Genomic DNA, 228333 nt, shown 5'->3' on the forward strand with positions numbered 1-228333 from the left:
GGGTGGCACAGAGTGCCACCCAGCCGCCCCTTTCCGGTACCGGCCGATCGGCCGGTACCGGACGTCAGCGGCGTCCGGAGGTCAGCGGGTGCCGATCTCGTCCGTCAGCTGCGGCAGCACCTCGAAGAGGTCGCCGACCACGCCGTAGTCCACGAGGTCGAAGATCGGGGCCTCGGGGTCCTTGTTGACCGCGACGATCGTCTTCGACGTCTGCATGCCGGCCCGGTGCTGGATCGCGCCGGAGATGCCCGCCGCGACGTACAGCTGCGGCGAGACCTGCTTGCCGGTCTGGCCGACCTGGTTGGCGTGCGGGTACCAGCCGGCGTCCACGGCGGCGCGGGAGGCGCCGACGGCCGCGCCGAGCGAGTCGGCCAGCTTCTCGACGACCGCGAAGCCCTCGGCCGCGCCGACGCCGCGGCCGCCGGAGACCACGATCGCGGACTCGGTCAGCTCGGGGCGGCCGGTGGAGACGCGCGGGGTGCGCGAGACGACCTTCGCCGCGTTGCCCGTGAAGGCGACGGTGACGTTCTCGACCGCGCCGGCGGCCGGGGCGGCCTCCGGGGCGGCGGAGTTCGGCTTGACGGTGACGACCGGCACGCCCTTCGAGACCGTCGACTTCACCTGGTACGAGGCGGCGAAGACGGACTGGGTGGCGACCGGGCCGTTCTCGCCGGCCTCCAGCTCCACGGCGTCGGTGATCAGACCGGAGCCGAGGCGGAGCGCGACGCGGGCCGCGATCTCCTTGCCCTCGCCGGAGGAGGTCACCAGGACGGCGGCCGCCCCCTTCTCCTGGGCGAGCTGGGTGAGCGCGTCGACCTTCGGCACGACGAGCCGATCGGCGAACTCGGCGCCGTCCGCGACGTACACCGTGGCCGCGCCGTACTCGCCCGCGGTCGCGGCGATCGACGCGGCGGCCTCGCCGGCGCCGAGGACGACGGCCGAGGGCTCGCCGATGCGGCGCGCGATCGTGAGCAGTTCGAGGGCCGGCTTGCGGACCGCACCGTCGGCGTGGTCCACGAGAACCAGGATCTCAGCCATGATTCGTTGCTCCTGTGTGGGTGTCTGGCCGGTGGCGGGTCAGATGAACTTCTGGGCGGCGAGGAAGACGGCGAGCTGCTTGCCGCCGTCGCCCTCGTCCGTGACGATCGTGCCCTGGGTACGGGCCGGACGCGGGGTCGCGGAGTCGACCAGGGTCCAGGACCCGCCGAGGCCGACCTCGTCGGCGTCGATGTCCAGGTCGTCCAGGTCGAGCTCCTCGACCGGCTTCTTCTTGGCGGCCATGATCCCCTTGAAGGAGGGGTAGCGGGCCTCGCCGGACTGGTCGGTGACCGACACGACGGCCGGCAGCGGGGCCTCCAGGAGCTCGGTGGCGGCGTCGCCGTCCCGGCGCCCCTTCACCGTGCCGTCCTCGACGGAGACCTCGGAGAGCAGGGTGACCTGCGGCAGGTTCAGCCGCTCGGCGAGCAGCGCGGGCAGCACGCCCATGGCGCCGTCCGTCGAGGCCATGCCGCAGACGACCAGGTCGAAGCCGGTCTTCTCCAGGGCCTTGGCGAGGATCGCGGAGGTGGCGAACACGTCCGAGCCGTGGATGTCGTCGTCGTTGACGTGGACGGCCTTGTCGGCGCCCATCGACAGCGCCTTGCGCAGCGCGTCCTTGGCGTCGTCCGGGCCCACGGTGACGACGGTGACCTCGGCGTCGTCCGCCTCCTCCGAGATCCGCAGGGCCTGCTCGACCGCGTACTCGTCCAGCTCCGAGAGCAGACCGTCGACGGCCTCGCGGTCGGTCGTCAGGTCGTCGGCGAAACCGCGGTCGCCGGTCGCGTCGGGGACGTACTTCACACAGACAGCGATCTTCAGGGTCACGGCCTGTCTCCTTTCAACGGGTCAACGGTCTTGGGACTACGGGAGGTTGCGGGCCATGACGATGCGCTGGACCTGGTTGGTGCCTTCGTAGATCTGGGTGATCTTGGCGTCGCGCATCATGCGTTCGACCGGGTAGTCGCGGGTGTAGCCGTAGCCGCCCAGGAGCTGGACGGCGTCGGTGGTGACCTCCATGGCGACGTCGGAGGCGAAGCACTTGGCGGCGGCGCCGAAGAAGGTCAGGTCGCCGTCGACGCGCTCGGACTTGGCGGCGGCGGCGTAGGTGAGCTGGCGGGCGGCCTCCAGCTTCATGGCCATGTCGGCGAGCATGAACTGCACGCCCTGGAAGTCGGCGATCGGCCTGCCGAACTGCTTGCGCTCCTTGACGTAGCCCTTGGCGTAGTCCAGGGCGCCCTGGGCGATGCCGATGGCCTGGGCGGCGATGGTGATGCGGGTGTGGTCCAGGGTCTTCATCGCGGTGGCGAACCCGGTGCCCTGCGCGCCGATCATGCGGTCGGCGGGGATGCGGACGTTGTCGAGGTAGACCTCGCGGGTGGGCGAGCCCTTGATGCCGAGCTTCTTCTCCGGCGCGCCGAAGGAGACGCCCGCGTCGTCCTTGTCGACCACGAACGCGCTGATGCCCTTGGAGCGCTTCTCGGGGTCGGTGACGGCCATCACGGTGTAGTACTGCGAGACGCCGGCGTTGGTGATCCAGCGCTTGACGCCGTTGAGGATCCAGAAGTCGCCGTCGCGCACCGCGCGGGTCTTCATCCCGGCCGCGTCCGAGCCGGCGTCCGGTTCGGACAGGGCGTAGGAGAACATCGCGTCGCCCTTGGCCAGCGGGCCGAGGAACTTCGCCTTGAGCTCCTCGGAGCCGGACAGGATCACCGGCAGCGAGCCCAGCTTGTTGACCGCCGGGATCAGCGAGGACGACCCGCACACCCGGGCCACCTCCTCGATCACGATCACCGTCGCCAGCGCGTCCGCGCCCGCACCGCCGTAGGACTCGGGCACGTGCACCGCGTGCAGGTCGTTGGCGACCAGCGCGTCCAGGGCCTCCTGCGGGAAACGCCCCTCCTCGTCCACCTCCGCCGCGAACGGCGCGATCTTCGCCTCCGCCAGCGCACGCACCGACTCCCGGAGCATGTCGTGCTCCTCCGAAGGCCGATACAGGTCGAAGTCCTTGCCCATGATGTGGAGCTCCCCTAGACGCTTGTGGCACTGAGTACCCTCAGCAAAGCACACTCAGTGCCACAAACGCCAGAGCGCCCCGACGCGTGACGCGTCGGGGCGCTGGACGGACCGGGCGGCCGGTTCTACGGGCGGGAGCTTTCCGCGAAGTTCTCCTCATTGCGGCGGAGCCGGTTCGCGTCGTATTCGGCGGCCAGCTCCTTCGCGCGGCTCTCGGTCATCTCCAGGCGAATCAGTACGGCCGGGGTGCATATCGTCGGCATGACGTGCCGGAGCAGGACCAGAACGCGATGCGTCAGGTCATTCCGGTCGCGCAGGATCTGGGACATCGTCTGGATTCCGGCGAAAGCACCGGAGAAGAGTTCGGCGGTGTCCGTCACGTCCACGTGGACGAGGAGTTCTCCCTGCGCCTTCGCCGCCATCAGGGCCTCCGACACCTGGTCGATCCAGGCCCGGAACGGAGCGGCCCGGTCGATTCCCATGGCGCCGCTGTCCAGCGCCAGCGCGACGCTCGCCCGCACCAGCGGGTCGCACTGCAGCCGGTGGGCCAGGAGAAAGCCCTGGTCGACGAGTTCCTGCACCTTGATGGGCTGCGGGGTGAGCGGTTCGTCGAGCATCTGGGCGGCCAGCACGCCGACGGCCAGGTCCTCCTTCGAGGTGAAGTGGAAATACAGCGCCCCCTTCGTCACCCCGGCGCGCACCAGGATCTCCCCGATGGTCGTCCGCTCGTAGCCTCGCTCGGCAAAAACGGCGGCGGCCGACTCCAGAATCGTCTGCCGGGTCCGAATTGCACGTGCTTGCTGCGCCAAGGCGCCTCCCGCTGTCTCGCTGTCTGTGCTCGCCGTGTGACTCGAAGCATTGAAAAGAAAACCGCGCTCTAAGTACCCTACGCCGGGCGGAATTGCCGTCCGGGGTGTGCAGTGAAGTACGAGGGGGAGCCATGGAACAGCACCACCGAGAAGCGACGACACCCGTACCCGGGGAGTTCGTCCACCGGCACGACCCGGCCGACATCATCCCCACGAGCTGGACGAGATCACAGGAGAACCAGTATTCCGTCTCCGCCCGCTGGCCTGCCTCGCATCCCTTCTTCTCGCCGGCGGCAGGGGGCCGGCACGACCCGGTCCTGGTGGCCGAGACGATGCGTCAGGCCACCATGCTCGTGGTTCACGCCGGGTTCGGGGTACCCGTGGACGATCAGTTCGTCATGTGGGACCTGTATTACACCGCCGATCCCGAGCAGCTCGTCCTCGACGGCTCCTCCCCGGAGATCGCCGTCGACATCACCTTCCCCGACTACGACGGGAGAGCGGGCCGGGTGCGGAACCTGCGCGTCGACGTCGTGCTGACCCGCGACGGACGCCGGATCTCGACCGGCGGCGGCACGATCCGCTGCACCTCGGCACCGGCGTACCGCAGGATGCGCGGCGAGCGCATGGCCGCCCTCGGCCGCCCGGTCCCCCTGATACCCGCCGTGGCCCCGCACCTGGTCGGCCGCGAGGACGCCAAGGACGTCGTCCTGGGCCCCGGCGACCGCCCCGACCGGTGGCAGCTGCGGATCAACACCGCCCACCCCACGCTCTTCCGCCGCCCGAACGACCACGTGCCCGGGATGGTCCTGCTCGAAGCGGCCCGGCAGGCGGCGATGCTGGTGACCGGCAACACCGTCTACCTCCCCACCGTCGTGGACCTCTCCTTCTCGCGCTACGCCGAACTCGACACCCCCTGCTGGGTCGAGGCCGAGGTCGTGGCCGCCCCCGGCGACCCGGCGACCACCGTCCGCGTCACCGGACAGCAGGACGGCCTGCCCGTCTTCGTCTGCACGCTCACCTCCCCGCCCCGGGAACCGGCGGTGGCCGGTCCCGGCACCGGCGCCCGGCTGGCCGGGTGAAGGGCCGGACGACGATGGCTCCTCGCATCCTGATCACCGGCGCGTCCGGCTTCATCGGCGGCCGGGTGGCCGCCGCCGCGACGGCGGCGGAGGCCGGGCCCGTACGCCTGCTCGTTCGCGGTCCGCTCGCCCCGGCGAAGCACACCGGGCCGACGGACACCGGACCGGCGGACACCGGACCGGAGGGCGCTCCGGCGGCCGAGACCGTCCCGGGCGACCTCCGGGACCCCGACTCCCTGCGCCGGGCCTGCGAAGGCGCCGACGTGCTGATCCACTGCGCCTCCGCGATCGGCGGCGACGAGGAGACGGCCCGCGCCGTCAACGACGAGGGCACCCGGGCCCTGGTCGACGCGGCCGTACGCGCCGGGGTGACCCGGATCGTCGCCCTGAGCACGGCCTCCGTCCACGGCCGAGGCCCCTTCCGCGCCGCCGCCCCCGGCACCCTGCCGATCGCCCCCGTCTCGGCCACCAGCCGCACCCGCGCGGCGGGCGAGCGGCACGTCATGGAGGCCGGCGGGACCGTCCTGCGCCCCCACCTCGTGTACGGGACCGGGGACCGGCAGCTCGTGCCCGGCATCGTCGGGCTCCTCGGCGCGCTGCCCGGCCCGCTGGACGGCGGCACCTCGCTGCACTCCCTGATCGAGGTGGGCGCCCTGGCCCGCGTCCTGCTCGCCGCGGCCCTCTCGCCGGACACCCAGGCCGGCCCGTACCACGTCGACCATCCCGATCCGGTGCCCGCCGGGGAGCTGCTCGCGGTGGGCGAGGAGCTGCTCGCCCACCGGGCCGGGCCGCGCCGGGGACCGGCCCTCGACGTCGCGGCGGCGCGCGCCCTCCTGGCGGCCCATCCCTTCGCCGTCCACCACCTCGACATGCTCGCCGTCGACCACTGGTTCTCCGACGACCGGCCCTGGAAGGAGCTGGGCTGCGACCCGGGCCCCGGCTTCGCCGAGGGGATCGCCGGCCACCTGGAGTGGTACCGGAGCACGCTCGGCCCCGCCCGGGCGGCCGCACCCGGGCCCTCCTGACCGGCACCACCGCCTCCGGACCAGACGCACCGCCGGCCCCGGTCCGCGACGAACCGCAAGAACCGCGGGCCCCCGGCCCGCACCGCACCGCACCACCCCGACCGAACGAACCGAACGAACCGAACGAACCGAGAGAAGGCGCCACCGACATGTCCGCGCTGGACGGCAGGACCGCGATCGTCACCGGAGCGAGCCGTGGCATCGGAAGGGGCATCGCCGAGCGCCTCGCCCGCGACGGCGCCCTGGTCGCCGTGCACTACGGCAGCGACGAGGAGGCCGCCCGCGAGACGGTGGCGACCGTCGAGAAGAACGGCGGCCGGGCCTTCCCGTTCCGCGCGGACCTGGCGGCGCCGGACGCCGTCGACGTGTTCTACGCCGCCCTGGACGCCGGCCTCGCGGAGCTGGGCGAGGGGCCCGGGTTCGACGTCCTCGTCAACAACGCGGGCGCGAGCGGCTCCGGCCGCATCCACCAGCTCACCACCGAGACCTTCGACCGGCTGTTCGCGATCAACGTGAGGGCCCCGCTCTTCCTCGTCCAGCAGGGCCTCGGTCGGCTGCGCGACGGCGGCCGGATCGTCAACATCTCCTCGGCGGCGACGCGGCACGCCTTTCCCGACTCCGTCACGTACGCGATGACCAAGGGGGCCGTCGACACGATGACCCTCGCCCTCGCCAAGGAGCTGGGGCCCCGGGGCATCACGGTCAACGCCGTGGCCCCCGGCTACATCGCGACGGACATGAACGCGCGGCGCCGGGCGACGCCCGAGGCGAGCGCCGCCCTCGCCGCGCTCTCGGTCTTCAACCGGCTCGGGACGCCCGCCGACGTGGCGGACGTGGTCGCCTTCCTCGTCTCCGACGACGCCCGCTGGATCACCGGCCAGTACGTGGACGTGACGGGCGGCACCGCGCTCTGAACCCGCCCCGCCCCGGCCCGGGGGCCGGTCCCGGACCGGCCCCCGCGCACCCCTCCTCGGGGCGGTTCCCCGTGGATAAAGTGGGGGCACGATGACACGTTTCCGCGAGAGCGTCCGGTCCCTGCTGCGCGAGCAGGTGCTCGACGCCGCCTACCGCCTCGTCGCCGCCGAGGGCTGGAGCGGGCTGCGCATGACCTCCATCGCGCGGGCCGCCGGCATCAGCCGCCAGACCCTCTACAACGAGTTCGGTGCGAAGGAGGCCATCGGCAACGCCCTGGTCCAGCGCGAGCTGGAGGGCTTCCTGATCGGCATCGAGCGCGAACTCGACTCCCACCGGGGCGAGTTGGAGGCAGCGGCGGCGGCCGGCGTCGGCTACACGCTCCAGCAGACCGTGGACAACCCCCTCATCAAGAGCGTCCTGGTCGCGGCGCGGGGCGGCGAGGACGACCTCCTCGCCTACCTCACCACCCGCGCGGAGCCGGTCTTCGGCACGGCCATGGCGATGCTCCACGCGTACGCGACCGAGGCCTGGCCCGAGGTGGACGATGAGTCGCGCGGGCTCGCCGTCGAGACGGTCGTCCGGCTCACCGTCAGCCACATCGTCCAGCCGGTGGCCCCGCCCGCCGAGACGGCGGCGCGCATCGCCAGGATCACGGCGAGGATCTCGTACCCCGGCGGCCGCTGAGGGACGCCCCGCCCCCTCCGGAAGGCGCCGGACGCACGACGAGGCCCGGTGTCGAACACGGGGGATCTCCGACACCGGACCTCTGTTGAATATTCTACGAGATCCCCGGGAGTGCTCGCGCACCGCCCGCCCGCCGACGGGCGAAGCGCGGACGGGCGGGGTACACCTCCCCTGAGACGCGGACGCGGCCGGACCCGGCCGGGACACCCCTCGCCCGCGTCGCCGACGCCGAGGAGGAGGCAGCCGTGGAAGGCAGGAGCAAAGGGTTCGTGCGGTCCTTCAACCGTCTCGGGGGATACGGGTTCGTCGTCCCCGTCGGCTCCCAGGACCAGGTCTGGTTCAGCGCGGAGGACATCGAGGACGAGAGCCGGACCGTCTCCGAGGGGCAGCAGGTCTCCTTCGTCCTGGTCCTCGGGGACGGCCGCTTCGAGGCCAGGGAGCTGCGCCTCTGACGCCGACCGCGCCCCGGGGCACGCCCCCGGCCCGGTGGTACTGTGCCGGGGCCAGTCGCACCTTTGTACGCGCCCGAACGGGTGCGTGCACGGGTCAGGGAATCCGGTGCGAGACCGGAACTGACGCGCAGCGGTGAGGGCGACGGGCGGAGCATCGGCCACTGGGCGGCGACGACGACGGCCCGGGAAGGCGCCCCGTCCGGCCGACCCCGAGTCCGAAGACCTGCTGGCGGCCCCGGCGCACGCCCGCCCGGGGAGCACCGTACGACAGGCTCCGCGCATGAGCCGTGGCCGCAGAGGAAGTCCCGTGCCGCTCGCACACCCCGTCCGCTCCGCCGTGCTGTTCCTGACCGGAGCCCTGCTCCTGACCGCCACCGGCTGCGGCGCGGGGACCACCCCCGCCCCCGTCCGGCCCGCGGGCGGCGCCGGGGAGGCGAAGACCGGGTACCCGGTCACCCTCGACGACAACTGCGGACGGCCCGTCCGCGTCGAGCGCGCGCCGGAGCGGGCCGTCGCCCTCGACCAGGGCGCGGCGGAGATCATGCTCTCCCTCGGCCTCGCCGACCGCATGGTGGGCACCGGCACCTGGACGGACCCCGTCCTCAAGGGGCTGGAGGAGGAGAACGCCGGGGTCCCGCGCCTCGCCGACCGCTACCCCTCCTTCGAGAAGGTCCTCGACGCCGAACCCGACTTCGCCGCCGCCTCCTTCGCGTACACCCTCGGCAAGGGCGGGGTGGCGGCCCGCGAGCGGTTCGAGCAGCTCGGCGTCCCCACCTACCTCTCGCCCACCGACTGCGTCGGCAAGGACAACAGCGGCGACGGCGACGGCGTCCGCGTCCAACCGCTCACCATGGAGACGGTCTACGGCGAGATCCGCGACCTGGCCCGGATCTTCGCGGTGCCGGAGCGCGGCGAGAAGCTCGTCGCGGAGCTCAAGGCCCGTGTGACGAAGGCCGCTTCGGGCGGAGGCTTCGGGGACGCCACGGTCCTCTACTGGTTCGCCAACTCCGAGGCGCCCTACATGGCGGGCTGCTGCGGCGCCCCCGGCATCGTCTCCCGCGAGCTGGGCGCGAAGAACGTCTTCGACGACACCAAGGAGGAGTGGCCCCAGATCAACTGGGAGACCGTCGCCGACCGCGACCCCGACGTCCTCGTCATCGGCGACCTCACCCGCCGCTCGCAGTCGGCCGAGAGCGCCGCCAAGAAGATCGAGTTCCTGGAGTCCGACCCGGTCACCCGCACCATGACGGCGGTCAGGAACAAGCGGTACGTGCTCCTCAGCGGCCAGGCGCTCAACCCCACGATCCGCACCGTCGAGGCCGTCGAGAAGGTGGCGGCGGCGCTCCGCTCGTACGGCCTCGCCAAGTGACCACCACCTCTCCGGCTGCCGCTTCGGTACGGAAGGGAGCCGCGGCCCTGCTGTGGACGGCGGCCGGACTCGCCCTCCTGGCCGCGTCGGTCGCCGCGGCGATCACCATCGGCCCGGCCCGCATCGGCGTCGCCGACGTGTGGGCGACGGTCGCCGCCCACCTCGGCGGCGGCGCCCCGGCGCTCTCCCCGATCCGGGACGGGATCGTCTGGGACCTGCGGCTGCCCCGCACCCTCCTGGCCGCCGTCTGCGGCGCCGGGCTCGCCCTCTGCGGCGCGGTGATGCAGTCGCTGCTGCGCAACCCGCTCGCCGACCCCTTCGTCCTCGGCGTCTCCTCCGGCGCCTCGACCGGCGCGGTCGCGGTCGTCGTCCTCGGGGTCGGCGGGGGAGTCCTCTCCGTCACCGGCGGGGCGTTCCTCGGGGCGGTCTGCTCCTTCGCGCTCGTGCTGCTGCTCAGCCACACCCTCGGCGGCTCGACGGACCGCGTGGTCCTCTCCGGGGTCGCCGCCATGCAGCTCTTCTCCGCCCTCACCTCCTTCGTCGTGATGACGGCCGCCGACGCGGAGACCACCCGGGGCGTCCTCTTCTGGCTGCTCGGCTCGCTCGCCGGGGCCGGCTGGACCGACGTGTGGGTGTGCCTCGCGGTCCTCGCGGCGGCCCTGACGACCTGCCTGGGACACGCGCGGACCCTGGACGCGTTCGCCTTCGGCGAGGAGGCCGCCGCCTCGCTCGGCGTCTCCGTCGCCCGGACCCGGCTCGTCCTCCTGTGCGTCACCGCCCTCCTGACGGCCGCCCTGGTCTCCGCCGCCGGGGCCATCGGCTTCGTCGGACTCGTCCTGCCGCACGCCGCCCGCGCGCTCACCGGCCCCGGGCACGCCCGGCTCCTGCCGGTCACCGCCCTGGCCGGAGCGGTCTTCCTGGTCTGGGCCGACACGCTCGCCCGCACCGTCCTCGACCCCCAGGAGGTGCCGGTGGGCGTGGTGACCTCGCTGATCGGCGTACCGGCCTTCGTCCTCGTCCTCCACCGCACGCGCAGCACGAGGAGCACGCGATGACCCCCACCGGAGAAGACACGGGCACGGGCCTCCGCGCCGACCGGGTCTCGCGCACCGCCGGCGGCGTCCTCGTCCTCGACGGCGTCAGCGTCGCCCCGGTCCCCGGGACCGTCACCGGCCTCCTCGGCCCCAACGGCTCCGGCAAGTCCACGCTCCTGCGGCTCCTCGCCGGCGTCCTCGCCCCCGACTCCGGGGTCGTCACCCTCGACGGCGACCCGCTGGCCGGCCTCGGCCGCAGGACCGTCGCCCGGCGCCTCGCCACGGTCGAGCAGCAGTCCGACACCCAGACCGACCTGACCGTCCTCGACGTCGTACGCCTCGGCCGCGTCCCGCACCGCAGGGCCTGGACCCCGCCCTCGGCGGCGGACGAGGCCGCCGTCCGCTCCGCCCTCGCCCGCACCGGGCTCGCCGACCGCGCCCGCCAGCCCTGGCGGACCCTCTCCGGCGGCGAGCGCCAGCGCGTCCAGATCGCCCGCGCCCTCGCCCAGGAGCCGCGCGAACTCCTCCTCGACGAGCCCACCAACCACCTCGACGTCCAGCACCAGCTGGACCTCATGGAGCTGGTCTCGGGGCTGCGCCTCACCGCCGTCGTCGCCCTGCACGACCTGAACCTCGCGGCCGTGTACTGCGAGCGGCTCGTGGTCCTCTCCGGCGGCCGCGTGGTCGCCTGCGGCACGCCGGACGAGGTGCTCACCGAGGAGCTGATCGCGGACGTCTACCGGGTCCGGGCCGCCGTGACCCGGCCGGAGCCCGGCGGCCGCCCCCACGTCCGCTTCCTGGGGACGGCCGGGCCCTCCTACGCCCCTTCGCCGGGCTCCGGGTCCAGCGCGTCCATGAAGGAGCTGACCGAGAACACCGCGCGCCCGGGACCGGCCGGACCGTAGCCGGGCGGGGCGGTGAGGTTGTTCTCCCGGAGCGTCTCCGTGTACGCCTCCAGGAGCCGCAGGTGGTACTCCAGCGGTGCGCCGTCCGGGTTCTCGCGGCCCAGCGGCGTCGTCGGCTCCGGGCACCAGGTGGTGAACCGGGGCGTGATCCCGCGCGACATGAAGAACCGCAGGCCCTCCCGGGTGGAGGCGATCGCCTCGTCCACGGTCAGGAAGCCCGAGGGACGCGCCATCTCGACCCCGGCGACGAAGTTCGGGATGACGTTGCGCGGCCCGAAGACCTCCGCCGAGTCCAGGATCCGGCGGTGCCACTCGTCCCGGCCGATGTAGCGCTCCTTGCCGGGGCAGTACAGCTCGAACAGGCGCCGGTCCCAGACCTCGTAGTTCGGGTGGTAGATCCGGATGCCGTAGTCGTGGAAGCGCCGCACGTCCTCCTTGGGCAGGGCCTGCGCGACGACCTTGCCGATCCAGCGGCCGGGGAAGCGCTCCTCGATCGCCTGCGCGTACTGCCCGTAGAAGTCGGCCTCGTCCTTCCCGCCGACCCGCGAGGTGACGGCCCCGCCGGTCAGGGTGTAGGCGGTCGACGCGCGGGCCGTGTCGTGCCGGTCGATGATCTCCAGGGCCTCCAGGACCTCGTCCACCGGCTTCACCCCGGTGTACGGGCGGCCCGCCGCTTTGTGCTGGCGCCAGTTGTGGTTGATGTCGCAGTACTGGCACTCCTCCTTGGCGCCGAAGTACTGGCACACCCGGAAGACCGTCAGGTAGATCAGGTAGCCCCACTGGATCGTCGGCGCCACCTCCATCACGGACTTGCCGTTCGACAGCGGGTGCCGGTAGTACTCCGGCATCGGCGGCAGGCCGACGTCCGCGATCCGCGCCCCGTCGAGGAAGAGGGCGAGCGCCCCGTCCTCGTCCGGCGCGACCCGGTACGGCGAGGACGGGTTCACCCGCACCGACACCACCGTGCGGCGCAGCCCGTACGGACCGCCGGTCAGCACGATCTCCTCCGGCGGGCGGTTCAGGGCCGCCTCCCCGAGCTCGGGCAGCGTCCGGTGGTCGAAGGAGAAGATGAAGTACGACTTCGGCTTCACCTCACCGCCTTCGTTGCCGGACAGGGCGGAGGGGTCGAAGGCGACCCCGCCGCGCAGCAGGTCCTCCTTGAGCACGGCCTCCCGGGGAATCCCCGGGAAGCGCTCCATGAGGGACTCCACGACGGACGTGCGGGTGGGTGCGACGCTGGACACAGGCGGGTCTCCGGAGGTCAGGGGCTTATGGAGCCGACGTGTACCCCACGCTACGCGCGCGCACCCGCGACGGGGCGGCCGGGGCTCCCGGACCGCCGGGTCCGGGGCGCGCGGCCCCGGACCCGGCGGACGGCGTCACGAGCCGGACAGCTCCTCCCGCACGGTGCGGGCGGCGGCGACCAGGTTCTCCAGGGAGGCCCTGGTCTCCGGCCAGGCGCGGGTCTTCAGACCGCAGTCCGGGTTGACCCACAGGCGCTCGGCGGGGATCGCCTCCAGACCGGTGCGCAGCAGGTCCGCCGCCTCCTCGGCGCTCGGCACCCGGGGCGAGTGGATGTCCCAGACGCCGGGACCGGCCTCGCGCGGATAGCCGTGGGCGGCGAGCTCACGGGCCACCTGCATGTGGGAGCGGGCCGCCTCCAGGCTGATGACGTCGGCGTCGAGGTCGTCGATCGCCTGGACGACGTCCCCGAACTCGGCGTAGCACATGTGGGTGTGGACCTGCGTGTCCGGCCGCACGCCGCTCGTGGCGAGCCGGAACGCCTCGGTCGCCCACGCCAGGTACGCCGGGCGGTCGGCGGCCCGCAGCGGCAGCGTCTCGCGCAGCGCCGGCTCGTCCACCTGGATGACGGAGGTGCCGGCCGCCTCCAGGTCGGCCACCTCGTCGCGCAGGGCGAGGGCGACCTGCCGGGCGGTCTCGCCGAGCGGCTGGTCGTCGCGGACGAACGACCAGGCGAGCATGGTGACCGGACCGGTCAGCATGCCCTTGACGGGCTTGGCGGTCAGGGACTGGGCGTACGAGGTCCAGCGCACCGTCATCGGCTCGGGCCGCGAGACGTCCCCGGCCAGGACCGGCGGACGGACGTAGCGGGTGCCGTACGACTGGACCCAGCCGTGCCGGGTGGCGAGGTAGCCGTCGAGCTGCTCGGCGAAGTACTGCACCATGTCGTTGCGCTCGGGCTCGCCGTGCACCAGGACGTCGACCCCGGCCTTCTCCTGGTACGAGACCACCTCCTGGATCTCGGCCCTGATGCGCTCCTCGTACCCGGCCGTGTCGATCCGCCCGGCCCGCAGGTCGGCGCGGGCGGTGCGCAGTTCGCCGGTCTGCGGGAAGGAGCCGATGGTGGTGGTCGGGAGCAGCGGCAGGCCCAGGTGGGCGCGCTGGGCGGCGGCCCGCTCGGCGTACGGCTGCGAGCGGCGGGCGTCCGCCCCGGTGACGGCCCCGGTGCGGGCGCGCACGGCCGGGTTCCGGGTGATGGGGGAGTTCGCGCGGGAGGCGAGGGCGGCGCGGTTGGCGGCCAGTTCGCCGGCGATCGCGTCGGTGCCCCGCGTCAGGCCCTTGGCCAGCGTCGTGATCTCGGCGGTCTTCTGCCGCGCGAAGGAGAGCCAGCGCAGGATCTGCGGGTCGACGTCCTTCTCGGCCGCGGCGTCGAGCGGCACGTGGAGCAGCGAGGAGGAGGCGGAGACGTCGACCCGGTCGGCCAGCCCGAGCAGGGTGCCGAGGACGGACAGGGACTTCTCCAGGTCGTTGACCCAGATGTTGCGGCCGTCGACCACACCGGCGACGAGGCGCTTGCCGGGCAGGCCGCCGACGGCGGCGAGCCCCTCCAGGTTGGCCGCCGCCGGGCCGGTGAAGTCGAGCGCCAGGCCCTCGACCGGCGCCTTCGCCAGGACGGGCAGGGCGTCGCCGAGCCGGTCGAAGTACGAGGCGACGAGGAGCTTCGGCCGGTCGGTGGGCGCGCCGAGGTCGCGGTAGGCGCGCGCGGCGGCGTTCAGGTCGGCCGGCGTCCGGTCCTGGACGAGCGCGGGCTCGTCGAGCTGCACCCACTCGGCGCCGGCCGCGCGCAGGTCCGCGAGGACCTCCGCGTACACCGGCAGGAGCCGGTCGAGCAGGGTCAGCGGGTCGAAGTCGGCGGGCACGCCCGGCGCGGGCTTGGCGAGCAGCAGGTAGGTGACGGGGCCCACGAGCACGGGCCGGGCGGCGAGGCCCAGGGCGAGCGCCTCCTCCAGCTCCGCGACCTGCTTGGCGGAGTCGGCCGTGAAGACCGTGTCGGGTCCCAGCTCCGGCACCAGGTAGTGGTAGTTCGTGTCGAACCACTTCGTCATCTCCAGCGGGGCGACGTCCTGCGTGCCGCGCGCCATGGCGAAGTAGCCGTCCAGGGCGTCGGCCGCGACGGCCTCGCGGTGGCGCGCGGGGACCGCGCCCACCATGACGGTGGTGTCCAGAACGTGGTCGTAGTACGAGAAGTCGCCGGTCGGCACCTCGTGGACGCCGGCCCCGGCGAGCTGCCGCCAGTTGGTCCGGCGCAGTTCGGCGGCGGTGGACCGGAGGGCGTCGGCGGTGACGCGGCCCTTCCAGTAGCCCTCGATCGCCTTCTTCAGCTCCCGGTCCCGGCCCTGGCGCGGGTAGCCGTACACGGTGGCCCGTGCTGCCGCGGCTGCGGACTTCGTGGTCACGGAGATCTCCTTCGCGAGATGAATCCCTGAGGTCCCGGGACGGGGAGAGGGCGCGAAGGGGCGACGGACCGGACGGCACGCGTGCGCGGCGGGCACGGGCGTCCGTCAGGTATGTACGCCGACCCGCCCTCGAGGTCACCGGGATGTCCGCGCGCGGAATCGTCCGCGTGCGGGCAACGGGCAGGTCTTCGGACTCGCGGGCACGCCCACCGGACTGGTCCGGAGGACACCTAGTGGCCGTCGCTTCCCAGCCCCTTCCCGGGGCCAGTGCGTATGACGGCGGTCGTTCCCGCTCACCGCTGCGGGGCAGTCCCGGATTCCCACCGGGTTCCCTCTTGCGACGCATCCCGCCTGGCGGACGGGGGCGAACCAGCTGCCCGGTCAGACTACGGGGTCGACCGCCGGAGCGGGGGAGCGCATCTCGCCATTCGGGCAGTGGAGCGGGACGCGCGAGTGAGAATCGAGAACGCGGGCCGCTCGCGCGGGACGGGGCGCGGACGGCCGGTGGAACGCTCGGGGAGGTACGGAGGTACGGAGGTACGGAGGTACGGAGGTACGGAGGTACGGAGGGTATGCGGTACGGAGGTACGGCGGGTACGCGGTAAGGCGGTACGGCAGCGGGGCGGCGGCGGGGCCGGGGACGGCACCACCCGTCCCCGGCCCCTCGCCGTACCACCGCCGGGTCCTCTCTCGGGACCCTCCACAGGCCCCTTCCCCGGCGGCGGGCGCCGGCCCCTCAGGCCGGCCGTCCGGGCGTCTCCGCCCGGTCGTACACGTGGAACCCCCGGCCGCTCTTCCGGCCGAGCAGCCCCGCCTCCACCATCCGCAGGAGCAGCGGCGGGGGCGCGTACAGGGGCTCCTTGAACTCCTCGTACAGCGAGTTCGCGATGGAGGCGACCGTGTCGAGTCCGATCAGGTCCGCGAGCCGCAGCGGTCCCATCGGATGGGCGCAGCCCAGCTCCATGCCCCGGTCGACGTCCGTGGCGGAGGCGAAGCCCGACTCCGTCATCCGGATCGCGGACAGCAGGTACGGGACGAGCAGGGCGTTGACGACGAAGCCGGCCCGGTCGCGGGAGCCGATCGCGGTCTTGCCCAGGGTGCGGGTCGCGAAGTCGGTCACCGCGGCCGTCGTCGCCGCCGACGTGTGGAGGGTCGTGACGATCTCCACGAGCGGAAGCACGGGCACGGGGTTGAAGAAGTGCAGCCCCACGACCCGGTCGGCGTTCTCGGTGGCCATGGCGAGCCGCATGACCGGCAGGGAGGAGGTGTTGGTGGCGAGGACCGCCGCCGGATCGGTGACGATCTTGTCGAGCGCGGCGAACACCCGGGTCTTGACGGCGGGGTCCTCGACGACGGCCTCGACGACGAGCTGCCGGTCCGCGAGGTCGGACGGTTCGGCGGTGGCCGTGATCCGGTCGAGCGCGGCCTCGGCGGACGGGCGGTCCAGCTTGCCGCGCTGGACGGCCCGTTCGAGGGAGACGGCGACGCGCTCGCGGGCGGCGCGCGCCGCCGCGCGGTCGGCCTCGCAGATCACGGTGGCGAGCCCGGCCCGCGCGCACACCTCGGCGATGCCCGCGCCCATCTGCCCGCCGCCCACGACGCCGACGCGCCGGATGCCGCCGCTCACACCGTCACGTCCGCGGTCGCGACGGTCCGGACGAGGTGGCGGGAGTACGCCTCCGGGGTGAAGAAGAGCGGCAGTTCGGCGGCGAGCGCGGTGCTCTCGAAGAGCTCCCGCACCTCGTCGAGCGCCGCCCACGGGAACTCGGCGCCGAGCGCGGCCAGTTCCCGGTCGAGCAGTTCCAGGACGGCGTCGCGTTCGAGGAACCGGCGCCGGAGCCACTGCCAGATCTGGACGCGGGCGATCTCGGCGGTCGCCGCGTCCTCCACCAGGCCGTCGACCGTGACCGTTCCCCGTCCGCGGAGCCAGCCGTCGAAGTAGCGGAGCACCACGGCGATGTTGGTGCGGACGCCCTCCTCGGTCGGCGGCCCGCCGACCCGGCGCACCGCGAGCAGCTCCCCGGCGGTCACCCGCACGTCCTCCCGGGTCCGGTCGAGCTGGTGCGGACGGTCCCCGAGCACCCCGTCGAAGACCTCGCGGCAGACCGGCACCAGACCCGGGTGGGCCACCCACGAGCCGTCGAAGCCGTCCTCGGCCTCCCGCTCCTTGTCCAGGCGTACGGTGGCGAGCACGGCCTCGTCGGCGGCCGGGTCCCCGGCCGGGACCTGGGCGGCCATCGCGCCGATGGCGTGGGCGCCGCGCCGGTGGCAGGTCCGCACGAGCAGCTCGGTGTACGCCCGCATGAACGGCGCCGTCATCGTCACCTTCGCCCGGTCGGGCAGCAGGAAGTCCGAGCGGTGGCCGAAGGTCTTGATCAGGCTGAACAGGTAGTCCCAGCGGCCCGCGTTGAGCCCGGAGCTGTGCTCCCGCAGCTCGTGGAGGATCTCCTCCATCTCGAACGCGGCCGTGATCGTCTCGACGAGGACGGTGGCGCGGACGGTGCCCCGGGGGATGCCCAGGAGCTCCTGGGCCAGCAGGAACACGTCGTTCCAGAGGCGCGCCTCGTAACGGTTCTCCAGCTTGGGGAGGTAGAAGTACGGGCCGTGCCCGGCGTCGATCCGCCGCCGCGCGCAGTGGAAGAAGTACAGGCCGAAGTCGACGAGCGCGGCCGGCACGGGACCGCCGTCGAACTCCAGGTGCTCCTCGTCGAGGTGCCAGCCGCGCGGCCGGACCACGATCGTCGGCAGCCGGCCCTCGCGGAGCCGGTGCTCCCGGCCCTCGGCGGTGGTGAAGTCGAGGCGCCGCTCGCACGCGTCGAGCAGGACGAGCTGGCCTCCGATCACGTTCTCCCAGGTGGGCGCGGTGGCGTCCTCGAAGTCCGCCATCCACACACTGGCACCGGAGTTGAGCGCGTCGACGGCCGCCCGCCGCTCCGGCGGACCGGTGATCTCCACCCGGCGGTCGGCGAGCCCGGGAGCGGGCGGGGCGACCCGCCAGTCCGGGTCGGCGCGCACGGCGGAGGTGGTGAGCGGGAAGTCGAGCGGCGAGCCGGTGGCGAGCCGGATGGCCTGCCGGCGCCGCTCCTTCAGGAGCCACCGGCGGCGCTCGCCGAAGGCGGCGGCGAGACGGCCGACGAAGTCCAGGGCGTCGGGGGTGAGGATCTCGTCGTGGCGGTCGCCCGGGGCCGCGAGCACGCGGACCTGGCGGGTCGGGACGGCGCTGGTGGTCATCGGTGTCTCCTGAGGGGGAGCGGGTGGTGCGGGGGAGAGGAGGTGGGGGAAGGGGGAGGGGTGCGGGGACGGGTGACGTGGACACCCGCCCCCGCGGCTCGGGAGGCCCTGGGGCCTAGTGGAACTGCTCCTCCTCCGTGGACCCGGCGAGCGCGGTCGTGGAGGAGGCGGGGTTGACGGCGGTGGAGACCAGGTCGAAGTAGCCGGTGCCGACCTCGCGCTGGTGCCTGACGGCGGTGAAGCCGTGCTCCTGCGCGGCGAACTCGCGCTCCTGGAGGTCCACGTACGCGGTCATGCCGTGCTCGGCGTAGCCGCGGGCCAGGTCGAACATGCCGTGGTTGAGCGAGTGGAAGCCGGCCAGGGTGATGAACTGGAACTTGTAGCCCATGGCGCCCAGTTCGCGCTGGAACTTGGCGATCTGGTCGTCGTCCAGGGCCGCCTTCCAGTTGAAGGACGGCGAGCAGTTGTACGCCAGCATCCGGTCGGGGTGCTCGGCGTGGATCGCCTCGGCGAACTCGCGGGCCTGCGCCAGGTCCGGGGTGCCGGTCTCGACCCAGATGAGGTCGGCGTACGGGGCGTAGGCCAGGCCGCGGGCGATGACCGGCGCCATGCCGTTCCGCACCCGGTAGAAGCCCTCGGCCGTGCGCTCGCCGGTGGTGAACTCGGCGTCCCGCTCGTCGACGTCGCTGGTCAGCAGGTTCGCGGCCAGGGCGTCGGTGCGGGCGACGATCAGGGTCGGGGTGCCGGCGATGTCGGCGGCGAGCCGGGCCGCGTTGAGGGTGCGGATGTGCTGCGAGGTGGGCACGAGCACCTTGCCGCCGAGGTGGCCGCACTTCTTCTCGGAGGCGAGCTGGTCCTCGTAGTGGATGCCCGCCGCGCCGGCCGCGATCATCGCCTTGGTCAGCTCGAAGGCGTTCAGCGGACCGCCGAAGCCGGCCTCGGCGTCGGCGACGATCGGCGCGAGCCAGTCCGTGGTGTCCGTGCCGCCCTCGGCGGTGGCGATCTGGTCGGCGCGCAGCAGCGCGTTGTTGATCCGGCGGACCACCTGCGGCACCGAGTTGACCGGGTAGAGGCTCTGGTCGGGGTAGGTGTGACCGGCCTGGTTGGCGTCGGCGGCGACCTGCCAGCCGGACAGGTAGATCGCCTGGAGCCCGGCCCGGACCTGCTGCACGGCCTGGCCGCCGGTCAGGGCGCCGAGCGCGTGGACGTAGTCCAGCTCGTGGAGCTGCCGCCACAGGCGCTCCGCGCCGCGCCGGGCGAGGGTGTGCTCCTCACGGACGCTGCCGGAGAGCCGGATCACGTCCTCGGCGGAGTAGGTGCGTTCGATGCCCTTCCAGCGGGGGTCCGTGGCCCACTGCCGCGCCAGCTCTTCGGCCGCCTGGTTTCCTGCCTGCGCCATGATGGTCTCTCCCGGGGAGTGTCGAACTTTGCGAAGCTCTGCGAAGGCTCGCGAAGCTCCGTACGAGGTGACGGGCGGCCCGCCGCGCCCCGGGCGGAGACGACCGGGTCCTACGACGTCAGGGCATGAGCCGTGCCCCGAACTCCGCCTCCTGGTGGGGATCGGCGGGCCGTGGTCCGACTTTCGCAGTGGCACTCCGTGCCATCAACCGTGGCCGGATGCCAACTTCTGCGAATCTTCCGACGCGGTTTTGCCAAGTCTGCGAAGACCCGGAAGCGGGAGGGGTGGCTTAGGGTGACCCTCACGTACGCCCGAAGGAGAACGGCCGTGAGCAAGATCTACGCGGGGGCGCGGCTGCGCCGGCTGCGCGAGGAGCGCCGGCTGAGCCAGGCGGACCTGGCCAGGGTGCTCAGGATCTCGCCCAGCTATCTGAACCAGATGGAGCACGACACCCGGCCCCTGACGGTCCCCGTCCTGCTGCGGGTCACCGAGTCCTTCGGCGTCGACCCCGACTTCTTCTCCGAGCGGGACACCGGACGGCTCCTGGCCGACCTGCGCGAGAGCCTCGCCGACGAGCTCGACCGCTCCGCGCTCTCCGCCGCCGACCTCGCGGAACTCGCCTCCCGCCTGCCGCACGTGGCCGCCGTCCTCCTCGACCTCGGCCGCGGCCGCCAGGCCCTCACCGAACGCCTCGCCGCCCTGACCGGCGGCCGCGACGACGCCCTCGCCCCGGAAGCGGCACGCGCCCGCACGCCGCACGAGGAGATCCGCGAGTTCTTCTACCGGCGCCGCAACTACCTCCACGAGGCCGACCTCGCGGCCGAGGGGCTCGCGGAGGAGATCGGCGTCCGTCCCGGCGAGGTGCGCCGGGCCCTCGCCGCCCGGCTCGACGAGCGCCACGGCGTCCGGATCGCCGCCGACGCCGACCGGCAGCTCCACCGCTACGACCCCGCCGCCCGCATCCTGCACCTCTCGCCCCGGCTGCGCCCCGGCCAGCAGGCCTTCCGGATGGCCACCCAGCTCGCCCTGCTCGAACAGGACGCCCTGCTCTCCTCGTACGCCTCCGAGGACTACGAGGAGACCGCCCCCACCTGGCCCCTGGCCCGCATCGGCGTCGCCAACTACTTCGCCGCCGCCCTCGTCCTGCCGTACCGCGCCTTCCACACCGCCGCGGAGGAGACGCGCTACGACATCGAGCGGCTCACCGACCGCTTCGGCCTCGGCTACGAGACCGTCTGCCACCGGCTCAGCACCCTCCAGCGCCCGCGCCTGCGCGGAGTGCCGTTCTCCTTCGTCCGGGTGGACCGGGCCGGGAACATGTCCAAACGGCAGTCCGCCACCGGCTTCCACTTCTCCCGCGCCGGCGGCACCTGCCCGCTCTGGAACGTCTACGAGGCCTTCGCCGCCCCCGGCCGCATCCACGTCCAGGTGGCGGCCATGCCCGACGGGCAGCGCTACCTGTGGACCGCCCGCACGGTGACCCGCCACCGAGGCGGCTGGGGCGAACCCGGCAAGACCTTCGCCATCGGCCTCGGCTGCGAACTGCGCCACGCCTCCCGGCTCGTCTACTCCGACGGCCTCGACCTCGACAACCGGGCCGCCGCCACCCCGATCGGCATGGGCTGCCGCGTCTGCGAACGCCTCGACTGCCCCCAGCGGGCGGTCCCCCCGCTGGGCCGCACGCTCGCCGTCGACGAACACGCCAGCACGTTCGTGCCGTACGCGGTGGAGGGGTAGGCGGAGGCCCTGCCGCACCGGACCGGATACTGTCCGCACGATCTCGAAACGGCGGCGGGGGCACGATGGACTGGGCGATGCTGCTGGGCGGGGTGGCCGCGGGGCTGCTGATCTCCGTGGTGACCGCGCCGGCCGGGGTCTCGGGAGCGGTGTTCCTGCTCCCGGTCCAGCTCAGCGTCTTCGCCGTGCCGAACCCCTCCGTCACGCCGACGAACCTGCTGTACAACGTGGTCGCGGGACCCGGCGCCCTGTGGCGCCACAGCAGGACCGGCGCCCTGCGCGGCCCGCTCACCCGCCGTCTGGTGGCGGGCACGCTCCCGGGGGTGGTGGTCGGCGCGGTCGTCCGCGTCTTCGCCCTCCCGGGCCCCACCGTCTTCCGCCTGCTCATCGCCGCGCTGCTGCTGCCCCTCGGCGCGTGGCTGTGCGTCCGCACCCTGCGCCCCGTCCGGAAGCGGCCCGCCGCCGAGCCCTCGCCCCGCACCGTCACCGGACTCGCCCTGGCCGTCGGGGTGGTGGGCGGGATCTACGGCATCGGCGGCGGCTCCCTCCTCGGCCCGATCCTGGCGGGCCGGGGCGTCCCCGTCGCCCGCGTGGCCCCGGCGGCCCTCGCCGCCACCTTCACGACCTCCGTCGTCGGCGCCGTCACCTTCGCCCTGCTCTCCCTCACCACTACCGAGGCCGCCGCCCCGGACTGGGCCCTGGGCCTCGCCTGCGGCCTCGGCGGCCTGATCGGCGGCTACCTCGGCGCCCGCCTCCAACCCCACCTCCCCGAAACGGCCCTCCGCCTCCTCCTGGGCACCCTGGCGACGACCCTGGGCGGGCTGTACGCGGTCCAGGGCCTGTTCTGAGGCACCACGGTGCCCGGCGGAAACGGATGAAGGGTCACCGGCAAGCCGGTGACCCTTCACGAAAGCGCGGTCCATGGACCGTCACGCTCGATCGAGCGGGAACCTATCCCGTTCTTCTGAACCTCCTGAAGAGGACGACGACCAGCACGACGAGCGTGCCCAGTCCGAACCCCAGGGCGGGTGCCCTTTCACCCATGACCAGGAACAGCAGGCAGAGTGCGGCCACGGCCGCCGCGACCCAGAGGTCGACGGCGGAACGCGTCCCGCTCTTCTTCGCCTCGTCATTGCTCAGTTTCAACACCTCCTGTGCCAGGCGCTGGGCGCCGAGGCCCACCACACGCCGGTGATTACGTAGGTGTAGAGCCCGATGCACTTGCCCTTCCACCGCGCGGTCCGGGCCACGTAGAAGAGGTAGAAGGCGTAGGCCCGGAAGATTTCGAGGGCCACCTTCGCCCATCCCGAGAACGCGGGCAGGATGGCGGAGAAGAACCCGGTCGCGGCTCCCGCACTCGTGGAAAGCCGTGAGGTCTCACGACTGTTGAGGTAGAGCCACAGGTGCTTGTACGGGGACCACCAGCGGCTCCAGGTGCTGTACGACCACATTCCACTCAGGTCGGTGCAGTTGATCGGCTCTCCGAAGCAGTAATCGTATGCGTTGGCGTTGCCGCCGTACATACGGTCCTTGGAGAGGAACCGTCCGGTGGTGGAGTCGTAGAGACGCACTCCCATCAGGGTCAGCCCGCTGAGGGTCTCGGCGGAGCGCTGCTTGCCGCCGAGCCAGCTGTAGCGGACGGCGGGCTGGCCGGTGCGCGGGTTGCCGTACTCGTCGCTGTCCAGGACCAGGGGGGCGTCGGCCGGGTCCAGCGGGAGCTGGAGGGCGATGCCGCCGTGGATGGTGGTCAGCTGGAGAACGGTGCCGCCACCGGCGCCGGTGATGGCCGCGAAACCGCCGCCGGCGGAGCCGACGTTGCGGCTGACGGTGCCCTTGCCGGCGTCTTCGGTGATCCAGCGGGGGTTGTCGCCGTCGCCGTCGTAGTGGTTGACCTTGGACGCGGTCTGGATCCAGGTGCCGTCGGTGTCGTCCTCCACCGTCCAGGAGCGCAGGCGCCGGTCGGCGTCGAGGCTCCAGGTCTGGCGCTGGCCGTCGGAGGTCTGCCGGTGGACCAGGTCGTTGGCGTAGTAGCCGATCTGGCTGCCGGGCAGGGCGGTGGTGCGGCCGAAGGCGTCGTAGACGTAGCCGGCGTCGACGAGACGGTCGGCGCTGTCGTAGGCGTGGGTGGTGGTGGTTCCCCCTGCGGTGGGGCAGGCGGCGCCCGCCGCGCCTTCCGCGGTGGTCAGGGAGGTGCGGTTGGTGCGCTTGTCGAAGGTGTAGGACCGCTTCGTGCAGACGTCGCCACCGGTGTCGGTGACAGCGGTCAGACGACCGGTGTCGTCGTAGGTGTACTTCTGCGAGAACCAGCCGGAGTGTTCGGTGATCTGGCTGTGGACGGACTCCTCGACGGTGTCGGAGTAGACGACCTGGCCGTCGCTGTCACGGGTGTAGACGCGGGAGCGGGGAGCGCCGATGCTGTCCGTGCCGATCTTGAGCGTGTATCCGCCGGGGAGCCTCTCGGTGGCGACGGAGCCGTCGGCGTCGTACGTGGCGGCGAAGGTGCCGGCGACCGAGTCCGAGGTGGACGTGACCATACCGCGTGGCTCAAGAGCGGTGTCGTAGGTGTAGGTGACGCTGGACGGGACCGAGTCCGCGGTCCTGACCGGGCGGTCCAGCAGGTCGTACTCGGTACGGGTCACCCCGCCGTCGGCATCGGTGTACGAGGTCTGGCGGCCGAGCCTGTCGAACTCCTTCGTGATCGTCCCGCCGGTCGGCGAGACCGTCCTCACGGTCCGGCCGGTGGCCGGGTCGTACTCGGTCGTCGCCTCCGGAACCGCCTGCCCGAGCCCGCCGGTCATGACGTTCTTCACCGGACGGCCCGCGTTGTCGTAGGTCGTCGTGGTGGTGCGGGTGACGCCGTTGGCGGTCTCGGTGACCTTGGCCGGATTGCCCCACCAGTCGTACTCGGTGGTGGTGACCGGAAGTCCGGCCGGGTTCGTACCGCCGCCGGTGACCGCACCGGCGGAGCCGGTGGAGCAGGGCTGGTCGGCCCACTCCGGGCGTCCCTGGCAGGTGCCGGTGCCGGTCGCGGTCCAGTAGGCGGTCACGCGGGTGGCGGCGTCGGTGCCGGTCGCGCCGGGCAGGAGCTGCTTGGTGACGCGGCCCTGGTCGTCGTACTCGGTGGTCTCGGTGATCGCGAGACCGGTTGGGTCCTTGACCGTCTTGACCGGCAGGCCCTTGACCCAGTCGTAGACCGTCTGGACGACCCGCGCGTCGGTGAGTGCGGTGGTACCGAGGACCTGGGCACCGACGGTGACCTTGGTGACCTGGTGCTCGACCTTCGCGGTGCCGTCGGTGGGACGGCCCGCGTCGTACTCGTTGGTCATCCAGGTGCGCGCCACCGCGGACGCGCCCGTGCCGGTCGGCGTGACGCGGCGCAGCGGGCCGAACTTCTCCATCTCGCGGATGCCGGTGGAGTCGTAGACGGACTTCGAGGCGAGCAGGTCGGCGCGGTCCTGGGTGGACAGACCGACGATGCCGAGGTCGGCCAGGGTCGCCCGGTCGGCCGGTGTGCCGCCCAGGGCGAGAGCCCGGTTGCCGGCGGTCAGCTCACGCACCGTGTTGCCGAACCGGTCGTACTCGGCAGTCGTGACGTTCCCGCCCGGCGTGGCCAGGTTCACCTGGCGTCCGGAGGCGTTGGTGTAGGTGACCCACGCGCGGCGGTAGTCCGCCGCGGACAGGCCGGCACCTCCGTGCGCGGCAGGAACCGCGTCCGGGGGGAAGACGGCGGTGGCGTCCGTGGGAGCGTCGGTCTGCCCCCACGCGGCCACGTCCGAGGCACCCATCTTGTACGGCGCGTCGGTGCCGGTGAGCGGGACGTCGTAGACGATGCTCGTCGACGCCGTGCCGGACTCGACGTCCTTGGTGCCCTGCTGCAGTCCGGAGCGGCTCGCCTTGAGGAGCATGCCTTCGCCGGCGGTGGCGGTGTTGCCGGCCTTGCCGTAGGTGAAGGACCAGGGAAGCTGGCCGGGCGGGGTCAGGGTGGTGATCCGGCCGGCCGTGTCGTAGGCGTACTGCGTCTTCAGAGCGGGTGCGATCAGCGGGTTGTACGTCTCGCGCAGGCGGCCGGCGGAGTCGTACAGGTACTTCTGCACGGTCTTCGCGGTGGCCGCGGCGGCGCCGGGCTCGGTGGACCAGCCGCGGATCTCCTTGACCTGCCCGGTGACGTCGCCGAGGGCGGAGGAGGTCGCGGTGGTGGTCGTGGCGTAGACGAACTCCAGCGCGCGGCAGCCCTTCGTGGACGGCGTCGCCGTGCACGTCGTGGCCGACACGGCCGAGGTGGGGGCGACGACCAGCCTCGGGCGCGCCAGCTTCTTCCCGTCCACGGTCACGGTCTCGGAGACCACCGTGGTCGTCGACTGCGGCAGGCCGGCCAGGGCGCTGGAGGCGACCTGCCACGACGGGGAGGCGGCGTCCGGCTTGGTGAAGACGGTGAGGGTGCCCTCGGTGTCCTTCAGGGTGAACGAGCCGGTCAGCGAGCCGGTGAGCGTCATGTCCTCGGCGCCGGGCTCGGGCTTCCAGCCACCGCCCGCGGTGGCGGTGAAGCCGAGCTCCTCGCCCTCGACGCCGACCAGGGCGACCGAGGTCGCGGAGGTCTTCCTGAGGTGCGACCAGTCGGACCTGGTGATCTCCGCGACGGTGCCGGAGACCCACTGCGGACCGAAGATCGGTACCTGTCCGTCCTGCTTCGCCCCCGCGTCCGCGCGCCGCGAGGACGCCGTGCGCGAGACCGACAGACCGAACAGCGACGCGTCGCCCTCGGACAGCGTGTAGTCGCCGGTCAGCAGGTTGACCGAGCCCGGCCCGGTCTCCTCCGACGGCGCCGTGCCCGCGTTGCGGTCGACGGTGATCTCGTTGACCGGGGAGTAGACGGTGGCGGTGCCGTCGGTGAAGGCGGCGCGGACCTCGATGGGCCCGTCCTCGGCCAGTGTGTCCGTGATGTTCCAGGTCAGCCCGGCGGGCTTGCCGCCGGTGACCGGGACCGGCCAGGCGGACACCGTGTTGGTGTCCTGTCGCACGTCGGCGAGGGGGGCGTTCTTCCAGGCGTCGGTCTCGCCGCGGCGGTACTGGTAGGTCACGCCGGTGTACGAGGACAGGCCCTCGGCCGCCAGGGGCGTACGGCGGGCCGGGCGGTCACCCTGAGCGGGGGACAGCAGGGCCGCGCCGGATCCGGCGTGGAAGACGTAGGAGGACTCGGCGGAGACGTTGCCGGCCGGGTCGGCCGTGCGGGTGGCGAGGGTGTGCCTGCCCGCCGCGAAGGTCAGCGTCCGGTCCACCGCGGTGCCGGTGGTGGCGACGCTCGTCCAGGCTCCGCCGTCCAGCCTGTACTGGACCTCGGCCACGTCGGTGGCCGGTGGCTTGAGGGTGAAGGAGCCGGAGAACCTGCCGTCCGCGTCCGGGGTGCCGGACCAGGTGTTGGCCGGGAAGTCGCCGGAGGTCACGGTGCTGGTGGCGGGCTTGGTGGTGTCGACGGTGAAGTACACCTTCGGCGTCCAGTCCGACCACGTGTTGCCGTCGTTGACCCGGCCCCAGTACCAGTAGGTGCGGCCGTTGACCAGCTTGCCCGCGGGCGCCTGGTGGGAGACCGTCTTGTTCACCACCGGGTCCTGGGTGCCGGAGTCGTACACCTCCAGGTTCGTGGTGCCCTCCCACAGTTCCCACTTGGAGCGCAGGAACGTGGTCTCGGCGTCACTGGCGGTGTACTTCAGGTCGGGCGTGGTCGTGGTGACCCAGTTCTTGCCGCCGTTGACGCGTCCCGGGGTCACGGACATCGGGTTGCCCGCCACCGGAACGGTGTTGTACGTGACCGAGACGTACGGCGTGTTCGAGGCGGCGTTGCCGGAGTTGAACCGCTTCCACGAGAAGGGGTCGGACTCGTTGGTCGCCCTGATGCCCATCGAGTTGCTGCTGTTGCCGTTGGCCGCCCAGGCCACGGCGAGGTTCTTGATGTCCTGCGAGACCCAGCCGTCCGCGCACGAGGACGAGAAGCCCTTCGTGGCCGTGGAGGCGGCCCACTTGTTGCTCCAGGCCGGCTGGTTGGTCCACCGGGTGGCCGTCGAGACGTGCGGGGTGTCCCACACCTCCCAGCCGGAGGGCGTGCACGACCAGGAGTGGAAGTTCCACAGGTTCAGCTTCGCGCCCAGGATCTGCTTGCCCCGGATCTGCGTCATCGGGAAGTGCAGGAACGAACGCGCGATCTGGCCCGAGCCGTTGTTGCCGAGCTTCAGCTCCGTCTGCGCGGAGGTGTCGACGGCGTAGCCCTGCTGCACGAACGTGTCGAAGCTCGACCCCAGGTTCACCGCCGGGTCCACCGTCACTGGGAACACACGCGCCGGATCGGCCAGGAACTTCGCGTCCGGGGTCAGCGTCAGGTCGACCGCGTCGCCCTTCTGCGTCACCTTCAGACCCACGTCGGCCCGCCGCGTGTGCTCACCGGACTTCGGATCGACGTGGGCGTCCCACATCACCGGCGTCGGCAGACTGCCGACCTGCTTGCCGGACTTCTTGTCCAGGAAGGTGACCGAACGGTCCGCGTTCGCCCGCGCCTTGATGCCCTTGGCGTTCAGCGTCAGCGTCACCGAGCCGTTCGCGCCGACCGCCGAGCGGTCCTTCAGCTCCAGGAACTGCTCGAAGCCCGTACGGGTCGACTCGATGATCAGGTCCGTCGCGGTCAGCGCGTTCGCGTACCGGGCCGTGTGCCCGGACACCACCGGCTCCGGAAGGACACCGCGCCACGACAGGTCCATCGCCCGGCCGTCCCCGGCGTCCAGCGACACCAGCGGAACCGCCGTGGTGCCCGCCCCACCGGCCGCGCCCGACGCCCGCACGCCCGCGGCCTTCGCCGCCGGCGTCTTCCCGCCCAGCCTCAGACCGAGCGGGTGGCTCCGCGCGGCGACCGAACCGTCCGCCGACTTCGCCAGGGCGACGTCGACGTCACGCCACGCCCCCGTGACCTTGTCGCGGAACCGGACCGGACCCGACGCGGCGTCGGTGGTCACCGTGCCGTCCGGGTTCGCCCACGTCGTCGTCGACTCCGTCCGCTCCGACAGCGCCTCCACCCGCTTGCCCGACAGACGGGCCGCGACCGTCGCGGAGGCCAGATCCGCCGCCTGGGTCGGATACGGCTTGTCGGCGGACGCCGAGGGCCGCTGTGACGGCATCGCCACCGCCTGCCCCGTCGTCCCCACCACGACGGCGGTCTCGACCGCCATCAACGCGGCCGTCGCGAGAGCCACGCCCGAGAGTCTCCGCCTGGTGAACAATCCACCGGCCGTCCGTCCGGGCGATGACGAGTGACGCTTCGTCATCTCGACCCCCTTCCGATTCCCCTGCTTCTTCCTCTGTGGGACAACTCGTTCTCCTGAGTGCGGCATGCTCGCGCATGGCTACTTTTAGTAAGGGCCCATGGGCATGCGTGATCCACGTACTCGATCAACGTGTTCGTCGCATGATCGATGGGCCGAGACGGACGGGCCGGGAACCCGGCCCGCCGCCGGCGGCGGCAACAGGACCGACAACCGGCGGCCGTCCCCAAGCGGCCGCCGGTCCCCAGCACACAGCTCCTCGTACGGTGGTCCACCACGAACCCCCGTCACCACCCGCACAAGGACGGACATGACGCTAGAGCGACACCCGCCCGCGCCCAAGGGCCCCGGACGCCACCGACAGGGCCCCGCGTGCCACAAAGTCCCGGCACGCGCCCGCACCCTTGCGGAACCGCCGTCCGGGCGCCTCCCGTTACTCCCGGGAACGACCTCCGCCGCCTTCACCCGCCTCAACGCGAGAGGGGCCGAGCGCGTCGGAGTCGGTCCGGCCGCGTACGCGGGCCTGCTCGGCATGGCCCCCGAGCACCTGCTGGACGACCGCTACCGCGTCCCGGCGTCCACCAACGTCCGCATCTGGGAGCTCATGACGCTGCGGGTCCCCTGGCACGAAGCCTCCTGGCACATGGCCCAGGAGAGCACCCTGGGCGCCCTCGGCATCTGGGACTACCTCATCACCCAGGCACCCACACCGCTCGAAGGCCTTCGCGACGCCGCCCGCTACCTGGCCACCGCCGGGGACGCCGGCACCGAGACCATCCACATCGAGGAGACCGAGCGGTACGTGACCGTCAGTCACGTCAACGGGGCCGACCTGTCGGACGACGTCGCCTCCGCCATACGCGCCTACTCGCTCGGCCTGTTCCGGCAGCGCGTCGGCGAGGCCAACCGACGCACCGTCGTTCCCACCGGGGTCGCCCTCGCGGCCCGGGCCCCCCGAACCCACCGGGCCCTCGTACGGCTCTACGGCACGCGCGCCATCGACTTCGCGAGCCCCGTCAACTCCATCACCTTCGAAGCCGCCGACCTCACCACCCCCCAGCACCACGCCCCCGGTCTGTCCGACCTCCTGCGAAGACACGCCGAGCAGGCCCTCGCCGAGGCCATCCCCCTGCACGACTGGCTCAGCCTCTTCCGCGCCACCCTCCGGGCCACGGCGGACACCGAACCCCCCTCCCTGCGCGTCGTGAGCCGGAGGATGGCCCTCAGCACCCGCACGCTCCAACGCCGCATCGAGGAGCGCGGGAGCACCTGGTCGGAGGAGCTCCAGGCGTTGCGCCGTGAACGCGCCCTCCATCTGCTCACCACCACCGACACGCCCTTCGACGCCGTGGCCAGGCAGGTCGGCTACGCCGACCCCGGCGGCCTGCGCCGCGCGATGAAACGCTGGACCGGACAGCCTCCGGCCGAACTCCGCCCGCGGAACGGCACCGGCCCCGACGAGGCGTGTCCCCCGCCGGGCGTCCTCGCCGACTGCACGTCCGGCACCGACACGCTCTGAACGGGCCGCCCCGTACGAGCGGCCCTACGGCAACGCCCCCGCCCTCCGCGCCGCCACCACCGCCTCCATCCGCGTGTGCGCCCCCAGCTTCCGCATCGCCGAGCGCAGGTAGCCCTTCACCGTCTCCGGGCGCAGGCCGAGCCGGGCCGCCGCCGTCGCGTTCGTCGCGCCCGAGGCCACCGCCGCCAGGACGTCCGTCTCGCGCGGGGTCAGGGTCGCCCCGGGGAGGGGAGCGGGGGAGCCCGAGGCCGTCTCCAGGCGGCCGCAGACCGCGAGGAGGCGTTCCCGCAGCTCCGGGTCCGCGACCTTCGGCGCCAGTTCGCGCAGTTCGCCGTACGCCTGGCGGACCTCCTCCCAGGAGGGGCCCGGCGGGGGCGGGGCCAGGAGCTCCCGGACCTCGTCCCGTACCGCCAACGCCTGCTCCACGTCCCGGGCCGCCGCGACCGCCGCGTCGAAGACCCGCTCGCCGACCGGCAGCGCGTCGCGCAGCGCCCCGTACAGCACGCCCCGCACCTTCCGGCGCACGACGACCGGCACCGCGATCACCGACCGCAGCCCCTCCGCCGACACCGGGCCGTCGTACTCGTGGGTGATGTGCCGCGCCGAGGGGTAGTCCGTCACCGCGCACGGCCGGCCGAGCGCCAGGCACTTCCCGCCCAGACCGGAGCCCGCCGAGATCGCGAGCCCGTGCAGGGCCGGCGTCACCGCGCCGTTCAGCTCGCCGATCCGCAGCCCCCGGGTCTCGTGCGTCAGCCCCCCGAAGACCACCGGGAGCCCGGTGGCGCGGCGCAGCCTCAGCAGCGCGCCGCGCAGCTCCACCGACGATTCGACGTGCTCGCGCACCGCGCTCTCCTTCGTGGCCGCCGGCCCCGCCGCGCCGGCCCTCGCCGTCCGCGGGTTCACCCCCGAACGGGGGTAGTGAGACCCGGGTCACTGATTACACGATGTCCGGGACCGGTCCCGCAACGAGGAGGACACATGACGGCAACCAGTGCGACCGAGGAGTTCCGGGCCGCCCGGGACTTCCTCCTGGAGCACCGGGAGGACTACGCGGCGGCCTACGAGGGCTTCGCGTGGCCCCGGCCCGAGCGGTTCAACTGGGCGCTCGAATGGTTCGACGTCGTCGCGGAGGGCAACGACCGCACCGCCCTGCACATCGTCGAGGAGGACGGCTCCGAGACGAAGGTGTCCTTCGCGGAGATGTCCGCCCGCTCGAACCGGGTCGCGAACCGGCTGCGGTCCCTGGGCGTGCGCGCCGGCGACCGGATCGTCGTCATGCTGGGCAACCAGGTCGAGCTGTGGGAGACCGTCCTCGCCGCGATGAAGCTGCGGGCCGTCGTCATCCCCGCCACCCCGCTCCTCGGCCCCGCCGACCTGCGCGACCGCGTCGACCGCGGCCGCGCCCGCCACGTCCTGGTGCGCGCCGGGGACACCGCCAAGTTCGACGACGTCCCCGGCGACTACACCCGGATCGCGGTCGGCGACGGCGGGGCGGGCTGGCTGGAGTACGGGCTCGCCGACCGCGAGTCCGCCGACTTCGAGCCGGACGGCGACACGCTCGCCGACGACACCCTGATGCTGTACTTCACCTCCGGCACGACCGCCCGCCCCAAGCTGGTCGAGCACACCCACACCTCGTACCCGGTCGGGCACCTCGCCACCATGTACTGGATCGGGCTCAAGCCCGGCGACGTGCACCTCAACATCTCCTCGCCCGGCTGGGCCAAGCACGCCTGGTCCAACCTCTTCGCCCCCTGGAACGCCGAGGCGACCGTCTTCATCCACAACTACACGCGCTTCGACCCGGCCCGCCTGATGGACGAGATGGAGCGGAACGGGATCACCAGCTTCTGCGCCCCGCCGACCGTCTGGCGGATGCTGATCCAGGCCGACCTGGGGCAGCTCAAGACTCCGCCGCGCGAGGTCGTCGCCGCCGGCGAACCGCTCAACCCCGAGGTCATCGAGGCCGTCCGGCGCGCCTGGGGCACCACCGTCCGGGACGGCTTCGGCCAGACCGAGACCGCCGTCCAGGTCTCCAACAGCCCCGGCCAGCGGCTCAAGGAGGGCTCCATGGGCCGCCCGAGCCCCGGCTACCGGGTCACCCTGGTCGACCCGGTCAGCGGCCGCCCGGACGTCGACGAGGGCGAGATCTGCCTCGACCTGTCCGCCCGCCCGGTGGGCCTGATGACCGGCTACCACGGCGACCCGGAGCGCACGGCGGAGGCGATGGCCGGCGGCCACTACCGCACCGGCGACATCGGCGCGCGGGACGCGGACGGGTACATCACCTACATCGGGCGGTCCGACGACGTCTTCAAGGCCTCCGACTACAAGATCAGCCCCTTCGAGCTGGAGAGCGCCCTCCTGGAGCACGAGGCCGTCGCCGAGGCCGCCGTCGTCCCCGCCCCCGACCCGCTGCGGCTCGCCGTCCCCAAGGCGTACGTGGTCCTCGCGGCGGGCTGGGAGCCGGGCCCGGAGACCGCGAAGGTCCTCTTCGCGCACTCGCGCGCGGTCCTCGCCCCGTACAAGCGCATCCAGCGCATCGAGTTCGCCGACCTGCCCAAGACCGTCTCCGGCAAGATCCGGCGCGTGGAGCTGCGCCGCCTCACCGCCGAGGGCGGCGGCACCGAGTACACGGAAGGGGACCTCGCATGAGCACGCCGAAGGAACTCTCGTACGCCCACGGGGTGTCCACCACCCCGCTCCTCGGCGACACCATCGGCGCGAACCTGGACCGGGCCGTCGCCGCCTGGCCCGACCGCGAGGCGCTCGTCGACGTCCCCACCGGACGCCGCTGGACGTACGCGGAGTTCGGCGCGGACGTGGACCGGCTCGCCGGATCCCTCCTCGGCAGCGGCGTCCGCAAGGGCGACCGGGTCGGCGTCTGGGCCGTGAACTGCGCGGAATGGGTCCTCGTCCAGTACGCCACCGCCCGCGTCGGCGCCGTCATGGTCACCGTCAACCCGGCCTACCGCGCCCACGAGCTGGCGTACGTGCTCAACCAGTCGGGCGTCTCCCTGCTCTTCGCCTCCCTCGCCCACAGGACGAGCGACTACCGGGCGATGGCCGAGCAAGTGCGGGGAGAGTGCCCGGGGTTGCGCGAGGCCGTGTACTTCGGGGACGCGAGCTGGGACGCGTTCCTCACCCGTACGCCCGGGGAGCTGCGCCCGGAGCCGCTCTCCTGCGACGAGCCGGTCAACATCCAGTACACCTCGGGGACCACGGGCTTCCCGAAGGGCGCCACGCTCTCCCACCACAACATCCTCAACAACGGTTATTTCGTGGGGGAGATGATCGCCTACGGCGAGCAGGACAGAATCTGCATCCCCGTGCCCTTCTACCACTGCTTCGGCATGGTCATGGGCAATCTCGCGGCCACCTCGCACGGCGCCTGCATGGTGATCCCCGCCCCCTCCTTCGACCCGGCCGCCACCCTCCGGGCGGTCCAGGAGGAGCGCTGCACCTCGCTGTACGGGGTGCCGACGATGTTCATCGCGGAGCTGAACCTCCCCGACTTCGCGACGTACGACCTGTCCACCCTCCGCACCGGGATCATGGCGGGCTCGCCGTGCCCGGTGGAGGTGATGAAGCGGGTGGTCGCCGAGATGAACATGGCGGAGGTGTCGATCTGCTACGGCATGACCGAGACCTCGCCCGTCTCCACCCAGACCCGCCGCGACGACGACCTGGAGCGGCGCACCGGCACGGTCGGCCGGGTCATGCCGCACGTCGAGGTGAAGGTCGTCGACCCGGCGAGCGGGCTGACCGTGGAGCGCGGCGAGGCGGGGGAGCTGTGCACCCGCGGCTACGGCGTGATGCTCGGCTACTGGGACGAGCCGGAGAAGACCGCCGAGGCGATCGACCCGGGCCGCTGGATGCACACCGGCGACCTGGCGGTGATGCGCGACGACGGCTACGTGCAGATCGTCGGCCGCATCAAGGACATGATCATCAGGGGCGGGGAGAACGTCTACCCGCGCGAGATCGAGGAGTTCCTCCACGGACACGCCAAGATCGCGGACGTCCAGGTGGTCGGCGTCCCCGACGAGCGGTACGGCGAGGAGATCCTCGCCTGCGTGATCCCCCGCGACCCGGCCGACCCGCCCACCCCGGAGGAGATCACCGCCTTCTGCCGCGACCGCCTCGCCCACTACAAGATCCCGCACCGGGTGGAGATCCTCGCGGAGTTCCCCATGACGGTGAGCGGGAAGGTGCGGAAGGTGGAGCTGCGGGAGCGGTACGCCGGGAACTAGGGGGTGCCGGACACCGCGACGCCGCGGGCATGTTTCAGACACCCCCTAGCGGGTGTCGGCGAGGTCCCGGCGCATGCAGACGCGGGGCCAGGCCGCCAGGCCGTGCGCCGCCTCCGCGCGGCGTATCGCGCGCAGCCCGTCCGTGAGGGCCGGATCGGCGTCCGCGAGCGGGCGGAAGCCGAGCCGGGCGTAGTACGGGGCGTTCCAGGGAACCTCGGCGAAGGTCGTCAGGGTCAGGGCCGTCAGGCCCTCCTTCCCGGCGGTCGCCGCCAGGTGCTCGATCAGGGCCCGGCCGACGCCCCGGCGGGCGGCGTCCGGGTGCACCGACACCTGCTCGATGTGGGCGGCGCCGTCGACCGGATCGGTGAGCAGGTACGCCACCGGGCGGCCGGCGGCGTCCGCCGCCACCCAGGCCCGGCCCGCCCGGCGGTACGCCTCCAGGGTCTCCAGGGGCGGCGGGTCGTCGTCGGCGATCGCCGCCATGCCGAGGGCGCGGAACGGTTCGCCCGCCGCCCGTTCGATGTCCTGGAGCAGCGGGAGTTCGGCGGCGACGGCCGCTCTGATGCGCATACGCCAGTATGGCGCGGGGCGGGCGCGGGGCGCCTTCGGCGTCGGGGCGGGCCCGGTGGGGCCTCAGGGCCGGGTGGGGGCGCCGCCCGGCGGCGGCCGGTTCCGGTCCGCGTCCCCGGGCCGGTCGAGCAGCCCGCCGTCCCGCGAGAAGCGGGGCAGGAAGAGGGCGAGCGCCGGATCGCCGTACAGCGCCACGTACAGCTGGACGAGGCGGCCGTCCGTCACCTCCCGGCGGTGGGCCGGCAGCGGGTACCGCTCCCGCAGCCCGGCGAGCAGCCGCCGCGCCGCACCGGTCGTGACCGGCAGCCGCAGCAGCACCACCACCGCCCCGAGGACCGGCGGCAGGCCGACGGCGAGCACCTCCGGGAGGTCCGCGCGGGACGCCCCGGTCGCGAGCGGCCCGACGAGGACGGTCAGCAGCACGCAGCCGAGCAGCGCCCGCACGACCCAGAGCTGCGCGACCGGCCGCAGCAGCCCGGCCCCGCGCAGCTCGCCGCTCAGCGCGTCCACGGCCCGCCGTGTCTCGGGGCGCTGCGCGAGGTCTCCCAGGGCGAGGGCCCGGCGGAGCGCCCCGTGCACCCCGAGCTGGACCGGGTCGCGGGTCCGGCCCGGCCCGCCGTTGGCCCGAATCGTATGTTTACGGCCCGCCGCGACCGCCCCGCGCTGGTGCAGCGCCACGAGCGCCACGGTGACGACGGCCCGCCGCCCGCCCCGCAGCAGCGCGAGCGCCTGCGGCGTCGGCAGGGCGTCCGCGTCCGGCGCTCCGCTCTCCCGGCTGCACGTTCGCAACAGCGCGGCGGCGAGCAGCAGTTCGGCCCAGGCCGCTCCGATGAACCACCACATCCCCGTCGGCATGACGCCCACCCCCCAAGGGAGTTGTGCCCGGCAGAGCGTGTTCCTCACGCGTGAATGGCCGATTTCGGATGCCGAGGTGTTGTGGGGGAGGGCGGGGGAGCGCTTCGCCGGGGCCGAGCGCCGGGTGCGGGCGCGGGGGGAGCGAGGGCTTGGGCGCGGGTGTGGGACGTGGGTGTGGGACGTGGGGGCGTGGGTGTGGGCATGGGGGGTGGGCGAGGGCGCGGGATCAGGCGCCGTTCGCGGCCAGGTCGTCGGCGGCGCGGTTGACCGGCTGCGGGGTGCCGGTCAGGTCGAGGACGAAGAGCGGGAGGCCGATCTCGGCGGCGCGCGCACGGGCCTCCGGGGTGTAGCCGGCGAGCGAGAAGAACACGCTCACGGCCGACGTGCTCAGTCCGTTGAGCCAGAGGCACTCGACCACCCGCAGCCCGGTGGGGCGGGTGCTCGGGTCCACCTGGGCGACGAGCCCCGGCGCCCGCAGGTCCACTCCGGACGCGGGCCGCTCCTCGGGCTGGACGACGTCCCGGAAGCCGAGCCAGCGCAGGTACGCCGCCGCGGCGGCCACCGCGTCCCGCCCGGTCCGGATCGTCACGGGCCGGAAGGCGCCCCGCACCGGGGCCGGGCGAGGGGCCGTGGGCGGCAGCGGGATGTGCGCGGGGTAGCGCTCGGCGAACGTACGGTGCGGCGGTCGCCGGCGCGGCGGGATGCCGGGCCCTCGCGGGTCGGCGGGATCGGCGTGATCGGCGGGGCCGACGGGGTCGGCAGGGGTGTCGTGGTGGGTGCGGTCGGCGGGGTCGGCAGGGGTGTCGTGGTGGGTGCGGTCGGGGGTGCCGGTACCTGGGCGGTCGGCGCCGGTCGGGCTGCCGGGGCCCGTACGGCCGGAACTCGTGCCACCGAGGCCCGTGCCACCGGGTCCCGTACCGCTGGGGGCGGCCCCGTCCGGGCCGGGAGGCTTCGGACCCGGACCCGCGGTCTGCGGCGGGACGGCACCGGGACGGCCGCCCTGGTCACCCGTACCGCCAGGAGGACGACCCTCCGGGTCACCCGTACCGCCGGACCGGTCGCCCGCCTCGCCCGCCGACCGCACCGAGTCCGCCGACCGGACCGAGTCCGCCGACCGGACCGGTACCCGCAGGACCGCGCCGCACTGGCAGCCGAGCTCCGGGTGGGGCCAGTCGCCCTCGCGGCCGCAGGCGCCGCAGCGGACGGTGACCCACTCGTCCGTCCAGTTCCGGTGCGTGATCGGCTCCGCCACCGCGCCCGCCGCCACCGGCGCCGCCACGGGGCTCCCGCAGGCGCAGGGGAAGACGGGTGCCGCGTACGCCTGCGTGCTCAGGCATTCCGGGCAGCGCACCGGTACCGAATCGCCCACGGTCCAACCCCCTGTCGTTCGCTCCCATCGTCCACCCATCGGCCGCCCGGAGGGAGGGTGTTCGGCCACTTCGGACGTCCCGGAACCGGCCCCGGGCCGTCCGAACCGTCCCGGCACGCGGACCTCCCTTGACGGTTCTTCGCCACCCCACCTACATTGCTTCCACATAGCAGAACAGCTTTTCCGTATTACGGAAACGGGCGGTGAGTCCTCCGAGTCGAGAGGAGCCCGCCCGGTTCCGCCCGGCCGAAGCAGGAGCACTCCCATGCCTCGTATGACCGCCGCCGCAGCGGCCGTTGAGATCCTCAAGCGCGAAGGCGTCACCCAGGCGTTCGGCGTCCCCGGCGCGGCGATCAACCCCTTCTACCGCGAGCTCAAGAACGTGGGCGGCGTCGGCCACACGCTCGCCCGCCACGTCGAGGGCGCGTCCCACATGGCGGAGGGCTACACCCGCGCCAAGGCCGGCAACATCGGTGTCTGCATCGGCACCTCGGGCCCGGCCGGCACCGACATGATCACCGGCCTGTACTCGGCGATCGCCGACTCGATCCCGATCCTCTGCATCACCGGCCAGGCCCCGGTCTCGAAGCTCCACAAGGAGGACTTCCAGGCCGTCGACATCGCCAGCATCGCCAAGCCGGTCACCAAGGCCGCCACCACCGTCCTGGAGGCCGCGCAGGTCCCCGGCGTCTTCCAGCAGGCCTTCCACCTCATGCGCTCGGGGCGTCCCGGCCCGGTCCTCATCGACCTGCCGATCGACGTCCAGCTCACCGAGATCGAGTTCGACCCGGAGACGTACGAGCCGCTGCCGGTCTACAAGCCGCGCGCCACCCGCGCCCAGGCCGAGAAGGCGCTGACCTTCCTCCTGGAGTCCGAGCGCCCGCTGATCGTCGCCGGCGGCGGCATCATCAACGCCGACGCCTCCGGCCTGCTCGTCGAGTTCGCCGAGCTGACCGGCGTTCCCGTCATCTCCACCCTCATGGGCTGGGGCACCATCCCGGACGACCACGAGCTGGCCGCCGGCATGGTCGGCGTCCAGACCGCGCACCGCTACGGCAACGCGACCTTCCTGGAGTCGGACTTCGTCCTCGGCATCGGCAACCGCTGGGCCAACCGCCACACGGGCTACAACCTGGACGCGTACACCAAGGGCCGCAAGTTCGTCCACGTCGACATCGAGCCCACCCAGCTCGGCAGGATCTTCGCCCCGGACTACGGCATCGCCTCCGACGCCAAGGCCGCCCTGGAGCTCTTCGTGGAGATCGCGAAGGAGCGGAAGGCCGCCGGCCGGCTGCCCGACTTCACCGCCTGGGCCGCCTCCGCGCAGGAGCGCAAGGCCACCCTCCAGCGCCGCACGCACTTCGAGAACATCCCGATGAAGCCGCAGCGCGTCTACGAGGAGATGAACAAGGCCTTCGGCCCGGAGACCCGGTACGTCACCACCATCGGCCTCTCCCAGATCGCCGCCGCGCAGTTCCTGCACGTCTACAAGCCGCGCCACTGGATCAACTGCGGCCAGGCCGGCCCGCTCGGCTGGACCATCCCGGCCGCCATCGGCGCCGCCACCGCCGACCCGGAGACCCCGGTCGTCGCGCTCTCCGGCGACTACGACTTCCAGTTCATGATCGAGGAGCTGGCGGTCGCCGCCCAGCACAAGGTCCCCTACGTCCACGTCCTGGTGAACAACGCCTACCTCGGCCTGATCCGCCAGGCGCAGGGCAACCTCGGCATCAACTTCGAGGTCAACCTGGAGTTCGAGAACATCAACACCCCGGAGCTCGGCGTCTACGGCGTCGACCACGTCAAGGTCGCCGAGGGCCTGGGCGTCAAGGCCATCCGCGTCGAGGACCCGGACAAGCTGGGCGAGGCCCTGGAGCAGGCCAAGAAGCTGGCCGTCGAGCACCGGGTCCCGGTCGTCGTCGAGGCGATCCTGGAGCGCATCACCAACATCGCGATGAGCAAGACGGTCGACATGAGCGACGTCACCGAGTTCGAGGACCTGGCCACCGAGCCCGGCCACGCGCCGACCGCGATCAAGGCCCTCCAGGTCTGACCCCGGAGCCGCGACACGGCCCCCGTCCCGAGGAGCACCGGGGCGGGGGCCGTCTCATGTCCCTCCCGCGCCCTGCGCCCGTACGAGCACCGCGCCCGCCTCCGTCCACTCGTAGAGGACCGACCGGCCCGCCCGTCCCCGCCGTACGAGTCCCGCCTCCCGCAGCACCTTCAGGTGCCGGCCCACCGAGCCGAGGCCCTGTCCGGTCAGGGCCACCAACTGGCTGGTGGACTTCGGCGTCCCCAGGCGCACGAGCACCCCCGCCCGCCCCGGTCCGAGCAGTGCGCCGAGTGCCTGCGGCACGACCGGGCCCGAGGCGTCCGCCAGGACGCCCGCACAGGGGTAGACCACCGCGAACCGCTCCGTGCCCTCCCAGGACACCCAGCCCGCCGCCGGGGTCACCGGCACGAAGAGCAGCCGACCGCCGTCGACCGAACGCGGCGGGTACGGACGGGCGTTGACCTGGAGGCGGCCGTCGCCCAACCAGCGCATCCGGCCCGGCGACAGCTCGTCCAGGGCCGCCGCCCAGCCGGCCCGGCCCAACCGCGCCGTCCGCCCCGTCACGTCGGCCTCGAGGATCCTCCGTCGCCGCGGCCACTCCGGAAGCACCGTCTCCCGCCACACCCAGGTCAGGACCTCCGCCGTCCGCCCGGGCAGGTCCCGCGCCGACCGCAGCGGCTCCGGCACGGGACCGCCGAGGGAGACGGCCAGCTGCGGCACCGCGTCGGCCGGGTCGGCGTCGCGGACGGCCGCCACCTCCTCCTCGAAGGACCGCTCGCCCTCGCCCAGCGGCGTCGGTGTCAGGAAGTCCGCGTTCCAGGTGCGCCCGAGCGCGGCCCGTACGAGCAGGGCGTCGAGCGGCTCGGCCGCCAGACGCGCCCGGTAGGCGGGCAACGACGCCCTCAGCCACGCCCGTTCGCCCGGGTGGCTCGCGGAGGCCGCGTGCAGGGTCATGAGCGCGGCGATCGTCTCGGCCAGCGGCGAGACCACGAAGCGGCCGCCCGCGAGCGAGTCGGCCCCGATCCGCCACCAGCCCATCCCGCCGCCTCCCGTACCCCTCCGTTTCGCCTTCACGCGAAACGATAACGGCGCCCGCCGGGCGCCCCCGAGACTCCCCGCATGTCCCGTCACGACGCCCGCTGCCGCACCCTTTTCCGCACTCCCGAATTCACCCCGCTCCTCCTCACCGGCTCCGCCCACACCGCCGCGCAGACGGTGGCCGGGCTCGGGCTCGCCACCCTCGTCCTCCACACCACCGGCTCGCCGCTCCTCTCCGCCCTCGCCCTCTTCGGACCCTCGCTCGCCCAGCTCCTCGGCGCGACCACGCTGCTCTCCGCCGCCGACCGGCTGCCGCCGCGCGCCGCGCTCTCCGGGATCGCCCTCTTCTTCGCCGCGGGCACGGCCGTCCTGGCGGTCCCCGCCCTGCCCACCTGGGCGGTCTTCGTGGTCCTCCTCGTCGAGGGGCTCGTGGCCTCGTTGGGCGGCGGAGTGCGCCACGGGCTCCTGAACGAGATCCTTCCGCGCGAGCGGTACCTCCTCGGCCGCTCGGTGACGAACGTGTCCGCCGGCGTCTGCCAGATCGGCGGCTTCGCGGCCGGCGGACTCCTCGTCGCCCTGCTCTCACCGCGCGGCGCGGTCCTCGCCGGCGCCGGGCTCTACCTCGCCGCTGCCCTCCTCGCCCGGTTCGGCCTCGCGGCGCGTCCGCCGCGCGCCGGAGGACGGCCCTCGATCGCCGTGACCCGGCGCACCAACGCACGGCTCCTGTCCCCGCCCGCCCGGCGCCGCTGCTACCTCGCGCTCTGGGTGCCCAACGGGCTGATCGTGGGCTGCGAGTCGCTGTTCGTGCCGTACGCACCCGAGCGCGCCGGACTCCTCTTCGTCTGCGGCGCGTTCGGAATGCTGATCGGGGACACCGCCGTCGGCCGCTTCCTGCCGGAGCGACTGCGCGACCGGCTCCGCTTCCCGCTCCAGGCGCTGCTCGCGGCCCCGTTCCTCCTCTTCGCCCTCGACCCCGGGCTTCCGCTCGCGCTCGCCGCCGTGACCGTGTCGGCGGTGGGGTACGGGGCGAGCCTGCTGCACCAGGAGCGGCTGATGGCCCTGGTGCCGGAGGAGCTGGGCGGTCACGCCCTGGGCCTGCACTCCTCGGGGATGCTCGCGTTCCAGGGGGTGAGCGCGGCGCTCGCCGGCGCCCTCGCCCAGGCCGCCTCGCCGCGGACCGGGATGGTGCTCCTCGCCCTCGCCTCGCTCGCCGTGACGTTCCTCCTGGCGCGGGCCGACCGGCGGGGGGAGAAGACGAAGAAGAGCGCGGAACCAGGGACCGTAAACCTGGTTCCGCGCTCTTCCGTCTGATGACCGCCCGACGGTGCGAGGCTGGCGCGACAGGACGTTCGCGCCGCCGGGCGGAGTCTTGGGATTCCCTTGTACAGGGGAGGCGTTGGGACCGCGGCGGTGCCGACGGGTCGAGCGGCCGTCCCTTCCTTCAGGTCAGGGAAGGAGGGCCCTCGCCCTTACCACCGCACTGGCTCGGAGCCGCCGCGGTCCTCACGCTGTCCGGTTCACCGGCCACCCCTCATTCGGGCCGGTGATCCGGACCGCGTACGGCGCTGACCTCCCGTCAAGTGCCGTACGCAGTCTGGGTTCTGCCGTGGGTCAGTCGCGCAGGGCGGCGACCGCCTCGGCCACGCGCCTGCCGTACTCCGGGTCGGCGGCGGCGAAGTGCGCGACGTTCTTCTCGACGACGTCCTCGCGGGCCACCTGGGAGAGGCTGCCGGCGATGTTGGCGACCAGACGGCCCTTCTCGTCCTCGGACATCAGGCGGTAGAGCTCACCGGCCTGGAAGAAGTCGTCGTCCTTGACGTGCGCGGGCGCCTCGTGGGTGCCGGTCCAGCCGTGGATCGCGAGCGGCGCGGAGAGCGCGGCGTCGGTCTGGGCCGGGCCCTGGTACGAGTTGGGCTCGTAGTTCTTGTCGTGGCGCGAGCCGTTGCGGGTGGCCATGAAGCCGTCCCGGCCGTAGTTCTGCGCCGTGGTCGCCCTGGGGGCGTTCACCGGCAGCAGGGTGTGGTTCACGCCGAGGCGGTAGCGGTGGGCGTCCGCGTAGGCGAAGAGGCGGCCCTGGAGCATCTTGTCCGGCGAGGGGCCGATGCCCGGGACGAAGTTGTTCGGGGAGAACGCGGCCTGCTCGACCTCGGCGAAGACGTTGTCCGGGTTGCGGTCGAGGACCAGGCGGCCCACCCGCTGGAGCGGGTAGTCGGCGTGCGGCCACACCTTGGTGAGGTCGAACGGGTTGAAGCGGTAGTCCGCGGCCTCGGCGGCCGGCATGACCTGGACGTAGAGGGTCCAGGAGGGGTTGACGCCGCGCTCGATCGCCTGGAGCAGGTCGGTCTGGTGCGAGTTGGCGTCCTTGCCGACCAGCTCGGCGGCCTGCTCGGCGGAGAGGCTGCGGACGCCCTGGTTCGTCTTGAAGTGGTACTTGACGAAGAAGGCCTCGCCCGCCTCGTTGGTCCACTGGTAGGTGTGCGAGCCGAAGCCGTGCATGTGCCGGTACGAGGCCGGGATGCCGCGGTCGCCGAAGAGCCAGGTGATCTGGTGGGTGGACTCGGGGGAGTGCGCCCAGAAGTCCCAGACGTTGTCCGGCTCCTGCTTGCCCGTGAACGGGTCGCGCTTCTGCGAGTGGATGAAGTCGGGGAACTTGATCGGGTCCTTGATGAAGAACACCGGGGTGTTGTTGCCGACGAGGTCGTAGTTGCCCTCCTCGGTGTAGAACTTCAGCGCGAAGCCGCGGGGGTCACGGACCGCGTCCGCGCCGCCGAGCGAGTCGGCCACGGTGGAGAAGCGGATGAAGGTCTCGGTCCGCTTGCCGACCTCGGAGAGGAACGCGGCCTTCGTGAAGCCGGTGACGTCGTCGGTGACCTCGAAGTACCCGTACGCGCCGGAACCGCGGGCGTGCACCACGCGCTCCGGGATCCGCTCACGGTTGAAGCGCGCGAGCTTCTCCAGCAGGTGCTGGTCCTGGAGGAGGAGGGGGCCACCGACGCCGGCGGTGGCGGAGTTCTGGTTGTCGGCGACGGGGGCGCCGGACTCGGTCGTAAGCACGCGCTGCGACATCGTGACCTTCCGTACGGGAGCTGCACTGTGTGACGGTGCCAGGAGCGTAGGTACGCCCTCCGAAAAACGTCAACAGTTTGTTGAAAATGAAGTGTGGTGTTCCGGTCGGCGGCGGCGCCTGGGCGCGACAGGACAGTTGTCAGCGCCGCCGCCGACCGGAAATCGGGGGCCCCGGGGAAGCGGGGACGGGGTCAGACCTGCTGGCCGGAGAGGCGCTCGACGGCGCGCAGCAGGGCCGAGTGGTCCAGGCCGCCGTCACCCTGGGCGCGCAGCGAGGCGACGAGCTGGGCGACGACCGCGCCGACCGGAAGGGCGGCGCCCACGTTGCGGGCGGCGTCGGTGACGATGCCCATGTCCTTGTGGTGCAGGTCGATCCGGAAGCCCGGCTTGAAGTCCCGGTTCAGGAAGTTGTCCTTCTTGCGGGTCAGCACGGTCGAACCGGCCAGACCGCCGTTGAGGACGTCGAGGGCCGCGGTGAGGTCCACGCCGGACTTCTCCAGGAAGACCACGGCCTCGGCGCAGGCCTGGATGTTGACCGCCACGATGAGCTGGTTGGCGGCCTTCACCGTCTGGCCGGAGCCGTGCGGACCGCACAGCACGATCGTCTTGCCGAGGGCCTCCAGGATCGGCAGGGCCTCGTCGAAGTCGGCCCGCTCGCCGCCGACCATGATCGAGAGCACGGCCTCGATGGCGCCGGCCTCGCCGCCGGAGACCGGGGCGTCGATGACGCGTATCCCCTTCTCGGCGGCGTTCTTGGCGAGGTCGACCGAGGTCTGCGGGGTGATCGACGACATGTCGACGATCAGCGCGCCCTGCCTCGCGTTCTCCAGGATGCCCTCGGGGCCGTAGGAGATCGCCTCGACCTGCGGGGAGGCGGGCACCATCGTGATGATCACGTCGGCGTCCTTGACGGCCTCGGCGATCGAGCCCGCGGCGGTGCCGCCGGCCTTGGCGAGACGGTCCAGCTTGTCCTGCTCCAGGGTGAAGCCGGTGACCGGGTAGCCGGCCTTGAGGAGGTTCTCGGACATGGGGGAGCCCATGATGCCGAGGCCGATCCACGCGATCTTGGGAAGGTTGCTCATGAGGGTGCCTCTCGAAAACTGGTGGTACGGGGGAGGGGGCGCGGGTCGGCCGGTCAGCGGGCCGCGCGGGCCTCGGCCGGGAGCCACTCGAAGGACGCGGCGGCGTCGGCGGCCTTGTACTCCAGGCCGACCCAGCCGTCGTAACCGGCCTTCTTCAGCTCGTCGAGGAGCTGCTCCAGGGGCAGGTCGCCGGTGCCCGGCGCGCCGCGGCCCGGGTTGTCCGCGATCTGCACGTGGCCGGTCTTGTCCGCGTACCGCGCGATGACCGCGCTCACGTCCTCGCCGTTCATCGACAGGTGGTAGACGTCGAGCAGGAACTTGGCGTTGCCGAGTCCGGTGGCCGCGTTGACCTTGTCGACGACCTCGATCGCGGCGGGGGCGCTCACCAGCGGGTAGAGCGGCGACTCCGGCTTGTTGAGGGTCTCGACCAGGAGGATCGCGCCGACGCGGTCGGCGGCCCGGGCGGCCAGGACCAGGTTCTCCAGGGCAAGGGTGTCCTGGATCTGCGGGTCCACGCCCTCGACGCGGTTGCCGTAGAGCGCGTTGAGCGCCTTGCAGCCGACCGAGGCGGCGAAGTCGGCGGCCACGTCGATGTTGGCGCGGAAGCGGTCCGACTCCTCGCCGGGCACGGAGAGGGCCCCGCGGTCCGGGCCGGGGAGCTGCCCGGCGTAGAAGTTCAGTCCCACCAGCTGGGTGCCGGCGTCCTCAAGGGCTTTCCTGAGGGCGTCGAGCTCGCTCTGCTCGGGGGTGGCGGTGTCGATCCAGGGCCACCACAGCTCGACCGCGGTGAAGCCCGCCGCGGCGGCGGCCGCGGGGCGCTCCAGGAGCGGGAGTTCCGTGAAGAGGATCGACAGGTTCACATCGAAGCGCTGATCCGTGACGGCGTCTTCTGAGAAGCGGGTCATGAGAGGTAGGCGCTCCTTCCGTATAGCGGAAGTAAGTTTCTGTCTGACGGAATGTTGCAAGCAGGTCGCCGCGCTTGTCAAGAGGTCCCCGCAGGTCCGGGGCTCCCGCGGGCCCGGGGAAGGGTCGTAACTTGGGGCCATGGTGCGTTTGAGAGTGGAGTTCACGACCGAGCCGTTCGACCTCGACGAGGCGCCGGCGCACGCGGTCGTGGCCCGTGAGGTCATCCAGTCGGCCGACCTGGACGCGGTGGACGTCGGCCCCTTCGGCAACACGGCGGAAGGCGGCGCCGACGCGGTCCTCACCGCCGTCGACGCGCTGCTCCGCGAGTCGCTCGCGGCCGGCGCCACGCGCGTCTCGCTCCAGGTCAATGTGATCGGGGAGGACGGGAAGTGAACGAACACCCCTTGATCGCCGCGGTGAAGCCCCTGGTCGACGCCATGGGCGCCGAGCTGCTGGGCCCCGAGCTGGCCGAGCCCGACGACGTCGTCCTGTCCTGGGAGGGGGAGGACGTGCTCGCCGTGCGCCTCCCGCAGCTCTCGGAGTCCCTGGACCACATCCTGGCCGCCCTCGAGCGGCGGCACGGGACGCCGCTCGCGGAGCTCGACCGCAAGTCGAAGCAGGAGATCGTCCGCCTCCTGGAGGCGCGTGGCGCCTTCTCGGTGCGCCACGGGGTGGAGACGGTGGCGGGCGCGCTCGGCGTCAGCCGCTTCACCGTGTACAACTACCTGAACCGCGAGACCGCCCTGAACAGGGAAAAGGCCGCCAAGGCCGACTAGTTGATCATGTGTGTCCACAAGCCGTCGTCCGCATGTCGGGACGACGGCTTTTGTGTCACCGACTTTTCAACAAAGTGTTGACGTTGTGTTGTGGAGGGCGTTAGCTATCCGCAGCCCGTCCGACGCACAGCGAAAAACAGCCACGGAGGCTTCCCGTGACTTCAGGTACGACACCGGGCCTGGCCCGGTTCAACACCTCGGCGGACAGCGAGGCCCTCGCCGCGCTCCACGAGGTGTGCTCCAGCTCGGCGTGGGGGAGCAAGATCCTCGCCCAGCGCCCGTACACCACCGCCGAAGCCCTCTTCCTCGCCAGTGACGCCGCCATGGCCGAGCTGACCGCCGAGGACCTGGCCGAGGCGATGGCCGGGCACCCGCCGATCGGTCGTCCGAAGGCCGGGGACCCGACCTCCTCCCGCGAGCAGAGCGGGATGGCCGGCGCCTCCGAGGAGCTCAAGGCCGAGATGCTCGAACTCAACCTGGCCTACCAGGACAGGTTCGGTCATGTCTTCCTCATCTGCGCCACCGGCAAGAGCGGCGAACAGATGCGCGACGCGGTCCGCGAGCGGATCGGCAACTCGCCCGAGGCGGAGCGCGAGATCGTCCGCACCGAACTGGGCAAGATCAACCGCATCCGGCTGACCCGCCTCGCCGAGGGCCCGCAGGCCCCGTAGGGGACTCGTAGGAGTCCCGCAAGAGCAAAGAGGAAGAGAGCTCCGCAATGAGCACCGACACCACGGCCTCGGTGTCCACGCACATCCTGGACACCAGCATCGGCCGCCCCGCCGAGGGCGTCGCCGTCGCACTCGCGGCCCGCGCCGGCTCCGACGCGGAGTGGACCGCGCTCGGCGGCTCCGCCACCGACGCGGACGGGCGCTGCAAGGACCTGCCGGCCCTGCCGGAGGGAACCACCCACGTACGCCTCGACTTCGAGACCGAGACGTACTTCTCGACCCAGCACAGTGCGAAGAAGCAAGCCGAGGCGCAGCAGGACGCCCCCCGCGTAAGGGACAGCGGTGCGTTCTTCCCGGAGGTGGCGATCACGTTCGCCGTCACCCCGGGCGAGCACTACCACGTACCGCTGCTGCTCAACCCGTTCGGCTACTCCGTATACCGAGGGAGCTAGCAGACATGCCCACGATTCTCGGCCAGAACCAGTACGGCAAAGCAGAGAACCGCGTAGTCAAGATCACGCGGGACGGCGCCACCCACCACATCAAGGACCTCAACGTCTCCGTCGCCCTCTCCGGCGACCTCAGCGACGTCCACCTCACCGGCTCCAACGCCCACTGCCTCCCCACCGACACGACGAAGAACACCGTCTTCGCGTTCGCCAAGGAGTACGGCATCGAGTCCGCCGAGCAGTTCGGCATCCACCTCGCCCGCCACTTCGTGACGAGCCAGGAGCCGATCAAGCGCGCCCGGATCCGGATCGAGGAGTACAGCTGGGAGCGCATCGCCTCCTCCGACGCCAACTCCAAGTTCATCGGCTCCGACGAGGTCAACCACTCCTTCGCCCGCAAGGGCCAGGAGACCCGCGTCACCCAGATCACCTACGACGGCGAGAAGTGGGAGGTCATCTCCGGCCTCAAGGACCTCGTCGTCATGAACTCCACCAACTCGGAGTTCTGGGGCTACATCAAGGACCAGTACACGACGCTCCAGGAGGCGTACGACCGCATCCTGGCCACCCAGGTGTCCGGCCGGTGGCGCTTCAACTGGACCGACGACGACCAGCGCATGCCCAACTGGGAGCGGTCCTACGAGCAGACCAGGAAGCACATGCTGGAGGCCTTCGCGGAGACGTACTCGTACTCCCTCCAGCAGACGCTCTACCAGATGGCCACCCGGATCATCAACCACCGCTCGGAGATCGACGAGGTCCGCTTCTCGCTCCCGAACAAGCACCACTTCCTGGTCGACCTCGAACCCTTCGGCCTGAAGAACGACAACGAGGTCTACTACGCCGCCGACCGCATGTACGGCCTCATCGAGGCCACCGTCCTGCGTGACGGAGCCACGGCGCAGATCCCGGTCGACATGACCAACCTCTAAGCGGCGTCCGAGTGACCGGCCCCCGCCCGCCCGCAGTCGGGCGGGGGCCGCACCGGACCGGAGGGAACCTTCCCATGGCACAGCCTGCAAAGGGGCCGGCAACCGCCGAAGGCCCGTGTTCCACCCCCTCGTCCTCCCCGGCCCCCTGCCACCCGGTGGACGAGAAGCTCCCCGTCTCGCGGCTCGTCCCCGCGGCGCTCCAGCACATCGCCGCCATGTACGCCGGCGTCGTCACCCCTCCGCTCATCATCGGCCAGGCCGTCGGCCTGGACGCCGCCGGCATGACCCGGCTCATCGCCGCCAGCCTCCTCATCGCCGGCTGCGCGACCGTTCTGCAGACCCTCGGCGCCGGACGCTTCGCCGGCAACCGGCTCCCGTTCGTCAACGCCGCCTCGTCCGCCGGCATCGCCCCGATGCTCGCCATCGCCGAGACCAGCGCCCCCGGACACCAACTGCCCGCCATCTACGGCGCGGTGATGGTCGCCGGAGTCTTCTGCCTCGCCATCGGCCCCTTCTTCGGCCGGCTCCTGCGCTTCTTCCCGTCGCTCGTCACCGGCGTCGTCATCACCCTCATCGGGGTCACCCTGATGCCCGTGCCCGTGGCCTGGGCCCAGGGCGGCGACCGGACCGCGGCCGACTTCGGCGCCATGAAGTACCTGGCGCTCGCCGGCTTCACCCTCGTCGTCATCCTGCTCTTCCAGCGCTTCGGCAAGGGCTTCGTCAAGCAGATCGCCCTGCTCCTCGGCCTCTTCATCGGCACCCTCGCCGCGATCCCCTTCGGGATGGCCGACTTCGGCGCCCTGCGCGAGGCGCCCGTCGCGGCCCTGCCCGCGCCCTTCGCCTTCGGCGCCCCCGAGTTCCAGCCCGCCGCGATCCTCTCCCTCTGCATCGTGATGCTGGTCCTGATGACGGAGTCCAGCGCCGGCATGCTCGCCCTCGGTGAGATCTGCGAGCGGCGCACCGACGGCCGGACCATCACCCGCGGCCTGCGCACCGACGGCATCGCCACCCTGCTCGGCCCCGTCTTCGGCGGCTTCCCGACCTCGGCCTTCGCCCAGAACGTCGGCGTCGTCTCGCTGACCCGGGTCCGCTCCCGGTACGTGGTCGCCGCCGCCGGCTGCGCCCTGCTCGTCCTCGGCGCCTTCCCGGTCCTCGGCGCGGTCGTCTCCACGGTCCCGATGCCCGTCCTCGGCGGCGCCGGCATCGTCCTCTTCGGCTCGATCGCGGTCAGCGGCATCCGGACCCTCTCGGAAGCCGGACTCGACGACAGCTCCAACATCATCCTGGTGGCCGTCGCGCTCGGAGCGGGCATCATCCCGCTCGCCGCCCCCACCTTCTACGCCGGCTTCCCGGCCTGGGCGCAGACCGTGCTCGGCTCCGGCATCAGCGCGGGCGCGCTCGCCGCCGTCCTGCTCAACCTGTTCTTCCACCATCTCGGCACCCGGAGCCGTCAGACGGCCCCGGCACTCAAATCCTCCTAGGGTCCTGCCGTGCCCACACCACCCCCGAGGAATGAAGGAAGCACCGCCATGGCAGCACCTTCGGCAGCCCCCCAGCGGATCGTCGTCGAGAACGCGGCGATCGCGACCGTCGACGCGAACGACACCGAGTACGCCTCCGGGTACCTCGTCGTCGCCGACAACAGGATCGAGTCCATCGGCGCCGGCAAGGCCCCCGAAGGCCTGGAGAACGTGGTCCGGCGCATCGACGCCACCGGCCACCTGGTCACGCCCGGCCTGGTCAACACCCACCACCACTTCTACCAGTGGATCACCCGCGGCCTGGCGACCGACCACAACCTCTTCAACTGGCTGGTCGCGCTCTACCCGACCTGGGCGCGGATCGACGAGCAGATGGTGCGGGCCGCCGCCCAGGGCTCGCTGGCGATGATGGCCCGGGGCGGCGTCACCACCGCCATGGACCACCACTACGTCTACCCGGTGAACTCCGGCGACCTCTCCGGCGCCATCATCGGCGCCGCCTCCGAGATGGGCGTCCGCTTCACCCTCGCCCGCGGCTCCATGGACCGCAGCGAGAAGGACGGCGGCCTGCCGCCGGACTTCGCCGTCGAGACCACCGAGGGCGCGCTCGCCGCGACCGAGGAGACCGTGAAGCGGTACCACGACGCCTCCTTCGACGCGATGACCCAGGTCGCCGTCGCCCCCTGTTCCCCCTTCTCCATCTCCACCGAGCTGCTCCGCGAGGGCGCCGCGCTCGGCCGCCGCCTGGGCGTGCGCATGCACACCCACGGCTCGGAGACCGTGGAGGAGGAGAAGTTCTGCCACGAGCTCTTCGGCATGGGCCCGACGGACTACTTCGAGTCCACCGGCTTCCTCGGCGAGGACGTGTGGATGGCGCACTGCGTCCACATGAACGACTCCGACATCGCCGCCTTCGCCCGCACGAAGACGGGCGTGGCGCACTGCCCCTCCTCCAACGCGCGCCTCGCCGCCGGCATCGCCCGCGTACCGGACATGCTGAAGGCGGGCGTCCCCGTCGGCCTCGGCGTCGACGGCACCGCCTCCAACGAGTCCGGCGAGCTCCACACCGAGCTGCGCAACGCGCTCCTCATCAACCGCCTCGGCGCCCACCGCGAGGCCGCGCTCAACGCCCGCCAGGCCCTGCGCCTCGGCACCTACGGCGGCGCGCAGGTCCTCGGCCGCGCCGACAGCATCGGCTCCCTCGAAGCCGGCAAGCTCGCCGACTTCGTCCTCTGGAAGATCGACGGCCTCGGCCACTCGACCATCGCCGACCCGGTCACCGCCATCGTCTTCGGCGCGGCGGCCCCGGTCACGGCCTCCTTCGTCAACGGCCGGCAGATCGTCGAGAACGACCGGCTGCTCACCGTCGACGAGGACACCATCGCGCGCGACGCGCGCACGGAGGCGCAGCGCCTGGCCCGCATCGCGGCCCAGGGCTGACCCTCCCCACGGAGTCCGGCCGAGGGGGACGGCCCTCGGCCGGTCGCCGCGGATCCGAGCGGGATCCGCGGCAGCCCGACCGGGAGGTGCCGTACGCAGAAGACCTACGGCACCTCCCGGGACGGTGACACGTGCCCGCGCCCCCACCGGGCACCCCGCCCACGCGCCGCATCCCCTCCGCGGCCGCACCGCCCCACCCCCCGGAGCCCCGCCCGTCGGGACTCCGCACCGGGGATCCGCCCGCCGGGCCCCCGGCCCTCCCGCAACGAGCCGCACCTCCTGCACCCGCACCGCATCGCACCACCTCCCAGACACCCGCGTCACCGCCGACGTGTAACCGACCGGAGGAACCGCCGTGGCAGCCAAGCCCCAGGTTCGCAATGCACAAGACGCAGGCTCCGCCCCCGAAGACCGCGAGAAGCATCCGGTCGACGAGACGCTGCCCCCAGTGAAGATGCTCACCAGCGGCCTCCAGCACGTGGCCGCCATGTACGCGGGCGTCGTCGCGCCGCCCCTGATCGTCGGAGCGGCCGTCGGCCTCTCCGGCACCGAACTCACCTTCCTCACCGGCGCGAGTCTCTTCACCGCCGGCCTCGCCACCTTCCTCCAGACCCTGGGCGTCTGGAAGATCGGCGCCCGCCTGCCGTTCGTCAACGGCGTCACCTTCGCCGGCGTCGCCCCGATGCTCGCGATCGTCGACACCACCGAGAACAAGGCCGACGCGCTCCCCGTGATCTTCGGCGCGATCATCGTCGCCGGACTCCTCGGCTTCCTCGCCGCCCCCTGGTTCTCCCGGCTCGTCCGGTTCTTCCCGCCGGTCGTCACCGGCACCGTCATCACCCTCATAGGCGTGTCCCTCCTCCCGGTCGCGTTCGGCTGGGCCCAGGGACCCAACCCCCAGGCGAAGGACTACGGTTCGACGACCTTCCTCTCCCTCGCCGGCATCACCCTCGTCGTCGTCCTGCTCCTGCGCCGCTTCACCCGCGGCTTCCTCAAGCAGGTCGCCGTCCTGGTCGGCCTCGTCATCGGCACCCTCATCGCCATCCCGTTCGGCGTCACCGACTTCTCCCCGGTGACCGAGGCGGACATCGTCGGCTTCCCGTCCCCCTTCCACTTCGGCGCCCCGCAGTTCGCCCTCGCCGCGATCATCTCCATGTGCGTGGTCATGCTGGTCTCCATGACCGAGTCGACCGCCGACATGCTGGCGCTCGGCGAGATCGTCGAACGGCCCGCCGACGAGAAGACCATCGCCGCCGGACTGCGCGCCGACACCCTCGGCTCCGCGCTCAGCCCCCTGTTCAACGGCTTCATGTGCAGCGCCTTCGCCCAGAACATCGGCCTGGTCGCCATGACCCGGATCCGCAGCCGCTTCGTCGTCGCCTGCGGCGGCGGCTTCCTGGTCCTCATGGGCCTCTCGCCGGTCGCCGCCTCGCTCATCTCGGTCGTGCCCCGGCCGGTCCTCGGCGGCGCGGGCGTCGTCCTCTTCGGCTCGGTCGCCGCCAGCGGCATCCAGACCCTCGTCAAGGCGGGCCTGGAGAAGGACAACAACGTCCTGATCGTGGCGGTCTCGCTGGCCGTCGGCATCATCCCGATCACGGCGCCGGAGTTCTACCACGCCTTCCCGGAGACCGCGAAGATCATCCTGGACTCCGGCATCTCCACCGGCTGCGTCGCCGCCGTCCTGCTCAACGTGGTCTTCAACCACCTGGGCCGGGGCCGGGACGACGACGAGGTCACCGCGCCGATGGAGCCCGGCGAGGAGATCTCCGGCAGCCGCACCGCGAAGGCGGCGCACGTCCACTGAACCCGCACCCCTTCCCACCGGCCGCCCCGGCCCCCGCCCACCCGGCGGGGCCCGGGGCCGCCGCGCGTGCCACGGGGACGGCCGGGGCGACCGGGGCCGGAGCGGCAGCCGGTACGGGAAGGACAGCCGGTACCGGAAGGACAGCCGGTACCGAAAGGGCGGCCAGGACCGTCGTCCTGATCAACCCCAACACCTCCGCCACCACCACCGCGATGATGACCGCCATCGCCCGGCGGACCCTGGGGCCCGCCCTTCCCGTCCGGGGCGTGACCGTCGCCCGGGGCCCGCGCATGCTCACCGATCCGGCCGCCCTGCGCGCCGCCGCCCCCGAGGTCCTCGCGGCGGGAGTCGCCGCCACCGCCGGGGGCGACTGCGCCGCCCTCCTCGTCGCCGCCTTCGGGGACCCGGGCCTGGCCGCCCTGCGCGAGGCGACCGGACTCCCCGTGGCCGGCCTCGGCGAGGCGGCGCTCCTGGAGGCCGCCGCCGACGGCGCCCCCTTCGGCATCGCCACCACCACCCCGCTCCTGGCCGACGCCATCACGGCCCGGGTGGAGGAGCTCGGACTCTCCGGCCTGTACACGGGCCTGCGGCTCACCGCCGGCGCCCCCGAACACCTCTCCGCCGACCCGGCGGTCCTCCTCGACCGCCTGGAACGGGCGGTCCGCGCCTGTGCCGAACGCGACGGGGCCCGCACCGTCGTCATCGGCGGCGGCCCGCTCGGCGAGGCGGCCGAGGAGCTCCGGACCCGCTGCGCCGTCCGGATCGTCGCCCCGGTCCCGGCCGCCTGCCGGTCGCTGGCCCGCCTGCTGACGGAGTGACGGCCGAACGGGCCCGTCCCGGCGGCCCCGCTCACCCCTCCACCGCGATCCGGCGCCGGCACTCCCGGGCCAGGGACGGGTACGCGGCGCCGATCGCCTCGTACAGGCGCCTGCGCAGCAGCCGTTCGGCCTCGCCGCGCCCCGTCTCGCCGTACAGGCCGTCGAGCAGCGCCTCGTACCGCGAGAGGGCGTGCCGCAGATAGCTCACCTGCCACCGCACGAGCGTCCCGGAGGGCGCCCCGGCCATCCTCCGCACCGCGCCCCCGCCCCCGCCGTCCGGTCCGGGTGTCCGACCCGTCCGTACCGCACCCCCATTTCCACCTCCGCCCCCGCCGTCCGGCTCCGGCGCCCCCGGGCTCCGGGCCCCCAGCAGGTGTCGGTGGCGGACGGCGCGGCGCTCCAGCTCGGGGCCGGGCAGCCGGGGCACCTCGATCGGCTCCGCGCGGATCGCGGCCAGGACGGCGGCCCGTCGCCGCTCGGCGTACGCCCCGGTGGCGGGGGAGCGGACCCGCGAGAGCTCCGAGGCCCCGGCGAACTCGGGCGTCCGCTCCACGGTCTCCACCCGGGCGAGCAGATAGAGCCGCACCGGCGCGAGGGACCAGCGGCGCGGGTCGCGGCCCTGCACGTCGGGCGTGCCCAGCAGGTCCCGGACCATCGCGTCGGTCCAGCCGCGCCGGCGCACCCCGGCGAGCGACACGTAGGTCGTACGGTCCGTCATGTTTCCCCCAGAACTCGACTACGGAGCGTGACGATTCCAGTGAAGCGCACCCCACTGACAACGCCCCCTCCGGCGCCCCCTTGTCGTGCCCGCTCCGACTGTGCGATATAGGTCTGGACCTTTCCGACGGACGGAGGCAGTACCGTGCAACGCCCGTTCCCCCCACGCCGCCTGCTCGCCCCGGCAGTACTCCTCGCGCTCGCCCTCACCGCCTGCTCCACCGCCGGGGCCGAGCCGGAGGACACCCGCGCCCCCACCGCGCCCACCGGCGTCACCGCCACCTCGGGCAGCTCGACCACCGTCCACGTCATGTGGAGCGCCGCCACCGACGACCGCGCCGTCACCGGCTACGAGGTCCACCGCGACGGACGCAAGGTCAAGGACCTCCCCGCCACCACCCTCATGACCGACGTCGTCGGCCTCGACCCGGCCACCCCCCACCGCTTCACCGTCCGCGCCCGCGACGCCGCCGGCAACACCTCGCCCCCCAGCGCCACCGTCGCCGCCACCACCCTCCCGGCCGCCGCCGAGGACCGCACGCCCCCCACCGCCCCGACCGGCCTCCGCGTCACCCCCGACGGCGGCCGCGCCGCCGCCCTCCGCTGGTCCCCGGCCCGGGACGACACCCGGGTCACCGCGTACGACGTCTACCAGGCCGACACCCGCGTCCACACGGTCCCCGGCACCGCCACCGACGCCCGCCTCACCGGCCTGCGCCCCGGCACCGCCTACGCGTTCACCGTCCGCGCCCGCGACGCCGCCGAGAACTCCTCCCCGGACAGCAACGCGGTCGACCTCACCACCGCCCCGGCCCCGGGTGCGCCCGCCAACACCGCCCCCACCGACCTCATCGCCACCGCCGCGAAGGGCGGCGAGATCACCCTCACCTGGACCCCGCCGAAGACGGGCGCCCCGGTCACCCACCACGAACTCCACCTCAACGGCCGCTTCGCCACCACCATCGTCTGGGGCGCCGCACCACCCCCCGGCCGCGCCACCTACACCTTCCCGGTCACCGACCCCCCGGGCACCCGCTACACCCTCACCCTCCGCGCCCGGCTCCCCGACGGCACCTGGGGCGACTTCTCGGCACCGAGGACGGTGGTCGTGCGCTGAGACGCCCCGAACTGCGGCGACACACCTGTCCCCTGCTCCTTGCAGCCCGGAACCACCCACCCGGAACTACCCTGGGAAGCGTGGCCGAGACCGTTCTCACCAACACCGGGCTCGACAGGTTCCTCGAACTCGTCGGCGGAGCACCCGAGCACCGCGACCCCGCGTTCGCGCGTGCCGCCGAGGCGGTGCTCGGGCTCCTCGCGCTCCGGGGGGCCGACCGGGAGACGGGGGTGCCCGAGCCGACGCCCGAGCTGACGCGGCAGCTCCTCGTGGAGGACCTGCCGACGTTCGTGCACGTGCCGCCCGGCGAGCTCGCGCTCTACCCGGCCGTGCTCGGGGCGCTCGCCGCCCGCTTCGACGGCGACCGCGCCGAGCGGATCGCCGCGGTGGTCGCGGAGGCCGGGCCCGACTTCGAACGGGCCATGAACGACCCCGGGAACCTCACCTGGCACCGCTGGTACGCCTCCCTCCTGCGCACCTGCGGCGCCGACCTCGCCGACCCCGAGGACGTGCGGCGCAGGCTCGCCGCCCTCGACGGCGCGCCCCTCCCCGACGGCGCGCGCCGGGCCGACCTCATGGGGCGGACCGCCCTCGCGGACGTCCTGCTCACCGAGGCCCTCACGCGCGCGTACGTACGGGACGCCGAGGCGCCGCCGCCCGTCGGGCCGCTGCTCACGGACCACGCCGTCGCGACCGGCATCGGACAGGTCGCCACCGCCCTCCAGGACCGGTGGACCGCCGCCGGACTCGCCGCGCAGCTCGCCGGGCCGTACGCACACTACGCCCCCGGCCCCGACGCCTTCCCCCATCTCGTCCTGGCCGACGCCCTCCTGGACGAGCACCTCGACCACCACGGCGACCCCGCCGCCCCCGTGCCCCCGCCGCCCGCGATCGAGCCCGGCTCCCCCGAGGACGTCGAGGACGACGCGAACACCCTCCTCGCCGCCGTCGAGGAGCTCGCCGAGGAGGAGTTCGAACCGTACGGGGGCGAGGCCCCGCACCTCCTCTACGTGGTCTACCAGCGCGGCTGTTCCGCCGAGTCCGTCGCCCGCAAGGCCGCCGAGTACGAGGACTGGACCGTCGACCCGGCCCTGGAGGACCTGCCCGTCCCGGTGCCGGACGGCGCGCCCGACGCGTACGCGGTCCCGCCCGTGCCGGAGCTCGTCCGGCTCCTGGGCACCCCGGAGCTGAACGAGGCCGACCGCGCCCGGCTCGAAGGGCCCGCCCGGGACCTGGCCGCCGTCCTCGACCGGCTCGCCGCCACCGGCCTGGCCTTCCGGAGCGGCGACGCCTTCGGGCTCACCCCGCGCGGCGCGGGCGCCGTGCGCTACCTGCTCGGCGTGCGCGGGGTCGCCGCGCCCGACGCCGCCGAGGCCGCGGCCTGGCCCGCGTCCGTCCTGGTCGCCGCCGCCGGGGGCTGGTCCGCGTCCGTCGCCGCGCGCGTGCTCGGCGACTGGCTCCACGCGCGCGTGGACACCGACCGCGCCTGGACCGAACTGCTCGACGCCCTCGGCACCGTCCACGCCGGCACCTCCGAAGCGGCCGCCGTCCGGAGGCTCTTCACCGTCCTGGACACCGCCACCGCCCCGCCCGGGGCGCTGCGCGCCGCCCTCCGCGACCCGGTGCTCGGCGCGTACGCCCTCCGGGTCCTGGAGGGCCGGGGCGAGGAGGCCGACCCGATCCAGGTCCCGACCTCGGCCCGGGCCCTGCACGTCCTCGACGCGCTGCCCGCCAAGAAGGGCCCCCTGGAGTCCCGCCGCGCCGCCTTCGACGGGGCGGCGGCCGCCTGGCCCGGCGGCTCCGCCGCCCTGGTCCGCGCGATGGCCGAGGCGGACCGGCACGAGGCGGAACACGTCCTCGGCCCGCTCGGCATCGCCCTGCCGTGACGCCGGAGGGGCCGACGGGCCCCTGCCCCACGAAGGGATCGACGGCCCCGCCTCACCCCGCCGTGAGGTACATCCCCGACGCGCCCGCGCCCGCCGTGTTCCGGCACGCGCGGTGGCCGGCCGGGACGGCCTGGATCAGGGCCAGGCAGCGGCCGAGGGCCTGCTGGCCGTAGGCGTTGGGGTGCATCGACTCCTGGACGAGGCCCTGGGTGCTCCGGCTGTCGATCCAGCGCGCCCATTCGCTCGTCGCCGCCGACGGCGGCAGGGAGGCGGTCGCCTGCCTGCTGCCCTTCGCGCACACCTCGCGCCCCTGGAGGCTGTCCCGCAGGTCCAGGAACTGGGCGCCCTTGGCCACGGCGACCTGCCGCAGACGGTCGGCGAGCCGCGGGACCAGGGTGTCCCGCGCCCAGTTCGCGTCGGCGTCCCAGAACGGGCAGCCGCCGGTACTCGTACGGGACCAGCCGCTCTCCGCGTACCGGTTCTCGGCGGCGCGCGGGACGGGCGAGGGGTACGACTGGAGCACGATCCGGTAGTCCGAAGCGCCGTACCCGGCGCCGGACATGACGGCCCGGATCTCGTCGACGGCCTTGCCGACCTTCGCCATCGCGCCGTCGATCCGCGCGTCGACCGCGGCCTGCTGGTCGTCGTGGCAGTACGAGTACCAGACGACGTAGTCGGTGGCGCAGGCGGTGATGATGTCGGCGAAGCCGAGGTCGTTGCCGCCGACGGAGAGCGCGATCAGCTCCACGTCGTGCGAGGCGGCCACGGCGGCCAGCCGATCGGCCTGGGGCGCCTCGCCCTTGAGGGCCCGGCCGCCCTGGGAGGCGCGGAAGACGTTCTCCGCGGTCGCCCCCGAGCAGGCGAGGTTGACGAGCGAGGCGGCGATCGGACCGGCGCTCCGCACCTCGGCGGTGTCGGAGCGGTGGCAGCCGCCGGCGGTGGAGCCGTACACCCGCGAGGGGTCGTAGCCGCTGCCGGTCCAGGCCCGGTCGGTGCCGTGGCGGCTGCCGGAGTCGGTCAGGCCGTTGCCCTGCCAGCGTCCGGCCTCGCCGGAGATGTAGCTGTCGCCCATGGCGACGACGGCGGTGGGTCCGGAGCCGGGGGAGGCGTGGGCGGGCGAGACGGCGACGGAGGCGAGTCCGGCGGCGGTACACAGGGCCAGGAACGCGCGCAGGGCGCGGTGGGGTTTCGAGGGCATGGCTGTGCTCCTGCGGTACGCGGTGACGTGGGGGACAGCCGCCGGCCGGTGGCAGGCGGAATCTCGCACGGCGTGGCTTGTTACCGCTAGGTAGCCGCACATCTCGGTTGTGTCTCGTCGCCTGTGACGCCACAGGGCCGGAGGAGAGCGAGAGGGGAAAAGGGGGCGGGCCCCGCTTCCGGTGCTGTGCGACACCGGGAGCGGGGCCCGTCCGAAACGCCGTCCGACGACTGTGCGGGCAGCCGGATCAGCAGTACGGGTCGAGTCAGCCGACCAGCTGCTCGTACGCGGGAAGGGTCAGGAAGTCCGCGTAGTCCGCGTCGAGGGAGACGTGGAGCAGCAGGTCGTGTGCCTGCTGCCACTTGCCGGCCGCGAAGGCCTCCTCGCCGATCTCGGCGCGGATCGCGGCCAGTTCCCCGGCGGCGACCTCGCGGGCCAGCTCCGGGGTGGCCGCCTCGCCGTTCTCGAAGACGACGCCCGCGTTGATCCACTGCCAGATCTGGGAGCGGGAGATCTCGGCGGTGGCCGCGTCCTCCATCAGGTTGAAGATGGCGACGGCGCCGAGGCCGCGCAGCCACGCCTCGATGTAGCGGATGCCGACCTGGACGGCGTTGCGCAGGCCGTCGTAGGTGGGCTTGGCGTCGAGCGAGTCGATCGCGATCAGGTCGCCGGCCGCGACGGAGACGTCCTCGCGCAGGCGGTCCTTCTGGTTCGGCTTCTCGCCGAGGACGGCGTCGAAGGAGGCCATCGCGATCGGCACCAGGTCGGGGTGGGCGACCCAGGAGCCGTCGAAGCCGTCGCCGGCCTCGCGGTCCTTGTCGGCCTTGACCTTCTCGAACGCGACCTTGTTGACCTCGGCGTCCTTGCGGGACGGGATGAAGGCCGCCATGCCGCCGATCGCGTGCGCGCCGCGCTTGTGGCAGGTGCGCACGAGGAGTTCGGTGTACGCGCGCATGAACGGGGCCGTCATCGTGACCGCGTTGCGGTCCGGCAGGACGAACTTGGCGCCGCCGTCACGGAAGTTCTTGACGATGGAGAAGAGGTAGTCCCAGCGGCCCGCGTTCAGGCCGGCCGCGTGGTCGCGGAGCTCGTAGAGGATCTCCTCCATCTCGTACGCGGCCGTGATGGTCTCGATGAGGACCGTGGCGCGGACGGTGCCCTGCGGGATGCCGACGTGGTCCTGGGCGAAGACGAAGACCTCGTTCCAGAGGCGGGCCTCCAGGTGCGACTCCGTCTTCGGCAGGTAGAAGTACGGGCCCTTGCCGAGGTCGATCAGGCGCCGGGCGTTGTGGAAGAAGTACAGGCCGAAGTCGACGAGCGCGCCGGGAACGGGCCGTCCGTCCAGGACGAGGTGGCGCTCCTCCAGGTGCCAGCCGCGCGGCCGCATGACGACCGTGGCCAGCTCCTCGGCGGGCTTGAGGGCGTACGACTTGCCGGAGCGCGGGTCCGTGAAGTCGATGTTCCGGGTGTACGCGTCGATCAGGTTGAGCTGGCCCAGGACCACGTTCTCCCAGGTCGGCGCCGAGGCGTCCTCGAAGTCGGCGAGCCACACCCGCGCACCGGAGTTGAGCGCGTTGATCGTCATCTTGCGGTCGGTGGGACCGGTGATCTCGACCCGGCGGTCGTTCAGGGCCGCCGGAGCCGGCGCGACCTTCCAGGAGTCGTCGGCGCGGATCGCGGCGGTCTCCGGCAGGAAGTCCAGGGTGGACGTGCGGGCGATCTCGGCGCGGCGCTCCGCCCGGCGGGCGAGGAGCTCGTCCCGGCGCGGGGTGAACCGCCGGTGCAGTTCGGCGACGAAGGCCAGGGCGGCGTCGGTGAGCACCTCTTCCTGACGCGGCAGGGGCTCGGCGTCGACGACGGCCAGGGGGGACGGCGCTGGTGCGGACATGAACTGTCACTTCCTTCAGCGGACTTCGCGGGCGGTGCCAGGCGGCCGCCGGGCGTCACGGGACGGCACGGAGTGCCACCGAAGCCGAGATACGGCCGCGAGCGCCTTCTGGGCTGGCAGGCGCTTCTGAACAGTGGATACTAGTTTCCTCATGGTGGAAGTTCAATGGTTTGTTGATGTCGAGATTCTCCGGATCGACAGAACACGGCGCTCAGTGCCAGGCCGCTCACTCCAAGTGCGCCAGGTCCGCCTCGGTGTCGATGTCGTAGGGCTCGGCCACATCCGAGCAGTCCACCGGCGTGATCGCATCCCGGTGCGCCGCCAGGTAGTCCCGCGCGCCCCGGTCGCCCACCGCCGTCTCCACGACGCCCGACCAGTGGCCGGCGCCGAACAGCACCGGATGCCCCCGCCGCCCGTCGTACGAGGCCGCCGCGAGCGAGTCCCGCGAGCCGTACGCCGCCCGGACCCGGGCCACCGCCTCCGCCCCGATCCCCGGCTGGTCGACCAGCGACACCAGCGCCGCGTCCACCCCGCGCGGATCGGCGGCGAGCGACGCGAGCCCGGCCCGGAGCGAGGAGCCCATCCCCGCCGCCCACTCCGGGTTGTCCACCAGGACGCACCCGGGCAGCTCCGCACGCTCCCGCACGGCGTCGGCCGACGCCCCGAGCACCACGTGCACCACCTCGCACCCGGCCGCGCGCAGCACCCCCACCGCGTGCTCCACCAGGGGTCGGCCCCGGTGGACGAGGAGCGCCTTGGGCCGGCCCCCGAGCCGCCGCCCGCCCCCGGCGGCGAGCAGCAGACCGGCCACGACGGGGGCGCGGTCGGAGAGGAACGGGTCGGTTCGGTCTTCCGGAGTCGTCATGGAGACTGCATACCGCATCCGGACGGAAACACACGGTTGCCCGAATCAGCCTTGCGGGGGGTGGCGCGTGGGGTGGCGAAGGAGTTAACTGGCCCGACTCGCGGCGCCCGACCGCCGTCCGGAGTCGTCCGGAGGGGGCGGTCCGGGGCGTTCCGCGTGCTCGGGGTGTGGAGTTCTGCGCACAGTGTCGTGCGAGGGGGAGAGCCATGTTGCGAAGCGTGGAGCAGAGGCCGGTGGGCAGCGAGGGCGTGGACCCCAGGGTGACCGAACTGCGGTCGGCCGTGTCCCGGCTCCGGCGCGAACTAGCCGCGCACCGAGCCGAGTTCGCCGACCGCGAGATCGCGGAGGGGGAGCTCGCGGCGCTCGACGCCATGGCGCTCGGCGGCGCTCCGGAGGTACGGCGGCTGCGCCGCTCCCTGCTGATCGTCGCGGGCTGCGTCGGCTCCGTCAGCGCCCTCGCCGACGCCCTCGCCGGGGTCCGCCGCGCCGTCGAACTCTTCGGCGCGCCGCCGGAGCGGGGCGCGGGGAACTGAGGGGCCGTCAACCGGCCGCCCTTCAGCGGGTCGCCTTCCCATCGGCCGCCCATCGCCCGTCGCCCGTCGCCCGTCGCCCGTCGCTCGTCGCTCGTCGCTCGTCGCTCGTCGGCCGGTCGCCCGTCGCCCGTCGCTCGTCGGCCGGTCGGCCGGTCGCCCGTCGCCCGCCGACCGACCGCCCGGCCCCGCCCCCTACCGCCTGATCAGCCGCCGCGCCGTCGCCGCCGCCACCGCCGCCGTGCGGGAGTCCACGCCCAGCTTCGCGAAGACGTGGACCAGATGGGACTTCACCGTCGCCTGGCTCAGGAACAGCGCCTTGCTGATCTGCAGGTTCGACAGGCCCTCGCCGACCAGTTGGAGCACCTCCAGCTCGCGCTTGGTCAGCGCCTCCGCCGGGGTCCGCATCCGGTCCATGAGCCGGTGCGCCACCGCCGGGGCGAGGGCCGACTGCCCGGCCGCCGCCGTCCGGACCGCCGCCGCCAGCTCCTCCGGCGGCGCGTCCTTCAGGAGGTAGCCGCAGGCGCCCGCCTCCACCGCCGCCAGGATGTCCGCGTCCGTGTCGTACGTCGTCAGGACCAGCACCTTCGGCCCGTCCGCCGCCGCCGTGATCGCCGCCGTCGCCTCCGAGCCGTGCATCCCCGCGCCGAACTGGAGGTCCATCAGGACCACGTCCACGCCCCCGGCGGCGGTCAGTTCCACCGCGCGCTCGGCGGTGGCGGCCTCCGCGACGACCGCGAAGTCCGGCTCGGTGTCGAGGACCGCGCGCAGGCCCGCCCGTACCACCGGATGGTCGTCGGCGAGCAGAAGGCGGATGGTCATGCGGAACCTCCGGCGGGAAGGGAACCCTTGTCGGACAGCGGCAGGGAGACGGCGACGGCGGTGCCCTGGCCCGGCGCGGACTCCACGGTGAACGTGCCGCCCAGCGACTCCGCCCGCGACCGCATCGCCGGGAGCCCGAAGCCGCCCTCGGACGAGGGGCGCACGGAGCCTGGCTCGAAGCCCTTCCCGTCGTCGACCACGTCCAGGGTCACCGACGCGTCCATGAACGACAGGGTGATCTCCGCCCGCGAGGCCGAGGCGTGCCGCACCGTGTTCACGAGGGCCGACTGCGCGATCCGCAGCAGCGCCACCTCGTACGGGGTCGGCAGCCCCACCGGCGTCCCGCTCACCGAGAACCGGACCCGGGGCCCTGTCCCCGGCCCGTACGGACCGGCCCCCGCGCCCGGCTCGCACAGGCGCTCCAGGGCCGCCGCGAGCGAACCGTGCTCCAGGTCCGACGGCGTCAGGGCCCGCACGAAGCGCCGCGCCTCCGTCAGGTTGTCCTGCGCCGCCCGGCGCGCCCGCTCGATGTGCCCGGCGGCGGGGGAGCCCGGCGGCAGCACCCGCTCGGCCGCCCGCAGCAGCAGCTGGATCGAGGACAGGCCCTGCGCGAGCGTGTCGTGGATCTCCCGCGCGAGCCGCTCCCGCTCGGCGAGCGTCCCCGCGTGCCGCTCCGCCGCCGCCAGCTCCGCCCGCGTCGCGATCAGCTCCTCGATGAGCCGGCGCCGCCGCTCGCTCTCCCGGTAGAGGGCCTGGTAGCCGAGGACCGTCGCCACCGCGACCGCCGCGCCGAGCAGCGGCCCGATGAAGACCCCCGGGTTGAGCGCGGCGCCGTGCCCCACGTACGAGAGGATCGCCGCGCCCGCCGTGAGCGCCACCGCCGGCAGCGACCAGCGGACGGGCAGCAGGTGGAGCTGGAGGAAGTACAGCGGGAACGCCACCCACAGTGCCTCCGGCGTCAGCCAGAGCATCACCAGCCAGGACGCCCCCAGGACCCCCAGCCAGACGCCGGCCGCCCGCCGGGAGTTCCGTACCGCCGACAGGTACGACCCCGCCGCGTAGACCGCTCCCGTCACCGCCGCCGCCACCGTCCCGGCGGCCGAGTGCGCCCGCACCGCCGCCAGGGCGAGCAGGCCCGCCATGAGCAGGTGCAGACAGAGGCGCAGCACGGGCGGGGCGGGGGCGAGGGGACGCCGGGCGGGGTGGAGGGAGGGGTGGGGATCCATGATCCCTCCAGGGTAGACAGCGGGAGCGGGACCCGGCTCAACCGAAAGTTCGATTGCGGGGCCATCCGCCGCGCGATGTCCGCGAGGGGGTGCGCGGACCAGGCTGGCCGGCATGTTCGTGGCATGGAGAGACATGGGATTCGCCAAGGGGCGGTTCGCCCTGATGGGCACGGTGATCGTGCTGATCACCCTGCTCGTGGGGCTGCTGTCCGGGCTGACCGCCGGACTCGCGCGGGAGAACGTCTCCGCGATCACCGGCCTGCCCGCCGACCGGCTGGCCTTCGCGGCGCCGCCGTCCGGGCGGTCGGTCTCCTTCACCGACTCGACGGTGACGGAGGAGCAGTGGCGGGCGTGGGCGGAGCGGCCCGGGGTGACGGGCGCGGCGCCGCTCGGCATCCGCACCCTCAATGCGGTGGCCGGGGACCGCACCGCCGCCGTCTCCGTCTTCGGCACGGAGCCGGAGTCCGGGCTCGCGCCCGCGCCCGTCGCCCCCGGCAGGGCGGTCCTGTCGGAGTCGGCGGCCGAGGAGCTGGGCGTGGGCGCCGGTGACGCGCTCCGCCTCGGCCCCCTGGAGGTCGCCGTCGCGGCCGTCTCCGGCGACGCCTCGTACAGCCACACGCCCGTCGTGTGGACCTCCCTCGACGACTGGCAGAAGGTCGGCCACAGCGGCACCACCGCGCGGGAGCAGGCCACCGTCATCGCCCTGAGCGGGGGAGGCGGGGCCGACTGGGCGGCCGGTGACGAGGCCGCCGGCACCGAGGCGCGGACCGTCGGCGACTCCCTCACCGCCATCGGGTCCCACCAGGCCGAGAACGGCTCCCTCCAGCTCATGCGCGGCTTCCTCTTCGTCATCTCCGCCCTGGTCGTCGGGGCCTTCTTCACCGTCTGGACCGTCCAGCGCGCCGGTGACGTCGCCGTCCTCAAGGCGCTCGGCGCCTCCACCCCGTACCTCCTGAGGGACGCCCTCGGGCAGGCCGTCCTCGTGCTCACCGCCGGCACCCTGCTCGGCACCGGGCTCGCGCTCGGCATCGGCGCCCTGGTCGGCGGCGGGAACGTGCCCTTCGTCCTGGACCCGCTCACCGTCCTCGGACCGGCCGCCGTCATGGGCGTCCTCGGCGTGCTCGGCGCGGCCCTGGCCGTCCGGCGGATCACCGCCGTCGACCCCCTCACGGCCCTGGGCAGCGCCCGATGAGCCCTCTCGCCACGCACCGGAGCACCCGATGATCCCCCTCACCGCACAGTAAGCACCCGATGAGCCCCCTCACCGCACAGTGGAGCACCCGATGAGCCTCGTCCTCGACGACGTCACCCTCACCTACCCCGACGGCGACGGCCGGCTCACCGCCCTCGACGCCGTCTCCCTCGCCGTCCCCGCCGGGACGCTCACGGCCGTCGTCGGCCCCTCGGGTTCCGGCAAGTCCAGCCTGCTCGCGGTGGCCGCGACCCTGGTCACCCCGGACCGGGGGCGGGTCGTCGTCGCCGGTACGGACGCGGGGGCGCTCACCCCGGCCGGCCGGGCGGAGCTGCGGCGCGAGCACGTCGGGATCGTCTTCCAGCAGCCCAACCTGCTGCCCGCGCTGAGCGCGGTGGAGCAGGTGCAGGTGATGGCCCATCTGGCGGGCCGCTCCCCGAAGGCGGTACGGGGCAGGGCCCTGGAACTGCTCGACGCGGTGGGCCTCGCGGACCTGGCCGGGCGCCGGCCGCACCGGCTCTCGGGCGGCCAGCGGCAGCGCGTCAACATCGCGCGGGCCCTGATGAACGAGCCGTCCGTCCTCCTGGTCGACGAGCCGACCAGCGCCCTCGACCACGAGCGGGGGGCGGCGGTCATGGACCTCCTCGCCCGCCTGGCGGGGGACCGGGGCACGGCGACGGTCCTGGTCACCCACGACCGGACCCATCTGTCCCGGGCGGACCGCACGGTGACGGTCAGGGACGGCCGGCTCTCGGAGGCCGTACCCCTGTAGTCCCCGGCAGGCAGTCCCCGGCACGCACGAGGGCGCCCGGAACCGGCCTGGTTCCGGGCGCCCTCGTACGGGGTTTCAGGCCTGGCCGTTCCCCGCCGTGTTCGCCAGCGCCGCCGACAGGTCGCGGGCCACCTCCTGGAGGATCGGGACGATCTTCTCCGTGGCCGCCTCGGTGACCCGGCCCGCCGGGCCCGAGATGGAGATGGCGGCGGCGGTGGGGGAGTCCGGCACGGACACCGCGAGGCAGCGGACCCCTATCTCCTGCTCGTTGTCGTCGACCGCGTACCCCGCCTCGCGGACCGCGACGAGCGCGTCGAGGAAGCCCTCGGGCGTGGTGATGGTCTTCTCGGTCGCGGCCGGCATGCCGGTGCGGGCGAGCAGCGCGCGCACCTCCTCCGGCGGGGTGTGCGCGAGGAGCGCCTTGCCGACGCCGGTCGAGTGCGGCAGGACCCGCCGGCCGACCTCGGTGAACATGCGCATCGAGTGCTTGGACGGCACCTGCGCCACGTACACGATCTCGTCGCCGTCGAGCAGCGCCATGTTCGCGGTCTCGCCGGTCTCCTCGACGAGCCGGGCGAGGTACGGCCGCGCCCAGGTGCCGAGGAGGCGGGAGGCGGACTCGCCGAGCCGGATGAGCCGGGGGCCGAGCGCGTACCGCCGGTTGGGCTGCTGGCGCACGTAGCCGCAGGCGACGAGGGTGCGCATCAGGCGGTGGATCGTGGGGAGCGGGAGCCCGCTGCTGGCGGAGAGCTCGCTCAGCCCGACCTCGCCCCCGGCGTCGGCCATCCGCTCCAGGAGGTCGAAGGCGCGCTCGAGGGACTGGACGCCCCCGCTCGCGGCGGGTTTGGCGGCGTCGGTGGTGCTGGCGCTGGACGTCGGCACGTCACGGTCCTTTCGGGGCGGGCGGGCAAGGCAGCAGCCTACCGGGCCACCGGCCGGGGCACACGGTCCCGGTCCCGGCGTCGGCGCCGGTCAGGGGGTGTTTGTCCGGTGTCGGAGAGGGCCCGGAGCGGTCCGGGGCTGCCCCGCATGTGCGGAGCTACGTTCTACTGTACGAAATTTACATTCCACTTCGTGGAAACGTCCAAGCCGGATCCGGCGGTCCCGGATGCTGGAAGTGTGCCCTTGACGACATGTCGTCCGGAAGTGAAGACTCCTTCAACAGTTCGTTGAATTTCTCCGTGGAGCCCGCCCCGAGCAGGGGCGGCTCCTTCCCGGAGCAGTGGAAGAAGGGGTACGGGTGGACATCGACCTGGTCCTGCGCTCGACGCGCGTCATCACCCCCGAGGGGACGCGCCCGGCGTCGATCGCCGTCTCCGGAGGGACGATCGCGGCCGTGCTGCCGTACGACGCCGAGGTGCCCGCCGGCGCCCGGCTGGAGGACGTCGGCGACGACGTCGTCCTGCCCGGACTCGTCGACACCCACGTGCACGTGAACGACCCCGGCCGCACCGAGTGGGAGGGCTTCTGGACCGCCACCCGCGCGGCCGCCGCCGGCGGCATCACCACCCTGCTCGACATGCCGCTCAACTCGCTGCCGCCGACCACCACCGTGGAGAACCTGCGCGTCAAGCAGGACGTCGCCCGCGCCAAGGCCCACATCGACGTCGGCTTCTGGGGCGGCGCCCTGCCCGACAACGCCAAGGACCTGCGCCCGCTGCACGACGCCGGCGTCTTCGGCTTCAAGTGCTTCCTGTCGCCCTCCGGCGTGGAGGAGTTCCCCGAGCTCGACCAGGAGCAGCTGGCGACCTCGCTCGCCGAGGTCTCCGGCTTCGGCGGCCTGATGATCGTGCACGCCGAGGACCCGCACCACCTCGCCGCCGCGCCCCAGCGGTCGGGCGGCGCGTACGCCGACTTCCTCGCCTCCCGGCCCCGGGACGCCGAGAACACGGCCATCGAGAACCTGATCAACCAGGCCCGCCGGCTCGACGCCCGCGTCCACGTGCTGCACCTCTCCTCCTCCGACGCGCTGCCGGCCATCGCCGCCGCCAGGGCCGAGGGCGTGAAGATCACCGTCGAGTCCTGTCCGCACTTCCTCACCCTCACCGCCGAGGAGATCCCGGACGGCGCCACCGAGTTCAAGTGCTGCCCGCCGATCCGCGAGGCCGCCAACCAGGACGCGCTGTGGCAGGGGCTCGCGGACGGCACGATCGACTGCATCGTCTCCGACCACTCGCCGTCCACCGCCGACCTCAAGACCCCCGACTTCGCCTCCGCGTGGGGCGGGATCTCCTCCCTCCAGCTCGGCCTGCCCGCCATCTGGACCGAGGCCCGCCGCCGCGGCCACGACCTGACGGACGTCGTCCGCTGGATGTCCACCGGTCCCGCCCGGCTCGCCGGACTCGACCGCAAGGGCGCCATCGAGGCCGGCCGCGACGCCGACTTCGCCGTCCTCGACCCCGAGGCGACCTTCACCGTCGACCCGGCCGAGCTCCAGCACCGCAACCGGATCACCGCCTACGCGGGCCGGACCCTGCACGGCGTCGTCACCTCCACCTGGCTGCGCGGCGAGCGGATCGCCGACCACGGTGTCCTCGCCGAACCCTCCGGCCGCCTCCTCGAAAGGAACAACTGACCCGTGAGCACCGGCATACCCTCCTTCACCGGCGACGCCAGCCCCTACGGCGGCGGCGACCCGTACGCCGACTACCGCACGGCCGACTTCCCCTTCACCCAGTACGCGGACCTCGCGGACCGGCGGCTCGGCGCGGGCGTGATCGCGGCCAACGACGAGTTCTTCGCGGAGCGCGAGAACCTGCTCAAGCCCGGTGCCGCCGAGTTCGACCCCGAGCACTTCGGCCACAAGGGCAAGATCATGGACGGCTGGGAGACCCGCCGCCGCCGCGGGATCTCCGCCGCGCAGCCGCACCCCACCGAGGACGACCACGACTGGGCCCTCGTACGGCTCGGCGCCCCCGGCGTGATCCGCGGCATCGTCCTCGACACCGCCCACTTCCGGGGCAACTACCCGCAGGCCGTCTCCGTCGAGGCCGCGTCCGTCGCCGGCTCGCCCTCGCCCGAGGACCTCCTCGCCGACGACGTGAAGTGGACGGTGCTCGTCCCGCGCACCGCCGTCGGCGGCCACGCCGCCAACGGCTTCGCCGTCGACGTCGAGCAGCGCTTCACGCACCTGCGCGTCAACCAGCACCCCGACGGCGGCATCGCCCGCCTCCGGGTGTACGGAGAGGTCGCCCCCGACCCGGCCTGGCTGGGCGTCCTCGGCACCTTCGACCTGGCGGCCCTGGAGAACGGCGGCCAGGTGGAGGACGCCTCCGACCGCTTCTACTCCCCGGCCACCAACACCATCCAGCCGGGCCGCTCCCACAAGATGGACGACGGCTGGGAGACCCGCCGCCGCCGCGACAAGGGCAACGACTGGATCCGCTACGCCCTGGTCGCCGAGTCCGAGATCCGCGCCGTCGAGATCGACACCGCCTACCTCAAGGGCAACAGCGCGGGCTGGGCCGCCCTCTCCGTCGCGGCCGAGGGCTCGGAGGAGTGGACCGAGATCCTGCCCCGGACCCGCCTCCAGCCCGACACCAACCACCGCTTCGTCCTGGACGCCCCGGCGGTCGGCTCCCGCGTCCGGATCGACATCTACCCGGACGGCGGCATCTCCCGCCTCCGTCTCTTCGGCTCCCTCACGGAGGCCGGTACGGCGCGGCTGACCGCCCGCCACCAGGAACTGGGCGGCTGACCTCCCGGGGGCGCCCCGCCGACAGGACGCCCCCGGACCCGCCCACCCCGCCGGGCGACCCGCCCGGCCCCCACGACCCGAGCGGGACACGACACCCCGCCCGGCCCCCGAGGGCGCACCGGCCCGACAGCACCGGTGCGCCCTCGCACATTCCGCCGGACCTCCGGCCGGGGCGCCTCCCCCGGCCGTACGCATCGGAAAACACGTGGCGGCCGACGCGCACCGGGTGTCATGCTCGGGATCACCGAAGGGGTGTAGCTCAGAGGCCAGAGCGCCGGTCTCCAAAACCGGATGCCGCAGGTTCGACTCCTGTCACCCCTGCCACTTCCCCCGGGTCCGCCGGGCCGCCACGGGGTTCGGCTCCTCGGCGAAGAGGCCACGAGGTCCGTCATCGGGGCCCGCGGATCGGACGTCCCCGCTCCGCCCCGGCCTACGCCGCGTGCCCCCCGTCCACCGAGAACTCCGCCCCCGTCACGTACCGCCCCTCCGGGCCCGCCAGGAACGCCACCATCGACGCCACCTCGTCCGGGGTGCCGAAGCGGCCCAGGGCCGTGAGGGTCTTCTGACCCTCCGCGAGCGGGCCGTCCGCCGGGTTCATGTCGGTGTCGACGGGGCCGGGGTGGACGAGGTTCGCCGTGATGCCCCGGCCGCCCAGTTCGCGGGCGAGCGCCTTGGTCAGGCCCGTCAGGGCGGTCTTGCCCATCGCGTAGAGGGTCCCGCCGGGGCCCGGGACCCGCTGGGTCATGCAGCTCCCGATCGTGACGATCCGGCCGCCGTCGGGCAGCCGGCCCGCCGCCGCCTGCGAGGCGAGGAAGACCGCCCGGACGTTCACCGCGAGGACCCGGTCCACGTCCGCGAGGGCCAGTGACTCCAGCGGGCCGAGGACCCCGACGCCCGCGTTGTTCACCAGGACGTCGAGCCGGCCCAGGGCGTCCGCCGCCCACGCGACCGCGCCCGCCGCGTCCCCGGGGTCGGCCGCGTCGGCCCGCAGCGGCAGCGCCTTCCGGCCCGCCGCCCCGATCCGCGCCGCGACCTCCGCGGCCCGCGCCTCGTCCCGTACGTAGGTGAAGGCCACGTCCGCGCCCTCCCGGGCGAGCCGTACCGCCGTCGCCGCGCCGATCCCCCTGCTGCCGCCCGTCACCAGGACCGCCGTGCCGTTCATCGTGGACATCCCGAACCTCCGTGGAAGCGCCAAGTGGTTGCGGGTTCAATGAAAGTCGGGGGAGCGGCCGAAGACCGGCGGCAATCGGACACCGAGTCCGGCACCGATGAGTTCCGCGCGGCGGCGCGGTCGGAGCTTTGGGAACACGATGGTCCGGAGAACAGAAAGGCATCCGCCATGGCCACCCTCAGCCTCACCCAGTTCCTCACCCTCGACGGCGTCGTCCAGGCCCCCGGCGGCCCCGACGAGGACCGCAGCGACGGCTTCGAGCACGGCGGCTGGTCCGTGCCGTACGGCGACGAGGACTTCGGACGCTTCATGGACGAGGTCTTCACCCGTCCGACCGCCTTCCTCCTCGGCCGCCGCACCTACGACATCTTCGCCGGCTACTGGCCGAAGCGGACCGACCCCGACAACCTGGTCGCGAGCAAGCTGAACGCCCTCCCCAAGTACGTCGCCAGCACCACCCTCACCAAGGCGGACTGGGCCGGGACCACCGTGCTCCGCGGCGACGTCGCCCAGGAGGTCGCCGGCCTCAAGGAGCGGCTCGACGGCGAGATCCAGATGCACGGCAGCGCCGGCCTCGCCCGCACCCTCCTCGACCACGACCTCATCGACACCCTCCACCTGCTCGTCTTCCCCGTCGTCCTGGGCACGGGCCGCCGCCTCTTCACCGACGGCGTCCGCCCCACCGCCTTCCGGCCCGCCGGGGCGCACACCACCGGCGCGGGCGTCGCGATCCACACGTACGAGCTCGAAGGACGTCCCGCGTACGGCAGTTACTGAGCGCGGCGGAAAGGTGTAGCCGCCACGGGCCGCTCCGGGTACGGTGATCCTCCGCGTGCGAGCCGCCGAAGTCTCCACCCCGTCCCGAGAGTGGGAGAAACGGCCCGATGTCGGCTCCGTCGTTCGCCGCACCCCTGCCGCTCGGCGCCCCGCGCCGGGCCTGGCTCACCGACCTGCCCGTCCTGTTCGTCGCCGTCTTCTGGGGCGCCAGCTACCTCGCGGCCAAGGGCATCACCACCACCCACACGGTCATCGCGGTCCTCGTCCTGCGGTTCGCGGTGGTGCTGCCCGTCCTCGTCGCCGCCGGATGGAACAGGCTCCGGGCCCTGACCGCCGCCCAGTGGCGCGGCGCCGGCACCCTCGGGCTCGTCCTCGGCGGGATCTTCCTCCTGGAGACCTACGGCGTCGTCCACACCTCCGCCACCAACGCGGGCCTGATCATCAGCCTCACCATGATCTTCACCCCGCTCGCCGAGGCCGCCGTCACCGGCGTGCGGCCGACGCGCGCCTTCCTCGCCGCCGCCGCGCTCTCCGTCACGGGCGTCGTCCTGCTCACCCAGGGCGGCGGCTTCACCGCCCCCTCGACCGGCGACCTGCTCATGCTGCTCGCCGCCCTCGCCCGTACCGTCCACGTCCTGGCCATGTCCCGGATCAAGGCGGTCCGCTCGGCCGACTCGCTCTCCCTCACCACCGTCCAGCTCGGCTCCGCCGTCGCCGTGTTCGCCGTCATCGCCGCCTTCCCCGGCACCGGCGCCTCCCCCTGGGCCACGGCCCTCGACTTCGGCCCGCGCGAGTGGGCCGGGCTGCTCTTCCTCTCCGTCTTCTGCACGCTCTTCGCCTTCTTCGTGCAGATGTGGGCCGTCCGCCGCACCTCCCCGTCCCGGGTCAGCCTCCTCCTCGGCACCGAACCCCTCTGGGCCGCCGCCGCGGGCATCGCCGTGGCCGGCGACCGCCCCGGCGCCCTCGGTCTCGCGGGCGCGCTCCTCGTCCTCGCGGGCACCACCTGGGGCCGCCGCGCCGCCGACGGGGCCGACCGCCCTGACGGGACCGACCGCCCTGACGGGGCCGACCGCCCTGACGGGACCGACCGCCCCGGCAGGGCCGGCGAGGACGACCGGTAGGTTCTCCCTTCATGTCCTCGTCAACGCGTTCCCTCGTCCACAGCAACGAGTTCAGGGCCCGCGCCCGCCGTACCCAGGGCCGGGGGATCCTCCTGCTCGCCGTCGCCGGCCTCCTCTGGATCTGGTTCGCCGTCCTCCTCGTCACCCCGTACGAGCAGAGCGGCGGCGGCAGCCCCTGCCCCGCCCTCCTCACCAGCGAGTACGTCCACCACGACGACTGCGTCGAGGAGCGCGACTGGCCCGGCCTCGTCGCCCTCCTCGGCGGCTCCCTCCCCTTCGCCGTCGCCGGCGCCGCCCTCTACACCAGCGGCTCCGCCGCGCACCGGACGGCGGACTACCTCGCCGAGGTCACCCGCCTGGACTCCACCGGCGCCTGAGCCCACCGCTCGGGGCTCAGCCGGCGCCCGAGCCCACCGCTCAGGACGGCCCGAGCCCACCGCTCAGGACGGCCCGGCCCCGCCGCTCAGGACGGCCCGGCTCCGCCGCTCAGGACTTCGGCACCCGGTCCGACACGATCAGGACGACTCCGCCGAGCACCGCCATGACGATGTTGGCGAACAGCTCCCGCCCCTCCAGGAACCACACGTTCTCCGTCAGGAACCGGGTCAGGCCCATGAACCGGAACCAGCCGTCCGTCAGCTCGCGGACCACCCCGCACACACCGGCCAGGGCGATCAGGAACCCGACGGTCTCCAGGAATCTCTTCATGCCCCGATCATGACCGGGGCGGGGGAGCGGCCGCGTCCGACCCCGGTCCACGTCCGCCGCTACCGAAGTATCGACCTCCGCGACTTCGGTAGCGACCCGGCCGCCAAACCCCTTCCGGCCGCCCCCGGCTGCGTACATTGCGGACATGACCCGCACGGACCGGCAGCGCTGGCTGCTCCCCTCCCACCTGGTCGAACCGGGCGGGAGCGGGGCGGCGCGGCCCCGCCGTACCGTCCGCGACTGGATCGTGGACACCTCGCTCTTCCTGCTCGCCGCCCTGGTCGGCCTCCTCGCCGCCGACACCAGCGCGCAGTACACCAGCGAGCCCGTCACCCTCCTCGACCAGCTCGCCGGCGCCGCCGCCTGCTGCGCGCTCTGGCTGCGCCGCCGGTGGCCGGTCGGCCTCGCGGTCGGCCTCTCCCTGGTGAACGTCGTGGCCCCGGTCGCCGCCGGCGCCCTCCTCGCGAGCCTGTTCAGCGTCGCCGTGCGCCGTCCCTTCCGGGAGGTCGCCTGGATCTGCGCGCTCGCCGTCGCCACCTCGGTCGTCCAGGTCTTCCTCCGCCCCGATCCCACCACCAGCCGCACGCTCTCCCTCGTCCTGGGCTTCGCCCTCGTCCTGCTCGTCACCGCCTGGGGCATGCTCGTCCGCTCCCGGCGCCAGCTCGTCGAGGCGCTCAGGGAACGCGCCCGCCGCGCCGAGGCCGAGGCCGAACTGCGCGCCGCCCAGGCCCAGCGGCTCGCCCGCGAGGCCATCGCCCGCGAGATGCACGACGTCCTCGCCCACCGGCTCACCCTGCTCAGCGTCCACGCCGGAGCCCTGGAGTTCCGGCCCGACGCCCCGTCCGAGCAGGTCGCCCGCGCCGCCGGAGTCATCCGCGACAGCGCCCACGAGGCCCTCCAGGACCTCCGCGAGATCATCGGCGTGCTGCGCGCGCCCGACGAGGACGGCGAGGGCAACCGGCCCCAGCCCACCCTGGCCACCCTCGGCGCACTGGTCGAGGAGTCCCGCGAGGCCGGCGCCGAGGTCGTCCTCGACACCACCGTCGACGACCCGGCCGCGGTCCCCGCCGCCACCGGCCGCACCGTCTACCGCATCGCGCAGGAGGGCCTCACCAACGCGCGCAAGCACGCCCCCGGCACCCCCGTCACCGTCACCGTCCGAGGCCGCCCCGGCGAGGGCCTCACCGTCGACGTCCGCAACCCGGCCCCCGCCGGACCCGTCCCGCACGTCCCCGGCTCCGGCCAGGGCCTCATCGGGCTCACCGAACGCGCCGCCCTCGCCGGTGGCCGCCTCGCGCACGGACCGGCCCCCGACGGCGGCTTCGCCCTGCGCGCCTGGCTACCGTGGCCCCCATGACCATCCGGCTGATCGTCGTCGACGACGACCCCCTCGTCCGCGCGGGCCTCGCCCTCATGCTCGGCGGGGACGACGACCTCGACATCGTCGGCGAGGGCTCCGACGGCCGGGACGTCCCCGGACTCGTCGCCCGGCACGCCCCCGACGTCGTCCTCATGGACATCCGCATGCCCCACGTCGACGGCCTCACCGCCACCGAACTCCTGCGCGCCCGGCCCGGCGCCCCCGAGGTCGTCGTCCTCACCACCTTCCACGCCGACGAGCAGGTCCTGCGCGCCCTGCGGGCCGGCGCCGCCGGCTTCGTCCTCAAGGACACCCCGCCCGCCGAGATCGTCGCCGCCGTCCGCCGGGTCGCCGCCGGGGACCCCGTCCTCTCCCCGGCCGTCACCCGCCAGCTCATGAGCCACGTCGCGGGCCGGCCGGAGCAGCCCCGGCGCACCACGGCGGCCGACCGCCTCGCCGGACTCACCGGCCGCGAGCGGGAGGTGGCCGTCGCCGTCGGCCACGGGCGCTCCAACGCGGAGATCGCCGCCGAGCTGTACATGAGCGTGCCGACCGTCAAGACGTACGTCTCCCGGATCCTGGCCAGGCTCGGCCTGAACAACCGCGTCCAGATCGCCCTCCTCGTCCACGACGCGGGCCTCCTCGACGAGGAGGACGGCGCATAGGCTGACCCGGTGACCGACACCCACACCGACACCGACACGGGCGCCCACGGGCTGGAGCTTGCCCGGAAGGTCCTCGACGCCCAGCCGTTCAGCCGCCTCCTCGGCGCCCAGGTCACCGCCTTCGGCGACGGCGGGGCCGTCCTCGAACTGGCGATCCGCGAGGAGCTGCGCCAGCAGAACGGCTTCGTGCACGGCGGAGTCCTCTCGTACGCCGCCGACAACGCGATCACCTTCGCCGCGGGCACGGTGCTCGGCCCGGCCGTCCTGACCGCCGGCTACACCATCGACTACGTCCGCCCCGCCGTCGGCGCCACCCTGCGCGCCCGCGCCGGCGTCCTCCACGCGAGCCGGCGCCAGGCGGTCGTCCGCTGCGAACTGCTGACCGTCGACGAGGCCGGTACGGAGACGCTGTGCGCCCTCGCCCAGGGCACGGTCCGCACGGCGAACCCCTGAGGGACCGGGGTGCCGGTCAGGGGGTCTCCACCCGCACCGGCCGCCCCTCCCGCCGCGAGCGCTCGCACGCCTCCGCGATCCGCAGCGCCGCGAGGGCCTCCCGCCCGTCGCACGGATTGGGCGCCGCACCGCGCACGAGCCGGACGAAGGCGTCGAGCTCCGCCTCGTACGCCGGGGCGAACCGCTCCAGGAAACCGGGCCACGGCTTCTCCGGCGCGGGCGGTCCCTGCGGCTCCACGGAGGTGAGCGGGGTGCGGTCGTCCAGGCCCACCCCGATCTGGCCCCGCTCGCCCGCCAGTTCCATCCGCACGTCGTACCCGGCGCCGTTGCACCGGGTCGCGGTCGCCGTCACCAGCGTGCCGTCGTCCAGGGTGAGGAGCGCGGCGGCCGAGGACACGTCACCCGCCTCCCGGAACACCGCCGGACCCGCGTCCGAGCCCGTCGCGTACACCTCGACGACCTCGCGCCCGGTCACCCAGCGCACCGCGTCGAAGTCGTGCACCAGACAGTCCCGGAAGAGCCCGCCGGAGAGCGGCAGGTACGCGGCGGGCGGCGGCTCCGGGTCGGAGGTCACCGCCCGTACGGTGTGCAGCCGGCCGAGCCGCCCCGACCGGACCGCCTCGCGGGCCGCCCGGTACCCGGCGTCGAAGCGGCGCATGAACCCGAGCTGGAGCTCCGTGCCCGCCGCCGCCACCGCGTCCAGCGCGGCGAGCGTCCCCGGCACGTCCAGGGCGATCGGCTTCTCGCAGAAGGCCGGAAGGCCCGCCCCGGCGGCCCGGGCGATCAGCTCCGCGTGCGCCGCCGTCGCCGAGGCGATCACCACCGCGTCCGGGGAGCTCCCGAGCAGCGCGTCCACGTCCGGCGCCGCCTCCGCCCCGAGCGCCCGCGCGACCCCGGCCGCCCGCGCGGGGTCCGCGTCCGCGACGACCAGGGACCCGACCTCCGGATGGCGGGCCAGCACCCCCGCGTGGAAGCTCCCGATCCGTCCCGTACCGATGAGTCCGATGCGCATGGCCCCACCGTGGGGGCGTCCGCACCCCCTGTCAAGGATTTGTCAGGACAACAGGACGTCACGACTTCCCGTCATCGGGTTCCCGTCCTCCGCACCCCGGGGCTACGCTCGCCCCGTGCCCCCGCAGTCCGGCTCAGCCCTTCCCCCGCGGTCCGGATCCGCCTCCACCCCGGGGTCCCGCGCCGCGCTCCCGCCGCGGTCCGGCTCGGCCCTTCCTCCGCGGTCCGGCTCGGCCCTCCCGCCGCTCTCGGTGGACCGCACCAGCCCGGTCCCGCTCTACTTCCAGCTGGCCCGCCAGCTGGAGAGCGCGGTGGAGGACGGGACGCTGGCCCCGGGCACCCTCCTCGGCAACGAGATCGACCTCGCCACCCGGCTCGGCCTCTCCCGGCCCACCGTCCGCCAGGCCCTCCGGACCCTCGTCGACAAGGGGCTCCTGGTCCGCCGCCGGGGCGTCGGCACCCAGGTCGTGCACACCGGCGTCCGGCGCCCGCCGGAGCTCAGCAGCCTCTACGACGACCTGGAGAGCGCCGGCCGGCACCCCGCCACCCGCGTCCTGGTCAACCGGCTCGAACCCGCCACCGGGCCGGTCGCCGCCGCCCTCGGCGTACCCGAGGGGAGCGAGGTCCACTACCTGGAACGGCTCCGCACCGCGCACGGCGAACCCCTGGCCCACCTGCGCAACCACCTGCCCACCGGGCTCCTGGAACCGGACACCGCGCTCCTGGAGGCCACCGGCCTCTACCGGCTGCTCCGCTCCGCCGCGATCACCCTGCACAGCGCGCGCCAGGCCGTCGGCGCCCGTGCCGCGACCGCCGCCGAGGCCGCGCTGCTCGACGAGGAGGAGGGGGCGCCGCTGCTCACCATGGAGCGGGTCACGTACGACGACACCGGCCGGGCCGTCGAGTACGGCTCCCACCTCTACCGGGCCGCCCGCCACTCCTTCGAGTTCCGCCTGATGGCCCGCCCCTGATCCGCCGGACAGGCCCCGAGGCGAGCCGCCCGACCCGCATGACCGATACTGCAATGCACGCCTGCAATGCGCGCAAAGGACACAAAGGAGGGCACGGCCTCGTGACCAGGCTTCGGACAGGAGGGGTACGCGCCGCGGTCGGCGCCGTGCTCGCACTCACGCTGACGGCGGCGCTCGCCGGGTGCAGCAGCACCGGCGGCAAGCGGGCGGAGGACGCCCGCAAGGCCGCGCAGGCCCAGGGCAGGGCGGCCGTCGACACCCCCCGCTGGACCTTCGCGATGGTGACGCACTCGGGCGACGGCGACACCTTCTGGGACATCGTCCAGAAGGGCGCCCAGCAGGCCGCCGTCAAGGACAACATCAACTTCCTCTACGCCCACAACGACGAGGCACAGCAGCAGGCGCAGCTGGTCGACTCGTACATCGCCAAGGGCGTCGACGGGCTGATCGTCACCCTCGCCAAGCCCGACGCCATGAAGGCCGCCGTCGAGAAGGCCGTCAAGGCCGGCATCCCGGTGATCACCGTGAACTCCGGCGCCGAGCAGTCCAAGGCCTACGGCGCCCTCACCCACATCGGCCAGGACGAGACCGTCGCCGGCGAGGCCGTCGGCGAGGAACTCGACAAGCGGGGCAAGAAGAAGGCGCTCTGCGTCCTGCACGAGCAGGGCAACGTCGGCCACGAGCAGCGCTGCGCCGGAGCGAAGAAGACCTTCGGCGGCGAACTCGTCAACCTCTACGTCGACGGCACCAACATGCCCGACGTGAAGGCCTCCATCGAGGCCAAGCTCCAGGCCGACAAGGACGTCGACGCCGTCGTCACCCTCGGCGCCCCCTTCGCCGACACCGCCGTCCAGGCCGCGAAGAGCGCCGGCAGCAAGGCCGAGATCGACACCTTCGACCTCAACGCCAAGGTCGCCACCGCCCTCAAGGCCGGCACCCTCGGCTTCGCCGTCGACCAGCAGCCCTACCTCCAGGGGTACGAGGCCGTCGACCTGCTCTGGCTCTACCGCTACAACGCCGACGTCCTCGGCGGCGGCAAGCCGGTCCTCACCGGCCCCCAGATCATCACCGGGGAGAACGCCGCCGACCTCGTCGCCTACGCGGATCGGGGCACCCGATGAGCTCCACCGCCCCGCCGTCCGGCATCGACCACGTCGACGAACGCCTCCTGCGCACGACCCCGCTGAAGAAGCTCCTCGCCCGCCCCGAGCTCGGCTCGGTCGTCGGCGCCGCCGCCGTCTTCGTCTTCTTCGCGGTCTTCGCCGACAGCTTCCTGCGCGCCTCCAGCCTCGGCACCGTCCTCTACGCGGCCTCCACCATCGGCATCATGGCCGTCCCCGTCGCCCTCCTGATGATCGGCGGCGAGTTCGACCTCTCCGCCGGCGTCATGGTCACCAGCTCCGCGCTCGTCTCCTCGATGTTCAGCTACCAGATGACGACGAACGTCTGGGTCGGCGTCGGGGTCTCGCTGCTCGTCACCCTGGCGATCGGCGTCTTCAACGGCGTCATGCTGACCCGCACCAAGCTGCCCAGCTTCATCATCACGCTCGGCACCTTCCTCATGCTGACCGGCCTGAACCTCGGCCTCACCAAGCTGATCAGCGGCACCGTCTCCACCAAGACCATCGCCGACATGGAGGGCTTCCCCTCCGCCCGCAAGCTCTTCGCCTCGCAGCTCACCCTCGGCGGCGTCGAGCTCAAGGTCACCATCCTGTGGTGGTTCGGCCTGGTCGCGCTCGCCACCTGGATCCTGCTCCGCACCCGCTTCGGCAACTGGATCTTCGCGGTCGGCGGCGGCGCCGACGCGGCCCGCGCGGTCGGCGTCCCCGTCCACCGCACCAAGATCGGCCTCTACGCAGGCGTGGCCCTCTGCGCCTGGATCTCCGGCCAGCACCTGCTCTTCTCCTTCGACGTCGTCCAGTCGGGCGAGGGCGTCGGCAACGAGCTGATCTACATCATCGCGGCCGTCATCGGCGGCTGCCTGATCACCGGCGGGTACGGCTCGGCCATCGGCTCGGCGGTCGGCGCCCTCATCTTCGGCATGACCAGCAAGGGCATCGTGTACGCCGAGTGGAACCCGGACTGGTTCAAGTTCTTCCTGGGCGCGATGCTGCTGCTCGCGACCCTCCTGAACGCCTGGATCCGCAAGCGCGTGGAGGCCACCAAGTGACGACCGCGACCGCGCCCCTCGTCGAGCTCGACGACGTCAGCAAGTACTACGGCAACATCCGCGCCCTCGAAGGGGTCTCCCTGGAGGTCCGCGCGGGCGAGATCACCTGCGTCCTCGGCGACAACGGCGCCGGCAAGTCCACCCTCATCAAGATCGTCGCCGGGCTGCACCGGCACGACGCCGGGACCTTCCGCATCGAGGGCGAGGAGGTCGCGCTCGCCAACCCGCGCGACGCCCTCGACCGGGGCATCGCCACCGTCTACCAGGACCTCGCCGTCGTCCCGCTCATGCCGGTCTGGCGGAACTTCTTCCTCGGCTCCGAGCCGACGAGGGGCAAGGGGCCGTTCAAGCGGCTCGACGCCGGCCTCATGCGCGACACCACCCGCGAGGCCCTGCTCCGCATGGGCATCGACCTGCGCGACGTCGACCAGCCCATCGGCACCCTCTCCGGCGGCGAGCGCCAGTGCGTGGCCATCGCCCGCGCCGTCCACTTCGGCGCCAAGGTCCTCGTCCTCGACGAGCCGACCGCCGCCCTCGGCGTCAAGCAGTCCGGGGTCGTCCTGAAGTACGTGGCCGCCGCCCGCGACCAGGGCCTCGGCGTGGTCCTCATCACCCACAACCCGCACCACGCCCATCTCGTCGGCGACCGCTTCGTCCTCCTCAAGCGGGGCGTCATGGCCGGCAGCCACACCAAGGACTCCGTCACCCTCGACGAGTTGACCCGGCAGATGGCCGGCGGCAGCGAGCTGGAGGACCTCCGCCACGAACTGGAACGCCCCTCCGCGACGTGACGGCCCCCGTGGGGCCCACCTGGCAGAATCGGAGCCGATGAGTACCTACCGTGACCTCGCCCACCGCGGCTCCGCCCGCGGCACCGTGCTGCGGACCGTGGGGACCCGGGAACGGCGCTCCCACCTGACGGCCCCCCGGGTGCCGACCGTCGGCATCGACATCGGCGGCACGAAGGTGATGGCCGGAGTCGTCGACGCCGACGGCAACATCCTGGAGAAGCTCCGCACGGAGACCCCGGACAAGTCCAAGAGCCCCAAGGTCGTCGAGGACACCATCGTCGAACTGGTCCTGGACCTCTCCGACCGGCACGACGTGCACGCCGTCGGCATCGGCGCGGCCGGCTGGGTCGACGCCGACCGGGCCCGGGTCCTCTTCGCCCCCCACCTGGCCTGGCGCAACGAGCCCCTCCGTGACGCCCTCCAGGGCCGCCTCGCCGTCCCCGTCATGGTGGACAACGACGCCAACACCGCCGCCTGGGCCGAGTGGCGCTTCGGCGCCGGACGCGGCGAGGACCACCTCGTCATGATCACCCTCGGCACCGGCATCGGCGGCGCCATCCTGGAGGACGGCCAGGTCAAGCGGGGCAAGTACGGCGTCGCCGGCGAGTTCGGCCACATGCAGGTCGTCCCCGGCGGCCACCGCTGCCCCTGCGGCAACCGCGGCTGCTGGGAGCAGTACAGCTCGGGCAACGCGCTGGTCCGCGAGGCCCGCGAGCTGGCCGCCGCCGACTCCCCGGTCGCGTACAACATCATCGAGCGGGTCAAGGGCCACGTCCCCGACATCACCGGCCCGCTCATCACCGAGCTCGCCCGCGAGGGCGACGCCATGTGCGTCGAGCTGTTCCAGGACATCGGCCAGTGGCTCGGCGTCGGCATCGCCAACCTCGCCGCCGCCCTCGACCCCTCCTGCTTCGTCATCGGCGGAGGCGTCTCCGCCGCCGACGACCTCCTCATCGGCCCCGCCCGGGACTCCTTCCGCCGCCACCTCACCGGCCGCGGCTACCGCCCCGAGGCCCGTCTCGTCCGCGCCCAGCTCGGCCCCGAGGCCGGCATGGTCGGCGCCGCCGACCTCGCCCGGCTCGTCGCCCGCCGCTTCCGCCGCGCCAACCGGCGCCGCGTCGAGCGGTACGAGCGGTACGAGCGCTACGCCCAGGCCCTGCGCAGCGGGACCTCGGCCCGGGCCGCCCGCGCCCCCGAGGACCCCCCGTCGTGATCCCGACCGCCCCGCCCCCGCCCCGCCCGCCGCTGGACCGGATGCCCGAGGACCGCCGGCACATGATCCGCCGCCGCTGGCTGACGGCCGTCATCATCGTGCTCCTCGTCGGCATCCCCGCCGGCTACCTCGTCATCTCCGCGGGCCAGAGCCGCGACAGCGGCCTCGACAAGGAGCGCGAGTCCTCGGTGGTCGGCTTCCAGGACAACTGGCCCTCCCTGATGAAGCGCCGGGTCTTCGAGGTCCCGATCCCCGCCGGGTCCTGGGGCGTCGCCTACTACGAGACCAGCAACTGGAAGACCAGCAGGCTGTACGTCCAGTTCTCGACGACCGCCGCCGGACTCGACGCCTTCCTCGCCGAGTCCGGCGCCGCCCGCTCCCAGCTCACCCCGGGCCGGATCACCATCGGCGACCGCGACCGGTCCATCGCCGCCTGGACCTTCCCCGACACCCCGACCTGGTCGGGCACCACCGTCACCCGCGAGGAGCCCCGCCCGACCACGGACATCACGGTCGACCTCACGGAACCGGCGTTCCCCCGGGTGTACGCGGTCTCCACGACGAGCCCCTGAACCGGTGGAGCGCGCGCTCCACGCCCCCCGAAAATCCCTGGTCGAAGCCCCTGGCCGAAGCCCTCTGGCCGGAGCGGAAGCGCCCGTGATAGACCGGACCGTCCGCCGCAGCAGCCCCCGGGAGGTCCCCATGCGCCGCCTCGCCGTCTTCCTCGCCTCCTCCGACGGACACGACCCGGCACACGCCGCACTGGCCGCCGCGGTCGGCGCCGACCTGGCCCGGCGCGGGATCGGCCTCGTCTACGGCGGCGGCCGTACGGGACTGATGGGCGTCCTGGCGGACGCGGCCCTGAAGGCGGGCGGCGAGGTCGTCGGCGTCATCCCGCGCAGCATGATCGAGCGGGAGTGGGCGCACGAGGGGGTGACGGAGCTGGTCGTCTGCGACACGATGCACGAGCGCAAGGCGATCATGGCCGACCGCGCGGACGCCTTCGCCGCGCTGCCCGGCGGGCTCGGGACCCTGGAGGAGATCTTCGAGGTGTGGTCGTGGCGCCAGCTCGGCTTCCACGCCAAGCCCGTCGGCCTCCTCGACGCCGGGGGCTTCTGGACACCGCTGCTCGGCGCCCTGCGCGGGATCTCCGGCACGGGCTTCCTCGCCGCCTCCACCCTCGACGACCTCGCCGTCGCCCCCGACCTGCCCGGCCTCCTGGAGGCGCTGGAGGAACGGCTGCGCGGCGCCCACCGGCCCGCGCACGGCGGCCGGGACGTCCAGGGCGCGTCCGGACTCGACTGAGGGACCGGACCGGACCGGACCGGACCGGACCGGACCGGACCGGCCCGGCCTGGACCGGTCGGCGCCCTCGACACGGGCCGACCTCCGGGCCTTGGGCGAGACGGGCGTCTCCTGGTGCGGCCGGCCGCGGACCGGGTACAGGGGAGGGGACAGCCACCCGTGATCCACAAGAAGGGCGCCCTCCCCATGCTCGTCGACCTGACAGGACGGACCGCTCTGGTCACCGGATCCACCCAGGGGATCGGTGCCGCGATCGCCGAGGGCCTGGCCCGCGCGGGAGCCCGCGTGGGCGTCAACGGACGCACCGAGCAGCGGGTGGAACAGGCCATCGCCGACCTGCGCGCCGAGGTCGCCGACGCGGACCTGGTCCCCGTGGTCGCCGACGTCGCGACCGAGGAGGGGGCGCGCCGCGCCGCGGAGGCGCTGCCCCGGGTGGACGTCCTGGTGAACAACCTCGGCATCTTCGGGGAGGCCGATCCGCTGGAGATCAGTGACGACGAGTGGCGGCGCTACTTCGAGGTGAACGTCCTCGCGGCGGTCCGGCTGATCCGCCAGTACCTCCCCGGCATGAGCGAGCGCGGCTGGGGGCGGGTGCAGAACATCGCGAGCGACTCGGCCGTGGTGATCCCCGCCGAGATGATCCACTACGGCATGTCCAAGACCGCACTCCTGGCGGTCACGCGCGGCTTCGCCAAGCAGGCGGCGGGCAGCGGCGTCACCGTCAACTCGGTCGTCGCGGGCCCCACGCACACGGGCGGGGTCGAGGACTTCGTGTACGAGCTGGTGGACCGCTCCCTGCCCTGGGACGAGGCCCAGCGCGTGTTCATGCGCGAGCACCGGCCGCAGTCGCTGCTGCAGCGGCTCATCGAGCCGGAGGAGATCGCCGCCATGGTGGTCTACCTCGCCTCCGACCACGCCTCCGCCACCACCGGGGGCGCGTTGAGGGTCGACGGCGGGTACGTCGACTCCATCCTGCCGTAGCGGATTCCGTCGCGGATTCCGCCGCGGCGGACTCGTGCGCGACGGGCCCGGCGGAGGGGAGCACGAAGGGGACAGAACCGCACAGTTGTGCCCTCCGCCGGAGGGAAGGCGCGGGATATGAGAGGGTCTTGCGGGTGAGCGAGACACCACCGAACACCCTGCAGTACCGCGTCGACGGGCGAGAGGACGCTCCGGTCCTGGTCCTGGGGCCCTCCCTGGGGACCACCTTCCACATGTGGGACCGGCAGATCCCCGAGCTCACGCGGGACTGGCGGATCGTGCGCTTCGACCTGCCCGGGCACGGCGGCGCGCCCGCGCAGCCCTTCGGTTCCGTGGCCGAGCTGGGCGACCGGTTGCTCGCCACCCTCGACGGGCTCGGGATCCAGCGCTTCGGCTACGCGGGCTGCTCCTTCGGCGGGGCCGTCGGGCTCGACCTCGCGCTGCGGGCGCCCCACCGGGTCGCCTCGCTCGCCCTGGTCGCCACCTCGCCCCGGTTCGGCACCGCCGACGAGTTCCGGCAGCGGGGCGTCATCGTGCGGGCCAACGGGCTGGAGCCGATGGCCCGCACCGCCCCCGAGCAGTGGTTCACCCCGCTCTTCGCCGGCGCGCAGCCCGCCATCGTCGACTGGGCCGTGCAGATGGTCCGTACGACCGACCCCGCCTGCTACATCGCCGCCTGCGAGGCCCTCGCCGTCTTCGACGTCCGCGAGGCCCTCGGCCGCATCGGCGTTCCCGCGCTCGTGCTCGTCGGCTCCGAGGACCAGGTCACCGGGCCCGCCGAGGCCCGCACCCTGGTCGCCGGCATCGCCGACGCCCGGCTCGCCGTGGTCCCCGGCGCCTCCCACCTCGCCCCCGTCGAGCAGCCCGCCGCCGTCACCGACCTGCTCCTCGACCACTTCGCCGGGACGGTCCAGGAGGCCGCCGGCACCCCGGCCGTGCCGCCGCCCGCCGGGCCGGCGCCCGCCGCCGAACCCCCGGCCCCCGCCCCGGCCGCCGAGCCCGCCGGGGACGGGCGCCCCGATCCGTACGAGAAGGGGCTCGGACTGCGCCGCGAGGTGCTCGGCGACGCCCATGTGGACCGGGCCCTCGCCGAGGACCCCGACGGGGCCCTCCAGGGGCTCGTCAACCGGTACGAGTGGGGCGAGGTCTGGAGCCGCGAGGGCCTCGACCGGCGGGTCCGCAGCGCCGTCACCCTCACGGCCCTCCTCGCCGGGGGCCACCGGGAGGCCCTCGCGGACCACACCCGGGCCGCCCTCCGCAACGGCCTCTCGCCCGACGAGATCCGCGAGATCGTGCTCCACGCGGGCGTGTACTGCGGCCTCCCGGCCGCCGAGACCGCCCTGCGCGTCGTCACCCGCGTCATCACGGAGGAGACCACGCCCCCGGCGTAGCCTGGTTCCGTGAAGCTGACGAAGAAGTCCCACGCCTGCGTCCGGCTGGAGAAGGACGGGCGGACGCTCGTCCTCGACCCCGGCGGGTTCACCGAGGAGGAAGCCGCTCTCGGGGCCGACGCGCTGCTCGTCACCCACGAGCACCCCGACCACTTCGACGAGGGCCGGCTGCGGGCCGCCCTGGAGGCGAACCCGGCCGCCGAGGTCTGGACGCTGCGCAGCGTCGCCGAGCGGATCTCGACGGCCTTCCCCGGCCGGGTGCACACCGTCGGCCACGGCGACGCCTTCACGGCCGCCGGGTTCGACGTCCAGGTGCACGGCGAGCTGCACGCGGTGATCCACCCCGACATCCCGCGCATCACCAACGTGGGCTACCTCGTCGACGGCTCCGTGTTCCACCCCGGCGACGCGCTCACCGTGCCCGACCACCCGGTCGACACCCTGCTGCTGCCCGTCATGGCCCCCTGGAACAAGATCTCCGAAGTCATCGACTACGTGCGCGAGCTGAAGCCGCGCCGGGCGTACGACATCCACGACGCCCTGCTCACCGACCTCGCCCGGCCGATCTACGACCGCCAGATCGGGGAGCTCGGCGGCACCGACCACTCCCGGCTCGCCCCCGGGAGCTCCGCCGACGTCTGAGACGGCCCCGGAGGACCGGCCGTTGTCGGTGCCCGACAGTAGGCTTGCGCCCATGCGCATCGCGACCTGGAACGTCAACTCGATCACCGCCCGGCTGCCCCGTCTCCTGGCCTGGCTGGAGAGCAGCGGCACCGACGTGCTGTGCATCCAGGAGACCAAGTGCACCGCCGAGCAGTTCCCCGCCGAGGAGCTGCGCGCACTGGGCTACGAGTCGGCGGTCAACGCCACCGGACGGTGGAACGGCGTCGCGCTGCTCTCCCGCGTCGGCCTCGACGACGTGGTCACGGGCCTGCCCGGCGGCCCGGAGTACGACGGGGCGCAGGAGCCCCGGGCGGTCTCCGCGACCTGCGGCCCGGTCCGCGTCTGGTCGGTCTACGTGCCGAACGGCCGCGAGGTCGCCCACGAGCACTACGCCTACAAGCTGCGCTGGCTGGAGGCGCTCAGGGCGGCCGTCGCGGAGGACGCGGCGGGGGACCGCCCCTTCGCGGTCCTCGGCGACTACAACATCGCGCCGGCCGACGAGGACGTCTGGGACATCACCGTCTTCGAGGGCGCCACGCACGTGACGGAGCCGGAGCGGGCCGCGCTCGCGGGCCTGCGCGAGGCCGGTCTGCGCGACGTGGTCCCGCGCCCCCTCAAGTACGACCACCCCTTCACGTACTGGGACTACCGCCAGCTCGGCTTCCCGAAGAACAAGGGCATGCGCATCGACCTGGTCTACGGCAACAAGCCCTTCGCCGACGCGGTCACGGACAGCTACGTGGACCGCGAGGAGCGCAAGGGCAAGGGCGCCTCGGACCACGCCCCCGTCGTCGTCGACCTCGACGTCCGGGGCCTGTCCGGCGGGGCGGACGGCCGGTAACGGTCTCCGCGTGCCGAGTGGTGGACCGGGAGGTGTCGGTGCGAGGCTGTTCGGATGAACATCCCGTTTCTGGACAGCTGGCGCAAGCGGCACCATCCCGACCCCCCGCCGGCCGCCGCCTTCGACCGCGCCCCGGACGGGATGGCCGAGCTGTTCGCCGAGTGCGAGCTGCTGCGCGCCCGGGTCGAGGAGGCCGGGGTGGCGCTCGACGACACCCCCCGCTCGCTCCAGGAGCTCGACCAGCTGCCGCCCCGCTGGCGGGACGACCCGGAGGAGCTGCCCTGGTTCGGGAACGACGCCGGGCTCTACCTCGGCACGGTGATCGTCCGCAACGTCCCGGCCGCCCGCTGGCAGATGCGCCCCGGCGGCGGCCCGGTGGTGCAGCTCGCCTCCGGCCGTGAGATCCAGGTCGTCGAGGCCGGTCTCGACTGGGCGATGACGGGTGCTCCGCAGCTCTCCCAGGTGTACGCGGAGGCCGCCGAGTACTGACGCGTACGCCTGTCGGCCGCCCCCCTTCCGCAGTAAATACGGCTAATACCTGTTTCATGCGTGTCGTCCCTGAAGTCCTTTTTCCGGTGGATATTTTGCGGGGACCGCGACACCGCTGAGAAATGGGGCAGGGCAGCGTATGGCCGTCGTCGATCCGCTGATCGAACTGCGTGGCGTCAACAAGCACTTCGGCGCCCTGCACGTCCTCCAGTCCATCGACCTCACCGTCGGCCGCGGCGAGGTGGTCGTCGTCATCGGCCCCTCCGGCTCCGGCAAGTCCACCCTCTGCCGGGCGATCAACCGGCTGGAGAGCGTCGAGTCGGGCGAGATCCTCGTCGACGGACAGCCGCTCCCCGAGGAGGGCAAGGCGCTCGCCCGGCTCCGGGCCGAGGTCGGCATGGTCTTCCAGTCCTTCAACCTCTTCGGGCACAAGACCGTCCTCGCGAACGTCTCCCTCGCGCAGACCAAGGTCCGCAGGCGCAAGAAGGAGGAGGCCGACCGGCGTTCGCGCGAACTCCTCGCCCGGGTCGGTCTCGCCGCGCAGGCGGACAAGTACCCGGCGCAGCTCTCCGGCGGTCAGCAGCAGCGCGTGGCGATCGCCCGCGCCCTCGCGATGGACCCGAAGGTGATGCTCTTCGACGAGCCGACCTCGGCCCTCGACCCCGAGATGATCAACGAGGTCCTGGAGGTCATGCAGCAGCTGGCCCGGGACGGCATGACGATGGTGGTCGTCACCCACGAGATGGGCTTCGCGCGCTCCGCCGCCCACCGGGTCGTCTTCATGGCCGACGGCAGGATCGTCGAGGACCGCACGCCGGAGGAGTTCTTCACCGCCCCGCGCAGCGACCGCGCCAAGGACTTCCTCTCCAAGATCCTCAAGCACTGACCGGGTGGGAACCATGCAGCGTACGCACCGGACCCTGGCCGCGCTCGCCCTGCTGCTCGCCCTGGCGGCGGCGCTCGGCGGCTGCGGCCGGGAGGGCAGCCCGCCCGTCAAGGGCCCGAAGCCCGGCCAGCTCCCCGCCTACCAGGTGCGGTCGGACTTCACCCTGCCCGACTCGCCCACCTGGGAGCGGGCGAAGAAGCGCGGCCGGCTCGTCGTCGGCGTCAAGGAGGACCAGCCCTACATGGGCGAGAAGGACCCCGCCTCCGGCCGCTACTCCGGCTTCGACATCGAGATCGCCAAGATGATGGCCGCCTCCCTGGGCTTCGACCCGGCCCGCGTCGAGTTCCGCACGATCGCCTCCGCCAACCGCGAGACCGCCCTGCAGAACGGCCAGATCGACTACTACGTCGGCACGTACACCATCAACGACAACCGCAAGAAGCTCGTCGGCTTCGCCGGGCCCTACTACCAGGCAGGCCAGTCCCTCCTGGTCCGCGCCGACGAGAAGGACATCCGCGGCCCCCAGGACCTGGCCGGCAAGCGGGTCTGCTCGGCCGCGGGCTCCACCCCGTACCAGCGGATCGAGAAGGACCACCCGGAGGCCGAACTCGTCGCCTACGACACGTACTCCGTCTGCGTGGACAACCTGCTGACCTACCAGGTCGACGCGGTCACCACCGACGACACGATCCTGCTCGGCTACGCCGCCAAGGTCCCCGACGAGCTCAAGGTGGTCGGGAAGCCGTTCTCCGAGGAGCCGTACGGCATCGGGGTCCCGCGCGGCGACACCGCCCTGCGGTTCGCCCTGGACGACGCCATCGCCGCCCACGAGAAGAACGGCGACTGGAAGAAGGCGTACGACGCCACCCTCGGCCTCTCCGGAGTCCCCGCCCCGCCGCCGCCCGCCATCGACCGCTACCCCGCGGGCTGATCCGCAGGAGCCTCCCGACATGGACGTCCTGACCGACAACTTCTCGCTCTACGGAAAGGGATTCCTCGGCACCGTCGAACTCACCGTCTACGCCTCGGCGCTCGCCCTCGTCCTGGGCTTCGTCATGGCCTCCTTCCGGGTCGCGCCCGTCGGCTCCCTCCGGGTCTTCGGCACGGTCTGGGTGACCGTCCTGCGCAACACCCCGCTGACCCTGCTCTTCTTCGCGGTCATGCTGGGACTTCCCCGCTTCGGACTCGTCCTGCCCTTCGAGCTGTTCGCGGTCCTCGCCCTCGGCTGCTACACCTCGGCCTTCGTCTGCGAGGTGCTGCGCTCCGGCATCAACACCGTGCCGCGCGGCCAGGGCGAGGCGGCCCGCAGCCTGGGCATGACCTTCGCCCAGACCCTCGGCGCCGTCGTCCTGCCGCAGGCCTTCCGCTCCGTCATCCCGCCCATCGGCTCGACCCTCATCGCCCTCGCCAAGAACTCCGCGATCGCGGGCGCGTTCAGCGTCACCGAACTCCTCGGCACCTACAAGACCCTGAGCGAGCTCGGCTACAACATCGTCTGGACCTTCGTCTGGATCGCCGTCGGATACCTGATCATCACCCTCACCATCAGCGCCCTCTTCCACGTCATGGAGAAGCGCTGGGGAGTCGCCCGATGACCACCGAGTCCACCGCCCTCTACGACGTCCCCGGGCCGGGCGCCCGGCGGCGCCACCTCCTCTACGGCCTCGTCTCCACCGCCGTGCTCCTCGCCCTGGCCGGCTGGATCCTCCACCTCCTCTTCGACACCGAGCAGTTCACCTCCGCCAAGTGGTCGCCCTTCCTCTACGAGGGCATCCAGGAGCTGCTGCTCAGGGGTCTCGGCAACACCCTGAAGGCCTTCGCCTGCGCGTCGGTCCTCTCGCTCGCCCTCGGCGCCGTCCTGGCCTGCGGCCGCCTCTCCGAACACCGCGTCCTGCGCTGGGCCTCCACCCTCTTCGTGGAGTTCTTCCGCGCGATGCCCGTCCTCGTGATGATCTTCTTCGTCTTCGTGGCGCTGAAGGTGCAGCCGCTGCCCGCCCTGGTCACCGGGCTGACGCTCTACAACGGCTCCGTGCTCGCCGAGGTGTTCCGCACCGGCGTCCACTCCGTGGCGCGCGGCCAGGGCGAGGCGGCGTACGCGCTCGGCATGCGCAAGACGCAGGTGATGACGTACGTCCTGGTGCCCCAGGCCGTCCGCGCGATGCTGCCCGCCATCATCAGCCAGCTCGTGGTGGCCCTGAAGGACACCTCGCTCGGATTCCTCATCACCTACGAGGAGTTCCTGCACGCGGGCAAGCTGATCGCGTCCAACCTCGACTACGACCTGCCGTTCATCCCCGTCGTGCTCGTCATCTCGCCGATCTACATCGGGATGTGCATGCTGCTCTCCTGGTTCGCCACCTGGGTGGCCCGCAGGGAGCGCCGCGACCCGAGGACGAAGGCCGCGGACGTCGCTCCGGCCGGACCGGGAGGGCCGCCGCCGGGACGGCGGTAGCGGGCACGGGCCGCACCCGCCCGGCGGCAGCCGGAGATCACTCCTTCCGCAGCGGCACCGACACGTACGACGGGTCGGCGGCCGGGGAGGAGAAGGTCAGCTGCGCGCCGGCCGGGTTGTGCTCGATGTAGAGCGGGTCGACGGTGTCGACGACCAGCGCGAGCCGGTGCCCGGCGGGCACGTCGTACGCCGTGGAGAACAGCTCCAGGTCGACGGCGAACGGCTGCCCGGGGGCCTTGCCGTGGAAGGTGTACGGGGCGTTGGTCACCAGTTTGCCGACACCGAGCGGGCCGACGTCGTAGAGGTACGCGACGAGGGTGCCGCTCTCCTTCGTGGAGGCGACCGTGGTGTGCACCTTCACCGTGCCGCGCACCCGCTGCGGGGCGTCGTACCGCTCGGACTGCCAGACGCCGGCGAAGGCGCGGGGGAGGAGGGGGACGGAGACGACGGGCGGGGTGCGGAGGAACTGGTCCAGGGCGTTGGTGAGCAGGGTGACCCCGCCGTTCGCGCCCGAGTCGACGTTCGCCCACAGCCGCTGCGTACCGCCGAGGTCGAACTTCCGCTGGTTCGCGTGCACGGACTTCCAGTCCGGGTAGCCCTCGTAGCCGCCCGTGGACCGTGACTTGAGCTGGACGGGCCGCTCGCGGTCGATGCCGTTGTCGGCGCCCTTGAGGTAGCGGTCGAACCAGCGCTGCGCGTTGGTCCAGGTGTCGTTGGGCAGCCCGAAGAGGCCGGTGAGCTCGGCGGTGGCGTGGTCGCCGGGGCGGAACTCCAGGCGCTTGGGGCCGGTGAGCTTCTCGTAGAAGCTCGCGTACTGGTTGGGCGGGAAGATGGTGTCGCCCCAGGCGTTGCCGAGCATGATCGCGGCGCCGTTGGCGTTGATGCGGTCCAGGTGGGTCACCGGGGAGCGCGTGCGGCCCCAGGCGATCATGTCCTCCTCCTTGTCCAGGTTGGAGGAGAGGAAGTCGCTCAGGATCTGCTTGAGTTCGGGGCCGGGGCGGCCGGTGAGGGCCCCGGCGCCGCCGAGCAGGGCGGCGGCCTGGAGGTGCTGGGTCCGGCCGCTGTAGATGGACTCGATGAGGTCGGCCCAGCCGCTGAGCGCGGCGACGGCCTTGACCCTCGGGTCGTGCGCGGCGGCGAGCAGGCTGATCCCGGCGCCGTACGAGACGCCTCCCATGCCCACCCGGTCGGGGTCGGCGGCGGTGTTGGCCAGGGCCCAGTCGATCACCTTGGAGGCGTCGGCGACGTCCTTGGGGCCCGCGGTCTCGATCTCCCCGCCGGACTGCCAGAAGCCGCGCGAGTTGTAACTCACCACGACGTAGCCGGAGTCCGCGAGCTTCCGCGCCTGGGCGAGGTACTCGATCTGGGGCATGGCCCAGCTGGTGGGCAGCACGATCAGGGGGTGGCGGGCGCCGGCGGTCCCGGCGGGGGCGATGACGTTCGCCTTGAGGACGGTGCCGCCCTCTCCCGCGATGTCGACGAAGCGGATGCCGGCCGGGTCGGCGGTCTCCACGGCCTGGGCGGCGGGGGCGAGCCCGAGGGCCGTCCCGGCCACGAGCGCGGCCGAGACGGCGAGTACCAGGGATGTGCGCACGGGGCACTCCTCACTGGGGACGCCGATGGGTGGTCGGCGATGGGGGGCAGTGAAAGTGACCCGACGGTAACCGCAGGTGCTTACCCGAGGTAACTCCCCGGTAAGTTACGTGGGGGTAACGATTGGCGTCCGGTCGGCGCCGTCGAGCAGGCCCACGGCCTCCGCGAAGTCCGCGCGGGCCTCCCGGTACCGCTTGGCCGCGACGAGGAACATCGCCCGGTCGGTCAGGGCCCGGGGGAGTTCCCGAGCCGAACGCCGGGCGAGCGCCACCTCCTCGTCGAAGAGCGGCCGGAGCGGTTCCTCGATCCGATGGGTGCGGTTCTCGCGGAAGAGGGCGGACCGCACGGTCAGCCGGTGGTGCACGGCCGTGAGTTCGGTGGGGTGCCCCGCCGCCGACAGACGCGCGGCCTCGGCCTCCAGGACGGGGATGTCGTCGAAGTAGGCCTTCCGCGTGTCCCGCGACCAGTGGAGGAGGTCGGTGCCGAACGCCGGCGCCGGGGCCTCCGGGGACGCGGGCGGCTCCACCGCCCGGGCCGACAGGGCGTACAGGGTGGCCCAGAAGGAGAGGATGTTGCTCCAGCTCCTGGGCTCGCCGGACTCCGCGAGCCGGTCGAGGACCGCCAGGGCCTCCCGCCGGTCCGCGCCCGCCTCCCCGGGCCGTCCGGCGGCGTCCAGCATCCGGGAGCGGTGGACGAGTTTCCACACCAGGTGGGCCAGCGCGGTGGAGTCGCTCTCCGTCTTCCGCCGCGTGTCGTCCACGAGCCCGGTGAAGACCGCCACCGCCTCCTCGCTCCGGCCGGCCGCCTCCAGTTCCGCCGTCCGCTCGACCGCCGGCCAGAAGGAGACCTCCGTCTCCGCGCCGGCGCCCCGCATCCGCAGGTCCGCCGCCTCCCCGTGGCGCCCCTCCTCGGCCAGTACGACGGCCAGCCGACCGCTCCCGCGCTCCGGGTCCGCCGCCTGCCCCCGCTCGAAGCCGAGCCGTCCGGCCCCGGCCATCTCCTCGCACACCGCGCGCCCCTCGGCCCGCCGCCCCAGTTCGAAGAGCGTGCGTTCGTAGTCCCTCAGGGCGCCGAGGAGCAGGTCCGTCCTCCTCGGATGGTCGGCGCCGATGCGGCGGGCCGCGTCCACGGCCTCCGCGTACAGCACCAGTTCCCGCTCCGGGCCGCGCCTGCGCCCCACCTCGTACCCGTACCGGCCCAGCGCTCCGGCGAGCTTCGGCAGATACGCCGCCGGGCTCACCCTCGCCAGGACCCGGTACGCCTCGACCTCCTGGGCCAGGCCGAGCCGGCCCGATCCGAGCAGCATCGTCCTCGCCCGCAGGACCGTGTCCTGATCGATGTTCTGACTGATGTTCCCGGAGTGATTCATGACGGTGATTCTGGGATCCGGGGGAGGGGCCGGACAAGGCTCGCGAACTGTGCGTTCGGTCCTACGAAAAACGCCTCTGACCTGTCATGATGGTGACGTCTTCACCCCGTCGGACCCCTCCGGTCAGGCCGTCGCCGCCGGTTCGGCGGCGGAGGGCTCGGGCGCCGGGGGAGCCGTACGGGCCGCGCGCGTCACGTCGGCCGCCAGCTCCACCACGTCGGGGCCGTACGCCTCCGAGTTGACCACCTTCAGGAGCAGCACGAACGAGCCGTCGCGGTGACGGTGGGCCAAGGCCTCGTGGTGGCGCGCCAGATAGCGGGTCGCCGCCTGGTTGGTGATCGCCCGCTGGCCGCAGAAGAGGAAGACCGGCCGGCGGTCCTCCCCGGCCGTGAGCCGCGCCAGGATCACGTACTCCGCCACCCCCTTCTCCATGAGGTACCGCTCGCCGCCGATCGTGATCGAGCCCTGGAGCTCGGGCGGTTCGACGTCCACGTTCATCCGCACGCCCGGCAGCAGGGTGGTGAGATGGGCGGCCATGCGCCTGTTCGAATACGGCCCTCCCACGCAGAACTCGGTGCGGTCGCCGAATCCCTGGTGGGCCCGGTCCTGCGGCAGGATGCGGGCCTGCGCGCCGCAGTCCTTGATGAGCGCGGAGAGTTCGAGCATCGCGAAGACGTCGTAGCGGTGCACCACGTTGTCCCCGCCGGCCTCCCTGTTCACCACGAGCAGGCACTCCGAGCTCCCGGGGAGGCCGAAGAACGCCTGCTTGCGACGGAGCCTCCGCCGCCACCCGTACGTACGGCCGAGCCATCCGAGGGAGGCACTGACACCGGTGGCGAGCACCCCGAGCACGATGTTGCGCACGTCTTCGTTCATGGGCGCGCATGCTAGCGGCCGTTCGGCCCACCGTTCGAGATCCCGTTCGAGGCGTTCCTGACGGAAGGGGACGGAGGAAGTTACGCTGCGCGGACGGTTGTTGACTGGAGGTACGAATGCGTCGCTCCGCCGCTGGCAAGGTCTCCGTTCTCGCCGTCACGGCGACGGTGTTCTCGATGGGAGCCGCCGCGCCGCCGACGGCGGTGGAACCACCCGTCAAGGAGCCCGTCGCGACCGGATACGGCGGAGCCGTCGCCAGCGTCGACGCCGACGCCTCGGCCGCCGGGATCGAGATCCTCCGCGAGGGCGGCAACGCGGTCGACGCCGCCGTCGCCGTCGCGGCCGCGCTCGGCGTCACCGAGCCCTACTCCGCCGGCATCGGGGGCGGCGGCTACTTCGTCCACTACGACGCGAAGAGCCGCTCCGTGCACACCGTCGACGGGCGCGAGACCGCGCCCCGCTCCGCCGACGCGAACCTCTTCACGGAGAACGGCGTCCCCATCCCCTTCGAAGAGGGCATGACCAGCGGGCGCGGCGTCGGCACCCCCGGCACCCCGGCGACCTGGCGGTCCGCCCTCGACGCCTGGGGCAGCAAGCGGCTCTCCACCCTCCTCGAACCCGCCGAGCGGCTCGCCCGCGAGGGCTTCACCGTCGACGGGACCTTCCGCTCCCAGACGGCCGCCAACGAGGCCCGCTTCCGCGACTTCCCGGCCAGCGCCGACCTCTTCCTGCCCGGCGGGCAGCTGCCCGTGGTCGGCTCCCGCTTCAAGAACCCCGACCTGGCCCGTACGTACGAGAAGCTGGGCCGCGAGGGCGTCGGCGCGCTCTACAAGGGGCCGCTCGCCCGGGACATCGTCAACACCGTCCGCACGCCCCCCGTCCGGCCCGGCGCCACCCGGAACGTCCGCCCCGGCGATCTGACGGAGCGCGACCTCGCCGCGTACCGGACCGTGTTCCGCGCGCCGACGAAGGTCGCGTACCGGGGGCTCGACGTCTACGGCATGGCGCCCTCCTCCTCCGGCGGCACCAGCGTCGGCGAGGCGCTCAACATCCTGGAGGGCACCGACCTCTCCCGCGCCCCGCAGGCCCGCTACCTGCACCGGTTCATCGAGGCGAGCCGCATCGCCTTCGCCGACCGGGGCCGCTGGGTCGGCGACCCGGCCTTCGAGTCCGTGCCGACGCGCGGCCTGCTCTCGCAGCGGTTCGCGGACTCCCGGGCCTGCCTGATCCGCGACGACGCCGTCCTGACCAGCCCGCTCGCACCCGGCGACCCGCGCGACCCGGCGCCGTGCGCCCCCGGCGGGACCGCGGCCCCGACCCCGTACGAGGGCGAGAACACCACCCATCTGACCGTGGCCGACAAGTGGGGCAACGTCGTCGCGTACACCCTCACCATCGAGTCCACCGGCGGCAGCGGGATCACCGTGCCCGGCCGGGGCTTCCTGCTCAACAACGAGCTGACCGACTTCTCCTTCGCCCCGGCGAACCCGGCCGTGCACGACCCGAACCTGCCCGGCCCCGGCAAGCGGCCGCGCTCCTCGATCTCCCCGACGATCGTCCTCGACCGGCACGACAGGCCCGTCCTCGCGCTCGGCTCGCCGGGCGGCGCGACCATCATCACCACCGTCCTCCAGACCCTCACCGGGGTGGTCGACCGGGGCCTGCCGCTCGTCGAGGCGATCGCCGCGCCGCGCGCCAGCCAGCGCAACCAGGCCACCACCGAACTCGAACCCGGCCTGTGGAACAGCCCCGTCCGGGCCGACCTCGAGGCGATCGGGCACGGCTTCCGGCAGAACCCGGAGATCGGCGCGGCGACCGGCGTCCAGCGCCTGCCGGACGGCCGCTGGGTGGCCGCCGCGGAGAAGGTCCGCCGGGGCGGCGGCTCCGCGATGGTGGTCCGGCCGGCGGGGAGGTAGACGGCTCTCCCCGGGGTTTCCGAGGCCTTTCCCGGATTCCTGCGGCTCTCCCCGGGGTTTCCGAGGCCTTTTCCGGACTCCTGCGGCTCTCCCCGGGCTCCTACAGCGCCGTCAGGACGCGCGGGCCGTCGTCCGTGATCGCCACCGTGTGCTCGGCGTGGGCGGCGCGCGAGCCGTCGACCGTGCGCATCGTCCAGCCGTCCCGCGCCGTGTAGTAGTCGTCCGTGCCGCCGCCGACGAGCATCGGCTCGATGGCGAGCGTCATCCCGTGACGCAGCCTCATGCCCCGGCCCGGGCGTCCCTCGTTGGGGACGCCCGGGTCCTCGTGCATGGTGCGGCCGATGCCGTGCCCGCCGAAGCCGTCCGGGATGCCGTACCCGGCGGCCCGGCAGACCCGGCCGATCGCGTGCGCGACGTCCCCGATCCGGTTGCCGACGACGGCCGCCGCGATGCCGGCCTCCAGGGCCTCCTCCGCCGTGGCGATCAGCCGCGCGTCCTCCGGCCGGGCCCGGCCGACCGTGAAGCTGACGGCCGAGTCGCCCGCCCAGCCGCCGAGCAACGCCCCGCAGTCCGCCGACACCAGGTCGCCCGGCGCGAGCGGGGTGTCGTCCGGAATGCCGTGCACGATCGCGTCGTTCACCGAGACGCACACCACCGCCGGGAACGGCACCGGCGCCCACTCCGGGCGGTAGCCGAGGAAGGGCGAGGCGGCGCCCGCCGCGTCCAGCACCTCGCGCGCGACCCGGTCGAGCTCCGTCGGCCGGACACCGGGCGCCGCCTTCTCCCGCACGGCCGCCAGGGCGCGGGCCACCACCCGGCCGGCCTCGCGCATGGCCGCCAGGGATTCGTTCGTCTTGATCTCCACCATGCCAATTACTATACCGGTATTAGAATGGTCCCCATGGTGCGCACACCCCTGACCCCCGAAGAGCGCGAGCGCGGCGAGCGGCTCGGCCTGCTGCTGCGTGCGGCGCGCGGCGAGCGGTCCATGGCCGAGATCGCCGCGGCCGCCGGCCTCTCCGCCGAGACCCTCCGCAAGATCGAGACCGGCCGGGCCCCGACCCCGGCCTTCTTCACCGTCGCGGCCCTCGCCGGAGTCCTCGACCTCTCCATGGACGAGCTGGTGACGCACTGCGTCCCGGTCCCCGTCTGAGCGGCCGGACGCCCCCGGGCCCAAGGCCTGTCCGGCGGATCGGGGGCGGGTAGGCCTTAGGCTCCGGGCATGATTCCCGAGGAGCTGCGGCGCGGCCGCTACGTCAGTCTGACCACCTTCCGCAAGAACGGCACGGGGGTCGCGACGCCCGTCTGGTACGCGGTGGAGGGGTCCGAGCTGTACGCCTGGACCCGCACCGACTCCTGGAAGGTCAAGCGGCTGCGGAACGACCCGCGGGTCGAGGTCGCCGTCTGCGACGTGCGCGGCAACGTCCCCGAGGGCGCCGCGCGCGTGACCGGCGAGGCCCGCCTCGTGACGGGGGAGGAGCTGCGCCGCGTCCGGAAGCTGCTCCTGCGCAAGTACACCTGGCAGTTCTGGTTCATCGACGTGCCGGCCACGGTCTTCCGGCTCGGCAAGCGCCCGCACACCGGGATCGTCGTGCGCTTCCCCTGACGGAGCGGCCACCCGCACGAAAACGGTCCGTAGTCGTCCCGTAACACGACTGCGGTCCAATACCCGCGGACCGTACGGTTCCAGTCGACTGCGGGGCAGGTGCGTAACGCATGACGGTGACTCAACAACCGGCGGAAGTCGCCGAGTTCACCCACTGGCTGGCGGGTCTCACGGCCCGCCTCCGGCCGGACGCCGGCTGGTACGGGGTCTTCGCCGCACGCGACCCGGAGGGCCTGCGCGCCTGTCTCGACGGTACGGAACTCCTGCCCTGGGACGTCGTCTCGTCCCTGCTCCAGGACGCCGGAGAGCCCGTCGGCGGACCCTTCGCGCTCCGGGGCCGCGCGCTGTACGCGGCGGCCGCGGGCGCCCACGACCGCCGGCCCGGCGCGGCGGCGGCGCTCGCCGAACGCCGGGAGCTCATGGAGCGCGAACGCCGGTACGCCGAGTCCCGCGCCCGCGAACTCGACGAACGGCTCCGCGCGGTTCCGGGGCCCGGCCCCGAGGAGGCCGCCCGCCTGGAGCGCGACCTCGCCTGGACCCGCGACGACCACGCCCGCGCCGCCGCCCGCGTCGCGGAACTGACGGCACGGCTGGCGGGGGCGGGGGCCGGGGAGAGGGGTCGGGGGCCGGTGTCGGCGGGCCGGGCCCCGACGGGCCGCGCTCCGGCAGGCCGTGCTCCGGCAGGCCGTGCTCCGGCGGACCCCGCTCCGGCGAGCCCCGCTCCGGCCTCGTCCGCGACGCCCGACCCGTCCGCGACACCCGACCCGCCCGCGCCCTCGGCCCCCGCGCACTCCGCCCCCGGCTCCCCCGCCAAGCCGGGCCGGGCCGTGAAGGCCGGGCGCCGTCCCCGGGGCGCCCGGTACGCCTGGCTGGAGGAGGGTGGCGAGGCGGAAGAGGCGGCGGCCGTGCCCGTACCCGTGCTCCCGGAGGCGGGCGCGGCGCCCCGGGGCGCCCGCTTCGGCGGCGCCGGGCCCGAGGAGTCGGCCGGGCGGCCCGCCGAGGGCCCGTGGGAGGACCCCGCCGAAGCCGCCCGCGCCGCCGCGAACGCCGTCTACGCCCTGCGCAGGCTCCGCGCCCGGGGCCGCAGCGGCGAGGCCCACGTCCTGCTCTGCGAGGCGCTCGGCGGCCCGCCCGCCCGGCTGCCCGCCCTCGCCGACGAACTGCACCGGGCCGGGCTCGACGCGGACTGGTCCACCCTGCTCTGGGAGGCGGCCTCGCTGCCGCCCGACCGGCTCGCCGCCGTCGCCGGCGTCCTCGCGGACGCGGGCCGGACGGCCGACTGCGAGCAGCTCCTGCGCCAGGGCGTGGCCCGCCCGGTCGAGGAGCTGGCCGGAGCCTGCGCCGCCCTGCGCGCCGAGGAGCACCACCGCGAGGCCCACGCCCTCCTGACCGCCTTCGTCCGGGTCCGCGCCCCCGAGGACGCGGCCCGCCTCGCGGGCGCCGACCCGCGCGGACTCGTCCCCCAACTCCTCGACGCGGCCCGCGCGGTGTCCGCCTCCCGCGAGCGCGACCTCCTCCACGCCCTCCGGGTGGCGGGCCTGGCGGGCGTCTGAGGCGTCACGGGCGCCGGAGCCGGGCCGGAGCGGACCGGTGGGCGTACCCGTATGCCTCCCCACGTGTCGGTACGTGTCCGATGTGGACCACTCGGGTATGAAACATGATCGACCCGGTCGGTTCACTGCGGCGGTCTTGCTCCGGGGTGTGACGGGGCTTACGTTCTCCTCCTACGCACCGCGTCTACGTGCGTAGAGGCTCTCTGACGCCGTGCCGAAGGAGCAGCTCATGACCGACGTCGTACGCGCCGCGCTCGTCCAGGCGACCTGGACCGGCGACACCGAATCCATGATCGCCAAACACGAGGAACACGCCCGGGAGGCCGCCCGGCAGGGCGCGAAGGTGATCGGCTTCCAGGAGGTGTTCAACGCCCCCTACTTCTGCCAGGTGCAGGAGGCCGAGCACTACCGCTGGGCCGAGCCCGTGCCCGACGGGCCGACCGTGAGCCGGATGCGGGACCTCGCCCGCGAGACCGGGATGGTGATCGTGGTCCCCGTCTTCGAGGTCGAGGGCGAGGGCTTCTACTACAACACCGCCGCCGTGATCGACGCCGACGGCAGCTACCTCGGCAAGTACCGCAAGCACCACATCCCCCAGGTCAAGGGCTTCTGGGAGAAGTACTACTTCCGTCCGGGCAACGTCGGCTGGCCGGTCTTCGACACCGCCGTCGGCAAGGTCGGCGTCTATATCTGCTACGACCGCCACTTCCCGGAGGGCTGGCGCGAACTGGGTCTCAACGGAGCCCAGTTGGTCTACAACCCGTCCGCCACCCACCGCGGCCTCTCCGCCCACCTCTGGCAACTGGAGCAGCCGGCCGCCGCCGTCGCCAACGAGTACTTCGTCGCCGCGATCAACCGCGTCGGCGTCGAGGAGTACGGCGACAACGACTTCTACGGCACCAGCTACTTCGTCGACCCGCGCGGCCGCTTCGTCGGCGACGTCGCCTCCGACAAGGCCGAGGAGCTCGTCGTCCGCGACCTCGACTTCGGCCTCATCGAGCAGGTCCGGCAGCAGTGGGCCTTCTACCGGGACCGCCGCCCCGACGCGTACGACGGGCTGGTGAAGCCGTGAACGACCTCTACGACCGGCACCGGGCCGTCATCCCCGACTGGGTCGCCCTCTACTACCGCGACCCCCTGGAGATCACCCACGGCGAGGGCCGCCACGTCTGGGACGCCGAGGGGCGCAGGTACCTCGACTTCTTCGGCGGCATCCTCACCACCATGACCGCCCACGCCCTGCCCGAGGTCACCAAGGCCGTCGCCGAGCAGGCCGGGCGGATCATCCACTCCTCGACGCTCTACCTCAACCGGCCCATGGTGGAACTGGCCGAGCGGATCGCCGGGCTCTCCGGCATCCCCGACGCCCGCGTCTTCTTCACCACCTCCGGCACCGAGGCCAACGACACCGCCCTCCTCCTGGCCACCGCGTACCGCGGCTCGAACCAGATCCTGGCGATGCGCAACAGCTACCACGGGCGCTCCTTCTCCACCGTCGGCATCACCGGCAACCGCGCCTGGTCGCCCACCGGCCTCTCCCCGCTCCAGACGCTCTACGTCCACGGCGGCGTCCGCACCCGCGGCCCCTACGCCGAGTACGACGACGAGCGGTTCGTGGAGGCCTGCGTCGCCGACCTCGAAGACCTCCTCGGGCACACCCGGAACGTCGCCGCCCTCATCGCGGAGCCGATCCAGGGCGTCGGCGGCTTCACCTCCCCGCCCGACGGCCTGTACGCCGCCTTCCGCCGCGTCCTCGACCGGCACGGCATCCTGTGGATCGCGGACGAGGTGCAGACCGGCTGGGGCCGCACCGGCGAGCACTTCTGGGGCTGGCAGGCCCACGGCCAGGCCGGACCGCCCGACATCCTCACCTTCGCCAAGGGCATCGGCAACGGCATGTCGGTCGGCGGGGTCGTCGCCCGCGCCGAGGTCATGAACTGCCTCGACGCCAACTCCATCTCCACCTTCGGCGGTTCGCCGGTCACCATGGCCGCCGGGCTCGCCAACCTCTCGTACCTCCTGGAGCACGACCTCCAGGGCAACGCGCGCCGGGTCGGCGGACTCCTGATCGAACGGATCAGGGCCGCGTGCGCCGGCGTCCCCGCCGTACGGGAGGTGCGCGGCCGGGGCCTCATGGTCGGCATCGAGCTCACCGAACCCGGCACCGACCGCGCGAACCCGGAGGCGGCCGCCGCCGTCCTGGAGGCGGCCCGCGAGAACGGCCTGCTCATCGGCAAGGGCGGCGGGCACGACACCAGCACCCTGCGCATCGCCCCGCCCCTCTCCCTCACCGTCGCCGAGGCCGAGGAAGGCGCCGCCCTGCTGGAAGCGGCCCTCCGGACCCTGTAGCCCCCGCCGGCCGCCCCGCAGTTCCGACCCAGCGACAGGGAGAGTCCCGTGAGCACCCGTACCCTCATCCGGGGCGGTCTGGTCGTCACCGCCGCCGACGAGGTCCACGCCGACGTGCTGATCGAGGACGGCCGCGTGGCCGCCCTCGCGGCCCACGGCTCGGACGCGGCGGCCGGCTGGACCGCCGACCGGACCATCGACGCCACCGACCGCTACGTCATCCCGGGCGGCGTCGACGCCCACACCCACATGGAGCTGCCCTTCGGCGGCACCTTCGCCTCCGACACCTTCGAGACCGGCACCCGCGCCGCCGCCTGGGGCGGCACCACCACCATCGTCGACTTCGCCGTCCAGACCGTGGGCCACAGCCTGCGCGAGGGACTCGACGCCTGGTACGCCAAGGCCGACGGCGTCTGCGCGATCGACTACGCCTTCCACATGATCCTCTCCGACGTCAACGAGCACACGCTCAAGGAGATGGACAAGCTGGTCCAGGAGGGGATCTCCTCCTTCAAGCTCTTCATGGCCTACCCCGGCGTCTTCTACAGCGACGACGGCAAGATCCTGCGCGCCATGCAGCGCTCCGCCGAGAACGGCGGGCTGATCATGATGCACGCCGAGAACGGCATCGCGATCGACGTCCTCGTCGAGCAGGCCCTCGCCCGCGGCGAGACCGACCCCCGGTACCACGGCGAGGTCCGCAAGGCCCTCCTGGAGGCGGAGGCCACCCACCGCGCGATCCAGCTCGCCCGGGTGGCCGGCGCCCCGCTCTACGTCGTGCACGTGTCGGCCCAGGAGGCGGTGGCCGAGCTGGCCGCCGCCCGGGACAAGGGGCTCCCCGTCTTCGGCGAGACCTGCCCCCAGTACCTCTTCCTCTCCACCGACAACCTCGCGGAGCCGGGCTTCGAGGGCGCCAAGTACGTGTGCAGCACGCCCCTGAGGCCCAAGGAGCACCAGGCGGCGCTGTGGCGGGGCCTGCGGACGAACGACCTCCAGGTGGTCTCCACCGACCACTGCCCCTTCTGCTTCACCGGGCAGAAGGAGCTCGGCCGCGGCGACTTCTCCAAGATCCCCAACGGCCTTCCCGGGGTGGAGAACCGCATGGACCTCCTCCACCAGGCCGTCGTCGACGGGCGCATCTCCCGGCGCCGCTGGATCGAGATCGCCTGCGCCGCCCCGGCCCGGATGTTCGGCCTCTACCCGAAGAAGGGCACGCTCGCGCCGGGCGCCGACGCCGACGTCGTCATCTACGACCCGCACGCCACCCAGGTGCTTTCGGCCGAGACCCACCACATGAACGTCGACTACTCGGCGTACGAGGGGAGGACCGTCACCGGGCGGGTCGAGACGGTCCTCTCGCGCGGCGAGCCCGTCATCGACCAGCGCACGTACGTCGGCCGCGCCGGGCACGGGGCCTTCACCCCCCGCTCCACCTGTCAATACCTGAACTAGGAGACCCCGCCTTGGACTTCGGACTCGTCCTGCAGACCGACCCGCCCGCCTCGCAGGTCGTCGGGCTGATGCGCCGGGCGGAACGCAACGGCTTCCGCTACGGCTGGACCTTCGACTCCGCCGTGCTGTGGCAGGAACCCTTCGTCGTCTACAGCCGGATCCTGGAGCACACCACCAAGCTCCACGTCGGCCCCATGGTCACCAACCCGGGCACCCGCACCTGGGAGGTCACGGCCTCCACCTTCGCCACCCTCAACGACATGTACGGCAACCGGACCGTCTGCGGCATCGGCCGCGGCGACTCCGCCATGCGCGTCGCCGGACGCAGGCCGAACACCCTGGCCCGCCTGGGCGAGGCCATCGACGTCATCCGCGACCTGGCGGAGGGCCGCGAGGCCGAGGTCGACGGCAGCCCGGTCCGCATCCCCTGGATCAAGAACGGAAAGCTGCCGGTGTGGATGGCGGCGTACGGCCCCAAGGCCCTCGCCCTCGCCGGGCAGAAGGCCGACGGCTTCATCCTCCAGCTCGCCGACCCCTTCCTCACCGAGTGGATGGTCAAGGCCGTCCGGCAGGCCGCCACCGACGCGGGCCGCGACCCCGACGCCCTCACGATCTGCGTCGCCGCCCCCGCGTACGTCGGCGACGACCTCGCCCACGCCCGCGAGCAGTGCCGCTGGTTCGGCGGCATGGTCGGCAACCACGTCGCCGACCTGGTCGCCAAGTACGGCGAGCACTCGGACATGGTCCCGGAGGAGCTGACCGCGTACATCAAGAACCGGCACGGCTACGACTACAGCCACCACGGGCGCGCCGGAAACCCCTCCACCGACTTCGTCCCCGACGAGATCGTCGACCGCTTCTGCCTCCTCGGCCCCGCCGAGGCCCACGTCGAGAAGCTGCGACGGCTCCGGGACATGGGCGTGGACCAGTTCGCGGTGTACGCGATGCACGACGCCAAGGAGTCCACGATCGACGCGTACGGCTCCGAGGTCATCCCGGCGCTCGCTCCGTGACCCGCCCCCTCTCGGCGCCCGCCCCGTAACCCGCCCCTCCCGAACCCGCACGCCCCGCACGGCTCGTTCCGTCCCCCGCCGAACGAAGGGTTCCGCCGCCATGACCGCCACCACCCCCGCGGGAAGACCCGCCATAGCCGACGACCGTGTCGAGCTCGCGCCCGGCACGGTCCCGGCCGACCCCCGCTTCGTCAACGACGACCTGCTCCCCGTCCCCGTCGAACGGCGCCGCTGGACCACGTACAACTTCACCGCCCTCTGGGTCGGCATGGCCCACAACATCCCCTCCTGGATGCTCGCCTCCGGTCTCGTCGCCCTCGGCATGGACTGGAAGCAGGCCGTCCTCACCATCGCCCTGGCCAACGTGATCGTCCTGTTGCCGATGCTCCTCACCGGGCACGCCGGGCCGAAGTACGGCATCCCCTTCCCCGTCCTCGCCCGCGCCTCCTTCGGGCTGCGCGGCGCCAACCTCCCCGCGCTGATCCGCGCCGGGGTCGCCTGCGCCTGGTTCGGCATCCAGACCTGGATCGGCGGCCAGGGCGTCTTCATCCTGCTCGACAAGGTCTTCGGCGGCTGGTCGGAGGCGTCGCGGATCGGCGGCCAGCCCTGGACCCTCTGGCTCTGCTTCGTCCTCTTCTGGGCCCTCGAACTCGCCATCATCTACCGGGGCATGGAAGCCCTGCGCCGCTTCGAGAACTGGGCCGCGCCCTTCGTCATCGTCGGCGCGCTCGTCCTCCTCGTCTGGGTCTCCGTCAAGGCCGGCGGCCTCGGGCCGCTCCTCGACCAGCCCTCGAAGCTCGGCTGGGGCGCCGACTTCTGGCCCGTCTTCTTCCCGTCCCTGATGGGCATGATCGCCTTCTGGGCCACCCTCAGCCTCAACATCCCCGACTTCACCCGCTTCGGCGCGGGCCAGCGCGCCCAGGTGTGGGGCCAGACCCTCGGCCTGCCCACCACCATGACGCTCTTCGCGCTGCTCTCGGTGCTCGTCACCTCCGGCTCCCAGGCCGTGTACGGAGCGCCCGTCTGGGACCCGGTGGCGCTCGCGGCCAAGACCGACAACGTCTTCGGGCTGCTCTTCGCCCTGGTGACGGTCCTGGTCGCGACCCTGTCGGTGAACATCGCGGCGAACGTCGTCTCCCCGGCGTACGACCTGGCCAACCTCGCCCCGAAGCTGATCGACTTCCGCACGGGCGCGCTGATCACCGGGGTCGTCGGCGTGGTCATCATGCCGTGGAAGCTCACCGCCACCCCCGAGCTCTACATCTTCACCTGGCTCGGTCTGGTCGGCGGGCTCCTCGGCACGGTCGCCGGCATCCTCATCGCCGACTACTGGCTCGTCCGCCGCACCGTCCTCGACCTCGAAGGGCTCTACCGGGCCGACGGCCCCTACTGGTACCGGGGCGGCTGGAACCCGGTCGCCGTCCTCGCCTTCGCGGTCGGCGGGATCCTCGCCGTCGGCGGCTCCCACTCGGCCCCGGGCACGGGCCCGTTCCCCGAGGACGGCCTGATCCCCTTCCTCGAGCCGCTCGCCGACTACGGCTGGGCGGTGGGCCTCGCCGCCTCCCTGCTCCTGTACACCGCCCTCATGAGGCGCGGGACGGCAGCCCGGTCACCTGCCCGATCCAGGTGAGGTACGACCAGACGCGGGTGTTCACGGCGGGGGTGTCGGTGGCGCACCCCCGCCCGTAGGAGACCAGGCCGACCAGGTGGGGCTTCCGGGCCGCCGTGTGGACGAGGGGGCCGCCGGAGTCGTACCGGCAGGTGTCCCGGCCGGGGGCGTACGTGCAGAGCTGGGCGGACGTCACCCGGGACATGCCCCGGGTGACGCACGTCCGGTTGCTCATGGTGCCGAGTGTCACCGTCCGCAGGACGTCGGAGGCGGGTCCGCCGAACGAGGTGGCGCCCCAGCCGGGGGCCTCGACCTGCGTGTGGTCGAAGGTGCCGTGCGCGTACGCCGAGGGGAGGGCGACCGGGGCCACGTCCCGGCCGAACGCGACCGGTTCGGCCAGCCGGACGAGCGCGATGTCGTTCCGCTGGGTCTCCGGGTCGTACTCCGGGTGCGTCAGGAACCGGGCGGGGGAGGCGAGGATCGCGTTCGGGCTGTCGGCCCCGGTCGTCAGGTCGTGGTCGCCGAGGAGCACGCCCACCCGCGCCGTGCTGCCGTACGAGCCCGTCAGGCAGTGCGCGGCGGTCAGCACGTACCGGTCGCCGATCAGCGCCCCGCCGCACATCACCCGCCGCTCCCTCAGGTCCACGAGCCCCGCCATGAAGGGGTACTGGTGCGGCCGGGCCTCCTGGCCGCCGACGACCGCGTACGCCGGTGCGATCCCGAGCGGGCTCACGCCCATCACCGCGCCCGCGACCGCGGCCACGACCTTCCGCGCCCATTCCATGGAGAACTCCGAACCGTCGACACCGTCTTCTCCGGGCCACCGGCGTGCAAAGACGTTTCTTCCGAGCGTCCTCCACGCGCGCTTCCGGCCCGCGTCGGCATCAACGAACCGGACGGCCTCCGGTCACCCGGGCGCGGCGACCGGACTGGAGCTCGGGGGCCGCCGCGCGGGAGCCGTACCGGTTGTCGGAGCCCCGTGCTTAGCTGGACACATGATCGAAGACTTCCTTGAGCACGTCCTCGCCGGCGGTACGACCGAGGTGGAGGAGGCGGTCCGCAAGGCCGCCGCCGCCGAGATCATGCCCCGCTTCCGGCAGCTCGCCGCCCACGAGATCGTCGAGAAGAACGGCCCGCACGACCTGGTCACCGTCGCCGACCGGTCCGCCGAGGCCCACCTCACCGCCTCCCTCACGGCGCTGCTCCCCGGCTCCGTGGTCGTCGGCGAGGAGGCCGTCCACGCCGATCCGGCGGTCTACGACGCGCTGCGCGGCGACACGCCCGTGTGGATCGTCGACCCCGTCGACGGCACCCGCCAGTTCGTCCACGGCGACCCCGCCTTCTGCACCCTCGTCGCCCTCGCCCGGCACGGCGAGGTCCTCGCCTCCTGGACGTACGCGCCCGCCCTGGAGGAGATGGCCGTCGCGGTGCGCGGCCGCGGCGCCACGCTGAACGGGGAGCCGCTGCGCTCCGGCTCGCCCGCGCCCGGCGAGGTCCTGGAGGTCGCCTCCTCGCACCCCGACTACACCACCCCGGAGCAGAAGCGCGCCCTGCTCGGCCTGGACACCGACGGCGTCCGCCCCCGCCCCTGCGGCTCCGCCGGACTCGAATACCTCGCCGTCGCGCGCGGCGTGCTCTCCGGGGTCGCCTTCTCCTGGGAGTACGCCTGGGACCACGCGGCCGGACTCCTCCTGGTCGCCGAGGCGGGCGGCGCGGACACCACGCTCGCCGGGGAGCCCTTCCGCGTCACCGGCGGCAACGCGCTGCCGTTCACCGCGGCCCGGGACGCGGCGACCGCCGAGCGGATACGGACCCTCCTCGGGGGGCGGTGAGACCGCCGCACCCCTCCGCCTATCCTGAGAACCCGGCCACCGGCTGACGAAGGAGCCCGCAGGTGACGAACAGGACGCCGATGCTCGACGCCGTCGTCGTGGGGGCGGGGCCCAACGGACTGACCGCCGCCGTCGAACTGGCCCGCCGCGGCCTCTCCGTCGCCGTCTTCGAGGCGAGGTCCACCGTCGGCGGCGGCGCCAGGACCGAGGAGCTCACCCTCCCCGGCTTCCGGCACGACCCCTGCTCCGCCGTCCACCCCCTCGGCGCCGGCTCGCCCGTCTTCAAGACGATGCCGCTCGACCGGTACGGCCTGGAGTGGCTGCATCCCGAACTGCCCATGGCCCACCCCTGGGACGACGGCACCGCCGCCGTCCTCGCCCGCTCCGTCGCCGAGACCGCCGCCTCCTTCGGACCGCGCGACGCCGGGGCGTACCGCAGGCTCGTCGCCCCCTTCCGCGGCAGGTGGGACACCCTGGCGGCCGACTTCATGCAACTGCCGCTCACCGCGCTGCCCCGCGACCCGGTCACCCTCGCCCGCTTCGGCCTCGCCGGGCTGCCGCCCTCCACCTGGCTGATGCGCCGCTTCCGGGACGAGAAGGCCCGCGCGCTCTTCGCCGGACTCGTCGGCCACGTCATCGCCCCGCTCGACGGCTTCGCCACCGGCGCCGTCGGCCTCGTCTTCGCGCTCGCCGCCCACGCCGGCGGCTGGCCACTGCCCCGGGGCGGCTCGCAGTCCATCTCCGACGCCCTCACCGCCTACCTGAAGGACCTCGGCGGCGCCGTCCACACCGACTTCGAGGTCAAGCGCCTCGACGACCTGCCGCCGGCCCGCGCCTACGTCTTCGACACCTCGCCCACCGCCCTCGCCCGGATCGCCGGCTTCGGCGGCCACTACGACCACTACAGGTACGGCGCCGCCGCCTTCAAGGTCGACTACGCACTCGACGGACCCGTGCCGTGGACCGCCGAGGAGCCCCGGCGCGCCGGCACCGTCCAGATCGGCCCCACCGCCGGCGAGATCGGCACCGCCCTGAACCAGGCCTCCTCCGGCACCGCCCCCGACGCCCCCTTCCTCATCACCGCCCAGCCCAGCCTCGTCGACCCCTCCCGCGCCCCCGAGGGCAAGCACGTCTTCTGGGCCTACGGCCACGTGCCCAACGGCTGGCGCGGCGACCTCACCGAGGCGATCGAGCGCCAGATCGAGCGCTTCGCCCCCGGCTTCCGCGACCGCATCCTGGCCCGCGCCACCGCGGGACCGCCCGAACTCGCCGCGCACAACGCCAACTACGTCGGCGGCGACATCGCCTGCGGCGCCGCCCGCGGCCTCCAGCTCCTGCTGCGCCCCACCCTGTCGCTCCGCCCCTACGACACACCGCACCCCGCGGTCTTCCTCTGCTCCTCCGCCACCCCGCCCGGCCCCGGCGTGCACGGCATGTCCGGGCACAACGCGGCGAAGGCGGTCTGGCGGCGGCTGCGCGCCTCCGCCCGCGAAAATTAGACTGGCTCCCATGGCCAAGTACTTCGACGTGCACCCCGACAACCCGCAGCCGCGCACCATCTCCACGGTGGCCGACAGCATCCGGAACGGGGCGCTCGTCGCGTACCCGACCGACTCCTGCTACGCGCTCGGCACCCGCATGGGCAGCCGCGACGGCATCAGCCGCATCCGGACGATCCGCGACCTCGACGACCGCCACCACTTCACCCTGATGTGCCGGGACTTCGCCCAGCTCGGGCAGCTCGTGCACATCGACAACGACGTCTTCCGCGCCGTCAAGGCGGCCACCCCCGGCCCGTACACCTTCATCCTGCCCGCCACCAAGGAGGTGCCGCGCCAGCTCCTCCACCCCAAGAAGAAGACGGTCGGCGTCCGCATCCCCGACCACGTCGCCACCCAGGCCCTCCTCGCCGAACTCGGCGAGCCGCTGCTCTCCAGCACCCTCCTCCTGCCCGACGAGGAGGAGCCGCTGACCCAGGGCTGGGAGATCAAGGAGCGGCTCGACCACCAGGTCGACGCGGTCCTCGACTCCGGCGACTGCGGCACCGAGCCCACCACCGTCGTCGACTTCTCCAGCGGCGAGCCCGAGATCGTCCGCCGGGGAGCGGGGGACACCACCCGCTTCGAGTAGAGGCCCCCGGGGCCCGGGGCCGGACGGCCATGTCGTTTTTCCGCCAGCCCCGGCGCCGTCCGCCCCCGATCATGGAGGCATGCACACCGACACCGAGCGCTGCGTGCGGGCCGTCCGGTCGAAGGACGCCCGTTTCGACGGCGTGTTCTTCACCGCCGTCCGCACCACCCGGATCTACTGCCGGCCGAGCTGCCCGGTCGTCCCGCCCAAGCCCGAGAACATGGAGTTCCACCCCAGCGCCGCCTCCTGCCAGCGCGCCGGCTTCCGGGCCTGCAAGCGGTGCCGGCCCGACACCAGCCCCGGCTCTCCCCAGTGGAACGTCCGGGCCGACGCCGTCGCCCGCGCGATGCGGCTCATCCAGGACGGCGTCGTCGACCGGGAGGGCGTCCCGGGGCTCGCCCGGCGGCTCGGCTGGTCCACCCGCCAGATCGAGCGCCAGCTCCTCGCCGAACTCGGCGCCGGACCCCTCGCCCTGGCCCGCGCCCAGCGCGCCCAGACCGCCCGGGTCCTCATCGAGACGACCCCCATGCCCCTGGGCGAGGTCGCCTTCGCCGCCGGGTTCTCCTCCATCCGCACCTTCAACGACACCGTCCGCGAGGTCTTCGCCCTCACCCCCGGCGAGCTGCGCGCCCGCGCCGCCCGCCCGGCCGGACGGCGGGCCCCCGCCTCCGGCGCCCTCACCCTCCGGCTGCCGTTCCGCACCCCCCTCGAACCCTCCAACCTCTTCGGCCACCTCGCCGCCACCACCGTCCCCGGCGTCGAGGAGTGGCGGGACGGCGCCTACCGCCGCACCCTGAACCTCCCGTACGGGCACGGCGTCGTCGCCCTCGCCCCCCGCGCCGACCACATCGCCTGCCGGCTCTCCCTCACCGACCCGCGCGACCTCACCCACGCGATCAGCCGCTGCCGCCGGCTCCTCGACCTCGACGCCGACCCCGTCGCCGTCGACGAGCGGCTGCGCGCCGACCCGCTGCTCGCCCCGCTCGTCGACGCCGCCCCCGGCCGCCGGGTGCCCGGCTCCGTCGACCCCGCCGAGTTCGCCGTACGGGCCGTCCTCGGCCAGCAGGTCTCCACCGCCGCCGCCCGCACCCACGCCGCCCGGCTCGTCGCCGCCCACGGCACCCCGGTCGACGACCCCGAGGGCGGCCTCACCCACCTCTTCCCGGAGCCCGGGGCGCTCGCCGCCCTCGACCCCGAGACCCTGGCCCTGCCCCGCAGCCGCCGCACCACCCTGCTCACCCTGGTCCGGGCCCTCGCCGACGGCACCCTCCCCCTCGGCCCCGCCGACGACCGCGAGGAGGCCCGCGCCCGGCTGCTCGCCCTGCCCGGCTTCGGCCCCTGGACCACCGAGATCATCGCCATGCGGGCCCTCGGCGACCCCGACGCCTTCCTCCCCGGCGACCTCGGCGTCCGCCGCGCCGCCGAGGGCCTCGGCCTGCCCGGCACCCCGGCCGCGCTGACCGCCCGCGCCGCGCACTGGCGCCCCTGGCGCGCCTACGCCGTCCAGTACCTCTGGGCGACCGACTCCCACCCGATCAACCACCTGCCCTCCTGAGGAGGTCACCCCGTGCCCACCGTCCAGCACACCGTCGTCGACAGCCCCTACGAGCCGCTGACGCTCGTCGCCGTCGACGGCGTCCTCAGCCGCGTCCACATGACCGGCCAGCGCCACCGCCCGCCCGAGGAGACCTTCGGCGCACCCGACCCGCGCCCCTTCGGCGAGGCGGTCCGCCAGCTCGACGCCTACTTCGCCGGCGAACTCACCGCGTTCGACCTGCCGCTCCACCTGGTCGGCACCCCGTTCCAGCTCCGCGTCTGGGAGCGGCTGAACCTCATCCCGTACGGGGAGACCCGGACGTACGGCGAACTCGCCGAGGAGCTGGGGAACCCCGGCGCCTCCCGCGCCGTCGGCCTCGCCAACGGCAAGAACCCCGTCAGCATCATCGTCCCCTGCCACCGGGTGGTCGGCGTCGGCGGCCTCACCGGCTACGGCGGCGGCCTCGACCGCAAGCAGCGGCTCCTGGCCTTCGAGTCGGGCGCGAAGGAGCCCGACGCCCTCTTCTGAGCCCGCCGCCCCGTCCCGTACGAGCCCGCCGCCCTTTCCCGTCCGAACCCGACACCCTTCCCCCGCCGGGGTGTTAGGTTCCCGGCATGGCCAAGGTGAACATCGCGCTCGACGCCGAACTCGTCGTGGAAGTCATGGTCCTGGCGGGCGTCAACAACCCGCAGGACGCCGTCGAGGCGGTCGTCCGCGACTACATCGCCCGCGGTCACCGCACCGAGGCCCGGGTCGCCGGCCGCGACGAACCGGTCCGCACCGGGGAGATCGTCCCGCCGGAACCGCAGCAGGGCTGAGACCACCGGCCCCGGAGGGGACCCGGGACCTCAGCCCTCCCGGTCCGGGGGCTCCGCGTCGCCGCGGGCCCGCGCCGCGCGCCGCAGCCGGGGGTGGCGGTCGCCGCCCCGCTCGGTCATCGCCTCGCCGACCATGGACCGCACCGCGTCCCGCAGACCGTGCAGGGCGTGGTGCCGGGCCGGGCCCGCCCCCGGGTCCTCCCGCAGCTCCTTCACGAGCGCCCAGCAGAGCACCAGCATCACCACCACGAACGGCAGCGCCACCAGGATCGTCGCCGTCTGCAACGAGTCCAGGCCGCCCGCCACCAGCAGCACCGCCGCCACGGCGGCCATCAGGACGCCCCAGGTCACCACCAGCCAGGTCGGCGGATGGAGCGAGCCGCGGCTCGTCAGCGAACCCATCACGAGCGAGGCCGAGTCGGCGCTGGTGATGAAGTACATCATCACCAGGAGCATCGCCACGACCGAGGTGACCGTGCCCAGCGGCAGCGCCTCCAGCATCGCGAACAGCGAGGCCTCCGCCCCGTCCTCCACCGCCGACGCCAGGTCCGCCGCGCCCGTCGACTCCAGCCGGATCGCCGTCCCGCCCATCACGCAGAACCACACCACCGTCGCCCCCGACGGCACGAGCAGCACCCCCACCAGGAACTCCCGGACCGTCCGGCCCCGCGAGATCCGGGCGATGAACGTGCCGACGAACGGCGCCCAGGACAGCCACCACGCCCAGTAGAAGATCGTCCACGCCCCCAGCCAGTCGCGGTCGGTGAACGCACCGGTCCGGCTCGCCATCGGCAGCAGCTCGTGCAGGTAGCCGCCGACGGAGGCCGGGATCGTGTCCAGGACGTAGACGGTCGGCCCGAGCAGGAACACGAAGAGCATCAGACCGGCCGCGAGGACCACGTTCAGGGTGGAGAGCCACTTCACGCCCTTGTGGAGGCCCGAGAAGGCCGACAGGACGAAGGCCGCCGACAGCGACACGATGATGATCAGCTGCACGCGCGTCGTGTTCTCCACGCCCGCCGTCAGGTTCAGCCCCTCGGCCACCTGGAGGGTGCCGAGCCCCAGGCTCGTCGCCGTGCCGAACACGGTCGCGAACACCGCGAGCAGGTCGATCGCCCGGCCCGGCCAGGAGTCCGCCCGCCGCGCCCCCATCAGCGGCACGAAGGCGGAGCTCAGCCGGTTCCCCCGGCCCTTGCGGAAGCCCGCGTACGCCAGGGCGAGCCCCGCGACGCCGTAGATCGCCCAGGGGGTCAGCGTCCAGTGGAAGAACGAGTACTCCATGGCGGTGAGGGCCGCCGCGCCCGTCCCCGCCGGCGCCCCGCTCGCCGGCGGCGGGTCCAGGAAGTGCTGGAGCGGCTCCCCGACCCCGTAGAACATCAGGCCGATGCCCATGCCGGCGCTGAACATCATCGCGATCCACGCCAGGGTCGTGAACTCGGGCTCGTCGTCGTCCCGGCCCAGCCTGATCCGGCCGAACCGGCTCAGCGCGAGGACCACGCACAGGACCAGGAAGACGTCCGCCGCGACCACGAACAGCCAGGCGAAGTTGGCGAGGACCCACTCCAGGGTCGTGGACGAGGCGCTGTCGAAGGAGTCCTCGCCGAGGGCCGCCCAGGCCACGGCCGCGACGACGGCCGCGGCCCCGATCCCGATGACCCTGCCGTCGGGCGCGTACCGCCCGTCCGGATCCGCCGGGGCCCGCTCGCTCGGTTCCGTGCTCATGCGACCCCACTATGGTGCGGAATATCCGCACATCAGGGGGTGGCACGCCGTCCGGGGCTCCGGATAGGGTCGGCGGCGGCGCGACTGCACGTTCGAAAGCAAGGGATGCAAGGTGACGGACGGAGCAGCAACGGTCGCTCGCGTGCTCGTGGCGGCCGACAAGTTCAAGGGTTCGCTCACGGCCGTGGAGGTCGCCGAGCGGGTCACGGCAGGCCTGCGACGGGTCGTCCCGGACCTGGAGGTGGAGACGCTGCCCGTCGCGGACGGCGGCGACGGCACCGTCGCGGCGGCCGTCGCGGCCGGGTTCGAGCGCCACGAGGTGACGGTGACGGGGCCGATCGGCGAACCGGTCACCGCCGCGTTCGCGCTGCGCGGCACCACCGCGGTCGTCGAGATGGCGGAGGCCTCCGGCCTCCAGCTCCTCCCGGACGGCGTGTTCGCCCCGCTCACCGCGACCACCCACGGCTCCGGAGAACTGCTCCGCGCGGCCCTGGACGCCGGCGCGGCCACCGTCGTCTTCGGCGTCGGCGGCAGCGCCACCACCGACGGCGGCGCCGGCATGCTCGCCGCGCTCGGCGCCCGCTTCCTCGACGCGGACGGCGAGCCCGTCGGCCCCGGCGGAGCGGCCCTCGCCGACCTGGCCACGGCCGACCTCACCGGCCTCGACCCCCGCTTCGCCGAGGTCGACCTGATCCTCGCGAGCGACGTCGACAACCCGCTCACCGGCCCCAAGGGCGCCCCCGCCGTCTACGGCCCGCAGAAGGGCGCGACCCCGGACGACGTCCGGACCCTCGACGCGGCCCTCGCCCACTTCGCCACCGTCCTGGAGAAGGCGATCGGCCCCAAGGCGGCCGAGGCCGCGCTCGCGCCCGGCGCGGGCGGCGCCGGCGGCATCGGCTACGGCGCCCTCATCCTCGGCGCGAGCTTCCGCCCCGGCATCGAGCTGATGCTGGAGGTCCTCGGCTTCGCCCCCGCCCTGGAGCGCGCCACCCTCGTCGTCACCGGCGAGGGCTCCCTCGACGAGCAGACCCTCCACGGCAAGGCCCCGGCGGGCGTCGCCGCCGCGGCCCGCGCGGCCGGCAAGGAGGTCGTCGCGGTCTGCGGCCGCCTCGCCCTCCCCGCCGAGGCCCTCGGCGGGGCCGGCATCCGCCGCGCCTACCCCCTCGCCGACCTGGAGCCGGACCCCGCGAAGTCCATGGCGAACGCGGGCCCCCTCCTGGAGGAGGCGGCCGCGAACATCGCCCGCGACTTCCTGACGTAGCCTCCCCCAGGGGTACGGGGACGGGGCCCGGTCACCCCGGCCCCGTCAGCCGGAACGCGTCGAGCGCCAGCGTCATCTCCGTGAGGTCCCGCGGCCGGGAGAGCGACCGCGACGTCAGCTGTTCGAGCCGCCGCAGCCGGTTGAAGACCGTGTTGCGGTGGCAGTACAGGCGCCCGGCCGCCCGCCCCGCCGACCCCTCGCACTCCAGCCACGCGTCCAGCGTCTCCAGGAGCACCGCCCGGTCCGCCGGATCCAGCTCCAGGAGACCGCCCAGGACGTCCGAGACCAGCAGGCTCGCCATCTCCGGCTGGCCCACCACCAGCGCCCCCGTCATCCGCCGGTCGAGCCGCACGATCCGCCGGCTGCCCGGCGGACACGTGCGCAGCGCCAGCTCCGCGAGGCGGCGCGCCCGGCCCAGCTCGGTCAGGCCCACCACCACCGGACTGATCCCGCCCGGCCCCGGGCACCGCCCGTCCAGCAGCTCCGACAGCGCGTCCAGACCGGTGTCACCGGCGAGCGCCACCACCCCCAGCTCGCAGTCCGCGCCCATCCGCCACAGGAACCGCACCCCCTCGCCCTGCACCTGCCGGTGGAACGGCTCCCGCTCCTCCCGCCGGTCGTAGCGCAGCACCACCACCGCGTACCGCCCCTGCTCCGGCAGGTCCAGGCCCGCCGCCGCCCGCGCCACCAGCTCGGGCGAGCGCTGCCCCTGGAGCAGCGCGTCCAGGAGCGCCTGCAACTGCTCGTCCGTACGGCTGCGCAGCTCCAGCTCCGTCTCCCGGTACGCCTCCGACGCCGTGTCCGCCTGCGCGTCCACCGCCGACCACACCGTCGTCGCCGACTGCATCAGGGCCGCGAGCCGCGCCGCGTCCGACCCCGCGCCCTCGATCAGCGCGTCCCACACCAGGTGCCCGGCGTGCCGGTAGGCGTGCACGACCAGTTCGAGCGGCATGCCCTGCGCCGCCCGCCGCCGGCCCATCCCGTCGGCGTGCTCCAGGTCCCGCCGGGGCGAGTTCCGGGGCGCCGAGATCATCTCGATCCCGATCCGCATCGCCTCGTGGGCCTCCTGCCAGTGCTGGTCGTACGGCAGGATCCGCCCGTAGGCGGGCTCGTACGCGTGGAGCTCCCTCAGGTGCTCGTCCACCAGCTCCGGCACCCGCTCCAGAAGTTCCGTGCACGCCCGTGCGAGCACCTTCCAGTCGTCACCGGTCCGCCTTCTGCGCCGTCCCATGCCGGGAGGATCTCCCGTCCCGGCCCCCTTCGCACACCCCCTGACGCGCACCGTTGTGCGCGTGCACAGCCCGCCGCCGCGCCCGCTGGTCACCGGCAGCGATTCGGCCACCGGGCGTGGACGCGCGGTCCGGTGCGGTGCTGGGGTGAGCGCCACCGAACGGCCGGGCCGACGTGGGCGGCCCGGGAAAGGGGAGCCATGGGAGGTACCGCACCCGCCCTGGAGGTCACGGACCTGACGGCGGGATACGGACCGGTGCGCGCGCTGCGGCGGGTGTCGCTGACCGTGCCCGCGGGCGCCGTCGTCACCGTCCTGGGCGGCAACGGAGCCGGCAAGTCCACCCTGCTGCGGGCCGTCTCGCGCACCCTGCGGTTCCACGGCGGCGCCGTGGTCTCCGGCACGGTGAGCCGCGACGGCCGGCCGCTCGACGGGCTGCCGCCCGACCGGGTCGTCGCCGCCGGCGTCTCCCAGGTGCCCGAGGGCCGCCAGGTCTTCGCCCGGATGACGGTCGAGGACAACCTGCGGGCCGGCGCGCTCGGCCGGCGCGGCGGCCGGGCCTCCAGGGCCGCCGCCCTCCGCCGGGTCCACGAGCTCTTCCCGGTCCTCGCCGAGCGCGCCCGCCAGCCGGCCGGGCTGCTCTCCGGCGGCGAACAGCAGATGCTCGCCGTCGGCCGCGCCCTGATGGCCGCGCCGGGCCTGCTCCTCCTGGACGAGCCCTCCCTCGGCCTCGCCCCGCTGATGGCGGCCCGGATCGCGGACGCCGTCCGCGAGATCAACGCCCAGGGCACGGCGGTGCTCCTCGTCGAGCAGAACGCGGCGCTCGCGCTGCGGCTCGCCTCCCGCGCGTACGTCCTGGAGGTCGGCGAGGTCACCCTCTCGGGACCCGCCGCCGAACTCGCCGCCTCCGACGAGGTGCGCCGCCGCTACCTGGGCGTGGTCGACGAGGACGCCGCCGCCGACGCGGCCCGCGCCGCCGCCGCCCACCCGGTCCTGACCCGCTGGGAGGAGACCCGATGACACCGCAGCCCCCACCGGCGGGATCCGCGCATGCCTCCGACCCCGGCGTCCCCGCCCTCCACGTCCGCGACCTGACCGTCCGCTTCGCCGGGCTCACCGCCCTCGACGCCGTCGGCTTCACCGTCCGGCCCGGCACCGTCCACGCCCTCATCGGCCCCAACGGCGCCGGCAAGTCCACCTGCTTCAACGTCCTCTCCGGCGTCTACCGCGCCACCTCCGGCTCCGTACGCCTCGGGGAGCGCGAACTGACCGGCCTGCCCCCGCACCGGATCGCGGACCTCGGCGTCGGCCGGATCTTCCAGAACCTGGCCCTGCCGCCCCGCGCCACCGTCGAGGACAGCCTGATGCTCGGCCGCCACCGGCTCACCCGCACCGGCTTCCTCGCCGCCGGGCTCCGGCTGCCCTCCGCCGCCCGCGAGGAGGCCCGGCACCGGGCCAGGGTCCGGGAGATCGCGGCCTTCGTCGGCCTGGAGGGGCAGCTCGCCAGGCCCGCGGGCTCCCTCCCGTACGGACAGCAGAAGCTCGCCGAACTCGCCCGCGCCCTCTGCACGGAGCCCCGGCTCCTGCTCCTCGACGAGCCCGTCGCCGGCATGACCGCCGACGAGCGCCGCCGCACCGCCTCGGTCATCGCCGGGGTCCGCGACGGCCTCGGCATCTCGGTCCTCCTCGTCGAGCACGACATGGGCCTGGTGATGCGGCTCGCCGACTCCGTCACCGTCCTCGACTTCGGCCGCCGGATCGCCGACGGGGCACCCGCCGACGTGCAGAACGACCCGGCGGTCGTCCGCGCCTACCTCGGAGAGGAGTCCGCCGCGTGAGCACCTTCGCGGAGTTCCTGATCAACGGCGTCTCCCTGGGCTCGATCTACGCCCTCATCGCCCTCGGCTTCGTCGTCATCTTCCGCGCCACGGAGGTCGTCAACTTCGCCCACGCCTCGCTCCTCCTGGCCGGCGGCTACGTCACCGCCGTCCTCCACGACGACATCGGCTTCTGGCCCGCCCTGCTCGCCGGCGTCGCGGGCGCGGCGGTGGTCGGCGCGGCCGTCGAGTTCCTCGTCATGCGCCGCCACCGGGGCTCCGACCACAGCGTCCTCGCCATCGTCACCATCGGCGTCGACATCCTGCTCGCCACCGAGCTGACCCGCCGGATCGGCACCGACATCCTCGCCCTCGGCGACCCCTGGGGCGACGCCGTCGTCACCGTCGGACCGGTCACGATCGCCCAGACCCGGATCGCCGCCCTCCTCGCGGCGGCCCTCCTCATCACCGCCTTCCTGCTCGCCTTCCGGTACACCTCCTGGGGCGTCGCCATGCGGGCCGCCGCCGAGAAGCAGGAGACCGCCGCGCTCATGGGCATCCGGCTCGGGCGGGTCTCGCTCGGCGCCTGGGCGGTCGCCGGCGGCCTCGCCGCCGTCGCCGCGCTCTTCCTCACCGTCTTCCCCACCCCAGGCCTGGAACGGGCCACCTCGCTCGCCGCCCTCAAGGCCTTCCCGGCCGCGATCCTCGGCGGCCTCGACTCCACCACGGGCGCCCTGGTCGGCGGCCTCCTCGTCGGCGTCACCGAGTCCCTCGCCACCGGCTACCAGGGCGACCTGGCGTTCCTCGGCCGGGGGATCGGCGACCTCGCCCCGTACCTCGTCATGGTCGTGGTGCTCCTGATCCGCCCGGCCGGCCTCTTCGGCACGAAGGAACCCGCCCGTGTCTGAGCCCCCTGCCCGCCCGGCGGCCCCTCCGCACGCCGCCGCCCGTCCGGCGGCCCGAGGCATCCGGTCCGCGTCCACGGCCCCCGCCCGCCCCGGAGGCCCGAAGGAGCCCGCCCGTGTCTGAGACCCTCGCCCGCCCCGGCCTCCGGGTCCGGCCCGCCGTGTACGGAGGGGCCGCCGCCGGGCTCGTCCTGCTCGCCCTGCCCTTCTACCTGGACCGCTTCTGGCTCCAGGCCGGTCTGTTCGCCATGGCCGCCGCCCTCGGCGCCCTCGGGATCAACCTGCTGACCGGCGCCACCGGCCAGCTCTCCATGGGACACGCCTTCTTCCTCGCCGTCGGCGCCTACGGCTACTGCGCCTTCGCCGGGGACGGCACCGACGGCCTCGCCGGACTCGGCCTGCCCGGCTGGCTCGCCGCCGTCCTCGCGGTCGCCCTCGCGGGCCTGGCCGGCGGGGTGTTCAGCCCCATCGCGGGACGGCTGCACGGCGCGTACCTCGGCATCGCCACCCTCGCGCTGATCTTCATCGGCCAGCACGTCCTCTTCAACGCCCACGACCTCACCGGCGGCTACAACGGCCGCGCCGTCCCGCCGCTCTCCCTCTTCGGCCTCACCTTCGACGACACCGAACTGCTCGTCGCCCAGGTCCCCTTCGGCGCCGTCGAGAAGCTCTGGTACCTCGGCCTCGCGCTGCTCCTCGGCGGGGTCCTCTTCGCCCGGGGAGTCCTCCGGGGCCGCCCCGGGCGCGCGATGAACGCCATCCGGGACCACCGGATCGCCGCCGGCGTCATGGGCATCCCCGTGGCCCGCCACCGCGCCGCCGTCTTCGTCCTGTCCTCCGTGTACGCCGGTCTGGCCGGCGTCCTGCTCGCCCTGGTCTTCCAGCGGACCGTCCCGGAGTACTTCGGGATGGCGCTCTCCCTGGAGTACCTGGCCATGATCGTCATCGGCGGCCTCGGCTCGGTCGCCGGAGCGGTCGCCGGAGGCGTCTTCGTCTCCCTCCTGCCCCAGCTCCTCACCCGCTACAGCGACGCCCTGCCCCTGGTCTCCGCCCCGGGGACGGGCGGGATCGCACCGGGGGAGGCCGCCCGCTACCTGTACGGCGCCGCCGTCGTCGCGGTGGTGCTGTTCCTGCCCGGCGGCCTGGCCCGCCTCGCCGCCCGGACGCCCGAGCCGCCCGGGACACCAGAGCCACCCACGACCCCCACGTCCACCGAACCCTCAGGGGAGACACGATGAACCACAGACGACAGGCCGTGCGGGGCCTGGCCGCCGCGCTCGCCGCCCTGGTCGCCCTCACCGCCGCCGGATGCAGCTCCAAGGCGAAGACCGGCGACGGCGAGCAGACCGGCGCGGGCGGGGTGAGGACCGGCGAGGGCGTCACCGACAAGACGATCGCGCTCGGCGCGCTCACCGACATGACCGGCGTGTACGCCACCCTCGGCAAGAGCGTCACCCAGGCCCAGCAGCTCTACGTGAAGCAGGTCAACGCCGCCGGCGGGATCTGCGGCCGGCAGCTGGAGCTCACGGTCCGCGACCACGGCTACGACCCGCAGAAGGCGCTCGCCGCCTACACCGAGCTGGAGCCCAAGGTCGTCGGCTACGCCCAGTTCATCGGCTCCCCGTTCGTCGCCGCCGTCAAGCAGCGCGTCGACGCCCAGGACAAGGGCCTCGTCCTGCCGCAGGCCTGGTCGGCCTCGCTGCTCGGCTCGCCGTACATCCGCGTCCTGGGCTCCACGTACGACGTCGAGACGATCAACGCCGTCGACTTCCTCCTCACCGAGAAGGGCCTCAAGGCCGGGGACAAGATCGGCCACGTCTACTTCGAGGGCGACTACGGCGAGAACGCCCTCAAGGGCTCGAAGCACGCGGCCGGGAAGGCCGGCCTGACCGTCGTCGAGCAGAAGATCAAGCCCACCGACAACGACATGTCCGCGCAGGTCGCCGCGCTCAAGCAGGCCGGGGTCAAGGCCGTCGTCATCAGCGCGGGACCCCGCCAGGCCGCCTCCCTCGTCGGCGTCGCCGCCGCCACCGGCCTCAGGGTCCCGGTCGTCGGCAACAACTCGGCCTTCGCCCCGCAGCTCCTCGGCACCCAGGCCGGACCCGCCCTGGAGAAGATGTACTGGTTCGCCTCCCCGAGCCTCCCCGTCGGCGCGGACACCCCGGTCGCGAAGAAGCTCGTGGCGGACTACCGGGCGGCCTACCCGGGCGAGGCCCTCGACAACGGCATCGTCGCCGGCTGGACCGCCGCGAGCGTCTTCGGCGAGGCCCTGAAGAAGGCCTGCGCCGCCAAGGACCTCACCCGCGAGGGCGTCGGGAAGGCGCTGCTCACCCTGACCGCCCACGACGCCGGCTTCGGCATGACCCACGACCTCGGCGACCCGAAGGCCCCGTCGTCCCGCGAGTCCGTCATCGTCCAGCCGGACAAGTCCGTCCCCGGCGGCATGCGCACGGTCCGGCAGCCCTTCGTCTCGGACACGGCGAAGAGCTACACCCCCTAGGGGCCCGGCGGAGCGCACGGGCCCGGGGCGTTCACCACGCCCCGGGCCCACGGCGCCCGCGACCGGTACGCGCGCGGGCGCCGGCCCGGAAACCCCCCGGGAAGATCGTCACCTCCCGGAAACACACCGATGTGAAGCTCGGGCGCATGAAGCCGTACATCGCTCCACTCATCGAGGAGAACCGCTCCCACCCGCACCTCGCCGGCCTGCTGGGCGCCTACCACCTGGCCAACCAGGCGGAGAAGGGGACGCCCGTGGCGACGGTCGCCGAGCTCCCGGCCGTATACCGCGGGGAGGCCGAGGACCCGGCCGCCGCGTTCGCCGCCGACACGGTCCTGCTCGCCACTCCGCCCGGCGGGGAGCACCCGGCCGGCTGCGTCGTCCTGAAGGCCCCCCGCGCCGGGCGCGCGCCCGAGGTCAAGCGGCTCTGGGTCGCGCCCGCGGCCCGCCGGAAGGGCCTCGCGAGGGCCCTCGTGGCCGAGGCCCTGCGCCGCGCCGCCGCCCTCGGAGCGCCCGCCGTGCGCCTCACGGTCTGGAACTGGCGGCAGGAGCCGCTGGCCCTCTACCGGAGCATGGGCTTCGCGACCGTCCCCTCCTGGGACGCCCGCCCCGACCTCCTCTGCCTGGAGAGGCCGCTCGCGCCGGACCGCGTCGAGCTCCTCACCCCCGACGCCGTACGCGCCCACGCCGCGGACGGCCTCGCCGCACTCCTCGTGGACGCCGTGGACGGCGGCGCCTCCGTCGGCTTCCCGGCGCCCCTGGACGCCGCCGAGGCGGCCTCCTGGTGGCTCCGGGCCGCCGGGGATGCCGAGGAGGGCGTACGGGACGTCTGGGCGGCCCTGGACGGCGCGGGGCGCCCGGTGGGGGCCGTCACCCTCGTCCGCGCCGGCGCCGCCAACGGCCGGCACCGGGGCGAGATCGCCCGGCTCCTGGTCCACCGCTCCGCCCGGGGCCGGGGACTCGGGCGGCGGCTGCTCGCCGCGGCCGAGGCGCACGCCGCCGCCACCGGCCTGACCCTGCTCGTCCTGGACACCCAGACCGGCAGCCCGGCCGAGCGCCTCTACCGGGGCGGGGGCTGGACCGCCGCCGGGACGATCCCGGACTACGCCGCCGACCCGGCCGGGGTCCTCCGCGCGACCACGCTGTACTACAAGCGGCTCGGATGAGCCCCGGCCCGGGGCACGCGACAGGACCCCGGGCACGCGAAAGGGCCCCGGGAGGCTGTTCGCCTCCCGGGGCCCTCTCGTACGCCGTCCGCCGCCTACGGCAGCTGGGCCGCCCGCGCCTCCCGGCTCTCGCGCCGGTTGCCGCGGAAGGTGTTCACCCGGCGGGCCGTCGCGAAGAGCGGGATCACCGCGCCCATCACGACCTGGAGCGCGCAGCCGGTCTGGAGCAGGAACTGCCCGCCCGGGGCGTCGAACGCCCAGGCCGCCAGCATGCCCATCGCGCCGACGATCCAGCTGAGCATCGCCACCGCGAGCACGCCGCGCGGCTTCGGGTACTCGACCCGGCTCACCATCAGCCAGGCCACCCCGATGATCGCGAGCAGCGTCGGGATGAAGGGGAGCTCCAGGAGCACGATCGAGACCACCGTCAGCGCGCCGAAGGGGCTCGGCATGCCCTGGAACATGCCGTCCTTCATGGTCACGCAGGAGAATCTCGCCAGCCGCAGCACCACCGCGAGCAGCACCACGATCGCGGCCACCGCCGAGACCTTCTGCTGCGCGTCGTCCGCGACCATCCCGTACACGAGCACGAAGTAGGCCGGGGCCAGGCCGAAGCTGATCAGGTCCGACAGGTTGTCGAGCTCGGCGCCCATCGGGGACGAGCGGAGCTTGCGCGCCACGATCCCGTCGAAGAGGTCGAAGATCGCCGCGCACAGCATGAGGATCACGGCGGTGGCGGCGCTGTTGCGCGCCATGCCGGTCTCGGCGCTGCCCGTCAGGTGCGGGATGAGGATTCCGGTGGTGGTGAAGTACACCGCCATGAATCCGCACGTGGCGTTACCGAGCGTGAGGGCGTCCGCTATGGACAGCCTCAGCGACAGCGGCATCTCCTCGGCCTCTTCGGCCGCCGCGGTCTCGGCGTCGGCGGCCCAGTCGGCCGCCCGTGTGTCGGGATCAATCACGGTCAATGCGAGTCACCCCCGCTGTGGTGACCTGCCCGACCTCGACCGCGACCTCGACGCCCTCGGGGAGGTAGATGTCGACGCGCGAGCCGAAGCGGATCAGGCCGATGCGGTCGCCCTGCTCCACCTTCGTCCCCTGCGGGATGTACGGCACGATGCGCCGGGCGACGGCGCCCGCGATCTGGACCATCTCGATGTCGCCGAGCTCGGTGTCGAAGTGCCAGACGACGCGCTCGTTGTTCTCGCTCTCCTTGTTGAACGCCGGGACGAACCCACCGGGGACGTGCTCCACGGACGTCACCGTGCCGGCCAGCGGCGCGCGGTTGACGTGGACGTTCAGCGGGCTCATGAAGATGGCGACCCGGGTCCGCCCGTCCTTCCACGGCATGATGCTCTGCACCACGCCGTCGGCGGGGGAGATGACCCGGCCCTGAGCGATCTCTCGCTCGGGGTCGCGGAAGAACCACAGCATGCCGGCCGCGAGAGCGGTGGTCGGCACGGCGATGGCCGCGGCGCGCCGCGACCTGCGGGCGCGCACGAGGCTGAGCGCCGCGGTGGCGACGGTCGGCAGGAGCCACGGCGATGCTCCGCGCGCGAGGCGTACGCCCTTGAGGCTGTCGCGGTGTGCAGAGGTTTGGCTGTGGGGCATGGATGACCTTCGTAGCGGATGATGCCGCGCTGGCAACGGGGACGGCGGCTTTCCGGCGATGCTATCGGTTGCGGGGCGCAACTGGGCAAGCCAGGAACCGAGTCGACGGCCGGAAGACGAACACAGGGTGTGATCTTCTTCGCGGCCGAAACGACTCAAAACCGACAATCAACCCTGGAATCGGTACTCCTCGAGCAGCCGACGACCAATGATCATTTTCTGGATCTCGGCGGTACCTTCACCGATGAGCAGCATCGGCGCCTCGCGGTAGAGACGCTCGATCTCGTACTCCTTCGAGAACCCGTATCCACCGTGGATACGGAAGGCGTCCTCGACGACCTCCTTGCAGTACTCGGAGGCGAGGTACTTCGCCATCCCTGCTTCGAGGTCGTTTCGTTCCCCGGAGTCCTTTTTGCGTGCTGCGTTGACCATCATCGCATGCGCGGCCTCGACCTTGGTAGCCATTTCGGCCAGCTTGAACTGGATCGCCTGGTGCTGGGCGATCGCCTTGCCGAAGGTGTGGCGCTGCTGGGCGTACGAAACACCCAGCTCGAATGCACGCTGAGCGACGCCGCAGCCACGGGCCGCCACGTTCACGCGCCCGACCTCGACACCGTCCATCATTTGGTAAAAGCCTCGACCGGTTTCCCCGCCGAGTACACGATTGGCCGGAATGCGCAGTCCGTCCATGATGAGCTCGGTCGTGTCGACGCCCTTGTAGCCCATCTTGTCGATCTTCCCGGGGATGGTGAGGCCCGGACGGACCTCTCCGAAGCCGGGCTCCTTCTCGACGAGGAAGGTCGTCATCGACTTGTGGGGCGCGGTGCCCTCGGGGTGTCCTTCGTCACTCCGGACCAGAACGGCCACGAGCGAGGACGTTCCGCCGTTCGTCAGCCACATCTTCTGGCCGTTGAGGACGTACTCGTCGCCGTCCTTCACCGCCTTCGACGTGATGGCCGACACGTCCGAGCCGAGGGCCGGCTCCGACATCGAGAACGCGCCGCGCGTCTCGCCGGCCGCCATCCGGGGCAGGAAGTACTCCTTCTGCTCCTGGGTGCCGTGCTGCTTGAGCATGTACGCCACGATGAAGTGGGTGTTGATGATGCCGGAGACCGACATCCAGCCGCGGGCGATCTCCTCCACGCACAGCGCATAGGTGAGCAGCGACTCGCCCAGGCCCCCGTACTCCTCGGGGATCATCAGGCCGAAGACGCCGAGCTCCTTGAGCCCGTCCACGATCTGCTGGGGGTACTCGTCGCGGTGCTCCAGGTCCGTCGCGACCGGGATGATCTCCTTGTCGACGAAGTCCCGGACGGTGGCGAGGATCTCCTGCTGGACGTCGGTCAGACCGTGGGTCTGGGCGAGTCGCGCCATGACTACTTCTCCGTCTTCTTGGAGGGCTCGACGAGCGTGGGGCGGCCGGGCTGCTCGCCGCCGCGCTCCTTGATGTACGTCTCGGTGGGGACCATCACCTTGCGGCGGAAGACGCACACCAGGGTGCCGTCCTGCTTGTAGCCCTTGGTCTCGACGTAGACGATGCCGCGGTCGTTCTTCGACTTCGACGGGGTCTTGTCGAGGACCGTCGTCTCGCCGTAGATCGTGTCGCCGTGGAAGGTCGGCGCCACGTGCCGCAGCGACTCGATCTCCAGGTTGGCGATGGCCTTGCCGGAGACGTCCGGCACGGACATGCCGAGCAGCAGCGAGTAGATGTAGTTGCCGACGACGACGTTCTTGCCGAAGTCCGTCGTGTTCTCGGCGTAGTTCACATCCATGTGCAGCGGATGGTGGTTCATCGTGAGCAGACAGAAGAGGTGGTCGTCGTACTCCGTGACCGTCTTCCCGGGCCAGTGCTTGTAGACGGCACCGACCTCGAACTCCTCGTACGTGCGGCCGAACTGCATGGTGCTACGCCTCCGGGATCTCGAACTTGCTGGTGCGCTGCATGCCGGCCGCGCGGCCCTTGCCGGAGATGACCAGGGCCATCTTGCGGGAGGCCTCGTCGATCATCTCGTCGCCGAGCATCGCGGAGCCCTTCTTCCCGCCGGCCTCGGACGTGTAGTAGTCGTACGCGTCGAGGATCAGCTCGGCGTGGTCGTAGTCCTCCTGCGAGGGCGAGAAGATCTCGTTCGCGGCGGCGACCTGGTCCGGGTGCAGCACCCACTTGCCGTCGAAGCCGAGGGCGGCGGCGCGCCGCGCGACGGCCTTGTAGCCCTCCTGGTTGCGGATCTGGAGGTAGGGGCCGTCGATCGCCTGGAGGTTGTTGGCGCGGGCGGCCATCAGGATGCTCATCAGGATGTGGTGGTACGCGTCCGCCGGGTAGCCGGGCGGCTGCTCGCCCACGACCAGCGACTTCATGTTGATGGAGGCCATGAAGTCGGCCGGGCCGAAGATGATCGTCTCGACGCGCTGGGAGGCCTGCGCGATCGCGTTGACGTTGGTCAGGCCCTGCGCGTTCTCGATCTGCGCCTCGATGCCGATCTTGCCGACCTCGAAGCCCATCGTCTTCTCGATCTGGGTGAGCAGCAGGTCGAGCGCGACGATCTGCTGCGCGTCCTGGACCTTCGGCAGCATGATGCAGTCGAGGTTCTGGCCGGCGCCCTCGACGACCGTGACGACGTCCCGGTACGTCCAGTGGGTGGTCCAGTCGTTGACGCGGACCACGCGCGTCTTGCCGGTCCAGTCGCCCTCGTTCAGGAACTTCACGATGGTGTGGCGGGCCTCGGGCTTGGCCAGCGGGGCGCAGGCGTCCTCCAGGTCCAGGAAGACCTGGTCGGCGGCGAGGCCCTGGGCCTTCTCCAGGAAGCGCGGGTTGGAGCCGGGGACCGCCAGGCAGGAACGGCGGGGGCGCAGCCGGTTCACGGGGGACGCGGGGCTGGTCATGCGGGGACCTCCAGGGGGTCGAGCTTGTTGGCTTTCCGGATCTCGTCGACGATACGGCCGATGATCTCCGTGATACCGAAGTCCTTCGGTGTGAAGACGGCGGCCACACCCGCGCGCTTCAGTTCTGCGGCGTCGGCGTTCGGGATGATCCCGCCGACGATGACCGGGATGTCGGCCGCGCCCGCCTCGCGGAGGCGTTCGAGGACGTCCGGGACCAGCTCGGCGTGCGAGCCGGAGAGGATCGACAGGCCCACGCAGTGCACGTCCTCGGCCAGGGCCGCGTCGACGATCTGCTCGGGGGTCAGCCGGATCCCCTGGTAGACCACCTCGAAACCGGCGTCGCGCGCGCGCACGGCGATCTGCTCGGCCCCGTTGGAGTGCCCGTCGAGGCCGGGCTTGCCGACGAGCAGCCGCAGCCGCCCGGCGTTCAGCTCCTCGGCGGTCCGCGTCACCTTCTCCCGCACGAGGGCCAGCGGCGTGCCCGCCTCGGCCGTCACCGCGACCGGGGCGGAGGAGACGCCCGTCGGGGCGCGGAACTCGCCGAAGACGTCCCGCAGCGCCCAGGACCACTCCCCGGTGGTGACGCCCGCACGCGCGCACTCCAGGGTGGCGGCGAAGAGGTTGCCGTCGCCGGCCGCCACCGCCTTCAGCCGCGCCAGGGACTCCTGGGCGCGGGCCTCGTCGCGGTTGTCGCGCCACTCGTGCAGGGCGGCGACCACCCGCGCCTCGTTCGCCGGGTCCACCGTCATGATGGCGGTGTCCAGGTCGGCGGTGAGGGGGTTCTCCTCGGTCGACTGGAAGATGTTGACGCCGACGATCTTCTCCTCGCCGGCCTCGATCCGGGCGCGCCGCTCGGCGTGCGAGGAGACGAGCTGCGACTTGAGGTAGCCGGACTCGACGGCGGCCATCGCGCCGCCCATCGCCTGGATCCGGTCGATCTCGGCCAGGCACTCCTCGACGAGGGCGTCCACCTTGGCCTCGATGACGTGCGAGCCGGCGAAGATGTCCTCGTACTCCAGGAGGTCGGACTCGTGGGCGAGCACCTGCTGGATGCGGAGCGACCACTGCTGGTCCCAGGGCCGGGGCAGGCCCAGGGCCTCGTTCCAGGCGGGGAGCTGGACGGCCCGCGCGCGGGCGTCCTTGGAGAGGGTGACGGCCAGCATCTCCAGGACGATCCGCTGGACGTTGTTCTCCGGCTGGGCCTCGGTCAGACCGAGCGAGTTGACCTGCACGCCGTAGCGGAACCGGCGCTGCTTGGCGTTCTCGATGCCGTACCGCTCCAGGGTGACCTTGTCCCAGATGCGCCCGAAGGCGCGCATCTTGCACATCTCCTCGACGAAGCGGACGCCCGCGTTCACGAAGAACGAGATGCGGGCGACCACCTCGCCGAAGCGCTCCTCCGGGACCTGGCCGGAGTCCCGGACGGCGTCCAGCACCGCGATGGCGGTGGACATCGCGTACGAGATCTCCTGGACCGGAGTGGCCCCGGCCTCCTGCAGGTGGTAGCTGCAGATGTTGATCGGGTTCCACTTCGGGATGCTGTTCACCGTGTAGGTGATCATGTCCGTCGTGAGGCGGAGGGAGGGGCCGGGCGGGAAGACGTGCGTCCCGCGCGACAGGTACTCCTTCACGATGTCGTTCTGGGTGGTGCCCTGGAGCCTGGTGACGTCCGCGCCCTGCTCCTCCGCCACCACCTGGTAGAGCGCCAGGAGCCACATCGCCGTGGCGTTGATCGTCATCGAGGTGTTCATCTGCTCCAGGGGGATGTCCTGGAACAGCCGGCGCATGTCACCGAGGTGCGAGACGGGGACCCCGACCCGGCCGACCTCGCCGCGGGCGAGGATGTGGTCGGGGTCGTATCCGGTCTGCGTCGGCAGGTCGAAGGCGACCGAGAGGCCGGTCTGACCCTTGGCGAGATTGCGCCGGTACAGCTCGTTGGACGCCTCGGCGGTCGAGTGACCGGCGTACGTCCGCATGAGCCACGGACGGTCCTTCTGGCGCTCAGTCATCTGTGGTCCCGGGTATCAGATGTTGCGGAAGCGGTTGATGGCGTCGATGTGCTGGGCCCGCAGCTCCGGGTCGCGCACGCCCAGGCCCTCCTCGGGCGAGAGGGCGAGGACGCCGACCTTGCCCTGGTGGAGGTTGCGGTGGACGTCGTAGGCGGCCTGGCCGGTCTCCTCCAGGGAGTAGACCTTCGACAGGGTCGGGTGGATCTTGCCCTTGGCGATGAGGCGGTTGGCCTCCCAGGCCTCGCGGTAGTTCGCGAAGTGCGAGCCGATGATCCGCTTGAGCGACATCCACAGGTAGCGGTTGTCGTACTGGTGCATGTAGCCGGAGGTGGAGGCGCAGGTGGTGATGGTGCCGCCCTTGCGGGTGACGTACACGGAGGCGCCGAAGGTCTCGCGGCCCGGGTGCTCGAAGACGATGTCGATGTCCTCGCCGCCGGTCAGCTCGCGGATGCGCTTGCCGAAGCGCTTCCACTCCTTCGGGTCCTGGGTGTTCTCGTCCTTCCAGAACTTGTAGCCCTCGGCGTTGCGGTCGATGACCGCCTCGGCGCCCATGGACCGGCAGATGTCGGCCTTCTCGGGGGAGGAGACGACACAGATCGGGTTGGCGCCGCCGGCCAGGGCGAACTGGGTGGCGTACGAGCCGAGGCCGCCGCTGGCGCCCCAGATCAGGACGTTGTCGCCCTGCTTCATGCCGGCGCCGTTGCGGGAGACGAGCTGGCGGTACGCGGTGGAGTTGACGAGGCCCGGGGCCGCCGCCTCCTCCCAGCTCAGGTGGTCCGGCTTCGGCATGAGCTGGTTGGACTTGACGAGGGCGATCTCCGCCAGGCCGCCGAAGTTGGTCTCGAAGCCCCAGATGCGCTGCTCGGGGTCGAGCATCGTGTCGTTGTGGCCGTCCGAGGACTCCAGCTCGACCGAGAGGCAGTGCGCGACGACCTCGTCGCCGGGCTTCCAGGAGTTGACGCCCGGGCCGGTGCGCAGGACGACGCCCGCGAGGTCGGAGCCGATGACGTGGTACGGCAGGTCGTGGCGCTTGGTCAGCTCGGAGAGGCGGCCGTAGCGCTCCAGGAACCCGAAGGTCGAGACCGGCTCGAAGATCGAGGTCCAGACCGAGTTGTAGTTGACCGAGGAGGCCATGACGGCGACGAGCGCCTCGCCCGGGCCGAGCTCGGGCAGCGGGACCTGGTCGAGGTGGAGCGACTTGCGCGGGTCCTTGTCGCGGCTGGCGAGTCCGGTGAACATCTCCGCCTCGTCCTTGTGGACGGTGACGGCGCGGTACGACTCGGGGAGCTTGATGTTCGCGAAGTCGGCGGACGTGGAGTCCGGGGACTGGATCGCGTCCAGGATTTCCTTCACGGGTTGCCTCCGGCGGTGAGCGTCCGGGGGAGGACGCCTGAGGGTTACGGCGGTGAGTGCTGCTGTGGAGGTGTGCCGTCGGTTCGGCTGGGTCGTGCGGTGGCGCGGCGCCGGTCGGGCGCGGGGTTGCCTGTGACGCAGGCGTCCGGGCACACGAGCCGTCGGCTTGTGGGGACAGCCGGCGCACGAGGTTGGTCTCTGCGCGCCGGCCGCCCGGACAACATCAACGTATGGCACGCCGTGTCACCTGACAAGGCACTGGGTGCCAACAATTTCACTCAGATGCAATCTGGTGGTCACACATGAGCGATGATCGATCGAATCATGCCGTGAAACGGCTCCGAGCTGGGCAAACACGACGAGGGCCGTTCCCGGAATCCGGGAACGGCCCTCGTCGTGGAAGGGGCTCAGGCGGTGCCGAGCGCCTTCTGGATGGTCCGCATGACCTCGTCGAGGGGTGCGTCCGTGCGCGCCACGGCGACCACCACGTCACCGGCGGTGGAGGCCCGGACGGCGGGGGCGGCGGTCTCCTCCCGCACCTCCGGGGCGGCGGGGGAGGCGGCGGACGGAGCCGGCCGGCCGGCGCCTATGCCCGACCCGAAGGTCTCCCGGACGATCGCGAAGGCGTGGTCGAGCTGGGCCTCCACGTCGCCCTGGCCGCCCGCCCGCAGCCAGCGGCGCAGCACGTGGTTGTGGGCGGTGACGACCGCCGAGGCGGCCACCTCGGCGAGCAGCGGGTCGTCGTTGCCGTCGTGGTGGTCGCGCTCGTCGAAGTGCCCGAGGAGGTAGCGGGTGAAGAGGCGCTCGTAGCGGGCCACCGAGGCGATCTCCCGCTCCCGCAGGGTCGGCACCTCGCGGGTGAGCCGGTAGCGGGCCACGGAGACCGCGGGGGACCCCGCGTACATCTTCATGACCTCCTTGATGCCCCGGCACACCGTGTCGAGCGGGTGCTCGTGCGGCGGCGCCGCGTTCAGCACCGCCTCCGCCCGCACCAGGGTGTCGTCGTGGTCGGGGAAGATCGCCTCTTCCTTGGACCGGAAGTGCCGGAAGAAGGTCCGCCGCGCGACCCCGGCCGTGGCCGCGATCTCGTCCACCGTGGTGGCCTCGTACCCCTTGGTCGCGAACAGCTCCATCGCGGCGGTGGCGAGCTCCCGGCGCATCTTGAGCCGCTGCGCGGCGGCACGGGTGCCCGCCGCGCTCTCCGGAGCGTCGGACGGGGAGGTGGCACGGGGTGACTTCGCGGCCTTGGGCATGGTCCGAACGTACTGCATCGGAGGAGGAGTGTGCCCAGGTGGGGGCGGGGAGCCCGCCGGGGCACCGGGGGTGCCCGAGGGGCTCAGGAGCCCGCCCCAACCGGGGGTGCGGGGCTCAGCGTCGGGCATATTCGCGGAAGCCGCGACCCGTCTTGCGGCCCAGGCAGCCGGCCGCCACCAGGTGCTCCAGGAGCGGGGCCGGGGCGAGGCCGGGGTCGCGGAACTCGCGGTGCAGGACCTGCTCGATCGCGAGCGAGACGTCCAGGCCGACCACGTCGAGCAGCTCGAACGGACCCATCGGGTAGCCGCCGCCCAGCTTCATGGCCGCGTCGATGTCGTCCAGGGTCGCGTAGTGCTCCTGGACCATCTTGATCGCGTTGTTCAGGTACGGGAAGAGCAGCGCGTTCACGATGAAGCCGGCCCGGTCGCCGCAGTCCACCGGGTGCTTGCGGATCTTCGCGGTGACCTCGCGGACGGTGGCGTGGACGTCGTCGCCGGTCAGGACCGTGCGGACGATCTCCACCAGCTTCATCGCGGGCGCCGGGTTGAAGAAGTGCATCCCGATGACGTCCTGCGGGCGGGAGGTGGCCCGGGCACAGGCCACGACCGGCAGCGAGGAGGTCGTGGTGGCGAGCACCGCGCCCGGCTTGCAGATCTTGTCGAGCCGCGCGAACAGGTCCTGCTTGATCTCCAGGTCCTCCGCGACCGCCTCGACCGCCAGGTCGACCTCGGCGAAGGCGTCGAGCGTGCCGGCCGGGGTGATCAGGGCGAGCACGGTGTCGCGGGCCTCGGCCGTCATCCGGCCCTTGGACACCGAGCGCTCCAGGGACTTGGCGATCCGGGCCTTGGCGGTGTCCGCCTTCTCCTGGGAGCGGGCGGCGAGCACGACCTCGTACCCGGCCTTGGCGAAGACCTCCGCGATGCCGGAGGCCATGGTGCCCGAGCCGGCGACGCCGACCGAGCGGACCTCGCGCCCGCCGGCGCTCTCCGCCGAGGTCAGCGGGGTCAGCGCGTCGCGCACCACCTCGTCGGAGCCCGGCGCCGCGTACGTGTAGAAGCCGCGGCCCGCCTTGCGGCCGGTCAGGCCCGCCTCGCTGAGCTGCTTGAGGATCGGGGCCGGGGCGTGCAGCCGGTCGTGCGAGGAGGCGTACATGGCCTCCAGGACCGTGCGGGCCGTGTCCACGCCGATCAGGTCGAGCAGCGCCAGCGGGCCCATCGGCAGGCCGCAGCCCAGCTTCATCGCCGCGTCGATGTCCTCGCGGGAGGCGTACTTGGCCTCGTACATGGCGGCGGCCTGGTTCAGGTAGCCGAAGAGCAGCCCATCCGCGATGAAACCGGCCCGGTCCCCGACCGCCACCGGCTCCTTGCCGAGGTCCTGGGCGAGCCGGGTGACGGCGTCGACGGCCCGCGGGTCGGTCAGCACCGAGGAGACCACCTCGACCAGCTTCATGGCCTGGACCGGGGTGAAGAAGTGCAGGCCGAGGACCCGCTCCGGGTGCGCCGAGTCGGCCGCGAGCCGGGTGACGGAGAGCGCGTTGGTGCCGGTGGCCAGGATCGCGTCGGGCCGGACGATGCCGTCCAGGGCCCGGAAGACCTCCTGCTTCGCCTCGTACGACTCCGGCACGACCTCGATCACGAGGTCGGCCTCGGCGGCCGCCTGGAGGTCGGAGAAGGTGCGGAAGCGGGCCAGGACGTCCTGTCGCTCGTCCTCGGTGATCCGCTCGCGGGCCACGGCGCGGGCGGTGGAGGCCTCCAGGGCGGCGACGGCCCGGGCGGCGGCGGCGTCGCTGACGTCGATGCCGATGACCTCGCGGCCGGCCCGGGCGAGGACGTCGGCGATACCCGCGCCCATGGTGCCGAGACCGACGACGGCGATGGTGGAGAGAGGGGTGTCCATCAGGGGACTCCAGAGAGGAAGAGTGACGACTGAGGGCAGTGCGTGCGGGTGGTGCCGCGGAATTGCGCGGGCGCGAGGAGAATCGCGGGAAACGCACGGGAAGGAGCCCGTGGAAAGGGGCGGCGCCCGGTGAAAAGGGGGGCGACGGGCTCTGTCCCGGAGCCGCGTCGAAACTGCCGAACCGACGTACGCTCACCACGGCTGCGTCACCAGGCCGTTGTGAGAAGCGGGGGTTGACCCGCTCACCTGAGACTAACCGGCGGGTAACGAGCGCGCCAGTCCCGGGAAGTCGAGAAAATGTGATCTGGATCGCGGATAGGCTCGGATTCATGGAATACGCCGAGGATCCGGAATTCTGCTCGATGATCGATCGATTGCGCGACGAGATCGGGAATGGCACCGGAGAAGTCCCGGCGGCATTCGGCCGGCTCGCGGAAACCGGCGACCCCGGGGAACTGCCCGGCGACCCCGAGGAGCTGCACCGCGTCCTCACCGAGCCCGGCCGGCCGCTCTGGGCCCGCGAGGTCGCCGCCTACGCCCTCGGCGTCGCCGGCGACCCGCGCGCCTTCGAGGCCCTCGTCCTGCTCCTCAACCACCGCGACCCCGAGCGCTGCGTCACCGCCGCCCACGCCCTGGCCCGGCTCGGCGACCCGCGCACCGCCCGCGCGGCCGCCGCGCTCGCCACCAACGAACTCAGGGCCGCCTACGCCCTGCTGCCGGTCCGGCTGCTCGCCGAGCTGCGCGCCCCCGAGTCCGTACCGGCCCTGATCGCCGTCCTCGAACGACGCCTCTCGGTCGACGACCCCCACTGGCGGGTCGGCCTCGCCTGCGTCGAGGGCCTCGGCACCCTCGGCGACCCCCGGGCCCGCCCCGCCCTGGAGGCCGCCCTGCCCCATCCGCGCCTCGGCGCGGCGGCCGCGCGCTCCCTGGGCCTGCTCGGCCCGGAGCGCGCGGCCGACCGCGCCTGAGGGAAGGGGGGTTCGGCTCGCGGAGCCTTCCTTCAGCGCACGTGGCCCAGGAGGCCGTGCAGCGTGGCGCCGGCCGGCTCCGTGCGCGCGGAGCCCACGCGTGCGCCGCGCTTCTCCGGGGGCTTCGACCCGGACGTGACGACGGGCTCGGGCTCCGGCTCCGGGAGCGCGGCGCAGACCGCGTCCGCCTCGGCGCCGTCCGCGCCGCGCGGGAGCCCGCCCGTGGCCAGGTAGGCGGCCAGGTGGCCGTCGAGGCAGTCGTTCCCGGCCAGCGTCACCCCGTGGTTGCCGCCGCCCTCCTCCACCACCAGGCGGGAGCCGCGCAGCAGCCGGTGCAGCGCGACCCCGCCCTCGTACGGCGTCGCCGCGTCGTCCGTGGCCTGGAGGACCAGGGCCGGCGGCACCCGGTCGTTGGAGACGTCCGGCGGGGTCAGGGACTCCACCGGCCAGAACGCGCACGGCGCGTTGTACCAGGTGTTGTTCCAGGACGAGAACGGCGCCTTGGCGTGCGTCTCCCACGCGTCCTTGCGCCAGACGTTCCAGTCGCGCGGCCAGCCCGCGTCCCGGCACTGCACGCTCGCGTAGACCGAGTAGCCGTTGTCGGCGGCCGCGTCGGCCTCCCCGTACCGCTCGTACGCCTCGACCAGCGGCCCGGAGTCCCCCTCGTTGACGTACGCGGAGAAGGCGCTCGCCAGCTTGGGCCAGTAGCCGTCGTAGTACCCGCCGGGCAGGAAGGTGTCCTCCAGCTCGCCCGGCCCGACCTTCCCGCCGGCCGGCTCCGCGCGCACCGCGTCGCGCATCCGGTACCAGGCGGCCTCGACCGCCGCCGGGTCGGTGCCGAGCCGGTACGTGGCGTCGTACCGGGCCACCCACGCCATGAAGTCCTTGTGCCGCGCGTCGAAGGCGAGGTTCTGCCCGAGGTTGCCCTCGTACCAGACCCCGTGCGGGTTGACGACGGAGTCGAACGCCATGCGCCGCACCCGGTCCGGGAAGAGCCGCGCGTACACGGCGCCCAGATAGGTGCCGTACGAGTACCCGAGGTAGTTGAGCCTCGGCGCACCGAGCGCGTCCCGGATCACGTCCAGGTCCTTGGCCGCGCTCACGGTGTCGATGTGCGGCAGCACGTCGGCGTACTTCTCGCCGCAGGCCTCCGCGAAGGCCCGCGCCCGGTCGGTCCCCGCCCGCTCGGCCCGGGAGCCGCGCGGCACCGAGTCGGGGCGCACCGAGGCGAAGTGGCCGGGCCGGCAGTCGAGCGCGGGCTCGCTCTTCCCGACCCCGCGCGGGTCGAAGCCGATCACGTCGTACTGGGCGGCCACCTCGGGCGGTAGCGACGCCGCCACGTACCCCGCCATGCCGCGCCCGCTGCCGCCGGGCCCGCCCGGGTTCACGAGCAGCGGCCCCTGGAAGGTCTCCGCGGTGTGCCGGACCCGGGTCAGGGCGAGCGTCACCTTCCGCCCGGCCGGGTCGTCGTGGTCGAGCGGCACCTCCAGGGTGGCGCACTGGAGCTTCGGGTACGCCTTGGTGGCGCAGTCGGTCCAGGCGAGCCGGGGGAGCGGGCGGGGGACCGGTTCGACGGCGTCCGCGGGCGCGGCGGGCAGCGCGGTGACCGTCCCAGCCACCAGCGCTCCAGCGGCGATCAGCATTCCTGCGCGTGGGGTCATAGGGCCTTTGTGCCTCGAACGGGGCCCGGCGGGACCCGTTCCGCCCGGAGTTGACCCGAAAGGAGGGGAGCGGACGGCGTGTCAGACGATTCGGTCCGATGATCGGCCCGGACCCCGGGGAGCACGGGGCTCCGGCGGGCTCAGAGGAAGGTGAGCTGCTCCGGGGCGGCCGCCGCCTCCGGCTCCTCCGGCAGGGCGGTCCGGCGCGCTCCTTCCCGTCCCGCCGGTCCCATCCCGAACTCGGCGGCGAACTCGTGCACCTGACGGGTGATCCGGCGCTGGTACCAGGTCGGCGCGTAGGCCCCGTCCGCGTACATCCGCTCGTACCGCCGCACCAGGCCCGGGTGGTGGCGCCCCAGCCACTCCGCGAACCACTCGCGGGCGCCCGGCCGCAGGTGCAGGACGAGCGGGGTGACCGAGCTCGCCCCGGCCTCGGCCACCGCGCGGACCGTCGCGCGCAGCTGCTCCGGCCGGTCGCTCAGGAAGGGCACCACGGGGGCCATCAGGACCCCGCAGTCGATGCCGTTCCCGACGAGCGCGCGGACGACGTCGAGGCGGCTCTGCGGGGAGGGGGCGCCGGGCTCGACCGTGCGCCACAGCTCCCGGTCGGTGAAGCCGACGGAGACGGAGACGCCGACCTCGGTGACCCGGGCCGCCTGGGCGATCAGCTCCAGGTCGCGCAGGATCAGGGTGCCCTTGGTGAGGATCGAGAAGGGGTTGGCGCGGTCGCGCAGGGCGGTGAGGATGCCCGGCATCAGGCCGTACCGCCCCTCCGCCCGCTGGTAGCAGTCGACGTTGGTGCCCATGGCGATGTGCGCGCCCTGCCAGCGGGCCGAGGCGAGCTGGCGGGCGAGCAGCTCGGGGGCGTTGACCTTGACGACGATCTGGGAGTCGAAGCCGAGGCCGGTGTCGAGGTCCAGGTAGGCGTGGGACCGGCGGGCGAAGCAGTACACGCACGCGTGGGTGCAGCCGCGGTAGGGGTTGACCGTCCATTCGAACGGCATCCGAGAGGCGCCGGGGACCCGGTTCAGGATCGACCGGGCCCGCACCTCGTGGAAGGTGACGCCCCGGAACTCGGGAGTGTCGAAGGTCCGGGTGGTGACCGCGTCCGTACCGAACAGGGCCAGGTCGGCGGGGGGCGGGGAGGCCGAGGGGTTCGCAGGGTTTTCGCCCAGGTTGTCCCAGCGCATGAACGCCTCCTCGATCGCTCGGATCCGGCCGTTCGCTCAGAATAGAACACTTGTTCCCTTGATCACCGCAACCCGGATTTCGCGCGCCGGAGTGCACGTGGTTCGCTTGGCCCGCAACCCCGAGCAACCACGAGCTGGAGGAAGTCAATGGCGCAGGTCGAGGCCACGACGGAACGGATCATCGCCGCGGACGCCGAGACGGTGTTCGACGCCCTCGCCGACTACAGCGGCACGCGCGCGAAGCTGCTCCCCGAGCACTTCAGCGAGTACGAGGTGCGCGAGGGCGGCGACGGCGAGGGCACCCTCGTCCACTGGAAGCTCCAGGCCACCAGCAAGCGCGTCCGCGACTGCCTCCTGGAGGTGAGCGAGCCCACCGACGGACAGCTCGTCGAGAAGGACCGCAACTCCTCCATGGTCACCACCTGGACCGTCACGCCCGCCGGTGAGGGCAGGTCGCGCGCGGTCGTCAGCACCGTCTGGAACGGCGCCGGGGGCATCGGCGGCTTCTTCGAGAAGACCTTCGCGCCCAAGGGGCTCGGCCGCATCTACGACCTCGTCCTCGCGAAGCTCGCGGCCGAGGTCGAGAAGTAACGCCTGCGGCGGGAGAAGTGACGCCCGGACCGGAAGAGGCGGCGCCCGGAGCGCGAGAAGCAACGCCCGGAGCGTTCACCGGTTCGAGTGGATCGCCCGCGCCTCCCGTGACCGCGCCCGCGCGCGCCGGGGGCGCGGGCCCTCTCATAAACGCGCTGATGAGCGACCCAAGTGCGCCGCCTCCCGGGGCCGTTCGCCGCCCGGGACCCCGCTGACCTCCCGTACCGCCCGACTTGCTCCCCCTTCGCGCCCAATGCGAAGAATGGCGCGGCGCAGACGCCGTGACGAGGGGAGCAGACACGTGGGTGCGGTCACCGTGGTGAAGAACACCGAGAACGCCGCGGACGCCGCGGACGCCGACGGTGCCGGAGGCGCGGAGCCGCCCGTCCCGCCCGCCGACCCCGTGCCGGCGCCCGGACCGGACGCCCTCGACCCCCGCCGCGTCCGGCTCGTCTTCCTCGGCCTCGTGCTCGCCCTGCTCCTCGCCGCCCTGGAGCAGATGATCGTCGCCACCGCCCTGCCGAAGATCGTCGGCGAACTCCAGGGCCTTGACCGGATGTCCTGGGCGATCACCGCCTACCTGCTGACCTCCACCATCGGCCTGCCGGTCTACGGGAAGCTCGGCGACCTCCTCGGCCGCAAGGGCGTCTTCCTCTTCGCCATCGTCGTCTTCGTCATCGGCTCCGGCCTCGCCGGCTGGTCCCGGACGATGGACCAGCTCATCGCCTTCCGCGCGATCCAGGGCATCGGCGCCGGCGGCCTCATGATCGGCGTCCAGGCGATCATCGCCGACATCGTCCCGACCCGGGAACGCGGCCGGTACATGGGCATGATCGGCGCCGTCTTCGGACTCGCCTCCGTCGCCGGACCGCTGCTCGGCGGCTTCTTCACCGACCACGTCTCCTGGCGCTGGTGCTTCTACTTCAACGTGCCCTTCGGGCTCGTCACCCTCGCCGTCGTCGCCACCGTCCTCAAGCTCCCCAAGCCCGTGGCACGCGCGCGCTTCGACGTCCTCGGCGCCCTGCTCCTCGCCGCCGCCTCCACCTGCCTGGTCCTGCTCACCAGTTGGGGCGGCACCGAGTACGCCTGGGACTCCCGGGTCGTCCTCGCCCTCGCCTGCGGCGCCGCCGGAACCACCCTGCTCTTCCTGGTCGTCGAGCACTTCGCGCCCGAACCCCTCATCCCGCTCCGGCTCTTCCGCGACTCCGTCTTCACCGTCACCGCCCTCGTCGGCGCCGTCGTCGGCATCGCCCTCTTCGGCGCCGCCAGCTACCTGCCCAGCTTCCTCCAGATGGTCGAGGGCGCCACCGCCACCGAGTCCGGCCTCCTGATGCTGCCCCTCATGGGCGGCATCGTCGTCGCCTCCGTCGTCTCGGGGCAGCTCATCAGCCGCACCGGCCGCTACAAGGCCTACCCGGTGGCCGGCGGCGCCCTCTCCGTCCTCGGCATGTGGCTGCTCTCCCACATGGACGCCGACACCCCGCGCCTCCAGCACAGCCTCTGGCAGGCCGTCCTCGGCACCGGCATCGGCCTGGTCATGCCGGTGCTCGTGCTCGCCGTGCAGAACTCCGCGCGCCCCGCCGACCTCGGCACCGCCACCAGCGCCCACAACTACTTCCGCCAGATCGGCGGCAGCGTCGGCGCCGCGATCTTCGGCACCCTCTTCGCCTCCCGGCTCGACGACGCTCTCGGCGACCGGCTCGCCGGCGTCCTGCCCGGGAACGGCTCCACCGCCCCGTTCCCGGCCGAGTCGATCACCCCGCAGACGGTGCACACCCTGCCGCCCGCCCTGCGCGACGCCTACGTCCAGGCGTACGCGGACGCGATGCCGCGCATCTTCCTCTACCTCGTGCCGGTCCTCGTGCTCGGCCTCGTCCTCGCCTTCTTCCTCAAGGAGAAACCGCTGGTGTCCCACCCCACCCCCACCACCGAGGCCGCCGACTTCGCCACCCGGGCGGTCCCGCACGCCCGGCACGCCGCCCCCGAGGCCGCTCCGGCCGCCGCCCCGCCGCACTCCGGGCTCCCCGTCTGCGGCACCGTCCAGCACCACGACGGCAGCCGCGTGCCCCGGGCCGCCCTCACCCTCATCGACGTCCAGGGGCGGCAGATCGGCCGCGGCGCGAGCGGCGAGGACGGCCGGTACGCGCTGAGCGTGCCCGGCGGCGGCGCCTACGTCCTGATCGCCGCGGCCGGCGGACACCAGCCCCAGGCCGTCTCCGTCACCGTCGGCGACCGCCCGGTGGAGCTCGACGTCGTCCTCGGCGGCGCCGGGCGGCTCGCGGGCAGCGTCGTCACCGCCGACGGAACGCCCGTGCGGGACGCGGCCGTCACCCTCACCGACGTGCGCGGCGAGGTCGTCGCCTCCACCCGCAGCGGACGCGAGGGCGGGTACGTCATCACCGAACTGGTCGCGGGCGAGTACACGCTCGCCGCCAGCGCCCCCGCCTTCCGGCCCGCCGCGCTCCCCGTGAGCGTCCAGGCCTCCCGCGAGACCCGCCAGGACATCGAACTCGCGGGCGGGGCCGTGCTGCGCGGGACGGTGCGGGCCGGGGGCGGGCGTCCGGTGGAGGACGCCCGGGTGACCCTGCTCGACGCGGCCGGGAACGTCGTCGACACCCTCACCACCGGGGCCGACGGCACCTTCCGCTTCATCGACCTGTCCTCCGGCGAGTACACGGTCATCGCCGCCGGGTACCCGCCCGTCGCGACCGTCCTCCAGGTGGCCGGCGGGGGCCGCACCGAGCGCGACCTCCAGCTCGGCCACCAGGACTGAGCGGAGCGACGAGCCCCGGCCGCCTGCTGCGAGGCAGGCGACCGGGGCTCGGGGGGCGACGCGTCGAACGGGTCAGCCCAGGGCGCGGATGCCCCGCCAGTCGACGGAAAGGACCGTCCTGGCCGGCGGGTTGGTGTTGGTGGTGGACGGGTAGTACAGCCGCATGTTCCCGTTCTCGCCGACGCGGGCCCAGATGTCGGGGATGCCGTCCTTGTTGACGTCGGGGATGCCGATCGCGGCCGTGATGTTGGCCTCGGTCCACGCCGTGCCGAACGCGACGTCGCCGTTGAGCGAGTTGGCCGCCAGCTTGAGCGACTCCAGGTCGACGCCGCGGGCGCCCGTACCGGGCTTGCCGTGGCGGACGTACATGTTGCCGTTGTCCAGGTTGCGCCACAGCAGGTCGGGCGTGCCGTCCTTGTTCATGTCCGCGACGTTGACGATGTCGCGGCGGGCCCACGCGCTGCCCTCCATGAGCGTCGCGGTCTGGACGGTGGCGCCCGTGTAGCCGGACAGCATCCAGAACGCCGTCCCGGCCCGCAGGGCCAGATCGGGCAGCCCGTCGCCGGTGACGTCGCCGACCGCCTTCAGCTGCGTCCAGGTGGACGGCGCGGGGGCGTTGGCCGGCAGGCGGATCTCGATCCGCTCGTCGACGTTGAAGCTGCCGTAGCCGTCGCCCGGGTACAGCCAGAACCTCTTGTCCGGGGTGACCGCGAACAGGTCGGTCGAACCGTCGCCCGGATACGTGTCGTTGTAGTGGGCGATCAGCGACGCGGTGCCGGCGGTGTCGATCCAGTGGTTCGGCGGATCGACCTTCTTGTCCTTCGTCACGTACGCGGCGGCCAGGCAGTTGTACAGCTCACCGCCGGTGCCGGGCACCGCCGGGTCGGCGGGGGCGCCCACGCAGTTCTTCAGCTTGCCGTCGGGGTAGAGCACCAGCAGGTCGGCGATGCCGTCGCCGCCGGTGTCCATCGGGCCGTCGGCGCGGTCGCGCGGCGGCAGGTAGAAGGCGTAGCTGCCGGGCAGGCTCTGGTTGCCGTGGACGTCGTAGGCGTAGACGCGCACGCTGGTCGGGCCCGCGTGCCGGGGCAGGACGTTGGTGAGCGTGACCTTGCCGTTCACGGGAGCGGGCGTGTCGACGAGCGTCTCGCCCTCGAAGGCGTACTTGAACTTGGTGGCGCCGGAGGCGGTGAAGGTGAGGTCGCCGGGGGTGCCGTACTTGACCTTGGCCCAGGTCTTGCCGTCGTCCGTGGCCTCGGTGAACACGGTGCTGGTGATGTCCGGCTGCGGCGGGGCGGTCGGGTCGACGGTGATCCGGCACGGCTCTTCGCCGTTCGGGAAGAACGTGGAGACCCCTCCGGCCGAGTCCTCGGCGCGCACGTCCCACGAGAAGAGGGTGTTGGCCGTGATGTCCTTCAGGAGCGGGTCGTCCGCCCTGATGATCATCCGGCCGTAGCCGTCGGACTCCTGGGTGGCGACGTACTCGCTCCTGGTGGTCGCACCGGACTTCCAGAAGCGGAACCGCAGTTTGGGGACGGTCTTGTCCGGGTCGGAGGCCTTGGCCTTGAGGGTGATGGTGGTCCGGCCGATGGTGACGCTGTTGGTCGGTCCGGGCACGCACGTGCCGCCCGGTGAGGACGAGCCGCTGGTCGGCTGGGACGGCGCGCGGTTGTAGTCGCCCTCCAGGACGGCGGAGGTCGCGAGGAACTTGCGCCAGGTCTGGGTGTCGCTCTCGCTGGTGGCGCGCATGCCGAAGGTGAGGGACTCGTGGCCGGCGTCCGCGCTCTTCTGGACCCCCGCGAGGACGTTGAACGCCTCGTAGTCGTCCGGGCAGCCCGAGGACCAGCCGTGGGCGAAGGACTGCCAGTCGAGCTTCGTCGACCAGCTCGGCTGCGCGTTCCAGGTCGTGCCGGACGAGATGGAGCCGGTCTGCCAGAACTGGAACTCGCGGGCGGTGCAGGACCAGGAGTGGTTGTTCTTGACCTTGAAGGTGGCCCGGGTGAACTTCGCGCCCTTGTAGTCCTTCGAGAACTTCATGCGCCAGAAGGAGCGGCCGAGGCCACCGGTGTCGCTCTCGTAGCCGACGCGGGCGTCGGAGGTGCCGGAGGAGAAGTTCGTGCCGTTCCAGAAGCTGGAGGTCGGGTACTTCTTGTACGCGGTGGTCCAGCCCGACCAGCCGCTGTTGAGCGGCGGGTCGACGAAGACCGGGTACGCGGTGTCCGGGTGGTCGAGGAGTCCGGTCCGGCCCAGGCCCAGGTTCAGGGTGGCCGTGCCGGTGCCGTCGCCGTCGAGCGTGGTCGGGAGCTGCGCGGAGCGCGCGCCCGGCTCGATGCCCGTCAGGCCCGACAGCTTCAGGACGTCGGTGGTGCCGGCGACCGAGGTGCGCCGGGGGGTGCCGGGCGGAAGCTCGGGGTCCCGGCCGCTGGAGTCCCAGGCGAAGGGGGTCGGGATGGTGCCGACCTCCGCGCCCGTCCCGTCCAGGACCTGGATCCGGTTGGCCTTGGCGTCCTGCCGGAAGACCGCGGTCTTCGACCGCAGGCCGTACGCGACGGTCGCGAGGTCCTTGTTCTCGGCGGCCTCGCGGTCCTTGACGATCAGGAGCTGGCCGAAGCCGCCCTCCTCGCGCGCCACGAGCAGCAGGTCGACGCCGGGGAGCACCTCGGGGTAGAGGGCGCGCGGGCCGTCGAGCACCGGCTTCGGCAGGGCGCCGGGCCAGGTGTAGGCGATGGTGTGGCCGCCGAGGTCGACCTCGGCGAGGACGGACGCGCCGTCCGCGTTCCCGGCGAGCGGCGCCCGGGCGTACGAGCGGTCGGCGCGGGCTTCGCCGGAGGTGCCCCCGGAGAAGCGGACCGGCAGGGCCGGGTTGGCCGGACGGACGGTCAGGGCGCCGGCGTCCTCGGTCCGGTGCAGGGTGTTGTCGATCGGCTCCCACGTGCCCTTGGCGGTCTTCGCGCGCTGGGGCAGCGCGTGGATCTGGGCGCGCATCTGGCCGTTCGGCAGCGCCCAGACCATCTCGGTGGCGGTGGTGGCCGTGTCGACGAGCACGTTCTTGCCGGTGCGCCTGGCCTCGGCCGCGGCGGCGGCCTCGCCCTTCGGCCCGGTCGACGCCTGCTCGGCATCCGTGCGGGGGGCGCCGGCGGAGGGGGTGGACGTAGGCGCGTTCGGCTGCCACCAGGGCAGGAGCGCGGCGGTGAGGGCGGCCAGTACGAGGCCGAGGGTGAGTGCCAGCCGTGTGCGCGTGCGCACGAACGGACTGAGAAGACGAGGCGGCGCGGGCACGGTGGTCTACTCCCGTGGGACCAGAGGGATGTTCGGACAGCGCAGACGGCCCCGGCGGAACGTCCCCGGGGCACAAGACGCGCACACGATCACACGTTCGCCACACGACGTCCATCTCTAAAGAGTTTATGAAGATGTTACTGATCTTTGGTGTCGACTTGACGAGGGGTCACCTGACTCCGTTTCAAGTCGTTTTGAGAGCGCTTCCCGTCGCAAATGTGTTCGGTGTCCGATCTATCGCGAAGACCGGAACTATGGGCTTCTGTTTGCGACTGCACCGTGGCGAATCTCACGGGGAAGGGCTTCGTGGCCGCTCGGCCGACCTTGAAAACGGATCACGCATGACACAGAGTGCGCACGCACGCGCCTGATCGGGGCGCGTGCTCTTTGGTGTTTCCGCACCTCCTCCGTTGTCTTGTTCGTTGGGTGGGAGTCGACGCGTGATGCGTGCTTCAGAACCACTGTCGTGGGTGGGGCGGAATCGCCTCGCCATGACAGAGTCACAACGACGGCGCCGTCGGCGAAGCCGCACGGCGACCGTCCTCCTTTTGTCATCGGTGTTGACGGTGACGAGTCTGGGCTCACAGGCCCTGGCCGTCCCCGGCGACGGGATGAGCCGCGAACAGACGACCTCCGAGGTCAAGCTGCCGGACATCCCGGAGAGCACCCCGCTCGCCGACGACGCCGGCGCCGACAAGGCGCTGAGCCTCGCGGACGAGCAGAAGATCGAACCCTACGTGCCGGCGGCCGTCGACCCGTGGGCGGAGGACGCCGGCAAGGCGCCGCTGACGGCGCAGACCCCGCCCGGCACCACGGTCCCGGTCGTGAACGAGACCACGCAGGCCGGCCTGCCGGTCGCGATCGGCGTGCCGGCCGGCCAGGACCCGACGAAGATCGACGGTGACTGGCGCGTCGCGGTCAAGTCGACCACCACGTCGGAGGAGTCCGGCGTCCCCGGCATGATCCTGGAGGTCGTCCCGCCGGCGGACGCCGATCCGGCCGCGCAGGTCACGCTCGAGGTCGACACCAGCGGCTTCGCCGACCGGTACGGCCCCCAGGCCGCCGAGCGCTTCGGCCTGGTCCTCCTGCCGGAGTGCGTCATCGACTCCCCGGACGCCGGTGACTGCGCCCCGGACAGCGGCACGGAGACCATGTCCGGCACGCGCGACGTCGCCGACGACGTCCAGCGGCTGCGCTCCACGGTCGAGGAGGTGCCGGCCGCCGAGGCCCCCACCAAGGCCAAGCTCAAGAAGAACGCGCCCACCCGCACGATCCTCTCCGGATCGGTCCCGGTCGCGAACCTGCTCGCGGACGACACCGCCCTCCCGCGGGTCTCCGGCGCCTCGGCCCGGCAGGCCGCCCTCCAGGTCGCCGACGCCTCCGGCCGCCAGGTCATCGGCGCGATGGACACCGGCGCCTCGGCGAGCGGCGACTTCACCGCCTCCCCGCTGCTGTCCGCCGGCTCCTGGGCCGCGGGCTCCTCGAACGGCGCCTTCACCTACGGCTACCAGGTGCAGGTCCCCGAGGCGGCCGGCGGTCTGACGCCGAAGGTCAGCCTGGGCTACTCGTCGCAGACGGTCGACGGCCGCACCTCGGCGTCGAACAACCAGGCCTCCTGGATCGGCGACGGCTGGGACTACAACCCGGGCTCCATCAGCCGGACGTACGTCAACTGCCGCCAGGACTCCAAGAAGGCCGGGTCGAACAACTCGACCCACAAGACCGCGGACCTGTGCTGGGGCTCGGAGAACGCCACCCTGTCGCTGGGCGGCACGACCACCGAGCTGGTGTGGGACGAAGGCCAGCGGAAGTGGTTCACCGCCAACGGTGACGGCTCGAAGATCGAGCGGTTCAAGGACACCTCCAAGGACCCGCGCTCGGGCATGAAGGACGCCGACGGCGAGTACTGGGTCGTCACCACCAAGGACGGCACGAAGTACCACTTCGGCCTGAACAAGCTCCCGGGCTGGTCGGACAACGGCGCCGCCGCCGACGACCCGTACACCGACTCCGTGCTCGCGGTCCCGGTCTACGGCAACCACCCGGACGAGCCCTGCTACAAGGGCTCGACGACCGCCGACTGGAAGTCCTCCGCCTGCAACCAGGCCTGGCAGTGGAACCTCGACTACGTCGAGGACGTCCACGGCAACGCCATGTCGCTGTGGTGGGCGCGCGAGAAGAACTACTACGCGAAGAACTTCTACTTCAAGGGCCCGGTCGAGTACCACCGCGGCGGCCACCTCACGCAGATCCTCTACGGCCAGCGCAAGGACAGCCTCTTCAGCGCCACGGCCCCGGCCCGCGTCGGCTTCACCGTCGCCGAGCGCTGCTACGCCGAGGGCAACCTCACCTGCAGCGAGGAGAACTTCAAGTCGAGCGACCCGGGCAAGTACCGCATCTGGTACGACACCCCCGCCGACCTGCGGTGCCAGGCGGTCACCTCGACGGACAAGAAGAAGTGCTGGAACGCCGGCCCGACCTTCTGGTCCACCAAGCGCCTCGACAAGATCACCACCTCGGCCCAGCGCCGCACCGACACCACCGCGCGCCAGGTCGTCGACGAGTACCAGCTCAAGCAGAACTTCCCCGTCCTCAAGACCGGCCCGAACACGGCCCTGTGGCTGGAGTCCATCCAGCGCACCGGCTACGCGCGGAACGGCTCGACGGACGCCTCGGTCAAGCTCAACCCGATCCGGTTCGAGTCCAACGAGGAGGAGATGCCCAACCGCGTCCTCCAGCGGAAGACGGCCGGGGAGGAGAAGGGGCACCCGACCGACCCGCGCCCCGGCTTCGCCCGGCTGCGCATCGGCCGCGTCATCAACGAGTACGGCGGCGAGACCGTCGTCACGTACAAGATGCCGACCTGGGGCGACGCGGCCGACGGCTGCGCCAGCGGGCAGGGCCTGCCTCCCAAGACGGACAAGGCGGCCCTCAAGGCCAACACGCGCCTGTGCTACCCGACGTACTGGCACCCGGACGCCGAGGTCGAGGACATCGACTGGTTCCACAAGTACGTGGTCCAGTCGATCGAGGAACTGCCGAACATCGACGGCTCGTTCCCCACGCTGACGTCGTACGACTACAAGAACGCCGGCTGGAAGCTCGCCGAGGCGGAGTTCAGCAAGAAGTCCACGCGCACGTACTCGCAGTTCGCGGGCTTCGAGCAGACCACCGTCGTCACGGGCGCGCGGAAGGCCGCGGCCGACAACGGCGAGGGTTCCACCCCGGGCGAGGACACGCCGGGAGTCGAGGGCCCGAAGACCAAGGCGGTCACCCGCTTCTACCGGGGCATGGGCGACACCGTCCCGATGAAGACCCTCACGGGCACCAACCTCACCCACGACGGCGCGACGGTCTACGACCGCGAGGCGTTCGCCGGCCGGATCGCCGAGGAGTTCAGCTACTCCGACGCGACCGACGCCGACAACGACTGGCTCACCCGCGGCCTCACGATCCCCGAGGCCACCGAGCTCGCCAGCCGCCCCCGCGGCGACGGCCTCGACCCGCTGAAGGCGTGGCGCGTCACCGAGCCCGAGGAGATCGCGTACACCAAGTCGTCGGGCACGGGTGACGACACCCGCACCCTGCGGAGCGTCCGCACCAAGACGACCTTCGACGGCGTCCACGGACTGCCCACGCAGGTGGAGTCGTTCGGCGACGCGGACCCGACGAAGACCGAAGACGACTCCTGCGCCAGGATGGAGTACCTGCACAACACGGACCGGAACATCATCGGCCTGACCAAGCAGGTCCTGGTGTCGCCCACGTCGTGTGCCGCGGCGAACTGGTCCGACCTCAAGTCGCTGAGCGGTGGAACGCGAACCTCGTACGACAACACGGCGTACGGTACGGCGCTCGCCGACACCACCCGTGGTCTGGCCACCGAGACCTGGTCCCTGAAGGCGGACGGCACCGGATTCCAGACCGGCGGCACCGTCGTCTTCGACGCCCTCGGCCGCGTCACCAAGCAGATCGACCCGGACAAGAAGGAGTCCTCGATCGCCTTCGACCCGCCGACGGGTCAGGTGTTCAAGATCACCCAGACGAACCCGCTGGGTCACGCCCAGATCCAGGAGGTGGAGCCGGGTCGCGGGGTCGCGCTGAAGACGACCGACGCCAACGGCCACGTCAGCCAGGCGAAGTTCGACCCGCTGGGCCGTCTCGCCGAGGCCTGGGCTCCCGGCCGCGCACCGGCCGCGGGCGTCGTCCCGGACTTCAGGGCCGAGTACGTGATCCCGGAGGAGGAGCCCGACCCGAACGACCCGGACGGCGGCACGCTCCGTAAGCCCCCCTACGTCACCACCTACAGCCGTGGCTACGAGAACCGGATCGAGAAGTCCGTCACGGTCTACGACGGTCTCGGCCGCGAGCGCCAGACGCAGGAGGAGGCGGACGGCGGCGGCCGTCTGATCACCGACACGCTGTACAGCAGCGCCGGTGAGATCTACCAGACCAACAACGCCTACCTCAACGAGGATGCCCCGAACGGCGAGCTGTTCACCCCCCGCGCCGACACCACGGTCCCGAACATCACCCGGTACAAGTACGACGGCCTCGGCCGCGTGCTCGAGGAGATGCCGGTCCTCAAGGTGAAGGCCCCCGGGACCACCGAGGCCGTCTCCCAGGAGGTGCCGGAGAAGGCGACCCGCTACGAGTACGGGGCCGACTGGTCGAAGGTGATCCACCCGCAGGGCGCCTCGTCCTACCGGGTCTACACCGACGCCCTCGGCCGCGCCGTCCGCACGGACACCATCAACCCGGCGGAGCCCGGCAGTTACACGTCGACGCGCTACACGTACGACGGCCGCGGCCAGCTCACGAAGGCGACCGCCTCGGCCGACCCGACCCACCCGTGGACGTGGACGTTCGACGCGCGTGGCCGCATGGAGACCGCGACCGACCCGGACACGGGCACCACGCGGATGACGTACGACGACCGTGACCGGCCGCTCACCAAGACCGACGCGCGCGGCGTGACGATCTGGAACGGCTACGACGAGCTGTCCCGGCCCAAGGAACAGCGCCTGAACAACTCCGCGGGCACGCTGCTCGCCGGGTTCTCGTACGACACCGTCGTCGGCGGCAAGGGCATGCCCGCCTCCGCCACCCGGTACACCGAGGGCCAGGCGTACACGCAGAAGGTCAACGGCTACACGACGGACTACCAGCCGACCTCGACGACGCTGTCGCTGCCCCCGTCGCTGGCCACCACGTGGGGCATCCCCGCGGACTACCGGTACGACTACAAGTTCTCCGACAACGGCATGCTGGAGGAGGCGAACCTTCCGAAGGCCGGCAAGTTCGACCCGGAGAAGCTGGTCATCCGTTACAACAAGGACGGCAACCCGCTTTCGGTCTCCGGCAAGGACTGGTACGGCTCGGAGACGATCTACTCGCCCTACGGCCAGGTCATGCGCTCGACCATGGGCGCGGTGCCCTACCGGGTCTGGGCGCAGAACTCGTACGACGAGTCCACCGGCGAGCTGCAGAACCAGATGGTCTACCGGGAGCAGACCGGTGCCGGTCCGGTCGAGGGCAACCTGGTCTCGAAGCGCGAGTACGCCTACGACCCGGCCGGCAACGTCACGGACATCCGTGAGCGCGCCACCGGGATCGAGGAGCGGCAGTGCTTCACGTACGACCCGCTGGGTCAGCTGAAGACCGCCTGGACCTCGAAGGACCAGGAGAAGTGCGCCGCTCCGAAGAAGACGGACGGCACGCTCGACGTCGCCGCGGGCAAGGACGCCTCCGGCTACTGGCAGGAGTACGAGTACGACCTCCTCGGCAACCGCACCAAGCTGGTCGAAAAGGACCTGAACGGCGTCACGGCCAAGGACGCGACCACCACGTACCAGTACGGCGTGGGCGCGGCCAAGAGCCAGCCGCACACGCTCACCAAGGTCTCCAAGACCTACACCACCCCCGCGGGTGCGCAGGTCAAGGCCGAGGCCGAGCGGCTTTACGAACTGACGGGTCAGACGAAGTCGGTCACCTCGCTCGACAATGGTGACAAGCAGACGTTGACCTGGACCCCCGACGGCAAGGTCGACCGGATCACCGGCGCGGGCACCGGCGGCAAGACCCCTTACACAGGCCTTGCCGACAAGTGCTTCGACCTCAAGAACGGCGTCGCGGCCGCGGCGCAGCCGGTCCAGCTGTACACCTGCAACGCCACCGCGCCGCAGAGCTGGAAGTTCACCCCCACCCCGAGCACGCCGACCACTCCGCAGACCGACCCCGACCGGGGCTCGCTGTCGGTGTTCGACGACTGGTGCGTCCAGCCGGCCGCCAACACCGTCGGGTCGGCCGTCCAGATCCAGAAGTGCGCCACCACCGCCGCGGCGACGGCGGCGCAGGAGCTGAAGCGCAACGCGGCCGGCCAGTTGACGCACATCGCGTCCAACCTGTGCCTGGCGGTGCAGGGTGCCAACTCGGCCGACGCCACGGCGATCGTCCTGGCCACGTGCGACGGCAACTCCGCCGCGCAGCTGTGGGCGCCGCAGAACGACACCCGTCACATCTACGGCCCCGGCGGCGAACGCCTGTTCACCATCAAGGGCAAGACGGCCACCCTGTACCTGGGTGACACGGAGGTCACCGTCCGGCAGGGCGGCGTCCTGGTCAACTCGCAGCGCACCTACATCACCCCCGCCGGTTCGGTCATGCGCTACGCGTACGGCACGGCCGGGGACCGGCTGGTCGCCCTGACCACGGACCACCAGGGTTCCGTCTACGCCGAGGTCGCGATGAGCGACACGATGGACGTGCGGATCCGCAAGCAGGACCCGTTCGGCAACCAGCGTGGCGCCGGCACGGTCGGCGGCAACCTGCAGACGCACACCGGGTTCCTCAACAAGACCCGGGACGACTCCTCCGGCTACACGCTCCTGGGCGCCCGGCTCTACGACCCGATGGTCGGACGCTTCCTGTCCGCCGACCCGCAGATGGACCTGAACGATCCACTGCAGGCCAACGGGTACGTCTACGCGCACAACAACCCGGTCACCCACGCGGACCCGACCGGTGAGGCGATCACCCTGACCGCCTCGGAGAAGGCGGCGGCCCTCGCGGGCGCGGGCCTGTCCGCGGCGCAGGTCGCGCAGGCGCAGGCCACCATGGGCAAGTCCCTGACCTCGGTGATCCTCGCCGCCGCGTGGAGCGTCCTGAGCGACTTCATCGGGCTCAGCGACGCCATGGCCTGCTTCGGCGGTGACATGTGGTCCTGCGGCAGCATGATCATCGGGGCGATCCCGTGGACCAAGCTGGGCAAGATCCCGTCCGTCCTGAGGGCGGTCGACCGCACGATCAACGCCATCCAGGCGTTCAAGAAGGCCAAGGCGGCGGCCGAAGCCGTGCTCAAGGCCGCCAAGGCGGCCGAGGCGGCGGCTCTGAGAGCCAAGAAGGCCGCCATCGAGAAGGCGAAGAAGGAGGCCGCGCAACGGGCCAAGAAGAAGGCGGCCGAGGCGGCCAAACGGAAGGCCGAAGCGGCGGCCGCCGCCAAGAAGAAGACCGGTAACCCGGCCCAGAAGAGCTCCCAGGCCAAGGCCGCCCCCAAGTCCTCCTCGCAGACGGGAGTGAGCAAGGCGGGCAAGTCCGGTTCGTCCAAGCCGGGCGGAAGTTCCGGCGGATCCTCCCGCGGCAAGGGCGGATCCAGCGGCGGCGGCGGTTCCGGCAAGGCCGGCTGCAACAGCTTCGTACCCGGCACGAAGGTGCTGATGGCCGACGGCTCCACCAAGCCGATCGAGCAGGTCAAGACCGGCGACAAGGTCATCGCGACCGATCCCGAGTCCGGCGCCACGCGGGTCGAGACGGTCACCGCGGAGATCAAGGGCCAGGGCCTCAAGCACCTGGTCACGATCACCGTCGACACCGACGGCGAGGCCGGGTCGAAGACGGCCCGGGTCACCGCAACCGAGGGCCACCCGTTCTGGGTGCCCCAGCTCCGTGCCTGGCTCAAGGCCACCGACCTGACCTCGGGCCAGTGGCTGGAGACCAGCGCCGGCACCCGGGTTCAGATCACCGCGATCGAGCGCCGGACCGCCCGGGCGGCCACGGTGCACAACCTGACGGTCTCCGGCACCCACACGTACTACGTGACGGCGTCGGGCACCTCACTCCTCAACCACAACGACACCTGCCCGACGGGTGGTGGGGAGGACCTCGACCCGTACTCGCCCGAGAGCACGGAGAAGCGCCAGGAACAGAACGCGCAGAACTGGTCGGAGATCCCGCGTGATGTCCACGAGACGGTGAACCGTGTGGAAGACGGCCGGCTGCCCCAGCGGGTCAACGACAACGGTCTCGACTGGTACGACGCCCGCAGGACGCGAAACGGTGTGACCACCTATAACACCAACAACCCGTGGTACGACGCGACGGTGTACACGGTCCTGGACAGGAGGGGAAGGGACACCCTCCACCGTGTTCTCGTCCGCTCCGACGGCGTCGTCGGGTACGTCTTGGGCCACAATTACAATCAGGTCCACGAATACGGATACGCCGGGCGCCTGCCAGGCAGATGGAACCAGCCGGGGGCCGGCTGGTACGCGGATCACGGAGGTGGATCCCCTCGATGAAACCCCCAGCCGCAGTCGACTCCCTGGCCGCAGCGGGCCTGCTGTTCATCGATGGGTGGACCGAGCCCGAAGGGCTCATTCCGCCCGTCGTCACCGGTCTGGCCACAAGCTGCCCGGCCTCGGAAGGGCGCGTCGAAGCCATGCTGGACGTCCTGGAGCCGCAGCTGCACGAAAGGGCGAACGCCGACTGGTACCGGCTGGCGGTCGAAGGAGGGCTCTTCTCCGAGACCGACCGCAGGTTCCTGCTCGCGATGGATACGGCGGAGGACGACGGCGCGCAGTGGTTCTGCGTCGAGTTGCAGGACGAATGGGACATCATGGGCGCGGGAGCCGCCGGGCCGCTCGGCAGCGCCCCTTGCCGTCCCGAGTTCCGCATGCTCTCGCTCGACGGTAACGTGCTGCTCTTTGCGACGACGTGGGAGCACGCGATCAGCACCTCGGTGCTGAAGGCGCCGCACCGCTCGCAGGTCCTCCGCCGGTGGGCCGAGGACCTGGCGTCCGGATCGCTCGACTATCCGGACGAGCCGCCGCTGAGCCCGGCGGCACGCCGCTGGCTCGACGCCCACTAGAAGTGCGACGGGGTCGGGACGACCCGGCTCCGTCACCTTCGAAGCAGTTCGGAAGCCCCGACCGAGACATCGGTCGGGGCTTTCCCCCTTGCCGCTGCGGAGGCGGTCCTCAAGAGGTGGTCGACGCCCTGCGCAGCGCGCTGATGCAGGTGCCGATCGCCTCCTGGAGGTCTTCGAGGCGCTGGAGCATGTCGTCCTCGAAGACCTCCTCCTCAAGGACCTCGTCCAGGGTCAGCTCCTCGAAGACCTTCGTCGCCTTCTGCAGGCTGCTGTAGAACTTCGTCCGCCGCTCCTGCACGCGCAGTGCCGGGTCCTCCTCGACGGCCTTGGCCACCAGGCCCTTGACCGCGTCGTACGCCTCGCCGGCCCACTCGCCGGCCTCCTCCGAGTCGTCCAGCTCGTCGAGGAGCGACAGGTGCCGCTCGGCCTCCGCACGCAGCTCGGGCGGCGCCTCCACGGTCTGCCCCGCCGGGGTCTTGATCTGGCCGTTCTCCACGATCTGCCGCACGTACCCGATGCGGTCCGCCGCCTTCGCCTCGCTCGCCACCGCCTTCTTCAGGTCGCCGGTGCGGGCGATCGCGCGGGCCATCTCCGTCTGGAGGGCCGGGTCCTCCTTCATCCGGTCGAGCAGCGCGCCGCGCGCCGCCTCCGCCGTCCCCGGGTCGGCGAGGATCGCCGCCCGCAGCGCCGTCGGGTTCTCCGCGACCTCGAGCGCCTTCGTCGGCCGGATGCCCTCCGCCTCGGCCGCCGCGCTGATCGCCTGCCCGCGCACGGAGGTCGCGCCGTTGCGGGAGGAGTAGTACGAGATCCAGACGTCCGCGTCGGGCAGCTCGACGTCCTCGCCGGGGACCAGGACCTCGAACTGGGGGACCAGGCCGTCGTCGGCGGCCATGTCCCAGGCCTTGTAGTAGCGCATGACCCGCTCCGGCGAGCACTCCGCGAGCTCCGCGAACGCCTTCGCGGAGACCTTCGCCGCGGCCGTGCCCTCGGCGGCCTGGCCGCCGGGCCGCACGCTCCGCGCCACCTTGAGCGCGAAGGCCCAGCCGCCGGTGCGGGCGTAGACGCCGAAGTCGCGGGCGTCGCGGACGACGACGGGGTCGGGCTCCCCGGCGTTCTGATCCGCGTCCTGCTCCTCCTCCCGGTCCTCGGCCCCCTGCGCGTCGCGGGGCTCCGGCGCCGAGGGCTCCCAGAACTCGGGCTCCTCCGCCATGACGGGGCCGGTGGCCTCCTCGGCGGGCCCGGGGACAATGGACTCGGGGACGGCGGACTCGGGAACGACAGGCCCGGGAACGGCGGGCCCGGCCTCGGCGGGCGTGGTGTCGGACGGGGTGAAGGCGATGGTCACCGGGGCTCTCCGAGGGTCGGGTACGGGAACTGCGGCCGACAGCCTATACACACCCCTTGGTGAAGTTTCACCCGTTTCAGCGGTCCGGTGCGCAGGGGGCGACCGGAACACGCCGGGTCGCCCGTGCAACCGCCCGGTCCGTGCCATTGGTCCACTCCAACGGTGGTTTTCCACAGGGGTGGTACGGCTGCCGGGCGGCGCGTACGGTGCCGGATATGAAGATCCTCATCAGCGCTGACATGGAGGGCGCGACCGGTGTGACCTGGCCCGCAGACGTGCTGCCCGGCACGCCCCAGTGGGAGCGGTGCCGCTCCATGTTCACGTCCGACGTGAACGCGGCGGTGCTGGGCTTCTTCGACGGCGGCGCCGACGAGGTGTTGATCAACGAGGCGCACTGGACCATGCGGAACCTGCTCCTGGAGAGACTGGACGAGCGGGCCGAGATGCTCACCGGCCGGCACAAGTCCCTCTCCATGGTCGAGGGCGTGCAGCACGGCGACGTCGACGGCATCGCCTTCGTCGGCTACCACACGGGCGCGGGTGCCGAGGGGGTCCTCGCCCATACCTACCTCGCCAACTCCATCACCGGCGTCTGGCTGAACGGCGAGCGGGCGAGCGAGGGCCTGCTCAACGCCCATGTGGTCGCGGAGTACGGCGTCCCCGTCGTCCTCGTCACCGGCGACGACCTGACCTGCGAGGACGCCCTCGGCTACGCCCCCGAGGCCCCCAAGGTCGCCGTCAAGGACCACGTCTCGCGGTACGCGGCGGTGTGCCGGACCCCCGCCAGGACCGCCGCCGACATCCGGGCCGCCGCGAAGGCCGGCGCCGCGCTCGCCGTGCGGTGCGAACCGGTTCGGGGCGGCCCCTTCACCGTGGAGGTCGAGTTCGACGCCGAGCACCTGGGCGCCGCCGCCACGGTGGTTCCCGGCGTGGCGCGCAGCGGGGAGCGGCGCGTCGCGTACACGAGCGGGACCATGTACGAGGCAATCCGTACGTTCAAGGCGGTCACGACCATCGTCTCCGCCGCGGTGGAGGAGCAGTATGGCTGAGGAGGTCCGGGAACCGGACGCGACGGCGCTCGACGAGGTGGTCACCTTCACCTCCGAGCTCATCCGCATCGACACCACCAACCGGGGCGGCGGCGACTGCCGCGAGCGCCCCGCCGCCGAGTACGTCGCCGAGCGGCTCGCCGCCGCCGGGATCGAGCCCGCCCTCCTGGAGCGGACCACCGGCCGCACCAACGTCGTGGCGCGCATCCCCGGCACCGACCCCGCGGCCCCCGCGCTCCTCGTCCACGGACATCTGGACGTGGTGCCCGCCGACCCCGCCGAGTGGGCCGTCCACCCCTTCTCCGGCGAGGTCCGCGACGGCCTCGTGTGGGGGCGCGGCGCCGTCGACATGAAGAACATGGACGCGATGGTCCTGGCCGTCGTCCGCTCCTGGGCCCGCCAGGGCGTCCGGCCGCGCCGGGACGTCGTCCTCGCCTACACCGCCGACGAGGAGGACAGCGCCGCCGACGGCTCCGGCTTCCTCGCCGAACGGCACCCGGCGCTCTTCGAGGGCTGTACGGAGGGCATCAGCGAGTCCGGGGCGTTCAGCTTCCACCCGGAGCCCGGCACCACCCTCTACCCGATCGCGGCGGGGGAGCGCGGCACCGCCTGGCTCAAGCTCACCGCCCACGGCCGCGCCGGCCACGGCTCCAAGGTGAACACGGCCAACGCCGTCACCCGCCTCGCCGCCGCCGTCGCCCGGATCGGCGCCCACACCTGGCCCGTCCGGCTCACCGCCACCGTCCGCGCAGCCCTCACCGAACTGGCCGCGCTGTACGGGATCGAGGTCGACACCCACGCCCCCGACTTCGACACGGACCTCCTCCTCGACAAGCTCGGCCCCGCCGCCGCCCTCGTCGCGCCGACCGTCCGCAACAGCGCCAACCCGACGATGCTCGACGCCGGCTACAAGGTCAACGTCATTCCGGGCACCGCCGTCGCGTACGTGGACGGGCGGATGCTGCCGGGCGGCGAGGAGGAGTTCACCGAGACGATGGACCGGCTGACCGGGCCGGACGTGGAGTGGGAGTTCCACCACCGCGAGGTGCCCCTGGAGGCCCCCGTGGACTCCCCGACCTTCGCCAAGCTCCGGGCCGCCGTCGAGCGCTTCGACCCGGACGGGCACGTCCTGCCGTTCACCATGTCCGGCGGCACCGACGCCAAGCAGTTCTCCCGGCTCGGCATCACCGGCTACGGCTTCTCGCCGCTGAAGCTGCCCCCGGACCTCGACTACGCGGCGCTCTTCCACGGCGTCGACGAGCGCGTCCCCGTGGACGCCCTCCACTTCGGCGTCCGGGTGCTCGACCACTACCTGAAGACCGCGTAGGGCACGCGGGACGCACGAGGAAACCCGGGACACGAGGGGGAACGGACCTGTGACAGCAGGGGGAGCGGAGACCATGGAGACGGCCGCCTACGGAAGCTGGCCCTCGCCCGTCGACGCGGCGCTCGCCGCCGCGCACGACGGACGGCCCGAGTACCCCGGCGCCGTCGGCGACGAGCTGTGGTGGACCGAGCCACGGCCCGCCGAGGGCGGCCGCCGGGCCCTGGTGCGGCGGCGGGCCGACGGCACGGAGGAGACCGCGCTGCCCGCCCCGTGGAACGTCCGCAGCCGGGTGGTCGAGTACGGCGGACGGCCCTGGGCGGCGGCCGACCGCCCCGAGGGCGGACCGCTCGTGGTGTTCTGCCACTTCCCCGACCAGCGGCTGTACGCGTACGAGCCCGACGCCGGGCCCGGCGCGGAGCCCCGGCCGCTCACCCCCGTCTCCGCCGTCGGCGGCGGACTGCGCTGGGTCGACCCGGTGGTCCACCCGGACCGGGGCGAGGTGTGGTGCGTCCTGGAGGAGTTCACCGGGCCCGCGCCGACCGACGTGCGCCGGGTGCCCGCCGCCGTGCCGCTCGACGGCTCGGCCGCCGGAGACCGTGCCGCCGTGCGCGAACTCACCGGCGAGCGCCACCGGTTCGTGACCGGACCCCGGCTCTCCCCGGACGGCAGCCGGGCGGCCTGGATCGGCTGGGACCACCCCCGGATGCCGTGGGACGGCACCGAGGTCCTGCTCGCCGAGGTCGCCCCCGACGGCACCTTCCGGGACGCCAGGACCGTCGCCGGAGGACCGGCCGAGTCCATCCCCCAGGCCGACTGGGACGCGGCGGGCCGGCTGCTCCTCGTCAGCGACCGCACCGGCTGGTGGAACCTCTACCGGGCCTCGGTCGGCGACGACGGCACCCTGTCCGAACCGGTCGCCCTCCGTCCCCGCCCCGAGGAGTTCGGCGGCCCGCTCTGGAAGATCGGACACGGCTGGTTCGCGCCCCTGGAGAACGGGCTCGTCGCCGTCGTCCACGGCACGGGCACCACCTCCCTCGGGATCCTCGACCCCGAGCGCGGCGACCTCGTCGACGCCGTCGGCCCCTGGACCGAGTGGACCCCGGCCCTCGCCGTCCACGGCACCCGGGTGGTCGGCGTCGCCGCCGGACCGTACGGCTCCTACGAACTGGTCGAGCTCGACACCCGCACCGGCCGCGCCCGCGCGGTCGGCGCCGCGCACACCGACGCCGTCGACCCCGCGTACTACCCCGAGCCCCGCCTCCGCACCTTCACCGGGCCCGGCGGCCGGGAGGTCCACGCCCAGGTGTATCCGCCCCGCCACCCCGGCTTCACCGGCCCCGACGGAGAGCTGCCGCCCTATGTGATCCGGGCGCACGGCGGGCCCACCGGGCACGCCCCGCTCGTCCTCGACCTGGAGATCGCCTACTTCACCTCGCGGGGCATCGGCGTCGCCGAGGTGAACTACGGCGGCTCGACCGGCTACGGCCGGGAGTACCGGGAGCGGCTGCGCGAGCAGTGGGGCGTCGTCGACGTCGAGGACTGCGCGGCCGTCGCGACGGCGCTCGCCGCCGAGGGCACGGCCGACCCGGCGCGGCTCGCCGTGCGCGGCGGCAGCGCGGGCGGCTGGACGGCCGCCGCCTCCCTCGCCGCCACGGACGTGTACGCCTGCGGCACGATCGTCTATCCCGTCCTCGACCCCCGGGACTGGGCCACCGGCGGGACCCACGACTTCGAGTCCCGGTACCTCGACGGGCTGATCGGCCCCTTCGACCGGGTGCCCGGCCGGTACAAGGAGCGCTCGCCCGTCGAGCACGTCGACCGGATCACGGCCCCGTTCCTGCTGCTCCAGGGGCTCGACGACGTCATCTGCCCGCCCGAGCAGGCCGAGCGCCTGCTCGCCCGCGCGGCCGGCCGGGGCGTCCCGCACGCCTACCTCGCCTTCGAGGGGGAGGGGCACGGCTTCCGCGGCGCCGAGGCCCTGGTCCGCTCCCTGGAGGCCGAACTCTCCCTGTACGTCAAGGTGTTCGGCATCGACCGCACGGACGTCCCGGACCTGGAGTACCGCACGTGACCGGCCCCTGGGCGCGGGAGCCGCTCGCCGTCCGCGCACTGGAGCGGCCCGCCCGGCTCCGGCCCGGGGCGCGGGTCGCCGTCGTCGCCCCCAGCGGTCCCGTCTCCGAGGAACGGCTGCGGGCGGGGCTCGACGTGCTGCGCGGCTGGGACCTGGAGCCGGTGGTCGCCCCACACGTCCTGGACGTCCATCCAGCCCTCGGACACCTCGCGGGGGCGGACCGGGCGCGGGCCCGGGACCTGACCGAGGCCTGGTGCGACCCCTCGGTCTCCGCCGTGATCTGCGCGCGCGGCGGGTACGGCGCCCAGCGCATGGTGGACCTCGTCGACTGGGCGGCGGTCCGGGCGGCCGGGCCCAAGGCCTTCGTCGGCTACAGCGACGTCACCGCCCTGCACGAGGCCTTCGCCGTCCGCGCGGGCTTCGCCACCCTGCACGGGCCGATGACCGCCGCGGGCACCTTCCTCTCGGACCCGCGCACCCAGGAGTCCCTGCGGGCCACCCTGTTCGAGCCCGAGTCGGTACGGACCCTGGGATCGGAGACCGCGCGGGCCCTCGTGCCGGGCCGCGCCCGGGGGGTGACCCTCGGCGGCTGCGTCAGCCTCCTCGCCGCCGACCTCGGCACCCCGCACGCCCGGCCCTCGGCGCGCGGCGGGCTGCTGGTCCTGGAGGACGTGGGGGAGGAGCCGTACCGCCTCGACCGGATCCTCACCCAACTCCTGCGGTCCGGATGGCTCGACGGGGTCGCGGGCGTGGTGCTCGGCTCCTGGGCGGAGTGCGGGCCGTACGAGGAGGTGCGGGCGGTGCTCGCCGACCGGCTCGGCGGCCTCGGGGTGCCGGTCGTGGAGGAGCTGGGCTTCGGACACGGTCCGACCGCGCTCACCGTGCCGCTCGGAACACCGGCGGTGCTCGACGCGGACGCGGGGACGCTCACCCTCGACGTACCGGCCCTGCGCTGAGGGGTTCCGCCAAGTCGCCTTTCCCGCGCGGACGTTCGGCACGACAACGAAACGAGACCGCCATCTTCGTGGGTTCCGCCAGTACGGCCCTCCGGACGGCTGGGGAGAGACTTCCCGCCAGGGGCCGCGGCCTGCCCGAAGGCCGACGCCACGAAGAGGGGAACAGCACGATGAGCGGTCAGCTCTACGACGGGATCGGCGAGGCGTTCGAGGGGTTCAAGGGCCTCCCCCTCGCGCGCTACGGGGAGGTGCCCGGTTTCCTCGCCCTCGTCGGGGACGTGAAGGGCAGGTCGGTCCTCGACCTGGCCTCCGGAACCGGCTTCTACAGCAGGGAGCTCAAGCGCCGCGGCGCGTCCGACGTCCTCGGCGTCGACATCTCCGGCGCGATGGTCGACGCGGCCCGGGCCCTGGAGGACGCCGAACCGCTGGGCGCGCGGTACGAGGTCGGCGACGTCGCGGAGCTGCGCGCCTTCGACGAGCCCTTCGACATCGCGATCGCGGTCCAGCTGTTCAACTACGCCGACAGCGTCGCCACCATCGAGCGGATGTGCCGGAACATCCACCGCAGCGTCGCGGACGGGGCCGAGTTCTTCGTCTTCACGCAGAACCCGGACTTCCGTTTCGGCGGGCCGTCCCTGGCCAAGTACGGCTTCCTGTGCGAATCGCTCGGCGAGGAGACCGAGATCGGGCCGCGCGAGCGGCTCACCGCGCTCCTCGACCCGCCGATCTCGTTCGAGGCGAACCCGCCCGGCCGCGAGGTCCTGGAGAAGAGCCTGCGGGCGGCCGGGTTCGACGGGATCACCTGGGTGCCCCTGGAGATCTCGGAGGCCGGCGTGCGCGAGTACGGCGAGGAGTTCTGGGCCGACCACGACGCCAACCCGCCGCTGACGATGCTCCGCTGCCACGCCTGACCCCGAGCCGATCCCCACGCCCTACCCCGAGCGGGTTCCAGGCTTGACCCCGAGCGGGTCCCGGGCCTGACCCCGAGCGGGTTCCGGGCCGCCCCCGCCCCTGAGCAGGGCGGCCCGGAATGCGAGGAACTTCACGGCCCCCGCCGTACATCCCCGGAGCCCCTTCGTTCGTCTTCCGTGCGCCGGGTCCGTGCGGGCCCGGAAGGCATCGATTCAAGGGCGGAAGACTTTGAAGACTCCCACACTCGGGGTACGCAGTGCCGTGACCGTCACGCTCACGGCCTCGGCCGTCCTGGCCGGTGGCCTCTTCACCGGCCAGGCGTACGCCGCGCCCGTCGACCCGACGGTCACCGCCCTGGGCGGCTTCATCATGAACAACGCCACGGGCACGACGATGTACGGGAAGACGGCCGACACGCGCCGGTCCACCGGCTCCACCACGAAGATCATGACCGCGAAGGTGGTGCTCGCGCAGAAGGGCCTCAACCTCGACGCCAAGGTCACGATCGACAAGGCCTACAGCGACTACATCGTCTCGAAGAACGCCTCGTCGGCCCGGCTCATCGTCGGCGACAAGGTGACCGTCCGCCAGCTCCTCTACGGCCTCATGCTGCCGTCGGGCTGCGACGCCGCCTACGCGCTCGCCGACAAGTTCGGCACCGGCACCACGCGGGCGGCCCGGGTCAAGTCGTTCATCGGCAAGATGAACACCGAGGCCAAGAACCTCGGCATGAAGAACACCCACTTCGACTCGTTCGACGGCATAAGCAACGGGCAGAACTACTCGACCCCGCGCGATCTGACGAAGCTCGCGAGCAGTGCGATGAAGGACGCCACGTTCCGCACCGTCGTCGGGACGAAGTCCACGTCGCAGAAGGTGACCACCAAGAGCGGTGGCTACCGGTACATGTCGTGGACCAACACGAACAGGCTCCTGAGCGAGTACAGCGGCACGATCGGCGTGAAGACCGGCTCGGGCCCGGAGGCCAAGTACTGTCTCGTCTTCGCGGCCACCCGCAACGGCAGGACGCTCATCGGCACGGTGCTCGCCTCGTCGTCCGAGGCGAACCGGACGGCCGACGTCAAGAAGCTGCTGGACCACAACTTCAAGAAGTGATCCCGGGAGCCACCGGGGGCGGGCCGGCGCCGTGGTGCGCCGGCCCGCCGCTCCGCACGGGCCTCAGAGCGCCGCGTACCCCGGGCGCACGACCTCGTCGATCAGGCGCCGGCGCTCGGGCAGCGGCAGGAACGCGGCCTCCAGGGCGGCGACCGTGAACTCCTCGAAGACCTCCGGGCCGTAGCCGAAGGCGTCCGCCATGTGCTGGAACTCCTCGCTCATGGTGGTGCCGGAGACCAACCGGTTGTCCGTGTTGAGCGTGATCCGGAAGCCCAGGCGGCGCAGCTCGTCGATCGGGTGCGTGGCGTAGTCCTTCGCCGCGCCCGTCTGCAGGTTGGAGGTCGGGCAGACCTCCAGGGCGATCCGGTTGTCCCGGACGTACGAGGCGAGCCGACCGAGCGTGCCGTCCTCGGCTATGTCGTCCGTGATCCGCACGCCGTGGCCGATCCGCTCGGTGCCGCAGACCTGCACGGCCTCGTGGATCGACTCCGCGCCGACGGCCTCGCCCGCGTGGATGGTGAAGTGGCAGTTCTCCCGCTTCAGGTGCTGGAAGGCGGGGAGGTGGCGGGCCGGCGGGTTGCCGATCTCGCCGCCCGCGATGTCGAAGCCCGCCACGCCGTTGTCCCGGTGCGCGACCGTGAGCCGCGCGATCTCCAGGGAGCGGTCCGTGTGGCGCATGCCGGTGAGCAGGGTGCGGACGGTGATGCGGCCGCCGGAGCGGCGCTCGCCCTCGCGGAAGCCGTCGTTGACCGCCTCGACGACCTCGTCGAGGGTCAGGCCGCCCTCCAGGTGCTGCTCGGGGGCGTAGCGGACCTCGGCGTAGACGACGCCGTCCGCCGCCAGGTCCTCGGCGCACTCGGCCGCGATGCGCGTGAGCGCCTCGCGGGTCTGCATCACCGCGCAGGTGTGGGCGAAGGTCTCCAGGTAGCGCTCCAGCGAACCGGAGTCGGCGGCGTCCCGGAACCAGACCGCGAGCTCGGCCGGGTCCTCGGTCGGCAGCGCGGTGTAGCCGCACTCGCGCGCCAGCTCGACGATGGTCGCGGGGCGCAGCCCGCCGTCGAGGTGGTCGTGGAGGACGGCCTTGGGGGCCCGTCGGATCCAGTCGGAGACGGGGGCGGCGGCGGGCGCGGTGAGGTTGTCAGACAAGTGCATGGCGGGGAAGTGTACGCCACGGGAAGGGGTCGCGCTGTGACGCCCCCGACAGGGGGCGGGGCGGGGGTCCGGCCAGGGCGCGGGGCGCTCAGTGGGACTGCAGCACCGGCAGTGAGGGGGCGCCCGTCGGCAGCATGTGCTTGGCGGCCAGGACCGGGACCTCGCCGACCCGGACGACCTGGGTGACCAGGACGGCGGGAGTGTCCGCCGGGCGCCCGAGCTGGTCCCCGCGCCGCCGCCCGAGCAGCGTCGCCGTGATGCCGCTGTGCGCGCCGAGGGCCGTCTCGCGCGAGGCGCCGACCAGGACCGAGAGCATGGAGACCGCCGGGCGGCCGTCGGCGTCCGTCTCCCGCAGGGCCCGCGCGAACTCGGGGTGCACCCGGTCGAGCAGGTCGTCGGACGCCGCCCACTCGTGGCTCAGGGCCGCCGCCGCACCCTCCCCGACCAGCACGGACTCCCAGAACCGCAGCTCGGCGCGGGCCGGGGCGAGCAGATGCTGGGCGGTGAAGTCGGTCGGCTCCTCGACCGTCCGCAGGAGCGCCCGTACGCGGAGCGGCGCGCCCCCGCCGATCAGCTCCTCCAGCGGCTGGACCTGCTCGAACCCGCGCCGGGGCGGCCGGTCGTTCACGGTCCGGCCGACCCCGCGCCGCACGGTGAGGACGCCGTCCTCCTGGAGCAGCAGCAGCGCCTCGCGCAGGGCGGGCCGGCTCACGCCCAGCTCGGCGGCGAGCTTCGGCTCGGAGGGGAGCGTGGAGCCCGGCGGGTAGGTGCCGTCGTGGACGGCGTCCGCGATCCGCTCGTAGAGCGCCACGACCGGTCGCCGCCGCTGTCCGCTGACCGGCACGGCCTCTCCTCTTCTCGCTGTCGGTTCCGTCCCCGGCACCACGGTAGCCGGGTCGCGTTGTCTGACAAGTCACCCGTACGGCTCTCCCCACCGCCACGGTGGAGCCCCGTCCCCCTCATTCTGGTCCCACGGCGGCGGCCCACGCGGCCGACGGCACGGACGGCACGGACGGCACGGACGGCACGGACGGCACGGACGGCACGGACGGTACGGACGGTACGGACGGTACGACGAGGAGAGGGCCCGATCGATGAGTCCCAGGGACAGGGAGCGGACGGCGGGCGCGGGAGCGTCCCGGTCCGGCGGGGCCTTCCCGCACGCCCGGAGGCGGAAGTGAAGCGGGCCGCCGCCGTCGGCGCGGGCGCGCTCCTCGCGCTCGCGGTCGTCGCCGTGTCCTCGGCGGAGGAGACCCCCGGGACCGGAACCGGGGCCGGGACCGGGACCGGAACCGGGGACGAGCCGGAGAAACGGACCGTGCCGGACTTCCTGGGCCTGGGCCTGTGGCGGGTCTTCACCCGTCTCGACCGCAGGACCCGGCTCGACGTCCACGACGTGAGCGGCCGGGACCGGCGGGTGCTCTGGCCGTCGCGCTGGCAGGTCTGCACCCAGTACCCGGAGGCGGGCGCGGACCTCGACCGGCGGACCACGGTCATGATCGGGGTCGTCCGCAGGGGCGAGACCTGCCCGCCCCGCGTCCGCACGGCCCGCCGCTGAGCGGCGCCACCGCCGACCGGGCTCGTCACCGACCGGCCCCGCGGCCCGTACGGCACCACGGCCCATACGGCACCACGGCCCGTACGACTCCGTGACTCGTACGACCCCGTGGTCCCGCACGGCCCGCCGCTGACCGGTGTCGTACGGGCCGTCCGCATAACCTGGCCGCATGCCCGACGCCCCAGGCCCGTACCCCTCCGTCCCCGGCCTGCCCTCCGGGGACCCCGGCCCGTCCTCCGACGCCCCTTACCTCGCCCTCGGCCCCCGCGTGGGCCTGCGGCCCTTCTCGGCGGCCGATGCCGGGGAGTTCACCGCGCGTGCCCGAGAGAGCCGGGAGCTGCACCGGCCCTGGCTGTTCCCGCCGTGCACGCCCGAGGCGTACGCCGCCTACACCGGGGTGCTCCTCGGTGAGCCGGCGCGCGCCGGTTTCCTGGTGTGCGAGCGCGGGGAGGGCGGCCGGATCGCCGGGTTCGTCAACATCAACAACATCGTCCGCGGTGCCTTCCGCAGCGGCGCCCTCGGCTACGGCGCCTTCGCGCACGCCGCCGGACGCGGTCTGCTCACCGAGGCCCTCGGCCTGGTCCTGGACCACGCCTTCGGACCCCTCGGACTGCACCGCCTGGAGGCGAACATCCAGCCCGGCAACGCGGCCTCCCGCGCCCTCGTCCGCCGCGCGGGCTTCCGCCTGGAGGGGTTCTCGCCCGCGATGCTGTTCATCGACGGCGCCTGGCGCGACCACGAACGCTGGGCGATCACGGCCCCGGAACCCGGGGCGTGAACGCACGACGGGCTCAGCGCTTGTAGTTGATCTTCATCGTGTCGAGGTCCGTCACGGTCGAGCGCAGCCCCTTGTGGCCGTGGCCCAGCTCCCCGAGCACCGTCTCCACCCGGTCCTCCGCGAGCGCGCCCGCCATCTCCTCGCCGTCCTCGGCGTCGGAGACGACGACCACGCGGTACGAGAAGTGCTTCAGCGTCCGGTCGTAGGCGAGCGAGCCCTCCTCCGTGAACCGCATCGCCGCCATCCCGTGGTCGTCCGCCTCGGCGAGCAGCCGGGACCGGCTCTCCTCCGACAGGCCGTCGAACGTGCCCCGGACGATGACCCGGTAGGTGTGCCGCGTGCCCATTCCTCGTACTCCCTGCGCCACGGGTGCCCCTGCTCCCCGGCCCGCCACGGCGGCGCGCCGACCCGTCACCGTACGACGGCGGGCGCCCGCGCCGCCCGGAATATCCGGCTGCTCCGCCGGCGGCCCTCCGCCCGGCCCCTCCGTCGGAGTCCGATGCCGAAGCCCGACGTCGAGAACCCCTGGTCAGGACGGATCCCGGCGTGTTCGATGGGGCGATGACGACCGTGCGACGTGCCGTACTGACGCTGCCCGCGGCCCCGCTGGGGCCGGACAACCCGCTTCCCGCCCTGCGCGCCCCCGCCCGTGCCGGGGCGCACGCCGTCGACGAGCGGACCCTCGCCGGGCTCCCGCGCGACATGGCCCGGGGCATCGGCCGCGCCCCGCTGCGCAGCCTCCTGCCCGTCCCCGTGCGCGACGGCTACGGCCGCGACCGCGTCCCCGCGGACCTCGACGCGGTCGTGATCGAGAACGACCGCCTCCGGGTGACCGTCCTGCCCGGCCTCGGCGGCCGGATCCACTCCCTCCACCACAAGCCCACCGGCCGCGAGCTCGTCCACCGCAATCCCGTCCTCCAGCCCGCCGCCTTCGCGCTCAACGGCGCCTGGTTCGCCGGCGGCGTCGAGTGGAACACCGGCGCCACCGGCCACGGCGCCCTCTCCTGCTCGCCCCTCCACGCCGCGACCCTCCGCGCCCCCGACGGCGGCCCGATGCTCCGCCTGTGGGAGTGGGAACGGCTGCGCGACCTGCCGTTCCAGATCGACCTGTGGCTCCCCGAGGACTCCGACTTCCTGTACGCCGGCATCCGGATCCGCAATCCCCACGAGCGTCCCGCGCCCGTCTACTGGTGGTCCAACACCGCCGTCCCCGAGGACCGGCGGGTCCTCGTGCCCGCCGACGCGGCCTGGCACCACGGCTACGAACGCGGCCTGGACCGCGTGCCCGTGCCCGTCGACGCCGACGGCACCGACCGCACGTACCCGCTGAACAGCGTCCACGCCGCCGACTGGTTCCACGACCTCCCGGACGGGCGGCGGCGCTGGATCGCCGCCCTCGACGCGGACGGCGCCGGCCTCGTCCAGACCTCCACCGACGCCCTGCGCGGCCGGAAGCTCTTCGTCTGGGGCACCGGGCGCGGCGGCCGCCGCTGGCAGGAGTGGCTGACCGGGCCCGGCGCCCCCGGCTACGCCGAGATACAGGCCGGGCTCGCCCGCACCCAGCTGGAGCACCTGGAGCTGGCGGGCGAGTCGGAGTTCAGCTGGCTGGAGGCGTACGGGCCGCTCGCCGCCGACCCCGCCGCCGTGCACGGCGACGACTGGACGGCGGCCCGCGCGGACGCCGAACGCGCCCTGGACGCCGCCCTGCCCCGGGCCTCCGTCGACGCCGCGTACACCGCCTGGCGGGAGCGGGCCGCCGACGCCGAGCCGGAGACGGTCCTCGCGGCCGGTTCGGGCTGGGGCGCCCTCGAAGTCCTGCGCGGAGGGTACGGGCTGCCCGGCACGCCCTTCCCGGAGTCGACGCTCGGCCCGGAGCAGGAGCCGTGGCGCGAACTCCTGCGCACCGGCGTCCTGCCGCCCCCGGCGAAGGGCGCGGGGCCCGGCGCGCCGCTCGTCTCCGCTCCCTGGCGGGACATGCTGGAGACCGCCCCGGCCGACCCCTCCACCGAGTACCACCTCGGCGTCGCCCAGTGGCACGCCGGGGACCGCGCCCAGGCGGTACGGAGCTGGGAGCGGGGACTGCGCGGGGCCGAGGAGGCCTGGCCGCTGCTGTACTGCCTGGCCGTGGCCGACCAGGAGGACGGGCACGCGGAGCGGGCCGCCGAACGGTTCGCGGAGGCCTTCGCCGACCATGCCGCTTCCGGTGGGGGAGGGGCGGTGGCCGCCTCCCTCGGCCGGGAGGCCGTGGCGGCGCTGCTCGCCACCGGCCGGACCGACCGGGCCCGGCAGCTCTGGGCGCGCCTTCCGGAGGAGGCGCGGGGGAGGGGCGCGTTCCGGCTCCTGGAGGTCCGGATCCTGCTCGCGGAGGGCCGGCCGGACGCGGCCCGCGCCGTCTTCGACGAGGGCTTCGAGGTGGCGGACCTGAGCGAGGGCGCCGAGGTGCTCGGCGAGCTCTGGGCGCGGATCACCGACGAACCCCTGCCGGACGCCTACGAGTTCCGGATGCGCCCGAACCCGTGAGGGGCGATCACGCCACCCGGCACAGGACCTCCCCGTGCGGGACCATGAACCAGGCGTCCTCCCGTCCGCCCCACTCCCGCCAGGCCTCCGCGATCGCCGCCAGCTCCCCGGCGGTCGCGTGGCCGCCGGAGACGGCCAGGTCGGCGTAGCCGGAGGCGGTCGTGCGGTCCGCCCACAGGCCGCTCCACCAGGCCCGCTCCTCGGGAGCGGCGAAGCACCAGGTGCCGGCCGTCGTCGTGATGTCCGTGAAGCCGGCCCGCCGGGCCCAGGAGAACAGGCGCCGGCCCGCGTCCGGTTCGCCGCCGTTGGCGCGCGCGACCCGGTGGTACAGGTCCAGCCACCCGTCCAGGACGGGCAGTTCGGGGAACCAGGCGAAGGCCCCGTAGTCGCTGTCCCGGGCCGCGACGATCCCGCCGGGCCGGCACACCCGCCGCATCTCGCGCAGGGCCCCCACCGGGTCCCCGACGTGCTGGAGCACCTGGTGGGCGTGGACGACGTCGAAGGAGTCGTCGGGGAAGTCCAGGGCGTGGACGTCGGCCGCGGCGAACCGGACGTTCTCCAGGCCGCGTCCCTCCGCGACGGCGCGGGCCTTCACCAGGACGTCCTCGGCCGCGTCGACCCCGGTCACGCGGCCCGGCCCGACCAGCGCGGCCAGGTCGGCGGTGATGGTGCCGGGCCCGCAGCCCACGTCCAGGACGTCCAGCCCCGACCGCAGCTCGGGCAGCAGGTAGGCGGCGGAGTTGGCGGCGGTCCGCCAGCTGTGCGAGCGCAGGACCGACTCGTGGTGGCCGTGGGTGTAGACGGCGGTCTCGTGGGCCGCGGACGGTGTGGAGGCGTGCGTCATGGAACCGGCTCCCTCGGTGTGGGCGGATGCCTCCACCGTAGGCGGACCGATCGCATCATGAGACCCGCGTCTTACCATGTGGATCACGTCTCACCCCGACAGGTCCCTCCGGCAATGGAGTTCCCCCGGGGCCCGGTCGCCCGTCTCCCCTCCCCGCGCGACCGCCCCGACCTCGCATTTTCCGGCCCGTGCCGCAGCCTTCCCTCACGTATGCCAGGCCCCTCGGAGCCTCTGTGACAGGCCTGTGAACTGACCGTTCGAACGCGCCCCGCGCCCCTAGGATTCGGCGCGCCGCCCGTTCGGCCCCTCCCCCTTCCGTCCGCCGAGGAGTCCCGTGCCGTACTCGCCCGTGCCCGCCCGCCGCTCCCTGCTGAAGCTGCTCGCCGCGAGCCCGGCGGTGTCCGCCCTCGGCGGGCTCGCCGCCGCGGCCCCCGCGCGGGCGGCGACCGCGGCGGGACCCACCGCGCCCGGGATCGTCAAGCCGCTCCCCGCCGAGCACTTCACCGTCCGGGGCACCAACGCCGAGGCCCGCTTCGACGCCTTCGCGGACACCGGGTACCTCACCCCCGCCGACCGCTTCTTCGTCCGCAACCACACCTCCACCCCCGTCCTCGACGCCCGCGACTGGCGCCTGACGCTCTGGGGCGACGGGCTCCACGGCCGCAACCCCGTCCACCTCACCTACGGGCAGCTCCGCGACCTGCCGTCCGTCACCCGGACCGCCCTGATCGAGTGCGCCGGGAACGGCCGCAGCCTCTACACCAGCCAGCAGGGCGAGGCCGTCACCGGCACCGCCTGGACCCTGGGCGCCGTCGGGGCCGCCCGCTGGCGCGGCGTCCGGCTCGCCGACGTGCTCCGGCGCGCCGGGATCGCCCGCGACGCCGTCGCCGTCCAGCCGCGCGGCCTCGACGACCCGTACGTCTCCGGCGGCGTCGACCACGGCCGGGTGCGCCGCCCGCTGCCGATCGCCAAGGCCCTGGACGACGTGATCCTCGCGTACGAGATGAACGGCGAGCCCCTCCCGTACGACCACGGGCACCCGGTCCGGCTCGTCGTGCCCTCCTGGATCGGCATCGCCTCCATCAAGTGGCTCGGCGACATCGAGGTCTCCACCCGGCCGCTGACCTCACCCTGGTCCACCGACTGGTACCGGCTCTTCGGCGACGCCCACCCCGAGGGCGGCAGCGCCCCGCTCGGCCGCCAGACCCTCAAGTCCGGCTACCAGCTCCCCTCCGGCGCCACCCTGGAGGCGGGCGGGGTCCACCGGCTCACCGGCCGCGCCTGGTCCGCCCTCGCCCCCGTGCGGAAGGTCGAGGTCTCCGTCGACGGCGGCGCCCACTGGCGCCCGGCCCAACTCCACGACGTCCCCCGGCGCGACGGCTGGGTCCGCTGGAGCGCCCCGTGGCGCCCGCACCGCGCCGGGCAGGTCACCCTGCTCTCCCGCACCACCGACGCCGCCGGGAACACCCAGCCCGAGCGGGCCGTCCACAACACCCAGGGCTATCTGTTCAACGCGGTCGTGCGCCACCCCGTCACCGTCGCCTGACCCCGCCCGGGGCGGCCCCCGCCCCGTCCCCCGGAGCGACTCCACAAGCGGCGGAAACGCCCGAAATTCCGTATAAAGGGCACGAGGGTGCCGTGCCCGGCGCCCCCGTGCGCTCAGGAGGTACGGGACATGCCGCAGAAGGCTCCGGAAGGGCGCGGCCCGGTGCGCTACGGTCCCCCCGCCCCCGACACCGGCCTGCCCGTCCCGCCCGTGCTCGCCGGCCTCCTCTCCGCCGCCGCCGGACGCACCGACCCCGAGCCGCCCGGCGGCGGACCCGTCCTGCGCGAGGCCGCCGCCGGCCACTGGTGGCGCCGGGGCCTGCGCACCCACCCCGAGGACGTGGTCGCCGCCCCCGGCGCCCCCGCCCTGCTCCTGGCCCTCATAGCCGCCCACGGCGGCGACCTCCTGCTGCCCCGGCCCTGTCCCGCCTGGTGGACCCCACAGGCCCGGCTCCTCGGCCGCCCCGCGTACCACGTGCCCACCCCCGCCGAGTGCGGCGGCGTCCCCGACCCGTACGCCCTCCTGGAGACCGTCCGGCGGATCCGCGCCGAGGGCGGCCACCCCCGCGTCCTGCTGCTCTCCGTCGCCGACGACCCCACCGGCACCGTCGCCCCGCCCGAACTCGTCCGCGAGGCCTGCGAGGCCGCCGTCGCCGAGGGCCTCCACGTCGTCAGCGACGAGACCTGGCGCGACACCCGCCACGACCCGCACGACACCGTGCTCGTCAGCCCCGCCGAGATGTGCCCCGACGACGTCACCGTCCTCAGCGACCTCGGCGGCGCGCTCACCCCCGCCGCCTGGCCCTGTGCCGTCGCCCGCTTCCCGCCCACCGACCCGTCCCGCGCCGACCGCTGGACCGACCCCCGGGCCCGCGTCCTCGACGTCCTCACCGCCCTCGGCTCCGTCGTCCCCGGCCCGCTCGCCCCCGCCCTCGCCCACGCCCTCGACGAACCCGAGGACGTCACCGCGCCGGCCCGGCGCGCGACCGCCGTCCACGGGAACCTCGCCCGGGCCGCCCACCGCGCCGTCCTCGCCGCCGGCGCCCTCTCCCTGCCCCCGCAGGCCGGCCGCCACCTCTACGCCGACCTCGGACCGCTGCGGGCCGGCCTCGCCGCCCGGGGCGTCACCGACTCCCTGGAACTGGAGGGCCTGCTCACCGAACGGCTCGGCGCCCCGGCGGCCGGCGGACACCGCTTCGGCGACGAACTCGGCGCCCTGCGGGTCCGCTTCGGCACGCGCATGTTCCTCGGGACCACGGGGGAGGAGCGGACCGAGGCCCTCGGGGCCGAGGACCCCCCGGGACTTCCCCGGGTGGCCCGGGCCCTCGCGGACTTCGGCGCGGCACTGGAGGAACTCCGGTGACCCCGGCCGCCCGCCGACGCCCCACGAGCCCGCCATGAAGCGCCGAGCGGAACGGAGCCCGCAGATGACCGAACGGACGGCAGTCGTCCCGTACGAGACCGACCGTGCCGCAGCCCCCGCAGGTCCCCTCCAGCCCCTCGGCCGGCTGCGGCACGACTGGCCCCGCACCTTCGTCGACCGGCTCACCACGCCCCTCCCCGGCGTCCGGTCCATGGCCCGCTTCGCCCGCGAAGGAGCCGTGCGCCCCCGCCCCGAGGGCCTCCGCGACATCCCGCTGCTCCCCTTCGAGCCCGGCCCGCTCCCGCCCGCCGGACCCGGCACCCTCGCCGTCACCTGGGCCGGGCACGCCAGCTGGGTGGTGCGGATCGGCGGCCTCACCGTCCTCACCGACCCGGTCTGGTCCCGCCGCATCCTCGGCACCCCCGCCCGGATCACCCCCGTCGGGGTCCGCTGGGAGGACCTGCCGCCCGTCGACGCCGTCGTCATCAGCCACAACCACTTCGACCACCTCGACGCCCCCACCCTGCGGCGGCTGCCCCGGGACACCCCGGTCTTCGTCCCGGCCGGCCTCGGCCGCTGGTTCACCCGCCGCCGGTTCAGCCGGGTGACCGAGCTCGACTGGTGGGAGGCGGCCGAACTCGACGGCGTCCGCTTCGACTTCGTCCCCGCCCACCACTGGTCCAAGCGCACCCTCACCGACACCTGCCGCTCCCTGTGGGGCGGCTGGGTCCTCACCGACCGGTCCGGACACCGGGTGTACTTCGCCGGGGACACCGGCTACGGCCACTGGTTCGAGGAGATCGGCCGCCGCCACCCCGGCATCGACCTGGCGCTCCTCCCGATCGGCGCCTACGAGCCGCGCTGGTGGCTCCGCGACGTCCACACCGACCCCGAGGAGGCGGTCCGGGCCCACCGGGACCTGGGGGCCCGGCGGATGGCGCCCATGCACTGGGCCACCTTCGTCCTCTCCTCCGAGCCCGTCCTCGAACCCCTCACCCGGGTCAGGGCCGCCTGGGAGGAGGCCGGCCTGGCCCGCGAGGACCTGTGGGACCTGCCGATCGGCGGCTCAGGGGTGCTCGTGCCGTGACCCGCCCGGACCTTCGGGAACCCCCGCGCCGGAGCCCGGTCCGGCCCCCGGGCCCGCGCCGCCCGGCGCCCCGGAGCGCGTCCCCCGCACCCGCCGCCACAGCGCCGGGACCGCGCTGACGAGCACCGTCAGACCCACCGCCGCCACGACCCCCTGCCACGGCTCCGGGAAGAGCGAACCGCCCAGGATCCCGATCAGCTGGTACGTCGCCGCCCACGCCAGACAGGCCGCCACGTCCCCCCGGACGAAGCGGCGCAGCGGCATCTCCGCGAGCAGGCACGCCAGCATCACCGGGATCCGGCCCGCCGGCACGAGCCGGGACAGGACGAGCACCGACACCTGGTGCGCGTCGAGCCGCTCCCGCGCGTGCGCGAGGTGCTCCGGCGTGACCCGCCTCTCCAGCGCGGCCAGCCACCGCGAGCCCTTGTCGGAGTGCACCCCGCGCCGCCCCAGCCAGTACAGCGCCGCGTCCCCGAGGCACGCGGCGGACGCCGACACCAGGAAGACGAAGAGCAGCGACAGCGGCGAGGTCTGGTGGAACGCCACCACCGCCGCCGAGCTGACGATCGCGCCCGTCGGCACCACCGGCACCAGCGCGCCGAGCGCCACGAGCAGGAACAGCGAGGGGTAGCCGGCCGCCTGCTGCGTGGACTCCGGCGGCAGCTCGCCCACGACCGTGACGAACCGGGCGACCCCGTCGATCACCGGGCGACCTCCGGCCGCACCCGCTCGCCGTGCCCCAGCAGGTGCACCGCCACCTTCGGCGCCAGGCGCGCCGCGTGCCGGACGAACTCGTCGCCGGGGGAGTGGAACTCGTGCGGCCGGACCCCGTCGAGCCCGATCGGCCAGTACGTGCCGTAGTGCACCGGCACCGCCGCCGCCGGGGACAGCTCCGCGAGCACCTCGGCGGCCCGGCCCGCGTCCAGGTGGCCCGGCCCCAGGTACGGCCCCCAGCCGCCGACCGGGAGCAGCGCCACGTCCACCGGGCCCACCGCCTCCGCCATGCCGTCGAAGAGGCCGGTGTCCCCGGCGAAGTACGTCCGCGCCTCGCCCTCGACGACATAGCCGAGCGCCGGGGCCCGGTGCGGCCCCACGGGCAGCCGCCGCCCGTCGTGGAGCGCCGGGACGGCCCGTACCGTCACGCCCTCCACCGTCACCGCGTCGCCCGCCGCCACCTCGGTGAGGCGCAGCCCGGCCCGCTCCAGCCTGCGCAGCCCCGGCACGGCGGCGGGGGCCCCGCGCGGCACCACGAGCCGCGTCCCGGGCGCGAGCCGCGCGAGCGACGGCAGGTGCAGGTGGTCGGAGTGCAGGTGCGAGACGAGGACGGCCTCGGCGGACGCGGCCTCGGGCGGCGGCGGGGCGCCGCGGCGGCGCCGCAGATGGGCGAGCCGCCGCGCGAACAGCGGATCGGTGAGGAAGCGGACCCCGGAGTCCTCGACCGTGCAGGTCGCGTGACCCCACCAGGTGACCTCCACGGCGTGCCGCCTTCCGTCCGTTCCGTGCCTTCGAGCCCTTCCGTACCCCCGTAACGAGGGTAGATGTCCGGAGCGCGCCCCGGAGGATGTTCGGTCGCGCCTTCCCGCAGTAGGGTCCCTCCATGGACGACGTTCGGGTGGCGGCGATCGCCAGCCTCACCCCGCTCGAAGAGCTCGACAGCGAACCCTTCCTCGTCGACACGCGCGGCCAGCACGCGGTGTGCGCGCGCTGGGCCGAGGACCAGGGGTACGTGATCGCCCGCCAGCTGCTGTTCTACGGCATCCGGCCCGACCACGAGGCGCTGTGGGCGGACGTGGAGGACGGCGCGGTCGACCTCTTCGTCGCGGCCAGCGAACGGGTCCTCGCCCGCGCGCTGACCTCCGTGACCGGCTTCCGCGCCGAGTGCGAGCGGCGCGGGGTGCGCCTGGAGACGGTCTGTCCCGACGAACCGGTGTACGACGCGGCGGCCAAGGCCGGGGTGCACCGGCGCCTCTCGATGCCCACCGCCGGGTACGACGGCTCCTGAGCCCGCCGGGTACGACGGTCCCTCGTCCCGCCCCGCCTCCGCCGGGCCGCGCCGGCCTTTCCCCGGTCCCGCCGTGGGCGTTGTGACACGCTTGGGGCAGGAAACGGCTGAAAGGCGAGGCGGACGAAAGGCGAGGCGGGCGTGGGTGACGGACGAGGGGGCGGCACCGGCCGTCGGCGGTCCGCGGAGGGACGACGGCCCGCGGAAGGCGGGCGGCCGGCGGCGGATCGGCGGCCCGCGAAGGGCCGGTGGTCCGCGCGGGGCTGGCGGTCCGCGGGAGGCGCGCTCGGGCGCGTGATCGTGGTGTGGGCGGTCTCCACGCTCACCCTGCTCCTCCTCGCGGGCCTGCTCCCCGACTTCCAGCTCCAGTCCCCCGACGGGGACAGCCTCACCCGCACCGCGATCACCGCCGCCTGGGCGGCCGGCGCCTTCGGCCTGCTCGGCGCGCTCGTGTGGCCCCTCCTCGTACGGGCGCTGCTGCTCGTCCCGGCCCTCGTCCTCGGCCTGTTCGGCTTCTTCCTCAACGGCTCGCTGCTGCTCGTCGCGCTCTGGGTCACCCCCGACGGACGCGGCGCCGCCGACCCCGAGACCGCCGTCGTGGTCGCGGCCGTCATGTCCGCCGTCGCCTCCGCCACCTCCACGGGCCTCGCCGTCCACGACGACGACGCCTACCGGCGCCGCCTCTACCGGCTCACCGGCCGCACCCGGCCCCGCGCCCCCGGCGACCCGGCGGACGCCGTCCCCGGCACCCTCTTCCTCCAGCTCGACGGCGTCGGCCACCGCGTGCTGCGCGACGCCGTCGCCGACGGGCTCATGCCGACCGTCGCCTCCTGGCTGGAGGCCGGCCACCGGCTCGTCCCCTGGCGCACCGACTGGTCCAGCCAGACCGGCGCCAGCCAGCTCGGCATCCTGCACGGCTCCAACGAGGACGTGCCCGCCTTCCGCTGGTACGAGAAGGGCACCGGCCGGGTCATGGTGTCCAACCGCCCGGCCAGTGCCGTCGAACTCCAGCGGCGGGCGGTGCGCCGCACCGGCGACGGCGGGCTCCTCACCTACGACGGGGCCTCCCGGGGCAACCTCTTCAGCGGCGGCGCCGAACAGGTCGCCCTGGTCCTGTCGGTGGCCGCCCGGCGCGGCCGGCGCAACCGCTCCCGGGCCGGCTACTTCGCGTACTTCTCCGACCCGGCCAACGCGGTCCGCACCGCCGGGTCGTTCGTCACCGAGTGCGTCCGCGAGGTGGGCCAGTCGGCGCGGGCGCGGCTGCGCCGCGAGACCCCGAGGATCTCGCGCGGCGGCACGTACCCCCTCGTCCGCGCCTTCGCGACGGTCCTGGAGCGGGACGTGGTGGTCTCGGCCGTGATGGGGGACATGCTGGCGGGCCGGACCGCCGTCTACGCCGACCTCGTGGCGTACGACGAGGTGGCCCACCACTCCGGCCCGCACGGCCGGGACACCGACCAGGTCCTGCGCCGCCTCGACCGCTCGATCGCGCTGATCGCGGACGTCGCCGAGCACGCCCCGCGCCCGTACCGGATCGTGCTCCTCTCCGACCACGGGCAGAGCCCCGGCGAGACCTTCGAGGCGGTGTACGGGCTGACGCTCAAGGACCTGGTGAGGGCCGGGTGCGGGCTGCCCGTGCCGCGCCGGGTACGGCGCACCCGCAGCGGTTCGGAGGCGCGGGACGCGGCCAGGGACGCGCTGCGCAGCGCGCTGCACCGGCCGCTCGACGAGGGCGACGAGACGGCGCGCGAGCTGCCCGCCAAGCCCTCCGAACCGGTCGTCCTCGCCTCCGGCAACCTCGGCCTCGTCTCCTTCCCCGACGTGCCGCACCGGATGACCCGGGAGGAGATCGACCGGCGCCACCCGGCCCTGCTCCGCACCCTCGCCCACCACCCCGGCGTCGGCTTCGTCCTCGTGGCGAGCGCCGAGCACGGCTCGGTGGTCCTGGCCGGCGACGGGACCGAGGTCCCGGTCGCCGAGCTGACCGACGACGGGCCGCTGGCCGCGTTCGGGAGGGGCGCGGCACGGGCCGTGCGGCGCACGGACGGCTTCCCGCACGTCGCGGACATCATGGTCAACTCCATGTACGACCCGGAGACCGGCGCCGTGCACGCCTTCGAGGAGCAGATCGGCTCGCACGGCGGCCTCGGCGGCGAGCAGTCGGAGCCCTTCCTGCTCTCGCCGCCGGAGCTCTCGCCGCCGGTGGGGGAGGGGGAGGAACTGGTCGGCGCGGAGCAGGTCCACCGGGTCCTGCGCCGCTGGCTGCGGGAGTCCTCGGGTCCGCAGGTGCCGGTGGGGGAGGCGGGGGTCACGGGAGTCCCGGCGGCTCCGGGGCGGGTGGAGCCGAGCCTTCCGGGCGGTGGGCCGGTCGACGCCTCGGCCGGCGCTCGGGCCGGCCGCCCGGCCGGGGAGACGGGGCGCGGCCGGGGCGACGGCTCGCCCCGCGGTTCCGCCGGCGGGCCCGCGGACGAACCCGTGGACGAGCCCGTCGGCAGGCCGGTCCACGGACCCCCCGTGCGGGACGAGAAGCGCTGATCCGGGGGTGACCGCCGGGGTGGTGAATCCCGGGGGCCGGGCGTAGGCCGGCCGGGCGGATCTCGGGCCCCGGGCGCCGCGCCGGGACCCGCGCGGGGCAGTACGGATCTCCGTGAGCCCCGCGCCCGAGCCGACCGCAGCGCCCGCCGCCCCGGCGGGCCGCCGGACGCGCCCGGGCCGCCACCGCTGGGTCGTCCTCCTCCTCGTCCTCGCCGCGCTGTTCGGCACCGGGGCCACGGCCCCGCTCTCCGGCGCCGCCCCGCTGCCCGCCGCCGCCCCGGCCTCCGACCCGGGCGGCGAGACCCACGACCAGGCCGCCGGCACCGCCCTTCCCGCCCGTACGAGACGGCACCGCACCGGCCCGCGCCCCACCGGGCCCCGGCGCCGGAACCCCGAACGCCGGGGGCGCCGCCGGGACCCGCTCCCCGCCCCCGTACCCGCCCCGCGCGAGGACGCGCTCCGGTGCGTGGTGATGCGCTGCTGAGGGGCCCCGCCCTCACCGCAGCCCCCCTCACCCACCCTTCGCACCGCGAGGAGCTTCGCCATGCCCGTCGATCCGTTCGCCGTCCTCCACGCCCTGATGCGGGCCGAGGCCTCCCGGGCCCGGCGCGCCGACCGCGCCGCGCCCGAACCCGGCGCCCCGGCCCCGGAACCCGCCCCCGCCCGGGCCCAGGAACCGCCCACGTCCCGGAGCGAATCCGTCCGCTGACACCCGGGAACGGCTCGACGCGGGTCACGGCGGGATCCGGCGTGCGGACCGGTGTCCGGAGGCGCGAGGGCGGTCCGACGCCCTCGACCGACCGGAGCGCCGGCCCCGACCGGCCCGCCGGACCCGCGTCCGGCCCGGCCCCGCAACCGGCCCCGCCTCCCACCGAACGCCCCGGCATTACCTCCCACGTCATCGACCCCCCGCCCGCGGCCCGGCATGCTCATGAGCACCGGAACCCGGGCGGCGCACTCCGTCCGGGCTCCGGGACCACCACCAGCACGAACGTCCCGTACGCACGTCCCCGGAAGGTGATCCGCCATGTCCCAGGCCCTGCCCACCGGCCTCGCCCGTACCGCCCGCCCCCACACGGCGCTGCGCCGCTTCCTCGCCCTCGACGCCGTCGTCACCGGGGCCAACGGCATCGCCTACGCCACCGCCTCCCGCCCCCTCGGCGAACTCCTCGGGATCGACGCGGGCCTGTTGCTCGGACTCGGCCTGTTCCTGAGCGCGTTCGCGGCCGGGGTCGCCTGGCTGGCGAGCCGCCCGCAGCCCCCGGCGCCCGCCGTGAAGCTCGTCGTCGACGCCAACCTCCTGTGGGCCGTCCTGAGCGCCGTCGCCCTGGTCGCCTGGCTGGAGCCGACCACCGCCGGCCTGGTGTGGACACCGATCCAGGCGGTCACCGTCGCCGGGTTCGCCGCGCTCCAGTGGACCGCCCTGCGGGCCCTCGGCCGCTAGGGCCGGTCCGGCGGATCGGGGTCGGACAGGCCCTACGCCGCCTCCCCGCCCTCCCCGTCCTCCGCGAGCGACCGCAGGTACGCGGCCGTCTCCGGGTCGGCCGGGATCAGCGTCTCGATGGCCAGCTCGGCGACCGTCACGTCCATCGGGGTGTTGAACGTCGAGATCGACGACACGAACGACAGCACCCGCCCGCCGTGCTCGATCCGCAGCGGCAGCGCGAAGTACGGATACGGCTCCGTCTCCGGCTCCTCCGGTCCGCTCCCCGCGCCGGGAGGCGGCGGGTACGCCGCCACCTCCTCGTACAGCTCCCGCAGCGAATCCGAGCGGGCCAGGGCGATCTGACGCTCCATCTGGGACAGCAGATGGCCCCGCCACTCCCGCAGGTTGCGGATCCGGGGCGCCAGGCCCTCCGGGTGCAGGGCGATCCGCATCGTGTTCAGCGGCGGGGCCAGCAGGTGCTCGGGCAGCCCGTCGAGCAGCAGCCCGACGCCCCGGTTCGCCGCCACCACCGTGTACGAGCCGTCCACCACGAGCGCCGGATACGGCTCGTACCCCCGCAGCAGCCGCTCGACGCCCTCCCGGAGCGCCTCCAGGCGCGGGGCGTCGAGCGGCGTCTCCGCGTACCGGGGGGCGTAACCCGCGGCGAGCAGCAGCGCGTTCCGCTCCCGCACCGGCACCTCCAGGTGCTCGGCGAGCCGCAGGACCATCTCCTCGCTCGGCCGGGAGCGGCCCGTCTCCACGAACGAGACGTGCCGCGCCGAGGAGCCCGCGCGCAGCGCCAGCTCCAACTGGCTCAACCGGCGCCGCTCCCGCCAGCCGCGCAGCAGCGGCCCCACTCCCGTGTCGCTCACGACAGTCGTCATGGCCAGACGGTATCCCAGAGGGGGAGCCCGGGTACCTTTCCCGGGAACCCCCGAGAACCGTCACCGCCCGTCACCCGCGCCACCCGACCGGAGGGAGCACCGCCGTGCCCACGGAACCGCTGTCCCAGAAGGAGATCGAGGACCGCCTGAGGGAACTCCCCGGCTGGTCCGTCGAGGACGACCGCCTCACCCGGGCCTACCGGCTCGGCGACCACTTCGCGGCGACCGCCCTCGTCGTCCACGTGGCCCAGATCCAGCAGGAGCTGAACCACCACTCCGACCTGACCCTCGGCTACGACTCCGTCGCCCTCTCCGTGCACACCCACTCCGCGGGCGGCGCCCTCACCGGGAAGGACTTCGAACTCGCCGAGCGCGTCGAGCGGATCGCCCCCGGCCACGGCGCCCGCTGACCCGCCGCCGGTCCGGCGGGCTCCGTAGGATCGCCGTCATGGCGGAGACCGTGCTCGACTACGAGGCCGAGGCAGCGCACTACGACCGGACCCGGGGCGGCGTGCCCCGGGCCGAGGCGGCGGCCGCGGCCGTCCTGCGGCTCGTGCCGCCCGGCGCCCGCACCCTGCTCGACCTGGCCTGCGGCACCGGCCTCGTCACCGAGCGGCTCGTCCGCCCCGGTCTGCGCGTGTACGGGGCCGACGCCGCGCACGCGATGCTGCGGGTCGCCGCCGGGCGGGTGCCGGGACGGGCCGTGCGCGCCGACGCCCGGCGCCTTCCGCTGCCCGACGCCTCCCTCGACGCGGTCTGCGCGGTCTGGCTGCTCCACCTCGTCCCCTTCGCGGCGGACGTCGTCGCGGAGGCCGCCCGCGTCCTGCGGCCCGGCGGGGTCCTGATCGCCACCGTCGACAAGGACGCGGCCCACGACGTCGGCAGCGACATCGACGCGGTCCTGCGCCCCCACCGCCGGGCCGGGGCGGCCTCCGACGGCTCCGGGCCGATCGCCCGGGCCGCCGCCGCCCACGGCCTCGTCCCCGCCGCCGGCGCCCGCTTCACCGGGCACGGCCAGGGCGACACTCCGCGCGACACCGTACGGAAGCTGCGCGCGGGATACTTCGCCTCCTGGTTCCACGGAGACCCGGCCGTCGTCGACGCGCTCGCCGCCGCCCTGACCGCCCTGCCGGACCAGGACCGCCGCCGCCCCGACCCCCGCTACCGGCTGGTCTCCTTCGTCAGCCGGGGCTGACGCCCGTCCCCTCCCTCTCCTCGGGCCTCCCCGCCCCACGCCTCCGCCGCGAAGGCGGCGAAGGAGCGCGGCTCGCGGCCCAGGACCCGCTTCACACCGTCCGTGGCCGAGGAGTTGTGGCCGTCGAGGAGCGTCGCGAACAGGGCCGAGAGCCAGGCCGCCTCGCCGGCCGGGAGCCCGAAGCCGGTGAGGAGTCCGGCGTACGCGGCCTCCGACACCGGCTCGTAGACCACCGGGCGGCCCGAGGCGCGCGCGATCTCCGCCGCCACCTCCGCGAAGCCCAGCGGGCGCGGTCCGGTCACCTCGTGCACCAGGCCCGCGTGGTTGTCCGCCGTCAGGGTCTCCACGACGACGTCCGCCAGGTCGTCCGCGTCGACGAACGGCTCGGCCGTGTCCCCGGCCGGGAAGACGACCGCGCCCTCCGCGACCCCTTCCGCGAGCAGCCCCTCGGAGAAGTTCTGCGCGAAGAACGAGGCCCGTACGACGGTGAGTTCGGCACCCGGCCCGTCCCCGGACCCGGCGGCCGCCGTGCGGAGGGCCTCCTCCGCCGCCAGGGCCGCGGGCTCCCCGCGCCCCGAGAGCAGCGTGATCCGCCGCACCCCGTTCTCCGCGGCCAGCCGGCCGAAGGCCTCCATCGCCCCGACCGCGCCGGGAGCGGCCAGATCGGGGTAGTAGGCCACGTACGCGGCGTCCGCGCCCCGCAGCGCCGGGCCCCAGGTCGCCCGGTCCTCCCAGTCGAAGCGGGTCGTGCCGGTGCGGGACCCGGCGCGGACCGTCACCCCGCGCGCCGCGAGCCGCTCGGCCACGCGCCGCCCGGTCTTGCCGGAGGCGCTCGTCACCAGAACCGTCTGCGTGTTCTTCGTCTGCGTCGTCATGCCCCAAGGCTCCCGCCCGGCGGCCCCCGGGCCCATGCTGCGCAGTCTCACGTCCCTACGCGTGCGTCTCACGCGCCCGGGCGGGGCCCGACCCGCCGGACACGGCCTAGGCTTTCGGAGCATGGACGCACTCGCCGGACTCCTCGACGGGCCCCGCGCCAAGGGCGCCTTCCTGCTCCGCATGATCATGGAGCCGCCGTGGTCCGTGCGCGTCGAGGACGGCGCCCCGCTCTGTCTGATGTGCGTCACCGACGGCGAGGCCTGGGTCGTCCCCGGGACCGGCGCGCCCGTCCTGCTGCGCCCCGGGGACATCGCCGTCGTCCGGGGCCCGGAGCCGTACACCGTCGCCGACGCCCCCGATGCCCCGCCCCGCGCCCTGGTCGGCCCCGGGGGCGAGTGCACCACCCTCGCCGGGGAGCCGCTCGACCGGAGCATGCGGCTCGGCGTCCGCACCTGGGGCAACGCCCCCGACGGCACCACCACCGTCCTCGTCGGCACCTACCGGATGGACGGCGAGGTCGGCCGCCGGCTCCTCGACGCCCTGCCGGACCTCCTCCACCTGCCCGCCGACGGATGGCACTGCCCCCTCGTGCCCTTCCTCGACGAGGAGGTCTCCCGCGACGAGCCGGGCCAGAGCGCCGTCCTCGACCGGGTCCTGGACCTGCTGCTCATCTCCGCCGTCCGCGCCTGGTTCTCCCGCCCCGGCGCCGAAGCCCCCGCCTGGTACCGGGCGATGGGCGACCCGGTGGTCGGCCGGGCGCTCCGGCTGCTCCAGAACGACCCCGCCCACCCCTGGACCGTCGCCTCGCTCGCCGCGAAGACGGGCGTGTCGCGGGCCGCGCTCGCCCGCCGGTTCACCGCTCTCGTCGGGGAGCCCCCGATGGCGTACCTCACCGGCTGGCGGCTCGCGCTCGCCGCCGACCTGCTGCGCGGGACGGACGCCACCGTCGAGTCCGTCGCCCGACAGGTCGGCTACGGCGGCGCGTTCGCCCTGAGCGCCGCCTTCAAGCGGGTACGGGGCCTCAGCCCGCAGGAGCACCGCGCCGACGCGTGAAGCGGCGGACGCCGTCCTCGCGGCGTTTGCCGTACCGGCAACATTTCTCGCGCTCCCGGCCGCCCCGCCGCACCCTGGAGCCATGAGTCAGCACGCATCCCACCAGGGCCACGGTCACCGACACGGTCACGACCACGGCCACGCCCATCAGGACAGCACCCACCTCGACTGGAGCCTGCTCGCCCCGCTCCTGGAGCGCCAGGCGGAGATCGCGAGCCCCGCCTACGCGGACGCCGCCGCCTGGCTCGGCACCCTCGCTCCGGCGCAGGGCGTCCGCCGGGTCCTCGACGTCGGCAGCGGCCCCGGCGTCGTCACCGCCGTGCTCGCCGAGGCCTTCCCGGCGGCCGACGCCGTCGCCGTCGACGGCACCCCCGAACTCCTCGAACGGGCCCGGGCCCGCGCCGAGGCCCGCGGGCTCGGCGCCCGGGTCTCCACCCTCCACGCCGAACTCCCCGAGGGCATCGGGTCCCTGGGCGAGGCCGACGTCATCTGGGCGGGCAACTCCCTGCACCACCTGGGCGACCAGGGTGCCGCGCTCAAGGAGTTCGCCGGACTCCTCAACCCCGGCGGCCTGATGGTCCTCGTCGAGGGCGGCCTGCCCACCCGGCACCTGCCCTGGCACATCGGGATCGGCCGGCCCGGCCTGGAGGCCCGGCTCGACGCCGCCAACGCCGACTGGTTCGGCGAGATGCGCGCCGAACTGCCCGACTCCAAGGACGAGCCCGACGACTGGCGGGCCCTCCTCGCCGCCGCGGGCCTCACCCCGTCCGGCACCCGCACCTTCCTCACCGACCTGCCCGCGCCCGTCTCCCCGGTCGTGCGGGAGCTGGCCGTCGCCCACTACGAGCGCCTCCGGGAAGGCTTCGGCGCCCGCCTCGACCCGGACGACAAGGCGACGCTCGACCGGCTCCTCGACCCGGCCGACGCGCTGTCCCTGCACCACCGCACGGACCTGTTCCACCTCACGGCCCGGACCGTCCACACCGCCCGCAAGGGCTGACGGACCGCACCGCGACCGGGGGTTCAGGACACCGGCTCCAACCGCCACCACTGGAACGGGGAGTCGGTGTCCTCCCACTGCCGCACGTCCCCGCCGTCCCGCTCCGAGCCGTCCGCGACCTCCAGGAGCAGCCCGCTGACGAAGCTCACGAGGGCCACGGTGCCGGGCGACTGGAGGTCCTGCTCGATGACCCACTCCTGCGCGCCGAAGTTGTTCGCCCGCCACTGCTGGATGCGCGCGCCGTTCTCCGTGGACGCGTTCGCGACGTCGAGCCGTTTGCCGCTGGCCGCGTTGACCAGGTGGTAGAGGCCGCCGCCGTTCGGCACGGGCGCGATGTGCCAGTGCTGCCCGGGAGTTCCGTTCGCGCTGCCCTGCTGCACCTTCGCCCCCGCGCGCGAGGACCCCTCGTACACCTCCAGGAGCAGCCCGCTCGCCACGTTCCGCACCTGGTAGACGCCCTCCTCCACGGGCTCCGGCGCACCGCTCACCGTACCGACTCCTCACGCTCCACCGACCGCTCGGGACGCACGGCGCCCCCGGCCCCCCGACGGGACCCCACCGACCCTACGTCCGGGGTACGACAACGGGCGCCGGAGCCGTCGGCACGGCTCCGGCGCCCGTGGGGCCCGTCCGGGGGATCAGGCGCCGACGTTGAACTCGGCCGGGTTCGGACCGAGGCGCCGGTCCTCGTCGAGGGCGGCGATCGCGGCCAGGTCCTCGTCGTCCAGCTCGAAGCCGAAGACGTCGATGTTCTCGGCGATCCGCGAGGGGGTGACCGACTTGGGGATCACCACGTTCCCGAGCTGGAGGTGCCAGCGCAGCACCACCTGGGCCGGGGTCCGGCCGTGCTTCCGCGCGATCGCGACGATCGCCGGGACCTCCAGGAGGCCCTTGCCCTGGCCGAGCGGCGACCAGGCCTCGGTCGCGATGCCGTAGCGGGCGTGCGCCTCGCGCGAGGCCTGCTGGGAGAGTTGCGGGTGCAGCTCGATCTGGTTGACGGCGGGCACGACCGACGTCTCGCCGATCAGCCGCTCCAGGTGCTCCGGGAGGAAGTTCGACACGCCGATCGCCCTGGCGCGCCCGTCCGCGAGGATCTTCTCGAACGCCCGGTAGGTGTCGACGTACGCGTCCTTCGCCGGCACCGGCCAGTGGATCAGGTACAGGTCGACGTGGTCGAGTCCCAGCTTGTCGAGGGAGGCGTCGAAGGCGCGCAGCGTCGTGTCGTAGCCCTGCTCGCCGTTCCACAGCTTGGTGGTGACGAACAGGTCCTCGCGGGCGATCCCGGACCCGGCGACGGCACGGCCGGTGCCCCGCTCGTTCTCGTAGATCGCGGCGGTGTCGATCGAGCGGTAGCCGGCCTCCAGGGCGGTCGCCACGGCCTTCTCCGCCTCGTCGTCCGGCACCTGCCAGACGCCGAAGCCCAGCTGCGGCATCGATACGCCGTTGTTCAGGGTGACCTGGGGAACCTTGCTGTCCGTGCTCACGTGAGGGGAGTCCTTACGTTATGTGAGGTCGTACGGGGTACTCCCAGGGTCAACGATCACGGGCCGCTCCGCATTCCGCGAAGGGCGTTCCGGTTGCGTGGACGCGTCCCCGCACCGGCCGTGTGCGACCGCCTCGCCACGGCGGTCCGGGGCCGCCCTGGCCGTACGGACCGCTCCGCCTCAGCCGTACAGGGCCGCGACCTCCGTCGCGTACGCCTGTTCGATCGCCCTCCGCTTCAGCTTCAGGGAGGGGGTGAGCAGCCCGTGCTCCTCGCTGAAGGGGTGCGCCAGGATCCGGAAGGTCCGGATCGACTCGGCCTGCGAGACCAGCGTGTTCGCCGCGACCACGCCCCGCCGGATCTCCGTCTCCAGGGCCGGGTCGCGCACCAGCTCGGCCGGGGAGAGCGGCGGCCGCCCCTGGATCGCGAGCCAGTGCTCCACCGCCTCCTGGTCGAGCGTCACCAGGGCGGCGACGTACGGCCGGTCGTTGCCGACGACGATGCACTGGGCGATCAGCGGATGCGCCCGCACCCGCTCCTCCAGGGCCCCGGGGGAGACGCTCTTGCCGCCCGAGGTCACCAGGATCTCCTTCTTCCGCCCGGTGATCGTCAGATAGCCGTCCTCGTCGAGGCTGCCGATGTCCCCGGTGGCCAGCCACCCGTCGTTGAGGACGGCGGCGGTCGACTCGGGATCGTTGAGGTAGCCGGAGAAGACCTGGCCGCCGTGCAGCCACACCTCCCCGTCCTCCGCGATGTGCACCGTCGTCCCCGGCACCGGCTGCCCGACCGTGCCGTACTTGATCCGCTCGGGCGGGTTCGCCGTGGCGGCCGCCGAGGACTCGGTGAGCCCGTACCCCTCGAAGACCGTGACCCCCGCCCCCGCGAAGAAGAGGCCCAGCCTGCGGTCCATCGCCGAACCGCCCGACATCGCGTGCCGGACCCGCCCGCCCAGGGCCCCGCGGACCTTCCCGTACACCGTCTTCTCGAAGAACTGGTGCTGCACGCGCAGCGCCGCCGACGGCCCGGGTCCGCGCCCGAACGCCCTCTGCTCCAGCGCCTCCGCGTACGCCACCGCCACCTCCACCGCCTTGTCGAAGGGGCCGGCCTTCCCCTCGGCCTCCGCCCTGCGCCGCGCCGCGCGGAAGACCTTCTCGAAGACGTACGGCACGGCCAGGACGAAGCTCGGCCGGAAGGCCGCCAGGTCGGGGAGGAGCTCGGCCGCCGCCATCACGGGCTGGTGCCCCAGCTTCACCCCGCCCCGGACCGCCGCGACCTCCACCATCCGGCCGAAGACGTGCGCCAGCGGCAGGAACAGCAGCGTCGAGGCCTGCTCCCCCTGCCGGGCGCGGAACACCGTGTCCCAGCGGCCCGTCAGCATGTCCGTCTCGAACATCAGGTGGGAATGGGTGATCACACAGCCCTTGGGCCGGCCGGTCGTCCCCGACGTGTAGATGACCGTCGCCACCGTCTCGGGGGTCACCGCCCGCCGGTGCCGGTGCACGACCTCCTCGTCGATGCCGGACCCCGCCGCCGTCAGCTCGGCCACCGCGCCCGCGTCCAGCTGCCACAGCCGCCGCAGCAGGGGCAGCCGGTCGACCACCGAGCCGATCGTCATGGCGTGGTCCTCGTGCTCCACCACGCACGCCGTGACCTCGGCGTCGTGCAGCATCCAGAGGACCTGGTCGGCGGAGGAGGTCGGATAGACCGGCACGGGCTGCGCGCCCAGCGTCCACAGGGCGAAGTCGAAGAGCGTCCACTCGTACCGGGTGCGGGCCATGATCGCGACCCGGTCGCCGAACCGCACCCCCTCCGCGACCAGCCCCTTCGCGAGGCCCACGACCTCGTCCCGGAACCGGGCGGCCGTCACGTCCCGCCACTCCCCGTCCGGCCCCTTGCGGCCGAAAGCGATCCGGTCCGGGTCGGCCATGGCGTGCGCGAACACGGCGTCCGCCAGACCGCCGACCTGAGGCGCCGCCTCGACGGGCGGCACGGTGAACTCGCGCACTGACCTGCTCCTCGACGGCTCGATGGCTGAAAAAGCCCGTTGGTCGCTCTCCGTACGGCGCGGGTGACGGTACCCCACCCGCCTGCCCGGCGGGAGGACCTTCACCAAGCCGGGACATTCACCGTTCGCACAGGTCAGAATGGGTGGAGGAGCCAAGTCGGAGGCGCGGCGGGGGGATTGCGTACCGGGCGGTACGTCCGCCGGGCGCGAATCTCCACGGAATCTGTACGGGCCGCTCACGCGGGGGCGCCGGACGCCGGGCGGGAGGCTCTGGCGGAGGAGGTGCCGGACGGGGACCCTGCCGACGGGGACGCCGGGCGGCACGCTCTGGCGGCAGGGGCGCCGGACGCCGGACCGGAGGCCCCGTCAGCGGGGGCGGTGCAGCCGGTCTCCGCCCGCCAGGATCGCCTCCGCGAGCGCGTCGGCCGCCACCTGCGTCTCCCCGCCCCGGCGCCCCTTCCGCAGCACGAAGCCCACCTCGCCGAGGTCCGGGAGCCCGGCCCGGGCCGGCACCGGCACGAGCCCCGGCGGCACCAGGCCCCGGGTGTGCGCCATCACCCCGAGCCCCGCGCGGGCCGCCGCCACGTTCGCGCTCAGGCTGGAGCTCGTACAGGCGATCCGCCACGCCCGGCCCTGCGCCTCCAGGGCCTCCAGGGCCCGCGCCCGGGTGATCCCCGGCGGCGGGTACAGGATGAGCGGCACCGGTCTGTCCGGCTCGACCCGCAGCCCCGGCGACCCGATCCAGATCAGGGAGTCCTCCCAGACGAGCCGGCCCCCGCTCTCCGTGCCCCGCCGCTTGGCCAGGATCAGATCGAGCCGGCCGGCCGCGAGCCGGGCCTGGAGCGTCCCCGAGAGCTCGACCGTCAGCTCCAGGTCGACCTCGGGGTGCTCGCGCCGGAAGGACTCCAGGATCTCCGGCAGCCGGGTCGTCACGAAGTCCTCCGACGCGCCGAACCGCAGCCGCCCGCGCAGCCGCGTCCCGCCGAAGAACGCCGCCGCCCGCTCGTGCGCCTGGAGGATCGTCCGCGCGAAGCCGAGCATCGCCTCGCCGTCCTCGGTCAGCTCCACGCGGTGCGTGTCCCGGCTGAAGAGCGGCCGCCCGGTCGCCTCCTCCAGGCGCCGCACGTGCTGGCTGACGGTCGACTGGCGCAGCCCGAGCCGCTCCGCGGCCCGCGTGAAGCTCAGCGTCTGGGCCACGGCGAGGAAGGTGCGCAACTGGGCGGGCTCGTACACGGGAGGAGGTTATCGCGGTACGTGATGACAGTCAGAGCACTGTACGGGATTCCCGATCACCGGGCCGTGGAGCAGGATGGACCCGCCCGTGAGCCGCCCGCGGCGGCGCACAGACCCGTACAGACAGTGGAGCCCATGACCCCCCGCACCACCGGCCGCGCCTCCCGCCTCCTCTCCCGGCTGCCCGTCGACGGGTACGTCCTGGCGCTGCTCGGCACGGTCGTCCTCGCCGCGCTCCTGCCCGCCTCCGGGACCGCCGCGACCGTCGCGGAGGGGACGTCGACCGGGGCCGTGGCCCTCCTCTTCTTCCTCTACGGGGCCCGGCTCTCCACCCGCGAGGCGCTCGACGGCCTGAGGCACTGGCGGCTCCACCTCACCGTCCTCGGCTGCACCTTCCTGCTCTTCCCGCTCCTCGGCCTCGCCGCGCGCGGACTCGTCCCCGCCGTGCTCACGCCCCAGCTCTACGGCGGGCTCCTCTTCCTCTGCCTGGTGCCGTCCACCATCCAGTCCTCCATCGCCTTCACCTCGATCGCCCGGGGCAACGTGCCCGCCGCGATCTGCGCCGGCTCGTTCTCCTCGCTCGCCGGGATCGTCCTGACGCCGCTGCTCGCGGCGCTGCTCCTCGGCGGCGGGGCCGGCGGGGCCGGTGGAGGCGGCGGGGTCGGCACGGGCGGCCTCTCCGCCGACGGGATCCTGAGGATCGTCCTCCAGCTCCTCGTGCCGTTCCTCGCAGGCCAGCTCCTGCGCCGCTGGGTCGGGGGCTTCCTGGTCCGGCACAAGAAGGTCCTGGGGTACGTCGACCGGGGCTCGATCCTGCTCGTCGTCTACACCGCCTTCAGCCAGGGCATGACCGCCGGCGTCTGGCACCTGGTGACCCCGGCCCGGCTCGGCCTGCTGCTCGCCGTCGAGGCGGTCCTGCTCGCGGTGATGCTGGCGGCGACCTGGTACGGGGCCGGGCGCCTCGGCTTCGACCGGGCCGACCGGATCGCGATCCAGTTCGCCGGCTCGAAGAAGAGTCTGGCGGCCGGGCTTCCGATGGCCAGCGTCCTCTTCGGCCCCCAGGCCTCCCTCGCCGTCCTCCCGCTGATGCTCTTCCACCAGATGCAGCTGATGGTCTGCGCGGTCATCGCGAAGCGCCGCTCCCACGACGGGGAGGCGAAGCCGGAACCGGAACCGGGCCGGGCGGCGGACGAGCGGGTGCCCGGCGGCCGCGGCGCGGGCGCTTCCGCTCCCTGATGCGGCGTGATCCGCAAGACGCCCCTGAGGGATGTCCTGCGGATCACGCTTCGGTGCCGGATCAGCCCCACGCGGGGGTGGCGAACATGCTGGCCGCGTTGAAACCCGAGTGGGGGTACGAGACTCCCCAGCCCACCGCCTCGGGCTGGGTGCGCGGGAAGTCCGCGGCCACCAGCGTCGCCAGGTCGAAATAGGCTTCGCGGGTCCGGGGCTTGAGCTGCTCCAGATCGACCTCGGCGCCCGTGGCGAGGTGCTCGTCGAACGGGATCGACACCACGCCCCGGCAGCGGGAGCGGAAGTGGTCCACGACGTCGTTCACCTTCACCATCTTGCTCTTGTTGCGGGCCTCGGAGATCACGGTGATGCTCCGCTGGACGAGGTCGTCGTAGCGGTGCGCGCTCAGCCAGTCCAGGGTCGTGCTGGCGCTGGTGGCGCCGTCCACGCTGGGCGTGGCGATCACGATGAGCTGGTCCGCGAAGTCCAGGATGCCCCGCATCGCGCTGTGCAGCAGACCGGTTCCGGAGTCGGTCAGGACGATCGGGTAGTGCTGTCCGAGGCAGCTGACCACCTGCCGGTAGTCCTCCTCGTTGAACGCCGTGGAGAGCGCGGGGTCCGCCTCGTTGGCGAGGATCTCCAGGCCGCTGGGGGACTGGGAGGTGAAGCGCCGCACGGCCATGTAGTTGTCGATGTTCGGGATCTCGGCCACGAGGTCACGGATGGTGGCGCCGGTCTCGCAGCGCACGCGCCGGCTGAGCGTTCCCGCGTCCGGATTGGCGTCGATCGCCACGACCCGGTCCTGGCGCTCGGTGGCGAGGGTCGCGCCCAGGGCGGTCGTGGTGGTCGTCTTCCCGACTCCGCCCTTGAGGCTGATGACGGCGATCTTGTAGGACTTCATCACGGGGGTGCGGAGGATGGCCAGCTTCTGCTGGTGCGCCCGTTCCGCGCTCCTGCCGCCGATGCGCAGGCGGCCGAGGCCGCGACGGTCGGTGGGCCGGGAGCGCAGCAGACGCTCGGGGGAGAGCTCGACCGCGGCGCTGAGCCCCAGCGTCCCGGCACGGCCGCCGCGGTCCGGTCCCTGCCAGTGCCCCTGACCGTGGTGCGCCGGCTGGCCGTAGTGCGGCGGCATTCCGGGAGCGCCGTACGGCACGTGCGCCTGGCCGGCGTGGGGAGCGGGCGGAGGCTGCTCCGCGCCGGGACCGTGCGCTGCGGGGGCCGCGGGACGGTGCTCCTCCGCGCCGCGCGGCGGCAGGGCCCCGTACGCGGCTCGCGTGTCGGGCCCGGAGTCCGTCGGCACGGGGCCCCGGGGCCTGCCGGCGCCGCCCGCCACGGGCGGCACCGGGCCGGGACCGTCGGAGCCCTTCCGCCTCCTGCCGGGTGGAGGGGTGTCGACGGAGGGGTCGCGGTCGTTGGTCACAGCGGGTCCTTTCGAGTGTGCGGGGCTTTCGTCGACCACCGGGCCGGCGGTCTGACGACGGCGGTTCTCCCCGGACGGCGGCCGGGTCTGCCGGCCGGTCCGGCGACGTGGGGTCTCGGTGAGGGACGGACCGCCGAGGGGGACCTCGGCGACCGGCGGCTCCTCGGCGGTCAGGCTCCCGGCCCGGGATTCGGACGAGCCGGTGACGTGTTGGTAGGCGCGTTGTCCGTGACCGGACCGCGTCAGGACGGTCACGCCTGTGCGGTCCGTCGCGGGTTCCGGGGGGCGGAGCGGTCCGGGCGGCGGGGCGAGCGGGTTCGACGGGTCGGCGCGGACGAGCGTGCCGTCCGGGCTGAACGTCAGACCGAAGGAGATGAACTGCTCCACCGTCAGGACCTGTTTGTCCGCGTACGGAACGTGCGGGGGCACCTGCCACGACGGGGTCCTGCCGCGGCCGGACCCGGCCGACGACGCGGGCGCGGTGCGGTGCTGCCGACTGCTCTGCAGGGTGTGCTGGACTTCGAGCGGGACTTCGAGCCGGCTGCGCACGCGGAAGTGCCCGGCCTTCAGGTTCTCCGTCCGCTGCAACTGCACTTTCAGCGGCCCCACGAACGAGTAACGCTGTTGCTCGGCGTACTCGCGCAGCTTCAGGACCAGCTCCTCGCCCAGCATGACCAGGCACGCGCTCTGCAGCTCGTGATCGCCCGGACTGAGCTCGACGATGAAGCCGTTGGGCACGATGACGCAGTCCCGGTTCCAGATCCTGGCGTTGATGTCGCACTCACGCTTGAGAGCGCCGATGAATTCCATGGGTTGAACGGCGGATTTGAAGACCTTGGCGAAGGTTCCGTTGACCAAGGCCTCGAAGCGCCGCTCGATCTTGTTCAGCGGCCCCATGACAGCCTCCGAGGGTGCCCATCTGCCGGGCAAGGCCAGATGAAGAGATGATTACTAATAGTATTTATATAGCCACGGGTGGTTACGGCGTGTGGTGCGACGCCGTAATTCACCGGATCGTGGCTGCCGCGGATCGACCCGGGCGGCGCCCCGGCGGCCCGGGCGGAGCCGGTGCGACTGTCGCGAACTGGCTGTTTCGCCCGAGAGCGCGCCCGGGGCCGCCGCCGGCCGCCCCGCGGGTACGCCCGGCGGAGCGGAGCCGAACGGGCCTGGAGCCGGGCGCCCGCGGCCCGCGCCGATCCCGCGCGACGTCCTCCCCGGCTCCGTGCGCCCCTCCGTAGGCCGGATCACACCCCCGGCCACCCCTGGATGATCATCGGGGCCGCTACGGTGCTCCCATGCCCGCACTCGATCCCGGCCGCACCGCACTCGTCCTCGTCGACCTGATGGAACGCATCGTCGCGCTGCCCCTCGCCCCCCGCCCCGGCACCGACGTCCTCGCCGCCTCCGCCCGGCTCGCCGACGCCTTCCGGGACGCCGGAGCGCCCGTCGTCCACCTCCGCGTCGAGCGCCCGAACACCGCCGTCCAGCCGCCCGGCAGCGAGCTCGTCCCCGACCTCGTCCGGGACGGCGACCCGGTCGTCGTCAAGCGGACCATCGGCGGCTTCCAGGACACCGGCCTCCACGAGCTGCTCTCCGGCCTCGGCGCCGACACCCTGGTCCTCGGCGGCATCGCCACCAACCTCGGCGTCGAGTCCACCGCCCGCGCCGCCTGCGACCTCGGCTACGGCCTCGTCTTCGCCGAGGACGCCATGGCCGCCCTCACCGCCGACGAGCACCGCGCCTCCGTCGCCCTCGACTTCCCCCGCCTCGGCACGGTCGCCCCCGTCTCCGCGATCACCCTGGACGGCCCGGAGTGACCCCGGTGCCGATACGGTACGGGGCCCGCCCCTGCTCCCTCGTCGTCTGCCGGGGCTGCTGCTGCGGCGACGCCCGCAAGAACCCCGGCACCGACCACGACGCCCAGCTCGCCCGGCTCCGCGAGGCCGCCGCGGCCTCCGGCGGCCGGCTGATCGTCCGCACCAGCGACTGCCTGGGGCCCTGCGCCCAGGCCAACATCGTCGTGGTGCAGCCCTCCACCGAGGGCCGGCGGCGCGGCGGACGGGCCGCGTGGGTCGGGTTCGCCCTGGACGAGGACTGTCTCGACGACATCCTCGCCTGGACGGCGGCGGGCGGCCCCGGCATCGCCCCGCCCCCGGCGACCCTGGCCCTCCAGCTGGTCGACCCGCCGAAGAACTGAGCCCCGCACGACCCGTACGGAAACGGGGGAGAACCCTCGTGGAACCCGGGGAGGGGCGCGGTGCGGCGGGAGCCGTGCCCCCCACGGGCCCTTGTCGCGGTCGGCCAAGCGGTACGGGTGAATGTTGGTGGTTTACGTCACCGGTTACCCATCAGTCGCTGGCGAGACTGGGTGGTCCTGCCGGACGAACGAACCACCTAGGGGGACCCTGAGCATGACGGGCACTCGCATTGCCGCGCTCGGGCACTACCAGCCCGCCAAGGTGCTGACCAACCACGACCTCGCCGGACTCGTCGACACCGACGACGCGTGGATCACCAGCAGGGTCGGCATCCGCACCCGGCACGTCGCGGGCCCCGACGAGCCCGTGGACGAGCTCGCCGCGCACGCCGCCGGCAAGGCCCTGGCCACGGCCGGCCTGGTCCCCGACGACATCGACATGGTCCTCGTCGCCACCTCCACCGCGATCGACCGCTCGCCGAACATGGCCGCCCGCGTCGCCGCCCGCCTCGGCATGACCGGGCCCGCCACCCTCGACCTCAACGTGGTCTGCGCCGGCTTCACCCACGCCCTGGCCACCGCCGACCACGCCGTACGGGCCGGCGGCGCCCGCCGCGTCCTGGTGATCGGCGCCGACAAGATGACCGACGTGGCGGACTGGACGGACCGCACCACCTGCGTCCTCGTCGGCGACGGCGCGGGCGCCGCGATCGTCGAGGCCGTCGACGAGGACGAGGCCGGGACCGCCCCGGGCATCGGCCCGGTCCTGTGGGGCTCGGTCCCGGAGATGGGCCACGCCGTCCGCATCGAGGGCACCCCGCCCCGCTTCGCCCAGGAGGGCCAGAGCGTCTACCGCTGGGCGACCCAGCAGCTCCCCGCCCTCGCCCGCAAGGCCTGCGAGCGCTCCGGCGTCACCCCCGAGGAACTCGCGGGCGTGGTCCTCCACCAGGCCAACCTGCGCATCATCGAGCCGCTCGCCGCCAAGATCGGCGCCGTCAACGCGGTCGTGGCCCGCGACGTCGTCGACTCCGGCAACACCTCCGCCGCCTCGATCCCGCTGGCCCTGGCCAAGCTGGTCGAGCGCGGCGAACTGCCCTCCGGCGCCCCGGTCCTGCTCTTCGGCTTCGGCGGCAACCTCTCGTACGCCGGTCAGGTGATCCGGGTCCCGTAGGGGATCCCGCGACGGGCCCGGGACCGGAGCGCAGGGGGCGCCCGTACGGCCCCGGCGGGGCTCCGGGGCGGTGTGCCCCGTTCGGCGGAGCCCGGTGGCGGCGCGCCGGGGGCGGACCTAGCTTCGAACGCGGTGAGGGTCGTCCTTCCGGGGGCGGAACCGCTCCGCGTCCGGGCCCTCGCGCGATCGGAGGAACGCCATGCGTGCGATACGTGCCGCCGCTTCCGCCGCCCTGCTCGGCGCCGCCGCCGTGATGACGGCGGGCCCGGCGGCCCTGGCGGACGAGGGCGCCGGCGCCGTCACGCCGTTCGGCTTCTCCGTCACCCCGGAGACGGTCGCCCCCGGCGGCACCGTCACCCTCGCGTCCGAGGGCTGCGAGGTGCCGTCCGTGACGGTCACCTCCGGCGTGTTCGACACGGTCACCCTCGAAGAGGGCCGTCCGGGCACCGCGACCGTGGACTCCGGCGCCAAGGCGGGCGCCCGGTACGAGATCACCTTCGACTGCCAGGGCGAACGCGGCACCGCCGCTCTGACCGTCGCCGGGGACGCCGCCCGGGAACACGAGGGCGTCGCCACCACGGAGCCCGCCGACGGCATCACCGGCACCGGAACCACCGGCGGACACGACACCGGAACCGAGACCGGAACCGAGACGTACGGCACCGCGACCGAGACCGAGACGTACGACACCGGGACCGGCACCGACAGCCACGGCACCGACGTCGGCGCCCGGTCCGACACCCCCACCGGCGCCCAGAAGGGCGTGAAGGCCGGTTACGGGACCGCCGCCTCCGACGCGGAGACCGACGGGCTCGGCACGGCCGAGGTGGTGACGGGCGCCCTGCTCATCGTCGGCGCGCTCGGCTCCGCCGTCGTCCTCACCCGCCGCCGCGCAGCCGACGGCCGCTTCTGACGGCCGGGACCGGGGGGCCGAAACGGCCCCTCCGCCCCGGTGTGACGAGGTCCGGGACGGAGGGGCGCCATACGGAGAGAACAGAGACCAGAGACCGCACGGCCGCGCGGCCGCCGTGGAGGAGAGCGGACGTGGGGCGAGCGGACAGCACGGGCCGGCACGGCGCCTGGGGCGCCGTCGCCGTCGTCCTCCTCGTGGGAGTGCACCTGGTGCGCGGCGGTGCGGAGGAGCTGCGGGCGGCGGGACCGCCGCAGCCCCTCGCCGCGGCCGCCTCCGGCGGCACCCGCGCCGCCCCCGCCCTCCTCGCCCCCGCCCCCGCCTCCGACGCGGAGACCGATCCGCTGCCCGCCTCGCCCCCGGCCCGCGTCCGCGTCCCGGCCGTCCGCGTCGACGCGCCCGTCACGGCGGTCGGACTCGACGCCGAGGGCTGGATCGAGGCCCCTCCGCCGGAGGACGACCGGCTCGCGGGCTGGTTCACCGGCGCGGTCACCCCCGGCGAGCGCGGCACCGCCGTCGTCGTCGGCCACGTCGACACCCCGAGCGGCCCGGCCGTCTTCTACGAGCTCGGCGCCGTCGGCAGGGGCAGCCGCGTCGAGGTCCTCCGCCGCGACGGGAGGACCGCCGTCTTCACCGTGTACGGGGCCGAGGTCGTCCCCAAGGACGGCTTCCCCGCCCGGCGGGTCTACGCCGACTCCGGCCGGCCCGAGCTGCGCCTGATCACCTGCGGCGGCACGTACACGGAGGAGGGCGGCTACGAGGGCAACGTGGTGGTCTCGGCCCGCCTCACCGAAGTCCGCTGACCCTTCTCCTCCTCGTACCGGCCCACTGCTGAGTTCCCCCGGTCGCCTCCTTCGGCGCCGCCTTCGGAACCGGGCTCCGACCCGACCTGACGGACTCCCCCCGAAGCATTGGCCTGGACCGCAGGACGTCGCCAAGGTGACTCCCACGGAGCCGGCGTCGGGGGGCGTCGAGCTCCACCGGGCCGCCCGGGGCCCGCACCACGCTCCGTACGCACGAAAGCACCTCTCGTGCGTACGTCCGGACAATTCGGACCGAACCGGGGCCGCCGGGGCCGTCCCACCCCACTGACCACGGAAAACGCTGGTGAAAGGCGCCTGAAACCCCTGGTAGAGTTATCTCTGTCGCCGCGGGGGAAACCCCGAAACGACAACAACACCTAGTCCGGGTGGCGGAATGGCAGACGCGCTAGCTTGAGGTGCTAGTGCCCTTTATCGGGCGTGGGGGTTCAAGTCCCCCCTCGGACACAGAGAAGAAGTGCCGGTCGATCTCGCATCGAGCGGCACTTCTCGTATCCGGCACTTCTCGTACGGGGCCGGGCTCCCGCACCGGCCCCGCCCCCCCGCGGTCAGCCCTTCCGTGCCACCACCAGCCTGCACGCCGGGCTGCCGTCCTCGCGGCGGCCCAGGGCCTCGACCGGGACGAGGGTGACGGCGAAGCCGGCCGCCTCCAGGCGGGTGCGGACGTCCGCGAGGCGGAAGGTGCGGTAGTACATGACGAAGGGCGGACGCCAGAGCGCGTTCCTGACCCGCATCACCGCGTCGAAGCCCCACAGCGCCCAGTAGGGGCGCGAGCCGACGCGCGGTGGGGCCGGGAGGGGAAAGGCGAAGGTGCCGCCCGGGCGGAGGGAGGCGTGGACCCGCTCGAAGAGGGTGCGCTGCTCCTCCGGCAGGAAGTGGCCGAAGGCGCCGAAGCTCACCGCCAGGTCGAAGGCGGGCCCGAAGGGCAGGGCCAGGGCGTCGGCGCGGACCAGGTCGGCGTCGGGATGGGCGCGGCGGGCCTCCGCCAGCATGCCCGTACTGAAGTCGACCCCGGTGACCCGGCCCGCGCAGACCGCGCGCAGGACGCCGAGCCCGGCGCCGGTGCCGCAGCAGACGTCGAGGCCCGAGTCGAACGGGCCGAGGGCCTCCAGGGTGCGGGTCACCGCGTCCAGGAGGCGGTCGGAGGTGCGGAAGGGCGTCGCGTCGAACTTCTCCGCGAGCAGGTCGTAACCGTGCTCGACCGAGGAGAGGGCCTGGACGGTCAGCTCGCGGAGGCCGGGGCCCTGCGGAGTGAACATGGACCCGACCCTATGCCGTGACGAACCGCGCGCGTCAGAGCGCGCTGCGTACCGAGGGGGCCGACCAGGACGGGGTGACGCCCGTGAGCTGGCAGGTCAGCAGGTAGAGGGGGATCGGCGGCGTGTAGGGCGAGGCGCCGTCGGGCCGGTGGATCAACCGGGGGCGGCGGTCCGGGATCTCCGCGCCGCGCGCGTAGCAGGCCGGCAGCGGCCAGGTCAGGTCCAGGTCGGAGCCGGCCGGGACGAGCCACCACCACCAGTCGGAGTCGGCGTAGACGCAGCCGTTGGAGGGGAGCCGGGAGAGGATCTTGAAGCCGAAGCGGGCGGGGACGCCGACGGCGTCGCGGCCGAGGCCGGCGGAGAGGTCGGCGGGGACGGCGAGACGGGTGACGGCGTCCGGGCGGCGGGAGCGGGCGGGGTCCGCCGGGTCGAGGAGCCCCCGGGAGGGCGTGTCCGCGGCGCGGTGGTCGTCCCGTTCGAGACGGAGTTCCAGGGGGCGGCCGGCGGCCGCGACCAGACCGAGTCCGGGGTGGCGACGGGCCCGCGGCAGCATGCGGGTCGCCATCGACCTCAGCACGGCTCCCCCGTGCCGTGGGCCAGCTCGGCCCAGACGGTCTGCGACGTGCCGTGACCGGTGCGCTCGGCGCCCCACGCGCTGCACAGCGCGTCGACGATGATCAGTCCCCGGCCGCGCTCGTCCTCGCCGCAGTCGCGGATCCGCGGCCCCGCCGGGCCGCCCTCGTCCCGCACCGCTATTCGCAGCTTCTCCTCGCCCTCGCGGAGCTCGCAGACGAAACGGCCGCTGGCGGTGTGCACGACGGCGTTGGTGACCAGCTCGGAGACGATCAGGGAGACGGTGTCACGTATGTCGGGGCCGCAGCCCCAGATGATGAGCCGCTCCTCCGCGAGGCGACGGGCCCGCGCGACCGACGCCGTGAGGGCCGGGAGCTCGAAGGCGAAGCGCCGCACGGCGCCGGTATCGGTCTGAGGCTGTGGGCGCTGGGCCATGACGCGGGGACTCATGAGACCTGAAGGCTGCGCGTTACCAGAAGCCACGACCGGTTCCTCACAACAGTGGGCAGGACTTGCCGTACGGCGCCGCGCCGGGGCGCGGAGGCGCACGACGGCAGCGTGTACTGGTTCACCGGAACACTGTCCTCCTGAGTCGGACACTTGGCAAGTGGCACTCTGGAAATTGCAGAGTGCCGTGTTCTCTCTGGCCCGGCTTCGTGGCACACTCGTCGAAAACAGCGCGTCGGGGAGGTCTGGGAGTGAGCGAGCCGCGGTCCGCCCCCACGGTGGGACAGGTCGTCCTCGGAAAGCGGTTGCAGGACCTGCGCGAGCGGGCCGGCATGAAGCGGGAAGAGGCCGCCAAGATCCTCCGGGTGGCCCCGGCCACCGTCCGGCGGATGGAGACCGCCGAGGTCGCGCTGAAGATCCCCTACGTCCAGCTCCTGCTCAGGGAGTACGGGATCACGGACTCCGAGGCCGAGGGCTTCGTCGCCCTCGCGGAGGAGGCCAACCTCCCCGGCTGGTGGCAGCGGTTCCACGACGTGCTGCCCGGCTGGTTCTCCATGTACGTCAGTCTGGAGGGGGCCGCGAGCCTCATCCGGGCGTACGAGCCCCAGTTCGTTCCCGGTCTGCTCCAGACCGCGGAGTACGCCCGTGCCATTCTGCGCAGCGGGGCGGTCGGAGGCGGCAGCGACGCCGCCAGGGAAGAGGACACCGAACGGCATGTAGCCCTGCGGATGGAGCGCCAGTCCCTGCTGCTGAGGGACGACGCCCCGAAGTTCTGGGTGATCATGGACGAGACGGTGTTCCGCCGGCCGGTCGGTGACGGGCCCGAAGTGATGCGCGACCAGCTCGACCGGCTGCTCGAAGCGTCCGAGCTGCCGAACGTCACCCTGCAGATCGCGGAGTTCGCGTCCGGCCACCACCCCGGCACCTACGGACCGTTCGTCCTCTTCCGCTTCGCCGTGCCCGAACTCCCGGACATGGTCTACAGCGAGTACCTGACCGGCGCCGTCTATCTCGACGCGCGTCCCGAGGTGGCGTCCCACCTGGAGGTCATGGACCGCATGGCGGCTCAGGCCGCGACTGCACAACGCACGAAGGAGATTCTCCGGAATCTCCGCAAGGAGCTGTGAATGGATCGCATATACAACGGCATGCCCGCCGCGGAGCTCGGTGCCGAGGGTTGGCACAAGCCCTGGAGCGGCGGGAACGGGGGCAACTGCGTGGAGGCCATGAGACTGGCCGACGGCAGGGTCGCCGTGCGACAGTCCGCAGACCCTGAAGGACCCGCGCTCATCTACACCCACGGGGAGATCGAGGCCTTCATCCAGGGGGCCAAATCCGGTCAGGCCGACTTTCTGCTCGCCCAGCCCTTCCGTCCCGCCCCTACCGTCGCGTAACTCTTGCTGTAGCGCCACTCGTTCGTCCCGACCAGGAGAGCCGATGACCCAGGACCCCGCAGCTTCGCGGACCGACGTACGCATCGACACCAGCAAGCCGCACCCGGCACGCATGTACGACTGGTTCCTGGGCGGCAAGGACAACTACCCGGTCGACGAGGCGATGGCCCGTCAGCTCCTCACCGTCGACGCCCGGGGCCGGGACATGGCCCGCGTCAACCGGGCCTTCATGCACCGCGCCATCCGCTGGCTCAGCGCCCACGGCGTCCGCCAGTACCTGGACATCGGCACGGGCATCCCGACCGAGCCCAACCTGCACCAGATCGCGCAGGAGGCCGCGCCGGAGGCCCGCATCGTCTACTGCGACAACGACCCGATCGTGCTCGCGCACGCGGCCGCCCTGCTGCGCTCGACCCCCGAGGGGGCCACCGAGTACATCCAGGCGGACGCCCGCGAGCCCGAGGTCATCCTCGAAAGGGCCGGAAAGGTCCTTGACTTCGACCAGCCCATCGCGCTGTCGATGCTCGCCCTGCTGCACTTCGTCGGGGACGAGGACGGCGCGTACGAGCTGGTCTCCAAGATCGTCGACAAGCTCGCGCCGGGCAGCTACCTCGTCCTCTCCCACGTCACCGGGGACTTCAACCCCGAGGGAGCGGCGCAGGCGGCCGCCATGTACAAGGCGCGCGGGCTGACCCTGCGGCCCCGCTCGCGCGACGAGCTGGCCGCGTTCTTCGACGGCATGGAGTTCGTCGAGCCGGGCGTCTCGCTCACCGCCGAATGGCACCCGGAGCTGGGCGAGCCCGTCCCGGTCCAGGGCGACGAGCCCATCCCGGGCTGGGCCGGCGTGGCCCGCAAGCTCTGACCACGCCCTTCACGAACGGCGCGCGCGGCGGCCCCGCGGACCCTCCCGGTCCGCGGGGCCGACCCGTGTCGGCCCCCGGGGCCCGTCCGGCGGATCAGGTCCCCGGCGGCACCAGCGTCACCAGGAAGCTCCGCGCCGGACCGGTGTTCCCGGCCGCGTCGACCGTGCGGTACTCGACGGTGTGGGTGCCGTAGTCGGGGGTCGCGTCGTCCCACGGCACCGCCCGGGTCCGGCCCAGCTTCCCGTACACGAGGCCGTCGATCACCGTGCCGCCCGGCGAGAAGCGGAACGGCGCGTCCGCGTCCGTCGGCCAGCCGTAGTACGTGTACCAGCCGTCGCCGTCGACCCGGAACCGGCTCACCACCGCGCCCTCCCGGTCGTCCCGCGCGGTCAGCCGCATCGTGAACGCGCCGTCGTAGACGTACTCCACCGGCCGCCCCGGCCGCCGCACCGTCCGCAGCGGCTCCGACAGCTCGTACGCGGCCGTGGCCGGCCGGGCGTCGACCGTCCAGCGCAACTCCCGCCCCGTGCCCGCGATCCGGGCCGTGAGCGTGTGGGTGCCGGGGGCGATCCGCAGCGCGCCCAGGTCCAGGTCGCGGTCGTTGCGGTCGCCCGTCGCCACGGGACGCCCGTCGAGGTGCCAGCGCACCGCCGGGGTGCCGTCCACCGGGTGGGTGGTGTCCGCGTGGACGACGCTCCGGGCGCCGACGGGGGACCCCGTCGGGGTGTGCCCGGTGAACGCGGCCGCGACCGGCTCCCGCGCGGTGGTCAGCGAGGGGTCCACCGTCCAGCGGACGGTCCGGGTGAGCGCCTCGGAGGCGCGGACCGCCGGGTCGCGGACGAACGGCGTCGGATCGGTGACCGTCGCCGTCAGCGCGTGCGGGCCCGGGGAGAGCCGGAGTCCGCGCAGGTCGACGGCGCGGGCGCCGCGCGTGTCCAGGGTTCGCCCGTCGAGCCGCCAGGTCACGGCGAGTTCGCCGCCCACCGGGTGCAGGACGTCCACCCACACCGACCGGTCCGCCCCGATCGGCGCCGCGTTCGGCGCGTGGCCCTGGACCAGGTCCACCTTCGCCGAGATCGCCCGGACCATCACCTCGCGCTCCACCTGGTCGAAGGCGTAGCCGAGGGTCTTCATCAGGGAGTGGCGGCTCGGCCGCCAGACCCCCTCCGTGCTGTACAGGCCGCCCTCGTACCGTCCGACGGTCCCGCCGGACTCGCTCTCCTCGCCCAGCCAGCGCCACCACTTGGCCTTCCGCTCCCGCATCTGCCGTTCGGTGAGGAGGGTGTGGTGGGCGGAGGCCGGTTCCGGGCCGGAGTACGTGCCGCCCGGCACCCCGCGCCCGTAGTAGTCGTACTCGTCCTGGAGGCCGCCGAGCGAGTGCCCGAGCTCGTGCGGGGTGATGAGGGCGGAGAGCGCGTTGCCGCCGGACGCGGTCGCGTAACCGCCGCCCGCGCCGCCGTAGGTGGAGCTGTGGGCGAGGGCGACGACCTGCCGGTCGGCGGCGCTCGTCCCGGGCACGAGGTCCGCCAGCGCGGCGGCCTTCCGCCCGTCGACGGTCAGCAGCCGCTGCACGCTGCCCGGATCGCAGCCGCCCCAGAACCCCATGTCGAGCACGGTGTCCCGGGCGGGCGCGTCGAGCCCCGGGTCGCAGTCCACCCCGGACTCCGCCGAAGGGGCCTCCACCGCCCACACGTTGACGTACGAGCGGTAGGAGGCGAAGGGCTCGACGCTCCACAGGGTGTTCAGGTGCCGTTCGAGGTCCGCCCGGAACTCCGGCATCTCCTCCGCGGTGTAGCCGTCGCCCAGGAACACCAGGTTGAACCGCCGGTCCGCCGGTCCGGTGGTCTGCACGGGGACGACGACCGGCTCCCCGGCGGAGGCCGCCCGCCCGCCGGGCGTCCGCGTCTCCGCCCCCGCCGGCGCCGTTCCCGCCAGGCCGGCGGCCAGCAGGCAGACCGCGACGAGCCGGGCCGCGCCCCGCCGAACTCCCTTGTTCCGTAAGGTCATGGGGCGCGAGCCTAGGCCGCGCCCCGCCCCGGTGGAAGACGTCCGTCGGCCGTATCGGCCGGCCTCAGGGGAGGCGCCGGTGGCTCAGTACCGCAGGTACGCGAGTCCCGGGTGCGCCGCCGCGTACTCCTCCACGAGCCGGCGGGCCACCGCGACCGAGTCCACCAGCGGGTGCAGCGCGAAGGCCTTGACCGCCGTCTCCCGCGACCCGCTCTCCGCCGCCGCGAGCACCTCCCGCTCCACCGCCTTCACGGCCGTCACCAGACCGACGGCGTGGTACGGCAGCGGGGCCACGGCCACCGGCCGGGCGCCGTTCGCGTCGACCAGGCAGGGCACCTCGATCACCGCGTCCGCGTCCAGCACGGAGAGCGTCGTGCCGTTGCGCACGTTCAGGATCAGCGTCGTCCGCTCGTCGCGCGCGACCGCCCGCATGAGGGCGAGCGCCACCTTCTCGTAGCCGCCCGACTCCAGGTCCTCCTCGTCGCGCTCCCCGACCCCGGCGGCCTCCCGGTTGGCGGCCATGTAGGTGGCCTCCCGGTCCGCGAGCGTGCGGTGCCAGGCGGCCAGGGCGGGGGTGTCCGGCTTGCCCATCTCCTCGTAGAAGGCGCCCTGCTGGTCGCGCAGGTACGCGCCGCGCGTCCGCTCGGCGGTCCGGTAGGCGTGCACCGCCTCCCGGTTGAAGTAGTAGTAGTGCAGGTACTCGTTGGGGACCGCGCCGAGCGAGCGCAGCCACTCGGGGCCGAAGAGCCGGCCCTCCTCGAAGGAGCCGAGCGCCTCCTCGTCGGCGAGCAGCCGGGGCAGCTCGTCCCGGCCGCCGACCCGCAGCCCCCGCAGCCAGCCCAGGTGATTGAGGCCCACGTAGTCGATCCAGGCCTCGTCCGGGTCCGCGCCCAGGATCCGGGCGACCCGGCGGCCCAGGCCCACGGGGGAGTCGCAGATGCCGACGACCCGGTCGCCGAGGACCCGGGACATCGCCTCCGTGACCAGGCCCGCCGGGTTGGTGAAGTTGATGACCCAGGCGTCCGGGGCGAGCTCCGCGACCCGCCGGGCGATGTGCGTCGCGACGGGCACGGTCCGCAGGCCGTACGCGATCCCGCCCGCCCCCACCGTCTCCTGCCCGAGCACCCCTTCGGCGAGCGCGATCCGCTCGTCCGCAGCCCTGCCCTCCAGGCCGCCGACCCGGATCGCCGAGAACACGAAGTCCGCCCCGCGCAGCGCCTCGTCCAGGTCCGTCGTCGCCGTCACCTCCGGCGCGTCCCGCACCCCCTCGGCCTGGTCCGCGAGGACCCGCGCGACGGCGGAGAGCCGCCCCTCGTCGAGGTCGTACAGGGTGACCCGGGTGACCCGCCCCTCGGCGTGGTCGCCGAGCAGCGCGCCGTACACCAGCGGCACCCGGAATCCGCCGCCTCCGAGAATCGTCAGTTTCATGCCCGTACGCTACTCGGGCGCTCCCGCCGGGAGCCCCCGCACACGGGCCGGGGCGCGGGCGGGGACGGCGGCCGGGGACAATGGCGCCATGTCCCGACGCAAGACCCGCCCCCGCACCGCGCCCCGCACCGCCCCGGCTTCCGCCGCCCCCGCCGTCACCCCGGAGTCGCCCTGCCCCTGCGGTCTCGGCCCCGCCTACGGCGCGTGCTGCGGCCGCTTCCACGCGGGCACGGGCGGCACGGCGCCCACCGCCGAACTCCTCATGCGCTCCCGCTACAGCGCCTTCGTCGTCCGCGACGAGGCCCATCTGCTGCGCACCTGGGCGCCGGAGACGCGACCGGGCGAGGTCGACTTCGACCCCGGGCTCCGCTGGGCCGGTCTGGAGATCGAGGAGACCACCGAGGGCACGGCCTTCCACCAGCGCGGCACCGTCACCTTCACGGCCCGCTACGTCCACGGCGGCGAGCCGGGCGCGCTGCGCGAGCGGAGCCGCTTCGCCCGCCACGAGGGGGCGTGGGTGTACGTGGACGGGGACGTCGCCGAGTAACCCCTTGGCGGGAGGACCGGCCTCAGCGGGCCCCCGCCACCGCGCGTGGTCCCGAGCGCGGGATGCCGCTCGCCAGGTCCTCCGCGACGATCTTCTTCGCGATGGCGTCCGTCGCCACCCGCAGCTCGGGCCCGCTGGGCCGGCCGCGCTCCCGCTCGACGCGGTCGGCGAGCCAGGCGCCCCAGGCGTGCGTGATGACGTCCGCCTCCCGCCTGCCCGCCGGGGTGTGGGAGAACAGATTGCCGTCGCGGGTGAGGAAGCCCTCCTCGATCATCCGGTCGAAGACCGGCAGGAGCACCTCGGGCGGCACCCGCCGCCCGGCCGCGATCAGGCCGAGGCTCGCGTGCCCGACGGTCCGGGTGTACAGCTCGACCTGCATCACCGCCCACGCGCCCGCCACGTCGAGCCGGGTGTCGGACCCGTCGACGATCCGCCGGGCCGTGTCCACGTCGGTGCGGCGCAGGATCCGCCCGACGGACAGTTCGAGGAGCTTCGCGGAGTCCCCGGACGTGGTGGGCGACGCGAAGCCCTCGCCCATGTCGGGGGCGGCGGCGCGCGCCGAGTCCCGCAGCGCCACCTGCTTGAGGAAGAGCGCCACGACGAAGCCGACGGCGGCGACGGGCACGGTCCACAGGAAGACGGTGTGCAGGGTGTCGGCGTAGGCGTTCACGATCGGTCCCGCGACCGCGTCCGGCAGGCCGTGCACCCCGGCCGGGCTCTGCGCGGCCCGTCCGACGGCGGCCGGGTCGAGCCCGAGGCCCCCGGCGACGGCGGAGGCCTCCTGGACCCCGGCCGTGAGCTCGGGCTCCAGGGAGTTGCCGTAGATCGTGCCGAAGACGGCCGTGCCGAACGAGCTGCCGAGGGTGCGGAAGAAGGTGACGCCGGAGGTGGCGGTGCCCAGGTCGGCGTAGTCGACGGTGTTCTGCACGGCGATGGTGAGGACCTGCATGCACAGGCCGATGCCGACGCCGAGGACGAACATGTAGAGCGACGCGAGCCAGGTGCTCGTGCCCGGCTCCATGAGCGAGAGCAGATAGAGTCCGACGCCCATCACCAGGCAGCCGACGATGGGGAAGACCCGGTAGCGGCCGGTCTTGCTGACCACGTTGCCGCTGAAGATCGAGGCGATCAGCAGGCCGACGACCATGGGCAGGGTGCGGATGCCGGAGACGGTCGCCGAGTCCCCGTCGACGTACTGGAGGTAGGTCGGCAGGAAGGTCATCGCGCCGAGCATGGCGAAGCCGACCACGAAGCTGAGTACGGAGCAGACCGTGAAGACCGGGTTCCCGAACAGGCGCATGGGCAGCATCGGTTCGGCCGCCCGGGTCTCCACCAGGCAGAACAGGGCCAGGGCGACGATCCCGCCCGCGAACAGCCCGATGATGACGCCGGAGCCCCAGGCGTACTCGTTCCCGCCCCAGCTCGTGGCCAGGATCAGGGCGCTGGAGCCGGCGGCGACGAGCGCGATGCCGGCGTAGTCGATGACGGGCTTGCTCGCCGAGCGGACGGAGGGGATCGTGCGGGCGGCGGCGATCACGACCAGGATCGCGATGGGCACGTTGACGTAGAACGCCCAGCGCCAGCTCAGGTGGTCGGTGAACAGACCGCCGAGGAGCGGGCCGATGACCGTGGACACGCCGAACACGGCCCCGATCGCGCCCTGGTACTTGCCGCGCTCGCGCAGCGGGATCACGTCCGCGATGAGCGCCATCGAGGTGACCATCAGACCGCCGGCGCCGATGCCCTGGAGGCCGCGCCAGACGATGAGCAGCGTCATGTTGGTGGCGAGTCCGCAGAGGAACGAGCCGGTGATGAAGACGACCGCGGAGATCTGGAAGATCACCTTGCGGCCGAAGAGGTCGCCGAACTTGCCGACGAGGACGGTCGCGACGGTCTCGGCGAGCAGGTACGAGGTGACCACCCACGACATGTGGGCGGCGCCGCCCAGGTCCGCGACGATCGTCGGCAGGGCGGTGCCGACGATCGTCTGGTCGAGGGCGGCGAGGAGGACGCCCAGCATGATCGTGCCGAAGACGATGTTGCGGCGGCGCCGGTCGAGCGGGGGCGGCTCGGTGGCGGCCGGGGGCGCGGGCGCTGCGTCGCTGGTCGTGGTCACCCTCGCAGCGTCACACCGGCCCCGTGCCCACGCATGCGGGGGACCGCCGGACAGGTGTCGCCCCGTCACGGCGCCGACGGGACGCCGGGAAGGCGTCGTCAGGGGGTGACGGGCAGCTCGGGGTGGTGCTTGGCGAGGATCTTGTTGGCCCGCGCGAGCGCGGAGAGGGCGTGCTCGCGGTCCGCCCGGTCCTCCGCGCAGAGCGGCCCCCGGAACCGGTAGACCTCGCGCGCCGCGCAGTCCGCGTCGACCTCGGCCTGGAGGACGTGCAGCGGCAGACAGGCGCCGATCATCGCGGCCACGCGGTCGGGGATCGGGACGGGGACGAGGCGCGAGGGCGAGGTGATCACGGGTCAGTCCTAGTGGGTCCGGGAAGGGTACGGAAGAGTCTCTCCCCCATACGTACCGGATGGCGTTGCGGGTTCGGACACGGAGTCGTCGCGGGACGGTGACGGCCCGGGGCGCCGCCGGCGGGCCGCGCGGCGGGCGGGGGAGCGGACCGGGCGCGACGGGCGATCTTGGACCGGACGTTCCCGCAGGTGCGGGGCGTCGGAGCGGCCGACGGTTTGCGCATCCTCTCTGCGTATCGAGCGCGCGTTCGACGGACGAAAGATCCAGAACGGGGCGTCGGGGGTGATCCACACCCGAGGGAGTGTGAAGGATCTCACTCGTCGGTCCGGACTCTTTCGGAGCGGGTGGGGTATGTGCTGCCGCCCTCGCGACCGCCCACCCTCCCGCGCTTCCGTCGCCACTAAACAACACGAACGATCGTGCTAATATTTTCTCACCTCCAGGTCACCGAGGAGATCCGGCATGCACACGATGGCTCCACTCCTGCGCACCCTCCTGAACGCGGCCGCCCGCGTCGCCCCCGGCCCGGCCGGCCGACTGGCCTTCCACGTCTTCGTCCGCCCGCTCGGCCGGGCCCGGCCGAAGCCCGAGGAGCGGGCGGTCATGGCCGCCGCCCGCGTCGGGCGCCTCCGCGTCCGGGGCAAGGACGTCGTCACCTACGCCTGGGGCGACGGCCGGCGGCCGGTCCTGCTCGTCCACGGCTGGTCCTCGCGCGCCTCCCGCTTCGGCGCCCTCGCCGAAGCGCTGCTCGTGCGCGGCTACAGCCCGGTCGCCTTCGACGCGCCCGGCCACGGCGACTCCCCGGGCCGGGCTTCGAACATCGTCGAGTACCGGGAGATCATCCGGGAGCTGCACGCCCGGCACGGCGACTTCGACGCCGTCGTCGCCCACTCCTTCGGCGTCCTCGCCTCCCTCTTCGCCCTGCGGGACGGCGTGCGCACGGCCCGCTTCGCCGGTCTCGGCGCGGTCGGCTCCTTCGCGTTCCTCACGGAGGGCTTCCAGGACCGCCTCGGCGTGGACGAGCGGGTGGTCCGCGCCCTCCGCGACCACGTCGAGCGCCGGCTCGCGCCGGGCGAGCCCGGCATCTGGCACCGCTTGGAGGCCGACCACGCGCCCGAACAGCTCGGCGCGCCGCTCCTGCTCCTCCACGACGAGGACGACGACATGACGCCGCCCGCCCAGTCGCGCCTGCTCGTGCGCGCCCACGGCGACCGCGCCCGGCTCGTCGTCACCCGGGGCCTCGGCCACCGCCGCATCCTGAAGGACCCGGACGTCGTCGCCCGGACCGTGGAGTTCGTGACGGCACCGGCCGCCGAGCCCTCCGGGGAACGGGTCGCCACCGGCTGAACCCGTGCCGGGGTACGGGGGTTACGCGGCGGAGAGGGCCTCCCGGCCCCGGTCCGTGGCCGAGGCGTACAGCCGCGCGGCGATGCCCCGCTCGGCGCGGCCGTACGCCCGGGGGTCGTCGAACAGCACCGAATGCGCGTTGGCCGCCTCCATCAGGGCGATCACCTCGAAGGCCAGCTGCTCCGCGTCCAGGTCGGCCACGAGCTCCCCGGCGGCGCGCGCCTCCGTCAGGTTCCGCTCCATGTACTCCGTCCAGTCGAGCCGGGCCCGTGCGACGGCGTCGTGGACCGGGCCCGTACGGGCGTCGAACTCGGCGGAGACCGCGTAGAAGAAGCAACCGCCCGCGAAGACCCGCTCCGAGGAGTACGCCAGCCAGTTCCCGCACAGCTCGCGCACCCGCACGGCCCCCGGCGGCACGTCCTCCAGCGGGGCGGCCACACGGCGGGAGAAGACCGAGACGGCGGCCCTGACGGTGGCGAGCTGAAGCTCCTCCTTGGAGCCGAAGAGGGCGAAGACACCGCTCTTGCTCAGGCTCAGCTCGGTCGCGATCCGCCCCAGGGACAGCCCTTCGAGGCCCTCGACCGAGGCGATGTCCATCGTCCGGCCGAGCACGAGGCGCCGGGTCTGGTTGCCGCGCTCGACGCGCCCGTCCGTCTTCGTTCCCGTACCGCCGGTGCCACCGCTCATGCCTCCATCGTACTGAACGCACGACCGTGCGGGATTATCGGCGACGCGCGCCCTAAACGCCTTCGTCGAAGCCGCGCCGCTCCGCCGGGGCGAGCAGCAGCACCTCCAGGGCGCGCGCCGTCGCCCGCGCCTGGGCCAGGTACCAGTCGAGCCGCTCGTCGGTGATCAGCGACGGGGTCCCGCGGAGCGCGAGCGCGAACCGCGCGTGGCCCGCCCGCTCCAGGACCGGCACCGCCACGGTCCGGACCCCGTGGGCCGACTCGCCGTCGTTGAGCGCGTACCCCGCCTCCCGTACGCGCTCCAACTCGGCCGCGAGCAGCGGCGGTTCGACGATGGTCCGCTCGGTGAACGCGTACAGCGGCGGCAGGGAGCGCGGTCCGCCCTCGCCCGCCCTCGGCCACGCGAGGAGCACCTTCCCGAGCGCCGTCGAGTGCAGCGGCCTGCGCAGACCCACCTTCGGGGTCACCGAACCGCCCGCCACGATCACGACGTGCGGACCGCTGCGCAGCGCCAGATCGGCCGTCGCGCCCGTCCGTTCGGCCAGGTCGGACAGCTCGGGCGCGGCCAGGTGCAGTCCCCGCTGGTGGTACGAGAGGCGGCCCAGCTCCGTCATCGCCGGACCGAGCCGGTAGCGGGCCGTCCTGGCGTCCTGTTCGAGGAAGCCCGCGCCGAGCAGCGTCCGGGCGAGCCGGTGCGCGGTGGAGGTGGAGAGCCCGAGCCGCCGCGCGAGGTCGGAGGCGCTCAGGTCGGGCCCGTTGTCGTGGAAACAGTGCAGCACGTCCAGTGCGCGGCGGACCGCCTGGGCGCCCGCCGGGGGTCGGACGATGCCGGCCTCGGTCGTCATAGGGTTCGCTCCCCGTGGGTGATCGGGCTCCCACGCTCCCACATGGCGGGAGCCGAATCAGCGGACCGGCGAGGTCGGAAACACGCCGTTCATACCCAATCCCACATGGTGGGAGACGTGTTGTGGGCGGTCGAGCTTCCATGGCAAGGTTCCGGCCAACGCACCACAGCGACAGCAACGAGCGGGAGGGAGCAGGGCCGATGACGAACCGACGCCGTACGACGCGAAGCGCGCCCGCCGCCTCCCCCGCGCCGCTCGGGCTCACCCGACGCCGCCACATCGACCTGGCCCGCGTCGCCGGAGCCACCTGTCGCTGACGCGAACGGCGGCCGCCGCCCCTGACGGCCGATGACGCCGCCGCTCCCGGCACGACGCGCCGACGACACCTCCGACGCCCGCGTCCGGCGCCACTCACCGCCGTGAGCCCGTGAGCCCATAAGGCTTGCAGGGGGCTTGGAGCCCCTGGGGCTCACCGGGTCCCTGGGGCCCACCGGGCCCATGGGACTCACCGGGCCCGTGGCCGAAAACGCCCCGAGTCGACCTCCGCCGGGACCGCACCCCCTACCCGAGCCGGAACGGCACCCCGTCGCCGCTCCGGAACCGTCACGCGCCCTCCGCACCCCGGCGCGCCCCGACCCCGCCCCCACCCACACCCCACCCCGGGAAGCCCTCCATGACGCACGCCCGCGTTCCCGACACGCTCTGGTTCACCCGCTGCCCCGTCCCCACCGCCACCGGCGTCGCCGCCGACCGGGGCTGGCTGGCCGGGGAGTTCGCGGCCGACGGCATCGCCGTCCGCTCGCTCCAGGACGCCGAACCCGGCGCCGATCGCGCCACCCACTTCACCCACGCCCTCCCCGGCCTCTTCCGCGAGGGCGGCAACGTGCCCGCGCTGTGGGCCCGCTCCCGGGGCGAGCGCACCCGGCTCGTCGGACTCACCTGGATCGAGGAGCGGCAGGCGGTCCTCGTCGCCCCCGGCTCCCCGGTGCGCGGAGCCGCCGCCCTGCGCGGACTCCGGCTCGCCGTGCCCCGCCACTCCGTCCCCATCGACTTCTGGCGCGCGATGGCCCTGCGCGGCTTCGAGGGCGTCCTCGCCTCGGCGGGGTACGGACTCGCCGACGCCGTTCTCGTCGACGTGCCGGCCGACGGGCACGAGGGCCAGTGGGCCGCCGAGCTGGACGCGCTGCGCCGGGGCGAGGTCGACGCCGTCTACGTGAAGGGCGCCCTCGCCGTCGAGGCCGCCCGGCGGGCCGGTGCCGAGGTGGCCGTCGAACTCGACGAACTGCCCGACCCCGCGCACCGCGTCAACAACGGCACCCCCCGCCCCCTCACCGTGCACCAGGACCTCCTGGACGAGCACCCCGACCTCGTGGCCCGGTTCCTCGCCGTCCTGCTCCGCGCCGCCGACTGGGCCGCGGACGAACCGGACGAGGTCGCCCGCATCCTCGGCGCCGAGACCGGCGCGGGCGCGGAGGGGGTCGCGGGCGCCTACCGGCCCGGCACCCACCGCACCCTCCACCCCGACCTGTCCGACACCCGCCTCGGCCTCCTCGCCCGGCAGGAGGAGGCCCTGCGCGCCCACGGCTTCCTGCCCGAGGCCGTGGACGTACGGGCCTGGGCCGATCCCGAGCCGCTGCGCCGCGCCCGGCTGCTCGCGACCGGCGCCACCGCCGCCGTACCGGAGCCGCACGGGGGACAGGCCTCGCAGCCCGTCCTGTAACCCACGTACGCGAACCCGCCCCGCCCCCTGGAACAGCCGCCCTGCCTCCCCTCGAACCACCGTCCTGCCCCCCGAACCACCGCCCTGCCCCCCGAACCAGCCTTGCCCCTAGAACCACCGCCTCGCCCCTCTAGAGCCACCGCCCGGTCCCGCCCCGCCCCGACCCCGAAGGACGACCGCCATGCGCCCACTCACCCCGTTCGCCGCCCTGGCGGCCCTCGCCGCGCTCGCCACCGTCACCGCCTGCGGCGGCAGCCCGGCCGCGAGCGCGGGCGGCGGCCCGGAGGGGGCGAAGGGAACGGTCACCGTCCGCATCCCCGACCCCGGCAACTCCGGCGTCCTCGCCCTCGGCAAGAAGGACGGCAGCCTCGACAGGGCCCTCGCCGCCGTCGGCGCCAAGGTGGCCTGGACCGGCAGCGCCGGCCCCTTCGCCCCCGCCGCCCAGGCGATGAACGCCGGCCGGCTCGACATCGCGACCGGCTCGATCACCTCCGGCATCACCTCCCTCTCCCAGAACCCCGGCTTCGCCTTCTTCACCGCCACCGACCCCGACCCCGTCGGCGAGGGCATCCTCGTCCGCGAGGGCTCCGACATCGCCTCCGTGAAGGACCTCGTCGGCCGCAAGGTCGCCGTCAACAAGGGCGGCACCGGCGAGTACCTCCTCCTCAAGGCCCTCGCCGGGGCCGGCATCCCCGCCGACAAGGTCGAGCGCGTCTATCTGCGCCCCGACCAGACCGCCGCCGTCTTCAACGCCGGACAGGTCGACGCCTGGGCCGTCTGGTCCACCTACGCCGTCGCCGAGATCGGCTCGGGCAAGGCCCGCTTCGTCGCCGACGGAACCGCCATCGGCTCCGACAACTACAGCCTGAACGCGGTCCGTTCGAAGTTCGCCGAGGAGCACCCCGAGGTCGTCAAGGCGCTCTACGCCTACCTCCACGAGAACAGCGCCAAGGAGAAGAAGGACCCGGCCGCCTACCTCAACGTCTTCACCGACGCCGGCCCCACCGCCGTCAACGGCAAGGCCAAGGAGGTCCAGATCTCCTTCACCGCCAAGGCGGGCACCGTCGACCCGATCGGGCCCGAGGACGTCAAGCGCTTCGAGACCGTCGCGCGGTTCTACGCCGACCAGAAGGTCACCCCGAACAAGGTCGACATCGCCGCCCACCTCCTCGACGTGGAGAAGCTGTCGTGACGGCCCGGCTCATCACCGAGAAGACCTCGGCCGAGGAGGCTCCGACCGGGAAGTCCCCGGCCGAGGAGGCTCCGACCGGGAAGTCCCCGACCGGGGAGACTCCGACCGGGAAGTCCCCGACCGGGGAGACTCCGGCCGGGAAGTCCCCGGCCGGGAAGTCCCCGACCGGGAAGCACCCGGCCGAGAAGTCCCCGACCGGAAACCCCTCGACCGGAAACCCCCCGACCGCGAAGACCCCGGAAGACGCCCCCGGCACCGTCCGGCACACCGCCGGTCTCGTCGCCCCGCGCCCGCCCGTCCACCGTGCCCGCTCCCGCGCGTACTCCCTCACCGTCCGCGCCCTCGGCCCGGTCCTCCTCCTCGTCCTCTGGTGGGCCTCCTCCGCCACCGGGCTCCTCACCCCCGACGTGCTCGCCTCGCCCGCGCAGGTCGTCGGCGCGGTGGGCGAGCTGTGGGGCAACGGACAGCTCCCCGACGCGCTCGCCACCTCCCTCACCCGCTCGGGCCTCGGACTCGTCGTCGGCCTCGCCGCCGGGCTCACCCTCGGCATCACCACCGGCTTCACCCGGCTCGGCGACGAACTCCTCGACTCCTCCCTCCAGACCCTGCGCACCATCCCCTTCCTCTCCCTCGTCCCCCTCTTCATGGTCTGGTTCGGGATCAACGAGACCGCGAAGATCCTGCTCATCGCGGTCGCCACCACCTTCCCGATGTACGTCTCCACCACCGGCGGCGTACGCAACACCGACCGCAAGCTCGTCGAGGCCATGCGTAGTTTCGGCCTCGGCCGCCTCGCGATCGTCCGGCAGGTCGTCCTGCCCGGGGCCCTGCCCTCGCTCCTCGCCGGACTGCGGCTCTCCATGACGCTGAGCGTCATCGCGCTCATCGCCGCCGAGGAGATCAACGCCACCGAGGGCATCGGCTATCTGATGTCCCAGGCCCAGAGCTACGCCCGCACCGACGTCCTCGCCGTCTGCATCCTCGTCTACGGCCTGCTCGGCCTCACCGCCGACGTCCTCGTCCGGGGCCTGGAACGGGTCCTCATGCCCTGGCGCACGGCCGGCCCCGGGGGAGGTGCCCGATGACCGCCCCCGCTACCGGGACCGGAGGGACGGCGGTACGGGTACGGGGCCTGCGCCGGGTCTTCGGCACCCGCGCGGTCCTCGACGGACTCGACCTCACCCTGGCGCGCGGCGAGTTCCTCGCCCTGCTCGGGGCGAGCGGCAGCGGCAAGACGACCCTCCTCCGCATCCTCGGCGCCCTCGACGGCGCCGACGGGGGAGAGGCCCTCGTCCCCGCCGCCCGCACGATCGTCTTCCAGGAGCCCCGGCTCATCCCCTCCAAGAAGGTCCTCGCCAACGTGACCGTCGGCCTCCCGCGCGGGGCCGCGACCCGGGAGACCGGCCTGCGGGCCCTCGCGGAGGTCGGACTCGACCGGCACGCCGACGCCTGGCCGGCCACCCTCTCCGGCGGCGAGGCCCAGCGGGTCGCGCTCGCCCGCGCCCTGGTCAGGGAGCCCGAACTGCTGCTCCTGGACGAGCCGTTCGCCGCCCTCGACGCGCTGACCCGGCTCCGCATGCAGGACCTGGTCGGCGAGCTGCGCCGGATCCACCGTCCCGCCGTCCTGCTCGTCACCCACGACGTCGACGAGGCCGTACGCCTCGCGGACCGGGTCGCCGTCCTGCGCGACGGCCGGCTCGTCACCGACGAACCCGTCGCCGTCGACCACCCCCGCGACCCGGGCGACCCGGCCTTCGTCGCCCTCCGCCGCCGCCTCCTCGCGGACCTCGGCGTCCACGCGCCCGAAACCCCCACCGCCCCCGCCCCCGCCGAAGCCACCCCCGAAGGAGCGCCCGCATGACCGTCGTCATCGGTGTCCACCGCAGCAACCCCTCCCTCTACCACCTCTCCCGCCTCGGCTACGCGGAGCAGGAGCTCGCCGCCCTCGGCGAGACCGTGACCTGGCACCCGTACACCGACGGCGTCCGCACCGGCGCCCACCTCGCCGACGGCACCATCGACTTCGGCGGCACCGGCTCCACCCCGCCCGTCACCGCGCAGGCCGCCGGCCACGACATCGTCTACGTCGCCGTCTCCGCGCCCCGCCCCGACCACGGCGCCCTCCTCGTCCCCGAGGACAGCCCGGTCCGTACCGTCGCCGACCTCAGGGGCGGCACCGTCCACCTCGCCGTCGGCTCCTGGCAGACCCACCTCGTCGCCAAGGCCCTGGACGACGCGGGCCTGTCGTACGCCACCGACATCACCCCCGTGCGCGGGGACTCCGGCAGCGAGGAGAAGCTGCGCTCCGGCGAGATCACCGCCTGGGTCGCCCAGGGCGCCGAACTGGCCGCCGCCCGCCGCGCCGGCGGCCTGCGCGTCCTCGTCCGCACCGGCGACGTCATCAGCGACCGGTCCGTCTTCTTCACCCGCCGCGACCTGGCCGAGGAGCGGCCCGAGGTCGTCGACGCGCTCGTCCGGGCGCTGCGCCGGGCCGACGAGTGGGCCGCCGCCCACCCGCGCGAGGCCGCCGGGATCGCCGCCGCCGACCAGGGCGGCACGGTGGACGACTGGGAGACCGCGCTGCGGGCCCTGCCCTGGACGATCGAGGAGGTCACCGAGGAGTTCGTCGCCGAGCAGCAGCGGGCGGCGGACATCTTCCACCGCACCGGATTCGTCGACCGCGCGGTCACCGTCGCGGACGCGCTGCCCCGGAAGGCCTGACCCATGACCTCACGAACGCAGGCACCCGAAGTCCTCTGGTACGTCATCCCGCGCGAAGGCGCCTACCCGTGGGAGCCGGAGGGCCGCCGCCCCGTCGACCTCGGCTACCTCCGGCACCTCGCCGCGACCGTCGAACGCCTCGGCTACACGGGCGCGCTGCTCGCCACCGACCTCTACGACGTCTGGCCGCTCGGCTCCGCGCTCGCGGCCTCCACCAGCACCCGCTTCAAGCCCCTCCTCGCCGTCCACCCCGGCCTGATCTCGCCCACCCTCCTCGCCAAGATGGCGCTCAGCTTCGACAACCTCTTCGGCGGCCGGCTCCGCTTCAACGTCGTCAACGGCTCGACCGCCTCCCTGCGCGAGTACGGCCTGCACGTCGAGCACGACGAGCGGTACGCACTGAGCGCCGAGTACTGGTCGGTCGTGAAGCGGCTCACGGCCGGGGAGGTCTTCGACCACAAGGGGCGCTTCTACGACCTGAAGGACGCGGGCGCCTCCTTCCGCGACCTGCGCCCGGTCCAGGCACCGCACGTCCCGCTCTGGTTCGGCGGCTCCTCGGCCCCCGGCATCGAGATGGCCGCCGAACACGTCGACGTCTACCTCACCTGGGGCGAACCGCCGCACCTCCTGAAGGAGAAGCTCGACCGCGTACGGGTCCGGGCCGCCGCCCACGGGCGCACCCTCCGCATCGGCCTGCGCCTCCACCTCATCGTCCGCGACACCGAGGACGAGGCCTGGGCCGCCGCCGACCGGCTCCTCGACGTCACCAGCGAGGCGACCTACGCCCGGCAGCTCGGCGAGCGGGCGGGGGAGGACGGCGTCGGCTGGCAGCGCCAGTTCCGCCAGCACGGCGGCCGGGTCCCGGCCCGCGCCCGCGAACTGGAGACCCACCCCAACCTCTGGCCCGGCATGAGCCTCTTCCGCCCCGGCCCCGGCACGGCGGTCGTCGGCTCCACGGCCCAGGTCGTCGAACGCCTCAAGGAGTTCCAGGACCTGGGCGTGGACACCTTCATCCTCTCCGGCAACCCCCTCCTGGAGGAGGCCTACCGGGTGGCCGAGACGGTCCTGCCGGCCCTGGGGGTCACGCGCTGAGGTCGAAGACGCCCCACTCGGTGAGGGGCTCCTCCTGGACGTAGACCCTGCTTCCCCGGGCGACGACCCGACGGCGGCCCAGAGCGCCGCCGTCGGTCCGGACGAGGCGGACGACGTCCGTAGGCTCGACCGAGGTCTCGGTGAGCTCTCCGTAGGCGATCCGGTCCCGTCCCTCGCGGTAGCCGCCGAAGAAGGCGACCCGCTCCCCGTGCACCACCACCGCCTTGGCGCCCCGCACGGTGTTGGTCCGTACCCGCATGGGCTCGTCGGGCCTGATCTCCAGGAGCGGGAATTCGGTGTACGGGCAGGCCCAGGCTCTGGTGCCGGACACGTTCAGGGCGTAGCAGTCCATGATCCACCCGGCTCCGGGAACCTCCCCGGACGCCCACCGGATCTGTCCCGTCGCGCTCCAGCGGCGGATGCCCAGCGGGTTCTCGTCGAAGTGTCCGACCCACAGGTCGCCGGCCTCGTCCACGAGCAGGTGCTCGATCGCGTCCCCGACGGGGAAGGTCCAGGCCTCGCGGCCGAGCGCGTCGAAGACCTGGACCTGGCTCTTCTCGTCGCCCCGGCGGTCGCGGGACGAGGCGACGACGAACCCGCCGTCCGGCAGCCGGTCCAGTTTGGGCCACCGGGCCCGTACGGCGCTCAGTTCCGTGGTCTCGACGGCCCCGTCGGCCACGGACACGACCAGGGCTTCGTACGGGTCCGCGTCGGCCCCGCGCTCCGGCGCGCGCTCGGCGAGCAGCCAGTGGGCGGCGCCGAAGGCGTCGACGGTGCTGCCCAGGACGTGGCGGTCGTGGTACGCGCGGGGCAGACGGGCGTGGGGAACGAGGGCGATCTCGTGCACGGGGGCTCTCCTCGGTGGGCGGTCGCGGGGTGCGGGCGGGCGGCTGGGGGGAGCCGGCCCGATGGCGCGCGAGCGCGGGAGAGCGGAGCGGGGCGCCTACGCGGCATGGCCCTTTCTGGTCGTCACGCGGTGATCCTCGCCCATGCGGGGTCACCTGACAAACCCTTTCGGCGCGCCGCATTGATCGAACGTTGATGGCTCGTTTACGGCGCCCCGGCACCGTGTACGGCATGCAGACCGACACGAGCGTACTGACCGCACCGGAGCCCGACATGAGCTGGCAGGAGAACGCGCTGTGCGCCCAGGCCGGCCCGGAGTTCTTCTTTCCGGCGCCCGGCTCCTCCACCCGCGAGGCGAAGCAGCTCTGCGGGGCCTGCGAGGGGCGGGTGGCCTGCCTGGAGTACGCCCTCGCGCACGACGAGCGGTTCGGCGTGTGGGGCGGGCTCTCGGAGAAGGAGCGGTTCCGGCTGAAGCGCGGCCGGGGCTGAGCCCGCGCGGCGGACCGTCCGCCCGCCGCGCGGTGACCCGGCCTGCCGTCGGGCGTCAGCCCGCCGCGCGGGCCGCGATCCGGGCCTTGCGGGCCGCGAGCTTCTCGTCGAACTTGCTCGCCTCGCCGTCCAGGCCGTTCATGTACAGGCCCAGCTCCTCCTGGGCGCGCAGCCCCTCCGGCCCCAGGCCGTCGATCTGGAGGACCTTGAGGAAGCGCAGCACGGGCTGGAGCACGTCGTCGTGGTGGATGCGCATGTTGTAGATCTCGCCGATCGCCATCTGCGCCGCCGCCCGCTCGAAGCCGGGCATGCCGTGTCCGGGCATCCGGAAGTTGACCACGACGTCCCGCACGGCCTGCATGGTCAGGTCCGGGGCGATCTCGAAGGCCGCGCCCAGCAGGTTGCGGTAGAAGACCATGTGCAGGTTCTCGTCGGTGGCGATGCGGGCGAGCATCCGGTCGCAGACCGGGTCGCCGGACTGGTGTCCGGTGTTGCGGTGCGAGATGCGGGTGGCCAGCTCCTGGAAGGCGACGTACGCCACGGAGTGCAGCATCGAGTGCCGGTTGTCGGACTCGAAGCCCTCGCTCATGTGCGCCATCCGGAACTGCTCCAGCTTGTCCGGGTCGACGGCGCGCGAGGCGAGCAGGTAGTCGCGCATCACGATGCCGTGCCGGCCCTCCTCGGCGGTCCAGCGGTGCACCCAGGTGCCCCAGGCGCCGTCGCGGCCGAAGAGGGTGGCGATCTCGTGGTGGTAGCTCGGCAGGTTGTCCTCGGTGAGCAGGTTGACGACGAGCGCGATCCGGCCGATCTCGGTCACCTTGGACTGCTGCGGGTCCCAGGCCTCGCCGTCCTCGAAGAAGCCCGGGAAGTTCCGGCCGTCGGACCACGGCACGTACTCGTGCGGCATCCAGTCCTTGGTCACCTTCAGGTGCCGGTTGAGCTCCTTCTCCACGACCTCTTCCAGGGCGTAGAGCAGCCGCGCGTCGGTCCACTCTGCCGAGCTGCCGAGGTGGGGAGAGGTGAGCGTCAAGGGGAACTCCTGGGGACGGAGAAGGGCGTACGGGTGTACCTACGAATCCGTAGGTTACGAAACCGTAGGTTAAGGCTCCGTAAGGCGTCCACCAACCCCGCCCCGGGCGTCGGCCGATCACTCTCCGTCATGTTCCCTGCTCGGGCCGGGCGCCGGAGACGCAGGTCACGTCCGGTGCGGCGCCCGCCGGACACCCGGACGGCCACCCGGCGCGCGTGTCCGGCTACGGCGGGTGAGTGATTCCGGGTGTCCGGCGGCCGGTCTCCGGCGGCCTCGGGCGCGGACCGTCAGGACCCGTCCGCGACCGCCTCCCTGACCTCCTCGGCGGTCGTCGGCCGCAGCTCGCCGTCGAGCAGCAGCCAGCGGGTGATCCCGAGCGACTCCAGGAACGCCACGTCGTGGCTCGCCACGACCAGCGCCCCCTCGTAGGCGTCGAGCGCCGCCGTCAGCTTCCGCACCGACGCCATGTCCAGGTTGTTGGTCGGCTCGTCCAGCATCAGCAGCTGCGGGGCCGGCTCCGCGAGGAGCAGCGCCGCGAGCGTCGCCCGGAACCGCTCCCCGCCCGAGAGGGTGCCCACGGCCTGGTCGGCCCGCGCGCCCCGGAACAGGAACCGCGCGAGGCGGGCCCGGATCGCGTTCGCCGTCGCGGCGGGCGCGAAGCGGGCCACGTTCTCCACCACGCTCAGCCCGTCGTCGAGGACGTCGAGCCGCTGCGGCAGGAAGCGCAGCGGCACCCGCGCGTCCACCTCGCCGGCCAGCGGTTCGAGCTCCCCGGCGATCGTCCGGAGCAGCGTCGTCTTGCCGGCCCCGTTCCGCCCCACGAGGGCGATCCGCTCCGGGCCGCGCAGCTCGAACGCGCCCTCGACGCGGGCCCCGTACCGCAGCTCCAGGTCCCGCAGGTGCAGCACCTCGCGGCCCGGCGGCACCGAGGTGCGCGGCAGCTCGACCCGGATCTCGTCGTCGTCCCGCACCGCCTCCACCGCCGCGTCGAGCCGCTCCCGGGCCTCCGAGAGGCGTTCGGCGTGGAGCGTGCGCTGCTTGCCGGCCGTGACCTGGGCGCTGCGCTTCTGGCCGTTGGCCACCAGCTTGGAGGCCACCCTGTTCTCGAAGCTCTTCTGCCCGTACCGCTTCCGGCGCGCCAACTTCACCTGGGTGTCGGCCAGTTCGCGCTTCTGTCGCTGCACGTCCGCCTCGGCGACCCGGACCATCCGCTCCGCCGCCTCCTGTTCGGCGGCGAGCGCCTCCTCGTAGTCCGACCAGGATCCGCCGTACCAGGCGACCTCGCCGTCCCGCAGGTCGGCGATCTGGTCGACCCGCTCCAGGAGTTCGCGGTCGTGGCTGACCACGACCAGGACCCCGGACCACCGCTCCACGGCCTCGTAGAGGCGCGCGCGGGCGTGCAGGTCCAGGTTGTTGGTCGGCTCGTCGAGCAGCAGGACGTCGGGCCGGGCGAGCAGCAGCGCGGCGAGGCGCAGCAGCACGGACTCGCCGCCCGAGATCTCGCCGACGGTCCGGTCCAGGCCGATGCCGCCCAGACCGAGCTGGTCGAGGGTGGCGCGGGCCCGCTCCTCGACGTCCCAGTCGTCGGCGAGGGCGGCGAAGTGCTCCTCGGCCGGGTCGCCCGCCTCGATGGCGTGCAGGGCGGCCCGCTTCGCGTCGATGCCGAGGATCTCGTCGACCCGGCGCGAGGTGTCCAGGACCAGGTTCTGCGGCAGGTGGCCGAGCTCGCCCCTGACCCGGACCGTGCCGGAGGAGGGGGTCAGCTCGCCCGCGAGCAGCTTGAGGAGCGTGGACTTGCCGGAGCCGTTGAGCCCGACGAGCCCGGTGCGGCCGGGACCGACCGCGAGCCGGAAGTCGTCGAAGACCTCGGTGCCGTCAGGCCAGGAGAAGGAGAGCGAGGAACAGGTGAGGAAAGCGGGGTGATGCGCCATGAAGGCCTCCGGTTGCGCGAGCGCGGGCGTGAAGAGATGCAACGCGTGGAGACACCGGGGCGCGGGCTGTGGGAAGACGGCTCGTACGCCGAGGTCGAGAACGGCACACGCGGCACAGGGGGCACGCGCGGCGCGGTGTCTCGCAACCTCAGACGAGCAACGTCCTTCTCCGATCGGGTGACGACAAGGTCGATGCCGACGATACGAGCCCGACCGGAAGGGCGGCAAACGATTTAAGGGCGGGTCCTTGCGGGTCCTTGCGGGTCCTTGCGGGGGCGAGGGCTACGGGCGCTCGCGGAGCAGCTCCGTCAGGTCCTGGTCCCAGTTCAGGTACTGGTGCTCGCGCCCCTCCGGCACCAGGTGCTGCGAGCGCTCCAGGAAGCGGCGCAGCTCCGAGGTCCGGACGTGGACCATGGCCACGCCCTCCGGGGCGTGGAACTCGACCACGGTCCGGTCGTACCCGTACGGGCGCAGCCGCACGTCCCCGACCCCGGCCGGGCGCTCGACCCCCTGGACGAGCAGCTCGCGCGCGAAGGCCCAGGAGACCTCGACGCCCTCCAGGGTCGCGGGAGGAGGGAAGGCCATGCTGACGGCGTACGGATCCTCACGGTCGTAGCGCAGCGTGGCGGGGACGGTCTCCATCCGGGGAGCGGATGCGACCAGACGGGCCTGGACGGCCTGCTCGATGACGGCGGACAAGACCGGCTCCTCTCGCGCGGGTTTCGGATCCTGTGCGTCTCCCCGACAGCGGGGCTCCTGACACCCGGGAAGACGGGAGAGACGGCCGGAACGTGCACTCCGGACCCACGTGAGCTGTGTCACCGGGCCCGCCGGGAACGGCGTCCGGGCAGGCCGGAGCCGTTCCGCCCCCTCTCAACTCTGTCCGGAAACCTCTCAGGAAAGCTCTCAGGAAAGCTCTCCGGCCGACGCGGCGCAGGGGCCCGAGAGGTCGCAGTACGGCTGGGATCCGGAGGCCCCGCAGCCGCACAGCACCACCCGCGTCTCGCGCCGGTCCCCGTACGGACCGCTCACGAGGAGGTCCCCGCGCAGCACGAGCCGGCCGGAGGGGGTGCGGCGCACGGTGGTGGGGGAGTCGGGCGGCTCGACCGCGTCCTCGGGCCGGTGGCGGTGGTACCGGAGCGCGCCGGAGGGGCAGCGGTGGACGACCTCCGCGACCCGGTCGGGCGCGGCGGCGTCGGGCAGGATCCAGGGGCGCCGGGAGGTGTCGAAGACCTCGGGCAGGCCGTGGACGCACTCGGCCGCGTGCAGACAGCGGCGCGGCTCGAACGTGACGGTGATGCCCTCGCCCTCGTACTCCCTGGGCCTCGGCTGCTCCTCGGGCGCACGCCCGTCCGTGCGGTCGCTCATGCCGACCAGCCTAGGAAGGGCGGGCCGGGGACGCACCCTGGACGGCGGGCGGGCGGGGGCACTAGCTTCCGGCGCCATGACGTCCATGGGGAAGACGAGACGAATGATGTCGGCGGGACTGGTCGGGGCGGCGCTCGCGCTGACCCTGGCCGCTCCGGCGCGGGCCGGGGAGACCCCCACGGCCGCGACGCCCGACGCGCGGCCCGCAGCGGCGACCGAAACACGGTCCGCGCCGGCGACCGAAACACGGTCCGCACCGACGCCTGACGCACGGTCCGCACCGACGCCTGACGCACGGCCCGCGCCGACGGCAGGAACACGGTCCACGCCGCCGACGGCCGACCGGCGCCACGCGCCCGCGCTCGGCTGGCGCCTCACGCCGACCGGCACCGACGCCCGTTTCCGGGGGCTCGCGGCGGTCGACCGCCGCACCGCCTGGGCCGCGGGTTCCAAGGGCACGGTGCTGCGCACCACCGACGGGGGCCGGAGCTGGCGGAACGTCTCGCCGCCCGGCGCGGAGGGGCTGGAGTTCCGCGACGTGGAGGCCTTCGACGCCCGCCGGGCCGTCGTCCTCGCCATCGGGGAGGGCGAGGCCTCGCGGGTGCTGCGCACCGAGGACGGCGGCGCCACCTGGACCGAGTCGTTCCGCAACACCGACCCGCGCGCCTTCTACGACTGCATGACCTTCTTCGACCACCGCAACGGCCTCGCCATGAGCGACCCGGTCGACGGGAAGTACCGCATCCTCTCCACCCGCGACGGCGGCCGGTCCTGGCGGGTCCTGCCGAACGCGGGGATGCCGGACGCGCTCCCCGGCGAGGCGGGCTTCGCGGCGAGCGGCCAGTGCCTGGTGTCGGCCGGGCCCCGGGACGTGTGGCTCGCGACGGGCGGCGCGGCCGCGGCGCGCGTGCTGCACTCCGCCGACCGGGGCCTGACCTGGACGGCCACGGCCTCGCCGATCCCGGCCGGGGACCCGGCCCGGGGCGTCTTCGGGCTCGCCTTCCGCGACCGCGCGCACGGCATCGCGGTCGGCGGCGACTACCGCAAGGACCAGCCGTCCCCGCGGGCCGCCGCCGTCACCTCCGACGCGGGCCGCACCTGGCGCGCCCCGGCCGCGCCGCCGCCCGCCTACCGCTCGGGCGTCGCCTGGCTCCCGTACGGCAGGACGTCCGCGCTCGCCGTCGGTCCCACCGGCACGGACCTGACCACCGACGGCGGCCGGACCTGGCGCACGGTCGACACCGGCTCGTACGACACGGTCGACTGCACCCCGGACGGCTCCTGCTGGGCCTCCGGCGAACAGGGCCGCGTCGCACGCCTGGGACCGCTCCGCCAGGGGGTGTCACCCGTGCCCGCGGCGTCGTGGCGTACGTCCTAGGGGTGTCCGACGGGTGATGGGTCGTGTGACCCGCCCCCTGGTGGATCGTTACGGATTCCGTTTCCCCAGCGGACCGGCCTGCCGTGGCGGGTGAGGGTGGACGTCGCCCCTCGCGTCGAGATCGACGGCGAGCACGGCATCGATGAAGACCTGCGGCGGTCGGGGACCGTGATCGGTGACGTGGTGCCCGATCAGGAACGGAGCGGCGTGAGCGATCCCGGGCAAGCCCGGGATCCGGACCTCGCCGTTCCCTTCCGGAGCCTTCTCCTCGGGGCACCGGCCTTTCGGTTCGGAGCGGTGCTCAGTCCCCGTGCGCCTCGTCCCACTGGGTGCGGGCGAGGTCCGAGTTCGTCCGGACCAGCTGCCAGTCGTCCTCGATCATGAAGAGCGAGTAGCGGCCGGTCGCGTCCAGGGCCTCGAAGACCTGGTGAGCGAAGGCGTCCGTGTCCGTCTGGTTGGCGGTGATCCGGGCCGGGTGGGAGTGGTCCGGCTCGTCCTTGTCCGGGACCACCGGAACCCAAACGGTCAACCAGCGGTCCCCGTCACCCCAGGTGAAGGACGGGCCGGTGCTGGTGCTGTTGTCGGTGAACCCGATCCCGAAAGTCGTTTCGAGCTCTGCCCACAGGGCCTGTGCGAGGGCGGCGCCGGGGGCCTCCTGCTCCCGGAATCCGGCGTGGATGTTGTATTCGCTCATGATTGGCCTCGGCGCACGTGGTAGGTCCGGTCGTAGTCGTAGGCGTAGTTGTAGCCGATCAGCCGCACATGGCTGAAGTCGTGCGAGCTGCTGTGGTCGGTGAACAACTTGAGCCCGGCCTCGGCCTTGTCGAAGGACAGGTCGGATTTCCGGCCGTCGCGTCGTAGACGTACGAGCCACCGGTGCCCGGCTCGGAGGTGACCGGGGTCAGGGTGTGCGGCTGGGTCTCGTACGGGGCCGAGGTGGCGTTGCCGATGACGTCAGCCGTAACGTTCCGGCGGATCACGCCACGGGACCCCGGCCCGGACCCGGAACAGGATCCCGTTGATCACCCCGCCCCGTGCCGGGAACGACGAGCCGGTAATCCGGCAGCCGCATGATCCGCCGGACGCCGCCTAGGAGGGCAACTGTTCCCGGTACGCGGCGATCCCGTCGACCGTCTTGGTCGCGTAGAACTCCGTGATCCGGTACGCGCACACGCCCTCGGCGCTGAACGGGTCGGCCGCCGCGATCCTCTCGATCTCCGCGCGGTCGACCCCGGCGGCCAGGATCACCCCGCCGTCCCGCGGGTTCTTCCGGCCGGACGCGAGGAACACGCCGGCGGCGTACTGCGCGTCGAGCCACTCGACGTGCGCGTCGAGCAGCGCGTCCACCCGCTCGACGGGTGCGGTGTAGGTCAATTCCAGTACGAACATGATCGCCAGGCTACCGGCGCCGCGGAACCGGCCGTAGGGTGGCCCGCATCATGACGATCATCGAGATTCCGGCGGGCTGGCCCACCGACGAGACCGCCGCCCTCGCCGTCCAGCGGGAGCTGAGGGGGCGCCTTGTGCGGGACGAGGAGGGCCCCGCGGTCGGCGAGGGGCACGTCACGGGGCTCGACGTGGCCTACGACGACGAGCGGGACCTCGTCGCCGCCGCGGCCGTGGTGCTCGACGCGCGGACCCTGGAGGTCGTGGAGGAGGCGACGGCGGTCGGCCGGGTCTCGTTCCCGTACGTCCCCGGGCTCCTCGCCTTCCGGGAGATCCCGACCGTGCTCGCCGCGCTCGACGCCTTGACCGCCGACCCGGGCCTCCTGGTCTGCGACGGCTACGGCCTCGCCCACCCCCGCCGCTTCGGGCTCGCCAGCCACCTCGGCGTGCTCACCGGGCGGCCGTCCGTCGGCGTCGCCAAGAAGCCCTTCACCTTCGCGTACGAGCAGCCGGGGCCCGCGCGCGGCGACGCGTCCCCGCTGCTCGCCGACGGGGAGGAGGTGGGCAGGGCCGTGCGCACCCGGGCCGGGGTCAAGCCGGTCTTCGTCTCCGTCGGCCACCGGGTCTCCCTCGCCGGCGCCTGCGCCCACACCCTCCACCTCACTCCGCGCTACCGCGTCCCGGAGACCACCCGCCGTGCCGACTCCCTCTGCCGCCGCGCCCTCGCGGAGGCGCTCGGGGAGCACCCGGGCCCTCCCGGGGCACCCGGCGCCTTCTGAGTACGCGTACGGATACCGGATCCCCGGACCGCCCGGCAGGGTGGGGGCCATGACGACTCCCCCTACCGTTCCGCCGCGTTCCCTCCCGCGCGGCCCGATTCCGACCCCCGCCGCCACCGGGGGCCGCGCATGATCGGGCGGCTGCGGTGCGTCGTCCTCGACTGCCCCGACGCGAACGAACTGGCCCTCTTCTACCAGCGGTTGATCGGCGGCGAGGTCGACGAGCCCGACCCCCGGTGGACCGTCGGCGAGGGCTGCGTCGTGCTGCGCGGCGACGGCGGCCCGGTCCTCGCCTTCCAGAGCGTCCCGGGCCACCAGCCGCCCGCCTGGGGCGCGCCCGAGCAGCAGTTCCACTTCGACGTGCGGGTCGACGACCTGGCCGCCGCCGACGAGGCCGTCCTCGCGCTCGGAGCCGTACCGCTCGACGACGGGGGAGGCGACCCGGCCCGGCGCGTCTACGCGGACCCGGCCGGGCATCCCTTCCGGCTCGTACGGCTCTGACGCGCGCCCGCTTCCGGGGCCGTACGGTCCTCACGTCCGTACGGTCCTCACGTCCGTACGACCCGCAAGCCCGTACGGCCTCACGGTCCGGAAGCCCGACGGCCCCGGGAGCGGACGCGTGCTACTCCCGGTGCGCCACCCGGAAGCGGATGCCCGCCTCCCGCAGGCGGGCGGTGAGGGCGTCGCCCATCGCGACCGCCGTGGTGACCTGTCCGGCGGTCTTCGGCAGCGGGTCGAAGGCGAGGCAGAGGGCCGACTCGGCGAGCATCTTGGCCGTCTCGTCGTATCCCGGGTCGCCGCCCGACACCTCGGTGAAGACCCGCCGGCCGCCGCCCTCGCCCACGAACCGCACGGAGAACCAGCTCCGGGCGCGCCGTTCGGCCGACGGTCCCTCCCCGGCGCTGTAACGCTCCATCAGCCAGCTCCTTACGGGCGGGAGCTGGGCCGCCGCCACGCCCGCGCCGACGGCCGCGGCGCCGCCGAGCGCCACCGGGAGCGTCTTCACGGAGGCGTAGTGCCGGTAGCGGAAGTCCGGGCCGTACCGGTCGAGGGCCGCCGCGGAGCGGGCCACGACCTGCGGGTCGAGCGTCGGCAGCGGCAGCGCCCACGTGCCCGTCTCCCGGCTGAAGCGGGGGCCGCCGAGCGGCGCGCGCGACCGGCGGCCCACGAGCCGGGGCTCGTGCAGGCGCCGTTCGCGCGCGGCCCGCAGGATCTCCCGGCCCCGGCCGAGCGCGGTGAGCGCGGAGGCGAAGGTGCCGCCCGAGAACGCCGCCCCGGCCCGGACGAAACCGTCCACCCGCAGCGGCACGCCCTCCGGGAGCTGCTCCACGGTGAAGTGCACGCCCAGGTCGTGCGGGATCGAGTCGAAGCCGCAGGCGTGCACGATCCGGGCGCCGGTCTCCCGGGCGCGCGCGTCGTGCCGCACGTACACGAGGTCCACGAACTCGGCCTCGCCCGTCAGGTCCAGGTAGTCCGTGCCGGCCTCCGCGCAGGCGGCGACGAGCTCCT

At 73.4% G+C, this 228333-nt stretch carries 200 protein-coding genes, 2 tRNA genes, 4 pseudogenes and 2 riboswitches (1 of these 208 only partly in view); of the genes and pseudogenes, 126 read left to right on the plus strand and 80 right to left on the minus strand.

The window, feature by feature from the left end:
* Nucleotides 1-81 precede the first annotated feature (81 nt).
* From ACWGSR_RS09170 to ACWGSR_RS09185, 4 genes are all read right to left on the minus strand, one after another.
* Complete coding sequence (locus ACWGSR_RS09170; protein WP_453564927.1) at nt 82-1038, minus strand: electron transfer flavoprotein subunit alpha/FixB family protein; 957 nt, start codon at nt 1036-1038, stop codon at nt 82-84.
* A 39-nt stretch (nt 1039-1077) separates the two neighbouring features.
* Complete coding sequence (locus ACWGSR_RS09175; protein WP_376231849.1) at nt 1078-1863, minus strand: electron transfer flavoprotein subunit beta/FixA family protein; 786 nt, start codon at nt 1861-1863, stop codon at nt 1078-1080.
* Nucleotides 1864-1899: 36 nt separating this feature from the next.
* Complete coding sequence (locus ACWGSR_RS09180) at nt 1900-3051, minus strand: acyl-CoA dehydrogenase family protein (RefSeq protein WP_453564930.1); 1152 nt, start codon at nt 3049-3051, stop codon at nt 1900-1902.
* A gap of 125 nt (nt 3052-3176) precedes the next feature.
* Nucleotides 3177-3860, minus strand: coding sequence for a ScbR family autoregulator-binding transcription factor (locus ACWGSR_RS09185; RefSeq protein WP_376240064.1), 684 nt, complete (start codon nt 3858-3860; stop codon nt 3177-3179).
* A 131-nt stretch (nt 3861-3991) separates the two neighbouring features.
* Here ACWGSR_RS09185 and ACWGSR_RS09190 point away from each other — a divergent pair, with 131 nt between their 5' ends.
* The 8 genes from ACWGSR_RS09190 to ACWGSR_RS09225 all read left to right on the plus strand — a co-directional run bounded on the left by ACWGSR_RS09190 (nt 3992) and on the right by ACWGSR_RS09225 (nt 11326).
* A complete protein-coding gene (locus ACWGSR_RS09190; RefSeq protein WP_376240061.1) occupies nt 3992-4942 on the plus strand; it encodes a ScbA/BarX family gamma-butyrolactone biosynthesis protein in 951 nt (316 codons plus the stop codon).
* Between the two features lie 14 nt (nt 4943-4956).
* The gene (locus ACWGSR_RS09195; RefSeq protein ID WP_453564935.1) at nt 4957-5967 is read left to right on the plus strand and encodes an NAD-dependent epimerase/dehydratase family protein; all 1011 of its coding nucleotides are present in this window, start codon (nt 4957-4959) and stop codon (nt 5965-5967) included.
* A gap of 149 nt (nt 5968-6116) precedes the next feature.
* Nucleotides 6117-6881 (plus strand): SDR family NAD(P)-dependent oxidoreductase, encoded by a 765-nt coding sequence (locus ACWGSR_RS09200; protein ID WP_376240056.1) that lies wholly within the window; start codon nt 6117-6119, stop codon nt 6879-6881.
* 91 nt (nt 6882-6972) lie between these two features.
* Entirely contained in the window at nt 6973-7566 is a 594-nt protein-coding gene (locus ACWGSR_RS09205) for a TetR family transcriptional regulator (protein WP_453564939.1), read from the plus strand.
* Nucleotides 7567-7811: 245 nt separating this feature from the next.
* A complete protein-coding gene (locus ACWGSR_RS09210) occupies nt 7812-8018 on the plus strand; it encodes a cold-shock protein (protein WP_376240052.1) in 207 nt (68 codons plus the stop codon).
* 50 nt (nt 8019-8068) lie between these two features.
* A riboswitch (cobalamin riboswitch) is annotated at nt 8069-8249 on the plus strand.
* Nucleotides 8250-8325: 76 nt separating this feature from the next.
* Nucleotides 8326-9387, plus strand: coding sequence for an ABC transporter substrate-binding protein (locus ACWGSR_RS09215; RefSeq protein ID WP_453564942.1), 1062 nt, complete (start codon nt 8326-8328; stop codon nt 9385-9387).
* Nucleotides 9384-10442, plus strand: coding sequence for a FecCD family ABC transporter permease (locus ACWGSR_RS09220; protein WP_376240046.1), 1059 nt, complete (start codon nt 9384-9386; stop codon nt 10440-10442). Before ACWGSR_RS09215 ends, ACWGSR_RS09220 begins: the two co-directional genes overlap by 4 nt.
* Entirely contained in the window at nt 10439-11326 is an 888-nt protein-coding gene (locus ACWGSR_RS09225; RefSeq protein WP_376240044.1) for an ABC transporter ATP-binding protein, read from the plus strand. The genes ACWGSR_RS09220 and ACWGSR_RS09225 overlap by 4 nt, the downstream gene beginning before the upstream one ends.
* Here ACWGSR_RS09225 and ACWGSR_RS09230 read toward each other — a convergent pair.
* The 5 genes from ACWGSR_RS09230 to aceA all read right to left on the minus strand — a co-directional run bounded on the left by ACWGSR_RS09230 (nt 11239) and on the right by aceA (nt 19654).
* Nucleotides 11239-12525 carry a radical SAM protein gene (locus ACWGSR_RS09230; protein ID WP_453565392.1) on the minus strand — a complete coding sequence of 429 codons (1287 nt, stop codon included), beginning with the start codon at nt 12523-12525 and terminating at the stop codon, nt 11239-11241. The genes ACWGSR_RS09225 and ACWGSR_RS09230 overlap by 88 nt on opposite strands.
* A 180-nt stretch (nt 12526-12705) precedes the next feature.
* A complete protein-coding gene (gene metE, locus ACWGSR_RS09235; protein WP_453564945.1) occupies nt 12706-15024 on the minus strand; it encodes a 5-methyltetrahydropteroyltriglutamate--homocysteine S-methyltransferase in 2319 nt (772 codons plus the stop codon).
* A 162-nt stretch (nt 15025-15186) separates the two neighbouring features.
* Nucleotides 15187-15413, minus strand: a riboswitch (cobalamin riboswitch).
* A gap of 347 nt (nt 15414-15760) precedes the next feature.
* The gene (locus tag ACWGSR_RS09240; protein WP_376240040.1) at nt 15761-16651 is read right to left on the minus strand and encodes a 3-hydroxybutyryl-CoA dehydrogenase; all 891 of its coding nucleotides are present in this window, start codon (nt 16649-16651) and stop codon (nt 15761-15763) included.
* Complete coding sequence (aceB, locus tag ACWGSR_RS09245) at nt 16648-18255, minus strand: malate synthase A (RefSeq protein ID WP_453564948.1); 1608 nt, start codon at nt 18253-18255, stop codon at nt 16648-16650. The genes ACWGSR_RS09240 and aceB (ACWGSR_RS09245) overlap by 4 nt, the downstream gene beginning before the upstream one ends.
* A 115-nt stretch (nt 18256-18370) precedes the next feature.
* Nucleotides 18371-19654, minus strand: a complete 1284-nt coding sequence (gene aceA / locus ACWGSR_RS09250) for an isocitrate lyase (protein WP_376240035.1) — start codon at nt 19652-19654, stop codon at nt 18371-18373.
* Between the two features lie 327 nt (nt 19655-19981).
* Here aceA and ACWGSR_RS09255 point away from each other — a divergent pair, with 327 nt between their 5' ends.
* Nucleotides 19982-21391 carry a short-chain fatty acyl-CoA regulator family protein gene (locus ACWGSR_RS09255; RefSeq protein ID WP_453564950.1) on the plus strand — a complete coding sequence of 470 codons (1410 nt, stop codon included), beginning with the start codon at nt 19982-19984 and terminating at the stop codon, nt 21389-21391.
* Between the two features lie 65 nt (nt 21392-21456).
* Nucleotides 21457-22239: a TSUP family transporter gene (locus ACWGSR_RS09260; RefSeq protein WP_453564952.1), complete on the plus strand. Its 783-nt coding sequence runs from the start codon at nt 21457-21459 to the stop codon at nt 22237-22239.
* 103 nt (nt 22240-22342) lie between these two features.
* Here the strand turns inward: ACWGSR_RS09260 and ACWGSR_RS09265 are convergent, their stop codons facing one another.
* Nucleotides 22343-22537 carry a hypothetical protein gene (locus ACWGSR_RS09265; protein ID WP_453564955.1) on the minus strand — a complete coding sequence of 65 codons (195 nt, stop codon included), beginning with the start codon at nt 22535-22537 and terminating at the stop codon, nt 22343-22345.
* A complete protein-coding gene (locus ACWGSR_RS09270) occupies nt 22534-28602 on the minus strand; it encodes a DNRLRE domain-containing protein (RefSeq protein ID WP_453565394.1) in 6069 nt (2022 codons plus the stop codon). The genes ACWGSR_RS09265 and ACWGSR_RS09270 overlap by 4 nt, the downstream gene beginning before the upstream one ends.
* Before the next feature lie 403 nt (nt 28603-29005).
* On the opposite strand from ACWGSR_RS09270, the gene ACWGSR_RS09275 reads away from it, so the two are divergent.
* The gene (locus ACWGSR_RS09275; RefSeq protein ID WP_453564958.1) at nt 29006-30214 is read left to right on the plus strand and encodes a helix-turn-helix domain-containing protein; all 1209 of its coding nucleotides are present in this window, start codon (nt 29006-29008) and stop codon (nt 30212-30214) included.
* 24 nt (nt 30215-30238) lie between these two features.
* On the opposite strand, the gene ACWGSR_RS09280 is transcribed toward ACWGSR_RS09275, so the two are convergent.
* Nucleotides 30239-31057, minus strand: coding sequence for a helix-turn-helix transcriptional regulator (locus ACWGSR_RS09280; protein ID WP_376240024.1), 819 nt, complete (start codon nt 31055-31057; stop codon nt 30239-30241).
* Nucleotides 31058-31192: 135 nt separating this feature from the next.
* Between ACWGSR_RS09280 and ACWGSR_RS09285 the strand changes: the two genes are divergently transcribed.
* Together ACWGSR_RS09285 and ACWGSR_RS09290 are read left to right on the plus strand one after the other, a co-directional pair.
* Nucleotides 31193-32869, plus strand: a complete 1677-nt coding sequence (locus ACWGSR_RS09285) for an AMP-binding protein (protein ID WP_453564962.1) — start codon at nt 31193-31195, stop codon at nt 32867-32869.
* Complete coding sequence (locus ACWGSR_RS09290; protein ID WP_376240020.1) at nt 32866-34467, plus strand: AMP-binding protein; 1602 nt, start codon at nt 32866-32868, stop codon at nt 34465-34467. The genes ACWGSR_RS09285 and ACWGSR_RS09290 overlap by 4 nt, the downstream gene beginning before the upstream one ends.
* A 45-nt stretch (nt 34468-34512) precedes the next feature.
* On the opposite strand, the gene ACWGSR_RS09295 is transcribed toward ACWGSR_RS09290, so the two are convergent.
* From ACWGSR_RS09295 to ACWGSR_RS09305, 3 genes and pseudogenes are all read right to left on the minus strand, one after another.
* Nucleotides 34513-35037: a GNAT family N-acetyltransferase gene (locus tag ACWGSR_RS09295; protein WP_376240017.1), complete on the minus strand. Its 525-nt coding sequence runs from the start codon at nt 35035-35037 to the stop codon at nt 34513-34515.
* Between the two features lie 63 nt (nt 35038-35100).
* On the minus strand, nt 35101-35892 hold the full coding sequence (locus tag ACWGSR_RS09300) for a TIGR04222 domain-containing membrane protein (RefSeq protein WP_453564965.1): 792 nt from the start codon (nt 35890-35892) through the stop codon (nt 35101-35103).
* A gap of 226 nt (nt 35893-36118) precedes the next feature.
* Nucleotides 36119-36547 (minus strand): annotated as a pseudogene (locus ACWGSR_RS09305) (hypothetical protein); the annotation flags it as partial.
* A 979-nt stretch (nt 36548-37526) separates the two neighbouring features.
* On the opposite strand from ACWGSR_RS09305, the gene gcl reads away from it, so the two are divergent.
* Nucleotides 37527-39314, plus strand: coding sequence for a glyoxylate carboligase (gene gcl, locus ACWGSR_RS09310; protein ID WP_453564968.1), 1788 nt, complete (start codon nt 37527-37529; stop codon nt 39312-39314).
* Nucleotides 39315-39368: 54 nt separating this feature from the next.
* On the opposite strand, the gene ACWGSR_RS09315 is transcribed toward gcl, so the two are convergent.
* The gene (locus ACWGSR_RS09315; protein WP_453564971.1) at nt 39369-40352 is read right to left on the minus strand and encodes an ArsR family transcriptional regulator; all 984 of its coding nucleotides are present in this window, start codon (nt 40350-40352) and stop codon (nt 39369-39371) included.
* A gap of 81 nt (nt 40353-40433) precedes the next feature.
* On the opposite strand from ACWGSR_RS09315, the gene ACWGSR_RS09320 reads away from it, so the two are divergent.
* Nucleotides 40434-41663, plus strand: coding sequence for an MFS transporter (locus ACWGSR_RS09320; protein ID WP_453564974.1), 1230 nt, complete (start codon nt 40434-40436; stop codon nt 41661-41663).
* A gap of 300 nt (nt 41664-41963) precedes the next feature.
* Here ACWGSR_RS09320 and ACWGSR_RS09325 read toward each other — a convergent pair whose 3' ends face one another.
* The 3 genes from ACWGSR_RS09325 to ACWGSR_RS09335 form a co-directional block, all read right to left on the minus strand.
* The gene (locus ACWGSR_RS09325; protein ID WP_376240002.1) at nt 41964-43418 is read right to left on the minus strand and encodes a catalase; all 1455 of its coding nucleotides are present in this window, start codon (nt 43416-43418) and stop codon (nt 41964-41966) included.
* Nucleotides 43419-43609: 191 nt separating this feature from the next.
* Nucleotides 43610-44500, minus strand: coding sequence for a 2-hydroxy-3-oxopropionate reductase (locus ACWGSR_RS09330; protein WP_376240000.1), 891 nt, complete (start codon nt 44498-44500; stop codon nt 43610-43612).
* A gap of 53 nt (nt 44501-44553) precedes the next feature.
* A complete protein-coding gene (locus tag ACWGSR_RS09335; protein ID WP_376239997.1) occupies nt 44554-45405 on the minus strand; it encodes a TIM barrel protein in 852 nt (283 codons plus the stop codon).
* 142 nt (nt 45406-45547) lie between these two features.
* Here ACWGSR_RS09335 and ACWGSR_RS09340 point away from each other — a divergent pair, with 142 nt between their 5' ends.
* From ACWGSR_RS09340 to ACWGSR_RS09380, 9 genes are all read left to right on the plus strand, one after another.
* Nucleotides 45548-45799: a hypothetical protein gene (locus tag ACWGSR_RS09340; RefSeq protein ID WP_366374497.1), complete on the plus strand. Its 252-nt coding sequence runs from the start codon at nt 45548-45550 to the stop codon at nt 45797-45799.
* Nucleotides 45800-45843: 44 nt separating this feature from the next.
* The gene (locus tag ACWGSR_RS09345; protein ID WP_376240066.1) at nt 45844-46182 is read left to right on the plus strand and encodes a helix-turn-helix domain-containing protein; all 339 of its coding nucleotides are present in this window, start codon (nt 45844-45846) and stop codon (nt 46180-46182) included.
* Nucleotides 46183-46337: 155 nt separating this feature from the next.
* The gene (uraD, locus tag ACWGSR_RS09350; protein WP_351970390.1) at nt 46338-46853 is read left to right on the plus strand and encodes a 2-oxo-4-hydroxy-4-carboxy-5-ureidoimidazoline decarboxylase; all 516 of its coding nucleotides are present in this window, start codon (nt 46338-46340) and stop codon (nt 46851-46853) included.
* A 47-nt stretch (nt 46854-46900) separates the two neighbouring features.
* On the plus strand, nt 46901-47305 hold the full coding sequence (gene uraH / locus ACWGSR_RS09355; protein ID WP_366373788.1) for a hydroxyisourate hydrolase: 405 nt from the start codon (nt 46901-46903) through the stop codon (nt 47303-47305).
* Nucleotides 47306-47310: 5 nt separating this feature from the next.
* On the plus strand, nt 47311-48234 hold the full coding sequence (gene pucL, locus ACWGSR_RS09360; protein WP_366373789.1) for a factor-independent urate hydroxylase: 924 nt from the start codon (nt 47311-47313) through the stop codon (nt 48232-48234).
* A gap of 74 nt (nt 48235-48308) precedes the next feature.
* A complete protein-coding gene (locus ACWGSR_RS09365) occupies nt 48309-49715 on the plus strand; it encodes a nucleobase:cation symporter-2 family protein (RefSeq protein ID WP_453564978.1) in 1407 nt (468 codons plus the stop codon).
* 48 nt (nt 49716-49763) lie between these two features.
* Complete coding sequence (locus tag ACWGSR_RS09370; RefSeq protein ID WP_376239987.1) at nt 49764-51155, plus strand: 8-oxoguanine deaminase; 1392 nt, start codon at nt 49764-49766, stop codon at nt 51153-51155.
* 454 nt (nt 51156-51609) lie between these two features.
* Nucleotides 51610-52959, plus strand: a complete 1350-nt coding sequence (locus ACWGSR_RS09375; RefSeq protein WP_376242166.1) for a nucleobase:cation symporter-2 family protein — start codon at nt 51610-51612, stop codon at nt 52957-52959.
* Between the two features lie 179 nt (nt 52960-53138).
* Nucleotides 53139-53777: an aspartate/glutamate racemase family protein gene (locus ACWGSR_RS09380; protein WP_453565399.1), complete on the plus strand. Its 639-nt coding sequence runs from the start codon at nt 53139-53141 to the stop codon at nt 53775-53777.
* A gap of 31 nt (nt 53778-53808) precedes the next feature.
* Here ACWGSR_RS09380 and ACWGSR_RS09385 read toward each other — a convergent pair whose 3' ends face one another.
* Nucleotides 53809-54495 carry a hypothetical protein gene (locus ACWGSR_RS09385; RefSeq protein ID WP_453564981.1) on the minus strand — a complete coding sequence of 229 codons (687 nt, stop codon included), beginning with the start codon at nt 54493-54495 and terminating at the stop codon, nt 53809-53811.
* A 144-nt stretch (nt 54496-54639) separates the two neighbouring features.
* On the opposite strand from ACWGSR_RS09385, the gene ACWGSR_RS09390 reads away from it, so the two are divergent.
* Complete coding sequence (locus ACWGSR_RS09390; protein ID WP_453564984.1) at nt 54640-55611, plus strand: fibronectin type III domain-containing protein; 972 nt, start codon at nt 54640-54642, stop codon at nt 55609-55611.
* Between the two features lie 80 nt (nt 55612-55691).
* Nucleotides 55692-57497: a hypothetical protein gene (locus tag ACWGSR_RS09395; protein WP_453564986.1), complete on the plus strand. Its 1806-nt coding sequence runs from the start codon at nt 55692-55694 to the stop codon at nt 57495-57497.
* Nucleotides 57498-57549: 52 nt separating this feature from the next.
* Here the strand turns inward: ACWGSR_RS09395 and ACWGSR_RS09400 are convergent, their stop codons facing one another.
* From ACWGSR_RS09400 to ACWGSR_RS09410, 3 genes are all read right to left on the minus strand, one after another.
* Entirely contained in the window at nt 57550-58695 is a 1146-nt protein-coding gene (locus ACWGSR_RS09400; RefSeq protein ID WP_453564989.1) for a GDSL-type esterase/lipase family protein, read from the minus strand.
* A gap of 265 nt (nt 58696-58960) precedes the next feature.
* Nucleotides 58961-60583, minus strand: coding sequence for a malate synthase A (gene aceB / locus ACWGSR_RS09405; protein WP_376242148.1), 1623 nt, complete (start codon nt 60581-60583; stop codon nt 58961-58963).
* Between the two features lie 226 nt (nt 60584-60809).
* On the minus strand, nt 60810-61448 hold the full coding sequence (locus ACWGSR_RS09410) for a nucleotidyltransferase family protein (protein ID WP_453564993.1): 639 nt from the start codon (nt 61446-61448) through the stop codon (nt 60810-60812).
* A 206-nt stretch (nt 61449-61654) separates the two neighbouring features.
* Here ACWGSR_RS09410 and ACWGSR_RS09415 point away from each other — a divergent pair, with 206 nt between their 5' ends.
* Nucleotides 61655-61981, plus strand: coding sequence for a DUF5955 family protein (locus ACWGSR_RS09415; protein ID WP_453564995.1), 327 nt, complete (start codon nt 61655-61657; stop codon nt 61979-61981).
* Nucleotides 61982-62173: 192 nt separating this feature from the next.
* Here ACWGSR_RS09415 and ACWGSR_RS09420 read toward each other — a convergent pair whose 3' ends face one another.
* Together ACWGSR_RS09420 and ACWGSR_RS09425 are read right to left on the minus strand one after the other, a co-directional pair.
* Nucleotides 62174-62800, minus strand: coding sequence for a response regulator (locus tag ACWGSR_RS09420; RefSeq protein WP_453564998.1), 627 nt, complete (start codon nt 62798-62800; stop codon nt 62174-62176).
* Entirely contained in the window at nt 62797-64026 is a 1230-nt protein-coding gene (locus tag ACWGSR_RS09425) for a sensor histidine kinase (RefSeq protein WP_453565001.1), read from the minus strand. The genes ACWGSR_RS09420 and ACWGSR_RS09425 overlap by 4 nt, the downstream gene beginning before the upstream one ends.
* Before the next feature lie 112 nt (nt 64027-64138).
* On the opposite strand from ACWGSR_RS09425, the gene ACWGSR_RS09430 reads away from it, so the two are divergent.
* Together ACWGSR_RS09430 and ACWGSR_RS09435 are read left to right on the plus strand one after the other, a co-directional pair.
* Nucleotides 64139-65218, plus strand: coding sequence for an ABC transporter permease (locus tag ACWGSR_RS09430; RefSeq protein ID WP_453565004.1), 1080 nt, complete (start codon nt 64139-64141; stop codon nt 65216-65218).
* Between the two features lie 91 nt (nt 65219-65309).
* Entirely contained in the window at nt 65310-65990 is a 681-nt protein-coding gene (locus tag ACWGSR_RS09435; RefSeq protein WP_453565007.1) for an ABC transporter ATP-binding protein, read from the plus strand.
* A gap of 75 nt (nt 65991-66065) precedes the next feature.
* Here ACWGSR_RS09435 and ACWGSR_RS09440 read toward each other — a convergent pair whose 3' ends face one another.
* Complete coding sequence (locus ACWGSR_RS09440) at nt 66066-66872, minus strand: IclR family transcriptional regulator (protein WP_366373809.1); 807 nt, start codon at nt 66870-66872, stop codon at nt 66066-66068.
* Nucleotides 66873-67230: 358 nt separating this feature from the next.
* Between ACWGSR_RS09440 and allB the strand changes: the two genes are divergently transcribed.
* From allB to ACWGSR_RS09455, 3 genes are all read left to right on the plus strand, one after another.
* Nucleotides 67231-68565 (plus strand): allantoinase AllB, encoded by a 1335-nt coding sequence (gene allB, locus ACWGSR_RS09445; RefSeq protein WP_453565009.1) that lies wholly within the window; start codon nt 67231-67233, stop codon nt 68563-68565.
* A gap of 3 nt (nt 68566-68568) precedes the next feature.
* Nucleotides 68569-69687 carry an allantoicase gene (gene alc, locus ACWGSR_RS09450; RefSeq protein ID WP_376242131.1) on the plus strand — a complete coding sequence of 373 codons (1119 nt, stop codon included), beginning with the start codon at nt 68569-68571 and terminating at the stop codon, nt 69685-69687.
* Nucleotides 69688-69935: 248 nt separating this feature from the next.
* Nucleotides 69936-70011: transfer RNA gene (locus tag ACWGSR_RS09455), tRNA-Trp, on the plus strand.
* A 106-nt stretch (nt 70012-70117) separates the two neighbouring features.
* Here the strand turns inward: ACWGSR_RS09455 and ACWGSR_RS09460 are convergent.
* Entirely contained in the window at nt 70118-70858 is a 741-nt protein-coding gene (locus ACWGSR_RS09460) for an SDR family NAD(P)-dependent oxidoreductase (protein WP_453565012.1), read from the minus strand.
* A gap of 168 nt (nt 70859-71026) precedes the next feature.
* Between ACWGSR_RS09460 and ACWGSR_RS09465 the strand changes: the two genes are divergently transcribed.
* From ACWGSR_RS09465 to ACWGSR_RS09475, 3 genes are all read left to right on the plus strand, one after another.
* A complete protein-coding gene (locus ACWGSR_RS09465) occupies nt 71027-71635 on the plus strand; it encodes a dihydrofolate reductase family protein (RefSeq protein WP_453565014.1) in 609 nt (202 codons plus the stop codon).
* A gap of 107 nt (nt 71636-71742) precedes the next feature.
* The gene (locus ACWGSR_RS09470) at nt 71743-72756 is read left to right on the plus strand and encodes an EamA family transporter (RefSeq protein WP_453565016.1); all 1014 of its coding nucleotides are present in this window, start codon (nt 71743-71745) and stop codon (nt 72754-72756) included.
* An 11-nt stretch (nt 72757-72767) separates the two neighbouring features.
* Nucleotides 72768-73133: a hypothetical protein gene (locus ACWGSR_RS09475; protein ID WP_453565019.1), complete on the plus strand. Its 366-nt coding sequence runs from the start codon at nt 72768-72770 to the stop codon at nt 73131-73133.
* Between the two features lie 109 nt (nt 73134-73242).
* Here ACWGSR_RS09475 and ACWGSR_RS09480 read toward each other — a convergent pair whose 3' ends face one another.
* Nucleotides 73243-73464 (minus strand): hypothetical protein, encoded by a 222-nt coding sequence (locus tag ACWGSR_RS09480; RefSeq protein WP_376242121.1) that lies wholly within the window; start codon nt 73462-73464, stop codon nt 73243-73245.
* Nucleotides 73465-73609: 145 nt separating this feature from the next.
* Between ACWGSR_RS09480 and ACWGSR_RS09485 the strand changes: the two genes are divergently transcribed.
* From ACWGSR_RS09485 to ACWGSR_RS09495, 3 genes are read left to right on the plus strand one after another with little or no spacing between them, the layout of a single operon-like run.
* Nucleotides 73610-74821, plus strand: a complete 1212-nt coding sequence (locus tag ACWGSR_RS09485) for a sensor histidine kinase (RefSeq protein ID WP_453565021.1) — start codon at nt 73610-73612, stop codon at nt 74819-74821.
* Nucleotides 74818-75489 (plus strand): response regulator, encoded by a 672-nt coding sequence (locus ACWGSR_RS09490; RefSeq protein ID WP_376242117.1) that lies wholly within the window; start codon nt 74818-74820, stop codon nt 75487-75489. Before ACWGSR_RS09485 ends, ACWGSR_RS09490 begins: the two co-directional genes overlap by 4 nt.
* Before the next feature lie 9 nt (nt 75490-75498).
* Nucleotides 75499-75942 (plus strand): PaaI family thioesterase, encoded by a 444-nt coding sequence (locus tag ACWGSR_RS09495; RefSeq protein WP_376242115.1) that lies wholly within the window; start codon nt 75499-75501, stop codon nt 75940-75942.
* Between the two features lie 16 nt (nt 75943-75958).
* Here the strand turns inward: ACWGSR_RS09495 and ACWGSR_RS09500 are convergent, their stop codons facing one another.
* Nucleotides 75959-76954, minus strand: coding sequence for a Gfo/Idh/MocA family protein (locus tag ACWGSR_RS09500; protein ID WP_376242112.1), 996 nt, complete (start codon nt 76952-76954; stop codon nt 75959-75961).
* Between the two features lie 250 nt (nt 76955-77204).
* On the opposite strand from ACWGSR_RS09500, the gene ACWGSR_RS09505 reads away from it, so the two are divergent.
* From ACWGSR_RS09505 to ACWGSR_RS09580, 16 genes are all read left to right on the plus strand, one after another.
* On the plus strand, nt 77205-77924 hold the full coding sequence (locus ACWGSR_RS09505) for a GntR family transcriptional regulator (RefSeq protein ID WP_453565025.1): 720 nt from the start codon (nt 77205-77207) through the stop codon (nt 77922-77924).
* A 101-nt stretch (nt 77925-78025) separates the two neighbouring features.
* On the plus strand, nt 78026-79045 hold the full coding sequence (locus ACWGSR_RS09510; RefSeq protein ID WP_453565028.1) for a sugar ABC transporter substrate-binding protein: 1020 nt from the start codon (nt 78026-78028) through the stop codon (nt 79043-79045).
* On the plus strand, nt 79042-80094 hold the full coding sequence (locus ACWGSR_RS09515) for an ABC transporter permease (RefSeq protein WP_453565030.1): 1053 nt from the start codon (nt 79042-79044) through the stop codon (nt 80092-80094). The genes ACWGSR_RS09510 and ACWGSR_RS09515 overlap by 4 nt, the downstream gene beginning before the upstream one ends.
* The gene (locus tag ACWGSR_RS09520) at nt 80091-80885 is read left to right on the plus strand and encodes an ATP-binding cassette domain-containing protein (RefSeq protein ID WP_453565032.1); all 795 of its coding nucleotides are present in this window, start codon (nt 80091-80093) and stop codon (nt 80883-80885) included. Before ACWGSR_RS09515 ends, ACWGSR_RS09520 begins: the two co-directional genes overlap by 4 nt.
* Nucleotides 80886-80922: 37 nt before the next feature.
* The gene (locus ACWGSR_RS09525) at nt 80923-82098 is read left to right on the plus strand and encodes an ROK family glucokinase (protein ID WP_376242105.1); all 1176 of its coding nucleotides are present in this window, start codon (nt 80923-80925) and stop codon (nt 82096-82098) included.
* A 41-nt stretch (nt 82099-82139) separates the two neighbouring features.
* The gene (locus tag ACWGSR_RS09530; RefSeq protein WP_376242160.1) at nt 82140-82670 is read left to right on the plus strand and encodes a hypothetical protein; all 531 of its coding nucleotides are present in this window, start codon (nt 82140-82142) and stop codon (nt 82668-82670) included.
* Nucleotides 82671-82755: 85 nt separating this feature from the next.
* Complete coding sequence (locus tag ACWGSR_RS09535; protein ID WP_453565036.1) at nt 82756-83403, plus strand: LOG family protein; 648 nt, start codon at nt 82756-82758, stop codon at nt 83401-83403.
* A 186-nt stretch (nt 83404-83589) separates the two neighbouring features.
* On the plus strand, nt 83590-84384 hold the full coding sequence (locus tag ACWGSR_RS09540; RefSeq protein WP_376242158.1) for an SDR family NAD(P)-dependent oxidoreductase: 795 nt from the start codon (nt 83590-83592) through the stop codon (nt 84382-84384).
* A gap of 134 nt (nt 84385-84518) precedes the next feature.
* On the plus strand, nt 84519-85775 hold the full coding sequence (pcaDC, locus tag ACWGSR_RS09545; RefSeq protein WP_376236002.1) for a bifunctional 3-oxoadipate enol-lactonase/4-carboxymuconolactone decarboxylase PcaDC: 1257 nt from the start codon (nt 84519-84521) through the stop codon (nt 85773-85775).
* Nucleotides 85776-85784: 9 nt separating this feature from the next.
* Nucleotides 85785-86417 carry an MBL fold metallo-hydrolase gene (locus ACWGSR_RS09550; RefSeq protein WP_453565039.1) on the plus strand — a complete coding sequence of 211 codons (633 nt, stop codon included), beginning with the start codon at nt 85785-85787 and terminating at the stop codon, nt 86415-86417.
* 52 nt (nt 86418-86469) lie between these two features.
* Nucleotides 86470-87279, plus strand: coding sequence for an exodeoxyribonuclease III (locus ACWGSR_RS09555; RefSeq protein ID WP_453565042.1), 810 nt, complete (start codon nt 86470-86472; stop codon nt 87277-87279).
* A 54-nt stretch (nt 87280-87333) separates the two neighbouring features.
* A complete protein-coding gene (locus ACWGSR_RS09560; RefSeq protein WP_376236009.1) occupies nt 87334-87768 on the plus strand; it encodes a DUF6278 family protein in 435 nt (144 codons plus the stop codon).
* A 139-nt stretch (nt 87769-87907) separates the two neighbouring features.
* Entirely contained in the window at nt 87908-88654 is a 747-nt protein-coding gene (locus tag ACWGSR_RS09565) for an amino acid ABC transporter ATP-binding protein (RefSeq protein WP_453565045.1), read from the plus strand.
* A gap of 13 nt (nt 88655-88667) precedes the next feature.
* A complete protein-coding gene (locus ACWGSR_RS09570) occupies nt 88668-89585 on the plus strand; it encodes a glutamate ABC transporter substrate-binding protein (RefSeq protein ID WP_453565047.1) in 918 nt (305 codons plus the stop codon).
* 19 nt (nt 89586-89604) lie between these two features.
* Entirely contained in the window at nt 89605-90249 is a 645-nt protein-coding gene (locus ACWGSR_RS09575) for an amino acid ABC transporter permease (protein ID WP_376236018.1), read from the plus strand.
* On the plus strand, nt 90246-91106 hold the full coding sequence (locus ACWGSR_RS09580; protein WP_376236020.1) for an amino acid ABC transporter permease: 861 nt from the start codon (nt 90246-90248) through the stop codon (nt 91104-91106). Before ACWGSR_RS09575 ends, ACWGSR_RS09580 begins: the two co-directional genes overlap by 4 nt.
* A gap of 37 nt (nt 91107-91143) precedes the next feature.
* Here the strand turns inward: ACWGSR_RS09580 and ACWGSR_RS09585 are convergent, their stop codons facing one another.
* The 3 genes from ACWGSR_RS09585 to ACWGSR_RS09595 all read right to left on the minus strand — a co-directional run bounded on the left by ACWGSR_RS09585 (nt 91144) and on the right by ACWGSR_RS09595 (nt 94944).
* Nucleotides 91144-92700, minus strand: coding sequence for an alpha/beta fold hydrolase (locus ACWGSR_RS09585; protein WP_453565050.1), 1557 nt, complete (start codon nt 92698-92700; stop codon nt 91144-91146).
* 105 nt (nt 92701-92805) lie between these two features.
* Complete coding sequence (locus tag ACWGSR_RS09590; protein ID WP_453565053.1) at nt 92806-94068, minus strand: hypothetical protein; 1263 nt, start codon at nt 94066-94068, stop codon at nt 92806-92808.
* Between the two features lie 123 nt (nt 94069-94191).
* Complete coding sequence (locus ACWGSR_RS09595) at nt 94192-94944, minus strand: hypothetical protein (protein WP_453565056.1); 753 nt, start codon at nt 94942-94944, stop codon at nt 94192-94194.
* Between the two features lie 116 nt (nt 94945-95060).
* On the opposite strand from ACWGSR_RS09595, the gene ggt reads away from it, so the two are divergent.
* Complete coding sequence (gene ggt / locus ACWGSR_RS09600) at nt 95061-96860, plus strand: gamma-glutamyltransferase (RefSeq protein WP_453565058.1); 1800 nt, start codon at nt 95061-95063, stop codon at nt 96858-96860.
* A gap of 100 nt (nt 96861-96960) precedes the next feature.
* Here ggt and map read toward each other — a convergent pair whose 3' ends face one another.
* Entirely contained in the window at nt 96961-97728 is a 768-nt protein-coding gene (gene map / locus ACWGSR_RS09605; RefSeq protein WP_376236032.1) for a type I methionyl aminopeptidase, read from the minus strand.
* A 33-nt stretch (nt 97729-97761) separates the two neighbouring features.
* Here map and ACWGSR_RS09610 point away from each other — a divergent pair, with 33 nt between their 5' ends.
* The 8 genes from ACWGSR_RS09610 to ACWGSR_RS09645 all read left to right on the plus strand — a co-directional run bounded on the left by ACWGSR_RS09610 (nt 97762) and on the right by ACWGSR_RS09645 (nt 106463).
* Nucleotides 97762-98013 (plus strand): helix-turn-helix domain-containing protein, encoded by a 252-nt coding sequence (locus tag ACWGSR_RS09610; RefSeq protein ID WP_376236035.1) that lies wholly within the window; start codon nt 97762-97764, stop codon nt 98011-98013.
* A 69-nt stretch (nt 98014-98082) separates the two neighbouring features.
* Nucleotides 98083-98466: a PPOX class F420-dependent oxidoreductase gene (locus ACWGSR_RS09615; RefSeq protein WP_453565060.1), complete on the plus strand. Its 384-nt coding sequence runs from the start codon at nt 98083-98085 to the stop codon at nt 98464-98466.
* Nucleotides 98467-98576: 110 nt separating this feature from the next.
* Nucleotides 98577-100019 carry a UL36 very large tegument protein gene (locus tag ACWGSR_RS09620; protein ID WP_453565062.1) on the plus strand — a complete coding sequence of 481 codons (1443 nt, stop codon included), beginning with the start codon at nt 98577-98579 and terminating at the stop codon, nt 100017-100019.
* 229 nt (nt 100020-100248) lie between these two features.
* A complete protein-coding gene (locus tag ACWGSR_RS09625; RefSeq protein ID WP_376236042.1) occupies nt 100249-101091 on the plus strand; it encodes a nitrilase-related carbon-nitrogen hydrolase in 843 nt (280 codons plus the stop codon).
* On the plus strand, nt 101088-102368 hold the full coding sequence (locus tag ACWGSR_RS09630; protein ID WP_453565066.1) for an aspartate aminotransferase family protein: 1281 nt from the start codon (nt 101088-101090) through the stop codon (nt 102366-102368). Before ACWGSR_RS09625 ends, ACWGSR_RS09630 begins: the two co-directional genes overlap by 4 nt.
* Nucleotides 102369-102416: 48 nt before the next feature.
* Nucleotides 102417-103820 (plus strand): dihydropyrimidinase, encoded by a 1404-nt coding sequence (hydA, locus tag ACWGSR_RS09635; protein ID WP_453565068.1) that lies wholly within the window; start codon nt 102417-102419, stop codon nt 103818-103820.
* An 11-nt stretch (nt 103821-103831) separates the two neighbouring features.
* Nucleotides 103832-104833 carry a TIGR03842 family LLM class F420-dependent oxidoreductase gene (locus ACWGSR_RS09640; protein WP_453565070.1) on the plus strand — a complete coding sequence of 334 codons (1002 nt, stop codon included), beginning with the start codon at nt 103832-103834 and terminating at the stop codon, nt 104831-104833.
* Nucleotides 104834-104933: 100 nt separating this feature from the next.
* The gene (locus tag ACWGSR_RS09645; RefSeq protein WP_453565072.1) at nt 104934-106463 is read left to right on the plus strand and encodes an NCS1 family nucleobase:cation symporter-1; all 1530 of its coding nucleotides are present in this window, start codon (nt 104934-104936) and stop codon (nt 106461-106463) included.
* Here the strand turns inward: ACWGSR_RS09645 and ACWGSR_RS09650 are convergent.
* Nucleotides 106417-107226, minus strand: coding sequence for a serine protease (locus ACWGSR_RS09650; protein ID WP_453565074.1), 810 nt, complete (start codon nt 107224-107226; stop codon nt 106417-106419). The two genes, ACWGSR_RS09645 and ACWGSR_RS09650, sit on opposite strands and share 47 nt — an antisense overlap.
* A gap of 211 nt (nt 107227-107437) precedes the next feature.
* On the opposite strand from ACWGSR_RS09650, the gene ACWGSR_RS09655 reads away from it, so the two are divergent.
* The 6 genes from ACWGSR_RS09655 to ACWGSR_RS09680 all read left to right on the plus strand — a co-directional run bounded on the left by ACWGSR_RS09655 (nt 107438) and on the right by ACWGSR_RS09680 (nt 112759).
* Complete coding sequence (locus ACWGSR_RS09655) at nt 107438-108274, plus strand: inositol monophosphatase family protein (protein WP_453565077.1); 837 nt, start codon at nt 107438-107440, stop codon at nt 108272-108274.
* A gap of 80 nt (nt 108275-108354) precedes the next feature.
* Nucleotides 108355-109773 carry a phytoene desaturase family protein gene (locus ACWGSR_RS09660; RefSeq protein ID WP_453565402.1) on the plus strand — a complete coding sequence of 473 codons (1419 nt, stop codon included), beginning with the start codon at nt 108355-108357 and terminating at the stop codon, nt 109771-109773.
* Nucleotides 109774-109783: 10 nt separating this feature from the next.
* Nucleotides 109784-110404 (plus strand): L-threonylcarbamoyladenylate synthase, encoded by a 621-nt coding sequence (locus tag ACWGSR_RS09665; protein WP_366373879.1) that lies wholly within the window; start codon nt 109784-109786, stop codon nt 110402-110404.
* Nucleotides 110405-110483: 79 nt separating this feature from the next.
* Nucleotides 110484-111959, plus strand: a complete 1476-nt coding sequence (locus ACWGSR_RS09670) for an AlkA N-terminal domain-containing protein (RefSeq protein WP_453565081.1) — start codon at nt 110484-110486, stop codon at nt 111957-111959.
* A 12-nt stretch (nt 111960-111971) separates the two neighbouring features.
* Nucleotides 111972-112469: a methylated-DNA--[protein]-cysteine S-methyltransferase gene (locus ACWGSR_RS09675; protein WP_376236064.1), complete on the plus strand. Its 498-nt coding sequence runs from the start codon at nt 111972-111974 to the stop codon at nt 112467-112469.
* 86 nt (nt 112470-112555) lie between these two features.
* The gene (locus ACWGSR_RS09680) at nt 112556-112759 is read left to right on the plus strand and encodes a type II toxin-antitoxin system VapB family antitoxin (RefSeq protein WP_121829062.1); all 204 of its coding nucleotides are present in this window, start codon (nt 112556-112558) and stop codon (nt 112757-112759) included.
* A gap of 30 nt (nt 112760-112789) precedes the next feature.
* Here ACWGSR_RS09680 and ACWGSR_RS09685 read toward each other — a convergent pair whose 3' ends face one another.
* A complete protein-coding gene (locus ACWGSR_RS09685; RefSeq protein WP_453565084.1) occupies nt 112790-114481 on the minus strand; it encodes a BCCT family transporter in 1692 nt (563 codons plus the stop codon).
* A gap of 112 nt (nt 114482-114593) precedes the next feature.
* On the opposite strand from ACWGSR_RS09685, the gene ACWGSR_RS09690 reads away from it, so the two are divergent.
* On the plus strand, nt 114594-115742 hold the full coding sequence (locus tag ACWGSR_RS09690) for a glycerate kinase (protein WP_453565087.1): 1149 nt from the start codon (nt 114594-114596) through the stop codon (nt 115740-115742).
* A gap of 31 nt (nt 115743-115773) precedes the next feature.
* Here the strand turns inward: ACWGSR_RS09690 and ACWGSR_RS09695 are convergent, their stop codons facing one another.
* The gene (locus tag ACWGSR_RS09695; RefSeq protein WP_383319201.1) at nt 115774-116973 is read right to left on the minus strand and encodes a PucR family transcriptional regulator; all 1200 of its coding nucleotides are present in this window, start codon (nt 116971-116973) and stop codon (nt 115774-115776) included.
* Nucleotides 116974-117171: 198 nt separating this feature from the next.
* Between ACWGSR_RS09695 and ACWGSR_RS09700 the strand changes: the two genes are divergently transcribed.
* From ACWGSR_RS09700 to ACWGSR_RS09730, 7 genes and pseudogenes are all read left to right on the plus strand, one after another.
* Complete coding sequence (locus tag ACWGSR_RS09700) at nt 117172-117990, plus strand: ABC transporter ATP-binding protein (protein ID WP_376236077.1); 819 nt, start codon at nt 117172-117174, stop codon at nt 117988-117990.
* Entirely contained in the window at nt 117987-118808 is an 822-nt protein-coding gene (locus ACWGSR_RS09705) for an ABC transporter ATP-binding protein (RefSeq protein ID WP_453565090.1), read from the plus strand. Before ACWGSR_RS09700 ends, ACWGSR_RS09705 begins: the two co-directional genes overlap by 4 nt.
* A complete protein-coding gene (locus ACWGSR_RS09710) occupies nt 118805-119695 on the plus strand; it encodes a branched-chain amino acid ABC transporter permease (RefSeq protein WP_453565092.1) in 891 nt (296 codons plus the stop codon). Before ACWGSR_RS09705 ends, ACWGSR_RS09710 begins: the two co-directional genes overlap by 4 nt.
* A gap of 113 nt (nt 119696-119808) precedes the next feature.
* Nucleotides 119809-120930: a branched-chain amino acid ABC transporter permease gene (locus ACWGSR_RS09715; protein WP_453565095.1), complete on the plus strand. Its 1122-nt coding sequence runs from the start codon at nt 119809-119811 to the stop codon at nt 120928-120930.
* Nucleotides 120927-122192: an ABC transporter substrate-binding protein gene (locus tag ACWGSR_RS09720; RefSeq protein WP_453565098.1), complete on the plus strand. Its 1266-nt coding sequence runs from the start codon at nt 120927-120929 to the stop codon at nt 122190-122192. The genes ACWGSR_RS09715 and ACWGSR_RS09720 overlap by 4 nt, the downstream gene beginning before the upstream one ends.
* 146 nt (nt 122193-122338) lie before the next feature.
* Nucleotides 122339-122764, plus strand: a pseudogene (locus ACWGSR_RS09725) (GNAT family N-acetyltransferase); the annotation flags it as partial.
* Between the two features lie 51 nt (nt 122765-122815).
* Complete coding sequence (locus tag ACWGSR_RS09730) at nt 122816-123358, plus strand: GNAT family N-acetyltransferase (protein WP_453565405.1); 543 nt, start codon at nt 122816-122818, stop codon at nt 123356-123358.
* A gap of 95 nt (nt 123359-123453) precedes the next feature.
* Here ACWGSR_RS09730 and pssA read toward each other — a convergent pair whose 3' ends face one another.
* From pssA to ACWGSR_RS09775, 9 genes are all read right to left on the minus strand, one after another.
* Nucleotides 123454-124320, minus strand: a complete 867-nt coding sequence (gene pssA, locus ACWGSR_RS09735) for a CDP-diacylglycerol--serine O-phosphatidyltransferase (protein WP_376236148.1) — start codon at nt 124318-124320, stop codon at nt 123454-123456.
* Nucleotides 124313-124969, minus strand: a complete 657-nt coding sequence (locus ACWGSR_RS09740; protein ID WP_376236089.1) for a phosphatidylserine decarboxylase — start codon at nt 124967-124969, stop codon at nt 124313-124315. Before ACWGSR_RS09740 ends, pssA begins: the two co-directional genes overlap by 8 nt.
* A 168-nt stretch (nt 124970-125137) precedes the next feature.
* Nucleotides 125138-126343: an acyl-CoA dehydrogenase family protein gene (locus tag ACWGSR_RS09745; protein WP_366373899.1), complete on the minus strand. Its 1206-nt coding sequence runs from the start codon at nt 126341-126343 to the stop codon at nt 125138-125140.
* Nucleotides 126344-126345: 2 nt separating this feature from the next.
* Nucleotides 126346-126870: a MaoC family dehydratase gene (locus ACWGSR_RS09750; protein WP_351972947.1), complete on the minus strand. Its 525-nt coding sequence runs from the start codon at nt 126868-126870 to the stop codon at nt 126346-126348.
* 4 nt (nt 126871-126874) lie between these two features.
* Nucleotides 126875-127849 carry an HpcH/HpaI aldolase/citrate lyase family protein gene (locus ACWGSR_RS09755; protein ID WP_121829072.1) on the minus strand — a complete coding sequence of 325 codons (975 nt, stop codon included), beginning with the start codon at nt 127847-127849 and terminating at the stop codon, nt 126875-126877.
* The gene (locus ACWGSR_RS09760; RefSeq protein WP_376236093.1) at nt 127846-129858 is read right to left on the minus strand and encodes a protein meaA; all 2013 of its coding nucleotides are present in this window, start codon (nt 129856-129858) and stop codon (nt 127846-127848) included. The genes ACWGSR_RS09755 and ACWGSR_RS09760 overlap by 4 nt, the downstream gene beginning before the upstream one ends.
* A 15-nt stretch (nt 129859-129873) precedes the next feature.
* Nucleotides 129874-131211: a crotonyl-CoA carboxylase/reductase gene (gene ccrA / locus ACWGSR_RS09765; RefSeq protein ID WP_376236095.1), complete on the minus strand. Its 1338-nt coding sequence runs from the start codon at nt 131209-131211 to the stop codon at nt 129874-129876.
* 407 nt (nt 131212-131618) lie between these two features.
* Nucleotides 131619-132464 carry a TetR family transcriptional regulator gene (locus ACWGSR_RS09770; RefSeq protein WP_453565105.1) on the minus strand — a complete coding sequence of 282 codons (846 nt, stop codon included), beginning with the start codon at nt 132462-132464 and terminating at the stop codon, nt 131619-131621.
* Between the two features lie 115 nt (nt 132465-132579).
* Complete coding sequence (locus ACWGSR_RS09775; protein ID WP_376236102.1) at nt 132580-134361, minus strand: 3-hydroxyacyl-CoA dehydrogenase family protein; 1782 nt, start codon at nt 134359-134361, stop codon at nt 132580-132582.
* A 329-nt stretch (nt 134362-134690) separates the two neighbouring features.
* Between ACWGSR_RS09775 and ACWGSR_RS09780 the strand changes: the two genes are divergently transcribed.
* Nucleotides 134691-135329 carry a HEAT repeat domain-containing protein gene (locus ACWGSR_RS09780; protein ID WP_453565107.1) on the plus strand — a complete coding sequence of 213 codons (639 nt, stop codon included), beginning with the start codon at nt 134691-134693 and terminating at the stop codon, nt 135327-135329.
* A gap of 32 nt (nt 135330-135361) precedes the next feature.
* Here the strand turns inward: ACWGSR_RS09780 and ACWGSR_RS09785 are convergent, their stop codons facing one another.
* Both ACWGSR_RS09785 and ACWGSR_RS09790 read right to left on the minus strand, forming a co-directional pair.
* A complete protein-coding gene (locus ACWGSR_RS09785; protein ID WP_453565109.1) occupies nt 135362-136990 on the minus strand; it encodes an alpha/beta hydrolase in 1629 nt (542 codons plus the stop codon).
* 140 nt (nt 136991-137130) lie between these two features.
* Complete coding sequence (locus tag ACWGSR_RS09790; protein ID WP_453565112.1) at nt 137131-138180, minus strand: Rv2578c family radical SAM protein; 1050 nt, start codon at nt 138178-138180, stop codon at nt 137131-137133.
* 147 nt (nt 138181-138327) lie between these two features.
* On the opposite strand from ACWGSR_RS09790, the gene ACWGSR_RS09795 reads away from it, so the two are divergent.
* Nucleotides 138328-138771: an SRPBCC family protein gene (locus ACWGSR_RS09795; RefSeq protein WP_376236111.1), complete on the plus strand. Its 444-nt coding sequence runs from the start codon at nt 138328-138330 to the stop codon at nt 138769-138771.
* Between the two features lie 301 nt (nt 138772-139072).
* Nucleotides 139073-141544, plus strand: coding sequence for an MFS transporter (locus ACWGSR_RS09800; protein WP_453565114.1), 2472 nt, complete (start codon nt 139073-139075; stop codon nt 141542-141544).
* Nucleotides 141545-141616: 72 nt separating this feature from the next.
* Here the strand turns inward: ACWGSR_RS09800 and ACWGSR_RS09805 are convergent, their stop codons facing one another.
* On the minus strand, nt 141617-144787 hold the full coding sequence (locus ACWGSR_RS09805) for a hypothetical protein (RefSeq protein ID WP_453565117.1): 3171 nt from the start codon (nt 144785-144787) through the stop codon (nt 141617-141619).
* A gap of 599 nt (nt 144788-145386) precedes the next feature.
* Between ACWGSR_RS09805 and ACWGSR_RS09810 the strand changes: the two genes are divergently transcribed.
* Complete coding sequence (locus ACWGSR_RS09810) at nt 145387-153396, plus strand: ricin-type beta-trefoil lectin domain protein (RefSeq protein WP_453565120.1); 8010 nt, start codon at nt 145387-145389, stop codon at nt 153394-153396.
* Complete coding sequence (locus ACWGSR_RS09815; protein ID WP_432129033.1) at nt 153393-153965, plus strand: hypothetical protein; 573 nt, start codon at nt 153393-153395, stop codon at nt 153963-153965. The genes ACWGSR_RS09810 and ACWGSR_RS09815 overlap by 4 nt, the downstream gene beginning before the upstream one ends.
* Nucleotides 153966-154074: 109 nt before the next feature.
* Here ACWGSR_RS09815 and ACWGSR_RS09820 read toward each other — a convergent pair whose 3' ends face one another.
* Nucleotides 154075-155310, minus strand: a complete 1236-nt coding sequence (locus ACWGSR_RS09820) for a hypothetical protein (protein WP_453565123.1) — start codon at nt 155308-155310, stop codon at nt 154075-154077.
* Nucleotides 155311-155525: 215 nt separating this feature from the next.
* Between ACWGSR_RS09820 and ACWGSR_RS09825 the strand changes: the two genes are divergently transcribed.
* The 6 genes from ACWGSR_RS09825 (at nt 155526) to ACWGSR_RS09850 (ending at nt 162741) form a co-directional block, all read left to right on the plus strand.
* Nucleotides 155526-156359 (plus strand): M55 family metallopeptidase, encoded by an 834-nt coding sequence (locus tag ACWGSR_RS09825; protein ID WP_376236127.1) that lies wholly within the window; start codon nt 155526-155528, stop codon nt 156357-156359.
* Nucleotides 156352-157686 (plus strand): M20/M25/M40 family metallo-hydrolase, encoded by a 1335-nt coding sequence (locus tag ACWGSR_RS09830; RefSeq protein WP_453565125.1) that lies wholly within the window; start codon nt 156352-156354, stop codon nt 157684-157686. The genes ACWGSR_RS09825 and ACWGSR_RS09830 overlap by 8 nt, the downstream gene beginning before the upstream one ends.
* Before the next feature lie 73 nt (nt 157687-157759).
* Nucleotides 157760-159757 carry a S9 family peptidase gene (locus tag ACWGSR_RS09835; protein WP_376236132.1) on the plus strand — a complete coding sequence of 666 codons (1998 nt, stop codon included), beginning with the start codon at nt 157760-157762 and terminating at the stop codon, nt 159755-159757.
* Complete coding sequence (locus tag ACWGSR_RS09840; RefSeq protein ID WP_453565128.1) at nt 159754-160713, plus strand: S66 peptidase family protein; 960 nt, start codon at nt 159754-159756, stop codon at nt 160711-160713. Before ACWGSR_RS09835 ends, ACWGSR_RS09840 begins: the two co-directional genes overlap by 4 nt.
* A gap of 170 nt (nt 160714-160883) precedes the next feature.
* Nucleotides 160884-161624, plus strand: a complete 741-nt coding sequence (locus ACWGSR_RS09845) for a class I SAM-dependent methyltransferase (RefSeq protein WP_376236137.1) — start codon at nt 160884-160886, stop codon at nt 161622-161624.
* A 262-nt stretch (nt 161625-161886) separates the two neighbouring features.
* On the plus strand, nt 161887-162741 hold the full coding sequence (locus tag ACWGSR_RS09850; protein ID WP_376236140.1) for a D-alanyl-D-alanine carboxypeptidase family protein: 855 nt from the start codon (nt 161887-161889) through the stop codon (nt 162739-162741).
* A gap of 63 nt (nt 162742-162804) precedes the next feature.
* On the opposite strand, the gene ACWGSR_RS09855 is transcribed toward ACWGSR_RS09850, so the two are convergent.
* Both ACWGSR_RS09855 and ACWGSR_RS09860 read right to left on the minus strand, forming a co-directional pair.
* Nucleotides 162805-163893 carry an adenosine deaminase gene (locus ACWGSR_RS09855; protein WP_453565132.1) on the minus strand — a complete coding sequence of 363 codons (1089 nt, stop codon included), beginning with the start codon at nt 163891-163893 and terminating at the stop codon, nt 162805-162807.
* A gap of 88 nt (nt 163894-163981) precedes the next feature.
* Nucleotides 163982-164737 carry a GntR family transcriptional regulator gene (locus tag ACWGSR_RS09860; RefSeq protein ID WP_376230686.1) on the minus strand — a complete coding sequence of 252 codons (756 nt, stop codon included), beginning with the start codon at nt 164735-164737 and terminating at the stop codon, nt 163982-163984.
* A 333-nt stretch (nt 164738-165070) separates the two neighbouring features.
* Between ACWGSR_RS09860 and ACWGSR_RS09865 the strand changes: the two genes are divergently transcribed.
* Together ACWGSR_RS09865 and ACWGSR_RS09870 are read left to right on the plus strand one after the other, a co-directional pair.
* Complete coding sequence (locus ACWGSR_RS09865) at nt 165071-165451, plus strand: hypothetical protein (protein WP_453565135.1); 381 nt, start codon at nt 165071-165073, stop codon at nt 165449-165451.
* Between the two features lie 169 nt (nt 165452-165620).
* Nucleotides 165621-166229 (plus strand): GNAT family N-acetyltransferase, encoded by a 609-nt coding sequence (locus tag ACWGSR_RS09870; protein ID WP_453565138.1) that lies wholly within the window; start codon nt 165621-165623, stop codon nt 166227-166229.
* Nucleotides 166230-166242: 13 nt separating this feature from the next.
* Here ACWGSR_RS09870 and ACWGSR_RS09875 read toward each other — a convergent pair whose 3' ends face one another.
* Nucleotides 166243-166575 (minus strand): DUF6204 family protein, encoded by a 333-nt coding sequence (locus ACWGSR_RS09875; protein WP_453565141.1) that lies wholly within the window; start codon nt 166573-166575, stop codon nt 166243-166245.
* A 215-nt stretch (nt 166576-166790) separates the two neighbouring features.
* Between ACWGSR_RS09875 and ACWGSR_RS09880 the strand changes: the two genes are divergently transcribed.
* Nucleotides 166791-168749 (plus strand): DUF5107 domain-containing protein, encoded by a 1959-nt coding sequence (locus tag ACWGSR_RS09880; protein WP_453565143.1) that lies wholly within the window; start codon nt 166791-166793, stop codon nt 168747-168749.
* 7 nt (nt 168750-168756) lie between these two features.
* Here ACWGSR_RS09880 and ACWGSR_RS09885 read toward each other — a convergent pair whose 3' ends face one another.
* A complete protein-coding gene (locus ACWGSR_RS09885; RefSeq protein ID WP_453565145.1) occupies nt 168757-169593 on the minus strand; it encodes a methyltransferase domain-containing protein in 837 nt (278 codons plus the stop codon).
* Nucleotides 169594-169927: 334 nt separating this feature from the next.
* Here ACWGSR_RS09885 and ACWGSR_RS09890 point away from each other — a divergent pair, with 334 nt between their 5' ends.
* The 3 genes from ACWGSR_RS09890 to ACWGSR_RS09900 all read left to right on the plus strand — a co-directional run bounded on the left by ACWGSR_RS09890 (nt 169928) and on the right by ACWGSR_RS09900 (nt 173588).
* A complete protein-coding gene (locus ACWGSR_RS09890) occupies nt 169928-171139 on the plus strand; it encodes a sulfite oxidase (protein WP_376230692.1) in 1212 nt (403 codons plus the stop codon).
* A gap of 129 nt (nt 171140-171268) precedes the next feature.
* A complete protein-coding gene (locus ACWGSR_RS09895; RefSeq protein WP_376230693.1) occupies nt 171269-172501 on the plus strand; it encodes an aminotransferase class I/II-fold pyridoxal phosphate-dependent enzyme in 1233 nt (410 codons plus the stop codon).
* A 64-nt stretch (nt 172502-172565) separates the two neighbouring features.
* The gene (locus tag ACWGSR_RS09900) at nt 172566-173588 is read left to right on the plus strand and encodes an MBL fold metallo-hydrolase (protein WP_376230694.1); all 1023 of its coding nucleotides are present in this window, start codon (nt 172566-172568) and stop codon (nt 173586-173588) included.
* Here the strand turns inward: ACWGSR_RS09900 and ACWGSR_RS09905 are convergent.
* Together ACWGSR_RS09905 and ACWGSR_RS09910 are read right to left on the minus strand one after the other, a co-directional pair.
* Entirely contained in the window at nt 173568-174293 is a 726-nt protein-coding gene (locus ACWGSR_RS09905) for a DedA family protein (RefSeq protein WP_376230695.1), read from the minus strand. The genes ACWGSR_RS09900 and ACWGSR_RS09905 overlap by 21 nt on opposite strands.
* On the minus strand, nt 174290-175063 hold the full coding sequence (locus ACWGSR_RS09910; protein WP_453565149.1) for an MBL fold metallo-hydrolase: 774 nt from the start codon (nt 175061-175063) through the stop codon (nt 174290-174292). Before ACWGSR_RS09910 ends, ACWGSR_RS09905 begins: the two co-directional genes overlap by 4 nt.
* A gap of 122 nt (nt 175064-175185) precedes the next feature.
* On the opposite strand from ACWGSR_RS09910, the gene ACWGSR_RS09915 reads away from it, so the two are divergent.
* From ACWGSR_RS09915 to ACWGSR_RS09935, 5 genes are all read left to right on the plus strand, one after another.
* Nucleotides 175186-175590: a recombinase family protein gene (locus ACWGSR_RS09915; RefSeq protein ID WP_376230697.1), complete on the plus strand. Its 405-nt coding sequence runs from the start codon at nt 175186-175188 to the stop codon at nt 175588-175590.
* Nucleotides 175591-175884: 294 nt separating this feature from the next.
* The gene (locus ACWGSR_RS09920; RefSeq protein ID WP_453565152.1) at nt 175885-178125 is read left to right on the plus strand and encodes a phage holin family protein; all 2241 of its coding nucleotides are present in this window, start codon (nt 175885-175887) and stop codon (nt 178123-178125) included.
* Between the two features lie 112 nt (nt 178126-178237).
* A complete protein-coding gene (locus ACWGSR_RS09925; protein WP_453565155.1) occupies nt 178238-178609 on the plus strand; it encodes a hypothetical protein in 372 nt (123 codons plus the stop codon).
* A gap of 60 nt (nt 178610-178669) precedes the next feature.
* Complete coding sequence (locus ACWGSR_RS09930) at nt 178670-178834, plus strand: hypothetical protein (RefSeq protein ID WP_453565157.1); 165 nt, start codon at nt 178670-178672, stop codon at nt 178832-178834.
* A gap of 318 nt (nt 178835-179152) precedes the next feature.
* Nucleotides 179153-179569 carry a hypothetical protein gene (locus ACWGSR_RS09935; RefSeq protein WP_453565160.1) on the plus strand — a complete coding sequence of 139 codons (417 nt, stop codon included), beginning with the start codon at nt 179153-179155 and terminating at the stop codon, nt 179567-179569.
* A 32-nt stretch (nt 179570-179601) separates the two neighbouring features.
* Here ACWGSR_RS09935 and ACWGSR_RS09940 read toward each other — a convergent pair whose 3' ends face one another.
* Complete coding sequence (locus ACWGSR_RS09940; RefSeq protein WP_453565162.1) at nt 179602-180435, minus strand: helix-turn-helix domain-containing protein; 834 nt, start codon at nt 180433-180435, stop codon at nt 179602-179604.
* A 104-nt stretch (nt 180436-180539) separates the two neighbouring features.
* Between ACWGSR_RS09940 and ACWGSR_RS09945 the strand changes: the two genes are divergently transcribed.
* The gene (locus ACWGSR_RS09945; RefSeq protein ID WP_366373966.1) at nt 180540-180845 is read left to right on the plus strand and encodes a 4a-hydroxytetrahydrobiopterin dehydratase; all 306 of its coding nucleotides are present in this window, start codon (nt 180540-180542) and stop codon (nt 180843-180845) included.
* Nucleotides 180846-180883: 38 nt separating this feature from the next.
* The gene (locus ACWGSR_RS09950) at nt 180884-181630 is read left to right on the plus strand and encodes a class I SAM-dependent methyltransferase (protein ID WP_453565164.1); all 747 of its coding nucleotides are present in this window, start codon (nt 180884-180886) and stop codon (nt 181628-181630) included.
* Here ACWGSR_RS09950 and ACWGSR_RS09955 read toward each other — a convergent pair.
* Nucleotides 181597-182505 (minus strand): NmrA family transcriptional regulator, encoded by a 909-nt coding sequence (locus ACWGSR_RS09955; protein ID WP_453565167.1) that lies wholly within the window; start codon nt 182503-182505, stop codon nt 181597-181599. The genes ACWGSR_RS09950 and ACWGSR_RS09955 overlap by 34 nt on opposite strands.
* A gap of 121 nt (nt 182506-182626) precedes the next feature.
* Here ACWGSR_RS09955 and ACWGSR_RS09960 point away from each other — a divergent pair, with 121 nt between their 5' ends.
* Both ACWGSR_RS09960 and ACWGSR_RS09965 read left to right on the plus strand, forming a co-directional pair.
* Nucleotides 182627-183559, plus strand: coding sequence for a cupin domain-containing protein (locus tag ACWGSR_RS09960; RefSeq protein ID WP_453565169.1), 933 nt, complete (start codon nt 182627-182629; stop codon nt 183557-183559).
* An 82-nt stretch (nt 183560-183641) separates the two neighbouring features.
* The gene (locus ACWGSR_RS09965; RefSeq protein ID WP_453565172.1) at nt 183642-184559 is read left to right on the plus strand and encodes a class I SAM-dependent methyltransferase; all 918 of its coding nucleotides are present in this window, start codon (nt 183642-183644) and stop codon (nt 184557-184559) included.
* A 23-nt stretch (nt 184560-184582) separates the two neighbouring features.
* Here ACWGSR_RS09965 and ACWGSR_RS09970 read toward each other — a convergent pair whose 3' ends face one another.
* From ACWGSR_RS09970 to ACWGSR_RS09985, 4 genes are all read right to left on the minus strand, one after another.
* On the minus strand, nt 184583-185047 hold the full coding sequence (locus tag ACWGSR_RS09970) for an RICIN domain-containing protein (protein ID WP_376230707.1): 465 nt from the start codon (nt 185045-185047) through the stop codon (nt 184583-184585).
* A gap of 150 nt (nt 185048-185197) precedes the next feature.
* Nucleotides 185198-185992: an aldo/keto reductase gene (locus tag ACWGSR_RS09975; RefSeq protein WP_453565408.1), complete on the minus strand. Its 795-nt coding sequence runs from the start codon at nt 185990-185992 to the stop codon at nt 185198-185200.
* A 231-nt stretch (nt 185993-186223) separates the two neighbouring features.
* Nucleotides 186224-188047 carry an AMP-dependent synthetase/ligase gene (locus ACWGSR_RS09980; RefSeq protein ID WP_453565175.1) on the minus strand — a complete coding sequence of 608 codons (1824 nt, stop codon included), beginning with the start codon at nt 188045-188047 and terminating at the stop codon, nt 186224-186226.
* 366 nt (nt 188048-188413) lie between these two features.
* The gene (locus ACWGSR_RS09985) at nt 188414-189280 is read right to left on the minus strand and encodes a LysR substrate-binding domain-containing protein (RefSeq protein WP_376230709.1); all 867 of its coding nucleotides are present in this window, start codon (nt 189278-189280) and stop codon (nt 188414-188416) included.
* A 135-nt stretch (nt 189281-189415) separates the two neighbouring features.
* Between ACWGSR_RS09985 and ACWGSR_RS09990 the strand changes: the two genes are divergently transcribed.
* Nucleotides 189416-190516 (plus strand): bile acid:sodium symporter family protein, encoded by a 1101-nt coding sequence (locus tag ACWGSR_RS09990; protein WP_453565178.1) that lies wholly within the window; start codon nt 189416-189418, stop codon nt 190514-190516.
* Nucleotides 190517-190577: 61 nt separating this feature from the next.
* On the opposite strand, the gene ACWGSR_RS09995 is transcribed toward ACWGSR_RS09990, so the two are convergent.
* Nucleotides 190578-192827 carry an FhaA domain-containing protein gene (locus tag ACWGSR_RS09995; protein ID WP_376230711.1) on the minus strand — a complete coding sequence of 750 codons (2250 nt, stop codon included), beginning with the start codon at nt 192825-192827 and terminating at the stop codon, nt 190578-190580.
* A 398-nt stretch (nt 192828-193225) separates the two neighbouring features.
* Here ACWGSR_RS09995 and ACWGSR_RS10000 point away from each other — a divergent pair, with 398 nt between their 5' ends.
* From ACWGSR_RS10000 to ACWGSR_RS10025, 6 genes are all read left to right on the plus strand, one after another.
* Nucleotides 193226-193747, plus strand: coding sequence for an isochorismatase family protein (locus ACWGSR_RS10000; RefSeq protein ID WP_453565182.1), 522 nt, complete (start codon nt 193226-193228; stop codon nt 193745-193747).
* Complete coding sequence (locus ACWGSR_RS10005; protein ID WP_376230713.1) at nt 193744-194127, plus strand: (2Fe-2S) ferredoxin domain-containing protein; 384 nt, start codon at nt 193744-193746, stop codon at nt 194125-194127. Before ACWGSR_RS10000 ends, ACWGSR_RS10005 begins: the two co-directional genes overlap by 4 nt.
* A 214-nt stretch (nt 194128-194341) precedes the next feature.
* Nucleotides 194342-195298, plus strand: a complete 957-nt coding sequence (locus ACWGSR_RS10010) for a beta-ketoacyl-ACP synthase III (protein ID WP_376230714.1) — start codon at nt 194342-194344, stop codon at nt 195296-195298.
* A 199-nt stretch (nt 195299-195497) separates the two neighbouring features.
* Nucleotides 195498-196211, plus strand: coding sequence for a hypothetical protein (locus tag ACWGSR_RS10015; protein ID WP_453565184.1), 714 nt, complete (start codon nt 195498-195500; stop codon nt 196209-196211).
* A 131-nt stretch (nt 196212-196342) separates the two neighbouring features.
* Nucleotides 196343-197011, plus strand: a complete 669-nt coding sequence (locus tag ACWGSR_RS10020; RefSeq protein WP_453565186.1) for a class F sortase — start codon at nt 196343-196345, stop codon at nt 197009-197011.
* A 380-nt stretch (nt 197012-197391) separates the two neighbouring features.
* Nucleotides 197392-197476: transfer RNA gene (locus tag ACWGSR_RS10025), tRNA-Leu, on the plus strand.
* 101 nt (nt 197477-197577) lie between these two features.
* Here the strand turns inward: ACWGSR_RS10025 and ACWGSR_RS10030 are convergent.
* The 3 genes from ACWGSR_RS10030 to ACWGSR_RS10040 form a co-directional block, all read right to left on the minus strand.
* Entirely contained in the window at nt 197578-198288 is a 711-nt protein-coding gene (locus ACWGSR_RS10030; RefSeq protein WP_453565188.1) for a class I SAM-dependent methyltransferase, read from the minus strand.
* A gap of 34 nt (nt 198289-198322) precedes the next feature.
* Nucleotides 198323-198781, minus strand: a complete 459-nt coding sequence (locus ACWGSR_RS10035; RefSeq protein ID WP_376230915.1) for a hypothetical protein — start codon at nt 198779-198781, stop codon at nt 198323-198325.
* Nucleotides 198782-198858: 77 nt separating this feature from the next.
* Nucleotides 198859-199296: an ATP-binding protein gene (locus tag ACWGSR_RS10040; RefSeq protein ID WP_376230734.1), complete on the minus strand. Its 438-nt coding sequence runs from the start codon at nt 199294-199296 to the stop codon at nt 198859-198861.
* A gap of 263 nt (nt 199297-199559) precedes the next feature.
* Here ACWGSR_RS10040 and ACWGSR_RS10045 point away from each other — a divergent pair, with 263 nt between their 5' ends.
* From ACWGSR_RS10045 to ACWGSR_RS10055, 3 genes are read left to right on the plus strand one after another with little or no spacing between them, the layout of a single operon-like run.
* Nucleotides 199560-200435 carry a helix-turn-helix domain-containing protein gene (locus ACWGSR_RS10045; protein WP_376230735.1) on the plus strand — a complete coding sequence of 292 codons (876 nt, stop codon included), beginning with the start codon at nt 199560-199562 and terminating at the stop codon, nt 200433-200435.
* Complete coding sequence (locus ACWGSR_RS10050) at nt 200436-200702, plus strand: DUF397 domain-containing protein (protein WP_376230736.1); 267 nt, start codon at nt 200436-200438, stop codon at nt 200700-200702.
* 43 nt (nt 200703-200745) lie between these two features.
* Nucleotides 200746-201564, plus strand: a complete 819-nt coding sequence (locus tag ACWGSR_RS10055) for an SAM-dependent methyltransferase (protein ID WP_376230737.1) — start codon at nt 200746-200748, stop codon at nt 201562-201564.
* Nucleotides 201565-201658: 94 nt separating this feature from the next.
* Here the strand turns inward: ACWGSR_RS10055 and ACWGSR_RS10060 are convergent, their stop codons facing one another.
* Nucleotides 201659-203572, minus strand: a complete 1914-nt coding sequence (locus ACWGSR_RS10060; RefSeq protein ID WP_453565192.1) for a M64 family metallopeptidase — start codon at nt 203570-203572, stop codon at nt 201659-201661.
* Nucleotides 203573-203656: 84 nt separating this feature from the next.
* Nucleotides 203657-205000 (minus strand): 6-phospho-beta-glucosidase, encoded by a 1344-nt coding sequence (locus ACWGSR_RS10065; protein ID WP_376230739.1) that lies wholly within the window; start codon nt 204998-205000, stop codon nt 203657-203659.
* An 88-nt stretch (nt 205001-205088) separates the two neighbouring features.
* Between ACWGSR_RS10065 and ACWGSR_RS10070 the strand changes: the two genes are divergently transcribed.
* Nucleotides 205089-205547 carry a YchJ family protein gene (locus ACWGSR_RS10070; protein ID WP_376230740.1) on the plus strand — a complete coding sequence of 153 codons (459 nt, stop codon included), beginning with the start codon at nt 205089-205091 and terminating at the stop codon, nt 205545-205547.
* Between the two features lie 22 nt (nt 205548-205569).
* On the opposite strand, the gene ACWGSR_RS10075 is transcribed toward ACWGSR_RS10070, so the two are convergent.
* Together ACWGSR_RS10075 and ACWGSR_RS10080 are read right to left on the minus strand one after the other, a co-directional pair.
* The gene (locus ACWGSR_RS10075) at nt 205570-207663 is read right to left on the minus strand and encodes an MDR family MFS transporter (RefSeq protein WP_453565196.1); all 2094 of its coding nucleotides are present in this window, start codon (nt 207661-207663) and stop codon (nt 205570-205572) included.
* Between the two features lie 98 nt (nt 207664-207761).
* Nucleotides 207762-207956: a hypothetical protein gene (locus ACWGSR_RS10080; RefSeq protein WP_202526684.1), complete on the minus strand. Its 195-nt coding sequence runs from the start codon at nt 207954-207956 to the stop codon at nt 207762-207764.
* Between the two features lie 520 nt (nt 207957-208476).
* On the opposite strand from ACWGSR_RS10080, the gene ACWGSR_RS10085 reads away from it, so the two are divergent.
* Nucleotides 208477-209361, plus strand: a complete 885-nt coding sequence (locus tag ACWGSR_RS10085) for an alpha/beta fold hydrolase (protein WP_453565198.1) — start codon at nt 208477-208479, stop codon at nt 209359-209361.
* Nucleotides 209362-209382: 21 nt separating this feature from the next.
* On the opposite strand, the gene ACWGSR_RS10090 is transcribed toward ACWGSR_RS10085, so the two are convergent.
* Both ACWGSR_RS10090 and ACWGSR_RS10095 read right to left on the minus strand, forming a co-directional pair.
* The gene (locus ACWGSR_RS10090; RefSeq protein ID WP_453565201.1) at nt 209383-210048 is read right to left on the minus strand and encodes a TetR/AcrR family transcriptional regulator; all 666 of its coding nucleotides are present in this window, start codon (nt 210046-210048) and stop codon (nt 209383-209385) included.
* 52 nt (nt 210049-210100) lie between these two features.
* The gene (locus tag ACWGSR_RS10095; RefSeq protein ID WP_366374008.1) at nt 210101-210892 is read right to left on the minus strand and encodes an IclR family transcriptional regulator; all 792 of its coding nucleotides are present in this window, start codon (nt 210890-210892) and stop codon (nt 210101-210103) included.
* A 200-nt stretch (nt 210893-211092) separates the two neighbouring features.
* Here ACWGSR_RS10095 and ACWGSR_RS10100 point away from each other — a divergent pair, with 200 nt between their 5' ends.
* From ACWGSR_RS10100 to ACWGSR_RS10130, 7 genes and pseudogenes are all read left to right on the plus strand, one after another.
* Nucleotides 211093-211209, plus strand: coding sequence for a putative leader peptide (locus tag ACWGSR_RS10100; protein WP_366374010.1), 117 nt, complete (start codon nt 211093-211095; stop codon nt 211207-211209).
* Between the two features lie 356 nt (nt 211210-211565).
* Nucleotides 211566-212612, plus strand: a complete 1047-nt coding sequence (locus tag ACWGSR_RS10105; RefSeq protein WP_453565206.1) for an ABC transporter substrate-binding protein — start codon at nt 211566-211568, stop codon at nt 212610-212612.
* A 181-nt stretch (nt 212613-212793) separates the two neighbouring features.
* The gene (locus ACWGSR_RS10110) at nt 212794-213804 is read left to right on the plus strand and encodes an ABC transporter substrate-binding protein (RefSeq protein WP_376230745.1); all 1011 of its coding nucleotides are present in this window, start codon (nt 212794-212796) and stop codon (nt 213802-213804) included.
* Between the two features lie 233 nt (nt 213805-214037).
* A pseudogene (locus tag ACWGSR_RS10115) lies at nt 214038-214889 on the plus strand (ABC transporter permease); the annotation flags it as partial.
* Nucleotides 214886-215665 carry an ABC transporter ATP-binding protein gene (locus tag ACWGSR_RS10120; RefSeq protein WP_453565210.1) on the plus strand — a complete coding sequence of 260 codons (780 nt, stop codon included), beginning with the start codon at nt 214886-214888 and terminating at the stop codon, nt 215663-215665. The pseudogene ACWGSR_RS10115 and the gene ACWGSR_RS10120, both read left to right, overlap by 4 nt.
* Nucleotides 215662-216525 (plus strand): ABC transporter substrate-binding protein, encoded by an 864-nt coding sequence (locus ACWGSR_RS10125; RefSeq protein ID WP_366374018.1) that lies wholly within the window; start codon nt 215662-215664, stop codon nt 216523-216525. Before ACWGSR_RS10120 ends, ACWGSR_RS10125 begins: the two co-directional genes overlap by 4 nt.
* Nucleotides 216526-216528: 3 nt before the next feature.
* A complete protein-coding gene (locus tag ACWGSR_RS10130) occupies nt 216529-217617 on the plus strand; it encodes an LLM class flavin-dependent oxidoreductase (RefSeq protein ID WP_453565213.1) in 1089 nt (362 codons plus the stop codon).
* Here the strand turns inward: ACWGSR_RS10130 and ACWGSR_RS10135 are convergent.
* On the minus strand, nt 217607-218464 hold the full coding sequence (locus ACWGSR_RS10135) for a hypothetical protein (RefSeq protein WP_453565215.1): 858 nt from the start codon (nt 218462-218464) through the stop codon (nt 217607-217609). The two genes, ACWGSR_RS10130 and ACWGSR_RS10135, sit on opposite strands and share 11 nt — an antisense overlap.
* A gap of 230 nt (nt 218465-218694) precedes the next feature.
* Between ACWGSR_RS10135 and ACWGSR_RS10140 the strand changes: the two genes are divergently transcribed.
* Complete coding sequence (locus ACWGSR_RS10140; protein ID WP_053642554.1) at nt 218695-218952, plus strand: WhiB family transcriptional regulator; 258 nt, start codon at nt 218695-218697, stop codon at nt 218950-218952.
* Nucleotides 218953-219007: 55 nt separating this feature from the next.
* On the opposite strand, the gene ACWGSR_RS10145 is transcribed toward ACWGSR_RS10140, so the two are convergent.
* From ACWGSR_RS10145 to ACWGSR_RS10160, 4 genes are all read right to left on the minus strand, one after another.
* The gene (locus tag ACWGSR_RS10145; RefSeq protein ID WP_376230750.1) at nt 219008-219982 is read right to left on the minus strand and encodes an acyl-ACP desaturase; all 975 of its coding nucleotides are present in this window, start codon (nt 219980-219982) and stop codon (nt 219008-219010) included.
* 287 nt (nt 219983-220269) lie between these two features.
* A complete protein-coding gene (locus ACWGSR_RS10150; protein ID WP_376230751.1) occupies nt 220270-221913 on the minus strand; it encodes an ABC-F family ATP-binding cassette domain-containing protein in 1644 nt (547 codons plus the stop codon).
* A 282-nt stretch (nt 221914-222195) separates the two neighbouring features.
* Nucleotides 222196-222612 (minus strand): spore wall synthesis regulator SsgD, encoded by a 417-nt coding sequence (locus tag ACWGSR_RS10155; protein WP_366374029.1) that lies wholly within the window; start codon nt 222610-222612, stop codon nt 222196-222198.
* Between the two features lie 207 nt (nt 222613-222819).
* Nucleotides 222820-223281: a (4Fe-4S)-binding protein gene (locus tag ACWGSR_RS10160; protein ID WP_376230752.1), complete on the minus strand. Its 462-nt coding sequence runs from the start codon at nt 223279-223281 to the stop codon at nt 222820-222822.
* 76 nt (nt 223282-223357) lie between these two features.
* Between ACWGSR_RS10160 and ACWGSR_RS10165 the strand changes: the two genes are divergently transcribed.
* Complete coding sequence (locus ACWGSR_RS10165; RefSeq protein WP_453565220.1) at nt 223358-224659, plus strand: oxidoreductase; 1302 nt, start codon at nt 223358-223360, stop codon at nt 224657-224659.
* A 48-nt stretch (nt 224660-224707) separates the two neighbouring features.
* Here the strand turns inward: ACWGSR_RS10165 and ACWGSR_RS10170 are convergent.
* The 3 genes and pseudogenes from ACWGSR_RS10170 to ACWGSR_RS10180 form a co-directional block, all read right to left on the minus strand.
* A pseudogene (locus ACWGSR_RS10170) lies at nt 224708-224944 on the minus strand (DUF7919 family protein); the annotation flags it as partial.
* 16 nt (nt 224945-224960) lie between these two features.
* Nucleotides 224961-225353, minus strand: coding sequence for a hypothetical protein (locus tag ACWGSR_RS10175; protein WP_453565223.1), 393 nt, complete (start codon nt 225351-225353; stop codon nt 224961-224963).
* Nucleotides 225354-225748: 395 nt separating this feature from the next.
* Nucleotides 225749-226048, minus strand: a complete 300-nt coding sequence (locus ACWGSR_RS10180) for a YciI family protein (RefSeq protein ID WP_376230755.1) — start codon at nt 226046-226048, stop codon at nt 225749-225751.
* A 50-nt stretch (nt 226049-226098) separates the two neighbouring features.
* On the opposite strand from ACWGSR_RS10180, the gene ACWGSR_RS10185 reads away from it, so the two are divergent.
* Together ACWGSR_RS10185 and ACWGSR_RS10190 are read left to right on the plus strand one after the other, a co-directional pair.
* Nucleotides 226099-226824 (plus strand): endonuclease V, encoded by a 726-nt coding sequence (locus ACWGSR_RS10185; RefSeq protein ID WP_453565226.1) that lies wholly within the window; start codon nt 226099-226101, stop codon nt 226822-226824.
* A 129-nt stretch (nt 226825-226953) separates the two neighbouring features.
* Nucleotides 226954-227325, plus strand: a complete 372-nt coding sequence (locus ACWGSR_RS10190) for a VOC family protein (RefSeq protein WP_376230757.1) — start codon at nt 226954-226956, stop codon at nt 227323-227325.
* Between the two features lie 121 nt (nt 227326-227446).
* On the opposite strand, the gene ACWGSR_RS10195 is transcribed toward ACWGSR_RS10190, so the two are convergent.
* Nucleotides 227447-228333, minus strand: partial view of a saccharopine dehydrogenase family protein gene (locus tag ACWGSR_RS10195; protein ID WP_453565231.1) — the 3' portion only. 337 nt of this gene lie beyond the right edge of the window; the window shows 887 of its 1224 coding nt (coding positions 338-1224); its start codon lies off the right edge, out of view; the stop codon is at nt 227447-227449.

The organism is Streptomyces sp. NPDC055632 (genome assembly GCF_053618675.1).

Excerpts from the sequence above, each read along its gene's own strand:
- ACWGSR_RS09170 (WP_453564927.1), bottom strand. The coding sequence starts at position 1,038 with ATGGCTGAGATCCTGGTTCTCGTGGACCACGCCGACGGTGCGGTCCGC.
- ACWGSR_RS09180 (WP_453564930.1), bottom strand. The coding sequence starts at position 3,051 with ATGGGCAAGGACTTCGACCTGTATCGGCCTTCGGAGGAGCACGACATG.
- ACWGSR_RS09190 (WP_376240061.1), top strand. The coding sequence starts at position 3,992 with ATGGAACAGCACCACCGAGAAGCGACGACACCCGTACCCGGGGAGTTC.
- ACWGSR_RS09195 (WP_453564935.1), top strand. The coding sequence starts at position 4,957 with ATGGCTCCTCGCATCCTGATCACCGGCGCGTCCGGCTTCATCGGCGGC.
- ACWGSR_RS09200 (WP_376240056.1), top strand. The coding sequence starts at position 6,117 with ATGTCCGCGCTGGACGGCAGGACCGCGATCGTCACCGGAGCGAGCCGT.
- ACWGSR_RS09205 (WP_453564939.1), top strand. The coding sequence starts at position 6,973 with ATGACACGTTTCCGCGAGAGCGTCCGGTCCCTGCTGCGCGAGCAGGTG.
- ACWGSR_RS09225 (WP_376240044.1), top strand. The coding sequence starts at position 10,439 with ATGACCCCCACCGGAGAAGACACGGGCACGGGCCTCCGCGCCGACCGG.
- ACWGSR_RS09230 (WP_453565392.1), bottom strand. The coding sequence starts at position 12,525 with ATGGAGCGCTTCCCGGGGATTCCCCGGGAGGCCGTGCTCAAGGAGGAC.
- aceB (WP_453564948.1), bottom strand. The coding sequence starts at position 18,255 with ATGACCACCAGCGCCGTCCCGACCCGCCAGGTCCGCGTGCTCGCGGCC.
- aceA (WP_376240035.1), bottom strand. The coding sequence starts at position 19,654 with ATGGCGCAGGCAGGAAACCAGGCGGCCGAAGAGCTGGCGCGGCAGTGG.
- ACWGSR_RS09260 (WP_453564952.1), top strand. The coding sequence starts at position 21,457 with ATGGACTGGGCGATGCTGCTGGGCGGGGTGGCCGCGGGGCTGCTGATC.
- ACWGSR_RS09270 (WP_453565394.1), bottom strand. The coding sequence starts at position 28,602 with ATGGCGGTCGAGACCGCCGTCGTGGTGGGGACGACGGGGCAGGCGGTG.
- ACWGSR_RS09275 (WP_453564958.1), top strand. The coding sequence starts at position 29,006 with ATGACGCTAGAGCGACACCCGCCCGCGCCCAAGGGCCCCGGACGCCAC.
- ACWGSR_RS09285 (WP_453564962.1), top strand. The coding sequence starts at position 31,193 with ATGACGGCAACCAGTGCGACCGAGGAGTTCCGGGCCGCCCGGGACTTC.
- ACWGSR_RS09290 (WP_376240020.1), top strand. The coding sequence starts at position 32,866 with ATGAGCACGCCGAAGGAACTCTCGTACGCCCACGGGGTGTCCACCACC.
- ACWGSR_RS09295 (WP_376240017.1), bottom strand. The coding sequence starts at position 35,037 with ATGCGCATCAGAGCGGCCGTCGCCGCCGAACTCCCGCTGCTCCAGGAC.
- ACWGSR_RS09300 (WP_453564965.1), bottom strand. The coding sequence starts at position 35,892 with ATGCCGACGGGGATGTGGTGGTTCATCGGAGCGGCCTGGGCCGAACTG.
- gcl (WP_453564968.1), top strand. The coding sequence starts at position 37,527 with ATGCCTCGTATGACCGCCGCCGCAGCGGCCGTTGAGATCCTCAAGCGC.
- ACWGSR_RS09315 (WP_453564971.1), bottom strand. The coding sequence starts at position 40,352 with ATGGGCTGGTGGCGGATCGGGGCCGACTCGCTCGCGGGCGGCCGCTTC.
- ACWGSR_RS09320 (WP_453564974.1), top strand. The coding sequence starts at position 40,434 with ATGTCCCGTCACGACGCCCGCTGCCGCACCCTTTTCCGCACTCCCGAA.
- ACWGSR_RS09325 (WP_376240002.1), bottom strand. The coding sequence starts at position 43,418 with ATGTCGCAGCGCGTGCTTACGACCGAGTCCGGCGCCCCCGTCGCCGAC.
- ACWGSR_RS09330 (WP_376240000.1), bottom strand. The coding sequence starts at position 44,500 with ATGAGCAACCTTCCCAAGATCGCGTGGATCGGCCTCGGCATCATGGGC.
- ACWGSR_RS09335 (WP_376239997.1), bottom strand. The coding sequence starts at position 45,405 with ATGACCCGCTTCTCAGAAGACGCCGTCACGGATCAGCGCTTCGATGTG.
- ACWGSR_RS09345 (WP_376240066.1), top strand. The coding sequence starts at position 45,844 with ATGGGCGCCGAGCTGCTGGGCCCCGAGCTGGCCGAGCCCGACGACGTC.
- uraH (WP_366373788.1), top strand. The coding sequence starts at position 46,901 with ATGAGCACCGACACCACGGCCTCGGTGTCCACGCACATCCTGGACACC.
- pucL (WP_366373789.1), top strand. The coding sequence starts at position 47,311 with ATGCCCACGATTCTCGGCCAGAACCAGTACGGCAAAGCAGAGAACCGC.
- ACWGSR_RS09365 (WP_453564978.1), top strand. The coding sequence starts at position 48,309 with ATGGCACAGCCTGCAAAGGGGCCGGCAACCGCCGAAGGCCCGTGTTCC.
- ACWGSR_RS09370 (WP_376239987.1), top strand. The coding sequence starts at position 49,764 with ATGGCAGCACCTTCGGCAGCCCCCCAGCGGATCGTCGTCGAGAACGCG.
- ACWGSR_RS09375 (WP_376242166.1), top strand. The coding sequence starts at position 51,610 with ATGCTCACCAGCGGCCTCCAGCACGTGGCCGCCATGTACGCGGGCGTC.
- ACWGSR_RS09385 (WP_453564981.1), bottom strand. The coding sequence starts at position 54,495 with ATGACGGACCGTACGACCTACGTGTCGCTCGCCGGGGTGCGCCGGCGC.
- ACWGSR_RS09400 (WP_453564989.1), bottom strand. The coding sequence starts at position 58,695 with ATGCCCTCGAAACCCCACCGCGCCCTGCGCGCGTTCCTGGCCCTGTGT.
- aceB (WP_376242148.1), bottom strand. The coding sequence starts at position 60,583 with ATGTCCGCACCAGCGCCGTCCCCCCTGGCCGTCGTCGACGCCGAGCCC.
- ACWGSR_RS09410 (WP_453564993.1), bottom strand. The coding sequence starts at position 61,448 with ATGACGACTCCGGAAGACCGAACCGACCCGTTCCTCTCCGACCGCGCC.
- ACWGSR_RS09415 (WP_453564995.1), top strand. The coding sequence starts at position 61,655 with ATGTTGCGAAGCGTGGAGCAGAGGCCGGTGGGCAGCGAGGGCGTGGAC.
- ACWGSR_RS09420 (WP_453564998.1), bottom strand. The coding sequence starts at position 62,800 with ATGACCATCCGCCTTCTGCTCGCCGACGACCATCCGGTGGTACGGGCG.
- ACWGSR_RS09425 (WP_453565001.1), bottom strand. The coding sequence starts at position 64,026 with ATGGATCCCCACCCCTCCCTCCACCCCGCCCGGCGTCCCCTCGCCCCC.
- ACWGSR_RS09430 (WP_453565004.1), top strand. The coding sequence starts at position 64,139 with ATGTTCGTGGCATGGAGAGACATGGGATTCGCCAAGGGGCGGTTCGCC.
- ACWGSR_RS09435 (WP_453565007.1), top strand. The coding sequence starts at position 65,310 with ATGAGCCTCGTCCTCGACGACGTCACCCTCACCTACCCCGACGGCGAC.
- ACWGSR_RS09460 (WP_453565012.1), bottom strand. The coding sequence starts at position 70,858 with ATGTCCACGATGAACGGCACGGCGGTCCTGGTGACGGGCGGCAGCAGG.
- ACWGSR_RS09465 (WP_453565014.1), top strand. The coding sequence starts at position 71,027 with ATGGCCACCCTCAGCCTCACCCAGTTCCTCACCCTCGACGGCGTCGTC.
- ACWGSR_RS09470 (WP_453565016.1), top strand. The coding sequence starts at position 71,743 with ATGTCGGCTCCGTCGTTCGCCGCACCCCTGCCGCTCGGCGCCCCGCGC.
- ACWGSR_RS09475 (WP_453565019.1), top strand. The coding sequence starts at position 72,768 with ATGTCCTCGTCAACGCGTTCCCTCGTCCACAGCAACGAGTTCAGGGCC.
- ACWGSR_RS09480 (WP_376242121.1), bottom strand. The coding sequence starts at position 73,464 with ATGAAGAGATTCCTGGAGACCGTCGGGTTCCTGATCGCCCTGGCCGGT.
- ACWGSR_RS09485 (WP_453565021.1), top strand. The coding sequence starts at position 73,610 with ATGACCCGCACGGACCGGCAGCGCTGGCTGCTCCCCTCCCACCTGGTC.
- ACWGSR_RS09490 (WP_376242117.1), top strand. The coding sequence starts at position 74,818 with ATGACCATCCGGCTGATCGTCGTCGACGACGACCCCCTCGTCCGCGCG.
- ACWGSR_RS09500 (WP_376242112.1), bottom strand. The coding sequence starts at position 76,954 with ATGCGCATCGGACTCATCGGTACGGGACGGATCGGGAGCTTCCACGCG.
- ACWGSR_RS09515 (WP_453565030.1), top strand. The coding sequence starts at position 79,042 with ATGAGCTCCACCGCCCCGCCGTCCGGCATCGACCACGTCGACGAACGC.
- ACWGSR_RS09525 (WP_376242105.1), top strand. The coding sequence starts at position 80,923 with ATGAGTACCTACCGTGACCTCGCCCACCGCGGCTCCGCCCGCGGCACC.
- ACWGSR_RS09530 (WP_376242160.1), top strand. The coding sequence starts at position 82,140 with ATGCCCGAGGACCGCCGGCACATGATCCGCCGCCGCTGGCTGACGGCC.
- ACWGSR_RS09540 (WP_376242158.1), top strand. The coding sequence starts at position 83,590 with ATGCTCGTCGACCTGACAGGACGGACCGCTCTGGTCACCGGATCCACC.
- ACWGSR_RS09555 (WP_453565042.1), top strand. The coding sequence starts at position 86,470 with ATGCGCATCGCGACCTGGAACGTCAACTCGATCACCGCCCGGCTGCCC.
- ACWGSR_RS09560 (WP_376236009.1), top strand. The coding sequence starts at position 87,334 with ATGAACATCCCGTTTCTGGACAGCTGGCGCAAGCGGCACCATCCCGAC.
- ACWGSR_RS09565 (WP_453565045.1), top strand. The coding sequence starts at position 87,908 with ATGGCCGTCGTCGATCCGCTGATCGAACTGCGTGGCGTCAACAAGCAC.
- ACWGSR_RS09570 (WP_453565047.1), top strand. The coding sequence starts at position 88,668 with ATGCAGCGTACGCACCGGACCCTGGCCGCGCTCGCCCTGCTGCTCGCC.
- ACWGSR_RS09575 (WP_376236018.1), top strand. The coding sequence starts at position 89,605 with ATGGACGTCCTGACCGACAACTTCTCGCTCTACGGAAAGGGATTCCTC.
- ACWGSR_RS09580 (WP_376236020.1), top strand. The coding sequence starts at position 90,246 with ATGACCACCGAGTCCACCGCCCTCTACGACGTCCCCGGGCCGGGCGCC.
- ACWGSR_RS09590 (WP_453565053.1), bottom strand. The coding sequence starts at position 94,068 with ATGAATCACTCCGGGAACATCAGTCAGAACATCGATCAGGACACGGTC.
- ACWGSR_RS09595 (WP_453565056.1), bottom strand. The coding sequence starts at position 94,944 with ATGAACGAAGACGTGCGCAACATCGTGCTCGGGGTGCTCGCCACCGGT.
- ggt (WP_453565058.1), top strand. The coding sequence starts at position 95,061 with ATGCGTCGCTCCGCCGCTGGCAAGGTCTCCGTTCTCGCCGTCACGGCG.
- map (WP_376236032.1), bottom strand. The coding sequence starts at position 97,728 with ATGGTGGAGATCAAGACGAACGAATCCCTGGCGGCCATGCGCGAGGCC.
- ACWGSR_RS09610 (WP_376236035.1), top strand. The coding sequence starts at position 97,762 with ATGGTGCGCACACCCCTGACCCCCGAAGAGCGCGAGCGCGGCGAGCGG.
- ACWGSR_RS09615 (WP_453565060.1), top strand. The coding sequence starts at position 98,083 with ATGATTCCCGAGGAGCTGCGGCGCGGCCGCTACGTCAGTCTGACCACC.
- ACWGSR_RS09620 (WP_453565062.1), top strand. The coding sequence starts at position 98,577 with ATGACGGTGACTCAACAACCGGCGGAAGTCGCCGAGTTCACCCACTGG.
- ACWGSR_RS09625 (WP_376236042.1), top strand. The coding sequence starts at position 100,249 with ATGACCGACGTCGTACGCGCCGCGCTCGTCCAGGCGACCTGGACCGGC.
- ACWGSR_RS09645 (WP_453565072.1), top strand. The coding sequence starts at position 104,934 with ATGACCGCCACCACCCCCGCGGGAAGACCCGCCATAGCCGACGACCGT.
- ACWGSR_RS09650 (WP_453565074.1), bottom strand. The coding sequence starts at position 107,226 with ATGGAATGGGCGCGGAAGGTCGTGGCCGCGGTCGCGGGCGCGGTGATG.
- ACWGSR_RS09655 (WP_453565077.1), top strand. The coding sequence starts at position 107,438 with ATGATCGAAGACTTCCTTGAGCACGTCCTCGCCGGCGGTACGACCGAG.
- ACWGSR_RS09660 (WP_453565402.1), top strand. The coding sequence starts at position 108,355 with ATGCTCGACGCCGTCGTCGTGGGGGCGGGGCCCAACGGACTGACCGCC.
- ACWGSR_RS09665 (WP_366373879.1), top strand. The coding sequence starts at position 109,784 with ATGGCCAAGTACTTCGACGTGCACCCCGACAACCCGCAGCCGCGCACC.
- ACWGSR_RS09670 (WP_453565081.1), top strand. The coding sequence starts at position 110,484 with ATGCACACCGACACCGAGCGCTGCGTGCGGGCCGTCCGGTCGAAGGAC.
- ACWGSR_RS09680 (WP_121829062.1), top strand. The coding sequence starts at position 112,556 with ATGGCCAAGGTGAACATCGCGCTCGACGCCGAACTCGTCGTGGAAGTC.
- ACWGSR_RS09685 (WP_453565084.1), bottom strand. The coding sequence starts at position 114,481 with ATGAGCACGGAACCGAGCGAGCGGGCCCCGGCGGATCCGGACGGGCGG.
- ACWGSR_RS09695 (WP_383319201.1), bottom strand. The coding sequence starts at position 116,973 with ATGGGACGGCGCAGAAGGCGGACCGGTGACGACTGGAAGGTGCTCGCA.
- ACWGSR_RS09700 (WP_376236077.1), top strand. The coding sequence starts at position 117,172 with ATGGGAGGTACCGCACCCGCCCTGGAGGTCACGGACCTGACGGCGGGA.
- ACWGSR_RS09705 (WP_453565090.1), top strand. The coding sequence starts at position 117,987 with ATGACACCGCAGCCCCCACCGGCGGGATCCGCGCATGCCTCCGACCCC.
- ACWGSR_RS09720 (WP_453565098.1), top strand. The coding sequence starts at position 120,927 with ATGAACCACAGACGACAGGCCGTGCGGGGCCTGGCCGCCGCGCTCGCC.
- ACWGSR_RS09740 (WP_376236089.1), bottom strand. The coding sequence starts at position 124,969 with ATGCCCCACAGCCAAACCTCTGCACACCGCGACAGCCTCAAGGGCGTA.
- ACWGSR_RS09745 (WP_366373899.1), bottom strand. The coding sequence starts at position 126,343 with ATGGCGCGACTCGCCCAGACCCACGGTCTGACCGACGTCCAGCAGGAG.
- ACWGSR_RS09750 (WP_351972947.1), bottom strand. The coding sequence starts at position 126,870 with ATGCAGTTCGGCCGCACGTACGAGGAGTTCGAGGTCGGTGCCGTCTAC.
- ACWGSR_RS09755 (WP_121829072.1), bottom strand. The coding sequence starts at position 127,849 with ATGACCAGCCCCGCGTCCCCCGTGAACCGGCTGCGCCCCCGCCGTTCC.
- ACWGSR_RS09760 (WP_376236093.1), bottom strand. The coding sequence starts at position 129,858 with ATGACTGAGCGCCAGAAGGACCGTCCGTGGCTCATGCGGACGTACGCC.
- ACWGSR_RS09770 (WP_453565105.1), bottom strand. The coding sequence starts at position 132,464 with ATGCCCAAGGCCGCGAAGTCACCCCGTGCCACCTCCCCGTCCGACGCT.
- ACWGSR_RS09775 (WP_376236102.1), bottom strand. The coding sequence starts at position 134,361 with ATGGACACCCCTCTCTCCACCATCGCCGTCGTCGGTCTCGGCACCATG.
- ACWGSR_RS09780 (WP_453565107.1), top strand. The coding sequence starts at position 134,691 with ATGGAATACGCCGAGGATCCGGAATTCTGCTCGATGATCGATCGATTG.
- ACWGSR_RS09785 (WP_453565109.1), bottom strand. The coding sequence starts at position 136,990 with ATGACCCCACGCGCAGGAATGCTGATCGCCGCTGGAGCGCTGGTGGCT.
- ACWGSR_RS09790 (WP_453565112.1), bottom strand. The coding sequence starts at position 138,180 with ATGCGCTGGGACAACCTGGGCGAAAACCCTGCGAACCCCTCGGCCTCC.
- ACWGSR_RS09795 (WP_376236111.1), top strand. The coding sequence starts at position 138,328 with ATGGCGCAGGTCGAGGCCACGACGGAACGGATCATCGCCGCGGACGCC.
- ACWGSR_RS09815 (WP_432129033.1), top strand. The coding sequence starts at position 153,393 with ATGAAACCCCCAGCCGCAGTCGACTCCCTGGCCGCAGCGGGCCTGCTG.
- ACWGSR_RS09825 (WP_376236127.1), top strand. The coding sequence starts at position 155,526 with ATGAAGATCCTCATCAGCGCTGACATGGAGGGCGCGACCGGTGTGACC.
- ACWGSR_RS09830 (WP_453565125.1), top strand. The coding sequence starts at position 156,352 with ATGGCTGAGGAGGTCCGGGAACCGGACGCGACGGCGCTCGACGAGGTG.
- ACWGSR_RS09835 (WP_376236132.1), top strand. The coding sequence starts at position 157,760 with ATGGAGACGGCCGCCTACGGAAGCTGGCCCTCGCCCGTCGACGCGGCG.
- ACWGSR_RS09845 (WP_376236137.1), top strand. The coding sequence starts at position 160,884 with ATGAGCGGTCAGCTCTACGACGGGATCGGCGAGGCGTTCGAGGGGTTC.
- ACWGSR_RS09855 (WP_453565132.1), bottom strand. The coding sequence starts at position 163,893 with ATGCACTTGTCTGACAACCTCACCGCGCCCGCCGCCGCCCCCGTCTCC.
- ACWGSR_RS09870 (WP_453565138.1), top strand. The coding sequence starts at position 165,621 with ATGCCCGACGCCCCAGGCCCGTACCCCTCCGTCCCCGGCCTGCCCTCC.
- ACWGSR_RS09875 (WP_453565141.1), bottom strand. The coding sequence starts at position 166,575 with ATGGGCACGCGGCACACCTACCGGGTCATCGTCCGGGGCACGTTCGAC.
- ACWGSR_RS09880 (WP_453565143.1), top strand. The coding sequence starts at position 166,791 with ATGACGACCGTGCGACGTGCCGTACTGACGCTGCCCGCGGCCCCGCTG.
- ACWGSR_RS09885 (WP_453565145.1), bottom strand. The coding sequence starts at position 169,593 with ATGACGCACGCCTCCACACCGTCCGCGGCCCACGAGACCGCCGTCTAC.
- ACWGSR_RS09895 (WP_376230693.1), top strand. The coding sequence starts at position 171,269 with ATGCCGCAGAAGGCTCCGGAAGGGCGCGGCCCGGTGCGCTACGGTCCC.
- ACWGSR_RS09900 (WP_376230694.1), top strand. The coding sequence starts at position 172,566 with ATGACCGAACGGACGGCAGTCGTCCCGTACGAGACCGACCGTGCCGCA.
- ACWGSR_RS09915 (WP_376230697.1), top strand. The coding sequence starts at position 175,186 with ATGGACGACGTTCGGGTGGCGGCGATCGCCAGCCTCACCCCGCTCGAA.
- ACWGSR_RS09930 (WP_453565157.1), top strand. The coding sequence starts at position 178,670 with ATGCCCGTCGATCCGTTCGCCGTCCTCCACGCCCTGATGCGGGCCGAG.
- ACWGSR_RS09935 (WP_453565160.1), top strand. The coding sequence starts at position 179,153 with ATGTCCCAGGCCCTGCCCACCGGCCTCGCCCGTACCGCCCGCCCCCAC.
- ACWGSR_RS09940 (WP_453565162.1), bottom strand. The coding sequence starts at position 180,435 with ATGACGACTGTCGTGAGCGACACGGGAGTGGGGCCGCTGCTGCGCGGC.
- ACWGSR_RS09950 (WP_453565164.1), top strand. The coding sequence starts at position 180,884 with ATGGCGGAGACCGTGCTCGACTACGAGGCCGAGGCAGCGCACTACGAC.
- ACWGSR_RS09955 (WP_453565167.1), bottom strand. The coding sequence starts at position 182,505 with ATGACGACGCAGACGAAGAACACGCAGACGGTTCTGGTGACGAGCGCC.
- ACWGSR_RS09960 (WP_453565169.1), top strand. The coding sequence starts at position 182,627 with ATGGACGCACTCGCCGGACTCCTCGACGGGCCCCGCGCCAAGGGCGCC.
- ACWGSR_RS09965 (WP_453565172.1), top strand. The coding sequence starts at position 183,642 with ATGAGTCAGCACGCATCCCACCAGGGCCACGGTCACCGACACGGTCAC.
- ACWGSR_RS09975 (WP_453565408.1), bottom strand. The coding sequence starts at position 185,992 with ATGCCGCAGCTGGGCTTCGGCGTCTGGCAGGTGCCGGACGACGAGGCG.
- ACWGSR_RS09990 (WP_453565178.1), top strand. The coding sequence starts at position 189,416 with ATGACCCCCCGCACCACCGGCCGCGCCTCCCGCCTCCTCTCCCGGCTG.
- ACWGSR_RS09995 (WP_376230711.1), bottom strand. The coding sequence starts at position 192,827 with ATGGGGCCGCTGAACAAGATCGAGCGGCGCTTCGAGGCCTTGGTCAAC.
- ACWGSR_RS10000 (WP_453565182.1), top strand. The coding sequence starts at position 193,226 with ATGCCCGCACTCGATCCCGGCCGCACCGCACTCGTCCTCGTCGACCTG.
- ACWGSR_RS10010 (WP_376230714.1), top strand. The coding sequence starts at position 194,342 with ATGACGGGCACTCGCATTGCCGCGCTCGGGCACTACCAGCCCGCCAAG.
- ACWGSR_RS10015 (WP_453565184.1), top strand. The coding sequence starts at position 195,498 with ATGCGTGCGATACGTGCCGCCGCTTCCGCCGCCCTGCTCGGCGCCGCC.
- ACWGSR_RS10030 (WP_453565188.1), bottom strand. The coding sequence starts at position 198,288 with ATGTTCACTCCGCAGGGCCCCGGCCTCCGCGAGCTGACCGTCCAGGCC.
- ACWGSR_RS10040 (WP_376230734.1), bottom strand. The coding sequence starts at position 199,296 with ATGGCCCAGCGCCCACAGCCTCAGACCGATACCGGCGCCGTGCGGCGC.
- ACWGSR_RS10050 (WP_376230736.1), top strand. The coding sequence starts at position 200,436 with ATGGATCGCATATACAACGGCATGCCCGCCGCGGAGCTCGGTGCCGAG.
- ACWGSR_RS10055 (WP_376230737.1), top strand. The coding sequence starts at position 200,746 with ATGACCCAGGACCCCGCAGCTTCGCGGACCGACGTACGCATCGACACC.
- ACWGSR_RS10060 (WP_453565192.1), bottom strand. The coding sequence starts at position 203,572 with ATGACCTTACGGAACAAGGGAGTTCGGCGGGGCGCGGCCCGGCTCGTC.
- ACWGSR_RS10065 (WP_376230739.1), bottom strand. The coding sequence starts at position 205,000 with ATGAAACTGACGATTCTCGGAGGCGGCGGATTCCGGGTGCCGCTGGTG.
- ACWGSR_RS10070 (WP_376230740.1), top strand. The coding sequence starts at position 205,089 with ATGTCCCGACGCAAGACCCGCCCCCGCACCGCGCCCCGCACCGCCCCG.
- ACWGSR_RS10080 (WP_202526684.1), bottom strand. The coding sequence starts at position 207,956 with ATGATCGGCGCCTGTCTGCCGCTGCACGTCCTCCAGGCCGAGGTCGAC.
- ACWGSR_RS10085 (WP_453565198.1), top strand. The coding sequence starts at position 208,477 with ATGCACACGATGGCTCCACTCCTGCGCACCCTCCTGAACGCGGCCGCC.
- ACWGSR_RS10090 (WP_453565201.1), bottom strand. The coding sequence starts at position 210,048 with ATGAGCGGTGGCACCGGCGGTACGGGAACGAAGACGGACGGGCGCGTC.
- ACWGSR_RS10095 (WP_366374008.1), bottom strand. The coding sequence starts at position 210,892 with ATGACGACCGAGGCCGGCATCGTCCGACCCCCGGCGGGCGCCCAGGCG.
- ACWGSR_RS10100 (WP_366374010.1), top strand. The coding sequence starts at position 211,093 with ATGACGAACCGACGCCGTACGACGCGAAGCGCGCCCGCCGCCTCCCCC.
- ACWGSR_RS10105 (WP_453565206.1), top strand. The coding sequence starts at position 211,566 with ATGACGCACGCCCGCGTTCCCGACACGCTCTGGTTCACCCGCTGCCCC.
- ACWGSR_RS10110 (WP_376230745.1), top strand. The coding sequence starts at position 212,794 with ATGCGCCCACTCACCCCGTTCGCCGCCCTGGCGGCCCTCGCCGCGCTC.
- ACWGSR_RS10120 (WP_453565210.1), top strand. The coding sequence starts at position 214,886 with ATGACCGCCCCCGCTACCGGGACCGGAGGGACGGCGGTACGGGTACGG.
- ACWGSR_RS10125 (WP_366374018.1), top strand. The coding sequence starts at position 215,662 with ATGACCGTCGTCATCGGTGTCCACCGCAGCAACCCCTCCCTCTACCAC.
- ACWGSR_RS10130 (WP_453565213.1), top strand. The coding sequence starts at position 216,529 with ATGACCTCACGAACGCAGGCACCCGAAGTCCTCTGGTACGTCATCCCG.
- ACWGSR_RS10140 (WP_053642554.1), top strand. The coding sequence starts at position 218,695 with ATGCAGACCGACACGAGCGTACTGACCGCACCGGAGCCCGACATGAGC.
- ACWGSR_RS10150 (WP_376230751.1), bottom strand. The coding sequence starts at position 221,913 with ATGGCGCATCACCCCGCTTTCCTCACCTGTTCCTCGCTCTCCTTCTCC.
- ACWGSR_RS10160 (WP_376230752.1), bottom strand. The coding sequence starts at position 223,281 with ATGAGCGACCGCACGGACGGGCGTGCGCCCGAGGAGCAGCCGAGGCCC.
- ACWGSR_RS10165 (WP_453565220.1), top strand. The coding sequence starts at position 223,358 with ATGACGTCCATGGGGAAGACGAGACGAATGATGTCGGCGGGACTGGTC.
- ACWGSR_RS10175 (WP_453565223.1), bottom strand. The coding sequence starts at position 225,353 with ATGAGCGAATACAACATCCACGCCGGATTCCGGGAGCAGGAGGCCCCC.
- ACWGSR_RS10180 (WP_376230755.1), bottom strand. The coding sequence starts at position 226,048 with ATGTTCGTACTGGAATTGACCTACACCGCACCCGTCGAGCGGGTGGAC.
- ACWGSR_RS10185 (WP_453565226.1), top strand. The coding sequence starts at position 226,099 with ATGACGATCATCGAGATTCCGGCGGGCTGGCCCACCGACGAGACCGCC.
- ACWGSR_RS10190 (WP_376230757.1), top strand. The coding sequence starts at position 226,954 with ATGATCGGGCGGCTGCGGTGCGTCGTCCTCGACTGCCCCGACGCGAAC.